183 protein-coding genes, 2 tRNA genes, 3 rRNA genes, 1 other RNA gene, 4 pseudogenes and 1 riboswitch (2 of these 194 cut by a window edge) are annotated in these 230,686 nt (G+C 71.5%); of the genes and pseudogenes, 69 read left to right on the forward strand and 124 right to left on the reverse strand.

The features are described 5' to 3' along the window. Window positions 1–677 carry the 5' portion of a 4-hydroxyphenylpyruvate dioxygenase gene (gene hppD / locus RNL97_RS11895; RefSeq protein WP_030591796.1) on the reverse strand. It extends 469 nt beyond the left edge of the window, so only the first 677 of its 1,146 coding nucleotides appear in the window; its start codon is at window positions 675–677; the stop codon falls past the left edge of the window. A 122-nt stretch (window positions 678–799) separates the two neighbouring features. On the opposite strand from hppD, the gene RNL97_RS11900 reads away from it, so the two are divergent. The 8 genes from RNL97_RS11900 to RNL97_RS11935 all read left to right on the forward strand — a co-directional run bounded on the left by RNL97_RS11900 (window position 800) and on the right by RNL97_RS11935 (window position 7,462). Then, window positions 800–1,273: an Lrp/AsnC family transcriptional regulator gene (locus RNL97_RS11900; protein WP_030591799.1), complete on the forward strand. Its 474-nt coding sequence runs from the start codon at window positions 800–802 to the stop codon at window positions 1,271–1,273. A gap of 43 nt (window positions 1,274–1,316) precedes the next feature. After that, a complete protein-coding gene (locus RNL97_RS11905; protein WP_030591802.1) occupies window positions 1,317–1,964 on the forward strand; it encodes an ABC transporter permease in 648 nt (215 codons plus the stop codon). Next, complete coding sequence (locus RNL97_RS11910; protein WP_030591805.1) at window positions 1,957–3,216, forward strand: betaine/proline/choline family ABC transporter ATP-binding protein; 1,260 nt, start codon at window positions 1,957–1,959, stop codon at window positions 3,214–3,216. Before RNL97_RS11905 ends, RNL97_RS11910 begins: the two co-directional genes overlap by 8 nt. Next, window positions 3,213–4,082 carry an ABC transporter permease gene (locus RNL97_RS11915; RefSeq protein ID WP_243314121.1) on the forward strand — a complete coding sequence of 290 codons (870 nt, stop codon included), beginning with the start codon at window positions 3,213–3,215 and terminating at the stop codon, window positions 4,080–4,082. Before RNL97_RS11910 ends, RNL97_RS11915 begins: the two co-directional genes overlap by 4 nt. Then, a complete protein-coding gene (locus RNL97_RS11920) occupies window positions 4,079–5,044 on the forward strand; it encodes a glycine betaine ABC transporter substrate-binding protein (RefSeq protein WP_030591810.1) in 966 nt (321 codons plus the stop codon). Before RNL97_RS11915 ends, RNL97_RS11920 begins: the two co-directional genes overlap by 4 nt. Before the next feature lie 76 nt (window positions 5,045–5,120). After that, window positions 5,121–5,756 (forward strand): ArsR/SmtB family transcription factor, encoded by a 636-nt coding sequence (locus RNL97_RS11925; RefSeq protein WP_030591813.1) that lies wholly within the window; start codon window positions 5,121–5,123, stop codon window positions 5,754–5,756. 46 nt (window positions 5,757–5,802) lie between these two features. Next, on the forward strand, window positions 5,803–5,997 hold the full coding sequence (locus RNL97_RS11930; protein ID WP_078652175.1) for a hypothetical protein: 195 nt from the start codon (window positions 5,803–5,805) through the stop codon (window positions 5,995–5,997). Window positions 5,998–6,022: 25 nt separating this feature from the next. After that, a complete protein-coding gene (locus tag RNL97_RS11935) occupies window positions 6,023–7,462 on the forward strand; it encodes an MFS transporter (RefSeq protein WP_243314122.1) in 1,440 nt (479 codons plus the stop codon). On the opposite strand, the gene RNL97_RS11940 is transcribed toward RNL97_RS11935, so the two are convergent. Both RNL97_RS11940 and RNL97_RS11945 read right to left on the reverse strand, forming a co-directional pair. Next, on the reverse strand, window positions 7,422–8,210 hold the full coding sequence (locus RNL97_RS11940; protein ID WP_243314123.1) for a S16 family serine protease: 789 nt from the start codon (window positions 8,208–8,210) through the stop codon (window positions 7,422–7,424). The two genes, RNL97_RS11935 and RNL97_RS11940, sit on opposite strands and share 41 nt — an antisense overlap. A 148-nt stretch (window positions 8,211–8,358) precedes the next feature. After that, window positions 8,359–9,003 carry an IclR family transcriptional regulator gene (locus RNL97_RS11945; protein WP_030591826.1) on the reverse strand — a complete coding sequence of 215 codons (645 nt, stop codon included), beginning with the start codon at window positions 9,001–9,003 and terminating at the stop codon, window positions 8,359–8,361. Between the two features lie 538 nt (window positions 9,004–9,541). On the opposite strand from RNL97_RS11945, the gene RNL97_RS11950 reads away from it, so the two are divergent. Genes RNL97_RS11950 through RNL97_RS11960 form a run of 3 tightly spaced genes read left to right on the forward strand, consistent with a single transcriptional unit; the run spans window position 9,542 to window position 12,994 of the window. Then, window positions 9,542–9,994 (forward strand): hypothetical protein, encoded by a 453-nt coding sequence (locus RNL97_RS11950; RefSeq protein WP_030591829.1) that lies wholly within the window; start codon window positions 9,542–9,544, stop codon window positions 9,992–9,994. Then, window positions 9,994–12,294: a DUF6571 family protein gene (locus RNL97_RS11955; RefSeq protein WP_243314124.1), complete on the forward strand. Its 2,301-nt coding sequence runs from the start codon at window positions 9,994–9,996 to the stop codon at window positions 12,292–12,294. Before RNL97_RS11950 ends, RNL97_RS11955 begins: the two co-directional genes overlap by 1 nt. Window positions 12,295–12,334: 40 nt before the next feature. Further along, window positions 12,335–12,994 carry a hypothetical protein gene (locus RNL97_RS11960; RefSeq protein ID WP_030591835.1) on the forward strand — a complete coding sequence of 220 codons (660 nt, stop codon included), beginning with the start codon at window positions 12,335–12,337 and terminating at the stop codon, window positions 12,992–12,994. A gap of 97 nt (window positions 12,995–13,091) precedes the next feature. Here RNL97_RS11960 and RNL97_RS11965 read toward each other — a convergent pair whose 3' ends face one another. Then, entirely contained in the window at window positions 13,092–14,876 is a 1,785-nt protein-coding gene (locus RNL97_RS11965; RefSeq protein WP_078652176.1) for a DEAD/DEAH box helicase, read from the reverse strand. A 200-nt stretch (window positions 14,877–15,076) separates the two neighbouring features. Then, complete coding sequence (locus RNL97_RS11970; protein ID WP_313750678.1) at window positions 15,077–16,582, reverse strand: MFS transporter; 1,506 nt, start codon at window positions 16,580–16,582, stop codon at window positions 15,077–15,079. A 219-nt stretch (window positions 16,583–16,801) separates the two neighbouring features. On the opposite strand from RNL97_RS11970, the gene RNL97_RS11975 reads away from it, so the two are divergent. Then, window positions 16,802–16,876 (forward strand) — tRNA-Cys (locus RNL97_RS11975). 122 nt (window positions 16,877–16,998) lie between these two features. Here RNL97_RS11975 and RNL97_RS11980 read toward each other — a convergent pair. From RNL97_RS11980 to RNL97_RS12040, 13 genes and pseudogenes are all read right to left on the reverse strand, one after another. Beyond that, entirely contained in the window at window positions 16,999–17,724 is a 726-nt protein-coding gene (locus tag RNL97_RS11980) for a hypothetical protein (RefSeq protein ID WP_243314126.1), read from the reverse strand. A gap of 316 nt (window positions 17,725–18,040) precedes the next feature. After that, on the reverse strand, window positions 18,041–18,718 hold the full coding sequence (locus tag RNL97_RS11985) for a hypothetical protein (protein WP_398866492.1): 678 nt from the start codon (window positions 18,716–18,718) through the stop codon (window positions 18,041–18,043). Between the two features lie 385 nt (window positions 18,719–19,103). Next, window positions 19,104–19,412: pseudogene (locus tag RNL97_RS33095) on the reverse strand (hypothetical protein); the annotation flags it as partial. Between the two features lie 19 nt (window positions 19,413–19,431). Next, window positions 19,432–19,668: a hypothetical protein gene (locus tag RNL97_RS11995; protein WP_313750680.1), complete on the reverse strand. Its 237-nt coding sequence runs from the start codon at window positions 19,666–19,668 to the stop codon at window positions 19,432–19,434. A 337-nt stretch (window positions 19,669–20,005) separates the two neighbouring features. Then, entirely contained in the window at window positions 20,006–22,360 is a 2,355-nt protein-coding gene (locus tag RNL97_RS12000) for a xanthine dehydrogenase family protein molybdopterin-binding subunit (RefSeq protein WP_313750681.1), read from the reverse strand. A gap of 76 nt (window positions 22,361–22,436) precedes the next feature. Next, entirely contained in the window at window positions 22,437–24,056 is a 1,620-nt protein-coding gene (locus RNL97_RS12005) for a (2Fe-2S)-binding protein (RefSeq protein WP_313750682.1), read from the reverse strand. Beyond that, the gene (locus RNL97_RS12010; RefSeq protein ID WP_030591853.1) at window positions 24,053–24,949 is read right to left on the reverse strand and encodes an FAD binding domain-containing protein; all 897 of its coding nucleotides are present in this window, start codon (window positions 24,947–24,949) and stop codon (window positions 24,053–24,055) included. Before RNL97_RS12010 ends, RNL97_RS12005 begins: the two co-directional genes overlap by 4 nt. Window positions 24,950–25,274: 325 nt before the next feature. After that, window positions 25,275–26,978 (reverse strand): beta-N-acetylhexosaminidase, encoded by a 1,704-nt coding sequence (locus RNL97_RS12015; RefSeq protein WP_243314129.1) that lies wholly within the window; start codon window positions 26,976–26,978, stop codon window positions 25,275–25,277. Between the two features lie 4 nt (window positions 26,979–26,982). Beyond that, window positions 26,983–27,879 carry a carbohydrate ABC transporter permease gene (locus tag RNL97_RS12020; protein ID WP_030591857.1) on the reverse strand — a complete coding sequence of 299 codons (897 nt, stop codon included), beginning with the start codon at window positions 27,877–27,879 and terminating at the stop codon, window positions 26,983–26,985. Next, window positions 27,876–28,862, reverse strand: coding sequence for a carbohydrate ABC transporter permease (locus RNL97_RS12025; protein WP_030591859.1), 987 nt, complete (start codon window positions 28,860–28,862; stop codon window positions 27,876–27,878). Before RNL97_RS12025 ends, RNL97_RS12020 begins: the two co-directional genes overlap by 4 nt. Before the next feature lie 2 nt (window positions 28,863–28,864). Continuing rightward, entirely contained in the window at window positions 28,865–30,169 is a 1,305-nt protein-coding gene (locus tag RNL97_RS12030) for an extracellular solute-binding protein (RefSeq protein WP_030591861.1), read from the reverse strand. Between the two features lie 240 nt (window positions 30,170–30,409). Continuing rightward, window positions 30,410–30,706, reverse strand: a complete 297-nt coding sequence (locus RNL97_RS12035; protein ID WP_006124925.1) for a DUF3039 domain-containing protein — start codon at window positions 30,704–30,706, stop codon at window positions 30,410–30,412. A 30-nt stretch (window positions 30,707–30,736) separates the two neighbouring features. Beyond that, window positions 30,737–31,297, reverse strand: coding sequence for a YqgE/AlgH family protein (locus tag RNL97_RS12040; RefSeq protein WP_243314130.1), 561 nt, complete (start codon window positions 31,295–31,297; stop codon window positions 30,737–30,739). A 287-nt stretch (window positions 31,298–31,584) separates the two neighbouring features. Here RNL97_RS12040 and murA point away from each other — a divergent pair, with 287 nt between their 5' ends. Next, window positions 31,585–32,925 (forward strand): UDP-N-acetylglucosamine 1-carboxyvinyltransferase, encoded by a 1,341-nt coding sequence (murA, locus tag RNL97_RS12045; protein ID WP_018488574.1) that lies wholly within the window; start codon window positions 31,585–31,587, stop codon window positions 32,923–32,925. Between the two features lie 127 nt (window positions 32,926–33,052). Here the strand turns inward: murA and RNL97_RS12050 are convergent. Then, window positions 33,053–33,904 (reverse strand): annotated as a pseudogene (locus RNL97_RS12050) (helix-turn-helix transcriptional regulator); the annotation flags it as partial. On the opposite strand from RNL97_RS12050, the gene RNL97_RS12055 reads away from it, so the two are divergent. Further along, window positions 33,903–34,358, forward strand: coding sequence for a DUF2000 domain-containing protein (locus tag RNL97_RS12055; protein WP_243314131.1), 456 nt, complete (start codon window positions 33,903–33,905; stop codon window positions 34,356–34,358). The pseudogene RNL97_RS12050 and the gene RNL97_RS12055 overlap by 2 nt on opposite strands. A 110-nt stretch (window positions 34,359–34,468) precedes the next feature. Here the strand turns inward: RNL97_RS12055 and RNL97_RS12060 are convergent, their stop codons facing one another. The 4 genes from RNL97_RS12060 to RNL97_RS12075 all read right to left on the reverse strand — a co-directional run bounded on the left by RNL97_RS12060 (window position 34,469) and on the right by RNL97_RS12075 (window position 40,185). Then, window positions 34,469–34,750: an HU family DNA-binding protein gene (locus tag RNL97_RS12060; RefSeq protein WP_003968811.1), complete on the reverse strand. Its 282-nt coding sequence runs from the start codon at window positions 34,748–34,750 to the stop codon at window positions 34,469–34,471. Between the two features lie 376 nt (window positions 34,751–35,126). Then, window positions 35,127–36,563: an NAD-dependent malic enzyme gene (locus RNL97_RS12065; RefSeq protein WP_030591867.1), complete on the reverse strand. Its 1,437-nt coding sequence runs from the start codon at window positions 36,561–36,563 to the stop codon at window positions 35,127–35,129. A gap of 413 nt (window positions 36,564–36,976) precedes the next feature. Next, window positions 36,977–39,358 (reverse strand): HelD family protein, encoded by a 2,382-nt coding sequence (locus RNL97_RS12070; protein WP_030591868.1) that lies wholly within the window; start codon window positions 39,356–39,358, stop codon window positions 36,977–36,979. 101 nt (window positions 39,359–39,459) lie between these two features. Further along, window positions 39,460–40,185: an anti-sigma factor gene (locus RNL97_RS12075; RefSeq protein ID WP_313751619.1), complete on the reverse strand. Its 726-nt coding sequence runs from the start codon at window positions 40,183–40,185 to the stop codon at window positions 39,460–39,462. Here RNL97_RS12075 and RNL97_RS12080 point away from each other — a divergent pair. Continuing rightward, window positions 40,147–40,308, forward strand: coding sequence for a hypothetical protein (locus RNL97_RS12080; RefSeq protein WP_313751690.1), 162 nt, complete (start codon window positions 40,147–40,149; stop codon window positions 40,306–40,308). The genes RNL97_RS12075 and RNL97_RS12080 overlap by 39 nt on opposite strands. Before the next feature lie 98 nt (window positions 40,309–40,406). Here RNL97_RS12080 and RNL97_RS12085 read toward each other — a convergent pair whose 3' ends face one another. Together RNL97_RS12085 and RNL97_RS12090 are read right to left on the reverse strand one after the other, a co-directional pair. Continuing rightward, window positions 40,407–40,994 carry a sigma-70 family RNA polymerase sigma factor gene (locus RNL97_RS12085; protein ID WP_063834880.1) on the reverse strand — a complete coding sequence of 196 codons (588 nt, stop codon included), beginning with the start codon at window positions 40,992–40,994 and terminating at the stop codon, window positions 40,407–40,409. Window positions 40,995–41,060: 66 nt separating this feature from the next. Next, on the reverse strand, window positions 41,061–41,723 hold the full coding sequence (locus RNL97_RS12090; RefSeq protein WP_063834881.1) for a CGNR zinc finger domain-containing protein: 663 nt from the start codon (window positions 41,721–41,723) through the stop codon (window positions 41,061–41,063). Window positions 41,724–41,828: 105 nt separating this feature from the next. Here RNL97_RS12090 and RNL97_RS12095 point away from each other — a divergent pair, with 105 nt between their 5' ends. Beyond that, complete coding sequence (locus RNL97_RS12095; RefSeq protein ID WP_234313510.1) at window positions 41,829–42,476, forward strand: GNAT family N-acetyltransferase; 648 nt, start codon at window positions 41,829–41,831, stop codon at window positions 42,474–42,476. Here the strand turns inward: RNL97_RS12095 and RNL97_RS12100 are convergent. The 5 genes and pseudogenes from RNL97_RS12100 to RNL97_RS12120 form a co-directional block, all read right to left on the reverse strand. After that, window positions 42,409–42,972, reverse strand: a complete 564-nt coding sequence (locus RNL97_RS12100; RefSeq protein ID WP_030591884.1) for a GNAT family N-acetyltransferase — start codon at window positions 42,970–42,972, stop codon at window positions 42,409–42,411. The two genes, RNL97_RS12095 and RNL97_RS12100, sit on opposite strands and share 68 nt — an antisense overlap. Window positions 42,973–43,047: 75 nt before the next feature. Beyond that, window positions 43,048–44,190, reverse strand: a complete 1,143-nt coding sequence (locus RNL97_RS12105; protein WP_243314136.1) for a uroporphyrinogen-III synthase — start codon at window positions 44,188–44,190, stop codon at window positions 43,048–43,050. A 154-nt stretch (window positions 44,191–44,344) separates the two neighbouring features. Beyond that, window positions 44,345–45,676: a nitrate/nitrite transporter gene (locus RNL97_RS12110; protein ID WP_030591890.1), complete on the reverse strand. Its 1,332-nt coding sequence runs from the start codon at window positions 45,674–45,676 to the stop codon at window positions 44,345–44,347. Continuing rightward, window positions 45,676–46,571, reverse strand: a pseudogene (locus tag RNL97_RS12115) (acyltransferase family protein); the annotation flags it as partial. The pseudogene RNL97_RS12115 and the gene RNL97_RS12110, both read right to left, overlap by 1 nt. Beyond that, complete coding sequence (locus RNL97_RS12120; RefSeq protein ID WP_030591893.1) at window positions 46,572–47,543, reverse strand: LysR family transcriptional regulator; 972 nt, start codon at window positions 47,541–47,543, stop codon at window positions 46,572–46,574. It abuts the pseudogene before it with no gap. A 103-nt stretch (window positions 47,544–47,646) separates the two neighbouring features. Here RNL97_RS12120 and RNL97_RS12125 point away from each other — a divergent pair, with 103 nt between their 5' ends. After that, window positions 47,647–48,975 carry an MFS transporter gene (locus RNL97_RS12125; protein WP_313750683.1) on the forward strand — a complete coding sequence of 443 codons (1,329 nt, stop codon included), beginning with the start codon at window positions 47,647–47,649 and terminating at the stop codon, window positions 48,973–48,975. A 51-nt stretch (window positions 48,976–49,026) separates the two neighbouring features. On the opposite strand, the gene ssrA is transcribed toward RNL97_RS12125, so the two are convergent. From ssrA to ftsE, 5 genes are all read right to left on the reverse strand, one after another. After that, window positions 49,027–49,413: a transfer-messenger RNA gene (gene ssrA, locus RNL97_RS12130) on the reverse strand. A 98-nt stretch (window positions 49,414–49,511) separates the two neighbouring features. Next, entirely contained in the window at window positions 49,512–50,000 is a 489-nt protein-coding gene (gene smpB / locus RNL97_RS12135; RefSeq protein ID WP_030591899.1) for an SsrA-binding protein SmpB, read from the reverse strand. An 18-nt stretch (window positions 50,001–50,018) separates the two neighbouring features. Beyond that, complete coding sequence (locus RNL97_RS12140) at window positions 50,019–51,206, reverse strand: S41 family peptidase (protein ID WP_050500201.1); 1,188 nt, start codon at window positions 51,204–51,206, stop codon at window positions 50,019–50,021. Between the two features lie 68 nt (window positions 51,207–51,274). Continuing rightward, a complete protein-coding gene (ftsX, locus tag RNL97_RS12145; RefSeq protein WP_006124948.1) occupies window positions 51,275–52,192 on the reverse strand; it encodes a permease-like cell division protein FtsX in 918 nt (305 codons plus the stop codon). A gap of 54 nt (window positions 52,193–52,246) precedes the next feature. Then, window positions 52,247–52,936 (reverse strand): cell division ATP-binding protein FtsE, encoded by a 690-nt coding sequence (ftsE, locus tag RNL97_RS12150; protein ID WP_003968787.1) that lies wholly within the window; start codon window positions 52,934–52,936, stop codon window positions 52,247–52,249. A 261-nt stretch (window positions 52,937–53,197) separates the two neighbouring features. Here ftsE and RNL97_RS12155 point away from each other — a divergent pair, with 261 nt between their 5' ends. Beyond that, complete coding sequence (locus tag RNL97_RS12155) at window positions 53,198–53,395, forward strand: hypothetical protein (RefSeq protein WP_030591905.1); 198 nt, start codon at window positions 53,198–53,200, stop codon at window positions 53,393–53,395. Between the two features lie 237 nt (window positions 53,396–53,632). Here the strand turns inward: RNL97_RS12155 and RNL97_RS12160 are convergent, their stop codons facing one another. The 4 genes from RNL97_RS12160 to RNL97_RS12175 form a co-directional block, all read right to left on the reverse strand. After that, on the reverse strand, window positions 53,633–54,553 hold the full coding sequence (locus RNL97_RS12160; RefSeq protein WP_313750684.1) for an LPXTG cell wall anchor domain-containing protein: 921 nt from the start codon (window positions 54,551–54,553) through the stop codon (window positions 53,633–53,635). A gap of 331 nt (window positions 54,554–54,884) precedes the next feature. Next, a complete protein-coding gene (gene prfB / locus RNL97_RS12165; RefSeq protein ID WP_030591911.1) occupies window positions 54,885–55,991 on the reverse strand; it encodes a peptide chain release factor 2 in 1,107 nt (368 codons plus the stop codon). An 81-nt stretch (window positions 55,992–56,072) separates the two neighbouring features. Continuing rightward, window positions 56,073–57,317, reverse strand: coding sequence for a serine/threonine-protein kinase (locus tag RNL97_RS12170; protein WP_313750685.1), 1,245 nt, complete (start codon window positions 57,315–57,317; stop codon window positions 56,073–56,075). Window positions 57,318–57,552: 235 nt separating this feature from the next. After that, window positions 57,553–59,214 (reverse strand): serine/threonine-protein kinase, encoded by a 1,662-nt coding sequence (locus RNL97_RS12175; RefSeq protein WP_030591917.1) that lies wholly within the window; start codon window positions 59,212–59,214, stop codon window positions 57,553–57,555. A gap of 469 nt (window positions 59,215–59,683) precedes the next feature. Here RNL97_RS12175 and RNL97_RS12180 point away from each other — a divergent pair, with 469 nt between their 5' ends. The 5 genes from RNL97_RS12180 to RNL97_RS12200 all read left to right on the forward strand — a co-directional run bounded on the left by RNL97_RS12180 (window position 59,684) and on the right by RNL97_RS12200 (window position 69,935). Next, window positions 59,684–63,604, forward strand: a complete 3,921-nt coding sequence (locus RNL97_RS12180; RefSeq protein WP_313750686.1) for an FHA domain-containing protein — start codon at window positions 59,684–59,686, stop codon at window positions 63,602–63,604. 205 nt (window positions 63,605–63,809) lie between these two features. Further along, window positions 63,810–65,174, forward strand: coding sequence for an ABC transporter substrate-binding protein (locus RNL97_RS12185; RefSeq protein ID WP_243314141.1), 1,365 nt, complete (start codon window positions 63,810–63,812; stop codon window positions 65,172–65,174). A 100-nt stretch (window positions 65,175–65,274) separates the two neighbouring features. Next, complete coding sequence (locus RNL97_RS12190) at window positions 65,275–66,561, forward strand: carbohydrate ABC transporter permease (RefSeq protein ID WP_030591926.1); 1,287 nt, start codon at window positions 65,275–65,277, stop codon at window positions 66,559–66,561. Then, the gene (locus tag RNL97_RS12195; RefSeq protein ID WP_313750687.1) at window positions 66,558–67,499 is read left to right on the forward strand and encodes a carbohydrate ABC transporter permease; all 942 of its coding nucleotides are present in this window, start codon (window positions 66,558–66,560) and stop codon (window positions 67,497–67,499) included. The genes RNL97_RS12190 and RNL97_RS12195 overlap by 4 nt, the downstream gene beginning before the upstream one ends. 204 nt (window positions 67,500–67,703) lie before the next feature. After that, entirely contained in the window at window positions 67,704–69,935 is a 2,232-nt protein-coding gene (locus RNL97_RS12200; RefSeq protein WP_313750688.1) for a bifunctional glycosyltransferase/CDP-glycerol:glycerophosphate glycerophosphotransferase, read from the forward strand. A 23-nt stretch (window positions 69,936–69,958) separates the two neighbouring features. On the opposite strand, the gene RNL97_RS12205 is transcribed toward RNL97_RS12200, so the two are convergent. From RNL97_RS12205 to RNL97_RS12230, 6 genes are all read right to left on the reverse strand, one after another. Continuing rightward, window positions 69,959–71,101: a glycosyltransferase gene (locus RNL97_RS12205; protein ID WP_313750689.1), complete on the reverse strand. Its 1,143-nt coding sequence runs from the start codon at window positions 71,099–71,101 to the stop codon at window positions 69,959–69,961. After that, window positions 71,098–73,962, reverse strand: coding sequence for a bifunctional glycosyltransferase/CDP-glycerol:glycerophosphate glycerophosphotransferase (locus RNL97_RS12210; RefSeq protein ID WP_313750690.1), 2,865 nt, complete (start codon window positions 73,960–73,962; stop codon window positions 71,098–71,100). Before RNL97_RS12210 ends, RNL97_RS12205 begins: the two co-directional genes overlap by 4 nt. Then, window positions 73,959–77,411, reverse strand: a complete 3,453-nt coding sequence (locus tag RNL97_RS12215; protein ID WP_313750691.1) for a bifunctional glycosyltransferase/CDP-glycerol:glycerophosphate glycerophosphotransferase — start codon at window positions 77,409–77,411, stop codon at window positions 73,959–73,961. Before RNL97_RS12215 ends, RNL97_RS12210 begins: the two co-directional genes overlap by 4 nt. Before the next feature lie 226 nt (window positions 77,412–77,637). Continuing rightward, window positions 77,638–78,507, reverse strand: coding sequence for a TylF/MycF/NovP-related O-methyltransferase (locus RNL97_RS12220; protein ID WP_030591944.1), 870 nt, complete (start codon window positions 78,505–78,507; stop codon window positions 77,638–77,640). Window positions 78,508–78,518: 11 nt separating this feature from the next. Further along, the gene (locus tag RNL97_RS12225) at window positions 78,519–79,307 is read right to left on the reverse strand and encodes a methyltransferase domain-containing protein (RefSeq protein WP_030591947.1); all 789 of its coding nucleotides are present in this window, start codon (window positions 79,305–79,307) and stop codon (window positions 78,519–78,521) included. A gap of 144 nt (window positions 79,308–79,451) precedes the next feature. Beyond that, the gene (locus RNL97_RS12230; RefSeq protein ID WP_313750692.1) at window positions 79,452–80,645 is read right to left on the reverse strand and encodes a CDP-glycerol glycerophosphotransferase family protein; all 1,194 of its coding nucleotides are present in this window, start codon (window positions 80,643–80,645) and stop codon (window positions 79,452–79,454) included. A gap of 101 nt (window positions 80,646–80,746) precedes the next feature. Between RNL97_RS12230 and RNL97_RS12235 the strand changes: the two genes are divergently transcribed. Both RNL97_RS12235 and RNL97_RS12240 read left to right on the forward strand, forming a co-directional pair. After that, entirely contained in the window at window positions 80,747–84,412 is a 3,666-nt protein-coding gene (locus RNL97_RS12235) for a bifunctional glycosyltransferase/CDP-glycerol:glycerophosphate glycerophosphotransferase (protein WP_243314148.1), read from the forward strand. A 91-nt stretch (window positions 84,413–84,503) separates the two neighbouring features. Beyond that, window positions 84,504–85,727, forward strand: a complete 1,224-nt coding sequence (locus tag RNL97_RS12240; RefSeq protein ID WP_030591957.1) for a hypothetical protein — start codon at window positions 84,504–84,506, stop codon at window positions 85,725–85,727. Window positions 85,728–85,733: 6 nt separating this feature from the next. On the opposite strand, the gene RNL97_RS12245 is transcribed toward RNL97_RS12240, so the two are convergent. Continuing rightward, window positions 85,734–86,354, reverse strand: a complete 621-nt coding sequence (locus RNL97_RS12245) for a TetR/AcrR family transcriptional regulator (RefSeq protein WP_030591960.1) — start codon at window positions 86,352–86,354, stop codon at window positions 85,734–85,736. Between the two features lie 143 nt (window positions 86,355–86,497). Here RNL97_RS12245 and RNL97_RS12250 point away from each other — a divergent pair, with 143 nt between their 5' ends. After that, complete coding sequence (locus RNL97_RS12250) at window positions 86,498–87,445, forward strand: ABC transporter permease (protein ID WP_279343873.1); 948 nt, start codon at window positions 86,498–86,500, stop codon at window positions 87,443–87,445. Continuing rightward, complete coding sequence (locus RNL97_RS12255) at window positions 87,438–88,241, forward strand: ABC transporter ATP-binding protein (protein ID WP_030591967.1); 804 nt, start codon at window positions 87,438–87,440, stop codon at window positions 88,239–88,241. Before RNL97_RS12250 ends, RNL97_RS12255 begins: the two co-directional genes overlap by 8 nt. Window positions 88,242–88,308: 67 nt before the next feature. On the opposite strand, the gene RNL97_RS12260 is transcribed toward RNL97_RS12255, so the two are convergent. Continuing rightward, window positions 88,309–93,315 (reverse strand): NAD-glutamate dehydrogenase, encoded by a 5,007-nt coding sequence (locus tag RNL97_RS12260; protein WP_030591970.1) that lies wholly within the window; start codon window positions 93,313–93,315, stop codon window positions 88,309–88,311. A gap of 446 nt (window positions 93,316–93,761) precedes the next feature. Here RNL97_RS12260 and RNL97_RS12265 point away from each other — a divergent pair, with 446 nt between their 5' ends. After that, window positions 93,762–94,319 (forward strand): DJ-1/PfpI family protein, encoded by a 558-nt coding sequence (locus RNL97_RS12265; protein WP_030591973.1) that lies wholly within the window; start codon window positions 93,762–93,764, stop codon window positions 94,317–94,319. A 169-nt stretch (window positions 94,320–94,488) separates the two neighbouring features. Here the strand turns inward: RNL97_RS12265 and RNL97_RS12270 are convergent, their stop codons facing one another. After that, window positions 94,489–95,175: an HAD family hydrolase gene (locus tag RNL97_RS12270; protein ID WP_030591974.1), complete on the reverse strand. Its 687-nt coding sequence runs from the start codon at window positions 95,173–95,175 to the stop codon at window positions 94,489–94,491. A gap of 63 nt (window positions 95,176–95,238) precedes the next feature. Continuing rightward, entirely contained in the window at window positions 95,239–95,745 is a 507-nt protein-coding gene (locus RNL97_RS12275; RefSeq protein ID WP_030591979.1) for a DUF6912 family protein, read from the reverse strand. A 275-nt stretch (window positions 95,746–96,020) separates the two neighbouring features. Between RNL97_RS12275 and RNL97_RS12280 the strand changes: the two genes are divergently transcribed. Next, window positions 96,021–96,509 carry an Rv3235 family protein gene (locus RNL97_RS12280; RefSeq protein WP_030591982.1) on the forward strand — a complete coding sequence of 163 codons (489 nt, stop codon included), beginning with the start codon at window positions 96,021–96,023 and terminating at the stop codon, window positions 96,507–96,509. A gap of 68 nt (window positions 96,510–96,577) precedes the next feature. On the opposite strand, the gene secA is transcribed toward RNL97_RS12280, so the two are convergent. Next, window positions 96,578–99,388 carry a preprotein translocase subunit SecA gene (gene secA, locus RNL97_RS12285; RefSeq protein WP_030591985.1) on the reverse strand — a complete coding sequence of 937 codons (2,811 nt, stop codon included), beginning with the start codon at window positions 99,386–99,388 and terminating at the stop codon, window positions 96,578–96,580. 239 nt (window positions 99,389–99,627) lie between these two features. Between secA and RNL97_RS12290 the strand changes: the two genes are divergently transcribed. Both RNL97_RS12290 and RNL97_RS12295 read left to right on the forward strand, forming a co-directional pair. Further along, complete coding sequence (locus RNL97_RS12290) at window positions 99,628–100,218, forward strand: GNAT family N-acetyltransferase (RefSeq protein ID WP_030591988.1); 591 nt, start codon at window positions 99,628–99,630, stop codon at window positions 100,216–100,218. Between the two features lie 63 nt (window positions 100,219–100,281). After that, a complete protein-coding gene (locus RNL97_RS12295) occupies window positions 100,282–101,469 on the forward strand; it encodes a winged helix-turn-helix domain-containing protein (protein WP_243314150.1) in 1,188 nt (395 codons plus the stop codon). A gap of 4 nt (window positions 101,470–101,473) precedes the next feature. Here RNL97_RS12295 and RNL97_RS12300 read toward each other — a convergent pair whose 3' ends face one another. The 7 genes from RNL97_RS12300 to mtnA form a co-directional block, all read right to left on the reverse strand. Beyond that, window positions 101,474–102,229: a response regulator gene (locus RNL97_RS12300; protein ID WP_030591995.1), complete on the reverse strand. Its 756-nt coding sequence runs from the start codon at window positions 102,227–102,229 to the stop codon at window positions 101,474–101,476. A 183-nt stretch (window positions 102,230–102,412) separates the two neighbouring features. Then, window positions 102,413–103,102 (reverse strand): ribosome hibernation-promoting factor, HPF/YfiA family, encoded by a 690-nt coding sequence (hpf, locus tag RNL97_RS12305; RefSeq protein ID WP_006124981.1) that lies wholly within the window; start codon window positions 103,100–103,102, stop codon window positions 102,413–102,415. 327 nt (window positions 103,103–103,429) lie between these two features. Next, entirely contained in the window at window positions 103,430–104,209 is a 780-nt protein-coding gene (locus RNL97_RS12310; RefSeq protein ID WP_030591998.1) for a ComF family protein, read from the reverse strand. Between the two features lie 116 nt (window positions 104,210–104,325). After that, window positions 104,326–106,161 carry an LpqB family beta-propeller domain-containing protein gene (locus RNL97_RS12315; protein WP_313751620.1) on the reverse strand — a complete coding sequence of 612 codons (1,836 nt, stop codon included), beginning with the start codon at window positions 106,159–106,161 and terminating at the stop codon, window positions 104,326–104,328. Window positions 106,162–106,189: 28 nt separating this feature from the next. After that, window positions 106,190–108,226, reverse strand: coding sequence for an MtrAB system histidine kinase MtrB (gene mtrB / locus RNL97_RS12320; protein WP_032766617.1), 2,037 nt, complete (start codon window positions 108,224–108,226; stop codon window positions 106,190–106,192). A 1-nt stretch (window position 108,227) separates the two neighbouring features. After that, complete coding sequence (gene mtrA / locus RNL97_RS12325) at window positions 108,228–108,917, reverse strand: two-component system response regulator MtrA (RefSeq protein WP_007448372.1); 690 nt, start codon at window positions 108,915–108,917, stop codon at window positions 108,228–108,230. Window positions 108,918–108,921: 4 nt separating this feature from the next. After that, window positions 108,922–110,064: an S-methyl-5-thioribose-1-phosphate isomerase gene (mtnA, locus tag RNL97_RS12330; RefSeq protein ID WP_030592007.1), complete on the reverse strand. Its 1,143-nt coding sequence runs from the start codon at window positions 110,062–110,064 to the stop codon at window positions 108,922–108,924. 140 nt (window positions 110,065–110,204) lie between these two features. Between mtnA and RNL97_RS12335 the strand changes: the two genes are divergently transcribed. The 5 genes from RNL97_RS12335 to RNL97_RS12355 are packed head-to-tail and all read left to right on the forward strand — an operon-like array spanning window position 110,205 to window position 115,703. Next, on the forward strand, window positions 110,205–111,413 hold the full coding sequence (locus RNL97_RS12335; RefSeq protein ID WP_313750694.1) for a hypothetical protein: 1,209 nt from the start codon (window positions 110,205–110,207) through the stop codon (window positions 111,411–111,413). A 4-nt stretch (window positions 111,414–111,417) separates the two neighbouring features. Beyond that, complete coding sequence (locus tag RNL97_RS12340) at window positions 111,418–112,107, forward strand: DUF4129 domain-containing protein (protein WP_243314154.1); 690 nt, start codon at window positions 111,418–111,420, stop codon at window positions 112,105–112,107. Beyond that, on the forward strand, window positions 112,104–113,354 hold the full coding sequence (locus tag RNL97_RS12345) for a DUF4350 domain-containing protein (protein ID WP_243314155.1): 1,251 nt from the start codon (window positions 112,104–112,106) through the stop codon (window positions 113,352–113,354). Before RNL97_RS12340 ends, RNL97_RS12345 begins: the two co-directional genes overlap by 4 nt. After that, on the forward strand, window positions 113,351–114,379 hold the full coding sequence (locus RNL97_RS12350; RefSeq protein ID WP_030592021.1) for an AAA family ATPase: 1,029 nt from the start codon (window positions 113,351–113,353) through the stop codon (window positions 114,377–114,379). Before RNL97_RS12345 ends, RNL97_RS12350 begins: the two co-directional genes overlap by 4 nt. Window positions 114,380–114,389: 10 nt before the next feature. Continuing rightward, entirely contained in the window at window positions 114,390–115,703 is a 1,314-nt protein-coding gene (locus tag RNL97_RS12355; RefSeq protein ID WP_313750695.1) for a DUF58 domain-containing protein, read from the forward strand. Window positions 115,704–115,817: 114 nt separating this feature from the next. Here RNL97_RS12355 and rrf read toward each other — a convergent pair. The 4 genes from rrf to RNL97_RS12375 all read right to left on the reverse strand — a co-directional run bounded on the left by rrf (window position 115,818) and on the right by RNL97_RS12375 (window position 122,680). Then, window positions 115,818–115,934 (reverse strand): 5S ribosomal RNA (gene rrf / locus RNL97_RS12360). 78 nt (window positions 115,935–116,012) lie between these two features. Beyond that, window positions 116,013–119,136 (reverse strand): 23S ribosomal RNA (locus tag RNL97_RS12365). 303 nt (window positions 119,137–119,439) lie between these two features. Beyond that, a 16S ribosomal RNA gene (locus RNL97_RS12370) occupies window positions 119,440–120,967 on the reverse strand. The 16S, 23S and 5S rRNA genes sit together here, the layout of an rRNA operon. A gap of 705 nt (window positions 120,968–121,672) precedes the next feature. Continuing rightward, window positions 121,673–122,680 (reverse strand): stage II sporulation protein M, encoded by a 1,008-nt coding sequence (locus tag RNL97_RS12375; protein WP_313750696.1) that lies wholly within the window; start codon window positions 122,678–122,680, stop codon window positions 121,673–121,675. Between the two features lie 119 nt (window positions 122,681–122,799). Between RNL97_RS12375 and RNL97_RS12380 the strand changes: the two genes are divergently transcribed. Next, window positions 122,800–123,738, forward strand: a complete 939-nt coding sequence (locus RNL97_RS12380) for an RDD family protein (RefSeq protein ID WP_243314159.1) — start codon at window positions 122,800–122,802, stop codon at window positions 123,736–123,738. Here the strand turns inward: RNL97_RS12380 and RNL97_RS12385 are convergent. The 8 genes from RNL97_RS12385 to RNL97_RS12420 all read right to left on the reverse strand — a co-directional run bounded on the left by RNL97_RS12385 (window position 123,735) and on the right by RNL97_RS12420 (window position 132,360). Continuing rightward, complete coding sequence (locus RNL97_RS12385) at window positions 123,735–124,397, reverse strand: hypothetical protein (RefSeq protein ID WP_313750697.1); 663 nt, start codon at window positions 124,395–124,397, stop codon at window positions 123,735–123,737. The genes RNL97_RS12380 and RNL97_RS12385 overlap by 4 nt on opposite strands. Before the next feature lie 183 nt (window positions 124,398–124,580). Further along, window positions 124,581–126,038: an adenosylhomocysteinase gene (gene ahcY / locus RNL97_RS12390; protein ID WP_030593735.1), complete on the reverse strand. Its 1,458-nt coding sequence runs from the start codon at window positions 126,036–126,038 to the stop codon at window positions 124,581–124,583. 279 nt (window positions 126,039–126,317) lie between these two features. Continuing rightward, window positions 126,318–127,304 (reverse strand): cation diffusion facilitator family transporter, encoded by a 987-nt coding sequence (locus tag RNL97_RS12395; RefSeq protein ID WP_030593732.1) that lies wholly within the window; start codon window positions 127,302–127,304, stop codon window positions 126,318–126,320. Between the two features lie 88 nt (window positions 127,305–127,392). Then, window positions 127,393–128,568 (reverse strand): mannose-6-phosphate isomerase, class I, encoded by a 1,176-nt coding sequence (gene manA, locus RNL97_RS12400; protein ID WP_030593729.1) that lies wholly within the window; start codon window positions 128,566–128,568, stop codon window positions 127,393–127,395. Window positions 128,569–128,833: 265 nt separating this feature from the next. Further along, on the reverse strand, window positions 128,834–129,967 hold the full coding sequence (locus RNL97_RS12405) for an SIS domain-containing protein (protein WP_313750698.1): 1,134 nt from the start codon (window positions 129,965–129,967) through the stop codon (window positions 128,834–128,836). Window positions 129,968–130,114: 147 nt separating this feature from the next. Then, window positions 130,115–130,297, reverse strand: a complete 183-nt coding sequence (locus RNL97_RS12410; protein ID WP_030589348.1) for a Trm112 family protein — start codon at window positions 130,295–130,297, stop codon at window positions 130,115–130,117. A 248-nt stretch (window positions 130,298–130,545) separates the two neighbouring features. After that, window positions 130,546–131,913, reverse strand: coding sequence for a phosphomannomutase/phosphoglucomutase (locus tag RNL97_RS12415; protein WP_243314163.1), 1,368 nt, complete (start codon window positions 131,911–131,913; stop codon window positions 130,546–130,548). Window positions 131,914–131,982: 69 nt separating this feature from the next. Then, entirely contained in the window at window positions 131,983–132,360 is a 378-nt protein-coding gene (locus RNL97_RS12420) for a DUF3499 domain-containing protein (RefSeq protein WP_030589341.1), read from the reverse strand. Window positions 132,361–132,747: 387 nt separating this feature from the next. On the opposite strand from RNL97_RS12420, the gene RNL97_RS12425 reads away from it, so the two are divergent. Beyond that, window positions 132,748–133,176: a metallopeptidase family protein gene (locus RNL97_RS12425; RefSeq protein ID WP_078652131.1), complete on the forward strand. Its 429-nt coding sequence runs from the start codon at window positions 132,748–132,750 to the stop codon at window positions 133,174–133,176. Window positions 133,177–133,237: 61 nt separating this feature from the next. Here the strand turns inward: RNL97_RS12425 and RNL97_RS12430 are convergent, their stop codons facing one another. From RNL97_RS12430 to RNL97_RS12440, 3 genes are all read right to left on the reverse strand, one after another. After that, window positions 133,238–134,776, reverse strand: coding sequence for a DUF5719 family protein (locus RNL97_RS12430; RefSeq protein WP_313750699.1), 1,539 nt, complete (start codon window positions 134,774–134,776; stop codon window positions 133,238–133,240). Further along, the gene (locus RNL97_RS12435) at window positions 134,773–138,570 is read right to left on the reverse strand and encodes a glycosyltransferase (protein WP_313750700.1); all 3,798 of its coding nucleotides are present in this window, start codon (window positions 138,568–138,570) and stop codon (window positions 134,773–134,775) included. The genes RNL97_RS12430 and RNL97_RS12435 overlap by 4 nt, the downstream gene beginning before the upstream one ends. A gap of 386 nt (window positions 138,571–138,956) precedes the next feature. After that, on the reverse strand, window positions 138,957–139,220 hold the full coding sequence (locus tag RNL97_RS12440) for a WhiB family transcriptional regulator (RefSeq protein ID WP_003968728.1): 264 nt from the start codon (window positions 139,218–139,220) through the stop codon (window positions 138,957–138,959). Between the two features lie 734 nt (window positions 139,221–139,954). Here RNL97_RS12440 and RNL97_RS12445 point away from each other — a divergent pair. The 3 genes from RNL97_RS12445 (at window position 139,955) to RNL97_RS12455 (ending at window position 142,828) form a co-directional block, all read left to right on the forward strand. After that, window positions 139,955–140,455 carry a cysteine dioxygenase gene (locus RNL97_RS12445; protein ID WP_243314166.1) on the forward strand — a complete coding sequence of 167 codons (501 nt, stop codon included), beginning with the start codon at window positions 139,955–139,957 and terminating at the stop codon, window positions 140,453–140,455. Between the two features lie 13 nt (window positions 140,456–140,468). Continuing rightward, on the forward strand, window positions 140,469–141,425 hold the full coding sequence (gene cofD, locus RNL97_RS12450) for a 2-phospho-L-lactate transferase (protein ID WP_030589328.1): 957 nt from the start codon (window positions 140,469–140,471) through the stop codon (window positions 141,423–141,425). Window positions 141,426–141,499: 74 nt separating this feature from the next. After that, a complete protein-coding gene (locus RNL97_RS12455; RefSeq protein ID WP_106978453.1) occupies window positions 141,500–142,828 on the forward strand; it encodes a coenzyme F420-0:L-glutamate ligase in 1,329 nt (442 codons plus the stop codon). A 168-nt stretch (window positions 142,829–142,996) separates the two neighbouring features. On the opposite strand, the gene RNL97_RS12460 is transcribed toward RNL97_RS12455, so the two are convergent. The 3 genes from RNL97_RS12460 to RNL97_RS12470 form a co-directional block, all read right to left on the reverse strand. After that, window positions 142,997–144,004 (reverse strand): DNA-3-methyladenine glycosylase family protein, encoded by a 1,008-nt coding sequence (locus RNL97_RS12460; RefSeq protein WP_030589322.1) that lies wholly within the window; start codon window positions 144,002–144,004, stop codon window positions 142,997–142,999. A gap of 84 nt (window positions 144,005–144,088) precedes the next feature. After that, entirely contained in the window at window positions 144,089–145,180 is a 1,092-nt protein-coding gene (manB, locus tag RNL97_RS12465) for a mannose-1-phosphate guanylyltransferase (protein ID WP_030589319.1), read from the reverse strand. A gap of 80 nt (window positions 145,181–145,260) precedes the next feature. Then, entirely contained in the window at window positions 145,261–146,745 is a 1,485-nt protein-coding gene (locus tag RNL97_RS12470) for a peptidoglycan recognition protein family protein (protein WP_313750701.1), read from the reverse strand. A gap of 137 nt (window positions 146,746–146,882) precedes the next feature. On the opposite strand from RNL97_RS12470, the gene RNL97_RS12475 reads away from it, so the two are divergent. The 4 genes from RNL97_RS12475 to RNL97_RS12490 all read left to right on the forward strand — a co-directional run bounded on the left by RNL97_RS12475 (window position 146,883) and on the right by RNL97_RS12490 (window position 152,926). Continuing rightward, complete coding sequence (locus RNL97_RS12475) at window positions 146,883–147,635, forward strand: TIGR03089 family protein (protein WP_030589313.1); 753 nt, start codon at window positions 146,883–146,885, stop codon at window positions 147,633–147,635. 177 nt (window positions 147,636–147,812) lie between these two features. Next, complete coding sequence (locus RNL97_RS12480) at window positions 147,813–149,201, forward strand: LCP family protein (protein WP_243314168.1); 1,389 nt, start codon at window positions 147,813–147,815, stop codon at window positions 149,199–149,201. Between the two features lie 224 nt (window positions 149,202–149,425). After that, window positions 149,426–151,189: an LCP family protein gene (locus tag RNL97_RS12485; RefSeq protein WP_374115121.1), complete on the forward strand. Its 1,764-nt coding sequence runs from the start codon at window positions 149,426–149,428 to the stop codon at window positions 151,187–151,189. A gap of 291 nt (window positions 151,190–151,480) precedes the next feature. Next, complete coding sequence (locus tag RNL97_RS12490) at window positions 151,481–152,926, forward strand: LCP family protein (protein ID WP_106978452.1); 1,446 nt, start codon at window positions 151,481–151,483, stop codon at window positions 152,924–152,926. 71 nt (window positions 152,927–152,997) lie between these two features. On the opposite strand, the gene RNL97_RS12495 is transcribed toward RNL97_RS12490, so the two are convergent. Next, window positions 152,998–154,026 carry a glycosyltransferase family 2 protein gene (locus RNL97_RS12495; RefSeq protein WP_030589302.1) on the reverse strand — a complete coding sequence of 343 codons (1,029 nt, stop codon included), beginning with the start codon at window positions 154,024–154,026 and terminating at the stop codon, window positions 152,998–153,000. A 220-nt stretch (window positions 154,027–154,246) separates the two neighbouring features. Between RNL97_RS12495 and RNL97_RS12500 the strand changes: the two genes are divergently transcribed. Then, window positions 154,247–155,749, forward strand: coding sequence for an LCP family protein (locus RNL97_RS12500; RefSeq protein WP_441350721.1), 1,503 nt, complete (start codon window positions 154,247–154,249; stop codon window positions 155,747–155,749). Window positions 155,750–155,826: 77 nt separating this feature from the next. On the opposite strand, the gene RNL97_RS12505 is transcribed toward RNL97_RS12500, so the two are convergent. Further along, on the reverse strand, window positions 155,827–156,396 hold the full coding sequence (locus RNL97_RS12505) for an acyl-CoA thioesterase (protein ID WP_243314170.1): 570 nt from the start codon (window positions 156,394–156,396) through the stop codon (window positions 155,827–155,829). A 117-nt stretch (window positions 156,397–156,513) separates the two neighbouring features. Between RNL97_RS12505 and RNL97_RS12510 the strand changes: the two genes are divergently transcribed. Then, entirely contained in the window at window positions 156,514–157,827 is a 1,314-nt protein-coding gene (locus RNL97_RS12510) for an LCP family protein (RefSeq protein ID WP_078652129.1), read from the forward strand. Between the two features lie 94 nt (window positions 157,828–157,921). Then, window positions 157,922–158,632 (forward strand): annotated as a pseudogene (locus RNL97_RS33100) (hypothetical protein); the annotation flags it as partial. 133 nt (window positions 158,633–158,765) lie between these two features. On the opposite strand, the gene RNL97_RS12520 reads toward RNL97_RS33100, so the two are convergent. Next, window positions 158,766–159,236 carry a hypothetical protein gene (locus RNL97_RS12520; protein WP_030589293.1) on the reverse strand — a complete coding sequence of 157 codons (471 nt, stop codon included), beginning with the start codon at window positions 159,234–159,236 and terminating at the stop codon, window positions 158,766–158,768. A gap of 158 nt (window positions 159,237–159,394) precedes the next feature. Here RNL97_RS12520 and RNL97_RS12525 point away from each other — a divergent pair, with 158 nt between their 5' ends. Beyond that, window positions 159,395–159,967, forward strand: a complete 573-nt coding sequence (locus RNL97_RS12525) for a dihydrofolate reductase family protein (RefSeq protein ID WP_243314171.1) — start codon at window positions 159,395–159,397, stop codon at window positions 159,965–159,967. 264 nt (window positions 159,968–160,231) lie between these two features. On the opposite strand, the gene RNL97_RS12530 is transcribed toward RNL97_RS12525, so the two are convergent. Beyond that, window positions 160,232–161,389 carry an acyl-CoA dehydrogenase gene (locus RNL97_RS12530; RefSeq protein WP_030589288.1) on the reverse strand — a complete coding sequence of 386 codons (1,158 nt, stop codon included), beginning with the start codon at window positions 161,387–161,389 and terminating at the stop codon, window positions 160,232–160,234. Between the two features lie 207 nt (window positions 161,390–161,596). Between RNL97_RS12530 and RNL97_RS12535 the strand changes: the two genes are divergently transcribed. After that, window positions 161,597–162,940 (forward strand): UDP-glucose dehydrogenase family protein, encoded by a 1,344-nt coding sequence (locus RNL97_RS12535; protein WP_030589285.1) that lies wholly within the window; start codon window positions 161,597–161,599, stop codon window positions 162,938–162,940. Window positions 162,941–162,984: 44 nt separating this feature from the next. Further along, a complete protein-coding gene (locus tag RNL97_RS12540) occupies window positions 162,985–164,169 on the forward strand; it encodes a GDSL-type esterase/lipase family protein (protein WP_030589282.1) in 1,185 nt (394 codons plus the stop codon). A gap of 101 nt (window positions 164,170–164,270) precedes the next feature. Here RNL97_RS12540 and RNL97_RS12545 read toward each other — a convergent pair whose 3' ends face one another. The 4 genes from RNL97_RS12545 to RNL97_RS12560 form a co-directional block, all read right to left on the reverse strand. Beyond that, the gene (locus RNL97_RS12545; protein ID WP_030589279.1) at window positions 164,271–164,597 is read right to left on the reverse strand and encodes a pentapeptide repeat-containing protein; all 327 of its coding nucleotides are present in this window, start codon (window positions 164,595–164,597) and stop codon (window positions 164,271–164,273) included. A gap of 113 nt (window positions 164,598–164,710) precedes the next feature. After that, window positions 164,711–165,907 carry a dipeptidase gene (locus RNL97_RS12550; RefSeq protein ID WP_243314172.1) on the reverse strand — a complete coding sequence of 399 codons (1,197 nt, stop codon included), beginning with the start codon at window positions 165,905–165,907 and terminating at the stop codon, window positions 164,711–164,713. Window positions 165,908–165,916: 9 nt separating this feature from the next. Then, on the reverse strand, window positions 165,917–166,453 hold the full coding sequence (gene purE, locus RNL97_RS12555; protein WP_030589271.1) for a 5-(carboxyamino)imidazole ribonucleotide mutase: 537 nt from the start codon (window positions 166,451–166,453) through the stop codon (window positions 165,917–165,919). After that, window positions 166,450–167,727, reverse strand: coding sequence for a 5-(carboxyamino)imidazole ribonucleotide synthase (locus RNL97_RS12560; protein WP_374115122.1), 1,278 nt, complete (start codon window positions 167,725–167,727; stop codon window positions 166,450–166,452). The genes purE and RNL97_RS12560 overlap by 4 nt, the downstream gene beginning before the upstream one ends. Before the next feature lie 24 nt (window positions 167,728–167,751). Here RNL97_RS12560 and RNL97_RS12565 point away from each other — a divergent pair, with 24 nt between their 5' ends. Next, complete coding sequence (locus tag RNL97_RS12565; RefSeq protein WP_030589265.1) at window positions 167,752–168,285, forward strand: GtrA family protein; 534 nt, start codon at window positions 167,752–167,754, stop codon at window positions 168,283–168,285. Between the two features lie 20 nt (window positions 168,286–168,305). Here RNL97_RS12565 and RNL97_RS12570 read toward each other — a convergent pair whose 3' ends face one another. Beyond that, entirely contained in the window at window positions 168,306–169,571 is a 1,266-nt protein-coding gene (locus RNL97_RS12570; protein WP_030589262.1) for an ATP-binding protein, read from the reverse strand. A gap of 58 nt (window positions 169,572–169,629) precedes the next feature. Further along, the gene (locus RNL97_RS12575; RefSeq protein ID WP_007450117.1) at window positions 169,630–170,307 is read right to left on the reverse strand and encodes a response regulator transcription factor; all 678 of its coding nucleotides are present in this window, start codon (window positions 170,305–170,307) and stop codon (window positions 169,630–169,632) included. A 489-nt stretch (window positions 170,308–170,796) separates the two neighbouring features. On the opposite strand from RNL97_RS12575, the gene RNL97_RS12580 reads away from it, so the two are divergent. Then, window positions 170,797–172,296: a peptide MFS transporter gene (locus RNL97_RS12580; RefSeq protein WP_030589259.1), complete on the forward strand. Its 1,500-nt coding sequence runs from the start codon at window positions 170,797–170,799 to the stop codon at window positions 172,294–172,296. 95 nt (window positions 172,297–172,391) lie between these two features. On the opposite strand, the gene RNL97_RS12585 is transcribed toward RNL97_RS12580, so the two are convergent. The 4 genes from RNL97_RS12585 to RNL97_RS12600 form a co-directional block, all read right to left on the reverse strand. Beyond that, window positions 172,392–172,757, reverse strand: coding sequence for a hypothetical protein (locus RNL97_RS12585; protein WP_030710299.1), 366 nt, complete (start codon window positions 172,755–172,757; stop codon window positions 172,392–172,394). Between the two features lie 181 nt (window positions 172,758–172,938). Beyond that, complete coding sequence (locus RNL97_RS12590) at window positions 172,939–173,118, reverse strand: hypothetical protein (protein WP_030589253.1); 180 nt, start codon at window positions 173,116–173,118, stop codon at window positions 172,939–172,941. Between the two features lie 114 nt (window positions 173,119–173,232). Further along, on the reverse strand, window positions 173,233–173,724 hold the full coding sequence (locus RNL97_RS12595) for an ATP-binding protein (RefSeq protein ID WP_030589250.1): 492 nt from the start codon (window positions 173,722–173,724) through the stop codon (window positions 173,233–173,235). A gap of 202 nt (window positions 173,725–173,926) precedes the next feature. After that, window positions 173,927–174,295 (reverse strand): STAS domain-containing protein, encoded by a 369-nt coding sequence (locus RNL97_RS12600; RefSeq protein ID WP_030589247.1) that lies wholly within the window; start codon window positions 174,293–174,295, stop codon window positions 173,927–173,929. Between the two features lie 284 nt (window positions 174,296–174,579). Here RNL97_RS12600 and RNL97_RS12605 point away from each other — a divergent pair, with 284 nt between their 5' ends. After that, entirely contained in the window at window positions 174,580–175,554 is a 975-nt protein-coding gene (locus RNL97_RS12605) for an RNA polymerase sigma factor SigF (protein WP_030589244.1), read from the forward strand. Between the two features lie 174 nt (window positions 175,555–175,728). On the opposite strand, the gene hutI is transcribed toward RNL97_RS12605, so the two are convergent. The 4 genes from hutI to hutU are packed head-to-tail and all read right to left on the reverse strand — an operon-like array spanning window position 175,729 to window position 181,266. Further along, on the reverse strand, window positions 175,729–176,901 hold the full coding sequence (gene hutI, locus RNL97_RS12610; RefSeq protein WP_030589241.1) for an imidazolonepropionase: 1,173 nt from the start codon (window positions 176,899–176,901) through the stop codon (window positions 175,729–175,731). A gap of 38 nt (window positions 176,902–176,939) precedes the next feature. Next, window positions 176,940–178,307, reverse strand: a complete 1,368-nt coding sequence (locus RNL97_RS12615; RefSeq protein WP_030589237.1) for a formimidoylglutamate deiminase — start codon at window positions 178,305–178,307, stop codon at window positions 176,940–176,942. Continuing rightward, window positions 178,298–179,608, reverse strand: a complete 1,311-nt coding sequence (locus tag RNL97_RS12620) for an allantoate amidohydrolase (RefSeq protein WP_313750704.1) — start codon at window positions 179,606–179,608, stop codon at window positions 178,298–178,300. The genes RNL97_RS12615 and RNL97_RS12620 overlap by 10 nt, the downstream gene beginning before the upstream one ends. Next, a complete protein-coding gene (gene hutU / locus RNL97_RS12625) occupies window positions 179,608–181,266 on the reverse strand; it encodes a urocanate hydratase (RefSeq protein ID WP_243314176.1) in 1,659 nt (552 codons plus the stop codon). The genes RNL97_RS12620 and hutU overlap by 1 nt, the downstream gene beginning before the upstream one ends. A 137-nt stretch (window positions 181,267–181,403) precedes the next feature. Between hutU and RNL97_RS12630 the strand changes: the two genes are divergently transcribed. From RNL97_RS12630 to RNL97_RS12650, 5 genes are all read left to right on the forward strand, one after another. After that, entirely contained in the window at window positions 181,404–182,789 is a 1,386-nt protein-coding gene (locus tag RNL97_RS12630; RefSeq protein WP_030589229.1) for an APC family permease, read from the forward strand. 158 nt (window positions 182,790–182,947) lie between these two features. Then, entirely contained in the window at window positions 182,948–183,355 is a 408-nt protein-coding gene (locus tag RNL97_RS12635; RefSeq protein WP_030589226.1) for a hypothetical protein, read from the forward strand. Continuing rightward, the gene (locus RNL97_RS12640) at window positions 183,352–184,158 is read left to right on the forward strand and encodes a helix-turn-helix domain-containing protein (protein WP_030589224.1); all 807 of its coding nucleotides are present in this window, start codon (window positions 183,352–183,354) and stop codon (window positions 184,156–184,158) included. Before RNL97_RS12635 ends, RNL97_RS12640 begins: the two co-directional genes overlap by 4 nt. A gap of 38 nt (window positions 184,159–184,196) precedes the next feature. Next, window positions 184,197–184,673: a roadblock/LC7 domain-containing protein gene (locus tag RNL97_RS12645; protein ID WP_030589222.1), complete on the forward strand. Its 477-nt coding sequence runs from the start codon at window positions 184,197–184,199 to the stop codon at window positions 184,671–184,673. A gap of 171 nt (window positions 184,674–184,844) precedes the next feature. Beyond that, the gene (locus RNL97_RS12650; RefSeq protein ID WP_030589220.1) at window positions 184,845–185,219 is read left to right on the forward strand and encodes a roadblock/LC7 domain-containing protein; all 375 of its coding nucleotides are present in this window, start codon (window positions 184,845–184,847) and stop codon (window positions 185,217–185,219) included. A gap of 26 nt (window positions 185,220–185,245) precedes the next feature. On the opposite strand, the gene RNL97_RS12655 is transcribed toward RNL97_RS12650, so the two are convergent. Then, a complete protein-coding gene (locus tag RNL97_RS12655) occupies window positions 185,246–186,091 on the reverse strand; it encodes a MurR/RpiR family transcriptional regulator (RefSeq protein ID WP_313750705.1) in 846 nt (281 codons plus the stop codon). 192 nt (window positions 186,092–186,283) lie between these two features. On the opposite strand from RNL97_RS12655, the gene RNL97_RS12660 reads away from it, so the two are divergent. Further along, window positions 186,284–186,700: a hypothetical protein gene (locus RNL97_RS12660; RefSeq protein ID WP_030589203.1), complete on the forward strand. Its 417-nt coding sequence runs from the start codon at window positions 186,284–186,286 to the stop codon at window positions 186,698–186,700. Between the two features lie 362 nt (window positions 186,701–187,062). On the opposite strand, the gene RNL97_RS12665 is transcribed toward RNL97_RS12660, so the two are convergent. Further along, window positions 187,063–188,469: a cystathionine beta-synthase gene (locus RNL97_RS12665; RefSeq protein ID WP_243314179.1), complete on the reverse strand. Its 1,407-nt coding sequence runs from the start codon at window positions 188,467–188,469 to the stop codon at window positions 187,063–187,065. A gap of 159 nt (window positions 188,470–188,628) precedes the next feature. Here RNL97_RS12665 and RNL97_RS12670 point away from each other — a divergent pair, with 159 nt between their 5' ends. From RNL97_RS12670 to RNL97_RS12680, 3 genes are all read left to right on the forward strand, one after another. Beyond that, the gene (locus RNL97_RS12670; protein WP_243316307.1) at window positions 188,629–189,630 is read left to right on the forward strand and encodes an SGNH/GDSL hydrolase family protein; all 1,002 of its coding nucleotides are present in this window, start codon (window positions 188,629–188,631) and stop codon (window positions 189,628–189,630) included. A 186-nt stretch (window positions 189,631–189,816) separates the two neighbouring features. Further along, window positions 189,817–191,037 (forward strand): acetyl-CoA C-acetyltransferase, encoded by a 1,221-nt coding sequence (locus RNL97_RS12675; protein ID WP_010059854.1) that lies wholly within the window; start codon window positions 189,817–189,819, stop codon window positions 191,035–191,037. Window positions 191,038–191,325: 288 nt separating this feature from the next. Continuing rightward, window positions 191,326–192,213 (forward strand): hypothetical protein, encoded by an 888-nt coding sequence (locus RNL97_RS12680; protein WP_030589195.1) that lies wholly within the window; start codon window positions 191,326–191,328, stop codon window positions 192,211–192,213. Between the two features lie 39 nt (window positions 192,214–192,252). On the opposite strand, the gene RNL97_RS12685 is transcribed toward RNL97_RS12680, so the two are convergent. From RNL97_RS12685 to RNL97_RS12695, 3 genes are all read right to left on the reverse strand, one after another. Continuing rightward, window positions 192,253–192,570, reverse strand: a complete 318-nt coding sequence (locus RNL97_RS12685; protein ID WP_030589192.1) for a hypothetical protein — start codon at window positions 192,568–192,570, stop codon at window positions 192,253–192,255. 152 nt (window positions 192,571–192,722) lie between these two features. Continuing rightward, window positions 192,723–193,604 carry a Bax inhibitor-1/YccA family protein gene (locus RNL97_RS12690; protein ID WP_030589189.1) on the reverse strand — a complete coding sequence of 294 codons (882 nt, stop codon included), beginning with the start codon at window positions 193,602–193,604 and terminating at the stop codon, window positions 192,723–192,725. 188 nt (window positions 193,605–193,792) lie between these two features. Then, window positions 193,793–193,878, reverse strand: a tRNA-Leu gene (locus RNL97_RS12695). A gap of 580 nt (window positions 193,879–194,458) precedes the next feature. Between RNL97_RS12695 and RNL97_RS12700 the strand changes: the two genes are divergently transcribed. Both RNL97_RS12700 and RNL97_RS12705 read left to right on the forward strand, forming a co-directional pair. Beyond that, entirely contained in the window at window positions 194,459–195,229 is a 771-nt protein-coding gene (locus RNL97_RS12700) for an ABC transporter ATP-binding protein (protein WP_243314180.1), read from the forward strand. A gap of 120 nt (window positions 195,230–195,349) precedes the next feature. Then, complete coding sequence (locus tag RNL97_RS12705) at window positions 195,350–197,881, forward strand: ABC transporter permease (protein WP_030589184.1); 2,532 nt, start codon at window positions 195,350–195,352, stop codon at window positions 197,879–197,881. A gap of 99 nt (window positions 197,882–197,980) precedes the next feature. On the opposite strand, the gene RNL97_RS12710 is transcribed toward RNL97_RS12705, so the two are convergent. From RNL97_RS12710 to RNL97_RS12780, 15 genes are all read right to left on the reverse strand, one after another. Then, complete coding sequence (locus tag RNL97_RS12710) at window positions 197,981–199,300, reverse strand: SAM-dependent methyltransferase (RefSeq protein WP_030589183.1); 1,320 nt, start codon at window positions 199,298–199,300, stop codon at window positions 197,981–197,983. Between the two features lie 329 nt (window positions 199,301–199,629). Next, window positions 199,630–201,015, reverse strand: coding sequence for an NAD(P)/FAD-dependent oxidoreductase (locus RNL97_RS12715; protein ID WP_030589182.1), 1,386 nt, complete (start codon window positions 201,013–201,015; stop codon window positions 199,630–199,632). 428 nt (window positions 201,016–201,443) lie between these two features. Next, a complete protein-coding gene (locus RNL97_RS12720) occupies window positions 201,444–202,388 on the reverse strand; it encodes a Ppx/GppA phosphatase family protein (RefSeq protein WP_030589181.1) in 945 nt (314 codons plus the stop codon). Then, window positions 202,385–202,936, reverse strand: coding sequence for a DUF501 domain-containing protein (locus RNL97_RS12725; protein ID WP_030589180.1), 552 nt, complete (start codon window positions 202,934–202,936; stop codon window positions 202,385–202,387). The genes RNL97_RS12720 and RNL97_RS12725 overlap by 4 nt, the downstream gene beginning before the upstream one ends. A gap of 48 nt (window positions 202,937–202,984) precedes the next feature. Further along, window positions 202,985–203,464: an FtsB family cell division protein gene (locus tag RNL97_RS12730; protein ID WP_010071007.1), complete on the reverse strand. Its 480-nt coding sequence runs from the start codon at window positions 203,462–203,464 to the stop codon at window positions 202,985–202,987. Between the two features lie 94 nt (window positions 203,465–203,558). Beyond that, window positions 203,559–204,839, reverse strand: coding sequence for a phosphopyruvate hydratase (gene eno, locus RNL97_RS12735; RefSeq protein ID WP_003968663.1), 1,281 nt, complete (start codon window positions 204,837–204,839; stop codon window positions 203,559–203,561). A 323-nt stretch (window positions 204,840–205,162) separates the two neighbouring features. Next, window positions 205,163–205,870: a LysM peptidoglycan-binding domain-containing protein gene (locus RNL97_RS12740; RefSeq protein ID WP_243314182.1), complete on the reverse strand. Its 708-nt coding sequence runs from the start codon at window positions 205,868–205,870 to the stop codon at window positions 205,163–205,165. Window positions 205,871–205,875: 5 nt separating this feature from the next. After that, a riboswitch (cyclic di-AMP (ydaO/yuaA leader) is annotated at window positions 205,876–206,054 on the reverse strand. Window positions 206,055–206,342: 288 nt separating this feature from the next. Continuing rightward, on the reverse strand, window positions 206,343–207,374 hold the full coding sequence (locus tag RNL97_RS12745) for a transglycosylase family protein (protein ID WP_030589178.1): 1,032 nt from the start codon (window positions 207,372–207,374) through the stop codon (window positions 206,343–206,345). A gap of 176 nt (window positions 207,375–207,550) precedes the next feature. Beyond that, window positions 207,551–208,855, reverse strand: coding sequence for a cytochrome P450 family protein (locus RNL97_RS12750; protein WP_243314183.1), 1,305 nt, complete (start codon window positions 208,853–208,855; stop codon window positions 207,551–207,553). After that, on the reverse strand, window positions 208,852–209,841 hold the full coding sequence (locus RNL97_RS12755) for a nucleoside triphosphate pyrophosphohydrolase (RefSeq protein ID WP_030589175.1): 990 nt from the start codon (window positions 209,839–209,841) through the stop codon (window positions 208,852–208,854). Before RNL97_RS12755 ends, RNL97_RS12750 begins: the two co-directional genes overlap by 4 nt. Window positions 209,842–209,894: 53 nt before the next feature. After that, window positions 209,895–210,548 (reverse strand): SurA N-terminal domain-containing protein, encoded by a 654-nt coding sequence (locus RNL97_RS12760; RefSeq protein WP_030589173.1) that lies wholly within the window; start codon window positions 210,546–210,548, stop codon window positions 209,895–209,897. A gap of 151 nt (window positions 210,549–210,699) precedes the next feature. Beyond that, the gene (locus tag RNL97_RS12765) at window positions 210,700–212,358 is read right to left on the reverse strand and encodes a serine/threonine-protein kinase (RefSeq protein ID WP_030589171.1); all 1,659 of its coding nucleotides are present in this window, start codon (window positions 212,356–212,358) and stop codon (window positions 210,700–210,702) included. Further along, window positions 212,355–212,951, reverse strand: a complete 597-nt coding sequence (locus RNL97_RS12770) for a hypothetical protein (RefSeq protein ID WP_313750706.1) — start codon at window positions 212,949–212,951, stop codon at window positions 212,355–212,357. The genes RNL97_RS12765 and RNL97_RS12770 overlap by 4 nt, the downstream gene beginning before the upstream one ends. Before the next feature lie 218 nt (window positions 212,952–213,169). Then, the gene (locus tag RNL97_RS12775) at window positions 213,170–213,817 is read right to left on the reverse strand and encodes a cysteine hydrolase family protein (protein ID WP_374115123.1); all 648 of its coding nucleotides are present in this window, start codon (window positions 213,815–213,817) and stop codon (window positions 213,170–213,172) included. Next, the gene (locus RNL97_RS12780; protein WP_243314185.1) at window positions 213,796–214,542 is read right to left on the reverse strand and encodes a GNAT family N-acetyltransferase; all 747 of its coding nucleotides are present in this window, start codon (window positions 214,540–214,542) and stop codon (window positions 213,796–213,798) included. Before RNL97_RS12780 ends, RNL97_RS12775 begins: the two co-directional genes overlap by 22 nt. A 355-nt stretch (window positions 214,543–214,897) precedes the next feature. Between RNL97_RS12780 and RNL97_RS12785 the strand changes: the two genes are divergently transcribed. Continuing rightward, on the forward strand, window positions 214,898–215,560 hold the full coding sequence (locus RNL97_RS12785; RefSeq protein WP_243314186.1) for a hypothetical protein: 663 nt from the start codon (window positions 214,898–214,900) through the stop codon (window positions 215,558–215,560). Window positions 215,561–215,596: 36 nt separating this feature from the next. Here the strand turns inward: RNL97_RS12785 and RNL97_RS12790 are convergent, their stop codons facing one another. Then, window positions 215,597–216,397 (reverse strand): HNH endonuclease family protein, encoded by an 801-nt coding sequence (locus RNL97_RS12790; RefSeq protein ID WP_243314187.1) that lies wholly within the window; start codon window positions 216,395–216,397, stop codon window positions 215,597–215,599. Window positions 216,398–216,471: 74 nt separating this feature from the next. On the opposite strand from RNL97_RS12790, the gene RNL97_RS12795 reads away from it, so the two are divergent. Then, window positions 216,472–216,633, forward strand: a complete 162-nt coding sequence (locus RNL97_RS12795; protein ID WP_243314188.1) for a hypothetical protein — start codon at window positions 216,472–216,474, stop codon at window positions 216,631–216,633. Window positions 216,634–216,693: 60 nt separating this feature from the next. On the opposite strand, the gene RNL97_RS12800 is transcribed toward RNL97_RS12795, so the two are convergent. Both RNL97_RS12800 and mfd read right to left on the reverse strand, forming a co-directional pair. Further along, entirely contained in the window at window positions 216,694–217,290 is a 597-nt protein-coding gene (locus RNL97_RS12800) for an SMI1/KNR4 family protein (protein WP_243314189.1), read from the reverse strand. Between the two features lie 106 nt (window positions 217,291–217,396). After that, window positions 217,397–220,930, reverse strand: coding sequence for a transcription-repair coupling factor (gene mfd, locus RNL97_RS12805; RefSeq protein WP_243314190.1), 3,534 nt, complete (start codon window positions 220,928–220,930; stop codon window positions 217,397–217,399). 425 nt (window positions 220,931–221,355) lie between these two features. Between mfd and RNL97_RS12810 the strand changes: the two genes are divergently transcribed. Continuing rightward, a complete protein-coding gene (locus RNL97_RS12810; RefSeq protein ID WP_078652124.1) occupies window positions 221,356–222,363 on the forward strand; it encodes a helix-turn-helix transcriptional regulator in 1,008 nt (335 codons plus the stop codon). Window positions 222,364–222,424: 61 nt separating this feature from the next. On the opposite strand, the gene RNL97_RS12815 is transcribed toward RNL97_RS12810, so the two are convergent. Beyond that, a complete protein-coding gene (locus RNL97_RS12815; RefSeq protein WP_030589146.1) occupies window positions 222,425–222,703 on the reverse strand; it encodes a hypothetical protein in 279 nt (92 codons plus the stop codon). Next, on the reverse strand, window positions 222,700–224,061 hold the full coding sequence (locus RNL97_RS12820; RefSeq protein WP_243314191.1) for an amidohydrolase: 1,362 nt from the start codon (window positions 224,059–224,061) through the stop codon (window positions 222,700–222,702). Before RNL97_RS12820 ends, RNL97_RS12815 begins: the two co-directional genes overlap by 4 nt. A 184-nt stretch (window positions 224,062–224,245) precedes the next feature. Here RNL97_RS12820 and RNL97_RS12825 point away from each other — a divergent pair, with 184 nt between their 5' ends. Further along, window positions 224,246–224,422, forward strand: coding sequence for a thiazolylpeptide-type bacteriocin (locus RNL97_RS12825; RefSeq protein ID WP_030589141.1), 177 nt, complete (start codon window positions 224,246–224,248; stop codon window positions 224,420–224,422). A gap of 77 nt (window positions 224,423–224,499) precedes the next feature. Here the strand turns inward: RNL97_RS12825 and RNL97_RS12830 are convergent, their stop codons facing one another. The 6 genes from RNL97_RS12830 to RNL97_RS12855 form a co-directional block, all read right to left on the reverse strand. Continuing rightward, window positions 224,500–226,473, reverse strand: coding sequence for a TOMM precursor leader peptide-binding protein (locus tag RNL97_RS12830; RefSeq protein WP_030589138.1), 1,974 nt, complete (start codon window positions 226,471–226,473; stop codon window positions 224,500–224,502). Then, window positions 226,470–227,225, reverse strand: coding sequence for an ABC transporter permease (locus tag RNL97_RS12835; protein WP_030589135.1), 756 nt, complete (start codon window positions 227,223–227,225; stop codon window positions 226,470–226,472). Before RNL97_RS12835 ends, RNL97_RS12830 begins: the two co-directional genes overlap by 4 nt. 62 nt (window positions 227,226–227,287) lie before the next feature. Next, window positions 227,288–228,232 carry an ABC transporter ATP-binding protein gene (locus RNL97_RS12840; RefSeq protein ID WP_243314192.1) on the reverse strand — a complete coding sequence of 315 codons (945 nt, stop codon included), beginning with the start codon at window positions 228,230–228,232 and terminating at the stop codon, window positions 227,288–227,290. Between the two features lie 43 nt (window positions 228,233–228,275). Beyond that, a complete protein-coding gene (locus tag RNL97_RS12845) occupies window positions 228,276–229,430 on the reverse strand; it encodes a metalloprotease (protein ID WP_243314193.1) in 1,155 nt (384 codons plus the stop codon). After that, window positions 229,427–230,479, reverse strand: a complete 1,053-nt coding sequence (locus RNL97_RS12850; RefSeq protein ID WP_030589129.1) for a lantibiotic dehydratase C-terminal domain-containing protein — start codon at window positions 230,477–230,479, stop codon at window positions 229,427–229,429. Before RNL97_RS12850 ends, RNL97_RS12845 begins: the two co-directional genes overlap by 4 nt. Beyond that, window positions 230,476–230,686 carry the 3' end of a lantibiotic dehydratase gene (locus RNL97_RS12855; RefSeq protein WP_313750707.1) on the reverse strand. It continues 2,531 nt past the right edge of the window, so only the last 211 of its 2,742 coding nucleotides appear in the window; its start codon lies beyond the right edge, outside the window; it ends in the stop codon at window positions 230,476–230,478. Before RNL97_RS12855 ends, RNL97_RS12850 begins: the two co-directional genes overlap by 4 nt.

Consider the following 230,686-nt stretch of genomic DNA (forward strand, 5'->3'; position numbering starts at 1 on the left):
GAGTACTCGGTGGCGATGTCGTCGCCCACGAACTCCTTCATGTTGGTGAAGCCCATGACCTCGTTGTAGAAGCCGACCCACTCGTTCATCCGGCCGAGCTCGACGTTGCCGACGCAGTGGTCGATGGCCTGGAAGGTCCGCTTGGCGGGCGGCTCGACGATCGGCTTGGCCGCCGCGAAGCCGGGGAGGTAGGGGCCGTCGTAGCCGGAGCGCTCCACCAGGGTGTGGCGGGTCTTGCCGTACGTGGCGATGGCGGCGAGAACGACCGTGCCGTGCTCGTCCTTGACCTCGTGCGGCTCGGTGATGCCGCGCGCGCCGTGCTCGACGGCGTACGCGTACGCCGCCCGGGCGTCCGGGACCTCGATGGCGAGGTCGACGACACCGTCGCCGTGCGCGGCGACGTGGTCGGCGAGGAAGGTGCCCCACTCGGTGGACGCCTTGATCACGGAGGTGAAGACGAAGCGGGCGGCGCCGTTGGTCAGGACGTAACTCGCGGTCTCACGGCTTCCGTTCTCCGGGCCGGAGTAGGCCACGAGCTTCATGCCGAAGGCGGTCGAGTAGTAGTGCGCGGCCTGCTTGGCGTTGCCCACGGCGAAGACGACCGCGTCCATTCCCTTGACCGGGAAGCGGTCGGCCTGCGCTGCGGTGTCAGGGCTGGTGTGCAGAGTCTCAGTCATGCTCGAAGGCTCTCCCCGTGTCGCAAGGTGCGCAATAGTTTGCGTAATCACTGGTCAACATGTTCAGCGAATCGCCATGATGGCTGGACTATCTGTACAGGCTGACCATCGGAGGCAGGCCCATGGCGATCGATCACCTGGACGGCCGGCTCATCGTGCTGCTCGCACGTGAGCCGCGTATAGGCGTCCTCGAAGCGTCCCGGCGGCTCGGAGTGGCACGCGGGACCGTGCAGGCGCGCCTGGACCGCCTTCAGTCGAATGGCGTCATCCGGGGGTTCGGCCCCGACGTGGATCCGGCGGCGCTCGGCTATCCGGTCACCGCGTTCGCCACGCTGGAGATCAAACAGGGCCAAGGGGCAGACGTACGAGCGCACTTGGGCGGCGTACCGGAGGTGCTGGAGCTGCACACCACGACGGGCCACGGCGACATGCTGTGCCGGCTCGTCGCCCGCTCCAACGCCGATCTCCAGCGGGTGATCGACCGGGTTGTCGGCTTTGATGGCATTGTCCGGGCCTCCACGACCATCGTCATGGAGAACCCGGTTCCGCTGCGCATCATCCCGCTGGTGGAGCAGGCGGCCGAGGACACCGGCTGAGCCGGAGGGCTCAGCGACACCGACGGAGCCGAGGGAGTGCCGTGTGAGCTTCTGGGAGTATCTGAGCACCCGCCACCAGCAGCTCCTCACGGACGCGTTCCAGCACGTCAGCGCGGTCTTCCAGTGCATGGTCATCGCCACCCTGCTGGGTGTGGTGATCGGGGTGGTGAGCTATCGCAGCGGCTGGGGCGGCTCGCTGGCGATCACCTCCACGGCGACGGTCCTGACCATTCCGTCCCTCGCCGCGATCGGTCTGCTGATCCCGCTGGTCGGCCTCGGTGTCGCCCCGACCGTGATCACCCTGACGCTGTACGGGCTGCTGCCGATCGTCCGCAACTCCATCGTCGGGCTGCGGGGCGTCGATCCCTCGCTGGTCGACGCGGCGACGGGCATCGGGATGTCGCGCACGGCGCGGCTGCTCCGGGTGGAGCTGCCGCTCGCCTGGCCGCCGATCCTGACCGGGATCCGGGTCTCCACGCAGATGCTGATGGGCATCGCCGCCATCGCCGCGTACGCCTCCGGGCCCGGTCTCGGCAACGAGATCTTCCGGGGCATCGCCTCGCTGGGCAGCGCCAACGCGATCAACCAGGTCCTCGCGGGCACGCTCGGCATCGTCATCCTCGCTCTGCTCTTCGACGCCGCGTACGTCCTGCTGGGACGGCTGACCATCCCGAGGGGGATCCGTGCCTGAGACCGAGACCGTAGCCCGGGAGGGGGCCGCGGCCACTTCCGGGGCCACCATCCAGCTGGAGAACCTCACCAAGAGCTATCCGGGGAACCCGAACCCGGCCGTCGAGAACGTCTCGATGGAGATCAGGGCGGGCGAGACCGTGATCTTCGTCGGCCCGTCCGGCTGCGGGAAGTCCACCACGCTGAAAATGATCAACCGGCTGATCGAGCCGACCTCCGGCCGGATCCGGATCGACGACGAGGATGTCACGGACATCGACCCGGTGAAGCTGCGCCGCAAGATCGGCTACGCCATCCAGTCCTCCGGGCTCTTCCCGCACATGACGGTCGCGGACAACATCGCCCTGGTCCCGAAGATGGTCGGCTGGTCCAAGTCCCGGGTGAAGGACCGGGTGGAGGAGATGCTCGATCTGGTGGGTCTGGACCCGCGCGAGTTCCACGGCCGCTATCCGCGTCAGCTCTCCGGCGGGCAGCAGCAGCGGGTGGGCGTGGCGCGGGCGCTGGCCGCCGACCCTCCCGTCCTGCTGATGGACGAGCCGTTCGGGGCGGTCGACCCGATCACCCGCGACCACCTCCAGGACGAGCTGATCCGGCTCCAGCACGAACTGCACAAGACGATCGTGTTCGTGACCCACGACTTCGACGAGGCGATCAAGCTGGGCGACCGGATCGCGGTGCTGCGGGAGCGGTCGCACATCGCGCAGTTCGACACCCCCGAGGCGATCCTCACCAACCCGACGGACGACTTCGTCTCCGGTTTCGTCGGAGCGGGCGCGGCGCTCAAGCGCCTCAACCTCACCCGCGTACGGGATGTGGGCATCGCTGACTTCCCGACGGTGACGGTCGAGGACCCGCTCCAGACGATCTTCAACAAGCTCCGCAACGGCCCGCACAACGAGCTGCTGATGCTGGACCGGAGGAACCGCCCGTACAAGTGGCTGCGGCGCGGCGATCTGATGCGGGCGCGCGGTTCGCTGGCGCGGGCCGGGCAGCTGGTGCACGACACGGTGACCCGGGACGCCACCCTGCACGACGCGCTGGAGGCGGTGCTCACCGACAGCGGGGGCCGGGTCGCGGTGACCGGGCGGCGCGGCGAGTTCATCGGGGTCGTCGACATGAAGACGCTGATGGACAACGTGCAGGAGCTGCTGGAGGCGGACCGGCTGACCGCGATGGAGCACCAGCACGAGCTGGAGGAGCAGCGTGTCCACCAGACGGAGCAGGAGCTGGAGGGGGGTGGCGGCGGAGTATGAGCCCCAGCCACCGGTCCGGCTCCGGCAAGGGCCCGGCCGCCCCGACCCGCCCGCCGGGCGAACACGACGTCAAGGGCCACGCGTTCCACGACGAGGAGAGCGACCCCTCCCCCGCCCCGGCCGCGCCGCAGCGCCGGATCACCTGGCGGAAGCTGGTGCTCCTGCCGGCGGTGCTGGTCGTCATCCTGGTCATCACGTACGTCTGGATCACCAACATCCGTCTGGACTCGATCGCGGAGAACTCCCTCTCCGGCGGAAACGTGCAACTGCGCTGGTGGCAGCACGTACGTCTGACCGCGATCTCGACGTTCTGGGTGCTGATCATCGCGATCCCGCTCGGCATCGCGCTGACCCGGCGGCGGCTGCGGAAGGCGGCCCCGGCGTTCACGGCGCTGGCCAACATCGGCCAGGCGACCCCGGCGATCGGTCTGCTGGCGCTGCTGGTGATCTGGCTGGGCATCGGGCCGCGCACCGCGATCATCGGCATCGTGATCTACGCGGTGCTGCCGGTGCTCTCCAACACGGTGGCAGGGCTGCGGGTGATCGAACCGAACATGATCGAGGCGGCGCGCGGCATGGGGATGTCGGGGCGCGGCGTCCTGCTGAAGGTGGAGCTGCCGCTCGCGGTCCCGCTGATCCTGGCGGGTGTCCGTACGGCCCTGGTCCTGAACGTGGGCACGGCGACGCTGGCCACGTTCGGCGGGGGCGGCGGGCTCGGCGACCTGATCACCTCGGGGATCCAGACCCAGCGGATGCCGGTCCTGATCATCGGCTCGGTGCTGACGGTGGTGCTGGCACTGCTGGTGGACTGGCTGGCCTCGCTGGCCGAACTGGCGCTGACGCCGCGCGGGCTGGAGGAGCGGTGAGGAGGAAACTGCTGCTTGCCCTGGTGCCCGTGCTGCTGCTGGGCGGCTGCGGGCTCAAGAGCGGTTCGCCGATGGTGGACGACGTCTCGCCGGGCTCGGTCGCACAGGGCGAGCCGCTGAAGGGCGCGACGCTGACGGTGACGTCGAAGAACTTCAGCGAGAACATCATCCTGGGCCAGATGACCGGCCTGGTGTTCAAGGCGGCCGGGGCGGAGGTCCTGGACCGGACGAACCTGCCGGGCTCGATCAGCGCGCGCGAGGCCATCATCAACGGCGACGCCGACGCCCAGTGGGACTACACCGGCACGGGCTGGATCACCTTCCTGGGCCACGCGGACCCGATCGTCGACCCGAAGAAGCAGTACGAGGCGGTACGGGACGAGGACAAGGGCAACGGCGTGATCTGGCTGCCGCCGGCCCCGCTCGACAACACGTACGCGCTGGCGATCAGCAAGAAGAACAACGCGAAGTACAGGCTCAAGACCCTCTCGGACGTGGCCGCCCTCGCCAAGAGGGACCCGGGCGCGGTGACGATCTGCGTGGAGAACGAGTTCGCCTCGCGCGACGACGGGCTGCCGGGCATGGAGAAGAAGTACGGGATGAAGATCCCTGCGGGCAACATCCAGAAGATGGACGCCGGGATCATCTACACCCAGGTGTCCGAGTCCGACTCCTGCCTGCTGGGCGAGGTGTACACCACCGACGGCCGGATCAGGGCGATGAACCTGGACCTCCTGGAGGACGACAAGCACTTCTTCCCCAACTACAACGCCTCCCCGGTCGTCCACGAGGCCACCTTCGAGAAATACCCGGTGATCGCGGAGCTGCTGGACCCGCTCGCCCGGAAGCTGACGACCGAGGTCGCGCAGACGCTGAACGCCAAGGTGGACGTGGACGGCGAGGATCCGCACGAGGTGGCGAAGGAGTGGCTGGTGGAGGAGGGGTTCATCGAGGAGGGGTGAGCGGCGGCCAAGAGTTGCAAAGAAAACGTTGCAAAAAAGCCTTGCAAAGTGTTCTCTGCAACTCTACGGTCGAGGCATGCCGGAGAACGAGACCGCTCCTCAGGACGAGAAGGCCCCCCTCCCCCACCACCTGGGCGGCGACGACCGGAAGCTGCACACGGTCGACGCCCGCACCCTGCGCGCCATCGCCCACCCGCTGCGGATCCGCCTGCTGAACGCGCTGCGCGAGTTCGGCCCGGCGACCGCCTCGAAGCTGGGTGAGCGGCTGGGCGAGTCGAGCGGCGCGACCAGCTACCACCTGCGCCGGCTGGCGGAGGCCGGGCTCGTCGAGGACGCCCCGGAACTGGGCAAGGGGCGTGAGCGCTGGTGGCGGGCGGTGCACGAGGGGGCGATCTTCGAGAGCGCGGACTTCCTCGCGCACAACGATCCGGAGGTGCGCGGCGCCATCGGCGTGCTCATGCACGAGGTGGCCACCACGCACGCCCAGGAGCTGAACACCTGGCTCGGCACGATGAGCGAGTGGCCGCAGGAGTGGCGGCAGAGCTCGGACATGAGCGACTTCAAGGTGCGCCTCACCCCCGAGCTGGCGCGGGAGCTCTCGGCGAAGCTCCACGCGGTGGTGGAGAGCTACCGCGATGCCGTCCCCGAGGACACCGAGGGCTCGGCCGTCGTCCGCACCCACCTGCACACCTTCCCACGCCCCTCCGAATGACGGCGCCGCACACCGCCCCTCCCCACCACCCGAAGGGAAGCCCGTTATGCACGCCGACGTCCACCACCTCCTGCACACGGCCGAATCGGCCGAACTCCGTCGCAGGGCAGCTGAGTTCCGCCTCCCCCGCACCGGCCTGCGCACCCGGGTCGGCTGGGCCCTGGTCGAGGTGGGCCTGCGGCTGACGGCCCAGGGCCGCGACACGGCCGCGCCGCGCACCGCCGCTCTCCATCCGGCGTGACCACCGGCTCGGGGGAGGAAGAACCATGGGGAACCGCACCCCGCTCGCCGCCACGCTCGTGGCCAACTCCATCTCCACCGCAGGCACTTCACTGACCCTGATCGGCGTCCCCTGGTTCGTCCTGGAGACGACCGGGAGCGCGGGCCGGGCCGGGGTGGTCGCGTTCTGCGCCACCCTGCCGATCGTCGTCGCCGCGCTGATCGGCGGACCGGTCATCGACCGGTTCGGCCGCCGCCGGACGGCCGTCGCGTCCGACGCCGTGTGCGCGGCGGCCATCGCCGCGATCCCGCTGCTGCACTTCGCCGGGGTCCTCGACTTCTGGATGCTGTGCGCGCTCATGGCGCTCAACGGGTTCTCCCACACCCCGGGCAACACCGCGCGCTACGTCCTCATCCCCGACCTGGCCGAGCACGCCGGGACCACGCTCCCCCGGGCCGCCAGCCTCTTCGACGCCGTCTCGCGCGGGGCCCGGATGGTCGGCGCGGCCCTCGCCGGGGTCCTCATCGCCTTCGTCGGCGCGGAGACGGTCCTGCTGCTGGACGCGGCGACCTTCGGGCTGTCCGCTCTGCTGGTCGCCGCAGGGGTACGGGGGGTGCGCGCGGCCGAACCGCGCACGGCAAAGGCCCCGGTCTCGCTGCGCGCCTACGGCTCCGAACTCCGCGAGGGTTACGCCCACCTGCTCGGCAACCGGCTACTGCTGGCGGTCGTGGTCATGGTGATGTTCATGAACGGCACCGACCAGGGCTGGAACGCGGTCCTGCTCCCGGTGCACGCCGAGGGCGAGCTGAGCGGCGCGCCCTCCATCGGACTGCTCACCGCGCTGTTCGGCGCGGGCGGCCTGACCGGGGCGCTGCTGTACGGGGCGGTGGGTCACCGGTTCTCGCGCCGGGCGGTGTTCACGGTGTGCGTGATCCTGTGCGGTGCGCCGAGGTTCCTGGTCGCCGCGGTGACCGGGACGACGCTGCCGCTCGCGGTGACGATGCTGCTCGGCGGGGTCGCGGGCGGCGTGCTGAACCCGATCCTGACGACGGTGATCTACGAGCGCGTTCCGGACCGGCTGCGCAGCCGGGTCTCGGGGGCGCTGACGGCGGGCTGCGAGTTCGCGATGCCGGTGGGCGGGCTCGCGGCCGGGCTGCTGGTGGAGGGCGCGGGGGCGACGGGGGCGCTGCTGGCGATGGGCGCGGTCTTCTTCCTGGCCACGCTGAGCCCGCTGGTGTTCCCGTCCTGGCGGACACTGGACGACGTGCCGGGGGCGGGGGCGGTACAGGGCCTCCCGGGCGCCGGGCCCGTACGGGTCGCGCCGGGGGCGGAGGCGGTACGGCAGGTGGCGGGCGCGGAGCCCGCAAGGCCGGTGGCGGGCGCGGAGCCCGCAAGGCCGGTGGCGGGCGCGGAAGCCGTTCGGGCGGATTTGGTGCGGCCGCAGGTCAGCAGCTCGGGACCTTCCCGCCCGACTCCAGGGCCTTGAGCGAGCCGACCGCGTCCTTCAGCGCGGAGACGGGCACGATCCGCAGCCCGTCGGGCGCCTCGGCCTCCGCCTGACGGCACTCGGCCTTCGGTACGAGGAAGACGCTCGCCCCGTCTCGGTCGGCGCCCTGGACCTTCATCGACACGCCGCCGACCGCGCCGACCTTGCCGTCCGCGGTGATCGTCCCCGTACCGGCGATGGTGCGGCCGCCGGTGAGATCGCCGCCGGAGCCGTTGCCGTCGAGCTTGTCGATGATGCCGAGGGAGAGGAAGAGCCCGGCACTGGGGCCGCCGATGTCGCCGAGGTCCACATCGATCCGCATCGAGCCGGGCTCGCGGTCCAGGTAGTTCAGGGCGGCGTCCACGGCGACGTTCTGCGACTCCCTCATGTCGTCGAGGTTGTGCTTCTCGATCTCCTTCTCGGAGCCACCGGTGGGGTAGACGGCGTCGCGCGGCATGACCGCCCGGTCGGTCCGGAACCAGCTGTCGAACACCTCGCGGATGCGGACGTCCGCCTTCGGCCCGGTGGCGAGGATCGTCGTCATCCGCAGCTGCCCGTCGGTGGGCCGGGTCTCGGCGCCGGTGATGGTGATCACCGGCCGCCCGTCGTCCTTGCCGAGCACGTCCGCGGTCACGCCGGGCCGCGCCAGGGTGAAGGGCAGCGGCGCGAGGGCCGCCGTACCGAACAGGGCGAGGACGGGGAGTGCGCAGAGGGCGAGGACGCGGGGGCGCGAGAGACGAGAGAGCACGCACCCAATCTAGCCGCCGCACCGGAACGGGAACGCGCCAGGCGTACGCCGCCCGGCACTCCCCTGACCCCGTGCGCCCCGTACGCGTACGGCCCGTACGGGCACACCCCGCGCCGGCCCGGGTACGGGGTACAGGCGTGGGTACCGCCTACCGCAGCGCGTCCGCCACTTCCCGGGCGGCGTCGAGCACGCGGGGCCCGACCCGTTCCGGTACGGCGTCGGCGAGCATCACGACACCGACGCTGCCCTCGACGCCCGAGACCCCGACCAGAGGCGCGGCCGCCCCGCTGGCTCCGGCTTCGAGTTCGCCGTGGGTCAGGGTGTAGCCGGGGTGACCGGACTCGGTGGCCTGCCGGGCGGACAGGATGGCCCGGCCCGCGGCACCCCGGTCCAGGGGGTGGCGGAAGCCGGCCCGGTAGGCGACGTGGTAGTCGGTCCAGGTGGGCTCGACCACGGCGACCGCGAGGGCGTCGCTGCCGTCGACGAGCGTGAGGTGGGCGGTGGCCCCTATGTCCTCGGCCAGGGAGCGCAGCGCGGGCAGCGCCGCTTCCCGGACGAGCGGGTGGACCTGTCTGCCGAGCCGCAGCACACCGAGGCCGACCCGGGCGCGGCCGCCCAGGTCGCGGCGTACCAGAGCATGCTGCTCCAGGGTGGCGAGCAGCCGGTAGACGACGGTCCGGTTGACACCGAGCTTGTTGGACAGCTCGGTCACGGTCAGGCCGTGGTCGGTGTCGGCGAGCAGTTTGAGGACGCGCAGTCCTCGGTCGAGCGTCTGGGAAGTCTCCGCTGTCACGACGCCCTCTCCTCTTCGGGGTGAGCGACGACGGCCCTGCTCCGACGGTTGCGACGCCGGTCCCAGCGGCGACGCACGGAGAGGCCGCCGGTCTGGCAAGGCACCGGCTGCGCTCCGCGGCGGCGTTGCCACGGGGCGTTCATATGGCGGGGACAGTAGCGAGCCAGTCCGCTCAGCGGAAGTCCTCGTCCAGAATCCGGTCCCCGGACGTGAGGCCCCGGAACGGCGCGCGCATAAGGGCCGGTCAGCGGGGTGACGTCCGGAAAGCGAACATCTACGCGCGTTCACGTGTCACGACTCCGCCGGGTCGGCGCGTCCACAGATGTGAACCATCGTTAACAACGTGTGAAGGATTTGATACGCGATTCTTTGCGCTTCCCCCTCGAACTCCGGGGGCCGGTGGATGCCGGGAGTGCTGACTGTTCGAAGTCTGTGAGGAACAACGGTTCGGGCGTCGTCCGGTCCGCCTGATTGGTAGCTTCCCTGGCACCCGGCCGTCCGCAGTGAACGGCCGGGCTCACGGGAGGCGTTCGGATCCATGGCATGGGATGAGTGGGAGCGACTGAAGGCCGAGGCGGCCGACCAGCAGTCGCCCCGGATGCGGTTGAATCAGGTACCGCCGGAACCGAGTGGTGGAGGCGGCAGCCAGCAGGGGGACCTGGCGGTCAACCAGACGGATCTGGCCGCGATCGGAGACGCCGCCTTCGAACTCCATCAGGATTTCGGCCGGGTCAGCGAGCACGCCCGAGCCGCTTCCCAGAAGGCAGCCGGAGGGTTGAAGACTCAGGGGTTCGCTCTCGGCGGCGCGTTGGACCATGTGGCCTCGCGCTGGATCGACCAGTCCAGGTCGTTGCTGGACGCCACCGCCCATATCTCCAACCACCTCGACTTCACCAAGGGTGCCCACGCGGGCGACGAGGTCCACATCTCGGGAACGGTCAGCAGCATCGCCACGCTCGACGCGGGCTTCAACGAGAGGAAGGGCGCCTGATGGATCTCGACGCTCTCCGCTTCGGCAACTTCTCCCAGCTCGGTGAGGCGATCACCGACTGGGAGCAGATGGTCAAGAAGCTGGCAACCCTCAAGAGCGACGCCAAGGACAACCTGGGGGGCAAGGCGGCAAAGGCACGGTGGGCCGGGGAAAACGCGACCGTGACCCGGTCCTTCGTGGACAAGACCGCGGCGGAGTTCGCCGACGCGCACACCCAGGCCCGTACGGTCGCCCGCATCCTCGGCGACACCCGGGACGAGCTGGTCGCCTTCCGCGACGGACTCATCGAGGTGATCTCGCAAGGTGCGAAGAAGAACCTGACGGTGAGAGACACCGGCGACGGGTCGTTCACCGTGACGATGAATATCCACCCCGACCGTGCCGCCAAAGGCACCACGCTCCCCGAGCACAGCCAGAGCGACGTGGACGGCCTGCGCGACCAGGTCCAGGCGATCCTGCAGAAGGCCACGCGCAGCGACACCACCGCGTCCGAGGCGCTGCGGCTCATCGTGGACCAGGCCAAGCACGGATTCTCCGGGGCCGACTACGCGGACCGGGATTCCGCGGCCAAGGCGATCGCCGAGGCCAAGGCACTCGCCGAGATCCTCAGGAAGGACCCGACCGACGTCACGACAACCGAGCTGAACACGATCAACACCACACTGGCCAAGTACGGCAAGGATCCGTTGTTCGCGGAGAGACTCGCCACCTCCACGGCACCTGAAGGGCTGCTGAAGTTCTACGCCGGGATCGCCGACCCGTACCAGGGCTACGGTGCCGACCCGAAGCGGCTGGAGCAGGCCAAACTCCTCCAGAAGAACCTGGGCGTCGCCCTGGGCACGGCCACGCTCTCCGACAGCGCCGCCATGCGGTCCTGGGAGCAGAAGATGGTCAAACTGGGGCCGGAAGAGCTGGGCACGGATCACGCCAACAACCCCCGTGGGTTCGCCGTCATGAGCAATCTCATGCGGTTCGGCGACTACGACGACCAGTTCCTCAACGACTACGGCGAGAAGCTCGTGGCGTATGACAAGGAACGCAACGTCGAGAACATGAGCCCGTGGATCAACAACTGGAACAACGGCGACCTGAACTTCTACAGCAAGAACGACCGGGGCCGCGACCCCATGACCGGATTTCTGGAAGCCCTCGGCCACAACCCCGGCGCCGCGACGGACTTCTTCGCCCAGCCGGACGGTGCGGGTGCGGGAGTCGACAAGGAAGCCGAGCTCAACGAGAACCTGAAGTACCTGACGAAAGACCGTATCTGGCTGTCCGACGCCTACATCATGGGCGGCGACGACAAGGTCATCGCCGGTCATGACTCCCTCGGCCACGCACTGGAGGCGGCCACCACCGGGTACGTCTACGACGCCGATCCGATGACCGCCAAGGATCCGATGATCCCCGGCAATCGCGATATGCGCACCGCGGAGACGGCCGGTGTCATGGAGCAGGTCGTGTTCCTGTACGGAAGCGAGGACGGGCCGAAGATGCTCCACGAACAGTCCCAACTCGCCGACAGTCTCGGCAAGATGGGGGCGGCGTACATCGATGACATCGACTACAGCATGTCAGGCGTCGGAGACCGGGCGAAGGACGACGCGCTCTTCCCGCCGAAGTATCAGGGGCGCGCGGACTTCGGTGAACAAGGGGCCATCAACTTCCTCAGTGTGATCGGTCAGAACGAGACGTCGCACGGAGTCGTCTCGGCGGCGCAGCACCTGTACACGTTGAGCATGCTCGACGCCCACCCGCCCACCAGCGAGGCGAACATGAACAACGCGCATGACGCCTTGACGACCGGCGGCGAGGTGCGGGGCATCCTCGACCACTCGCGCGTCCAGCAGGCGGAGGAGACGTACAAGGACGAGGCGGACGAGCAGAACAAGTCACTGGGACGCTCCGGTGACTGGGTCAAGCTGGGCGCCGGCGTCGTGGTGGGAGGCGGCATCGCCGCTATCCCCCTGCCCGGTTCGACCGCCGCGGCGCTGGTGGTCGCACCGCTGGCCGCGGACACCGTCGGCAACGCGGTCAACACCTTCATCGGGCACGAGATCGACAAGGGTCTTGAAGGGTCCGAGAAGGACCCGACGGAAAAGGCACAGCTCACCAGTCAGGAGTTCTACTCCCAGGGAATCCGGCAACAGGCCGACGCCTACGCGACATACATCGGGGCGGACCCCGACGTCAAGAATGACACAAATCTCCGGGATTGGCCGCAGCACATCGAAAGCAGCTACTTCGGCACAGGATCCCAACAGAACGACTACCGAGGGCGCCCCGCCTACAAGGACTGACGCCCGCCCACTCCGAATCTCCCTTAAGGCAGCGAATGCCATGCGCAACAGACCGCACTGGGTGCTCTGCGGGGGCCTGATACTCCTCACCGCCACCGCCTGCACCGACGACGGGAGCGGCAAGGAAGCCACGCTCTCGGCATCACAGGTGTGTGACAGCACACTGACCCCGCCGTCGGCGAAAGCCCTCGAGCACCTGGCATCGACCGAGCGTTTCACCGAACTCTCCGGCACCGACCAGCAGGGAGAAGCGAACGAGTTCTCTCTGGAACTGGCGGCGAAAAGGCTCCATGGAGAAGTGAAGGAACGCAACATCTGCATGGTCTACAAGGCAGGAAATGACAGCGGAATCCCGTTGCTCAAGATCGAGTTCGAGCCGACGGAGAATCATCCCGTCCCGGAGGGGGAAGTGCGGAAAGCAGACAAGGACCGGATCGTCTTCCCTCTGGGCTCCTATGCCGAAGTCAACGGCGACAGCGGTGCGAACCTGTATTTCGCCTGCTCGACCAGGGGGCCCGAGGGCACCTCGCCCTTTGTCTGGGCGAGAATGTACTCGTCCGGCGGCCAGCTGGCTCCAGGCTCCTCACCGGAGAACCGGCTGGCCGTCCTCAACGACGTCGCCCGCGGCCTGGCCGAGCAGCTGGGCTGCTCGGATGAGGCCGCGCTGCCGGACCGGGTCCCCTCCCCCAAGAACGGCTGACGGCCGGAGCGAACGGCAAGCGAGGAGGGGGGCGGGGGCGGGACGCGTACACATACGCGTCCCGCCCCCTCCCCCCTCCCTGACCTTGCCTTTCCGCTCACTTCATCCGCGTCGCCCACTCCTGGACCTTCGCGATGCGCGTCTGGATCTGGTGGGCCGTGGCCTCCGCGCTCGGCGGGCCGCCGCAGACGCGGCGCAGTTCGTTGTGGATCACGCCGTGCGGCTTGCCGCTCTGGTGGGTGTAGGCGGAGACCATCGTGTTGAGCTGCTTGCGCAGGCTCAGCAGCTGCTTGTGCGTGACCACGGGCCGGGCCTCGGCGGGCTTCTCCAGGAGGTCGGCCTCCTCGGCCGGCTTCTGGCGGCTGTGGGCGATCTGCCGGCTCTGCCGCTTCTGGAGGAGGAGCTGCACCTGGTCCGGCTCCAGGAGCCCGGGGATGCCCAGGTAGTCCTGCTCCTCCTCGGAGCCGGGGTGGGCCTGCATGCCGAACTCGGCGCCGTCGTACAGCACCCGGTCGAAGACGGCGTCGGACTCCAGCGCTTCGAAGGGCAGCTGGTCCTCGGTCTCCTCGTCCTCCAGCCTCTCGGCGTCGGCGAGGAGCTTGTCCTCCTCCGAGAAGGGGTTCTCCTCGTCGCTGCCCTTCTTCGGCTTGTCGAGCACGTGGTCGCGCTCGACCTCCATCTCGTTGGCGAAGTCGAGGAGCATCGGGATGGTCGGCAGGAAGACGGAGGCGGTCTCGCCGCGCCTGCGGGACCGCACGAAGCGGCCGACGGCCTGGGCGAAGAAGAGCGGCGTCGAGATGGTGGTCGCGTACACGCCGACCGCGAGCCGTGGCACGTCGACGCCTTCGGACACCATCCGGACCGCGACCATCCAGCGCGACTCGTCCCCGCTGAACTGGTCGATCTTCTTCGAGGCGGCCTTCTCGTCGGAGAGGACCACGGTCGCCGACTCCCCGGTGACCTTCTTCAGGATCTTGGCGTAGGCGCGGGCCGATTCCTGGTCGGTGGCGATGACGAGGCCGCCCGCGTCGGGGATGCCCTTGCGGACCTCGGTGAGCCGCTTGTCGGCGGCGGCGAGGACGTTCGGGATCCAGTCGCCGGTGGGCGCGAGCGCGGTGCGCCAGGCCTGGCCGATGGCGTCCTTGGTCATCGGCTCGCCGAGGCGGGCGGCGATCTCGTCCCCGGCCTTCGTACGCCAGCGCATGTTGCCGCTGTAGCTGAGGAAGATGACCGGGCGGACGACGCCGTCGGCGAGGGCGTTGCCGTAGCCGTAGGTGTAGTCGGCCGAGGACCGGCGGATGCCGTCGTTGCCCTCCTCGTACTGGACGAAGGGGATGGGGTTGGTGTCCGACCGGAACGGCGTACCGGTCAGGGCGAGCCGCCGGGTCGCCGGGTCGAACGCCTCCTGGCATGCCTCGCCCCAGGACTTGGAGTCACCGGCGTGGTGGATCTCGTCGAGGATGACGAGCGTCTTGCGCTGCTCGCAGCGGTTGCGGTGCAGCATCGGGCGGACACCGACACCGGCGTACGTCACGGCGACCCCGTGGTACTCCTTGCTCAGCGGACCGGCGCTGTAGTCGGGGTCGAGCTTGATCCCTATCCGGGCGGCAGCCTCCGCCCACTGCTTCTTGAGGTGCTCGGTCGGGGCGACGACGGTGACCTGCTGCACGACATGGTGGTGCAGCAGCCACGACGCGAGGGTCAGCGCGAACGTGGTCTTGCCGGCGCCGGGCGTCGCGACGGCGAGGAAGTCGCGCGGCTGCTCCTGGACGTACCTCTCCATGGCGCCTTGCTGCCAGGCTCGCAGCTTGTTGGCGGTGCCCCAGGGGGCACGGCCGGGGAAGGCGGGTGAGAGGTGGTGGGAGGCGGTGGTAGTAGTCACGGTCTCCGGTTCGGGGCTCTCGGGTACGTGGGGCGCTGCCCGTACCGCACCCGGCCCGAAGGAACCGGCCCGCGATACGACAACCGGGCCACCTTACCGGGGGCCGGGTCGTGAACCCGTACGAACGGGCCGTGGTTCGGGCCCGTTGAGACCCTCTTCACAGGTACGGCTACCGGGTCAACCCCTGTTCCGCGGTACCCCTACTCCTCCCGTACGAGGACCCTCGTCGCCACCCACACGCCCACCAGCGCCACCCCCGCCATCGGCAGGAACACGGCCGCGAAAGCGCCCGGGTGCGAGCCCGAGGCGCCGGTTTGCACCGCCCCGTGCGCGGCCGCGCCGACCGCCCCGCCGCCCAGCGCCGCGAAGGCCCCGCCGCCGGATGCCAGGAGCAGCACGTTGGAGAGACCGTCGGAGATCTGGAGGGCGGCGGAGTTGGAGCCCGCCTCCTCGGGGGCCGACAGCTTCAGGAGCAGAACACTGGTTGAGGCGATCACCATGCCCATCCCGAAGCAGCCGAAGGCCCAGGCGACGGCGACGATCCAGACGGGGACCCCGTCGATCAGCACGGAGGGCGCGACGGCGATCGAGGCGGCGACGAGCAGCATGCCGGTCACCATCAGCCGCTCGCGGTGCGCCTCCATGCGCGGCCGGGACTGGACGAACGAACCGAGCGCCCAGGTCGCCCCGCCCACGGCCAGCGACAGCCCGGCCATCGTCGGGGACAGTCCGCGCTGGGTGACCAGCATCAGCGGTACGAAGGACTCGGCGGCGATGAACGACCCGGCGGCGATCCCACGCAGCAGGACCACGGAGGGCAGCCCGCGCGCGGCCCGTACGGTCCCGGTGGGCAGCAGTCCGCGGACGGCGGGCACGAGCAGGGCGACACCGACGGCTGCGGGCAGGAGGGCGAGCCAGTTCAGCTCCTGCCCCGCGTACTGGAGCAGCCCCGCCCCGGCCGAGATCCCGAGGGCGAGCCGGATGCGACGGCGGTCGTACGGCTCGGTGGCGGCGGCCGGGTCGGCGGGCCCGGAGGCCGTGCGCCGGATCGCCGGGAGGGCCAGGGCGAGCGGGATCACGATGAGGACGGGGATGCCGACGAAGACCCAGCGCCACCCGAGCTGCTCGGTCACCGTCCCGGAGGCGAGCGGTCCGACGACGGAGGGGATCACCCAGCTCGCGGCGAAGGCGGCCAGGATCGCGGGCCGGATGTGCTCGGGGTAGGCCCGCCCGATGACGACGTACAGCGCGACGATCACCAGCCCGCCGCCGAGGCCCTGGACGGCCCGGCCGGCGATGAAGACCCACATGCCCGTGGCCGCCCCGGAGAGCAGCAGCCCGACGCCGAACGCGGTGATCCCGGTGGCGAGCGGCTGGAGCGGCCCGCGCCGGTCGGCCCACTGCCCGGAGAGGACCATGGCGAAGAGGCTGGTGGTGAAGTACGCGGAGAAGGCGAACGCGTAGAGGGGGATCCCGTTCAGCTCGCGGGCGGCGACCGGCATCGCGGTGCCGACCGCCGTGGCCTCGAACGCGATGAGGAACACCACGGACACGATCCCGATGCTCAGCGCCCGGTAGGTGCGCCCGAGGACCCCTTCGACGGCCTCGGCGGGAAGATCGGACAGCGGGTCCGGGGAGGGGGCGTCGGTCGCGGGCGGCGCGAGGCGTGCGGCATCGGTGCCGTCACGGGGTTCGAGGGCGGTCATGAGGCCAGCGTAAGGGGCATGGACCGGTTTGAACCCTGTCGATTTACGGTCCCGGGCTCGGCCCTTGGTCGTAGGTCCAGGGCCCGGATATCCGCCCTGCCCTCCGACCCGGATATGAACGGCGTATGGCAGTCGCGTTGCACCGCGGCCGGATTCCTTGAGGCGGGGGGCGGGGGCCCGTAACGTCGAGGACAGAACAGCGGACAGCACCACACCCCCGACCGTGTGCCCGAGAGGCTCAGGGGCTCGACTGCAACTCGAGTTACACCGGTTCGAATCCGGTCACGGTCTCCAGAACGCGGAAGTGGCCGCCCTCACGGCAGGGGGCGGCCACTTCGTTTTCCCCGAGCGCGATGGCCGGTGCCCGGACGGTCAGCCGGTCTTCAGGGCTTTCATCACCGCGCGCGTGTCGCTGATCAGATCGGTCCGGTGGGCGAGCATCTCAGGCCGGTCCACCCCGTCGGGCAGACCGTCCCTTTCTTGTCGATGTCCGGAGGAGACATCCAGGAGGACAGGGTGAGCGTCACGACGGCACCGCCTTCCATCACCCGCACGCTCATCGATCCGTCTTCCATGACCAGCAGATACGCCAGGTCCCCGAGGTCCGGTACGCGCTCCACCCGGTCCACTCCCGAACCGTCGATCTCCGTCAGCGTGCTGCTCGCCTCGAACTCGGGGCGCGGGTCGGTCTCCTTGTGCAGCTCGGCCGTGAGGGACGCGTGACAGCCGGTGACCCAGCCCGAGTCCTCCTCGCCGCCCGGCGTCCTGAGCACTGCCACCGGGAAGTTGACGGTGCAGCTGATGCGGTGGAGGGCGGGATGCTCGATCCCGTCCATTTCGGTGGCCGGCTCGGAAGCCGGCGTGCCCAGCGCTCCGGTGAGCTCCTCCAGCTCCATCGCCGCGCAGGAGTCGGACTCCACGCGGTAGCCTCGCGGATCCGGCTTTCCGTCGCCGCCGACCCCGTAACCGAAGACCGCCGCAGCCCACACCGCCGAGGCCGTCAGCGCCCCGACGAGACCCCAGAGCGCCCCGTGCCACCGCCGCCGGCCGGCCGCAGCCCCTTGCCGCGGATCGAACCCGCTCACCACGTCCGGGGACGGGCCCGGCCCGTCCTCCCCCACCGACTCCGGCTCGGAGATCACACCGGGCACCTCCCCTGGTCAACGGCCACGGTACCGGGCGGGTTTCCAGCTCACGTGGCGGCAGAGAGCGCGGAGGGAATGACGGGAGGCGTCACGCACCCCATCTCATCCGTGACCGATCGGGTGATTCCGCGCGTTCATCGCCTCCCGAACATCCGGAGAGAAGGCCGCTGATGACCAGCACCGCGGTGGCCGTCAACCGGCCCGTCCTCTGCGACATCATCATCAGGGGTCTGCCTCTGCTCGGCGGCTGACCGGTGGAAGCTCCCGCAGCTCCGGCCCGCACCGTCGAGAACGCCTCGCCCGGGCGGCCGGATCACGCGGGGTCCAGTGAGGGCCGCGTCTCCAGCCCTCCGTCATTCTCGCAGCCCAGTTCCTTCGCCATGGCCAGGGCGAAGGAATGAGCCACTGTCGCGTAGGCGTCCTTCAGCTTCTCCGGGTCTCCCTCGGGATCCTTGGGCGACCAGCGCTCCACGCCGATGTCAATGTGAGCCGGCAGGGAGCCGGACAACTTCCCACTCCGGCAGGCGAACTGGACGGCACCGGCGTCCGCGGCGGTCAGGGCACGCTCCCCCATCCGGAGCACCGTGAACTTCGACGCAGGTTCACCCTTCGGCGGGCCGCCGGTCAGCTCCCAGGTCACCTCCAGTCGATCACTCAGGGCTGCGTCGTTCGCGAACACCTGGCAGATGTCCCCGTCTCCGGTGATGGACGAAGTGAACTCCTGCATCAACGACTTCGCCGCATCCGCGACGGTGGACTCCTCGTCCGACTCCTCGAACCGGGAGGCCCCCGTAATTGTCTTCAACGATTCGGCCGCCGCGGCGGAGACAGCAGTGCCACCGCAGAGCCGAGTCCCCGCGACGAACTTGTCGTCGCCCTTCGGGGCTTCGTCCCCTCCACTGCAGCCGACAGCTCCGAAAGCCATCGAGCCGACCACGGTTGCGGCGACGAGTCCATCGCGTACAGCCCCGAGGCTGATCACCATCTGCATCCTTCTATCTTTTCGCCCGCCACCGTTCTCAGCCGGTCTCCGAGTCATTGCCCTGCTGGTCCTCGCGATCGTTACCGGTGGAATAGCCGACCCTCATGGATTCCTTGAGGTCCTGCCCGAATTCACTTCTGACACTCACTCCGTGCTCACGCATGAACTCCTCCATAGGCGACTCCGCCAGGCTCTCACCAGCGGAATACACCTTTTTCCTCTCTTCCTCGTTGAGGTCTTCGACCTTCTCTTTGTGCTCGTCCACCGAGTTGTCGGAAACGTCACCGATCACCTGTCCGATGACTTGCTCCATAGCACCACTGGCCGTGTCAGTGGCCACGGGAATGAGGACGGCGGCGGTGCCTACGGCCGCCGTGGCGGGCAGGAAGGCCACCTCGTGGTCCCGGATGTTGATGAGGTCGTCCTTGGCCTTCTTGAAGGCCGCGTACCCCTCTTCGAGCAGCGTCCTCACGCCCTTGGCCTCGGCGGCGGCGTCCGCGAACTCCTTGACGGTCTTGCCGACGAACGCCTTGGTGACCCCCGCGTTGAGGCCTTCCCAGCTCGCCTTGTCCGCCTTCGCCTTCATTCCGTCCGACGCGTGATCGGCGAGCTTGTCCAGCTTTGCCGTCATTTCCGACCAGTCGTCGGCCGCCGCCTTCAGCTTCCCCAGAGGGGCTTCGACGATGTCCTCGTAACTCAGCATGTGCGCGCTCCCCCGAGCCCTACTTCATGTATTCCGACAGCTTGGAGACCGACGTCAGATCTCCACCGATCTTCACGTCGCCCTTCGCATGCTGCGCCTTGGTGTAATCCAGGTGATTCGAAATGTGTGCGCAGGAATCCAGCAGCGTCGGCGCACCGGCACCACCGCCGCCCTCGACCGGAGCACTGTTGATCTGCATGGCACTTCGCCGAGCCGCAGCCGAACGCAGTTCGGCCCATTCCTTCTCGAATGTCACGAATTCCCTCAGGTCTCACCCGTGCGGATAGCCTTCGCGGCAACGGTACGGTCATGGGCAGAGCACGGAGGAGTGCGATCCGGGCTTCTTGTCGGCCACGAATTCCGGCGAAGAGACGCGCAGCGGTGATATGTCCGTAGCCGTCTTCCTGTTCCTCATTGCCGCGGCACTTCTCGTCGTCGCCTCGGCGGGCTCACCGGCCGTACCCGGCGGCCCCGGCTGAGGACGGCGGATCCGACCTCCGGGCCCCCGTCGACGACGGTCCCCGCTGAGCGCTGAACGCCCGAGCGGGACCGTCGCCGCGGTACGCCCTCAGCCTTGAGGAGCGGCGGGCGTCTCAGGCCTTCGGGGCGGTCGCCACCGCTGCCTGCGGCCTGATCGGCAGGCGGTTCACCGGACGGCCTGTTGCCGAGCGGACCGCTGAGGCCACCGCGGCCGGGGCCGTGACGACCGGGACGGCCGACGCGGGCTTCGCGCCGAAGGGGGCCACCACGTCGCGTTCCTCGACCAGTTTGACGATGCGGATGTCCGGGGCGTCCAGTGCCGTCGGGAGCGCGTAGCCCGTCAGGTCGGGGTGGCGGATGAGGCCCTTCGCGGTGCGGAGGTTCTCCGTGAGGGCCGCGCCGATGCCCTGGGTGATGCCTGCCTCGATGCGGATGGCCAGCTGGGCCGGGTTCAGGACGCGGCCCACGTCCTGGGCGACCGCCATCTCGACCACTCGGACCGAGCCGAGCTCGATGTCGACGTCGACCACCGCCCGTACCGCGCAGAAGGCGAGACCGACGAACGCGTCGCCCTGGCCCGCCTCGTCCAGCGGTTCCGTGGGGTGGGGGCGGCACTGGGCGGTGGCCCAGAGTTCCTTGCCGTCCATGGCCTCCGTGACGGTGGTGGAGAGCACCCCGTCGTACGAGGTGATCTTGCCGTCGGCGATCTGGAGCAGTTCGGTGGACATGCCGAACTTGTGGGCCAGCGGCTGGAGGAGCTGGGTGCGGACCATCTTCGCCGCGCGTTCCACCGCCCCGCCCGACACCCAGGTGTGGCGGCCGTGCGTGGCCGGGCCCGCGGGGGGCTGGTCGGTGTCGACCGCCGCTACGTGGACCTCTTCGACGCCCAGGGTCTCCTGGACGATCTGGCGGGCGAGCGTCGTGAAGCCCTGGCCCGTCTCCACCGCCGCGCAGATGACCGTGGCCACCCCGTCGTGGACCCGGACCGTGGCCGTGGAGACCTCGTCCGTGCCCTCGGCGCCGAGCATGTGGACCATGCCCAGGCCGTAGCCCACGCCCCGGCGCACCGCCCCCGGCTCCCCCGCGCCCTCGGGGCCGCCCGGCAGCAGCCAGTCGTCCTCCGGGGCGTCCTTGGGGAGGGCGGGGAGGGGGAAGTCGCGGACCGCGCGGAGCAGTTCGGCCACCGGGGCCGGGCAGGTCACCGTCTGGCCGGTGGGCAGGATGTCGCCGGTGGACAGCGTGTTGCGCAGGCGCAGCTCGGCCGGGTCGATGCCCAGCTTCGCGGCCAGCTTGTCCATCTGGCCCTCGTACGCCGCGCAGACCTGCATCGCGCCCTCGCCGCGTACGTGGCCCGAGGGCGGGTTGTTCGTGCGGACCGCCCAGCCCTCGATGAAGGCGTGCGGGACGACGTACGGGCCGCAGGCGAACGCCACGGCGGCGGCCAGGGATTCGGAGGAGGCGTCGGCGTACGCGCCCGCGTCCAGGAGGATCTGGGCCTCCACCTTGACCAGCCGGCCCTCCGCGTCCGCGTGGTGGCGGTAGCGCAGGAGGGTGGGGTGGCGGTGGGTGTGGCCGAGGAAGGACTCCTCGCGGCTCGCGGCCAGCTTCACCGGGCAGCCGGTGCGCAGCGCCAGCAGGCCCAGCGGGATCTGGAAGCCCGGGTCCTCGCGGTCGCCGGTCGCTCCCGGCACCCCGGTCACGACGACCTTGACCCGGTCCGGCTCCAGGCCGAAGCAGGCCGCGATCAGATCGCGGTCGGTGTGCGGGTCGGTGGAGGCGGTGTAGATCTCGACGCCGCCGTCGGGCCTCGGCACGGCGAGGCCCGCCTCGGCGCCGATCGGGGCCGGGTCCTGGCGGCCGATGCGGTACAGGCCCTCCACCACGACCTCGCCCGTCGCCTCCGCGTCGCCGTAGCGCAGCGGGATGTGCCGGATCAGGTTGCCGTCGGGGTGCAGGGGCTCCGCCGCGAACGCCTTCTCCGGGTCCGTGACCGGCTCCAGCACCTCGTACCGTACGGCGATGGCGGCGGCGGCCAGCCGAGCCGTGTCCGGATGGTCCGCGGCCACCGCGGCGATCGCCTCGCCGTGGTGGCGGACCAGGTCGGAGGCGAACACCGGGCGGTCCACCACGTGGCGGCCGTAGTTGCTCTCCCCCGGCACGTCCTCGTGCGTGACGACCGCCCGCACCCCGGGCATCTCCTCGGCGCCCGAGGTGTCGATGGACAGGATCCGCGCGTGCGGGTGCGGGGAGCGCAGCACGGCCGCCCACAGCAGTCCCTCGGCCCAGAGGTCGGCGGCGTACGGGAAGGTGCCCTCGGTCTTCGCCCGGGCGTCGGCGGCGGGGAGCGACGACCCGAGGCCCATCCGGGGCTGCTCCAGGTCCTGGTCCGGGCCGCCGCCGGATCCGCCGCTCAGCGCGTCGATCCTGGGCAGACTGGTGCTGGTCGCGTTGGCCGCGTCGCTGCTCACGCCGCCTCCTTGTCGATCACGTGGTGCTGCCGGTTTCGCGTGTGCCGCTCCGGCACGGCGGGGCCGCGGGCGTGCCTCACAGCGCCTCTCCCTCGTGCGGGTGGGGGCCCTGCTGCACGCCGCCGGCGCCCGGCTCGGCCTGGTGCGGGATGCGCGCCTCGTCCGTGGCCGCCTCGGCGTTCGCCTCGCGCGCCGCGACGACGTCCGCCACCGCGTCGAGGACGCCCCGGTAGCCGGAACAGCGGCAGAGGTTGCCGCAGAGCGCCTGGCGGGTCTCCAGCTCGCTGGGGGCGTGGTTGCCCTCCAGCAGGTCGTGGACGGTCATCGCCATGCCGGGGATGCAGAAGCCGCACTGGACGGCTCCGCAGGCGGACAGGGCGCGCTGGACGTCGGACGGTTCGCCGTCGACGGCCAGGCCCTCGACCGTCCGCACCTCGCTGCCCGCCGCCGTGGCCGCGGGGACCAGGCAGGAGGCGACCAGCCGGCCGTCGACCTGGACGTTGCACGCCCCGCACTCGCCCTGCGAGCAGCCGTCCTTGGCCCCGGCCAGACCGAGGCGCTCGCGGAGCACGTAGAGCAGGGACTCGCCGATCCAGGCGTCGCTGACCGGGCGGTCCACGCCGTTCACATGGAGCAGGTAGGACGCGGCGGGGTGCTCGCTCGGTACGTCGGGGAGGGCGGGGGCCTCGTCGGTGGCGGCGGGCGTGCCATCCGCGGGGGCCGTGGAGCCGGCGGTTTCGGTCGCGGTGAGGCCGGTGTCTGCGACAGCCTCCGCCTCCGCTCCCGCGTTCGGTTCCGCTTCCCCTTCCCCTTCCGGGAGCGGCTCCGCTCCGCCCCCCTCGGATGCGTTCTCTTCGGCTTCCGGCTCGGCTTCGGGCACCGCGGCCGGGGACACCGCCACCGGTTCCCGCTCCTCGGGCTCCTCCGCCACCGGTACCGGAGCGGCCTCCGGTACCGGTGCGGCCTCCGGTTCCGGTGCGGCCGGGGTCGCCCAGGGGGCGGGCGCGCCGCCGGGCAGCGTGGCCGGGCGGGCGCTGTCCGCGTACCACTGCGGGGTGTGCGCCGACGCCAGGAACTCGCCCGATTCGTCCGGGAGATCCCCGTCCGCGACCGGGATCGTCCACTGACCCGTGTGGCCCGTGTGTGCGGTGTGACCCGTGTGGGCCGAAGCGTCTGCCTCCCCGGCCGCCTGGGCCGCCTCCGGGGCCGTCGACTCCGGGGCCCGTGCCGGCTCGCCCAGAGCCTCGGTGAAGTTCCACTGGGCCGTGGCGTGCGAGGTGTCCTGGTAGGGGCCCTGGTAACCGCCCTGTCGGTTCGGGTCGGGCCAGTGGATCGCCCCGGTCTCCCGGGCGGCGGCCTCGTGCGCGGCGGCAGCCTCCTGGGCGCGCTGCTCCGCCTGCGCCTGCTGGGTCTGCGTCTGGATCACCCAACTGCCCGTCGCCGCCGGGTCCAGGCCGGCGGCCGGGGTCAGCGGAACGATCATCGGCGGTACGTACCCGTGGCCGGGGGCGGCCAGCGGGATGTTCGCCAGGTCCTCCGGCGACAGGTGGACGAACGCGGTGGCGTCGGCCGCGGTGGCGTCGGCGTCGAAGCCGTCGCCCTGCGGGGTCGGCTCCCAGCCGCCGTACCGCGGGTCCGGGCCCTCGGAATACCCCCCCTGCCCGTGCTGCTGGTGGGGGTTTTCCTCATTGCTCACGACAGTGCCCTCCCCAGCGCGCGTCGGGCGAGCGCGGCGACGGTGCGCCGCAGGTGCAGGACGGCCGGGGACAGCGGCGGGGCCTCTGACCCGTCGGCCGGTGGTGCGTGGTCCGGGATGCAGGCCGCGGCGACGTACTCGCCGAAGGCGGCCAGCGCGTCGGGGGCCAGGCCCCGCTCGCCGTCCCAGTCGATCAGCGAGGCGATCCACTGCTCAGCCTCCAGCGGGCGCAGCGGCATCGGGGCGATGGCGCCGACCGCGCAGCGCACGCCCCTGCGGGCCGGGTCCAGGACGATGGCGACCGAGGCGGTGGCGCGGCCGGGGCCGGTGCGGCCGGTGGCCTTCAGGAAGACCTGCGGGGCGTGCAGCAGCGGTACGCGGACGAAGCCGATCAGCTCTGCGGGCTCCAGCAGTTCGCGGCCCGCCAGCAGATGGGAGACGGGGATCTCGCGGCGGGCGCCCTCGGGGCCCGCGATGACGAGTTCGGCCTCCAGCGCGGCCAGCACCGGCAGGGCGTCGCCGGTGGGCGCGGAGGTGACGATGTTGCCGCCGAGCGTTCCGGCGTTGCGGATCTGGGGCGGGCCCGCGGCGCGGGCGGAGGCGGCGAGGGCGGGGATGAGGGCGGCGAAGTCCGGGCGTCCCATCCGGGCGTGGGTGAGTCCGGCGCCCAGGAGCGCGTGGCCGTCCTGGTAGTGCCAGCCGCGCAGCTCGCTGATCCGGCCGAGGCCGACCAGCCCCGAGGGGCGCAGCAGCCCCTTGTTGACGGCTGCCATCAGGTCCGTGCCCCCTGCAACCGGAACGGCTGCGGGCATGGCGCCGAGAGCCGCCACGGCCTCGTCCAACGAGGCCGGCAGCGTCACCGACTGCGTCGCCTGCGGTGCGTGCGTGGTCAACCCAGCTGCCCCTTCCCGGTCTCCCGGCTGTCTGGCCTGTTCCGCCGTACGGTACGTGTTCACAGCCCGGACGTGGCAACTCTGGCACATCTTCCGATCGGACCGGAGCGAGGGTCCGCGAAGGACGGTTCCGTCCCTGACCTGCGGGATGTTCCGGTTTCGCATGTCTTCGGCGGGGAAGGTGAATTGCCACTCTTCAGCGAGGCTTGTACGACTTACGCCCTTCGTTCCCTCGCTCCGTTCCGGGCCGGCGGCGGCACCGCACGCGCGTCGGCCGCAGCGGTCCCGGAGGACGGCTGCGGCCGACGGGGGCCGGGGCGCGGGGTCACACCACCGGAGGCTCCCCCTCCAGCGGGCGGCCGAGGATGCCGGGGCGCTGGTGGCGGGGGTAGGGGCCGCCCGGCGGGCGGTAGTCGACACCGAGGGCGTCGAGGCGGGCGTAGTGGGCCCGCATCCGGGCTTCGAAGGCGGCGAAGTCCCGGTCGGCCGGGGCGGGCAGGGTCGACCAGGCGACCTCGGCGAAGGCGGCGAGGCGCGGGAAGACCTGGTAGTCGACGCGGGCCCGGTTCTGCATGACCTCGGTCCACACGTTGGCCTGGGTGCCCAGGATGTGACGGGCCGCCTCCTCGCTCAGGCCCGGCGGGACGGGCTCGAAGCGGTAGACGTCCTCCAGGGTCCGTACGTATCCGATGGGCATCGGCTCGTGGGGGCCGCCGTCCTGACGGTGGTCCAGGTACACCTGCTGCTCGGGGCACATGACGACGTCGTGCCCGGCCTCGGCGGCCGCGATGCCGCCGCCGTAACCGCGCCAGGAGGAGACCGCGGCCCCTTCGGCGAGGCCGCCTTCGAGGATCTCGTCCCAGCCGATGAGGCGGCGGCCACGGGCGGTGAGCCAGGCGTCGAAGTGGCGGATGAACCAGGACTGGAGGCCGTCCTCGTCCTTCACGCCGAGTTCGGCGATCCGGGCCTGGGCGAGCGGGGACTCCTTCCACTGGTCCTTGGGGCACTCGTCGCCGCCCATGTGGACGAAGGGCGAGATCTCGGCGGGGAAGAGCTCCAGCACCTCCTCCAGGACGCCCTCGAAGAAGCGCAGGGTGGTGTCGGTGGGGGCGAGTACGTTCGGGTTGACGCCCCAGGTGTCCCAGACGGAGAGGGTGGTGGTGTCGATGACGTCGGTGTTGCCCAGCTCGGGGTAGGCGCTGATCGCGGCCTGCGAGTGGCCCGGGATGTCGATCTCGGGGACGACCCGGATGTGCCGCTCGGCGGCGTAGGCGACGATCTCGCGGATGTCGTCCTGGGTGTAGAAGCCGCCGTAGGGCGTCTCGTCCCACAGCTCGGAGGCCCGGTGGCCGTACTTGGTGCGCGAGCGCCAGGAGCCGACCTCGGTGAGGCGCGGGTAGCGCTTGATCTCGATGCGCCAGCCCTGGTCGTCGGTGAGGTGGAAGTGGAAGACGTTCAGCTTGTGGGCGGCCAGCAGGTCCAGGTAGCGCAGGACGTCGTCCTTGGGCAGGAAGTGCCGGGAGACGTCGAGCATCATTCCGCGCCAGCCGAAGCGGGGTTCGTCCTCGACGACGACCGGCGGGACCTCCCAGGTGCGGCCGGGGGCGAGGGGGGCGCGGCGGAAGGCGTCCGCGCCGAGGAGCTGACGGAGGGTCTGCGCGCCGCGGAAGACGCCTGCCGCGGTGCCGCCCGTGATGCGTACGGCGTTGGCCTCGACGGCCAGGCGGTATCCCTCGGGGGCGAGCGACTCGTCGAGCGCCAGCACGATGCCACGCCCGGTCGAGCCGGAGCCGTCGCCCGCGCCCGTGCCGGTGCCGTCGCCTTCGGGCAGGGGCAGTCCGGTGGGCGGGCCGAGGGTGGCGCGCAGCCAGCGGGCGACGCCCTCGGTGCCCGGTGCGGCGGTCAGCGGGGTCGTGTAGCCGAGCGGATACGGCCCGGCGGCGGCCGCGGTCAGGGTGCGCGGGGCCGGGACCAGGCCGAGGGCTGAGGTGTCCACGGCTCCCGCGGGGGCGGGATTCTGGGGGGTCATGACATCAGTCCTTAACCGCTCCGCCCAGTCCGGAGACGAGGCGTCGCTGTACGAGTACGAAGAAGACCAGTACGGGGATGGTCATCACCGTCGAGGCTGCCATGATCCCTCCCCAGTCGTTCTCGTCCGGCTTGAAGAAGACCAGCAGCGCCATCGGCAGCGTCGACTGGGAGGTGTCGCTGATGATGAACGACTTCGCGAACAGGAAGTCGTTCCACGTGGTGATGAAGGAGAAGACGCTGGTGGCGACCAGGCCCGGGAAGACCAGCGGGAAGAGGATCTGCCACAGGAACCGCGTACGGCTGGCCCCGTCGATGTAGGCGGCCTCCTCCAGGGCCTCGGGGACGGCCTTGACGAAGCCGCGCAGCATCCAGATGGCGAACGGCAGTGAGAAGGCGAGGTGGGGCAGGATCAGCGAGCCGAGCGTGTTCAGCTGGCCGAAGTCCCGCATCAGGAAGAACAGCGGGATGGCCAGCGCCTCCACCGGCACCATCTGTGCGACCAGGAACATGATCAGCAAGGTGGTGCGGAACCTGAAGCGGAAGCGGGTCACGGCGGTGGCGGCCAGGAACGCGACCAGCGCGGAGAGGATGACGACCGTGCCCGCCACCAGCAGGCTGTTGAGGAAGTAGCGGCCGAAGTCCTGCTGTTCGAAGACCCGGCGGAACGAGTCGAGCGAGGGCGCCAGCGTCCAGGGGCGGGCGTCGGTGGACTGGATCTCCCCGGCCGGTTTGAAGGCGGAGAGCACCATCCAGTACAGCGGGAAGGCGACCGCGACGGCGATGAGCAGGGCGGCGGCCTCGGCGGCCAGCCTGCCGGGACGCTTGACGCGGAGCAGCGCCCGTACGCCACCGCCTCCTCCGGGACGTGTCCGTACGGCGCTGCCGGTCGTCGCGCTCACAGTTCCTCCCCCTGGCGCCTCACCAGGCGCAGATAGACCAGCGTGACGGCCAGCAGGATCACCAGCATCACGACGCCGATCGCGGATCCGAGGCTGTACTGCGAGGACGCGAACGCCTTCTGGTACGCGTACACGTTGAGCACCAGGTTCTGGCCGGCGATGCCGCCGCCGTTGGTCATGACGTAGATCTGGGTGAAGACCTTGAAGTCCCAGATGATCGACTGGATGGTGACGACGATCAGGATGGGCTTGAGCATCGGCGCCATGATGGTGCGCCAGATCCGCCACTGGGACGCGCCGTCCAGCGAGGCGGCCTCCAGCACCTCGGTGGGGATGGCCCGGATGCCCGCGTACACGGTGACCATCACGAACGGGAAGGAGCACCACAGGACTTCGAGGAGCACGAGCGCGAAGGCGCTGTAGCGGCCGTACGTCCAGGAGAAGTCGCCGAGTCCGAGCACCTTGTTGACCGGTCCGAAGTCGGGGTCGAAGAGGAAGACCCAGACGGTGGAGCCGGTGATCGCGGGGGTCGCCCAGGCGCCGAGCGCCGCCATCATCAGCGCGAGCCGGGGCAGGGCGCGGATGCGGGTGAGCAGGACGGCGAGCGCGCAGCCGACGACCAGGGTGGAGACCACGCAGGCCGCGGCGAAGAGCACGGTGGCGAGGAGGACCTGCCAGAACTGGCTGTCGTTGAAGAGCGTCGCGTAGTTGCCGAACCCCTGGAAAGTGGTGGGTTCGCCGCCGCTGACCTGGGCCTGGGTGTATTCCAGGAACGAGATCAGGCCGAGCTGGTAGATCGGGTAGACCAGCAGTCCGGCGAGCAGGACGAGCGCCGGCAGGAGGTAGAGCCACGGGGTCCAGCCGGAGCGGTTCGCGGGCGAGGCGGACCGGGTGCGCCGGGGCGGGCGGGCGGCCGGGGTGGCGCCGCCCGCCCCGGCCGCGCCCGGGGGCGGGGCCTTGAGCGGAGAGGGGTGGGTGGTCATCGTCAGCCGGCTTCGGTGAAGGCCGCGTCCATCTTCTTCGCCGCGTCGTCCGAGGCCTTCGCCACGCCCTTACGGCCGGAGACGATCTCCTGGAACATCGTCGGCAGGACCAGCGAGGCGTCGATCTGGCCCCAGGCGGGCGAGGCGGGGACGAACTTGGCGCCCGCGCCGAGGGTCTGGACGAACGGGGCGACGAAGGGCTCCTTCTTCGCGGCGTTGTCCAGGACGTCGGTGTAGGTGGGCAGGAACCCCATCGCGTCGAACATCTGGGCCTGGGTCTTCTTGCCGGACAGCGACTTCATCAGGTCGACGGCGAGGGTGCGGTGCGAACTGCTCTTGAGGACGCCGAGGTTGTTGCCGCCCGCGAAGGCCGGGGCGATGGAACCCTCGGCGACGCCCGGCAGGGGGACGACGGCGTATTTGCCCTTGACCGCGCCCGCTTCGACGGCCGCGTGGCTGAAGTCGCCGCCGATGGCCATGGCGGCCTTGCCGGAGGCGAAGGCGGTCACGGTGGCGTTGCCGCCCATGGAGGCGCACTTGGCGGCCGGGCAGTTGTCGTCGCCGAAGAGGGAGGTGTACGCCTCGATGCCCTTGCGGGACTTCTCGCTGTTGATGCCGGAGGTGAACTTCCCGCCGGTCTCGCCGGCGAGTTCGCCGCCGTTGGCCCAGATGAAGGGCATCGCGCCGTAGGTGTACGCGCCGCCGACCGCGAGGCCGTAGAGGTCGGGCTTCGCCTTGCGGATCTTCTTGGCGGTGGAGATCAGTTCGGCCTGGGACTTGGGGGGATCGATGCCGAGGTCCTTGAAGACGTCGGTGCGGTAGTAGAGGGCCCGGACGCCGACGAAGAAGGGCGCGCCGTAGACCTTGCCGTCCACGGTGACGGACTGCTTGGCGATCGGGTCGGTGTCCTTGGCCTCGCCCCAGGCGCCGAACTCCTCGGTGACATCGGCGAGTCCGCCGTCCTTGACGTATCCGGCGGTGTCGCTGTTGCCGTACTCGATGAGGTCCGGGGCGCTCTCGGGGTCGTTGAACGCCGCCTTGATGCGCTGCGCCCGGGTGTCGACGGGTATGTACTCGACCTCGACCTTCGCACCCTTGTGGGCCTTCTCGAAGTCGGCGACGGCCGCGTCGACGACCTTCTCCTTGGGTTTGTTGCCGACCTCCTGGAAGAGCCAGACACGGAGCGTGCCGCTCTTGTCGTCACCCTTCGCACTGGTGTCGGAGGTCTGCGGCGCACAGGCGGTGGCGGTAAGGCCGGCCAGCACAAGCGCCGCAGCCGGGGTGGCAATTCGGGCAGAAAGCTTCATCCGGAACCCCTACCGGTCAAACGTTGCATCATGTGCAACGTGCGTTTCGTTCTGCACAACTGGCAGGAGAGTAGATCCGCGTTCCGGCGACGACAAGTGGTCTCGACCACTCTGTGACCAGCGGATGCAGCCCGTGCAACGCGACCGCGCGGTCACCTTCCGTGAGCGGGCAGGCGAAAGGCCCCCGGGGCGTGCGGTGTCGCACGCCCCGGGGGCCTTCGGCAGGGGTGGGGGCCGGACCTACTTCTTGTCCTTGCCGCCGCCCTTGCCCTTGTCCTTGTCGCCGCCGGCGCCCATGGACTCGTAGATCTCCTTGCACATGGGACAGACCGGGTACTTCTTGGGGTCGCGCCCCGGTACCCAGACCTTTCCGCACAGCGCGACCACGGGAGTGCCCTCCAGGGCGCTCGCCATGATCTTGTCCTTCTGGACGTAATGGGCGTAGCGCTCGTGGTCGCCGTCGCCCCTCGACACCTGCGGCGTCGGCTCGACGAGGGTCCCCGTACCTGCCCCGCGATCGGGCTCAAGAGTGCTCATAACCGCCAAGGGTACTGAAAGAGACGGGCATCAGTTGAGCGAAGGGTCGTCCGGATACGTGGCGATCATCGCGAGCTCGCTGCGCTGGCGGCGGAGCACCGCACGCCAGAGGTGTTCGGGGCGCGGGGACGAGACGTCACCGGGCTCGGACTCGACCACGTACCACGCACCCCCGGTCAGCTCGCCCTCCAGCTGACCGGGGCCCCACCCCGCGTACCCGGCGAAGATCCGCAGCGAGCCGATGGCGGGGCCGAGCAGCTCCGGCGGGGTCTCCAGATCGACCAGGCCGATCGCCCCGTGCACCCGCCGCCAGCCGAGCGGCCCCTCGTCGCCGGGGATCACCGCCACGCCGAGCGCGGAGTCGAGCGAGACCGGGCCGCCCTGGAAGACGACGCCCGGTTCACCGGTCAGGGCGGCCCAGGACGCGAGGATGTCGCCGACGCCGACCGGGGTCGGGCGGTTGAGGACCACGCCGAGGGAGCCCTCCTCGTCGTGGTCGAGGAGCAGCACCACCGCGCGGTCGAAATTCGGGTCCGTGAGCGCGGGTGCGGCCACGAGCAGTCGCCCTGTGAGCGAGGACACCTCGGTCATGGCACGAATGATCCCGCATCTTCGCCCTTCGCGGGGGACGCGTGCCCGTGATGCCGCCCTCAGGAGAGCGAGCGCAGCTCAGGGCGCACGGAGGCACGGGGAGCGCACCGCCGGGCGGGGACGCCGTGGGCCATCCGGACGGTAACCCTCCGCAAGATCGGATGTGCGGAGGGTGTTGTGGCGGATTCATGACGTTCGTACACCCCCCTTCGCCTTACGGAACGGGGGTAGGAGGCCATTACCCTTTTCGTTGGCCCCCTGCCCGACCACTCCGGAACGCGAGATACATGACCGGCACAGACGATGTCCTGCTTGTCCACGGCGGCACCCCGCTGGAGGGCGAGATCCGCGTCCGAGGCGCCAAGAACCTGGTGCCGAAGGCCATGGTCGCCGCGCTGCTCGGCAGCGGGCCCAGCCGCCTCCGCAACGTTCCCGACATCCGTGACGTACGGGTGGTCCGGGGACTCCTCCAGCTGCACGGCGTCACCGTCCGCCCCGGCGACGAGCCGGGCGAACTGATCCTCGACCCCTCGCACGTCGAGTCGGCGAACGTCGCCGACATCGATGCCCACGCGGGTTCTTCGCGCATCCCGATCCTGTTCTGCGGCCCCCTGCTGCACCGCCTCGGCCACGCCTTCATCCCGGGCCTGGGCGGCTGCGACATCGGCGGCCGGCCGATCGACTTCCACTTCGAGGTGCTGCGCCAGTTCGGCGCGACCATCGAGAAGCGGGCCGACGGCCAGTACCTGGAGGCCCCGCAGCGGCTGCGCGGCACCAAGATCCGGCTGCCGTACCCGTCGGTGGGCTCCACCGAGCAGGTGCTGCTCACCGCCGTCCTCGCCGAGGGCGTCACCGAGCTGTCCAACGCGGCCGTCGAGCCGGAGATCGAGGACCTCATCTGCGTACTGCAGAAGATGGGCGCGATCATCTCCATGGACACCGACCGGACCATCCGGATCACCGGTGTCGACAGGCTCGACGGGTACACCCACCGGGCGATCCCGGACCGCCTGGAGGCGGCCTCCTGGGCGTCGGCGGCGCTGGCGACCGAGGGCAACATCTATGTGCGCGGCGCCCAGCAGCGCTCGATGATGACCTTCCTGAACACCTACCGCAAGGTCGGCGGCGCCTTCGAGATCGACGACGAGGGCATCCGCTTCTGGCACCCGGGCGGCGCGCTCAACGCCATCGCGCTGGAGACGGACGTGCACCCCGGCTTCCAGACCGACTGGCAGCAGCCGCTGGTCGTGGCGCTGACGCAGGCCGCGGGCCTGTCGATCGTCCACGAGACGGTGTACGAGTCGCGGCTCGGCTTCACCTCCGCGCTCAACCAGATGGGCGCGCACATCCAGCTCTACCGCGAGTGCCTGGGCGGTTCGGACTGCCGCTTCGGCCAGCGCAACTTCCTGCACTCGGCGGTCGTCTCCGGACCGACCAAGCTGCAAGGCGCGGACCTGGTCATCCCGGACCTCCGGGGCGGCTTCTCGTACCTGATCGCGGCGCTGGCGGCGCAGGGCACCTCCCGGGTGCACGGCATCGACCTGATCAACCGCGGTTACGAGAACTTCATGGAGAAGCTGGAGAAGCTCGGCGCGAAGGTGGAGCTGCCGGGCGGTTCCCTGGTCTGACGCCGCCCAGTGCTGCCGCACACAGCACTGCGCACCCGGCGCCCCGGTCCCCTCGCCGAGGGGGCCGGGGCGCCGGGTTTTCCCTTCGCAGGCCACCGCCCGGCCCCTCACAGGCCCGGGGAAGCCCACGCGAACGCGCGAACCGGCCCGGCGTGGTGCCCGCGATCCGCTTGAAGTGCCGGGTGAGGTGGGACTGGTCGTGGAAGCCGACCGCGACGGCCGCCTCTCCCGGCGGCATGCCCTCCAGCAGCAGGCGGCGGGCGTGGTCCACCCGGCGGGCCGTCACGTACTGGTGCGGCGGCATCGCGTAGGCGGCGCTGAAGGCCCGTACGAGATGGGTCGGGTGCGCGTGGACCAGCCCGGCGGCCTCGGCGAGCGTGACGCCCTCCCGCAGCCGCTCGTCCAGCAGCTCGCGCAGGTCCCGCGCTACGCCCGGACCGGGCCGGGTGCGCTCCGGGGCTTCCACGGGCCGCAGATGGCCGCGCAGCCGCTCCCCGACGAACGCCAGGCGGCTCTCCGCCTCCAGCGCGTCACCCGGGTCGGCGAGGGCGGTGTGCAGCCGGGCGACGCGGGAGCGCAGCAGCGGGTCGGCCAGGTCCGGGGTGTCCACGGCGGGGCCGATGAGGCTCGCGTCGAGCTGGCTCATGTCCAGATAGAGCACCCGTTTGCGGAACCCCTCCGGGGTGGCGGGCGAACCGTTGTGCGGGACCTGCGGCGGCAGCAGGCTGACGGTGCCGTCCGGGGTGCCGTGCTGGTGGCGGTCCAAGTCGTAGCGGACGGCCCCGTCGTCGACGATCAGGAGCGTCCAGGCGTCGTGGACGTGCATGGGGTAGGCGTGCTCGGTGAAGCGGGCATGGAAGACCTCCACGACCCCGGCGACGGACGGTCGCCAGGCCGAGATCTCCTGCGGGCGGCTCACGCGGGTCACGCCAAGAACGTACAAGACGCTCCGGCGGGACGGCGGCCAGTCTCGAACCATGGGAAACACGCACGAGAACGCGAGCGGCGACGAGACCCCGCCCGTCCGTTTCGACACGAAGATCGCGGTGCTGCTCCGCGACGACCTGGAGACCTGGCAGCGGCTGAATGTGACCGCCTTCCTGGTGAGCGGCCTGGGGACGGCGGCGCCGGAGGTGATCGGCGAGCCCTACGAGGACGCCGACGCGACCGCGTACCTGCCGATGCTGCGGCAGCCGGTGCTGGTCTTCGAGGGGGCGAAGGAGACGCTGACCGGCGCGCACACGAAGGCGCTCTCCCGGTCCCTGAAGGTGGCCGTGTTCACCTCGGACCTGTTCGGCACGGGCAACGACCGGGACAACCGCGCGGCGGTGCGGGCCGTGGGGCGGGACTCGCTGGACCTGGTGGGTCTGGCCGTGTACGGCCCGCGGAACGCCGTGGACAAGGTCCTGAAGGGCTCACGGATGCATCCGTGAGCCCCTGGGGCCCCGGCGTACCGGCGGGGCTGTACGGGGCGCATGTGCCCCTGGCATGCGTAAGGGCGGCCCCTCCTGGTCGGGAGGGGCCGCCCTTGTCGCGCCGTGGGTTACTTGCCCTTGGCGGCTTCCTTGAGCTTCGAGCCCGCGGAGACCTTCACGCTGTAGCCGGCGGGGATGTTGATCGGGTCGCCGGTCTGCGGGTTGCGCGCGGTGCGAGCGGCACGGTGGGTGCGCTCGAAGGTCAGGAAACCGGGGATGGTGACCTTCTCGTCGCCCTTGGCGACGATCTCACCGACGGTCTCGGCGAGCGCGGCCAGCACGGCGTCGGCGTCCTTGCGAGTCACCTCGGCGCGGTCGGCCAGGGCGGCCACCAGCTCACTGCGGTTCATGTTGTTACTCCCGTGTTCTTCTTGCCTGTGAGGCGTGAGATCGAAGCCGATGCTGCCAGGGCCCTCTGACAGTCCCCGGACCCGGGTCTGATGTCAGACCCTCTCGCCCGATTACGCATCCTGCCCCCACCAGCGGCGGGAAAGCCAATCCGGAACCCTTCGGGGCCGATGAAAAGCGCCACGGTTTGCTCGTGGTGACGCTCCGTCGACTTGGCCGAGCGGTCCGCAGCGGATGCCGGGCCCCGCAGGGCCCACTGCCCGCCCACCCTAAAGGGGCGTTTGGGGCGCCGCGACCCGCGACGCGCCGTACGGCACGGGCGGGTGCGGCCCGGGGTAACTCGCGCCTACCCCCCGAAAGGACCTCGAAACGGCCGGGTCAGAGGGTCGCGGAGGGGGCGACCGCGGTGACGCCGGCGGCCTTCGCGGCGGCCCGGACGGCTCCGGCGACCGCGCCCGCGACCTTGTCGTTGAAGACCGAGGGGATGATGTAGTTCGCGTTGACCTCGTCCTCGGCGACCACATCGGCCAGGGCGCCGGCGGCGGCGAGCATCATCTCCGTGTTGACGGTTCGGGACTGAGCGTCCAGCAGACCGCGGAAGACACCCGGGAAGACCAGCACGTTGTTGATCTGGTTGGGGAAGTCCGAGCGCCCGGTGGCGACGACCGCGGCCGTCTGGCGGGCGATCGCGGGGTCGACCTCGGGGTCCGGATTCGCGAGCGCGAACACGATCGCGTCGTCCGCCATCGCGGCGACGTCGTCGCCGTTCAGCACGTTCGGCGCGGAGACGCCGATGAAGACGTCGGCGCCGACGACGGCCTCCTTGAGGGTGCCGGTGACGCCCTCGGGGTTGGTGTTGTCGGCGATCCAGCGCAGCGGCGAGTCGGGGTCGGCCGCGACCAGGTCCTCGCGTCCGGCGTGCACCACTCCGTGGATGTCGGCGACCACCGCGTGCTTGACGCCCGCGGCGATGAGCAGCTTCAGGATGGCCGTACCGGCCGCTCCCGCGCCGGACATGACGACCCGCACGTCGCCGATGTTCTTGCCCACCACGCGCAGGGCGTTGGTGAGGGCGGCGAGCACGACGATGGCGGTGCCGTGCTGGTCGTCGTGGAAGACGGGGATGTCGAGGGCCTCGCGCAGCCGGGCCTCGATCTCGAAGCAGCGCGGCGCGGAGATGTCCTCCAGGTTGATGCCCGCGAAGCCGGGGGCGATGGCCTTGACGATCTCGACGATGGCGTCGGTGTCCTGGGTGTCCAGGCAGATCGGCCAGGCGTCGATGCCGGCGAAGCGCTTGAAGAGGGCCGCCTTGCCCTCCATGACGGGCAGCGCGGCCTTCGGGCCGATGTTGCCGAGGCCGAGCACCGCGGAGCCGTCCGTCACAACTGCGACGGAGTTGCGCTTGATGGTCAGGCGGCGGGCGTCCTCGGGGTTCTCGGCGATGGCCATGCAGACCCGGGCGACGCCGGGGGTGTAGATCATCGAGAGGTCGTCACGGTTGCGGATGGGGTGCTTGGACGCCATCTCGATCTTGCCGCCGAGGTGCATGAGGAACGTACGGTCGGAGACCTTGCCCAGCACGACGCCCTCGATGTCGCGCAGACCTTCGACGATCTCGTCCGCGTGCGAGGTGGAGGTGGCGGCGATGGTGACGTCGATCCGCAGCTTCTCGTGGCCGGACGCGGTCACGTCGAGGCCGGTGACCGAGCCCCCGGAGGACTCGACGGCCGTGGTGAGCTGGGAGACCGCGGTGCCGCTCGCGGGCACCTCCAGCCGGACCGTCATCGAGTACGAGACGCTGGGCGCCGTTGCCATGGCCGAGTCCTTCGCTTTCCTTAGCTTCATTGCCGCACATCCGGAGCGTGGGTTCCGGATGCGCTCCCCGATCGTCGCACCTACCGACTGGTAGCCGGTAATGGCTGCCGCCTTTCGGAAAGTAGTTTCCACCATACGAGAAATCACCCGTTCGGCGGAACCCCCAACGGGCGGGATGCGGTCGGTGGGACCCCCGCAACGAGAACAGACCCGCGCCACCGGGAGGTGACGCGGGTCTGTCTTTTCCGTTGAGACGGCACCGACCCGCCATGCTCGCCTCGCGGCAAGTGGTCGCTCGAAGCGACGAAGGTTGGGCCCGGGGGCTTGGATCGAGCCGGTGCCAGTACCAAGGTAACAAAGACCTCGGAAAAGTGATTCCCGTGCGCCGGGTTGACTCGCGGAAACCCGCCGCGTCAGTCCCTGAGCAGGTCCGGCACCCCGTCCTCGTCCGGCATGTCCCGCTCCCCCGAGACCACCGTGAGCTGCTGCGTCGCCCGGGTCAGCGCCACGTACAGCACCCGCAGTCCGGCCGGGGACTCGTCGGCGATCTCCGCGGGCGAGAGAACCACCGTGGCGTCGTACTCCAGCCCCTTGGCCTCCAGGCTGCCCAGCGCCACCACCCGCTCCCCCAGCTCCGCGAGCCACTCGCGGGCCTGGGCTCGCCGGTTCATCGCGACGACCACGCCGACCGTGCCGTCCACCTGCGCCAGCAGCCGGGCGGCCTCCTCGCGGACCGTGGCGGCCAGGTCCCCGTCACGTACCTGCTCGAAGCGCGGCACCACCCCGGTCGAGCGGACCGCCGCCGGGGACTCCATGCCCGGCATGGCCAGCGCCAGCACTTTGGCGGCCAGCTCCGCGATCTCCGCCGGGTTGCGGTAGTTGACGGTGAGGGTGAAGCGGCGGCGCGGCCGGGAGCCGAGCGCCTCGTCCCGGGCGGCGGCCGCCTCGTCCGGGTCGGACCAGGAGGACTGGGCCGGGTCGCCGACGATCGTCCAGGTGGCGTGCCGGCCGCGGCGGCCGACCATGCGCCACTGCATCGGGGTGAGGTCCTGCGCCTCGTCGACGATGACGTGCGCGTACTCCGTGCGCTCCGCCGCGAGCCGCTCGGCCCGCTCCCACTGGGTCTCCTCGCGCTGCGGCATCAGCTCATCGAGCCCGGTGAGCTGGTCCAGCGGATCGGCCTCGCGCTTGCGCTTGGGCCGGTTCGGGGTGCCCAGCAGCGCCTGGAGCTCGTCCAGGAGCGCCACGTCGTGGACGGAGAGCGGACCGTTGCCCTCCGCGTCCAGGCGCTTCAGGGAGCGGGCCAGGCGGCGCACCTCGCCCTGGTTGAGGATGCGCCGTGACCAGCGGGCAAGGCGCCGTTCGTCCGCCATCGCGGCCAGCACCCGGCGGGGCGTCAGCTCGGGCCACCAGGCGTCGAGGAACTCCAGGAACGGGGTCTCGGTGGAGACGTCCTCGTCGAACGAGGACCGCAGCTCCGCGATCAGTTCCGGGTCGGTGTAGCGGCCGCGCCCGGAAGACTTGTTCCACAGGGCGTCCAGCAGCAGCTTGCGGGCGCGCGGGCGCAGCAGGTTGACCGGGGCGGTGCCGCCCAGGGCGTTGTGCCGGATACGCCGCAGCTCCTCGGCCTCCAGCTCGATCCGGGCCCCGAAGGCGACGACGCGCAGCCGGTCCGGGGGCGTCGCGGCGCCCTGCCGCCCGGGCTCCTCGCCGAAGGCGAGCTGGCCCGCCTCCTCGCGGGGCGCGGCCGGCCGGCCCTGTTCCAGGGCGCCCCGGGCCGCCTTGCGCAGCACGGGGAGCATCCGGGAGGAGCCCTTGACCCGCGCCACGGCCGGTTCGTCGTATGCGGTGGCCCCTTCGAGGCCCGCCGCGTCGTCGGAGAGCGAGCCGATCGCGCGGATGGCGACCTGGCCCTCCTCACCGAGCGAGGGCAGCACCCCTTCGGTGTACGCGACCAGGAGCGGGGTGGGCGAGACGATCAGGATGCCGCCCGCGTACCGCCGCCGGTCCTGGTAGAGCAGATACGCCGCCCGGTGCAGGGCGACCGCGGTCTTGCCGGTGCCGGGGCCGCCGGTGACCTCGGTGACGGAGGCGGCGGGGGCCCGGATGACCAGGTCCTGTTCGGCCTGGATGGAGGAGACGATGTCCCGCATGGTGTGGCTGCGGGCCTGGCCGAGCGCCGCCATCAGCGCGCCGTCCCCGATCACCGGCAGCCTCTCGCCGCCCAGGTACGCCGTCAGCTCCGGGCGCATCAGGTCGTCCTCGACCCCGAGGACCTTGCGTCCCTTGGAGCGGATGACCCGGCGGCGTACGACACGGCCCGGGTCCTTCGGGGTGGAGCGGTAGAACGGGGCGGCGGCCGGGGCCCGCCAGTCGATCACCAGCGGCGCGTAGTCGGAGTCCAGGACACCGATCCGGCCGATGTGGAGCGTCTCCGCGATATCGGCGGTGGTGTCGTCGCGTACGGAGTCGTCGGCCGGCTCCACGGAGGTGTAGGCGCCGTCCGGGCCGCGCTCCCCGTCCTTGCCGAGCAGCAGGTCGATCCGCCCGAAGAGGAAGTCCTCGAACTCGCTGTTCAGCCGGTTGAGGTGGATCCCCGCCCGGAACACCTGGGCGTCCCGCTCCGCGAGCGCGCCGGGGGTACCGACCTGCCCGCGCTTGACGGCGTCGTTCATGAGGAATTCCGCCTCGTGGATCTTCTCTTCGAGGCGGTGATAAACACGGTCGAGATGCTCTTGCTCGACACCGATTTCCCGGTCCCGCAGCGATTCGACAGCGGCATCCTGCGCGGCCACCGAGGCCCCCTTCTTAACGGCACTGGGCAGCCGTCAACCCTATAGCGAAGGGGGCCCGGGCGCACCTGCCGACCAGCGGGCGGTCGCGCGTCGCGCCCTGCTCAGGCCCCGATCTCCACCAGCCGCTCCCCGTCGAAGGTCCGCACCTCGAAGCGGGCGATGTCCTCGCGGTCCATCGCCGCGCCGCCGTGCACGTACAGCGGGGCCTTGGCCGTCGGGTTCGTCGCGTCCTCGATGCCGTACCCCCACTGCGGGACGGACCAGGAGGTGACCACCTCCTCCTCGCCGGTTTTGGAGACGGCGACCAGCGTGCACTTCTGCGGTCCCTTGACGTTCTTCAGCTCCAGGACCGTGTGGGTGCCCCAGGCCTTCTCCTCCATGCCGACGGTCGCGCCGACCCGGGTGGTGGGGTCGGTCGCCGAGACCTTCTCCGTCATGTGCTCGAAGAAGGCGTCCTCGGCCGGGCTTGTGGGGTGCGGCTCGCCCACGGCCACCGACCCGCCGCCGCGGTCGTCGCCCGCCGTGACCGCGAACGCGGCGACCGGGCCGCCGACGATCAGGGCGGCGGCCGCGGCGACCCAGTACCGGCTGCGCCGGGTGCGGCGGTGCCGTTTGCGCGCGACCTCGTCCATCAGTCCGCCGAGCAGCCGGGGCGCGGGCTTCTCGGGCACGTGCGGTACGGGGCGGGCTCCGGGCACGGCGGACGGGGCCTCGGAGAGCATCGCCAGCATCGGCTCCATCCCCGCGAACTCGTCGAGATGCGCGGCGCACCGGGCGCAGCCGGCGAGATGGGTTTCGAAGTCGCTCGCCTGCGCGTCGTCGAGGATGCCGAGGACGTACGCGGCGGCCGCGTCGTGCTCGGAACCTTCGGAGCCAGCGGCCCCCGGGCCGGGTCCGGCGCCGAAGCGGCCGGGCGGACCGGGGACCCCTGCGAGGTGAGCGGGCCCTGAGGGGTGTGCAGGACCCGCCGTATACGGGGGACTTGAGGGACCGGACGGCGTGCGGTGACCGGGAGGCCGGGGCCCGAACGGCTGCCACTGCTGGTCGCTCATGCCGTGATCCCCCTCTCTTCGAGTGCGAGCTTCATCGAACGCAGTGCGTAGAACACGCGGGACCGCACGGTCCCGCTGGGGACTCCGAGCGCTTCGGCGGCCTCGTTGACCGTACGCCCCTTGAAGTAGGTCTCGACCAATGCTTCCCGGTGCGCGGGGGTCAAATCTTCGAGCGCGTCCGAGAGCGTCATCAGCCACAGCGCCTTGTCGATCTCGTCCTCCGCGGGAATGACCTCCAGCGGCGACGGATCGACCTCGCGCGGCCGGGCCTGCCGGCTGCGGTGGTTGTCGATGACGATGCGCCGGGCGACCGTCACCAGCCAGGGTCGGACGGAGCCGGTGGCCCGGTTGAGCCGGCCGGCGTTCTTCCAGGCACGGATGAGCGTCTCCTGCACCACGTCCTCGGCCCGCTGGCGGTCGCCCGCGACGAGTCGGAGGACGTACGCGAGCAGCGGCCCGGCGTGTTCGCGGTACAGCGCCCGCATCAGCTCCTCGTCCGGTATCCCGGAAGGGGACGGGGGCGGCTCACTGCGATGTCGAGCCCTGTGCGGACGGTCATCGGCCACGGCCGCATCCTTGCGCACCCGAACCTCCCGGTCGAGACCTCTGAAACGAGCTCCTGGACCATCGATACGGGGGCGGGCGCCGGTTCATTCAACGCCGGGCGGATTTTCTTTCCCCGGGCCGGACGAGCCGGGGTCTCCCGGGTCGTACGCGCCGGTCGTTCCCGAGGTCCGGCGCCGGTGGCGGGCGACCCGTTCGCGGTTGCCGCATACCTCGCCGGAGCACCAGCGCCGCCGCCCGCCGCGCGAGGTGTCGAGGTAGAGGCGGTGGCAGGCCTCCCCCTGGCAGCGGCGCAGGGCCGCCCGCGCGACCGGGTCGGTGAGCAGGTCCACCGCGTCCCGGGCGACGACGGCGAGGAGACCCGCGCAGTCGGGCGCGGCGCTCAGGGCCCGCACCAGGTCTCCGTCCGCACCGCGCACCGCGCGGGGGCCCGGAGGCGCGCCGGAGGCGAGGGAGTTGATCCGCTCCAGGGCACCGTCGGCCGACGGGCCGCCGAGCTGAGCATCCATCAAGCGACCGACGTCGGAGCGCAGTTCGCGGAAGCGGACCACCCAGGTGGCGTCCAGCGCGTTCAGCGCGGTGCCCGGCGGGACGAGCCGGGCGTCGGCCAGCCACTGGGCCAGGTGGCCCGGGCCGGCCAGCTGTTCGCAGGTGCCGGGCACCCCGCCCGCGCGTTCCGTGGCCACCAGATCGAGGCAGATCCGGCCCGCGTCGAACCGCCGCATCCGCGCCCCCCTGCCCCCTGCCATGATCCCGCTCACCGCCTTGGGTCACCCGGTGGAACGACCACCCCCAGAGTGCTCCTGTCGGGGCCCGGCCGGAACCCCCGCCGCCACCCCCGTACCGTGACGGCCATGGAGCACGAGGGGGAGATACGCATGGGCCCGCACGACGAGAGCACCGTGACCGGTCCCGGGGGGCTGCGGCTGCGCCGGTGGTGCGAGGAGGATCTGCCCGCGGTGCTGCGGGCGTACGAGGATCCGGCGATGCGGCGGTGGCTGGCCACCCAGGTCTCCGGGCCGGACGGGGCCGCCGACTGGCTGGAGGCGCAGCGTGCCGGGTGGGCGGCGGGCACCCGCTTCGCCTTCGCCGTGACGGAGAGCGGACGGGAGGACGAACTGCTCGGCAATGTCGTGATGAAGCAGCTGGATCTCGTGGACGGCCGAGCGGAGATGGGCTATTGGACGACGGCTCCGGCGCGCGGCCGGGGGGTGGCGTCGAGGGCGCTGGCGGCCCTGACCGACTGGGCGTTCACGACCTTCGCCGATCAGGGACTGGGCCGACTGGAGTTGCTGCACCAGAGGGACAACGTGGCCTCGTGCCGGGTGGCGGAGAAGTGCGGATACCCGTTGGCGCGGGTGGTCCCGGCGCTGCCGCCGGACTACCCGCTGGACGGCCATGTGCATGTGCGGGAAGCTCCGGCGGCCGCGACGGTCAGCCCGCCGGCGGATCGTCGTGGAGAAGCCGCTGGAACAGGTGGTGGTCGCGCCAGCGGGCGTTGATGTGCAGATAGCCGGGCGCGGTGCCGATCCGCTCGAACCCGGCCTTGGCGAGGACCCGTTGGGACGGGGCGTTGTCGGTGACGGTGGCGGCCTCGACGCGGTGCAGGCCCAGCCGGTCGCGGGCCGCCTCGCACACGGCGCGGACGGCTGCGGTGGCCAGTCCGCGTCCGGCGTGGCCCTCGTCGACCCAGTAGCCGAGGCGGCCGTTGCGGAACGGGCCCCGCTCGACGCCGGAGAGCGTGAAGGCGCCGATCACCTGGTCGTCGGCGTCCGCGAGCACCCAGGGCACGGCCCGCCCGGCGTCCCGGTCGGCCAGCAGGGCGGCGAGCCGGGCGGTCTGGCCCTCGACGGTGTAGAAGATGTCGGGGCGTACGGGTTCCCAGCGGCGCAGGTACGCGCGGTTGCGGGTGAGGGCCGTGGCGAAGGCGGGCGCGTCGGTGAGTTCGGCGGGCCGGAAGGCCACGTCCGGGGCGAGGAGATGGGTGCGGTCGGTCATCCGGTCACGCTAGCCGGGACGGCCGGGCTCCGGCTCGCGGGCCCGGCGGCGGCCCAGCTGCCTCGGAGGGGCCCCTCAGCGCCCGTACTTCGTGTCCGCCGACGGGTCCAGCGCCAGCCGGTAGCCACGCTTGACGACCGTCTGGATCAGCCGGGGCACGCCCAGCGCCGAGCGGAGCCGGGCCATCGCCGTCTCCACCGCGTGCTCGTCGGAGCCGCTGCCGGGCAGGGCCCGCAGCAGGTCGGCGCGGGCCACCACCCAGCCGGGGCGGCGGGCCAGCGCGTGCAGGAGGGCCATGCCCGCGGGCGGCACCGCGCGCAGTTCGTCGTCGACGAGGACGGCGTGGCCCCGGATCTCGACGCGGTGGCCGGCGATGGGCAGGATGCGGGCGGCCGCGGGGAGGTGGGCGCACATCAGCTGGACGAGGGGGCCGAGCCGGAAGCGTTCCGGCTGGAGGGTGTCGATGCCCCGGGCCTGGAGCGGGAGGGCGGTGACCGGTCCGACGCAGGCGACCAGCACGTCGTCGCGCAGGGCGCCGAGGACCTCCGGGAGCAGTCCGCGGGTCTCGGCCCGGCCCAGGAACGAAGCGGCGGCGGGGGCGCTGGTGAAGGTGATCGCGTCCAGGCCCCGGGCGGCCGTGACGTCGAGCATCCGGTCGAGCGGGGCGATGTCCTGCGGCGGCATCCAGCGGTAGACGGGGACGACAACGACCTCGGCACCCGCGGCCGTCAGGGACTCGACGAAGCCGGGCAGCGGTTCGCCGTGCAGCTGGAGGGCGACCCGGCGTCCGGCGACGCCTTCGGCGAGGAGCCGGTCGAGGACCTCGGCCATCGATTCGGACCCGGGCGACCAGGTCTCGGTGAGCCCGGCGGCCCGGATGGCGCCCTTCACCTTGGGGCCCCGGGCGAGGAGTTCGACCCCGCGCAGGGTCTCCAGGAGCGCGTCGCCGATGCCCCAGCCGTCGGCCGCCTCGATCCAGCCGCGGAAGCCGATCGCGGTGGTGGCGACCGCCACGTCGGGGGCGTCGCCGATCAGCTCCTCGGTGGCGGCGAGGAGTTCGCTGTCGTCGGCGAGCTGCACGATCCGCAGGGCGGGGGCGTGCAGGACGGCGGCCCCGCGGCGTTTGAGGAGCGTGCCCAGTTCCTCGGCCCGGCGGGCGGCGGTCACCCCCACGGTGAAGCCCGCGAGGGGGCCGTGTGTCGTGTCGTCGTCCTGCATGGCGTGTTCCCGGCTCCTGTGTTCCCGCTGGTGCGCGATGGTTCCCGCTGGTGGCCCGATGTGCGGAGGCCCGAGACTGCCAACGGTGCGTGACAGGCTCGGTTCCCCCGTATTTCCCCGCCGTTACGTCGCAGGACGCCGGACCGTGCCGTTTCTACACCTCCGCGTAACCGAGCTGGGCCCGGGCGGGCACCGGTGCCGGGCGGCGAAGGTATACCGCCCAGGTGAGCGTGGCGCACACCCCGTAGAAGGCGAGGAAGGACCAGAAGGCCGCGGTTCCGGTGCCGGAGGTCTGGAAGGACTGGCGGAAGGCGAGGTTGATCGCCAGGCCGCCGAGGGCGCCGACGGCCCCGATGAGGCCCATGGCCGCGCCGGAGAGCCGCCGCCCGTGGGCGGCTGCCGCCTCGCCGTCCAGGCCCCGGGCCAGCGCCTTGGTGTGGAAGATGCCGGGGATCATCTTGTACGTCGATCCGTTGCCGAGGCCCGTCAGGACGAACAGGGCGGTGAAGCCGGTGAGGAAGACGGGCAGCGATGTGGCCCCCGAGGCGTGGATGACGACGCCGGTGGCGGCGGCCATCGCGACGAAGGTGGCCAGGGTGATGCGCGCGCCGCCGTACCGGTCGGCGAGGCGGCCCCCGACGGGCCGGATCAGGGAGCCCAGCAGCGGCCCGATGAAGGTGAGCGAGGCGGCCTGGAGCGGGGTCCGGCCGAACTGGGTCTGGAGCACCAGGCCGAAGGCGAAGCTGTAGCCGATGAACGAGCCGAAGGTGCCGATGTAGAGGACCGCCATGATCCAGGTGTGCGGGTCGCGGACGGCCTCCAGCGCGGCTCCGGTGTCGTTCTTCACGGGCCGCAGGTTGTCCATGTGGAGGGCGGCGCAGACGGCGGCCAGGACGATCAGCGGGATGTACACGCCGAGGACGATCCGGGGGTGCGAGGCGCCCAGGGTGCCGATGACGAGCAGGCCGACGAGCTGGACGACGGGGACGCCGATGTTGCCGCCGCCCGCGTTGAGGCCGAGCGCCCAGCCCTTCTTGCGCAGCGGGAAGAAGGCGTTGATGTTGGTCATCGACGAGGCGAAGTTGCCGCCGCCGATCCCGGTGAGCGCCGCGACCGCGACGAACGTGCCGTACGAGGTCCCGGGCTCCATCACCCAGTACGCGGCCAGGGTCGGGACGAGCAGGCTCACCGCGCTGAAGATCGTCCAGTTGCGGCCGCCGAAGCGGGCGACGGCGAAGGTGTAGGGCACCCGCACCAGGGCGCCGACGAGGGTGGCGGTCGAGATGAGGAAGAACTTCCCGGCCGGGTCGATGCCGTACTCCGGTCCCATGAACAGGACCATCACCGACCACAGGGTCCAGATGGAGAATCCGATGTGCTCGGAGAGCACGGAGAACCAGAGGTTGCGGCGGGCGACCCGTTCGCCCTCCCGCTGCCAGAACGTCTCGTCCTCCGGCTCCCAGGTCTCGATCCAACGGCCTGCCATCACGCGCCTCCACAGGGGGTCGGGGTGTTGTCCCCGACGCTAGGGAGCCCGCGTTTCGGCGTGGTGCCGCGAGGTGACCGGTGCGCAACCTTGCTCTCACCGGGCCGTTCCCGGCCCGGTGAGATGCGGTGCCCGCTACCGCCGTCCGGCCAGAGCCGGGGCCCGCGTCGGGCGGCGACGTCCTCCACCCAGCCCACGGCGACGATCACGAGCGCGAGCAGCGGCCAGACGAACAGGGTCATCAGCAGGGGTAGATCGTCACGGCACGGTTGTTCGCGAGCGTGACCAGGCGGTCGAAGCGGGCCAGCCGGCCGGGCAGCTCCTGCCAGGACGGGGCGTACTGGAGCAGGATCACGCAGAAGCCGAGCGACCAGGTCGCCTGGGCCAGCGGGATGTCGTTGAGGTCCCAGCCGTCCGCGGTGAGGTGCCCGGAGGCCCACCAGAGCCCGAAGCCCATGACGATCGACGCCAGCGAGATGGTGAGGTAGCGCGGCACGTCCTTGAACAGGCCGTCGTGGTGGGCGAAGCCGAGGACCCAGCAGGAGCCGAACACCGCGAAATCGCTCAGCGCGTTGCCGGTCTCGCCCGGGATCGTCACCAGGCCGGTGCCGATCACGGCGGGCAGGCCGAGCGGGGCGAGCAGCGTCGTCCGGGGCAGCTTCCGGAACGCCCGGAGCAGCAGGGGCGAGGCGAGGACGAACCAGAGGTAGGCACGGATGCACCAGAGCGGCCCGGCCGCCTGGACCGCCCAGGTGTCCTCCAGCAGACCGGCCTTGTCACCGCTGGACCGGGGGAAGGGGGGTGCGCCGACCGGGAAGACGTACCAGGCCGGCTTGACGAACCACCACAGGCACTCCTCCTTCACCGGCTGCCAGCTCAGCGCGAACATCATTGGTCAGGAACGGTTGCGCATCAGTGACAGATCGGACGCGGGCAGCCAGGAGCCCGGCGGCCGGACCAGCCACCTCTCGGCAAGGGCCAACTGGTCAGTAGCGTTGCGCAGCGCGTCCACGCCGGGATGGCGCAGCCCCTTCCGCCAGACCAGCGACAACGGCGAAAGCGGAATCGGGTCGACGAGCGGGCGCAGCACGGTCCCGGGCAGCGGCGGGAAGTCGACGACGGCCAGCACGGGGTGGCCGCCCTTCTCCATGACCCGCTGGAACTCGGCCACGCCCACGGCGAGCGGAACGGGCGGGGCCATCACGATGCCCCACTCGGCGAACAGCGATGCGGCGAGGTCGGTCCACTCCCGCGTCCGCTCGTTGCCCGCCCCCGCGTAGACGGTCTGGCCGGACAGCTCGGCCAGGGCGACCGTCTCCCGCTCGGCGAAGGGGTGGGCCAGGGGCAGCATCAGGGCCATCGGCTCGTACCGCACCGGGTGCACGGAAAGCCCCGCCCGCACGGCGGGGGCGAGTCCGGCGGCCCGGCCGAAGGAGGCGTCGAGCCGGCCGGCCAGGATCTCGGCGGCCGCCCAGGTGAGCCCGGACTCGAAGCGGGCCATCAGCTCGCACTCGGGCACCAGCTCCCGGGCGCGCCCCAGCACCCGGGCGGCGGTGGCCCCGTCGCTGTTCAGGTCCACCAGCAGCGGTCGGGCGGGGGCGCCGCTGAAGGCCCCGGCGAGCTCGGCGTGCGCGTCGAGCACCCGGCGGGCGTACGGCAGCAGGCGTTCGCCGTCCGGTGTGAGCGCGACCTGCCGGGTGGTCCGGACGAACAGCTCGGTGCCCAGCTCGCGTTCCAGCCGCCGGACGTCCCGGCTCAGCGCCTGCTGCGCGACGAAGAGCCGGGCGGCGGCCCGGGTGAAGTGCAGTTCGTCGGCGACGGCGAGGAAGGCACGCAGGATCCGGGGGTCGGTGTCGGCGGGAGGCACACCGCGAATCTACCGCGCGGGACCTCATTCACAACACGTGCGCGTGAATCAGTGCGGAGCAGGTGTTGGACCCGGGCGGCGTGGCCCGGCGAGCCTGGTCCGTATGCCGATAACCCCTGCCGCCCGCCCGGAGACCGCCTCCCGGCCCGTCCGGGCCTCCGCTCCCCCGGCCATGCCCCTTCTCGCCGTCTCCGGCGGGCAGTTGGTCGCCGCCCCGCGCTCCGCGCCGTCGAGCGGCGAGCGCCGGCGGGCGCGGCCGTCGTCGAATCCGTACCTCCGGCTGCTGGCGACGCCCGGGGCGCGCGCCTTCACGGCGGGCAATCTGATCGCCCGGCTGCCGATGGGCATGCTCAGCGTCAGCGCGGTCATCATGATCGCCGGGTCCCGGGGCTCGTACGCCCTCGCCGGGGCCGTCACCGCGACCGGCCTGGCCGCGACGGCGGTCGTCGCGCCGTTCACCGCCCGGCTGGTGGACCGCTTCGGGCAGGCGCGGGTCGCCGTGCCCGCCACCGCGCTCGCCGTGCTGGGGTCGCTGGCCCTGGTGCTGTGCGTCCACCACGACACCCCGGCCTGGACACTGTTCGCCGCGTACGCCGCGACCGCGACGACCCCGAACACCGGCGGGATGTCGCGGGCCCGCTGGGCGCATCTGCACCGGGGCGATCCGGCGGCACTGCACACCGCGAACTCCTTCGAGCAGGCCGCCGACGAGCTGTGCTTCATGCTGGGCCCGGTGCTGGCCGCGGCGCTCTGCGGGGCGCTGTTCCCGGAGGCGGGCACCTTGGTGGGCGCGGCGCTGCTGATGACCGGCGTCCTGATCTTCGCCGCCCAGCGCGCCACGGAACCGCCCGTCACCCCGCGTACGAAGACGGTGGCCTCGCCGCTGCGTACACCCGAGATGCCCGCGCTGCTGGCGGTGTTCCTCGCGACGGGGGCGGTGTTCGGGGCGCTGGAGGTGGTCTCCATCGCCCATGCCGGGGGCGCGATCCTGGCGCTTCAGGCAGCGGGCTCGTGCGCGGCGGGCCTGCTCTACGGTTCGCTGCGCCCGGCCCGGAACGTCCGCCTCCGGCTGCTGCTGTGCCTGGCCGCGATGACGGCCCTGATGTCCCTGCCGCTGCTGGCCGCCGCGGCGACGGCCGCCCTGCCGGTCCTGGCGCTCTGCCTGCTGCTGGCGGGGGCGGCGACCGCGCCGACCATGGTCACGGGCATGACGCTGGTCCAGCGGGCCACGCGCCCGGAGCAGCTGAACGAGGGCATGACGCTCGCGGTGACCGCGCTGCTGGGCGGGGTCGCGGCCGGGGCGGCGGCGGGCGGCTGGCTGGTCGAGCACGCGGGCGCGGTCCCCGGTTATACGGCCCCGATGTCGGCGGCGGCCCTCGCGCTGGCCGTCGCGGCAGCCGGCGTCGGGTACGGCCGATGGCGGCGGACGTGAAAAAGCCGCTGCCCCGCGAGCGAACTCGCGGGGCAGCGGCCTACATGGGAATTGTGGAGATGGCGGGAATCGAACCCGCGTCCAACGGTGCGGAACCAGGGCTTCTCCGAGTGCAGTTCGCTGCGCTTTTCTCGGCCCCGGAGGTCACGCGAACAAGCCTCCGACAGGCCCAGCCACTGTTTGATTTCCTTCTCGGCCCCGTGGCCGGGCCGAGAAGTTTAGATCCCTAGTTGATGCCAGGATCCGGGTCGGGATCACCCCCGGGCTGACACTCCGCAGAGTCTTCGCTAGCTGCTAATTAGGCAGCGAGGGCGAAGGCGGAGGAATCGCGCTTGGAATTGGCGATTATTGTTTGCGACATATGGTTTACGAGATCATTGCCGCTTCCTCGACTCGCTTCCCCTGCTTCGACATCCGCTGTCGAAACCGATCATCCCCATGTGGTGTTTTCAAAACGCGCACCTTCGCTGAGGTGCACGGCCCATCGTACGTGACCAACACCGGACGATGCCAGCGCATTCCCCGTACGGGGGTCCTCAGGCGCTGCGCTGCCGCCGGCGGGCCGCCGCGATGGCGCGGTTCGTCTCCCGCGTGTCCTGCTTCTCGCGGAGCGTCTGCCGCTTGTCGTACTCCTTCTTGCCCTTCGCGAGCGCGATCTCGACCTTGACCCGGCCGTCCTTGAAGTACAGCGCGAGGGGCACGATCGTGTGGCCCGTCTCCTGGGACTTCGACTCCAGCTTGTCGATCTCGGCCCGGTGCAGCAGCAGCTTCCGCTTCCGCTTGGCCGTGTGGTTGGTCCAGGTGCCCTGGACGTACTCGGGGACGTGGATGTTGTGGAGCCACGCCTCGTGGTCGTCGATCTGCACGAAGCCGTCGACCAGGGAGGCCCGTCCCATGCGCAGGGACTTGACCTCCGTACCCATGAGGACGAGGCCGCACTCGTAGGTGTCGAGGATCGTGTAGTCGTGCCGCGCCTTCTTGTTCTGCGCGATCATCTTGCGCCCGGTGTCTTTTTCCTTCGCCATAGTGCGGTCATTTTCGCACTACGACCCACCCCCGAGGCCACTCAATACCGTCTCGGCCCGCTGCTGGGCCCGCTCCCCCACCACGAGGTCGGGGGTGATGCCCTTGCCGTCGACGTTGCGGCCGCCCGGGGTGCGGTAGTGGCCGACGGTCAGCTCGGCCACCGAGCCGCCCGGGAGCCTGCTGGGCATCTGCACGGAGCCCTTGCCGAAGGTGGGCGAGCCGACGGTGACCGCGCGGCCCCGGTCCTGGAGCGCACCGGTCAGCAGCTCGGCGGCGCTCATCGTGCCGCCGTCGACCAGGACGACGACCGGCCGGTCCGTGTCACCGCCCGGATCTGCGTACAGCGCGCGCTGATCCCCGCGTACGTCGTACGTGGCGACCAGACCGCCGTCCAGGAAGGCGGAGGCGGCGACGACCGCCTCGGCGACGAGTCCGCCGGAGTTGGCGCGCAGGTCGAGGAGTATCCCCGCCCCCTGGGGGGCGCCCCGGACCGCGTCCCGGACGTCGGCCCCCGCGCCCTTGGTGAAGGCGGCGACCTTGACCAGGACCGCCGACGAGGGCGCGTCGCCCAGCCGCCGCACGGTGACCGCCTCGGTGGTCAGCCGGGCCCGCTCCAGGGTCTCGGTCCAGCTCCGGCCCTCCCGGACGAGCCCCAGCTCCACCCGGCTGCCCTCGGCCGCTCCCGTACCGTCGCCGCGCAGTAACGCGACGACCTCCGCGACGGGGCGCTTGCCGATCGCGCGGCCGTCCAGGGTGCGCAGCAGATCGCCGGCGCGGATGCCGGCCCGGTCGGCGGGGCCGCCGGGCTGGACGCGGGAGACGGTGACATCGCCGCGGCCGGTGCGCCGGGCGGAGAGCCCGACCCCGGTGTACGTGCCGTCCAGCGCCTGCTCGAACTCCTCGTACTCCCGCTGGTCGTAGACCGCGCCCCAGCGGTCCCCGCTGCGGCTGACGACCTCCTCGGCGGCGTCCTTCACGGACTTCCCGTCGGCCTCGGCCTCGGCGGCGGCGTCCTCGATCTCGTGGCGGTCGACCGGGGCGACGGTGGAGGAGACGGCGCGGGTCTGCGGACCGGGCCCGGGTTCGGGGTCGTGCGGCAGCGAACCGGTCGCGGCGGCGGTGGCGAGAGCACACCCGAAGACCAATGTCAGAGCCGCCCCGCGGCGGAGACCGCGGGGCCCGAAGCGTTGAGCGGAGCCCGACATGGCGACGAGTCTAGGACAAACCCCCTGGGGCGCACGGGCGATCGCCCGTGCGCCCCAGGGGGCACATGTCACACCTTCAGGTACTTGCGCAGCGCGAAGAGAGCGGCGACGGCGGGCATCAGCAGCCCGATCGCGAGCACCAGCGGAAGCTTGGTCAGGACCGCGTCCCAGCCGATGAAGTTGATCAGGTTCAGCTTCTCCTGGAGGGCGAGGCCCCCGTCGATCAGGAAGTACCGGCCGCCGAGCAGCATGGCGCAGGCCAGCACACCGCCGATCAGACCGGCGACGGCCGCCTCCATGATGAAGGGGGCCTGGATGTAGAAGCCGGAGGCCCCGACGAGGCGCATGATGCCCGTTTCACGTCTCCGGCTGAACGCGGAGACGCGCACGGTGTTGACGATGAGGATCAGCGCGATGACGAGCATCAGGATCATCACGTAGATCGCGACGACGTTCATGCCGTTCATCAGCTCGAAGAGGTTGTCCAGGATGGACCGTTGGTCCTGGACGGACTGCACCCCGTCCCGCCCGGCGAACGCCGTCGCGACGACCTTGTACTTCTGCGGGTCGTCCAGCTTCACGCGGAACGACTCCTGCATCTGGTCGGGCGTGATGTTGCCCGCCATCGGGGAGTCGCCGAACTGCTCCTGGTAGTGCTTGTACGCCTCGTCGACCGTCTCGAAGTGGACCGTCTGGACGGCGTCCATCTTCTCCAGATCGGCCTTGATCTCCGCCTTCTGCTCCTTGGTGACAGCCCCCTTGGCGCACTTGGGCATGTCCTTGGCGTCGTTCTTGTTGCAGAGGAAGATCGAGACGTTGACCTTGTCGTACCAGTAGTCCTTCATCGTGCTGACCTGCTCGCGCATCAGCAGCGCACCGCCGAACAGGGCGAGCGAGAGGGCGACGGAGACCACGACCGCGAAGGTCATCGTGAGGTTGCGGCGGAGACCGACGCCGATCTCCGACAGGACGAACTGGGCGCGCATGGCGTCCTTTCAGTACTCGATGCTCGAAATGCACGAAGGGCCGCAGCCCCTCGGTCAGTGCTGGTAGCCGTAGACGCCGCGCGCCTGGTCGCGTACGAGACGGCCCTGCTCGAGCTCGATGACGCGCTTGCGCATCTGGTCGACGATGTTCTGGTCGTGGGTCGCCATGATCACGGTGGTGCCGGTCCGGTTGATCCGGTCCAGCAGCTTCATGATGCCCACCGAGGTCTGCGGGTCGAGGTTGCCGGTCGGCTCGTCCGCGATCAGCAGCATGGGGCGGTTGACGAAGGCGCGGGCGATGGCAACGCGCTGCTGCTCACCGCCGGAGAGCTCCCCGGGCATCCGCTCCTCCTTGCCGCCGAGGCCGACGAGGTCGAGGACCTGCGGCACGGCCTTGCGGATCTCGCCGCGGGGCTTGCCGATGACCTCCTGCGCGAAGGCCACGTTCTCCGCGACCGTCTTGTTGGGCAGCAGGCGGAAGTCCTGGAAGACCGTCCCCAGCTGGCGGCGCATCTGCGGCACCTTCCAGTTGGACAGCCGCGCGAGGTCCTTGCCGAGCACATGGACCATGCCCGTGCTGGCCCGCTCCTCGCGCAGGATCAGTCGCATGAAGGTCGACTTGCCGGAGCCGGAGGACCCCACCAGGAAGACGAACTCACCCTTCTCGATGTCCAGCGAGACATCGCGCAGAGCCGGTCGGGTCTGCTTCGGATAGGTCTTGGAGACGTTGTCGAATCGGATCACGGATGCACCACGGTCGGCCGGGAGTAGGTGAGCGTGACCATACGCGAACCGGGCTCACGCGTGCAGGCGGCGTCCGGCAATGGGTGTTTTATGGCGAATCACCCCCCCGGTACGAATCGGGTCGCGCCGGACCTTGTCCGGCGGGCCGCGCCGAAATCGCCGCGAGCTGGCACAGTGGTGGGGGGAACGGTTGCGTTTCCGTGAGCGTTGTGCGGAGAGAAAGCAGGCAAGCGGCTCCGCCGCGCGGGAGGAGGAATGCGCATGACCTATGACCGACTGGTGTGCGCGAACTGCGCGGCGCCCGTGAGCGAGGGCCGTTGCCGCGTCTGCCGTGCCGTGCGGCAGCAGATGCTGGAGGAGCAGGGCCAGGGCCCGCTGGCCGGGATGAGCCCGGCGATGCTGATCGCCCTGATGGTGGTGCTGCTGGCGGCGCTCGCGCTGCTGGCGCAGGCGGCCTGATCAGGCCCGAGCGGCCCGCGGGGCCGCCTCCCACTGCCCCGTCGGGGCCCACGGACGCATGCGTACGGCCGCCTGAGCGGTCCGGGTGCGCAGAAGGGCCCGGGAGGTGTCGTACGCCCTCCCGGGCCCTTCGTCATGCCGTGCTGCGCCGCGTACGGGCCTGATCCGCGCCCGCTACGCGTCGGCAGGGTCCGTCACGGTCCGCGGCGGACGTCGCCGCGGACCCGGATGCCGGAGCTAGGCGACCGTGCGACCGCCGCCGACCAGGCGCGGCAGGATGCGGAAGCCGATGCCGCCCGCGATCATCGTCGCGGCGCCGATGACCAGGAAGGTCGTCTCGGCCGCACCGGTCTCGGCGAGCTCTTCCTTGCCCTTGCTCTGCTCGACCGGCTTGTTGCCGACGCTGTCGGTGTCGGTGTTGTCGGTGCACTCGGCACCGTCGAGGTCGACGGTGCAGCCGGCGTCGCCGCCACCGGTGGTGGAACCACCGGTGGTGCTTGTGCCGCCCTGGTCGCCGCCACCGGTGTCGCCGGAACCGCCGGTGTTGCCGGAGCCACCGGTGTTGCCCGAGGCGCCGTTGTTACCGGAGCCACCGTTGTTACCGGAGCCACCGTTGTTACCGGAGCCACCGTTGTTACCGGAGCCACCGTTGTTGCCGGAGCCGCCGTTGTTGCCGGAGCCGCCGTTGTTACCGGAGCCACCGTTGTTGCCGGAGCCGCCGTTGTTGCCGGAGCCGCCATCTACGCCGCCGTCAACACCGCCATCCACGCCGCCGTCAACACCGCCATCTACGCCGCCGTCAACACCACCGTCGACACCGCCATCCACGCCGCCGTCAACACCGCCATCCACGCCGCCGTCAACACCACCGTCGACACCGCCATCCACGCCGCCGTCAACACCACCGTCAACGCCGCCATCGACACCGCCATCCACGCCGCCGTCGACACCGCCATCTACGCCGCCGTCAGCGCCCGCGTCGACACCGCCCGGGTCACCGTCGTCCAGCAGGTCCGCCTGGACCTGAACGTCCGCGACGCCGGTGTCGACGCCGATCTCCAGCGCCTGTGCCGCACCGGCCGCAGTCAGCGAGGCACCCGCGGCGATAACCGCACCAGCGGCTATCCGCGCGACGCGAACACGCGTCTTCTTCGTCATCTGTTGCTACCCCCAGTAGCCGATCTCGTCAGTGGAGCAGCCATATGCGGGCAGCGGGCCCTGGGGGTATCGCTCTCGGCAAGGCCACGTCGTGTCGTGGTCACCCCGCCCCGCCCCCCGGTACACACCCGTCCCAGACATACACATGCTGCTCCAGCACCCTGGCCAGAGTTAAGGATTACGTCAAGGCCGTTCCGTGCACTAGGCACCGATTTGGGGGGTGTTGACGGCTATTCGGAAGCGCGACTGTGACGCATCGGGCACAGATCCTCCCCAACGAAGCGGGCCCGGACAGATCCCTGTCCGGGCCCCAACCTCAGTACCGCTGAAGCTACTTCTCCCGCTGCTTGCGCCAGCGGATGCCCGCCTCGACGAAGCCGTCGATCTCGCCGTTGAAGACCGCTTCGGGGTTGCCCATCTCGAACTCCGTACGCAGGTCCTTGACCATCTGGTACGGGTGGAGGACGTACGAACGCATCTGGTTGCCCCAGGAGTTGCCGCCGTCGCCCTTGAGCGCGTTCATCTTGGCCTGCTCCTCCTGGCGGCGGCGCTCAAGGAGCTTGGCCTGGAGGACGTTCATCGCGGACGCCTTGTTCTGGATCTGCGAGCGCTCGTTCTGGCAGGAGACGACGATGCCGGTGGGCAGGTGGGTCAGACGGACCGCGGAGTCCGTGGTGTTGACGCCCTGTCCGCCGGGGCCCGAGGAGCGGTACACGTCCACGCGCAGCTCCGACTCGTCGATCTCGACGTGGTCCGTCTGCTCGACGACCGGGAGCACCTCGACACCAGCGAAGGACGTCTGGCGGCGGCCCTGGTTGTCGAAGGGCGAGATGCGGACCAGGCGGTGGGTGCCCTGCTCGACGGAGAGCGTGCCGTAGGCGTACGGGACCTGGACGGCGAAGGTGGTCGACTTGATGCCGGCCTCTTCGGCGTACGCGGTCTCGTAGACCTCGGTCTTGTAGTTGTGCTGCTCGGCCCAGCGGAGATACATGCGCTGGAGCTTCTCCGCGAAGTCGGCCGCGTCGACACCGCCGGCCTCGGCGCGGATGGTCACCAGGGCCTCGCGGGCGTCGTACTCGCCGGAGAGGAGCGTGCGGACCTCCATCTCGTCCAGCGCCTTCTTCACCGACTCCAGCTCGGCCTCGGCCTCCGCCCGGGCGTCGGCGTCGCCCTCGTCCTCGGCGAGCTCGAAGAGGATTTCGAGGTCGTCGATGCGGCCGCGCAGGGCCTCGGCCTTGCGGACCTCGGCCTGGAGGTGCGAAAGCTTGCTGGTGATCTTCTGGGCCGCGTCCGGATCGTCCCACAGGGACGGCGCCGCTGCCTGCTCCTCGAGCGCGGCGATGTCCGCCCTCAGCGCATCCAGGTCCAGGACGGCCTCGATCGACCTCATGGTCGAGGAGAGGGACTTCAGCTCTTCGGAAATATCGACGACTGCCACGGGTCCAGCGTAACGGCTGGGCGGATGAAGCTTGCCCTCACCCGGGAACCGGCCCGGGAAAGGGGTGCGCTCACCGTGCGCTCACGGGGTCGCCGGGGCCGAGTTCTCGCTGTCCTGGGGCGCCCTGTCCCCGTCGCCGCCGCCGGTGGCCAGCCAGCCGCCGACCGCGACGGCCGCGCAGAGCAGCACGGCGGCGGCACCCAGCGTGATGCGGCGCTTGTGGACGGACGCCGCCTTGTTGCGGGCGGAGCCGGGGCGGGGCTTTCCCGGGGCGCGGGGGGCGCGGGCGGTCCCGAGGGGGCCGCCCGCCAGCTCGTCCGGGGCCGGGACGCGCATGCTCGTGTGGGTGTCCCGGTTGGAGTCGGGGGCGGAGCCGGGCACCAGCGGGACCGCGCCGCGGCGGCGGGGCTCGTCGGCGGCCGGGGTGTACTGCTGCTCGTCGTAGGCCGGGGCCTGCTCACTCTCCTCCGGGCCCGGCTCGTCCACCTCCAGCGGCGGTATCCCGGCCAGCAGGGGCAGCAGGTCGCGCAGCCGTACGGCCAGCTCCGAGGCGCGCAGCCGGGAGGCGGGGGCCTTGGCCAGGCACTGGACCAGGAGCTGCCAGAGCTCCTCGGGGATGCCGGGGAGCGGGACGACGGTCTCGGTGACGTGGCGGCGCAGGACCGCGCCGGGGTGGCCGCCGCCGAAGGGCGTGAACCCGGCGAGCAGCTCGTACAGCACGGTCGCCAGGGCGTAGATGTCGACGGCGGCGCGCGGCGGGAGGCCCTCGACGATCTCGGGGGCGAGGTAGTCCGGCGTACCGATGATCTTCGTGGCCTTGGTGCGGCGCGGGGTGTCGATCAGCTTGGCGACGCCGAAGTCGGTGAGCAGGGCGGGGTGGGCGCCGCCGGGGCCGAGCGGGCCCTCCATGTCGAGCAGGATGTTCTCCGGCTTGACGTCCCGGTGGACGATCTGGGCCTTGTGCGCGGCGGCCAGCCCGTCGGCGACGTCCGCGATGATCGCGACGGCGGCCTCGGGGGCCAGGCGGCGCTCGCGGTCCAGGCGGGTGCGCAGGTCGGTGCCGCGCACCAGGGTCATGACCAGCGCCAGATCGTTGCCGTCCACGACGAGGTCCCGGACGGCGACCACGTGCGGGTGGTCGAGTCCGAGCAGGGCGGTGCGCTCCTGTACGAAGCGGCCCACGAGCTCCTGGTCGGACGCGAGGTCCTCACGGAGCAGCTTGATGGCGACCGGGCCCTCGGGCCCTTCACCGAGCCATACCGTCCCGGCGCTGCCGCGCCCCAGGATCTGGTGGGCCGTGTACCGGCTGCCGATATTCCGTGCCAAGACTGCTCCCTCAGCGGCTGGCGGTGGACCCCCGGTCGACAAAGTTACGCGGCGTTCGGGGTGTCACGCGCCCAGGATGGCACCGACCTCCGCTTCTCCGGGCGGAATGAGCCCGGAGAAGTCGACAAAGAGACAGGGTTGGAGGTCGGGCCGTTGTGTGCCGGGCCCTGCCCGGGCCTCCGGCGTACGCGTTCGGCGTGCGGGTGAGGCCCTGCCCGGTCCTTCGACGTGCGGGTCAGGCCCCGCCCGAGCCGCCGGCGCTGTCGCCGACCTTGGAGATCCAGTCGGTGACCGTGCCGATCGCATCGCCGATCGCTTCCCAGTAGCCCTTGCCCTGGGCGACCCAGTCCTGGAGCGGGGTCAGCTCCCAGATCAGCCAGCCGGCGACGATCAGGAGCACCAGGGTGAACAGGCAGCCCTTGAGGCAGCCGAGCCCGGGGATGCGCATCGGGTTGGCGCTGCGCTGCCGCGGCTCGCGCGGTGGCCGGGCGGCCGGCTGCTGGGGCTGCTGCGGCTGCGGAGGCGCGTACTGCTGCCGCTGGGGCTGCTGCGGCTGCTGGTAGCGCTGCGGCTGCTGCTGACGCTGCGGCGGGTACTGCTGGTGCTGCGGGGGCGACTGGCGGCGCTGGGGCTGCTGCGGTTGCCGGTGCTGCGGCGGCTGCTGGCGCTGGGGGCGGCGGCGCAGCGGGTCCTGGCTCGGGTCCAGGTACTGCACCTGCGTCTGCTCGTTGCGGTCGCGGGCCGCCTGGAGCTGCGACTGCCAGGGGTGCGGGCCGTCCGGCTGCGGCGGCCCGTCGGGGCGCTGCGGCACGGGCGGCATGACGGCGGTCGGGTCGGCGTGGCCCTGGTTGCCGCCCTGGCCCTGCCCCCCGGAGCCGGTCTGCGGGAGCACGCTGGTGGCCGCGGCGGGGTCGTAGGAGCCCGCGCTGCTCGGCAGCACCTGCGTGGGGTCGGCCGCGCCCGGGGTGTCCGGGACGGCGGTGGGCGCCGGGTCGGGGGCGAGCAGGGCGCCCACACCTTCGGCGGCGGCGATCTGGGCGGAGTTCGCGTGGACGCCGATGCCCGAGGCGACCGTCCGCAGACCACGCGCCAGGTTCTCGGCGCTGGGCCGCTGGTCCGGGTCCTTGCGCAGGCAGCGCTCGATGACGGTCCACAGCGGGTCGGGGACGGTGGAGGGCCGGCGGGGCTCCTCGCTGAGGTGCCGGTGGAGGACTTCGAGGGCGGTGCCCCCGGCGAACGGCGGGCGGCCGGTGACCAGCTCGTACAGCAGGATGCCCGCGCCGTAGATGTCCACGGCGGAGGTCTGCGGGCGGCCCTCGGCGGACTCCGGCGCCACATAGGCGGGCGTGCCGACGAACTCGTGGGTCCGGGTCAGCCCCGGGGAGTCGGCCAGGCGCGCGATGCCGAAGTCGGTGAGCATCGGGGTCATGCCGCCGTCGCGCTCGTCGAGCAGCACGTTGGCGGGCTTGAGGTCGCGGTGGACGACGCCGTCGGCGTGGCTGGCGGCGAGCGCGTCCGCGATCTGCGCGGTGAGCAGGGCGGCGGCGACCGGGGTGAGCGGGCCGTTCTCGCGGAGGTAGCGGTGCAGGTCGGGGCCGTCGATCAGATCCATCACCAGGGCGAGGAGATCGCCCTCGACGACGAGGTCCCGGGTGCGCACGATGTTCGGGTGCGTGAGACGCAGCAGGACCGAACGCTCCCGGAGGAACCGCATCACCACGTCGGCGTCGTTGGCCAGCTCCTCCTTGAGGACCTTGATGGCCACGGTCTCGCCGGGCTGACCCGCGACGGCTGCCTCGGCGCCCGCGGTCTCCCGCTGGCGGGCTCGCCAGACGGTGCCCGTGGCGCCGCGCCCGAGCGGCTCCTCGAGCAGGTACTTGCTGCCTACCGGCCGCACGTCATGCGCTCCCTGCTGATCGTGGCTTGCGGTCCCCCCGGCCCGCCGAATGTTCCGGCCCACTGTAATGCCGCCGAACGGGGCCCCGGGGGCTCACGTTTCGAGGGAAGACGCGGAGACCCGGCGGAAGGTTGCCGCACAGCTGATCACAGGTCGGTCGGGCGTTCGGATCCGGTGCGGATTTCCGCCCGGCGGGCGGCAGACGACTGCCGGGAAAACGCTCCCAGCGGCGGGAACCGGACGCAAGCAGGCACTTTTGCGCCCACAGCCGACCATTCAAGATCATTTAAAGGTGACCGCCGGGCGTGTTGTCGGTGGCAGGTGCGAGGATGCCTCCAGCACGGATCCACGGGCTCGGAGTCCCGCGGTCCGTGACGACCTGTACGGACGACGTGTCCGTGCCGGGCGGGGGAGTCACAGGGCGTTTCCCCTGCCGGGCACCCCCGCGCAGAAGGGACCGCTGACGGCGATGCAGATCCGGCTGACCGTCCTCGCGCCGCGCAGCGGCCAGACCCCGGCGCGCTCCTGCGACGTGCTCGTGACCGCCCCCGCCGGGACGGCGCTGGCCGCAGTGGCCTCCCAGCTGGCCACCGCCGTCTCGGGGCCCGAGAGCTCCCAGGGCGGCGGGGCGGTCGTGCTCTTCGCCGGGCGGGAGCGGCTGGACGGGCACCGCATCGCGCTGGGTGAGCCGCCCCTGGTGGACGGCGCGGTCCTCTCGCTCCAGGTCCCCGGCGACGACGAGGCGACGGACGACGTCGTTCCGGCCCAGCTCCATGTGGTCGCGGGCCCCGACGCGGGCGGCGTCCATCTGCTGCACGGCGGGCAGATCCGGATCGGCCGCTCCGCCGACGCGGACGTCCCGCTCGACGACCCGGACGTCTCCCGGCTGCACTGCGCGGTGACGGTCTCCGACGACGGCCGGGTCTCGGTCGCCGACCTCGGTTCGACGAACGGCACCTCGCTGGACGGCGTCGAGGTCCGCGAGCGGCCGGTCCGCCTCGCCCCCGGCGCGCTGCTGCGGCTGGGCGAATCCACTCTCCGCCTCACCTCGGGCGCCCGTCCGGCGACGCTGCCGACGGCCCCGGACGGCGAGGGGCACCTGCGGGTGACCCGCGCCGAGACGGGGGCCGCCTTCGCGGCCACCGGTGCGCCGTCCGCCGCGGGCGCCCCCGACCACGGCGGCCAGGACGCCGGCCACGCGTACGGCGCGCGCGCGGCCTCGTTCGCCTCCTCCGAGGTGTACGGGGACCCGGAGCCGGCCCCCGACGACGCCTCCTGGCCGGAGCGTGACGAGGCCGGGCCGGACGCGTATGCGGGCGGCGGCGCCCGCCGCGAAGAGCCCGCCGAGGCCCCGGCGCCCCGGCGCGGCATAGGGGCCTGGGCGAGGCGGCTCAAAGGCGGCGCGAAGGGCGAGTCGGCTGCGGGCCCGGAGGCCGGGTCCGCAGCCGCGGCCGGTGAGCGGGCCGACGCGTACGCCCCTGCCCGTACGCCGGCCGGTCCGGCCGCCCGGGGGGCGCACGAATCGTCGCCGTACGGAACCGAGGCATACGACTCCGGGGCGCAGGGGGCCGGCGCCCAGGGATCCTTCGCGTACGGATCCGAGGGCTACGGATACGAGGCGTACGGAACCGGTACGTACGGCTCCGGGGGGCGCGGCTCCGGGGCAGGCGGTTCCGGCGGGCACGGCTCCGCTTCGGGTTCCCCCGGCGGGCGCGGGTCCGCCGCAGGCCCCTCCGGTGTGCCGGGCGGGTCCGCCGATCCGCTCGGTGGGCCGTCGGGGGCCGGGCACCTCGCCTCACCGGCCTCCCCCGGCTCCCCCTTCTCCGCGCTGCCCTCCGCCCCCGAGGGCACCTGGCCCGACCCCGCGGCCGTGCTGCTGACCGCGCTCGGCCCGGGGCCCCGGCTCTGGGAGCGCCACCCGGCCCACCCGGAGGCCCTGGTGGTGCGGCTCGGCACGACCGACCGGGCCGAGGTGCCCGCCGTGCCGGTGACCGTGGGGCTGCGGGAGGCCGGTTCGCTCGGGCTCGCCGGTCCGCGCGCCCGGCTCGCGGGTCTGGCCCGCGCGACGGTGGCGCAGCTCGCCGCGCTGCATTCACCGTTCGACCTGGAGATCGTCCTGATCTCCACGGACCGTTCCCGCACGCTGGAGGAGCGGCGGCGCGAGTGGTCCTGGCTGGGGTGGCTGCCCCATCTGCGCCCGACGCACGGGCAGGACTGCCGACTGCTCCTCGCGTACGACCGTGAGCAGGCGGAGGCCCGTGCGGCCGAGCTGGTGCGCCGTCTCGACGAGGGCCCCCTCGGTCCCGGCTGGCCGCATCTGGACCGGGCCGCGGTGGCCGGGGCCGCCCGCGCCCACACCGGCCCGCACACGGTGGTCGTCCTGGACGGCGACCCGGGTACGGCGTTCCTGCGCGAGACCACGGCACGGCTGGCCGGGGCGGGCGCGGCCGCAGGGATCCATCTGATCTGCCTGGCCGAGACCCCGGCCGCCTCCCCCACCTCGCCGGTGGCCGCGACGTACGAGGCCGCCTGCCGCAGCTCCATCGCCTTCCGGGAGTGCGGGGCCGTCGCGATGCTGAGCGGCGACGTCGCCACGGCGTTGCGCCTGCTGCGTACGGCGGGCGGACAGGCCGCCGGGCACGGGACGGTGGCCGCGGTGGATGCGGTGTCGGCGGCCTGGGCCGAGCGGTTCGGGCGGGCGCTCGCGCCGCTGCGCGAGGAGGGCTCGGCCGCGCTGGCGGGCCGCCCGACGACCGCGGCGCTGCCGCCGTCCGCCCGGCTGCTGGACGAGCTGGGGCTGGCTCGCGCCACACCGGCGTCGCTGATGGCCCGCTGGGCGTCCACGGCGGAGGCCCAGCCGGGCGCTTCGGCGCCCCGGGCGACCGCCTCGCCCCAGCCACGCGGCGACCTGGACAGCCCCGACTCCGGGCGCACCCTCAGCGCGGGCCCGCGCATCGGCCCCCAGCGCACGGCTGCCTCCCCCCGCCACGACTCCGGCCGCACGCCGTACCCGGCCGCAGGAGCCCCCGACCCGGACCGCACGCCGTACCCCCCGCTGGACTCCCGAGACTCCGGCCGCACGACCCACCCGAGCAGCCGCTCCGGCCCGGACCGCACCCCGTACTCCCCCCTGGACACCCGCGACTCGGGCCGCACCCCGTACCCGCCCCTGGACACCCGCGACTCCGAGCGCACGCCCTACCTGGGCGCCCAGCGTTCCGGGCCGGGGCGGCGCGCCGGGACCGAGTCCGGCTCCGAGGCCCGGGAGCGGGGCGACGCCGCCGCCCCGGCGGCCGGCTCCGGCGGGGCCGCCCCCGCCACCGTCCACACCGGCCGGCCCGTCCTCGTGCTCGGGGCGGGGCCCCGCGGCCCCCTCAGCGTCGATCTCGCCGACGAGGGCCCGCATCTGCTGATCGAGGGGCCCCCGGGCAGCGGCCGCACCGAGCTTCTCCGGGCCGTCGCCGCCTCGCTCGCCTCCGCGGCCCGGCCCGACCGGCTCGGCATCCTCCTCGTCGACGGCTCCGGGGGCGAACAGGGTGAGCGCGGCGAGGGCCTGGTCCCCTGTACGGAGCTGCCGCATGTCTTCGCCCACCTCGTGGCGTCCGACCCGGTCCGGATGCGGGAGTTCGCGCAGGCCCTGGGCGGCGAGCTGAAGCGGCGCGCCGAACTGCTCGGCGATCTGGACTTCGCGGCCTGGCACGAGCGGCACGGGCAGCAGGCCCAGCAGGGGGCCGCTCCCCGCATCGTGGGCCAGCGGCCGCCGAGCGGTGCCGAGCGCCGGGGCGATCTGGACTCCCCGGCCAGCGGCACCCTGCGGCTGCGCCCGGCCGCCGCCCGGTCCGCGGCCCCGGGCCCGTCCCCGCTGCCCCGCCTCGTCGTCCTCGCCGACGACTTCGACGCGCTGGTCGCCCCGGCGCTCGGCTCCCCCGGCCGGCCGGCCGCCGGTTCGGTGGTGCGGGCGCTGGAGGCCGTCGCCCGGGACGGCGGACGGCTCGGGGTGCATCTGGTCGCCACCTCCGCGCGCCCCGACCGCACCGAGGACACCGAGCTGGCCCGGGGCGCCCGGCTGCGCATCGTGCTGGACGCCCCCGTGCTGCCGCCGTCCCCGGACGAACCGGCTCCGGGCCGGGGCAGGCTCGGGCATCCGGACGGCCGGGTGACGCCGTTCCAGGGCGGCAGGGTCACCGGCCGCATTCCGCGCACGGCGACGCTCCGTCCGACGGTCGTCCCGCTGGAGTGGGAGCGGATGGGCGATCCGCCGACCCGGCGCCCGGTCCGGGAGCTGGGCAACGGGCCGACCGACCTCGCGCTGCTCGCCAGCGCCCTGGAGCGCGCGGCCCGCTCGGTGAACGCCGAACGGCTCCCCGCCCTGGTGCCGTTCACCGCCTGAGGCCGTCTCCGGAGGCACGCCCCTCTCCCTGCCCGGGGAGGCTTCCGACATGCCCTGACCTGACGTCACGAGGCGATCACGATCGGCCCGTTGGGGCCTCCGGCGGTATTGCGGGGCCCGTGCGCCGGGCGTAGGACTGTGCGCACGGACGACGTGGTCCGGGCATGCGATGTGGCCGGGCGCACAGGGAAGAAACGGGGCAGGAATGCGCACAACCTTCTCGATACGCAGGGCCGCGGTCGTGTTCGCGGCGGTCGGCGCTCTGGCGCTCACCGGCTGCGGGGGCGACGGCGACGGCAAGAAGGAGTCGGGCGACGACTCCGGCAAGGGCACGGACAGCGCGTCCACGGTCGACCTGCCGAAGCTGGACGGGGAGAAGGTCTCCGTCGCCGCGGTCTGGACCGGGCCCGAGCAGGCCAACTTCACCAAGGTGCTGGACGAGTTCGAGAAGCGTACGGGCGCGGACGTCACGTTCGTCCCGGCGCAGGACCCGATCATCAACTTCCTGGGCACCAAGATCGCGGGCAAGCAGCCGCCGGACGTGGCGATGATCCCGCAGGTCGGTGCGATCCAGCAGGCGGCCGCGAAGAAGTGGGCCAAGCCGGTCGGCCCCGAGGCGCGGGCCCAGCTCGGCCAGAACTACGCCAAGGTCTGGCAGGACCTCGGCGCGGTCGACGGCACCCAGTACGGGGTGTATTTCAAGGCCGCCAACAAGTCTCTGATCTGGTACAACGCCGCCGCGTTCGACAACGCGGGGGCGAGCGAGCCGAAGACCTGGAAGGACTTCCTGACCACCGCCGAGACGGTGGGCGCCTCCGGCGTCACCCCGGTCTCGGTGGGCGGCGCGGACGGGTGGACGCTGACCGACTGGTTCGAGAACGTCTACCTCTCGCAGGCGGGCCCCGAGAAGTACGACCAGCTGGCGCGGCACGAGATCCCGTGGACCGACCCGTCCGTGAAGGACGCGCTGACCACGCTGGCCGAGCTGTTCGGGAAGCCGGAGCTGATCGCGGGCGGTGCGGACGGCGCGCTCCAGACGGAGTTCCCGGCCTCGGTGACGCAGACCTTCACCGGAGGCGACCAGCCCAAGGGCGCGATGGTTTTCGAGGGTGACTTCGTCGCCATCAACATCGCGCAGACCGAGGCGGAGATCGGTACGGACGCCAAGGTGTTCCCGTTCCCGGCGGTCGGCGCGGACTCGCCCGTGGTGACCGGCGGCGACGCGGCGGTGGCGCTGAAGGACAGCAAGGGCGCACAGGCGCTGCTGACCTGGCTGGCGTCGGCGGACGCGGCGAAGATCTGGGCCGAGGCGGGCGGGTTCATCTCCCCGAACAAGGGCCTCGACCTGAAGGCGTACCCGAACGAGGTGCAGCGCACGATGGCGCAGGCGCTGATCGACGCGGGTGACGACGTCCGGTTCGACATGTCCGACCAGGCCCCGCAGTCGTTCGGCGGGACGCCCGGGGCGGGCGAGTGGAAGATTCTCCAGGACTTCCTGAAGAATCCGAAGGACATCGCGGGGACCCAGAAGAAACTGGAGTCCGAAGCGGTCAAGGCGTACAAGAGCTGACGCCGTGACGACAGCGACCGCGGGGGGCGCCGGTGCGGCGCCCCCCGCCGACGACACGAGTCCCCGCCCGTCCCCCGGCCCGAAGAAGCCCGGCCGCAGCGTGACCGGCACCCGCAGGGTCGTGGCGGCGGTGTTCCTGCTGCCCGCGCTGGTGCTGCTCGGTGCGCTGGTGCTCTATCCGATCGGGTATTCGGTCTACCGGTCGTTCTTCGACCAGGCCGGAACAGGCTTCGCGGGGTTCGACAACTACGAGGCGCTGTTCACCGACGACACGATCCTCACGGCGGTGAAGAACAACGCGATCTGGGTGGTCTTCGCCCCGACGGTCGCCACCGCGCTGGGGCTGATCTTCGCGGTGCTGACCGAACGGATCCGCTGGGGCACCGCGTTCAAGCTGATCGTCTTCATGCCGATGGCGATCTCGATGCTGGCGGCGGGCATCATCTTCCGGCTGGTGTACGACCAGGCTCCCGAGCGCGGGGTCGCCAACGCGGTGGCGGTGAGCGTGCACGACACGTTCAACGAGTCCGCCGGTTTCCCGAAGGCACGCCCGCTGCCGGTGCACCCGCTGGAGAAGGCGGCCGGCGGGACGTTCGTCTCCAAGGAGCCGATCCGGGCGGGCGAGCCGCTGCGGGTGCCGCTCGTCGGTGTGGCCCCGGCGAAGATGCCGGGGGACGCGCGGCCGGCCACGGTCACGCCTACGCCCCCCGGGGACAGGATCTCCGGCACGGCGTGGCTGGACTTCACCCGGGGCGGCGGCGGGAAGCCGAACGTCGTGGACCCGGAGGAGCTGGGACTCAAGGGCCTGAAGGTCGAGGCGGTGAAGGACGGCGAGGTCATCGCCACCGCCACAGCGGGAGCGGACGGGGTGTTCACCCTTCCCGCCTCGGCGGACGGGGCCCAGCTGCGGCTGCCCGCGGACAACTTCCGCGAGCCCTACAACGGTGTCGACTGGCTCGGCCCGTCCCTCGTGACGCCCGGAATCATCGGCAGTTACGTGTGGATGTGGGCCGGGTTCGCCATGGTGCTGATCGCCGCCGGGCTGGCCGGTCTGCCGCGCGAGCTGCTGGAGGCGGCCCGGGTGGACGGGGCCAACGAGTGGCAGGTGTTCCGCCGGATCACGGTTCCGATGCTGGCGCCGGTGCTCGCGGTGGTCCTGGTGACGCTGATGATCAACGTGCTGAAGGTCTTCGACCTGGTGTTCATCATCGCGCCGGGCTCCTCCCAGGACGACGCGAACGTCCTGGCGCTCCAGCTGTACCGGTCCTCGTTCGGCACGGACGCGGACCTGGGGATCGGCAGCGCGATCGCGGTGCTTCTGCTGCTGCTGGTGATCCCGGTGATGCTGGTCAACATCCGCCGGATCCGGAAGGAGGGACGGCGATGAGCAGCGCACCGGACGTGAACACCGCCCGCATCGGCCGCCGGAAAGCGGTCACCCGGCAGCCGGGCGTCCCCGAAGCCCCCAAGGCCGCGCAGTCCCTCGGGGCCAGGATCGCCGCCCGGGCGGGCGGCGGGGTGATGCGGGTCTTCCTGGTCCTGGTCGCCCTGTTCTGGCTGATGCCCACGATCGGTCTGCTGCTGTCCTCGCTGCGCGATCCGCAGGACATCGCGGCGACCGGCTGGTGGAAGATCTTCACCGCCCCGTCCGAGCTGACCTTCGAGAACTACCAGCGGCTGCTGGACAATTCGACGATCACCGGCTCGCTGGGCAGCACGATCATGATCACCGTGCCCTCCACGGTGCTGGTGGTGGTGATCGGGTCGTTCGCCGGATACGCCTTCGCCTGGATGGAGTTCCCCGGCCGGGACTGGTTGTTCCTGCTGGTCGTCGGGTTGCTCGTGGTGCCGGTGCAGGTCGCGCTGATCCCGGTCTCCGAACTGTTCGGCGCCATCGGGATCTTCGAGACGACGCTCGGCGTGGTGCTGTTCCACACGGCGTTCGGCCTGCCGTTCGCGATCTTCCTGCTGCGGAACTTCTTCGCGGAGATCCCCCGCGAACTGCTGGAGGCCGCCCGGCTCGACGGGGCGGGCGAGATCCGGCTCTTCACCCGGGTCGTGATGCCGCTGGGCGGTCCGGCGATCGCTTCGCTCGGGATCTTCCAGTTCCTGTGGGTGTGGAACGACATGCTGGTCGCGCTGATCTTCGCGGACTCCGAGTCGCCTCCGATCACCGTGGCGCTCCAGCAGCAGGTACGCCAGTTCGGCAACAACATCGATGTGCTCGCGCCCGGCGCGTTCGTGTCGATGGTGATCCCGCTGGCGGTGTTCTTCGCCTTCCAGCGGCAGTTCGTCTCCGGCGTGATGGCGGGCGCGGTCAAGTAGCCCGCACCGCACGGCTGTACGCCCTTGAGGGCGCACCGCCGAAAACGCACGGCCGTACGTCAACACGGAGCGGCCCGGTTCCCCGGAACCGGGCCGCTTCGGCGTCCGGGTCCCCCGATTGCCACGTCCGGCGTAACCCTGTCATTCCATCCGACGTTTGCGCTCTGCCTGGATTTCCGCGAACGATCGACCCATGGATGTGTAGTGCCCCGGTTCTCCGTCATCGTGCCCGCATTCCGGGTCCAGGCGTATCTGCACGCGTGTCTGGATTCCGTGCTGGCCCAGTCCTTCAAGGACTACGAGATCATCGTGGTCGACGACTGCTCGCCCGACGCCTGCGGGCCGATCGCCGACGAGTACGCCCGCCGGGACCACCGTGTCACCGCACTGCACCTGCCCCGCAACACCGGCCTCGGCCCGGCCCGCAACGCCGGGATGGGCCGGGCGGCCGGCGACTACCTGATCTTCCTCGACGGCGACGACACCCTGCTGCCGGACGCCCTCCAGGCCATCGCCGACCGGATCGACACGACCGGCCAGCCCGACGTCCTGATGTACGACTACGCCCGTACGTACTGGACGGGCCGCAGCGTCCGCAACGTCCTGGGCGCCCATCTCGACGAGAGCGGCCCCGAGCGCTTCCGGCTCACCGACCGCCCCGAGCTGCTGCAACTCCTCATGGTCGTCTGGAACAAGGCGTACCGCCGCGCGTTCGTCGAGGCCGAGGGGTTCACCTTCCCGCCCGGCTACTACGAGGACACCCCCTGGACCTACCCGGTCCTGATGTCGGCCGATTCGATCGCGGTGCTCGACGCGGTCTGCGTCTCCTACCGGCAGCGGCGGCGCGGCAACATCCTCTCCACCACCAGCGAGAAGCACTTCGACGTCTTCGACCAGTACGACCGGGTCTTCGCGTTCATCGACTCCCGCCCCGAACTCGCCCTGTGGCGGCCGGTGATATTCCGCCGCATGCTGGACCACTTCTCGGCGCTGTTCGCCTCCCGGGACCGGCTGCCGCCGCACAGCCGCGCCGCCTTCTTCCGCCGGGCGAGCGCCTCCTGCCGCCGCTACCGCACCCCCGGCGCCCCGGTCCCCCGCCGCGCGCTGCTGCGGCACGGTCTGCTGCGGCTCGGCGCGCGGCGCACCTACCGGGCCCTGTCGGCGGCCCAGCGCCTCGGCGGCCGGCTTCGGAAAGGAGCGACGGCCCTGCGCCGGACGGTGCGGGGTGCGGCGCTGCGCGCGCACTACCGCATCCAGTTGCGGCTGCCGGTGCGCACCCGGGACGCGGTGTTCACCACGCAGGGCGGCGGCGGGTACGCAGGCAGTCCGGCGGCGATCGAGGCGAAGGTCCGCGAGCTGGTCCCGGGGCTGCGGACGGCCTGGATCTGCCGCCCCGTCGACGCCCACACCGTGCCGACCGGCACCCGGCACCTCGCGCCCGGCACCTTCGCCCACCGGACAGCCCTGGCCCGCTCGGCGTATCTGGTGAACGACGGCTCCTTCGACCGGGGGCTGGTCAAGCGGCGGGGCCAGATCCTGCTCCAGACGCACGAGGGCACACCGCTGCGGACCGTGGGCACCGATCTGCTGGACCGGCCCGCCGCCGCCCGGGGCACCGACTTCGACGAGCTGCTGCGCTCGGTCGACACCTGGGACTTCTCCCTCTCGGCCAACCCTCACTCCACCCTCGTACGGGAACGGGCCTATCCGTCCGCGTACACGACACTGGAGTACGGCTCGCCGCGCAACGACGTCTACCACCGCACCGGCCCGGCCGATGTGGCGCGCCTGCGCGAGACGCTGGGCATCCCGGAGGGTGCCGTCGCCCTGCTGTACGCCCCCGTCCCCCGCGACTACCGGCGTGTCCAGCGGCCCTCCCTCGACCTGGAGCGGCTGGTCCGGGTCCTGGGCCCGCAGTTCGTGGTCCTCGCCCGGGCGCCGCGCCCCGGAGGCCCCGGGGTCGGGGGCCGGGGGGCGCATCCGCGGATCATCGACGTGAGCGCCCACCGGTCCGTGGAGACGCTGGCGCTCGCCTCGGACGCCCTGCTCACCGACTACGCCTCGCTGATGTTCGACTACGTCAACCTGGACCGCCCGGTGGTGCTGCACCTCGACGACATCGAGGCGTACGAGGCGGCCCGGGGCACGTACTTCGACATCACGGCGTTCCCGCCCGGCGTCGTCGCCCGGAGCCAGGACGAGCTGTTCGACATCTTCGCCACGGACCACTGGCGCGGTTCCCGCTCGGCCCAGCTGCGGGCCGCTTTCCGGGCCCGGTTCTGTCCGTACGACGACGGGTACGCCGCCGAGCGCGTGGTGCGGCGGGTCTTCCTCGGGGAGACGGACGGGCTGCCCCTGCCGGTGCCGTTCTCGGCCCGCCGGACGCCCGCGGCCCTGCCCGCCCAGGACGGGGCGGGGGCGACCGTCGGGGGCTGACCCCGACGACCGCCCGGGCGGGCTCAGCGCTCCAGGAACGCGAACAGCTCCTCCCAGCGGCGCAGGGTCTCCGGTTCGGAGAACCGCTGCACGCCGGAGCGGGCCCGCGCGCCCATCGCGTCGCGCAGCCGGGGATTGCCGGTGAGGCGCAGCAGCCGGTCGGCGAGGGCGGCGACGTCCCCGGCCGGGGCGAGGAGCCCGTCCTCGCCGTCCCGGACGATCTCGCGCACCCCGGGCGCGCAGTCGAAGGCGGCACACGGCACTCCGCCGGCCATCGCCTCCAGCAGCGCGAGCGGGAAGCCCTCGCCGCGGGAGGACTGGACGAAGACGGAGGCGTCCGCGAGGGCCCGCTCCACGTCGTCGGTGCGGCCCATCCACTCCACCGAGCCGTCGAGACCGAGGCCGGTGCACTGTGCCTTCAGGGCGGCCTCGTCCTCGCCCGCTCCGTACACGCGGAGCGTCCACTCGGGGCGGGCGGGGGCGACCAGGGCCCAGGTGGCCAGAAGCAGGTCGATGCCCTTCTGGTCGCTGAGCCGGCCGATGCTGGCGACGGTCTTCGCCGTGCGCGGGGAGGGCACGAGCGGGAGGCGGGAGAGGGCGTTGGGCAGGAAGCCGACGTTGTTCATGCCGTCCCCGGCCCACCGGTCGGCGTCCTCCTCGGTGAGGACGAGCCAGTGGTCGAGGTCCTTGTAGTGGTTCTTGATCCAGCGGTAGCGGTGGCTCGCGCGGGAGTAGTCGTAGGACTCGTGGCTCATCCCGATGACCCGCAGCCCGGTGGTGTCGGCCTCCCCGACCCACTCCATCGCCCAGACCTGGGTGACGATGACGACCGCGCCCGGCCGGGCCGTGGCGAAGAGTTCCGAGAGCCGCCCGACGGCCTGCTTCTTGGCGGCGACCCGGGCGGCCTCCTTGCGCCGGGTGGGGATCCGGAAGCGGTCGCGGACGCCGTGGGGTGTCCAGGGGGTCGGGGGGTGGGCGGGGTAGAGGGCGGTGACGGGGTGTTCGGGCTGCCGGGGCAGCGTCATCTTGAGGTCGGAGGCGTGGATGCCGACGGCGTGGACCCGGTGGCCCTGGTCCGCGAAGAGCCGGGCGGTCTCGTGCATCCAGCGGGTGACGCCGCCGAGTTCGTCGGTGCTGTTGGAGACGATGAAGATGTCGCGGCTCATCGGCCGGCCCCCCGGTCGTGGTCGGTGGTGTGACGGACGCCCCGCGAGGCGGTGGGCCCGAAGACGGCGGCGACAACGGCCCGGGCCGCGTCGCCCTGGTCGTATGCGCCGAACCGCTCGGCGAACGCCCGGCGTCGGTCCGCGTACCGGGTGTCGGACTTCTTCAGTTCCGCGAGGGCGGCGAACAGCTCCTCCTGGGTCGCGGTCACCGGCCCCGGGGCCTGCTCCCGCAGGTCGAAGTAGCTGCCGCGCTCGGCCGCGTACGCCTCCAGGTCGGGGGCGAACAGCACGACGGGCCGGTCGAGGAGGGCGAAGTCGAACATGATGGAGGAGTAGTCGGTCACCAACACATCGGTGATGGTGAGGAGTTCGCTGACATCGTGCTGGCGTGAGACGTCGACGACGGTGCCGGGCGGGCAGACCGGCAGCCGGGCCGACTCCAGGTAGTGGGCCCGCACGAGCAGGGTGTGGGTGTCGCCGAACCGCTCCGCGAACTCCCTCACGTCCAGCAGGAGCCGGCTCCTGCGCTGCTTTCCGGGGCCGCCCCGGAACGTCGGGGCGTACAGCACGGTCTTCTTGTGGTCGTCGAGCCCGAGAGCCCCGGCGAGCGGCGGGCGCGGCAGCCTTCCCTCGGCCTCGGCCCGGGTGCGCTCCGCGATCAGGGCGTCGTTGCGCGGGTAGCCGGTGCGCAGCAGCCTCTCCTCGGGCAGCCGGTAGGCGCGGGCGAGGGTGGTCACGTCGTGCTCGGAGCGGACGAGGAAATGGTCGAAGCGGTCGACGGCCTGCTGGAGCCGTTCGCGCTGCGGGGCGTTCTGGAGCCGGACCCGGGTCTCGTCGAACCCCATCCGTTTGTACGCGGAGCCGTGCCAGGTCTGGAGGTACGTGGTGTGGGCGGGCTTGCGCAGATGCTGCGGGAAGCCCTGGTTGTCGACCCAGTACTCGGCGCGGGCCAGCGCCCACAGATAGCGCCAGGACCAGCGGCGTACGAGGCGGGCGTCGTCCGGGAACCCGGCCGGGGAGGGGTCGTAGGACCAGGTGGCGTGGAGCTTCAGGCCCTGGCGGCGGATCTCCTCGTACAGGGCGCGCGGGCTGTCGCCGAAGCAGGTGCCCATGTGGCTCTCGAAGACGACGGAGCCCCGGCGCACGGGGAGACGGGTGAGCCAGGTGTTGTAGGCGGGGGCCTTGAACCCGCGGGAGCGGTAGCGGTCGAGGCGCTTGCGCAGGGCGCGGACGAGGAGCTTGGCCTTGCGGGCGGGCCGGAAGCGGGTGGCGTAGCGGACCAGGCGGTGGGCGGTGCGGGCCGAGCGGCGGCGGGCGGCCAGCCGGAGCGCCAAGTGGTCCTTGACCGTGATGTAGGGCTCCCAGGTGTCCCCGGCGAGCCGCCCGAGCCGGGGCCGCGCGGCGAACCGGACCGCACCGGCGACCTGGTCCCGCGGGGCGAACAGGTCGCTGACGGACCGGGCCCCGTCGGCCTCGACGATCAGCCGCGCGTCCCACGCCGTGTCGCGGACGCCGACGGGGCGCAGGCGGCGCGAGACGTCGGCCCGCGCGCGCCACGTGATCCCGTTCCCGTCGTGCCGGACCACCTCGGCCGGGAACGCGACGGCGCGCGCCCCGCCCCGGGCCCGGAACTCCAGGGTGGCGGTGAGGGGGGCGCCGGGGCCGGGGCCGGTGTGCCCGGGCAGCACGAGACGGCCTTCCAGGAGGAGGTGGCCGTGGTCGGCGGCGGCGCAGCGGGTGAGCCGGTTCATCAGCCGCATCTCGCCGAACCGGCGGTACTGGTGGCCGAGTTCGGTGATGTCGGCGACGGCCTCCTCAGCTTCCCCGCCCCAGCCGACCCGCCCGTCCGCGCCCGTCGTCAGCGGCGCGCACACGGTGGCGGGCCGGCTCAGCGCGTAGGCCGCGGCCAGGATCCCTTCGGTATCGCCCCGGCCCAGCAGGGTCACGGCGACCCGTTCCAGCGGCGGCAGGTCCGGCGGGACGGGTCCGGTCAGCGTGCGGGCGGCAGCGGCGGCGACCCGGTCGCGGCGGACGGCGGGCAGCCCGGGGAAGGACCGGACCAGGGGCACCAGATGATCCCGGTGGAATGCCTTCTCCCGCTCCTCGCGCAGCTCGGGCAGCCCCTGCGCGAGGAGGGTGTTGGCGACCCGGCGGTGGGCCTCGACCAGCTCGACGAGGTCACGGGCCCGGTCGGGGACGGCCCGGCCGGTCACGACGAGCCGGCGGACCAGGGCGATCCGGCCGACCGATGCGGCGGCGAGCGGGCCGAACAGGATCTCGCTGTGCGCCAGATCCTCCTCGTACCGCAGCCCGTGCCGCCGGGCGGCCTCGCGGCGCAGGCAGAACCCGGTCACCAGGGCGTCCCGGACGACGAGTTGGGGCGTCTCGGTGAAACGGGAGAGGGTGCGGGAACGGGCGAACAGCTCCCCCTGCCAGGACGGCTCCCGCTCCTTGCCGCCCTCGTCGGTGACCCGGCTCCAGCGGCCGGCGACGAGGTCGGCGCGGCTGGTCTCGCCCGCGTGCCAGAAGTTGCGGCAGGCGTGCTTCTGGAGCCGCTCGCCGCTGCCGAGGACCAGGACGTACCGGCCGGTCGCCGCGTCGAGACCCGCGTTGCGCAGGGCCCCGGTGGTGCGGGCGGCCGGGTCGGCGTGGACGAGGCGGACCCGCTCGGGCGCGCGGGCGGCGAGGGCGCGGGCGGCGGCGCGGACGGCCGGGTCGGCGGCGGAGGCAAGGACGACGAGGGCCTCGGAGCCGCGCAGCGACTGTCCGAGGACGGACTCCACACAGGCGCGCAGGGCGTCGGCCCCGCCCGGGCCCTCGCCGTCCCCGCCGCCGGTGATCACACAGCTGAAGTCGCTCATGCCTGCTCCCCCTTGAGCATCCGGTCCACGACCCTGGCCGCGGCGGTCCCGTCGTCGAGGTCGCAGAACGCCTCCCGGAACTGTTCGTACGCCTCCCGGTGCCCGGCGGTGGCGGCTTCCGGGTCGCGGAGCGCGGCCACGACCCCGGCGGAGTCGGGGATCAGCGGTCCGGGGGCGCGGTGCTCGAAGTCGAAGCAGAAGCCGCGCAGGGTGTCGCGGTAGTGGGCCAGGTCGTAGGTGTGGAAGAGCATGGGGCGGCCGGTCTGCGCGAAGTCGAACATGACCGAGGAGTAGTCGGTGACCAGCACATCGCCGATCAGCAGCAGTTCGCCGACGTCCGGGTGGCGGGAGACGTCCCGGACGAAGTCGGTGTCGGGGACGGTTCCGCCGACGAGGTAGTGCCGCCGGACCAGGAGGACATGGTCCCCGCCGAGGACCTCGCGGGCGTGTTCCAGGTCGAGGTGGAGGTCGGGGGCGTACCTTCCTCCCTTCCGCGGCTGGTCCTCGCGCCAGGTCGGGGCGTAGAGGATCACGCGCCGCCCTTCGGGGATCGCGAGCCGTTCCCGTACGGCGGCGGCGACCTTGGCCCGGTCGGAGGCGTACAGCAGGTCGTTGCGCGGGTAGCCGCACTCCAGGACCTCGCCCCCGTAGCCGAAGGCGCGGCGCAGGACGGGGGTGGAGAAGCTGTTCGGGGAGACGAGCACGCTCCACTGGGCGGACCGGCGTTCCATCGACGCCATGTACGCGGCGTCGGCGTGCGGAGTGCCCGCGAGGTCACGGCCGATGCGCTTGAGGGGGGTGCCGTGCCAGGTCTGGACGACGCACTGGCCGTCGGCACGCTCGAACCACTCGGGGAGGTGGGTGTTGGTGACGATCCAGCGGCTGCGGGCCATCGCCTGGTACCACTCGGCGCTGTGCAGCGCGACGGGCCGGACCCCGTCGGGCACGGCCGCCTGCTGGTCGCGGACGACCCACAGGTGCTCGATGTCCGTTTCCCTGGCGGCGAGTTCGCGGTGGACGGCACGGGGGGAGTCGGAGAACTGGCGGCCGTCGTAACTGGAGTAGAGGACGGTGGGGCGCGTCGCAGCCGGGGCGACGGCGCGGACCGCGGCATACCGCTCGCGCCGGACGCGCTGCCCGTACGGCCCCCGGTCGACGGCCGGGAGGGCGCTGCCGGACTCCAGGACGAGCCGGTCGTGGTGGCGCCGCTGGAGGGTGAAGTCCCGCCCTCCCTCGTGCCGTTGCCGGGGCAGGGTGCTGTGCAGGGGGGTGCCGAGCCGGAGCGGCCGGTACGCCTGCGGGTCCCGCTCCCCCGGCGTGCGCAGGAAGAGGTACCAGCGCCCCTCGGCGAGCGGCAGCGCTCCGCCGGGCCCTTCGACGGCGGCGGGCGCGATCACGGCCCGGAAGCCGCCGCCCTCTCCCCGCTCCACCTCGACGACGGCCTCCTCCTGGTGGCCGCTGTGGCGCAGGACGAGTTCGTGGGCGGCGTCCGTGGGCTCGGGGAAGCCCCCTTCGAGGACCAGCTCGCCCGTCCCCTCCCAGACGGCGGAGGTGACGACGGGCTGGACGGCCCGTTCGGTGAGGACGAGGTCGCCCGAGGGGTTGGGGGCCGCATATACCTCGCGGCCCCCGGGCAGTGCGTAACGCCCGTCCTGGCCGTCGGATCGGGCGGCGACAGTCAACGGACCTCCCTCACCGACGAGTTGGACGCCCCAGATGTCGTCCTCCCCCCGGAACGCGCTGAGCGGGATGTCCGCCGCCCGGGATCCGAGCGAGCCGCGCAGGGCGAACTCCCGGGTCTCCTTGGTGCGCCACTCGGTGAGCCGGAGGGCGACCGGCCCGGAGTCGCCGAGGACCTTCACCTCCAGGCGGACGGCGTCCTCGACCGCCGACTGCCGGGTCAGGACGGCGGTGACGCGTTCGGTGCGCAGCTCCAGCTTGTTGCCGGCCAGGACGGGGACGATACGGGTCCGTTCGTCGGTGTACGTCACGGCGGGCGGGGCCGGGGTGCCGACGAGCCGCATCGGGCCCCGGCGGGGCCGCCCCGCGCCGACGACGACGGCCTCCGCTTTCCAGGTCGTACGGTTGCCGCCCGCTTTCCCGGCGAGCCTGCGCGGGTCGACGGTGGCGGTGAACCCGGCACGGTCGTACCGGTGCAGGGAGCGGCCGGACCGGGCGGTGGCCTCGTCGCCGCCGACGGGGCGCAGCCGCAACGGGATGAGCCGCTTCCCGGACCGGAGCCAGCCGAGGCGCGGGGCTCCGCCGGGGGCGTTGCGCACATAGGCGTACCCGGTCAGATGCAGCAGCCCGTCCCGCCAGACGGCCTCGGTGAGGTGGGCGTGGACGGGCAGGTCGGCGGCGGTCAGCGCGGTCGCGGCGGGGGGCAGCGGGTCGCGGACGGCGGGGTGGTGAGCGCGGGGGCGGAGCAGTCCGCGGACGTGGAAGGTGTCCCGGTCCTTCTTCTCGTCGGCGAGGAGGGCGAGGAGTTCGGGGAGCCGGCGTTCGCGGATGAGCTGCCACTTGACCCGCAGATGCAGGGGCAGGGACGCGAAGACGTCGGGTTCGACGGTGGAGGCGAAGGCGCCGGCGTGCTCCAGGAAGGCTTCGTGGAACTCCGCGTCGCCGTCCGGCAGAGCCTCGATGAACAGCCACAGGTCGCCGGAGAGCGCATGGGCGTCGTAGCGGCGCTTGGCCTCGGCGGCGTCCGGTGTGGCACCCCGCTCGGCGAGGAAGCCGCTGACGGTGGTGACGGCGGTGACCCGGTCGCGGATGCCCCGGGGGACGGCCCGCCGGGTGGTGATCGAGCCGTCGCGGTCGCGCCAGTGGTAGACGGGTTCCTCGACGACGTCGACCGAGCGGGCCAGGAAGTGGGCGGGGAGGACGACGGCGATGTCCTCGTACAGCACGCCGGTCGGGAAGGCGAAGGCGTGCTCGTCCCAGAAGGTGCGGCGGAAGACCTTGTTGCAGGCGATGCGGTCGCCGAGCAGGATCCAGTCGCGGGTGACATGGGTGGCGGGGCGGGCCTTCTCCATCGGCTTGCGGAACATCGGGGACTGTTCGAGATCCCCGTCGGCCCGCAGCCGCAGGACGTTGCCGGTGGCGAAGTCGGAGCCGGAACGGTCGAGTTCGGCCAGCATTCGGGCGTACGCGCCGGGCGGGACGACGTCGTCGCTGTCGACGAACGTCAGGAACTCCGCGTCGGGATGGGCTTCACGGACTCCGGCGTTGCGGGCCGCGCCGAGCCCGGCGTTCTCCTGTCGGAACAGCCGGAAGCGCGGATCCCGTTCGGTGAACTCCTGGGCCAGCGACGGGCCGTTGTCCGTGGAGCCGTCGTCGACGAGGACGACCTCCAGGTCCGGCATGGTCTGCTCGGCGAGCGAGGACAGGCAGGCACCGAGGTACTCCTCGACGTTGTAGAGGGGGACGACGACGGTGAGTCGGGGTGCCATCGCAACGCACGATCCTTCCGGGGACTTGGGCTTCGGGGGCGCGGGGAGGGCCCGCCGGGGGCCATGGGGTACAACCCGCGCCGTGGTCACCGGTCACCCGAGGGGGTCCGTTCGGGTGACGGGAGGGGCGGAGTCGGGCGCCCGGGGGCGCACCGGTGACGCGTTCGAGCCCCGTACCGGGGAGGGCACGGGGCTCGGGGCTCGGCAAGGCCGCGAAGGACGCGGGTCAGGGCTTGACGGCGATCCGGCCCTCGTCCATGCGGAGCAGGAGGAGCCGCTCACCGGTCTTCTCCAGGAACTCGTCCACCGCCTGCCGCGATCCCTGCCAGTAGCCGTAGTCGTCGATCAGGAGGACCCCGCCCGGGACCAACCGGTCGTAGAGGTGCTCCAGTTCATGCTTCGTGGAGGCGTACCAGTCGGTGTCCAGGCGCAGGATCGAGATCTGCTCGGGGGCCTGCCCGGGGACGGTGTCCTCGACCCGGCCCCGCACGTAGTGCACGCGCTCCTTCGGGTACGGGACGTGCTCGAAGCCCGCCTTGACGTCCTCCAGGGACGCGACCGCCCAGATCGGCCGGTCCTTGCCCTGGGCGTCCAGGAGTTCCTGGGCCGGCCGGCCGTCGCGCCGCAGGTCCTCGGCGGTGGGCGGGGTCATCCCCTCGTACGTGTCGAAGAGGTACAGGTCGCGCTCCATCTCCCCGACGGACAGCAGGGTCCGGGCGCACGCCTGCATCGAACCGCCGCGCCAGACACCGCACTCGACGATGTCGCCGGGGATGTTGTGCCGGGCGATGTAACGGGTGGCGAGGATGAAGGCGTTGAGCCGCTCCGGCGAGGTCATCGAGTACGGCTTGACCGCGCGGATGATGTCCTTCGCCTCGTCGTCGTAGTCCGCCGGGAACGCGAGGGCGGGCTTCTTCGCCGTGGGCTTCGGGGCGGGTACGGGGGCGGCCGGTGCCGGTGCGGGACCGGCGGGGGATGTGCGGGCGGCGGGCACCGTGACCCGCCTGAGCTGGTATCCGGTGAGCTGCTGAAGGACGCCGTTGACGGCGTTGCGCCAAGCCATGCCCCGGGACAGTACGCGCGGTTTGCGGCTCATGTCACCTTTCGTCAACCTGCCATTGATTCCGGTGAGGCTCCGGGGGCGGAGGCCGGGGCCGACGCGGGGGACGGTTCGGACGCGGGCTCGGGTACGGGGGCGGCGGGCCTGCCGCACCGGTCGCGGCCGTCCACCGGCCGGGGCAGCGGGACGTCGTCCACGCCGCCGACCCGGTTGGCCCACCACACCGCGGATTCCCGGACGACGAACATCGTCAACCGGGGGTAGCGCCGCGGCTTGCGGAAGACGCCGACGGAGTCGCCCCAGTAGGCGGCCGTCTTGTCGATGGCCCGGTAGTCGTGCCAAATCCCCCTCTGCGGGGGGAAGTCGGTGTATGCCTCGACCAGGTCGAGCCGGGAGTGGGCGGCGAGGGCGCGGAATCCGTCGGGGTAGTAGCGCCAGCAGTCCTGCGCGTCGTGGACATGGCCGCGCGAGGGGGCGGTGATGAACGCGTGTCCGCCGGGCTTCAGGACTCGGGCGATCTCCAGCATCGACGCCCAGAAGAACGGGATGTGCTCGAACGCCTGCCCGGAGAGGACGACATCGGCGCTGTTGGAGCGGGCGGGGATGCGGTAGGGCTTCTTCATCACCGCGTCGACGTTGGGGCCGTCCTGGACGTCGACCCCGAAGTAGTCGATGGAGTGCCCGGCGAGGAGCGCCCGGTGGGTACGGGTCTGCTTGCCGGAGATCCGCGACCCGAGGTCGACGACCCGGTAAGCCCCGTTGCCGGAGGCAGGCCCTTCGACGGGCAGATACTCGTTGATGCAGAGTTCCATCTGCTCGTAGGCGGACCGGTGCATGGACGTCTCCCAACATCGCGGGGTGAGCGAACTGTTGGGCACAACGACCGCGCGGGGCGGAGGAACCGGCGCCGGGCGCACGAATGGGCCATCCGGGTGGCGGGCCCGGCCTCGCCCCACTCGGCCGGGGACCGCGTCTCCTACTCAGGCCGGGGCGAAGAACCGCCGTACGACGCGCTCCGCCGCGTGCCCGTCGTCGTACGGGCAGAACCGCTCCCGGAACGCGGTGCGAAGCGCGGCCGATTCCGGGGAGCGCCACCGCCCCGTCCGGAACACGTCCACCAGCTCGTCCGAGGTGGTGGTGACGGGACCGGGGGTGTCGCCGGGGAGACCGGAGAGCAGGTCGAAGTAGGTCCCGCGCGCGGCCCGGTAGGCGGCCCAGTCGGGGGCGTGGACGATGATCGGGCGGTCCAGGCAGGCGTAGTCGAAGATCAGGGAGGAGTAGTCGGCGATCAAGGCGTCCGCGGCCAGGCACAGTTCCTCGACCCGGGGGTGCCCGGTGACGTCGATGACCCGCCCCTCCCCCGCCGCGTCACAGGTCCCGGCGGACCGCCCGTAGAAGTAGTGCGCGCGCACCAACACGACGTGATCGGGGCCCAGTCGGCGTGACAGCCGCTCCGGGTCGAGGTCGGGGGCGAAGCCGTCGCGGTAGTCGCGATGGGTCGGGGCGTGCAGCAGGACGGTCTGCCCCTCGCCGATGCCGAGGCCGGCGCGGATCTTCGCGATGTCGTCGGCGGTGGCGGTGAAGTAGACGTCGTTGCGCGGGTATCCGAGGTCGAGATGTTCGTAGGACGTGCCCTGCGGGGCCGGGTAGACGCGGTCCCAGACCTCGGTGGTGTGCGGGTTGGCGGAGAGGCTGAAGTCCCACTGGCCGACATGGTCGAGGATCTTGCCGAAGTCGGTCTTCCGGGCGAGGGCGGGGTAGGCGCGCTGGTCGAGCCCCATGGTCTTGAGCGGGGTGCCGTGGTGGGTCTGGAGATAGCGCTGACCGGGCCGTTTGGTGAAACCCCCGGGAAAGCTGGAGTTGTTGACCAGGTAGGTGGCGGTGGCCATGGCCCGCCAGTAGGGGCGCGAGCCCTCGATGACGTACGGCACACCGGCCGGCATCCGGTCGCGGTGCCGGGACGAGACGACCCACACGCCCCGGATGTGCGGGACCAGTTCGCGGGCCTTGGCGTGGATCGCGGCCGGGTTGCAGGCGACGCCCCGGTTCCAGTACGCCCCGTAGACCGCGAGGTTCGGGTCGAGCGGGCGGCGCAGGTCGGTGCGGTAGACGGCCCGCATGGCCTGCCGACGGACGAACCGCTTGACGGAAGCTGCGGAGGGTCGGGTGGGCATGGCAGCCGAGCGTAGTCGCGGGGCCGGGGAACGGGCGGCCCGCGTTCACCCGTTCGGGGCAGCGCCGGTGACCCCGGGAGCCGCCCTCTGTTGACCAGGACATGAAGCCCCCCCTCCTCAGCGTCGTCGTCCCCGTCCACAACGTCGAGGTCTATCTGGAGGACTGCCTGCGGTCGGTGGCGGAGCAGACCCTCGACGCGATCGAGGTGGTGGTGGTCGACGACGGTTCGACGGACGGCAGCAGCCGGATCGCGGCGGAGTTCGCCGCCCGGGACGAGCGATTCCGCCTGGTCCGGCAGCCGAACGCGGGCCTGAGTGCGGCCCGCAACACCGGCGTCCGGCACACCACGCCCACCGTCCCCTACCTGGCGTTCGCCGACAGCGACGACATCGTCGTGCACGACGCGTACGAGAGGATGACGGCCGCGCTGGAGTCGAGCGGTTCCGACCTGGTGACCGGCAACGTGTGGCGGCTGACCGGGCAGGGGCGGCAGCAGGCCTGGCAGTACCGCTGGCTGACGGGCCCCCGGTCGCGTACGCACATCACCCGGGATCCGCGGCTGCTGGCCGACCGGGTGGCGTGGAACAAGGTGTTCCGGCGGTCTTTCTGGGACGCGCACGGCTTCGCCTTCCCCGAGGGCAGGCTGTACGAGGACACCCCGGTGATGATTCCCGCGCACTATCTCGCCGGCTCGGTCGACGTCCTCGCCGAGCACGTCTACTACTGGCGGGTGCGGGAGGGCTCGATCACCCGGCGGCGTACGGACGTCACGGGCGTCCGGGACCGGATCGCCGCGTGCGAGCAGGTCAGCGCGTTCCTGGGCGACCGGGACGCGGCGCAGCGGCGGGCGTACGACGCGTCCTGCCTCCGGGACGACTTCGGCTACTTCCTGGACGGCCTGCCGATGGGCGGTGAGGCGTACCGGACGGCGTTCCTGGAGGGCGCGGGGGCCTTCGTCGACCGGGCGGGGACCGGGGTGCTGGAGGGGTTGCCGGTGGAGCTGCGCATCAAGTGGCAGCTGGTACGGGAACGACGCCTGGCGGACCTGCTGGCGGTCCTCGCCTTCGAACGGGCCAACGGGGCGGGTACGTTCGCCGTGGAAGGGCTGCCGGGGCGACGTCGGGCGGTGTACCCCGGCGTGCGCGGCGCGAGCGCCCGGCTCGCGCGCACGGACATCCCGGCGGTCGCACGGCTCCTGGAGGCGCGGTGGGGCGCGGACGGGAAACTGCGGCTGCGCGGGTACGCGTATCTGCGCAACCTCCCCGCGGGGTCGGCGCACCGGCGGCTGACGGCGGGCATGGTCCGGGCGGAGCGGGGCCGTCGGGTGCGGCCGGTGCCGGTGCGGTCCGTTCCCGCACCCGAGGCGACGGTGGACTCCGGTCAGGAGCTGCACGGCTACGACCACGCGGGCTTCGAGATGGTCCTCGACCCGGAGAGGCTGCCCGCGACGGCGGAGGGCGACGGCTGGCTGGTGGGCCTGGTCCTCGCCGCCCCCGGAACGGTCCGCCGGGTCGCGGTGCGCGCGCAGGACGCGGGCGCGGACCAGCCGCTGGTGCACGACCTGGGCGACGGGCGGCGCGCGGTGCTCGACTTCCGGGGCGGCCGGCTCCGGCTGACGGTGTCGCGACTGCGGGCCCGGGCCGAGGAACACCGAACGGTCGCCGTCGGGACGGCGGGGGCCTACCTGGACATCGCGGGCCGCCTCTTGCACGGGACGGCGGGGCCCACGGCACTGGTGCTGACCCGTGAGGGCGACGAGGGCGGCGAGGAACGCTTCTGCCCGGTGGCGTATGGGGAGGGGCCCGGGCCCGACGGTGGCGCACCCCGGCCGGAGGGGGGTACATCCCGGCCTGACGGGGTCACGTTCACCGTGCGCGTGCCGCTCGCCGAACTCGCCGCCGTGCCGCCCGCCGTGCACCGGGCCCCCCGTGAGGTCGAGGCGGTGGGCGGGACGCGGTGGCAGGTCCGGCTGCTGCTCGGCGACGGCACCCGCGTCCCGCTGCCCGCCGCCCCGGACCTGCCGCCACCCGCGTACCCGGACCCTGCGGGCGATCTCGTGCTGGACCTGGCGGTGCCGCCGTACGTGGACCGGGTGGACCCCACTCCGGAGGGGGGCCTGCGGATCTCGGGGACGTACGCCCTGGCGGATCCGGGGGCGGGGGCGGGGACGGCGGACGCGTCCGGCGGACATCTCGTCCTGCGCCACGAGACGCTGCACGAGGTGGTCCCGATCGCGGAGGCCGGGACGATCGACGCGGCGGAGGGGGGCGGCTCGCGGGGCGGTCCCGGTGCTCCGCGCACCCCGGGCACCCACCCCGCCCTCCGCTTCTCCGCGCTGATCGCCCCGCCGCTCCCGGAGGGCCGCTGGGAGGTCCGCCTGGGCGACCGTCCCGTCCGCGTCCTCGGTTCCGCCGCCGCTCAGCTGCCCTGCGGCGGGGGCGAGAACGCGCTGCGCCTGGAGCGGCGGCACGGCGACCGGCTGTCCGTCGTCGTTCCGCCCGACCTCCCGGCCGCCGGGCGGAGCGCGTACGGCAGACGGCTCCTGCGCGCCGCGCACCACCCCGACCAGCGCACGCCCGGCGCGCCCCGTATGCTCCCGCTCCCCTCCGACCGGCGCACGCCCGGCACGTCCCGCACCCCGCGCACGCCCTCGCCCTCGCTCCGCGACACCGTCCTCTACGCGGGCGGCGACTCCCCGCGCGCCGTCCACGCCGAGCTCCTGCGCCGGGGCACGGACGCCGAGCACCTGTGGGTCACCGGTACCGCCCCCGGCCGCACCACCCACGTCCCGTCCGGCGCGCGGGCCGTCCCCCTGCACAGCGCCGCCTGGTACGAGGCGCTGGCCCGCTCCCGCCGGATCGTCACGGACGAACAGCTGCCCGCCTGGTTCGAGCGGCGGCCGGGGCAGACGGTCGTCCAGACCTGGCACGGCACCCCGCTCGGCCGGTTCGGCTCCGGTCTGGCGGACTCCCTCTACGCCGACCACCAGCACCTCGCCACCCTGCCGCAGCGGTCGGCCCAGTGGTCGGTACTGATCTCCCCGAGCCGCTTCGCCACCCCCTTGCTGCGCCGGTCGCTGTCGTACGAGGGCGAGGTGCTGGAGGCCGGGTCGCCCGCCAACGACGTGCTGTTCCCGCCGGTACGGGAGAAGGCCGCCGAGGAAGTACGGCGCGGGCTCGGGATCCCGCAGGAGCACCGCGTCGTGCTGTACGCCCCGACCTACCGCGACCACCTGGCCCACCCCCCGTCCGCCTCCCCCGAGCGCGCGGCCCCCGGCCCGTACCGCTGGGACCCGGCGCTCGACCCGCACGCCCTGGCCCGGGCGCTCGGTCCCGGTCACACGGTGCTGGTGCGCCGCCACCCCCGGGTCACCGGCAGCGTCCCGGCCGGGCCCGGCGTGCTCGACGTCTCGCACCACCCCGGGGCGGCGGGGCTGCTCCTGATCGCCGACGTCCTGGTGACGGACTACGCGGGGCTGGTGTTCGACTTCGCACTGACGGGCCGGCCGATGCTCTTCCACACGTACGACCTGGAGCACTACCGCGACACCGTGCGCGGCTTCTGCCTGGACTTCGAGACCCGGGCGCCGGGGCCGCTGCTGGTCACGACGGACGAGGTGGCCCAGGCCCTGCGCGACACGGGCACGACGGCGGCCCGGCACGCGGACGCGTACGAGAGCTTCCGCCGCGACTACTGCGACCTGGACGACGGCGGCGCGGCGGCCCGGGTGGCGGACCGGCTGCTGGCGGACGCGGAGCAGGCCTGAGCCCTTCCGGGCCCGTCGCACGGAACACCCCGGAATCCCTCGGACGAGTGGCGGCGGGGAGAACGGGCCCACCGCACGGAACCCATGAGGTGTGCCCCTCTTCTCCGCTGCATCCGCCGCGTCCTCCGCCGCCGACCTCCCGCCCGCCGCGACCGCAGGCGAGGGGGCCGAGAAGGCTGCCCGGCCGCCCCTGTGGCTGCCGTCCCCGTACCTCGTGCTGGGCGGCCTGCTGTGGGCGGTGCTGTCGGCGGCGGCCTGGCAGGCTCCGCTGTGCTGCGAGGCCGGGCTCCAGGCGGCGGTCGTCGAACGGCTGCGGGTGAACCTGCTGCACCCGGCGTTCCCGATGACCGACCTGCCCGCCGTGGCGAGCGCGCACTACTCCCCGTACGCGCTGCTCCAGGGGCTGGCCGCCCGCGCCACCGGGCTCTCCGGCCCGTCCGTCGTGGCGCTGGCCGCGTCGGTGAACCTGCTGCTCCTGCTCAGCGGGATCGGCCGGCTGACCCGGCTGCTGACCCCGAACCGCTGGGTACCGGTGCTCCTCCTCGTACCGCTGGGCCTGATCCACTGGGCGGACCCGGCCCGCTGGAGCGCGCCGACCACGTTCGCGGTCGCGGTCACCCTGCATCTGTGGGCCTGGACCGGCCGCGTGGCCGCTTGGATCGCCGAACCCGGCGATCCGGCGCCCCGCCGGACGCCCCGGTGGTTCGAGGCGGCCGGCATCGGGGGGCTGCTCGGGCTCGTCCTGCTGGTCCACCCGCAGACGGCGATCGGCGCGGCGATCGGATGCCTCGCGCTGATCGCGTTCCGGACGCGGACCCGGATCCGGCCGGCCGTGTGGCGGTGGGCGTTCGCCGTGGTGTGCGCGGTGGCCTTGGCGGCGCTGTGGCCGTACTACAACGGGCTCACCGCCCCGCGTGTCCCCACCGACAGCCTGACGACAGCGCCTCCGGCGGCCGAGGGCGTGAAGGCGGCCGGGGAGCCGTACGCCTGGGCGACCGCGTACGTGCCCCCGGGCGAGGTGGTCCTGACGGACAGCCGTCCGGCGATGTACGCGCTGGCCGGGCACGGGGCGTACGTGCTGGCCGACGCCCTGCCGGACGCGGGGCTCGCGACCACGGAGCGGCGGGAGCGGAGCCGGGCGGTGGCCGCCTACCTCGACACCTCGACCCCGCAGGGCCGCCGGGACGGGATCACCGCCCGGTACGGGGTGCGGTGGCTGCTGCTGACCCGCCACCAGCGGCTGCCGGAGAACGCGACGGTGCTGGCGTTCAGCCCGCGCACGGGCGAGGTGCTGGCACGGGTGGCGGCGGGCTGAGGATTCTCAGGTGTGCTGGAGGGCGGCCACCGCCGAGGCGGCCAGGTCGTCCAGGTAACCCTTGGGAAGCTCGCCCCGGACGACGACGAGCCGCCAGTACAGCGGTCCGACGATCAGATCGAGCGCCCGGTCCGGATCGCTCCCCTCCGGCAGCTCCCCCCGGGCCACCGCCTCCCGCACGACCACGGCGGCGACGCCCTGCTGCTGGTCGAGGAGGGCGGCCTTGATCGCCTCGGAGATCTCCGGATTGCGGGCCGCCTCGACCAGCAGGTCCGGGATGACCTGCGAGGCGACCGGGTGGCGCAGGGCGTACGCGGCCAGCTCCAGGACGGCGCGCACGTCCCCGTACAGCGAACCGGTGGCCGGGGCGGGCATCCCCTGGGCGGCGACGGCCGCGACCAGGTCGAGGACGAGCGCCAGCTTGGACTTCCAGCGGCGGTAGACCGCGGTCTTGCCGACCCCCGCGCGCCGGGCGATGCCCTCGATGGACATCCGGGCGAACCCCACCGCGGCGAGCTCCTCGAAGACGGCGGCGCGGATGGCGTCGGTCACGTCCTCCCGCAGGACGGCGGCGCCCGCGGGGGCGCGGCGGCGGGTTCCCCGTTCGGTGGTCATGGCCCGCAGCATAGTCGGCCGCGACGAAACGGTTGCGTTGCGACGTGTAAGCGTCCTACTCTCGGCGTTACGACGATACGGTCCCGTCCCAACGAGGGCGTCCCTACGGGACCGTACCGTCCCCTCCCCCCATCGGCGTCGAAAGCGGTCGATCGTTGAGTCAGACAGCAGCCCCGCCCCCGGTGACGGCTCCCTTCGAGGGCGCCCCGGCCACCGCCGTCCCCACCTACGCCCCCGGTGAGCTGGCGGCCCTGGCCGCCCGGCACGGCCTGAAGGTCAGTGGCGCCCGGCCGTCCCTGCCCGCCTACATCCGGCAGCTCTGGGGGCGCCGGCACTTCATCACGGCGTTCGCGACGGCCAAGCTGACGGCCCAGTACAGCCAGGCGAAGCTCGGCCAGATCTGGCAGATCATGACGCCGCTGCTGAACGCGACGGTCTACTACTTCATCTTCGGCGTCCTGATGAACACCAAGCACGGGGTGGAGGACTTCGTCCCGTTCCTGGTCACCGGGGTCTTCATCTGGACGTTCACCAGCAGCTCGATCACCGCGGGCACCCGGGCGATCAGCGGCAACCTCGGCCTGGTGCGGGCCCTGCACTTCCCGCGCGCCTCGCTGCCGGTGGCGCTGGCGCTCCAGCAGCTCCAGCAACTGCTGTTCTCGCTGGGCGCGCTGACCCTGATCCTGCTGGCGTTCGGCCAGTACCCGCGTCCGACCTGGCTGCTGGCCGTCCCGGCGCTGGCGCTCCAGGCGCTGTTCAACACCGGCCTGTCGATGGCCATGGCCCGCCTGACGGCGAAGACCCCCGACATCGCCCAGCTGACCCCGTTCGTGCTGCGGACCTGGATGTACGCGTCCGGCGTGATGTGGAGCCTGGACCACCTGCTGGCCGGCGACCGGGTGCCGCGGGCGGTGCTGCTGGTGCTGGAGTACAACCCGGCGGCGCTCTTCATCAACCTCATGCGGCACGCGCTCATCGACAGCTACACGTGGGAGCAGCTGCCGCATCTGGCCTGGGCGGCAGCGGCCGGCTGGGCGCTGCTGTGCGGGGTGGCGGGATTCGTGTACTTCTGGAAGGCCGAGGAGACGTACGGACGTGGCTGACGACAGGAACACCCCCGGGGACCACCGCGTCCCGACGGTCGTCGTCGACGACGTCCACATCACGTACACGGTCAACGGCGCGCGTACGGGCAGGGGAAGCGCGACCTCGGCGCTCAGCCGGCTCACCTCGCGCCGCCGCACCCCCGGCGCACGCCAGGTGCACGCCGTGAAGGGGGTCAGCTTCGCGGCGTACAAGGGCGAGGCGATCGGCCTGATCGGCTCCAACGGCTCGGGCAAGTCGACCCTGCTCAAGGCGGTCGCGGGCCTGCTCCCGCCGACCCGGGGCAAGGTCCACACCCAGGGCCAGCCGTCGCTGCTCGGCGTGAACGCGGCGCTGATGGGCGACCTGACCGGCGAGCGCAACGTGGTGCTGGGCGGGCTGGCGATGGGCATGACGCGCGAGCAGATCCGCGCACGCTACGACGAGATCGTCGCCTTCTCCGGCATCAACGAGAAGGGCGACTTCATCACGCTGCCGATGCGGACGTACTCCTCGGGCATGGGGGCACGGCTGCGCTTCTCCATCGCGGCCGCCAAGAGCCACGACGTCCTCCTGATCGACGAAGCGCTGTCCACGGGCGACGCGAAGTTCCAGCGCCGCAGCAAGGACCGCATCAAGGAACTGCGCGCGGAGGCGGGCACGGTCTTCCTGGTCAGCCACAGCAACAAGTCGATCACCGAGACCTGCGACCGCGCGCTGTGGCTGGAGGCGGGCACCCTGAGAATGGACGGCCCGGCCAAGGAGGTGGTGAAGGCCTACGAGACCTTCACCCGATCAAGCGCGTCCGGCGGTTGAGGACACACCCCCCACGCCGAGGGGCCGACACCCACCAGGTGCCGGCCCCTCGGACGTACAACGACCCCTACGCGTGCGTACGCAACAACGTCCGCATCGTCCGCATGGCCACCGACAGGTTCGCCAGGTCAAACGCGTCCGACCCCTGGATCTCCTCCAGCGTCGAGCGCGACCGGGCCAGGATCGCCGCGTTCTTCTCCTCCCACGCCCGGAACCGCTCCTCCGGCGTGGAGGACCCGTTCCCCACGCTCAGGACGTCCGACGTGAGCGCGGCGTGCGCCGCGTACAGGTCCTCGCGGATCGAGGCGCGGGCCATGGACTGCCAGCGGTCGGCCCGCGGCAGCTCGATGATCCGGTCCATCAGCTGCGTGATCCGCAGCCGGTCCGCGAGGTCGTAGTAGACCTCGGCGACCTCCAGCGGCTCCTTGCCCGTGCGGTCGGCGATGGCCACGATGTCCAGCGCCGGGAAGGCGGAGGAGAACCCGGCCACCCGGACCGCCAGCTCGTCCGGCACGCCCGCGGCCGTCAGCTCGTCCAGGATCGAGTGGTACCAGTCCAGGTCGGCGCCCCGGACCAGCTTGGGCAGTTCGTTCCAGACCTGCTCGACCCCGTCCCGGAACAGGTCGATGGTCTCCGCGATGGCGACGGGCTGCGGCCGGTTGCCCAGCAGCCAGCGCGAACCCCGCTCGACCAGCCGCCGCGAGTGCAGCCGGATCCGGGTCTGGACGTCGGCGGTGACCTTGTTGTCGAGCGCCTCGACCGCGTCCCACACCTGCGACAGCCCGAAGATCTCGCGGGCGGTGAACTGGGCCCGGACGATCTCCTCGATCGACGCCCCGGTCTCCTCCCGCAGCCGGTGCAGGAAGGTCGAACCGGCGGTGTTCACCGTGTCGTTGACCAGGACCGTCGTGATGATCTCGCGCCGCAGCGCGTGTCCGTCGACCGCCTCGGGGAACCGCTCGCGCAGCGCGCTCGGGAAGTAGGCGTGCACCAGCTTCTGCAGGTGCGGGTCGTCCGGCAGGACGGTGGAGATCAGCTCGTCCGCCGTCGTGATCTTCGTGTAGGCGAGCAGGACGGCCAGCTCGGGCTGGCTGAGCCCCTTCTCGTTGCTGAGCAGCTCCCGGATGTGCCGGTCGGCGGGCAGGAACTCCAGGGCCCGGTCCAGCGCGCCGTCGCGCTCCAGCCGGCGCATGAAGCGCTGCTGGGCGTGGAGCAGCGAGGGCGCCTGCGCGGAGGCGTTGGAGAGGGCGACGTTCTGCGCGTAGTTGTTGCGCAGGACGAGCGCGCCGACCTCGTCGGTCATGTCGGCGAGCAGCTTGTTGCGCTGCTTGACGGTCATGTCGCCGTCCCGGACCAGCCCGTTGAGCAGGATCTTGATGTTCACCTCGTGGTCGGAGGTGTCCACACCGGCGCTGTTGTCGATCGCGTCGGTGTTGATCCGGCCGCCGTTGCGGGCGAACTCGATCCGGCCGAGCTGGGTGGCGCCGAGGTTGCCGCCCTCGCCGACGACCTTGGCCCGCAGGTCCTCGCCGTTGACGCGGATGGCGTCGTTGGCCTTGTCGCCGACGTCGGCGTTCGATTCGGAGACGGCCTTGATGTACGTGCCGATGCCGCCGTTCCACACCAGGTCGACGGGGGCCTTGAGGATCGTCTGCATCAGGTCGGCGGGCGTCATCTTGGTCACCGACGCGTCGATGCCGAGCGCCTCGCGGATGTGCGCGTTGAGCGGGATCGACTTGGCGCTGCGCGGGTGGATGCCGCCGCCCGCCGAGAGCAGGTCGGTGTTGTAGTCGGCCCAGGAGCTGCGCGGCAGGTCGAACAGGCGGCGCCGCTCGGCGTACGAGGGGGCGGCCTCCGGGTTCGGGTCGATGAAGATGTGCCGGTGGTCGAAGGCGGCGACCAGGCGGATGTGCTCGGAGAGCAGCATGCCGTTGCCGAAGACGTCACCCGACATGTCGCCGACGCCGACGACGGTGAAGTCCTCGGTCTGGGTGTCGTGGCCCAGCTCCCGGAAGTGCCGCTTGACGGACTCCCAGGCGCCCCGGGCGGTGATGCCCATGCCCTTGTGGTCGTAGCCGGCCGAACCGCCGGAGGCGAACGCGTCGCCGAGCCAGAAGTTGTACGCGACGGCGACCTCGTTGGCGATGTCGGAGAAGCTCGCGGTGCCCTTGTCGGCGGCGACGACGAGGTAGGTGTCGTCCTCGTCGTGGCGGACGACGTCGGTGGGCGGCACGACCTCGCCGGCCACCATGTTGTCGGTGATGTCGAGCAGCGCGGAGATGAACGTGCGGTAGGCGGCGATGCCCTCGGCCATCCAGGCGTCGCGGTCCACGGACGGATCCGGGAGCTGCTTGGCGACGAAGCCGCCCTTGGCGCCGACGGGCACGATGACGGTGTTCTTCACCATCTGCGCCTTGACCAGGCCGAGGATCTCCGTACGGAAGTCCTCTCGCCGGTCCGACCAGCGCAGCCCACCGCGGGCGACCTTTCCGAAGCGCAGGTGGACGCCCTCCACGCGCGGCGAGTAGACCCAGATCTCGAACGCCGGCCGGGGCGCGGGCAGGTCCGGGATGGCCTGCGGGTCGAACTTCATCGAGACGTAGGAGTGCGGCGTGCCGTCCTCCGTGTGCTGGAAGAAGTTGGTCCGCAGGGTGGCCTTGATGACGGTGAGGAAGGACCGCAGGATCCGGTCCTCGTCGAGCGAGGCGACCTGGTCCAGGGCCCCGTCCAGCTCCTCCAGGAGCCCGTCGGTCAGCTCGGTGCCGGCGCTCTGGCGGCCGGGCGACATGCGGGCCTCGAAGAGCGAGACGAGCAGCCGGGTGGTGTGGACGTTGTTGCGGAGCGTGGACTCCATGTAGTCCTGGCTGAAGGGAGAACCGGCCTGCCGCAGGTACTTCGCGTAGGCGCGGAGCACCATGGCCTGGCGCCAGTTCAGCCCGGCGCCGAGGACCAGCGCGTTGAAGCCGTCGTTCTCCGCCTCGCCCTTCCAGACGGCGGCGAAGGCCTCCTGGAAGCGGGCGCGGGCGTCGTCGGCGAGGTAGCCGCCGTTGCCGTTGGCCAGGGGCATCCGCAGCCCGAAGTCGTAGATCCACGCGTGGGTGCGGTCCGCGCAGCGCAGCTCGTACGGCCGCTCGTCGACGACCTCGACACCCAGTTGCTGGAGGGCCGGGAGGACGGCGGAGAGGGAGACCTGCTCGCCGGTCCGGTAGATCTTGAAGCGGCGCTCGCCGGGGCCCGCGCCGACGGGCTCGTACAGGCTGAGGGCGAAGTCCTTCTCACCCTCCCGGAGGGTTTCGAGGTGGACCAGGTCGGAGACGGCGGCGCGCGGCGAGTGGTCGGCCTTGTAGCCCTCGGGGAACGAGTGGCCGTACTGGCGCTGGAGTTCGGCGCCTCGTTCCTCGCCCAGCTCGGCGGTGAGCGCCTCCTGGAAACCGTCGGCCCAGGAGCGGGCGGCCTCGACGAGGCGCGCCTCGATGCGGTCGGCGTCGGCGTCGGTGAGATGCGGCAGTTCGGTGCCGGCGGGGACCCGGATGACGAAGTGCAGCCGGGAGAGGATCGACTCGGTGTTCCAGGCGGTGAAGTCGACGCTGGTGCCGCCGAGCTCCTCCTTGAGGATGTCGATCAGCCGCAGGCGCACGCCGGTGGTGTAGCGGTCGCGCGGGAGGTAGACGATCGCGGAGTAGTAGCGCCCGTACTCGTCCTGACGCAGGTAGAGCCGCAGCCGGCGGCGCTCCTGGAGGTAGAGGACGGAGGTCACGACGGAGCGGAGCTGGTCGACGGGCGTCTGGAACAGCTCGTCGCGCGGGTAGGTCTCCAGGATCTGGAGCAGGTCGCGCCCGTCGTGGCTGTTGTACGAGAAGCCGGCGCCCTCGACGACCTCGGCGACCTTGCGGCGGATGACGGGCACCCGGCGCACGGACTCGGTGTAGGCGGCGGACGAGAAGAGGCCGAGGAAGCGCCGCTCGCCGACGACGTTGCCCTTGGCGTCGAACTTCTTCACGCCGACGTAGTCGAGGTAGCTGGGGCGGTGCACGGTGGCCCGGCTGTTGGCCTTCGTCAGGACGAGGAGCTTGTGCTCGCGGGCCTTGGCGCGGACGTCGGCGGGCAGCCGGTCGAAGGACGGGCTGACGGGGTGGGCCTCGTCCTCGCTGTGCTGCGGGTCGGAGCGCAGGATGCCGAGCCCGGTGCCGGGGACGGCGGCGAGCGCGTCGCTGTCCTTCAGCTCGTACTCGCGGTAGCCGAGGAAGGTGAAGTGGTCGGCGGCCAGCCAGCGCAGCAGCTCGCGGGCCTCCTCGACCTCCTCGTCGGCGAGGTCGTCGAGCGGCTCGTCCGGCAGGTCGTCGGCGATCCGGAGGGCGGCGTCGCGCATCTTCCCCCAGTCCTCGACGGTCTCCCGTACGTCGGACAGGACGCGCAGCAGGTCGGTGGTGATCTGCTGGAGGTCGGCGCGGTCGGTCTCGCGGTCGATCTCGACGTGGATCCAGGACTCGACGAGCGCGTCGTGCGGCAGCTCGGCCTTGGCGTCCTTGGACTTCTTCCGGTCCTGGGTGGCCTTCGGGATGCCCGGACCGCCGGAGAGGACCTCGATGAGCTTGCCGGTGACATCGCGGCGGACGGTGACCTGCGGGTGGATCACCAGGTGGATGCCGCGGTCCTGCCGGGACAGCTCGTTGGTGACGGAGTCCACGAGGAAGGGCATGTCGTCGGTGACGACCTCGACGACGGAGTGGCTGCAGGCCCAGCCGTTCTCCTCGACGGTCGGGGTGTGCACCCGGACGTTCGCGGTGCCCTGGGGTCGGTTCTCGGCCAGCCGGTAGTGCGAGGCGGCTGCGCCGAAGATGTCGACCGGGTCACGGCCGCTGAGGTCTTCCGGAGCCGTATGCAGGTAGTAGCGCTGGAGGTAGGCGAGCACCGTGTCCTGACCGGCGGAGGCGCCCGCGTCGGCCCCGGCGCCGGAGACCCGCGCCCGGGGGGCACCTCCCGGGCCACCGACACCACCGCCCGGACCGTTGTCAGCTACCTTGGCGGCCCCTGCGAGCAGCTCGGCCTTGGCTTCGTCCAGCTTGGTCTGCATGTCCTCTGGCTCCTGTCGCGCGCCGTTGCGTGACGTAGGTGAGAAAAGCGACGTACCGCCACGACGCGGGGTTTCCGGTCTGGGTCGACGCTATGCCGCTTCGAGAGTTCCCCGGGACCACATGGGCCATTCTTGACGGCCGGTCCGGAGTCGGGAGATCGCGGATCGCCCGGGTGCTGTGGCACTCCGGGCGGCGGCCGGGGGCTTCGCTGCCCCCGAGGCGTATCGCGCTGATCACGGCACCAGGCTATCTCTCCCGCACCCCACTGCGTCATGAGCTGCTTGTGTACAAAAGAACCCCCCGAACTTTGACACTCTGGACAGTGCGCCGCGCCGCCTTGGCGAACTCCCGGAAGCGGGGCAACCTGTCCCTAGAGTCCCGAAACAGGCCACCGGCAGACCGCGAGCCGACCCGCCGTGGGCCGATCGCCCCCGAGGAGTCCGCCATGCCGCAGAAGATCCTCATCGTCACCGGCGACGCCGCCGAGTCGCTCGAAGTCCTCTACCCGTACCAGCGGCTGCTGGAGGAGGGGTACGAGGTCGACATCGCGGCCCCCGAGCGCAAGACGCTCCGCTTCGTGGTCCATGACTTCGAGCCCGGTTTCGACACGTACACGGAGAAGCCCGGCTACACCTGGCCCGCCGACCTGTCCTTCTCCGAGGTCGACCCCGGGGCCTACGTCGCCCTGGTCATCCCCGGCGGCCGGGCCCCCGAATACCTCCGCAACAACGCCGAACTGCGGAAGATCGTCGGCGCCTTCTTCTCCGCGGACCGCCCGGTGGCCCAGATCTGCCACGGCCCCCTGATCACCGCCGCCACCGGCAACCTCAGCGGCCGCACCGTCACGGCGTACCCGGCCCTGGAACCGGACATGCAGGGCGCGGGTGCGACGTTCCAGGACACGGAGGCGGTGGTGGACGGCCCACTGGTCTCGTCGAGAGCCTGGCCGGACCACGCGGCATGGATGCGAGAGTTCCTGAGGGTCCTGAAATCAACCCCGTAGGACGCCCCTCCAAGCCGGCCCGGTCACCCTCTCAAGCCCGTCCGGGGCTTCAGGACGTCTTTCGGCTCAGCCACACCCCGGCCCGCAGGCACATTCCCAGCCCGTCCGGCGCTTGAGGACCGGGGCCCGGGGCAGCGCCCCGAAACCCGCCCCACCGCGCCGGAACCCGCTACGCGGCGAACGTCTCCGCCAACGCCACCGCCTCCCCCAGACTGTCCACCACCGGCACCCCCGCCCCCTCCAGACTGCTCCGACTGTGCGACCCCCCGGTGTACAGCACCGCCCGCGCCCCCACATGCGCCGCCGCCACCGCATCGTCCAGCGCGTCCCCGATGACCACCACGTTCTCCGGCGAGAACCCGTCCACACCGCCCGTCCCCGAAAGCGCGGCGAAGTGCCGCTCCATGTGGAGCGCCTTGCTCCCGCCGGACGGCCCGGTACGCCCCTCGACGCGGACGAACCGCGGCTCGATCCCGTACCCCCGCACCACCGGCACCAGCTGCTCGTGCCCGTACATGCTCAGGAGCGACTGGCTGCGCCCGGCCCGCTGCCACTCGTGCAGCAGCTCCTCCGCCCCGGCGGTGAGCCCACAGGCCGCCCGCTGCTCCGTGTAGTACCGGTGGAAGACGCCGTCCATCCGCTCCCACTCGGCCTCCGTGGGCAGCCGGCCGAGGAACCGCTCGTAGAACCGGGGTATGGGGATGGTGTACATCTCCCGGTACTGCTCCAGCGTGATGGGCGCCAGCTCGACCTCGGCGAACGCGGCGTTCGTCGCCTGGATGACGGCATGCGTGTCGTCGAGCAGCGTGCCGTTCCAGTCCCAGACCAGATGTGTGCGTGTCGTCCCGGAAGTCATACGGAGAAAAATACCCGCCGGGTCCGACAACCCCGCCGGCTCGGCGCGAGCCCCGCTCCCGCCTCAGCGGATGAGCTGCGGAATCTCCTGCACGCCGAACCAGAGCAGCTCGTGGTCCTCGGCGCCGTCCACCGTGAACTGCGCGTCGTCGTCGCCGAGGTCAGCCGCCCCCAGGGCCGCCGCCGCGGCGGCCACGTCCTTCTCCGCGTCGTCGGCGTCCACGTGCACCGCCGCCGCCTTGGCGAGCGGCAGCGCGGCGGCGATCTTCACCTCACCGAGCGACGCCGCGCTCAGCCCGTGGTCCGGGTCGGCGGCGGCGGACCCGTCCGGTACGTCGACGGCGACGACGACCCGGCGGCGCACCTCGTCGGGGTTCCCGGCGATCATCCGGAGCGAGGCGGCGGCGGCCCGGTTGAGTGCCGCGTACTCCAGCTCCTCGATGTCGTCGGAGACGTACCACTCCCGCAGCCCGGGGGTCACCGCGTAGGCGGTCAGCGGCCCGGGGCCGACCTCGCCCGCCCCGTGCGCCGCTGCGAGACCGGAGAGGGTCAGGGGGACGTACACGCGCATGGCAGGCCGCTTTCGTAGGGGGAAACGTCCTCAGGATACGTGGGAGCGTCCCCTTTCGGGTTTCGGCAACCGGGGGCCTCCGTCCACGGCCGACGCCCCGTCACCCCCGCCGTCGCCCTTGCCTCGCAAGGGCCGAGCCACGGATAGGTGAAACCGCCCGCACCGGATCGGCGCCCGGAGGCCCCTTGCGTCGCTGACGACCGCACCCGTAGAAGATCCCCAACAAAAGTTACCGCCCGGTAGAAGCCGGGCCCGGTCAACGGGGGCGATGGATCATGAGCACGGACAGGACGAGGCCCGCCGGCCGACGCGACCAGAACGGTCCCCGTTCGGCGCCGAGCGGCCCCCGGTCTACACCGGGCGGTCCCCGGTCGGTGCCGCCACAGCGGTCCCGCAGGCTCCACCCCCACCGGCCGCAGCGGCCGCACCAGTGGTTCGCCGAGCGTCTGCTCGCGGTCCTCAGCGGCCAGCGCCCGGTGCACTGGATGCTCGGCCACACCATCGGCGAGGCCTACGACCAGCTCGCCGAACTGGCCCCCAGCACCCCGCTGAGGGCCACCCACGGCAGCCGCCCGGTCCTCCGCCACTGCCGCGGCGCCCAGCCCGCCACCGGGGTGGTCGAGGCGTTCGCCAGCATCGCCGCGGGCGACCGGGTGCGGGCGATGGCCTTCCGGCTGGAACAGGGCGCCGACCAGCGCTGGCGCTGCGCCGCCGTGGAGCTGGGGGGCGAACGCCTCACGGCCGGCGCACCGGGCACCCGGTGACGCGGCAGACGCGGCAGGGGCCGGACACCACGCGGTGTCCGGCCCCTGCCGGGGTGCTTCTTCTGCTGCTACTTCTTGCGGCGGCGACCGCCGCCACCGCTCTTCTGGGCCTTGCGGCGCTCCGCACGCGTCATGCCGTCCGAGGCACCGGACGGCACACTGTCGTCGTTGGTGAAGTCGCCCTCGACGACACCGCCCTCGCCGTCCACCGTGGGAGCGGAGAAGTGGAGCCGGTCCGGCCGCTGCGGGGCCTCCAGGCCCTTGGCACGGATCTGCGGGGCGGCGGCGCCCTCCTTCTCCAGGGAGGGACGCTCGGCACCGTCCTGCACCGGAACCTCCTCGACCTGCTGCTCGACCTGGACCTCCAGGTTGAACAGGTAGCCGACGGACTCCTCCTTGATGCCCTCCATCATGGCGTTGAACATGTCGAAGCCCTCGCGCTGGTACTCGACCAGCGGGTCCTTCTGCGCCATCGCGCGCAGGCCGATGCCCTCCTGGAGGTAGTCCATCTCGTAGAGGTGCTCGCGCCACTTGCGGTCGAGCACCGAGAGGACGACGCGGCGCTCCAGCTCACGCATGATGTCGGAGCCGAGGGTGTTCTCGCGCTCCTCGTACTGCTCGTGGATGTCGTTCTTGACCGACTCGGCGATGAACTCGGCGGTGACGCCCGCCAGGTCCCCGGCCGCCTCCTCCAGCTCCTCGACGGTGACCTTCACCGGGTAGAGCTGCTTGAAGGCGCCCCACAGCCGGTCCAGGTCCCACTCCTCGGCGAAGCCCTCGGCGGTCTCCTGCCGGATGTAGTCGTCGATCGTGTCGTCCATGAAGTGCCGGATCTGCTCCTGGAGGTCCTCTCCCTCCAGAACGCGGCGGCGCTCGCCGTAGATGACCTCGCGCTGCCGGTTGAGCACCTCGTCGTACTTCAGGACGTTCTTACGCGTCTCGAAGTTCTGCTGCTCGACCTGCGACTGGGCGGAGGCGATGGCGCGGGTGACCATCTTGTTCTCGATCGGGACGTCGTCCGGGACGTTCGCCATCGACATGACGCGCTCGACCATCTGGGCCTTGAACAGGCGCATCAGGTCGTCGCCCAGCGACAGGTAGAAGCGGGACTCGCCCGGGTCGCCCTGACGGCCGGAACGACCGCGCAGCTGGTTGTCGATACGGCGCGACTCGTGGCGCTCGGTGCCCAGCACGTAGAGCCCGCCGAGCTCCTTGACCTCTTCGAACTCCGCCTTCACGGCCTGCTCGGCCGCCTCCAGCGCGGCGGGCAGCGCGGCCGCCCACTCCTCGACGTTCTCCACCGGGTCGAGGCCGCGCTGGCGCAGCTCCGCCTCGGCGAGGTCGTCCGGGTTGCCGCCGAGCTTGATGTCGGTGCCTCGTCCGGCCATGTTCGTCGCGACGGTGACGGCGCCCTTGCGGCCCGCCTGGGCGACGATCGTCGCCTCCCGGTCGTGCTGCTTGGCGTTGAGGACCTCGTGCTGGACGCCGCGCTTGGAGAGCTGCTGCGAGAGGTACTCGGACTTCTCGACCGAGGTGGTGCCGACGAGGATCGGCTGGCCCTTCTCGTGCTTCTCGGCGATGTCGTCGACGACCGCGGCGAACTTCGCGACCTCGGTGCGGTAGATCAGGTCCGACTGGTCGGCGCGGACCATCGGCCGGTTCGTCGGGATCGGCACCACGCCGAGCTTGTAGATCTGGTGGAACTCGGCGGCCTCGGTCATCGCCGTACCGGTCATGCCGGAGAGCTTGTCGTAGAGGCGGAAGAAGTTCTGCAGGGTGATCGTGGCGAGGGTCTGGTTCTCGTCCTTGATGTCCACCCCTTCCTTCGCCTCGATCGCCTGGTGCATGCCCTCGTTGTAGCGGCGGCCGGCGAGGATACGGCCGGTGTGCTCGTCGACGATCATGACTTCGCCGTCGATGACGACGTAGTCCTTGTCCTTCTTGAACAGTTCCTTCGCCTTGATGGCGTTGTTCAGATAACCGACGAGCGGGGTGTTCACCGACTCGTAGAGGTTGTCGATGCCGAGCCAGTCCTCGACCTTGGCGACGCCGGACTCATGGATGGCCACGGTCCGCTTCTTCTCGTCGACCTCGTAGTCGCCGGTCTCCTCGATGCCCTTGAGCTGGTTGCCCGCCTCGCCCTTGGTGAGGCGGGTGACCAGCTTGGCGAAGTCGCCGTACCACTTGGTGGCCTGGTCGGCCGGGCCGGAGATGATCAGCGGCGTACGCGCCTCGTCGACCAGGATGGAGTCGACCTCGTCGACCACGGCGAAGTTGTGGCCGCGCTGGACGAGCTCGTCCTTGGACCACGCCATGTTGTCGCGGAGGTAGTCGAAGCCGAACTCGTTGTTCGTGCCGTACGTGATGTCGCAGGCGTACTGCTCGCGGCGCTGGGCCGGGGTCATGTTGGCGACGATGCAACCGACGGACAGACCCAGGAACTTGTGGACCCGGCCCATCAGCTCGGAGTCACGCTGGGCGAGGTAGTCGTTGACCGTGATCAGGTGCACGCCCTTGCCCGAGAGCGCGTTCAGATACGTGGGCAGGGTGCCGACGAGGGTCTTGCCCTCACCGGTCTTCATCTCGGCCACATAGCCGAGGTGCAGGGCGGCTCCACCCATGATCTGTACGTCGTAGTGGCGCTGCCCGAGGACACGCTTGGCGGCTTCGCGGACCGTGGCGAACGCTTCGGGAAGCAGGTCGTCCAGGCTCTCGCCGTCCGCGTACCGTTCCTTGTACTCGTCGGTGAGCGCCCGCAGCTCGGCGTCGGAGAGGTTGACGAAGTCCTCTTCGATGGAGCTGACCTGGTCCGCGATGCGGTGCAGTTTGCGCAGGATCTTGCCTTCGCCTGCACGCATGAGCTTGTTGAAGACGGACACTGAGGCTGGTCTCCTTGCCGGTCGGGCCTGGCACTGGGTCGTGTAATGGACTCTGGCGCGGGCACGGCAGGTGGGCCCCACCGCAACGGCCATCGTAAGCGAGGACACCACCGCGTCGGGAGGGCTGCCGTCGCGTGGACCTCACCGCACCCTTATAGGACAACGGTCCAGAGGCACGGAAGGTGCCGGGAAGCCCGAAAATGCTCGCGTCACGGCGACCGGCTCACGAGAATCGGCCCATGGAGCCGATCACCCTCACCACGGAACGCCTGGTCCTGCGGCCTTTCGGCCCGCAGGACACCCAGCGGGTGCACGCCGCCTGCCAGGACCCGGACATCCAGCGCTGGACGGTGATCCCCTCCCCGTACCGCCTCACCGACGCGGAACTGTTCACCACGAAGCTCGCCCCGGCGGGCTGGCAGGACGACTCCGCCTACGGCTTCGCCCTGACCCTGCGGGGGACCGGGACGCTCGTCGGAGCGCTCGGTATCGACCGTCGCAGCCGTCCGGGGACGTACGAGGTGGGCTACTGGTCCGCAAAGGAGCACCGCGGCCACGGCTACGTCACCGAGGCGGTGCTCGGCTCCGCCCGCTGGGCCTTCGCCTCGCTCGGAGCGGACCGGCTGGAGTGGCGGGCCGAGATCGGCAATCTCGCCTCGCGGGCCGTCGCCCTGCGGGCGGGGTTCCGGCTTGAGGGCGAACAACGGTCCGGGCTGCTCAACAAAGGCGTGCGGCGCGACGCCTGGACGGCGGCCCTGCTCCCGTCCGACCTCGGGCTCGCGGGTACCCACCCGTACGTCCCCGGGCGGCCCGCGCCCCGGCCCGCCTGACCCCCGCGATCCAGGGGGGATTCCGGGGCCGGACTGTCAGTGTCGGCGTCTAGGGTTCGACGTATGACGCCTGTGCCTCCTCCCGCAGTCGAACTCTCCGCCGACCAGGCCCGCCGCATAGCCCTGCGCGCCCAGGGCTTCCTGGGGGCCCCGGACCGCCGGGCAGGGGTGCCGGGGGTGCTGCGCCATCTCGGCGCGGTCCAGCTGGACACGATCTCGGTGCTGGCCCGCTCGCACGAGCTGATCCCCTACGCCCGGCTCGGCCCGGTGGGCCGCCGGACGGTGGAGGAGGCGTATTGGTCGGGCGGTCGCACCTTCGAGTACTGGTCGCACGCCGCGTGCATCCTGCCCGTCGAGGAGTGGCCGCACTTCGCGTTCCGCCGCCGCGCCTACCGCTCCCGCCCGCACTGGCACCACGATCTGCCCGACGGTGTGTACGACACCGTGATCAAGCAGCTGCGCGACGAGGGCCCGCTGACGGCCACCGAGCTGGGCGGCGCGAAGAATGGCGGCGAGTGGTGGGACTGGTCGGCGTCCAAGGTCGCCGTCGAGCGGGCGCTGATGTACGGCGAGGTGGTGTGCACCGAGCGGCGCGGCTGGAAGCGGATCTACGACCTGGCCGAGCGGGCCATTCCGGACGCCCTGCTGCACGACGAGCTGAGCGACGCCGAGTGCCGGCGGCGGCTGGTCGCGCTGGCGGGCAGGTCCCTGGGCGTCGGCACCCGCAGCGACATCGCGGACTACCACCGGCTGAGGGGCGAGGAGTTCGACGCCGTGGTGGCGGACTCGGGGCTGGTCCCGGTCGTGGTGGAGGGCTGGACGAAGCCCGCCTGGGCGGACCCGGAGGCCCTGGCCAAGGAGCCGCGCGGCCGCCACCGTACGACGCTGCTGTCGCCGTTCGACTCCCTGATCTGGGAGCGGGCGCGCACGGAGCGGATCTTCGACTTCACCCATCGGCTGGAGGCCTACGTGCCCAAGCAGAAGCGGATCCACGGCTATTTCGCGATGCCGCTGCTGGCGGGCGGAAAGCTCCAGGGCCGGGTCGACCCGGCCCGCGAGGGCAGCACGCTGGTCGCCAAGCAGGCGTCCTTGGCCGGTCCGAAGGCGGTGGCCCCGATGGCCGAGGCGCTGGTGGAGGCGGCGGCCTGGGTGGGCTGCACGGACATCCGGGTCGACCGGGTGGACGCGCCGGAGCTGCGCGAGCCGCTCCGGACGGAGATCGGCCACGCGTTCCGGCGCGCCGGTCGCTGACCGGCTACCGGATCTCCAGGATCTTCTCGCGCATGGCATAGACCACGGCTTCCATCCGGGAGTGCAGCTGCAGTTTCTCCAGGATATTGCGGACGTGGTTCTTGACCGTGTTCTCGGAAATGAACAACTCCTTGGCGATATCCCGGTTGTTCATGCCGGTCGCCACGAGTTTCAGCACCTCCAGCTCACGTTCGGTGAGCCGGGGCGCCGGCACGAGCCGCCGCTCGTCGGTGCGCTGGATCATCGATTTGAACTCGGTGAGCAGCTTGGAGGCCATGGAGGGGCTGATCTGGGACTGGCCGTCGGCGACCGCGCGAATGGCCGTGGCGACCTCGTCGGTGGAGATCTCCTTGAGGAGATAGCCGGTCGCGCCCGCCTTGATCGCCTCGTAGAGGTCGGCCTCCTCGTCGCTGATCGTCAGCATGATGATCTTCGCGCTGGGGGCCACCTCCTTGATGGCGGTGCAGGCCTCGATGCCGCCGCGTTTGGGCATCCGGACATCCATCAGAACGATGTCGGGCAGCAGGTCCGCGGCCTTGTCGACCGCCTCGGATCCGTCCCCGGCCTCGCCGATGACGTGGATGTCCTCCTCCTGCGCGAGGACGATCTCCAGACCCCTGCGGAAGAGCGCGTGGTCATCGACCACGAGGACCCTGATGGGCTCCTTGCGAGAAGCGTCGTCCGCGTCCGCACCGGTGTACCCACCGGTGTCGTCGTCGGAGTCGTTCGCATCACGCACGGGCCCGAAGGTGTCCGCCATCGTTCCTCCCCCTGAAGGCCACGGTCTGAAGTGTCGGTCGTTCGCCAACGGCACCTCACGGAACACCGATTGGCTCGGTCCGCCATGATTCCATGCCCCGGCCCCGGGACGGTGGTCCTGTGCCCGAGCGCGGGTGCCCCCGGTGGCGTGAAAACGCCCCGGGGGCACCCGCGTGATGTTGCCTCAGCCGCCGAGCGCACCGCCCGCGCCGCCTGCCTCGTCCGCGGCGAGCGGGTCGGTCCTCAGGTGGATGACGCCGTAGTCGTAGGCGTGTCGCCGGTAGACGACGCTGGGCTCCTTCGTCTCGGAGTCGACGAACAAATAGAAGTCGTGGCCGACCAGTTCCATCTCGTAGAGCGCCTGGTCGAGCGACATGGGTGCGGCGGTGTGGGTCTTCTCGCGCATCACGAGAGGCCCTTCGCCCTGCACTTCGAGCGAGCCGATCTTCGTGGTGGGGACGGGCGCCGGCGACTGGTCGCCGACCAGCTCACCGTCCTCGTCGAACGAAGCTACGCCGGGGACGACGTCCCCGACCTCGGCAGCCGACAGACGGCCGTTGCCACGGCGGCTGTAGCGCTTGTCGTGCTGCTTGCGCAGCCGGGCCTCCAGCTTTCCGGTGGCCAGGTCGAGCGCTGCGTAAGGGTCGCCCGCCGCCGCTTCCGCCCGGATGACCGGCCCCCGGGAGCGGAGCGTGATCTCCACCCGGTCGGAACGGTCGGCCTGACGGGGATTCGGCTCCTTGGACACCTCGACGTCGAGGCTGATCACCTTGCCGTCGAACTTCTGGATCTTGTCCAGCTTCAGCTTCTCGGCCACGTGCTTGCGGAACCGCTCGGGCACCTCGGTCTTGCGGCCCTTGACGACGATGTCCACGCAGAACTCCGTTCCCGGATCGCCCCGCTCCGTGGCGGGGCATCTCCCTTTTGCACCAGGCCCCGGCGTTCCCCAGGGCCTCGGACTCGGTGGCTTTCGCCTCCTCCTCCCCTGCCGGAGGGATCGCAACCCCACCGACTTTGCGTGCTTCTCCTACCGGTGAGTTACCTGCCCGAAACCTGATGGCGCATTCATCGAGGTGCGGCATTCACCGTTCCTCACAACCGAACATAGCCTGCACACCAGGGTCTCGGCACCCGCTACTGGCACGTACCTCCATTCAGGGGGTCTTGACCTCTCATTACCTGCAACGATGCAGGTAATCGGTCAGTTCCGGTTTATTTCGAAGGCGGAGGGAGAAGCTGCGACGACAGCCGCCCGGAGCCCTCCGTGCACGGAGGGCTCGCGATCGCCGCCGCGCCCTTCGTCGACGGCCCGTGCCGCTTCCGCCAGCGTCGATCCCGTCGTCAACAGATCGTCGACCAGGATCACCCGGTCGTGACGGAGGAGTCCGCGCCGGAGGAGGCGCTCTCCCACTGCCGTGAGCTCCAGCGCGCCGGCCAGGTTCGCCCGCCGCTGCCGCGCCCCGAGCCCTGACTGGTCGGCGACCGCGCGCCGCTGCCGGAGCACCGGAAGCACCCGGGCCGGCAGAGCCGCGCGCCGCAGCTCCCGCGCGGCCGTGACGGCGATCCTGCGCACCGGATCATGGCCACGCGCAGCGGTCGCGGAACGCGCGGAGGGCACAGGGACCAGCAGCAGGGGCGCCGCAGCCCGCAGGGACCCTGCCCCGCCGAGCGTCGCCGCCCTGCCCAGCTGCCCCGTCCCGGCCCGTACACAACCCGCCAGGGCCCGTCCGAGCGCCCCCGCCAACCCGAGTGCACCGCGCTCCTTGTGGGCCAGCAGAACCGCGCGTACGGCGTTCTCGTACGGCGCGGCCGCGTATACCGCCGGAAGTCCCGGCGGCCCGGGCGAGGGGCGGACCCGGCGGGCGGGCCCGCCGAACAGCGCGGCCCCGCAGGCCGCGCACAGCTCGGTGCGCGGTCTGCCGCAGCCGGCGCAGGCCACCGGCAGAAGCAGACCGGACAGCTCCTGCCACACGTTCCGCACGACCTCACTGTGCCGCGCCCACCGGTACCGGACCACCCCTGTGGAAAACCCCGGAAACCGGCCGGGGAGCCGATGCTCCGACCCGGGATCCCGCGTGGAGACCCACCGGCTCCCGATCAGCCGGGGTAGACCAACGCCTTGCCCTTCTTGAGGACCGTCTGCCAGTTGTCCCCCGGCGAGAGCTTCACGATGCCGTCGCCGACGGTCTCCGCCATCAGCGGAAGCTGTTCGTCGTCCGCCGCGGCGACCGACTGGACCTGGTTCACCCCGGGAAGCGCCGCGGAGGCCGACGTGGACCCGTCAGCCTGCACATAACGCACCTGCTGAACGCCGCCCTCCTCCTTGCCGACCACCACCAGACGGCTGCGTCCCGACCAGGAGATGGCCGAAACGTCCGCGAGCTGCGGTGCGGCCTGACGCAGATCCTCGACCGAGATCTCGGGCGCCACGGAGGACCCCCGCCGCTCGACCCGGCCGATGTTCAGCGTGGTACGGCCGTCCTTCGTCAGCAGCAGCGCGATCCGCACCCCGTCCGCGGACATCCGGAGCTCCTCGATCCGGGCACCGTCGAGGCCGGGCACCCGAACCTCCTGCGGCTCGCCCGTGCCCCCGGCCAGCCGCAGCAGCCTGGGTCCTGCCGGATCACGGTCGGCGACCCACAGGTCGCCGCGGCCGTCCCAGCTCGGCGACGACAGCCGGTCGGCGGCCTTCTTCGCCCTGCTGGTGACGAGGGGCTCGTCCAGGTCGCCCTCCGTCTCCAGGGAGGACACGTAGAGGTACTGCCCGGAGGAGGAGACCGCGGCGGCCCGCTCCTCGTCCCGGGCCACTCCGACGGATCCCATCGGGACAACGCCCGCTCCCAGCGGTCCGGTCACGGGCTCCGTCGTCCCGGTGTCGCCGCTGGCGCCGAGGACCCGCTCCACCTGTCCCTTGTCGTTGATGAAGTACTGGCTGTCGTCCCCTTCGGAGCCACGGTCGGCGGAGAACTCCGGCGCGTCGTCGGCGTCCAGCGCGCAGAGCCTGCCCTCGCCGCCCTCCAGCTCCACCCGCTCGACCCGCGCCGAGGTCAGGTCCCGGAGCGTGAACAGCACCTGGGCGGCCATCATCCGGCAGGCGCTCCGGCCCGCCGTGTCGGCCTTCTGGTTGAGCGGCACCTTCAGGACGTTCTGATCGTCCGGTGCCAGCGCGGTGACGCCCTTGCGCAGGGCGGTCCCCGTCGGGAACCGGGAATCGACCACGGGACGCAGCCAGTTCGTCGGCCCGGCCAACAGCGTCCTGACGGTCTGCGCCACGGTGTCCATGCGCGTGACGGGATCCGTGCGGTTGCGTACGTAGACGGGGTCGGCGACGAGCGTCGACCGGCCGTTCGTGCCCCCGGTGGCGTAGTAGTACTTGTTCACGGAGCGGTAGAGCCGCTTGAAGTCGGACTGTCCGAGGACCAGGCCGTCCGGCACGACGTCGATGCGCCACTCCTTCTTCCCCTCCGCCACCTGTTCCAGCACCAGGTGCAGGGTCTGGGCGTAGGAGGTGGGCGCGAGCGGCTGGTAGGAGCTCTGGGCGTCGACCGTCGCGACCTTCTCGCCGGTCAGCGTGTAGGTCGTCTCCCGGTCCCGGGTGGCGCGGTTGTCCTCGTCGTGGAGGAGGGGGCCGCCGCGGTTGGGGGCCTGGGCCAGCACCGTGGTGGTACCGCCCGGCTGCCAGGTGCGCCGGGCGTCCGCGCTCAGGTACTTCCGGGTGGTCGCGAAGGCGGGATCGTCACTGGTCATCGACTCCAGGAAGCCGTCGACGATCTCGCTGGGCGGGGCGCCTTCCCGGGGCGCCACCGCGTACACCTGCACCTGGGAGTCCCCGGGCTGCGAGGCGTCGACCGCCTTGACGTCCCCGGTCACCGGCATCGAGCCGCAGCCGGCCAGCACGGCGACGCCGCAACCGAGCAGTGCGGATATCCGCACCGCCCGCCCATGGCCGCCCGGACGGCGGTCAGTACCCACGAGTGGTGTCCTCCTGGTCGGAATGCTGTACGCCGTTGCCCACGCCACCGGGACGCTCCGGGGTCTGGCGCGCCACGACGCGTGCCCCGTTGCCGGGCAGCGCGGCGGGGTGCACCGACGAGGGCGCGCCGTTACGGACGGCGGGGCCGCGACCGGGCACGGGCAGCGGCGAACGGCCGCCCCCTCCGGGCTGGGGCGGCACGGACGTCAGGCGGTGGTCGCCCGGCGTCCCCGGCCCGGCCTCGTCGCGCTCCCGGTTCTCCCGGTTGCGCCGCGAGTCCTCGGGCTCCAGCGGTATCGGCGAACCGCGCAGGGGCTCGTCCGCCGTACGCGGCAGGGTCAGCCGGAACTGGGAGCCGCCGCCGGGCTCGCCCCAGGCCTGGAGCCAGCCGCCGTGCAGCCGGGCGTCCTCGACCGCGATGGAGAGGCCGAGGCCGGTCCCACCGGTCGTCCGGGCGCGCGCCGGGTCGGCACGCCAGAACCGGTTGAAGACGCGGGTCGCCTCGCCGGGCTTGAGCCCGACCCCGTAGTCCCGGACGGCCACGGCGACCGCGCCCTGTGCCACCCCCATCCGCACCACGACGTCCCGGCCCTCGCCGTGCTCGACGGCGTTGACCACGAGGTTGCGCAGGACGCGTTCGACGCGGCGGGCATCGGCCTCGGCGATGACCGGCTGATCGTCGCCGACGACGATGATCCGGCTGCCCTTGCGCTCGGCGAGCGGCTCGGCGCCGCCGATCACCCGGTGCACCACGGTCCGCAGGTCTATCGGCTCGGCCTCCAGGGCCGCGGCGCCCGCGTCGAAGCGGCTGATCTCCAGCAGATCGGCGAGCAGCGACTCGAACCGGTCGAGCTGGTCGCCCAGCAGTTCGGCGGAGCGTGCGGTGACGGGGTCGAAGTCGGCGCGGGCCTCGTGGATGACATCGGCGGCCATCCGCACGGTGGTGAGGGGGGTCCGCAGCTCGTGCGAGACGTCGGAGACGAAGCGCCGCTGCATCCGGGAGAGCTCCTCCAGCTGCTGGATCTTCAGCTGGAGGTTCTGGGCCATCTTGTTGAAGGCCTCGCCGAGCCGGGCGATGTCGTCCTCACCGGTGACCTTCATCCGTTCCTGGAGCTTGCCGGCGGAGAGCCGCTCGGCGATACCGGCCGCCATCCGCACCGGGGTGACGACCTGCCGCACCACGAACCAGGCGATGGCCCCGAGCAGCACGACGACGAACAGTCCGGCGGTCGCCAGGGTCGTCTTGACCAGGGACAGGGACTTCTCCTCCTGCGTGAGCGGGAAGAGGTAGTACAGCTCGTAGGGCTGCTGATCGATGTCGTAGAGCCGCTTGCCGACGACGAGCCCCGGTTGCGACTCGTTGCCGTACGAATACTGGATCAGGGAGTACGTCTGGTAGGCGCCCTGCCCCTTGCTCACGTTCTGCCGCAGACGCTCGGGCACGCTGGACGCCTCGACGCTGCCGGAACCGCGGGCGGCACGGCTGCTCGCCCCCTCGGTGACCGAGTCCACGCTGAGCGCCACCACGTTGAAGGCGTTCTTGCCGCCGCTGGCGAGCTGGTCGACGAGCTCGGTGCGCCACGAGGTGCTGCCGGTCATGCCGTCGGCGCCCTCGCTCCCCTGCCCGCCGGGGGCGAGGGGGGCGTTCGCCTTCTCCTGGGCCGCGGCGAAACCGCCGGCGGCCTGGGTCTGGGCGGCCTTGCCCTTGGCGTCGAGCAGGCCGTTGCGCACCTGGCCGATGACGACGAAGCCGAGCAGCAGCACGACCCCGAGCGACATCAGGAGGGTGCCCGCGACGACGCGGAGCTGCAGGTTGCGCCGCCACAACCGGACGGCGGGCAGCAACGGACGGCGTACCCACCGCATCAGCAACCGCGGTACGGGCCCGCCGGGCGTCCGGTCCTCGAACAACCGGCCGCCCTGCAGGAAACGGCTCATACGTGACGCCTTCCGACCCGAGTCGGCAGCCCGCTCCGTACGGACTCCCGGCTCGCCGGGCCGCGGAGCAGCACTGCCTCGGGCCATCTCAGCTCGGTCCGGCCTTGTAGCCGACGCCTCGGACCGTCACCACGATCTCCGGCCGTTCCGGGTCCTTCTCGACCTTGGAACGCAGACGCTGGACATGAACATTCACCAGGCGGGTGTCGGCCGCGTGGCGGTAACCCCACACCTGCTCCAGCAGGACCTCACGGGTGAAGACCTGCCACGGCTTGCGGGCGAGCGCGACCAGCAGGTCGAACTCCAGCGGAGTCAGGGCGATCGACTGCCCCTCCCGCTTCACGGAGTGGCCGGCCACGTCGATGACCAGGTCACCGATGGTCAGCTGCTCCGGCGCGGGCTCTTCGGACCGCCGCAGACGTGCCCTGATCCGGGCCACCAACTCCTTAGGTTTGAACGGCTTGACGATGTAGTCGTCGGCCCCGGATTCCAGGCCGACCACGACATCGACGGTGTCGCTCTTGGCAGTGAGCATGACGATCGGCACACCGGACTCGGCCCTGATCAGCCTGCACACCTCGATGCCGTCCCTACCGGGCAGCATGAGATCGAGCAGCACCAGGTCCGGCTTGGCCTCACGAAATGCGGCCAGTGCCTTGTCGCCGTCCGCTACGAACGACGGCTCGAAACCTTCTCCACGCAGCACAATCCCGAGCATCTCGGCCAGTGCGGTGTCGTCGTCGACGACAAGGACGCGTCCCTTCATAATCGACATCATCCCATTAGCTAATCGTTACCTGCGATGACCTGGCACACAGCTCGGCCAGACCGACCCCCGTGACCGGGGAAATCGCGCCCTCCTCGGTGACGATCGCCGTGATCAGTTCCGGCGGTGTGACGTCGAAGGCCGGGTTGTACGCCGGGGCTCCGAGGGGTGCGACGACGATTCCGCCTCCGCCGCCGTCCGATACACCCTGCGGCGATGTGAGCTCCGTCACTTCCTTCCCGGAGCGCTGCTCGACGATGATCGATGCGCCGTCCGGGGTCTCCAGATCCACGGTCGTCGTCGGCGCCACCACGATGAAGGGCACGTGGTGGTACTTCGCGAGCACGGCCAGCGGGTAGCTCCCCACCTTGTTGGCCACCGAGCCGTCCGCGGCGATGCGGTCGGCGCCTATGAGCACCGCGTCGACCTCCCCCGCCGCGAACAGGGAACCCGCCGCGTTGTCCGTGAGCAGGCTGTACGCCAGCCCGTTCCTCGCCGCCTCGTACGCGGTCAGCCGCGCCCCCTGGAGCAGCGGCCGGGTCTCGTCCACCCACAGCCGCCGCAGCCGCCCCTGTCGGTGCACCCGCAGCGCCACCGCGAGCGCCGTCCCCTCACCCCCCGAGACCAGCGCCCCGGTATTGCAGTGGGTCAGCAGCTGATACGCCCGGCCCGGCAACAGCTCCTCCAGCAGCGCCTCGCCGCACTCGGCCATACGCCTGCTGGCCTGGGCATCCTCCCGGTGCAGTGCCCGCGCCTCGGCCAGTGCGGCCGCGGCGGCCGCCTGGTCGCCCTCGCCCTTCCCGGAGGCCGCCCAGTAGGCCGCCGCCACCCGCCGCACGCCGTAGCCGAGGTTCACCGCGGTGGGCCGCGCCCCCTCCAGCAGTCCCGCCGCCTCCGCGACGTCGAAGCCCCTCGCCGCCGCGAGCGCCACCCCGTACCCCCCGGCGATCCCGAGCAACGGAGCCCCGCGCACCGCCAGCGTCTGGATCGCCCGCACCAGCGCGGGCACATCGGTGCACACCAGCTCGACCTCCTCGGCGGGCAGCCGCGTCTGGTCGAGAAGCACCAGCACGGGGCCTTCCGGAGGCTCGTCCCAGCGGAGTACGGAAAGCGCGGGAGGCTCGAAGCCCACCGATGATTGCGCGTCCTGATCAGCCATCTGTCCAGTCTGCCCGGAGAGCCACCCGGATATGAAGGTGCGAACGGGAAGGAGCGGCCGGTCCGCCCCGAACCGGCGCGTGGCACGATGGCTGCCAACCTGCCGCGCCGATGAGCGGTCAGGACGGTGAAGGAGCGAGAATGAACGACTCTCCGGGCTGGGCGTCGCCCGGATCTGCCCCCTCCGACGGCAAGGAGAAGGCGATCCCCCGCCCCTCCGACCCGCAGGACGGAAGCGGCCCGACGGGACAGTGGTCCCCCGAGCAGCCGCCCCCCGGGCAGTGGTCCCCACCGAGCAACCCCGGCGGCGCCGGAACCCGGCCGCCCGCACCCGGCTGGGGCGGCGGCCCGCAGCGACAGGGCTGGGCAGGACCGCCCCCGGCCGCGAAGCCCGGTGTCATCCCGCTGCGCCCGCTGAGCCTCGGCGAGATCCTCGACGGCTCGGTGTCCGCCCTGCGCGCCCACTGGCGTACCGCACTCGGCTTCAGCCTCACGGTCTCGGTGGCCACCCAGATCGCCGTCATCCTCATGCAGCGCTACCTGCTGCCGGAACCGACCTCCATCGACCCGAACGCCACCGGCGCCGAGGCCCTGCGCCAGACCGCCGACTCGGCCCGGTCGACGCTGTTCTCCCTGGCTCCGGTCTCCCTCCTCTCGATGATCGCCACGCTCTTCACGGCGTCGGTCGTCACCGTGATCATCAGCCGCTCCGTGCTGGGCCGCCGCACCACGCTCGCCGACTCCTGGGCCGAAGCCCGCCCCCGCGTCCTCCCCCTGCTCGGGCTGACCGTGCTGGTCGCCGTGATCATGGCCTCCGTCATGGCCGTGGGCATCGGCCCCGGCCTGTTGCTCGGCTCGGAGGCCGGCGCGGCCCTCGCCTTCCTCGGCTTCGCCGCCGCCTGCGTCGTGATGCTCTGGCTGAACGTCAGCTTCGCGCTCGCCGCCCCCGCACTGATGCTGGAACGGCAGAGCATCGTCGCCGCGCTGCGCAGGTCGGCGAAGCTGGTCCGGGGCGCCTGGTGGCGCACCTTCGGGATCCTCGCCCTGACCTACCTGCTGACCTTCCTGCTGACGTTCCTCGTCTCCATTCCGTTCGGCATCATCGCGGTGATCGCCGACGGAACCGAGGTCAGCGACCTCTTCGGCGGTACCGCCCCCTCCGTCGGCTGGCCCTTCCTGATCGTCACCGGCATCGGCGAAGTGATCGTCTCGACGTTGATCTACCCCTTCGTCGCTGGTGTGATGGCCCTCCTCTACGTGGACCAGCGCATCCGCCGCGAAGCCCTGGACCTCGACCTCGCACGGGCCGCCGGCCTGCCCGGCTACGGCGACAACACACCCAGGAGCTGATGCGGTGTCGGGGGCGGGGGGCATCACCACTGCACGGCAGGACATCGCAGCGGGCGACATACCCGTCGACACGCCACGTCTCCCCGCACGGGAGGCGGCCGAGAGCGAACTGTCCAAGCCGATGTACCACGAGAACGACCCGAACTTCCTCCAGCGCGCCCTGAACCAGTTCTGGGACTGGGTCGCCGGAGTGTTCGACGCCGCCGCGGGGGCCGCCCCCGGCGGCCCGGCCGGACTCGCCGTCCTGGTCGTCATCCTCATCGGTCTCGCCGCCGCCCTCTGGTGGCGGCTCGGCACCCCGCAGCGCTCCTCCCGGAGCACGGACGCGCTCTTCGACAGCACAGGCCCCCGCAGCGCGGCCCAGCACCGCGCCGCCGCCGAAGCACACGCCGCGGCCCTGCGCTGGACCGAAGCCGTCCAGGAACGCATGCGCGCCGTCGTCCGGTCGCTGGAGGAGCGCGCCCTGCTCGACCCCCGCCCCGGCCGCACCGCGGACGAAGCCGCGGCCGAAGCGGGCCGCACCCTCCCCGAGCACACCGCCAGGCTGCGCGCCGCCGCCCGGAGCTTCGACGACGTGACATACGGGGGCCGCACCGCGGACCAGTCGGCATACCTGTCCCTGCGCACCCTCGACCTCGAACTCGACGAGGCGAAGCCGCTGCTGCCCGGATCCTCCCGAGGAGCCACCGGATGACCGCGACGACCACCGCTTCGCCCACCTCGACCGCGCCCTCCCCAGGCCAGGTCTGGACCCGCGCCCGAGGCATCCTGGCCGTCGTCCTCATCCTCGTCGTCGCCGGTATCACGTTCGCCGCCGTACGCTCCGGCACGAACCACGGCCAGCTCGACCCCCGTTCCGCGGACCCCAAGGGCAGCCGTGCCGTTGCCGAACTCCTCAAGGCACACGGTGTATCCGTCACCGTCGCCACCACTCTCGACGAGGCCACCGCGGCGACCGGGCCCGACACCACCCTCCTGGTCACCGGCCCCAACCTTCTGACCCGATCCCAGCAGCTCCAACTGGTCGAAGCGACCTCCGCCTCCGCGGGACGCACCCTGCTGGTCGCCCCGGGGCCTGGGGCCACGCCCCGGCTCGCCCCCGGCATCCGCGCCGAGTCGCACCAGGCCGTCAGTGCTCTCGCCCCGGCGTGCGAGCTCCCCGCCGCCCGGCGGGCCGGCACAGCGGACATGGGCGGCACCCGCTACACGACGCAGGACCCCACCGCCGTCGCCTGCTACCCGAGCGCAGGCCTCCCAAGCCTGGTCGTCCTCCCGACCGGTGCGGGCGGCGACACCGTCGTCCTCGGCTCCCCCGGCATCCTCACCAACGAACGTCTCGACAAGCAGGGCAACGCCTCGCTCGCCCTGCAACTCCTCGGTTCCCGTCCCCATCTCGTCTGGTACCTCCCCTCTCTCACCGATCCGTCCGCAACAACCGATGACGGCGCCCCCGGCGACGGGGACAAGGAACAGTCGGAGGGCGGAGCGAGGAACGACTCGGCCGACGAGAGCAGCTTCCTCGACCTCGTCCCCTCCGGCTGGCTGTGGGGAACGCTTCAACTCGCCCTCGCCGCCGTCCTTGCCGCCGTCTGGCGCGCCCGCCGACTCGGCCCCCTGGTGACAGAACGGCTGCCGGTGGCCATCCGCGCATCCGAATCCGCCGAGGGCCGCTCCCTCCTCTACCGCAAGGCCAACGCCCGCGACCGGGCCGCCGAGGCCCTCCGAGCCGCCAGCCGCACACGACTCGCTCCGCTCGCCGGTGTGCCCGCCCGTGACGCGCACACCCACGATGTCCTGCTCCCCGCCGTGTCCGCACGCGTCACCGCCCCGGACCGCGACCTGAGCACCCTGCTCTTCGGTACGGCTCCCTCCACCGACGCCGCCCTGGTCCTCCTCGCAGATCAACTCGACGCCCTCGAAAGAGAGGTACGCACTTCATGAGCGCCCCGACCCCCGAGCCGGCCGAGCCCACGGCGCCCGCCGCAGCCCCCGTGCTGCCCACGGAACCGGAGCCGTCCGACAGCGCCCGCGCCTCCTTGGAGGCTCTGCGCTCCGAGATCGCCAAGGCCGTGGTCGGGCAGGACCCCGCTGTCACGGGACTCGTCGTCGCGCTGCTCTGCCGTGGTCACGTACTCCTCGAAGGTGTGCCCGGCGTGGCCAAGACCCTCCTGGTCCGCGCACTCGCCGCCTCCCTCGAACTCGACACCAAACGCGTCCAGTTCACCGCCGACCTGATGCCCAGCGATGTCACGGGTTCACTGGTCTACGACGCACGCACCGCCGAGTTCTCCTTCCAACCCGGCCCGGTCTTCACCAACCTGCTGATCGCCGATGAGATCAACCGCACCCCTCCCAAGACCCAGTCGTCCCTTCTCGAGGCGATGGAGGAACGGCAGGTCACCGTCGATGGAACGCCGCGTCCACTGCCCGAGCCGTTCCTCGTCGCCGCGACGCAGAACCCCGTCGAGTACGAAGGCACCTACCCCCTCCCTGAAGCCCAACTGGACCGCTTCCTGCTCAAACTGACGGTTCCGCTGCCCTCGCGACAGGACGAGATCGACGTCCTCACCCGTCACGCCGAGGGCTTCAACCCCCGCGACCTGAAGGCCGCCGGGATAGAGCCCGTCGCCGGACCCGCCGACCTGGAAGCTGCACGCGAAGCCGTCGCGAAGACGACCGTCTCCCCCGAGATCGCCGGCTATGTCGTGGATATCTGCCGTGCCACGCGCGATTCCCCCTCGCTCGCCCTCGGAGTCTCCCCCCGAGGTACCACCGCACTGCTGTCGACCGCACGCGCCTGGGCCTGGCTGACCGGCCGGGACTATGTCATCCCGGACGATGTGAAGGCCCTGGCGCTCCCCACGCTCCGTCATCGCATCCAACTGCGGCCCGAGGCGGAAATGGAGGGAGTCACTCCCGACTCCGTCATCGCCTCAGTGCTCGCCCACGTCCCCGTACCCCGATGAGGCGGTAACCATGGCCCTCACCGGACGTACCGCGCTGCTGACCGCCCTGGGGTCACTCCCCGTAGGCATCCTTGCCCCTAGCTGGACCGGGATGCTGGCGGTCAACGCACCGCTCTCCCTGGCAATTCTGTGCGACTACGCCCTGGCCGCGCCAGTGCGCACGCTTCGATTCACCCGATCCGGGGATACAACTGTTCGACTCGGTGACGCGGCCGAGGTGCAACTGACGGTGACCAATACCTCGCGTCGGCGTCTGCGCGCCCAGCTGCGGGACGCCTGGCCCCCCAGCAGCTGGGCATCGGGCACCGAACGCCGCGCTTCCCGTCACACGCTGACGGTCCCCGGCGGCGAACAGCGGCGCATGGTCACCGTTCTGCGCCCCACGCGTCGTGGCGACCGGCAGGCGGAACGCATCACGGTCCGCTCGTACGGCCCGCTGGGCCTGGCCGCACGCCAGGGGCAGCACCGAGCCCCTTGGACCGTGCGGGTCCTGCCGCCGTTCACCAGCCGCAAGCACCTGCCCTCCCGGCTCGCCCGGCTCCGGGAACTGGACGGTCGCACCAGCGTTCTGACACGGGGTGAAGGCACGGAGTTCGACAGTCTGCGGGCCTACGTACCGGGGGACGACACCCGCTCCATCGACTGGCGGGCCACCGCACGCCAGTCAGCCGTAGCGGTCCGGACATGGCGCCCGGAGCGCGACCGGCACATCCTGATCGTCCTCGACACCGGACGTACGTCGGCGGGGCGAGTCGGTGATGTTCCCCGCCTGGATGCCTCCATGGACGCCACGCTCCTCCTCACCGCGCTCGCCCTGCGGGCGGGCGACCGTGTCAGCCTGCTCGCCTACGACCGCCAGGTCCGAGCCCGCGTCCAAGGCCGAACGGCCTCGGGCAATGTCCTGGCCAGCGTCATCAACACGCTGGCGACGCTGGAACCCGAGCTCATCGAGACGGACGCCCGCGGCCTGAGCAATGCCGCTCTCACGGACGCCCCGCGCGGTTCGCTGATCGTTCTCCTCACGACGCTGGAGGCCGCCCCCATCGAGGAGGGGCTTCTCCCGGTGCTCCCCCAGCTCACCCAGCGCCACACCGTTGTCGTGGCTGCGGTCTCCGACCCTCGGATCGAGGAAATGTCCCACGCACGGGGAACAGTGGACTCGGCGTACGACGCGGCAGCCGCCGGCCAGGCCCAGGCTGACCGCCGCCGCACGGCGGACAGGCTTCGGCGCCATGGCGTCGTCGTCGTGGACGCCACCCCGGACAATCTCGCTCCCGCGCTGGCCGATACGTACTTGGCGCTGAAGGCCTCAGGTCGTCTCTGAGTGGCCTGGAGAAACCTGCTGGCCGGCCCAGAGAGAGGTGGGTGGGCTGCGGGCCCGGGCCCGGAACGCAGAAAAGCCCCGCACCAAAAGGTGCGGGGCTTCCCCGGAAAGATTGTTCGGCGGCGTCCTACTCTCCCACAGGGTCCCCCCTGCAGTACCATCGGCGCTGAAAGGCTTAGCTTCCGGGTTCGGAATGTAACCGGGCGTTTCCCTAACGCAATGACCACCGAAACACTATGAAAATTTGAACACCGGGCAACAACACGGCTGTTCGTTATTTCAGAACTAACACAGTGGACGCGAGCAACTGAGGACAAGCCCTCGGCCTATTAGTACCAGTCAGCTCCACCCGTTACCGGGCTTCCACATCTGGCCTATCAACCCAGTCGTCTACTGGGAGCCTTAACCCCTCAAGAGGGTGGGAATACTCATCTCGAAGCAGGCTTCCCGCTTAGATGCTTTCAGCGGTTATCCTTTCCGAACGTAGCCAACCAGCCATGCCCTTGGCAGGACAACTGGCACACCAGAGGTTCGTCCGTCCCGGTCCTCTCGTACTAGGGACAGCCCTTCTCAATATTCCTACGCGCACAGCGGATAGGGACCGAACTGTCTCACGACGTTCTAAACCCAGCTCGCGTACCGCTTTAATGGGCGAACAGCCCAACCCTTGGGACCGACTCCAGCCCCAGGATGCGACGAGCCGACATCGAGGTGCCAAACCATCCCGTCGATATGGACTCTTGGGGAAGATCAGCCTGTTATCCCCGGGGTACCTTTTATCCGTTGAGCGACAGCGCTTCCACAAGCCACTGCCGGATCACTAGTCCCGACTTTCGTCCCTGCTCGACCCGTCGGTCTCACAGTCAAGCTCCCTTGTGCACTTACACTCAACACCTGATTACCAACCAGGCTGAGGGAACCTTTGGGCGCCTCCGTTACTCTTTAGGAGGCAACCGCCCCAGTTAAACTACCCATCAGACACTGTCCCTGATCCGGATCACGGACCCAGGTTAGACATCCAGCACGACCAGAGTGGTATTTCAACGGCGACTCCACAACCACTGGCGTGGCCGCTTCACAGTCTCCCACCTATCCTACACAAGCCGAACCGAACACCAATATCAAACTATAGTAAAGGTCCCGGGGTCTTTCCGTCCTGCTGCGCGAAACGAGCATCTTTACTCGTAGTGCAATTTCACCGGGCCTATGGTTGAGACAGTCGAGAAGTCGTTACGCCATTCGTGCAGGTCGGAACTTACCCGACAAGGAATTTCGCTACCTTAGGATGGTTATAGTTACCACCGCCGTTTACTGGCGCTTAAGTTCTCAGCTTCGCCACCCCGAAGAGCAGCTAACCGGTCCCCTTAACGTTCCAGCACCGGGCAGGCGTCAGTCCGTATACATCGCCTTACGGCTTCGCACGGACCTGTGTTTTTAGTAAACAGTCGCTTCTCGCTGGTCTCTGCGGCCACCCCCAGCTCACCGAGTAAATCGGATCACCAAGAATGGCCCCCCTTCTCCCGAAGTTACGGGGGCATTTTGCCGAGTTCCTTAACCATAGTTCACCCGAACGCCTCGGTATTCTCTACCTGACCACCTGAGTCGGTTTAGGGTACGGGCCGCCATGAAACTCGCTAGAGGCTTTTCTCGACAGCATAGGATCATCCACTTCACCACAATCGGCTCGGCATCAGGTCTCAGACTCATGCACGACGGATTTACCTACCGTGCGTCCTACACCCTTACCCCGGGACAACCACCGCCCGGGCTGGACTACCTTCCTGCGTCACCCCATCGCTTACCTACTACAAGTCTGGTTCATCGGCTCCACCACTACCCTCAACTCCGAAGAGATCGGGCCGGCTTCACGGACTTAGCATCGCCTGATTCAGTACTGGGCGTTTCAAAGCGGGTACCGGAATATCAACCGGTTGTCCATCGACTACGCCTGTCGGCCTCGCCTTAGGTCCCGACTTACCCTGGGCAGATCAGCTTGACCCAGGAACCCTTAGTCAATCGGCGCACACGTTTCTCACGTGTGTATCGCTACTCATGCCTGCATTCTCACTCGTGAACCGTCCACAACTCGCTTCCGCGGCTGCTTCACCCGGCACACGACGCTCCCCTACCCATCCACACAGGCGTTGGCCCTATATGTGTGAATGACACGACTTCGGCGGTACGCTTGAGCCCCGCTACATTGTCGGCGCGGAATCACTTGACCAGTGAGCTATTACGCACTCTTTCAAGGGTGGCTGCTTCTAAGCCAACCTCCTGGTTGTCTCTGCGACTCCACATCCTTTCCCACTTAGCGTACGCTTAGGGGCCTTAGTCGATGCTCTGGGCTGTTTCCCTCTCGACCATGGAGCTTATCCCCCACAGTCTCACTGCCGCGCTCTCACTTACCGGCATTCGGAGTTTGGCTAAGGTCAGTAACCCGGTAGGGCCCATCGCCTATCCAGTGCTCTACCTCCGGCAAGAAACACACGACGCTGCACCTAAATGCATTTCGGGGAGAACCAGCTATCACGGAGTTTGATTGGCCTTTCACCCCTAACCACAGGTCATCCCCCAGGTTTTCAACCCTGGTGGGTTCGGTCCTCCACGAAGTCTTACCTCCGCTTCAACCTGCCCATGGCTAGATCACTCCGCTTCGGGTCTAGAGCGTGCAACTCAAACGCCCTATTCGGACTCGCTTTCGCTACGGCTTCCCCACACGGGTTAACCTCGCTACACACCGCTAACTCGCAGGCTCATTCTTCAAAAGGCACGCAGTCACGACTGCATGTGCAAGCACACACAGCGACGCTCCCACGGCTTGTAGGCACACGGTTTCAGGTACTATTTCACTCCGCTCCCGCGGTACTTTTCACCATTCCCTCACGGTACTATCCGCTATCGGTCACCAGGGAATATTTAGGCTTAGCGGGTGGTCCCGCCAGATTCACACGGGATTTCTCGGGCCCCGTGCTACTTGGGTGTCTCTCAAACAAGCCGCTGATGTTTCAGCTACGGGGGTCTTACCCTCTACGCCGGACCTTTCGCATGTCCTTCGCCTACATCAACGGTTTCTGACTCGTCTCACAGCCGGCAGACCGTAAAAGAGAGATCCCACAACCCCGCATGCGCAACCCCTGCCGGGTATCACACGCATACGGTTTGGCCTCATCCAGTTTCGCTCGCCACTACTCCCGGAATCACGGTTGTTTTCTCTTCCTGAGGGTACTGAGATGTTTCACTTCCCCTCGTTCCCTCCACACTGCCTATGTGTTCAGCAGCGGGTGACAGCCCATGACGACTGCCGGGTTTCCCCATTCGGAAACCCCCGGATCAAAGCTTGGTTGACAGCTCCCCGGGGACTATCGTGGCCTCCCACGTCCTTCATCGGTTCCTGGTGCCAAGGCATCCACCGTGCGCCCTTAAAAACTTGGCCACAGATGCTCGCGTCCACTGTGCAGTTCTCAAACAACGACCAGCCACCCACCACCCCACCCGCAACGGATGAGTTCACTGGGGCCGGATCAGAAGGAACAACCATAACGGCCGCACCCTCAGACACCCAACAACGTGCCCGACACAATCAACCCGTTCCCGTTTTCCACGCCGAAGCAGTACTCACGAAACCGTGCTCATCGTGCCGAATAGTCAACGTTCCACCCATGAGCAACCAGCACCGGACATTCGCCGATGTACTGGCCTCTGACCAAACCGAAGCCTGGTAAGAAATGCTCCTTAGAAAGGAGGTGATCCAGCCGCACCTTCCGGTACGGCTACCTTGTTACGACTTCGTCCCAATCGCCAGTCCCACCTTCGACAGCTCCCTCCCACAAGGGGTTGGGCCACCGGCTTCGGGTGTTACCGACTTTCGTGACGTGACGGGCGGTGTGTACAAGGCCCGGGAACGTATTCACCGCAGCAATGCTGATCTGCGATTACTAGCAACTCCGACTTCATGGGGTCGAGTTGCAGACCCCAATCCGAACTGAGACCGGCTTTTTGAGATTCGCTCCGCCTCACGGCATCGCAGCTCATTGTACCGGCCATTGTAGCACGTGTGCAGCCCAAGACATAAGGGGCATGATGACTTGACGTCGTCCCCACCTTCCTCCGAGTTGACCCCGGCAGTCTCCTGTGAGTCCCCATCACCCCGAAGGGCATGCTGGCAACACAGAACAAGGGTTGCGCTCGTTGCGGGACTTAACCCAACATCTCACGACACGAGCTGACGACAGCCATGCACCACCTGTATACCGACCACAAGGGGGGCACCATCTCTGATGCTTTCCGGTATATGTCAAGCCTTGGTAAGGTTCTTCGCGTTGCGTCGAATTAAGCCACATGCTCCGCTGCTTGTGCGGGCCCCCGTCAATTCCTTTGAGTTTTAGCCTTGCGGCCGTACTCCCCAGGCGGGGAACTTAATGCGTTAGCTGCGGCACCGACGACGTGGAATGTCGCCAACACCTAGTTCCCAACGTTTACGGCGTGGACTACCAGGGTATCTAATCCTGTTCGCTCCCCACGCTTTCGCTCCTCAGCGTCAGTAATGGCCCAGAGATCCGCCTTCGCCACCGGTGTTCCTCCTGATATCTGCGCATTTCACCGCTACACCAGGAATTCCGATCTCCCCTACCACACTCTAGCTAGCCCGTATCGAATGCAGACCCGGGGTTAAGCCCCGGGCTTTCACATCCGACGTGACAAGCCGCCTACGAGCTCTTTACGCCCAATAATTCCGGACAACGCTTGCGCCCTACGTATTACCGCGGCTGCTGGCACGTAGTTAGCCGGCGCTTCTTCTGCAGGTACCGTCACTTTCGCTTCTTCCCTGCTGAAAGAGGTTTACAACCCGAAGGCCGTCATCCCTCACGCGGCGTCGCTGCATCAGGCTTTCGCCCATTGTGCAATATTCCCCACTGCTGCCTCCCGTAGGAGTCTGGGCCGTGTCTCAGTCCCAGTGTGGCCGGTCGCCCTCTCAGGCCGGCTACCCGTCGTCGCCTTGGTAGGCCATTACCCCACCAACAAGCTGATAGGCCGCGGGCTCATCCTTCACCGCCGGAGCTTTCAACCCCGTCCCATGCGGGACAGAGTGTTATCCGGTATTAGACCCCGTTTCCAGGGCTTGTCCCAGAGTGAAGGGCAGATTGCCCACGTGTTACTCACCCGTTCGCCACTAATCCACCACCGAAGCGGCTTCATCGTTCGACTTGCATGTGTTAAGCACGCCGCCAGCGTTCGTCCTGAGCCAGGATCAAACTCTCCGTGAATGTTTACCCGTAATCGGGTGCACACACACGAGAGCGGAACAACCGGTCGGAATAAGACCCGTTGTTCACAGCGTCCTCGCTGTGTTATCGCCTACCACCACCACATGGTGGCCGTAGGACTTTCAAAGGAACCACCAACCTGCCGAAGCAGGCCGGGGTATCAACATATCTGGCGTTGACTTTTGGCACGCTGTTGAGTTCTCAAGGAACGGACGCTTCCTTCGGTCCCGTATCACCGGGGCCCTCCGGGCGCTTCCCTTCGTTCTTGCGTTTCCGACTCTATCAGACTCTTTCGTGTCCGATTCCCGGTCGAAGCGGGCCGTACAGTTTCGCTTTCCAGGTTCTCCACTTTCGCGTTTTCCCTTTCCGGCGATTCCAACTTTACCAGACTCCATTTCGTTCCGTTTCCGGTCCGAATGTGAATTCCGGCGGCCTGCGGAGTGGCCTTGCCTTTCGGCGGATCCGACTTTATCAGGATCTCGCGGGCCGAAAGAACAACCCGAGCGATTCAATAAAGGAGAATCATGTGGCCCGGCGGAGTTAACAAGAACCCCTGCACGAGCGGAGTAGACAATATGCGCTCATCCCGAACTTGTCCAGCCCGAGGCAACCGTTTAAATCTACCTCCCCACGTCTCCCGTGTCAACGGGTTTTGTGGGCGAAGAGGACACTAGCAGCTCAGCAGGGGTGAAAGCACATCGGTGGTCAGGCTGCGGTGGGAAGCTCGGCGCTGCGTTCGACCGCTGCGAGGTCGCCCATGTCGCCGGCGCGGGCCGCGCGGCCGCCGAGGATGTAGACGTACGCGAGAAAGGCCAGCTCAGCGCCGATGCCGATGGTGATCCGGGCCCAGGTCGGGAGGCCGGACGGCGTCACGAACCCCTCGATGAGCCCGGAGACGAACAGGACCAGGGCCAGGCCGATGGCCATTCCCAGTGCGGCGCGGCCCTGCTGGGCCAGAGCGGTCCGGCGTGACAGGGGGCCCGGGTCGATCACCGCCCAGCCGAGGCGTAGCCCCGTGCCCGCTGCGACGAACACCGCGGTCAGTTCGAGCAGACCGTGGGGCAGCACGAGGCCGAGGAAGACGTCGAGCCGGCCCGCGGAGGACATCAGGCCTATGCCGACGCCGAGGTTCAGCATGTTGAGGAAGAGGATCCAGATCACCGGTATGCAGAGGAACGCCCCCAGGACCAGGCACAGGGCCGCGGCCTGCGCGTTGTTCGTCCATACCTGTGCCGCGAACGACGCCGCCGGATGGCTGGAGTAGTAGGTCTCGTACTCCCCGCCCGGCCGGGTCATCGCGCGGAGGTCTTCCGGTGCCGCGATCGCGGCCTGCACTTCGGGGTGCGTACCGATCCACCATCCCAGCAGTGCCGCCACCGCGGTCGAGAGCACCGCGGTGGGCACCCACCAGTGGCGCGAGCGGTAGACCGCTGCCGGAAACCCCGCGGTGAGGAACCGGGCCGCGTCCCGCCAGGAGGCCTTGCGGGTCCCCGTCACGGTCGACCGGGCGCGGGCCACGAGCTGGGTGAGGCGTCCGGTGAGGAGCGGGTCCGAGCTGCTCGACTGGATCAGCGAGAGGTGCGTCGCCGTCCGCTGGTAGAGGACGACCAGTTCGTCCGCTTCCGCACCCGTGAGGCGGCGTCCTCGGCGCAGGAGGTGTTCCAGGCGGTCCCACTCCGTGCGGTGGGCGGTGACGAAGACGTCGAGGTCCATGGGCGTCTGTTGCTCCAGGCGAAGGGGCGTACGGGTCCGTACTGCTGCGGCGCGCTGGCGGTCAGCTTGGCAGACTGGGCCCGGCTGGGGCAGGGAAGGTCGGCGAAGGGTGGGGCCCGATGAGTGAGCTGGTGACCGGTGACGCGGTCGTGCTGGGCTTGAGGCCTGCTCGGCTGCCGAGCAGGGCCTTGGCCTCCGCCATCGATCTGGCGGTGACGTTCGCCGTCTTCATCCTGGTGTCGGTGCTGCTGGGTATCGCTTCCGCCGCCCTGGACGAGGCCGCCGTCGCCGCGATCGGCGTCGCCTCGTTCCTGCTGGTCCTGATCGGTGGGCCCGTCGCGGTGGAGACCTTGAGCCATGGCCGCTCACTGGGGAAGCTGGCCTGCGGGCTGCGGGTGGTGCGGGACGACGGCGGGCCGATCCGGTTCCGGCACGCGCTGGTACGTGGGGCCATGGGGCTCGTCGAGATCCTCCTGACCTTCGGTGCCGTGGCCTCCATCGCGTCCCTGGTTTCGGCACGGGGGCGCCGGATCGGTGACGTGTTCGCCGGAACGCTGGTGATCCGGGAGCGCGTCGCCGCGACGGGCCGGTCCGTCGCCGTGCCGCCTCCCCCGCCCTGGCTGGTCGGCCGGTTCGCGGAGCTGGATCTGTCGGGCGTACCGGACGAGCTCTGGTCGGCGGTACGGCAGTACCTGACGCGGATGCAGCAGCTGGATCCCGGTGTAGGGCGGTCGATCGCGGAACGGCTGGCCGGTGAGCTGGTCGCGCGGACGGGGGCCGCCGCGCCGCAGGGCGTTCCCGCCGCCGCGTTTCTGGCCGCGGTGGTGCATGAGCGGCAGTCCCGGGATGCGCGGCGCGTGTTCGCCGGGCCTCGGACCGGGGCGTACGTCCAGGCCCCCGTTCCCCCCGTGACCGCTGGGGCCGGTGGACTCGGCGGGATTGGTGGGGGTGCAGGTGCCGTTGCTGGGGCAGGTTCCCGGGCTGGGGACGGTCGCGCCGGTCACGACGAGCAGCGGCGCGGGGGCGCTTCCTCGGCGGGGTTCGCCCCGCCCGGCTAGTCGGCGTCCGGCCTGTCCGTGTCCGGCTCGTCGAGGTGCGACCCGTAGGCGCGTGGGGACGGGGGTGTCTCCAGGTGTTCGAGCTCGATGCCGGGCGCTGCGAGGACCACGTCACCGGCGATGTGGACGGTGTGCTGCTCCCCGGTGTCCAGGGCGCTGACCTGGTATTCGTCCACGATCAGGGGGCCGTTGTCAGTGGCGTGCGCTTCACTGTTCAGCAGGGCCCAGGACTGGTCGACGGTCCTGGGCGCGAGGACCGGGTCCGTGAAGGTGACCACGCGGACGCGGGTCGTGGGGGAAGCGGGGGTGAGGCGCAGGAGACGGCTCATGGCGATGAGGAATGCGGGGGACGTGCCGGCGAAGGCGTGGGCACGGACGTTGCCTTCGGTGGCGTGGCTGCCGGTGGGATCGGTCCGGACCCAGGTGACCCCTTCCAGGGCCGCTCCTCGTACCTGCCAGCTCGCGGCATGGAGTTCCAGACGGATGGGCCGGCCCAGCTCGTCCAGGGCGATGTCGACGGAGCCGAGGTGGTCTCCGGAGGGGGATGTGGTCTGGGAGACGTAGCGCCAGCCGGAGGGGCCCGGGGCGCAGTGGAAGTGTTCTTCGCCGAGGGGGGTGTGATCGTGAAGGTCGTGGAGCGAATACCTGCCGCGGGGCATGGGGTCCTTCGGGTTCCTCGGGCTGTGCGGGGGCGGTAACGGGAGCAGGCCCCCGGCACGGGGGTGCGGGGGCCTGCACTCGGATCTGCTACGGACGGCAACGCACCTGCTGCGGTGTCGCTGCCGGATGCTGTGACGCCGCTCGGCGTTCGGAAGGCCAGCCTTCCGAACGCCGGGAGTGGGTCAGTAGCGGTAGTGGTCGGGCTTGTACGGGCCCTCTACCTCGACACCGATGTACGCCGCCTGCTCGGGGCGCAGCGTCGTGAGCTTGACGCCCAGGGCGTCGAGGTGGAGGCGGGCGACCTTCTCGTCCAGATGCTTGGGCAGCACGTACACGTCGGTCGGGTACTCCTCGGGCTTCGTGAACAGCTCGATCTGCGCGAGGGTCTGGTCCGCGAAGCTGTTGGACATCACGAAGGACGGGTGTCCGGTCGCGTTGCCCAGGTTCAGCAGGCGGCCCTCGGACAGGACGATGAGGACCTTGCCGTCGGGGAACGTCCAGGTGTGGACCTGGGGCTTGACCTCGTCCTTGACGATGCCGTCGATCCGGGCGAGACCGGCCATGTCGATCTCGTTGTCGAAGTGGCCGATGTTCCCGACGATGGCCTGGTGCTTCATCCGGGCCATGTCCTTGGCCATGATGATGTCCTTGTTGCCCGTCGTGGTGATGAAGATGTCGGCCTGCTCCACGACATCGTCCAGCGTGGCGACCTGGTAGCCGTCCATCGCCGCCTGCAGCGCGCAGATCGGGTCGATCTCGGTGATGATCACCCGGGCGCCCTGGCCGCGGAGGGACTCCGCGCAGCCCTTGCCCACGTCTCCGTAGCCGAAGACGACGGCGGTCTTGCCGCCGATGAGGACGTCGGTGGCGCGGTTGATGCCGTCGATCAGGGAGTGGCGGCAGCCGTACTTGTTGTCGAACTTGGACTTGGTCACCGCGTCGTTCACGTTGATCGCGGGGAACAGGAGGGAGCCGTCACGGTGCATCTCGTAGAGGCGGTGGACGCCCGTCGTCGTCTCCTCGGTGACACCGCGGATCTCGGAGGCGAGCTGGGTCCACTTCTGCGGGGCCTCGCCGAGGGTGCGGTTCAGCAGGGTGAGGATGTGGGCGTACTCCTCGCTGTCCGCGGTCGACGGGTCCGGGGCGGCGCCGGCCTTCTCGAACTCGACGCCCTTGTGGACGAGGAGGGTGGCGTCGCCACCGTCGTCCAGGATCATGTTCGGGCCGCCGGTGGGGGTGTTCGGCCAGGTCAGCGCCTGCTCCGTGCACCACCAGTACTCCTCCAGGGTCTCGCCCTTCCAGGCGAAGACCGGGACGCCCGCGGGGGCCTCGGGGGTGCCGTTCGGGCCGACCGCGATGGCGGCGGCGGCGTGGTCCTGGGTGGAGAAGATGTTGCAGGAGGCCCAGCGGACCTCGGCGCCCAGGGCGACGAGGGTCTCGATGAGCACGGCGGTCTGCACGGTCATGTGCAGCGAGCCGGTGATCCGGGCGCCGGCCAGCGGCTGGGCGGCGGCGAACTCCTTGCGGATCGACATCAGGCCGGGCATCTCGTGCTCGGCGAGCGTGATCTCCTTGCGCCCGAACGGGGCGAGGGAGAGGTCGGCGACCTTGAAGTCCTGGCGGTCGGTGGCCGTCGTCATAACGGGCTGCTCCTCGTGATGGGTCGAGGGTGGGCTGTCTCTGGGCTGACTCTGCGGCGCGGCGGGCACAGGAATGCCCGAGCGGATTCGCAGTGCAGTCCGTCGGAGGCCCTCTGTCCCTCGCCCGGCTCGCTGGTGCCAGCCGGTCGACCGCCATCAGCAGCGACGTCTGTGTTCCGTATCCGAATCTACACCGAACGGCCCAGTGGGCCCCAGCCCGTTCGGGAGAGGGGCGTGTGTGCGGGGTCACCGGGCCGATCGGGGCTGGTGTGCGGTGGGTCAGTGGCCGGAATCGCTCGGGGTCTCGGTCGGGCCGTCGAGCGTCTTGCCCGGGTTGGTTCCGGTCGCGGCGGCCTCCGCGTTGTAGATGTCCGGCTCCAGGTAGATGACCCGGGCGATCGGGACCGCGTCGCGGATGCGGTGCTCGGCGGCGTTGATGGCCTCGGCGACCTCGGCGGCGGTCTCGTCGTGCCGGACCGCGATCTTGGCGGCGACCAGCAGCTCCTCGGGGCCGAGGTGCAGGGTGCGCATGTGGATGATGCGGGTGACGGTGTCGCCGTCCACCACGGCCGCCTTGATCTTCTCGACGTCCTCGATACCGGCGGACTCGCCGAGCAGGAGGGACTTCGTCTCGACGGCCAGGACGATCGCGATGAGGATCAGCAGGATGCCGATGCAGAGGGTGCCGATGCCGTCCCAGACGCCGTTGCCGGTGGCGAGGGCGAGGCCGACGCCGCCGAGCGCCAGGATCAGGCCGACGAGGGCGCCGAGGTCCTCCAGCAGGACGACCGGCAGCTCGGGGGCCTTGGAACGGCGGACGAACTCGGTCCAGGAGCGGTTGCCGCGGGTGAGGTTGGACTCCTTGATCGCCGTACGGAAGGAGAAGATCTCGGCGATGATCGCGAAGACCAGGACCCCGACCGGCCAGTACCAGGCCTCGATCTCGTGCGGGTGCTTGATCTTCTCGTAGCCCTCGTACACGGCGAACATGCCACCGACCGAGAAGAGGACGATGGAGACGAGGAACGCGTAGATGTAGCGCTCGCGCCCGTAGCCGAAGGGGTGTTCAGGGGTCGCTTCGCGCTTGGCCCTCTTGCCGCCGAGCAGCAGCAGGCCCTGGTTGCCCGAGTCGGCGAGCGAGTGGACGCTCTCCGCGAGCATCGACGAGGACCCACTGAAGAGGAACGCTACGAATTTGGCCACGGCGATCGAGAGGTTGGCGGCGAGTGCCGCCACGATCGCCTTGGTTCCGCCTGACGCGCTCATGAGTGCGTGGTGTCCCTTCGTCGGTGCGCGGCACGTGCCGTCGCGGTGAGGCGGCACATTGTTGCAGCCATCCGGACGTGCGCGTGGGTCAGGCCGCCACGGTGGCCCGGAAGAGTGTGCCCGGTCCCGTTGCATCGACACGCTCACCGGCCGGGACGTAGGCCGACTCCCCCGGTCCGAGCGCGATTTCGCCGACCGTGACCGTGCCCGCCGTGCAGAGCAGGATCTGGGGGGTGGGGGCGGTCAGGTCGGTGGGGGCCGCGCCGGACGCGAGGGTGTAGCGGGACAGGGCGAACTCGTCGACCGGGGTCTCGTAGAGTTCCTCGCCCGACGGGGCCGCTTCCGGGCGCAGTACACCGGGCTCGGTGGCCTCGAAGCGGACGATCCGCAGGAGTTCGGGGACGTCGATGTGCTTGGGGGTCAGGCCGCAGCGCAGCACGTTGTCCGAGTTGGCCATGATCTCGACGCCGAGGCCGTCGAGATAGGCGTGCGGGACGCCCGCCCCGAGGAACAGGGCTTCGCCGGGCTGGAGTTGTACGTAGTTCAGCAGCATCGCGGCGAGGACCCCGGGGTCGCCCGGGAAGTGGTGGGCGATGCGGGCGTACGGGGCGTGGGCGCCGCCGAGGCGTTCGGCGGCGGCCGCCGCCTCCGTCACGGTCTCGGTCATCTCCGCCGGGTCCCCGCTGAGGATCGCCGTGAGCACCTCGCGGAGGGCCGCCTCCTCGGGGTGAGCGCGGAGGAGGTCCACGTACGGCTTGAGGGAGTCGACTCCCAGCGCCTCCATCGCGTCCGCCGCCTCGGCGGGCGGGCGGAAACCGCACAGCCCGGCGAACGGGGTGAGGGCGCAGATCAGTTCGGGCTTGTGGTTCGCGTCCTTGTACGTGCGGTGGGGGGCGTCGATCGGGACGCCCCGGGCCTCTTCGTCGGCGTAACCCTCGCGGGCCTGGTCCAGGTCGGGGTGGACCTGGACGGAGAGGGGGGCGCCGGCGGCGAGGAGCTTCAGGAGGAAGGGGAGGCGGGGGCCGAACCGGGCGACGGTCGGCGCGCCGAGCTCGCCTTCCGGGTCGGCGTCGATGGCCTCGGTGAGGGCCAGTTCGATCTCGCCGGACGCGGTGGTGCGGGTGATTCGTGAGGGCGCTCCGGGATGGGCTCCCATCCACATCTCGGCCTGCGGTTCGCCGGTGGGCGCGATGCCGAGCAGGGCGGGGATGGCCGTGGTGGACCCCCAGGCGTAGGGGCGCACGGTGTTGGACAGCCGGTCCATGGAGTCGTCCTCGGGGTGGGGCGGAGCGGTCGGGCGGGTCAGTGTCGCACCAGGGGTATCAGTGTTGCGTGAGGCCCTGGCGTCGGTGGGGTGGCCGGGGAGTGAGGGACGGGTGGGGCCTGGGAGGCCCGGGGGACCTGGGAGGGCTCGGAGGTCTGGGGGTGCGTCGGTGGAGCTCGCCTTGTCAGGTGGGGCTTGGATACCTGGGGCCGAGGGGCCTGGGGTGCGTCTCGCCAGGTGGGGCTTGCCTCTCCTGTGCTCCGTGTCAGGGCTGGGGCGCTGACGCCAGCGAGAGGTAGACGGCCGCGAAGTCGGTGATCGCGAGCAGCTCGGCGACTGCTTCCAGTTCGCCGCCCTCCTCCGGCTCCAGCTCGCTGACCGGTGTGTCGTGGCCGAGCGCCAGTTCCCTGGCCGCCGGGTAGGCGCTGAGGCCTCCTGGGCGGTCCCGGAGCAGGACGACCCGGGCCCGCAGCGTCTCGCCCTCCTCCACCCGGTCGCGGAAGAAGTCGTCGGGGTCCGCGCCGGCCGCGAAGTCCCCGGCCAGGAGCGTGCCGTGCGAGGGCAGCGCCTCGGGGAGCTGTGCGGTGAGAGCGGGTCGGCCCGCCAGTTCGGACAGTACGGCGGCGAAGCGGCGGCCGACCGGGCCCGCGGCCTCGCCCTCCGTCCACAGGAGCGGCAGGCTGTCGGCGAGTTCGGCGGCGAGCGTCTTGGCCGGGTTGCTGTACGTGGCGATGGCCGGACCGCAGCGTTCCGCGGTGCGGTCCAGGCGGTCCGCCACCTTCTGCAGGTCCTCGGGGGTCGCGGTCACCAGGCCGACCCGGTCCAGGAGCGCCAGCAGAGGTGTGAGCAGCGCCCACAGCGTGCCGGGGCCGGCGGCCGAGGCCTCCGCGTCGTACTCGCCGTGCGGGGCGGCCGCCATCGGGACGACCAGGCCGTGCACCCCGTCGACCGCCTCGCGCAGCGGTGAGCGGGTGGGGGCGACGGCGACGACGGTGCAGCCGCGGCGGTAGGCCTGCTCGGCGAGCAGGGCGAGGCCCGGTTCGGAGCCGTCGGCGGTCGCGATGAGGAGCAGGTCCACGGATCCGGCCCAGCCGGGCAGGGCCCAGCGCAGGGCGCCGGGGGCGGGGGCGACGCCCGTGGGGCGAATGCGGGTGACGGGGGCGGCCGCGCCCGCCAGCGCGCCGATCAGGTCGGCGACCCCGGAGGCGGCGGTGCCGGGGCCCGCGACGAGGACGGCGCGGGGGCGGCCCTCGGGGGCCAGGCCGCCGATGCCCGCCTCGGCGGCGTGCCGGACGGCGGTACGGACCCGCGCGCCGGCCTCGGCTGCGCCACGCAGCAGATCGCGGCGGTCGGCTCGGGCCAGGGCTTCCGGGGCGTCGAGCAAGGACTCGTCGAGCATGGCGGTGGGCCTCCGATGACCGGGTGGGGTGCGGGCTGCGGGTACGGGGCGGGGCAACCTCGGCTGGCGTGTCCCGGTGTGGCGCCGAGGCGGTCCGCCCCGCCTGCGGTCTGCTGCCGTCCCGTCCCGTACGGGTGTCGCTCGCGGTCAGGCGGGGCGGCGGGCCTCGTCGACGAGAAGGACCGGGATGCCGTCCCGGACCGGGTAGGCCAGGCCGCAGTCGTCGCCCGTGCAGACCAGTTCGGGGGTGTCGGCCGCCGAACGGTCGTCGAGCGGGGAGTGGCAGGCCGGGCAGGCCAGGATTTCCAGGAGGCCGGCTTCGAGCGCCATGGGGTGAGTCCCTTCGAGCATGCGAGTTGCGATCCGCGTGGATCAGGCGTCGTCAGCCTACCGCCGGGGTGGTGGGGGCGCGGCCCGGCCCGGGGGAGGAAACGGGGGATGGGGCGGGGCGGGCGGCGGGCTTCTCCCCGCCCCGCCCCTTCCCGTAACCGGGGCTCCGCCCCGGACCCCGCTCCTCAAACGCCGGAGGGGCTGAAGGAGGCCGGGTCCGGGCCGGAAAGGCCCCCGGAGGGGCTGGGTCAGCCCCGGATCAAGGCCAGGACCTCGTCGCGTACCGCTGTCATCGTCTTTTCGTCCCCCGCCTCCACGTTCAGGCGCAGCAGCGGTTCCGTGTTCGAGGCTCGGAGGTTGAACCACCAGTCGGGGGCCGTCACCGTGAGGCCGTCCAGGTCGTCGAAGGTGATGTCCTCGCGGGTGCCGTACACCTTCTTGACCTCGGTCAGGCTGGCGGTCTGGTCGGCGACGGTGGAGTTGATCTCGCCGGAGCCGGTGTAGCGGTCGTACTCCGCGACCAGCTCGGAGAGGGGCTTCTGCTGGCCGCCGAGTGCGGCGAGTACGTGGAGGGCGGCGAGCATGCCCGTATCGGCGTTCCAGAAGTCGCGGAAGTAGTAGTGCGCCGAGTGCTCGCCGCCGAAGATCGCGCCGTGCTCGGCCATCTCCGCCTTGATGAACGAGTGGCCGACCCGGGTGCGGACGGGGGTGCCGCCGTTCTCGCGCACCACCTCGGGGACGGACGAGGAGGTGATCAGGTTGTGGATCACGATGCCCTGGCCGCCGTTGCGGGCCAGTTCGCGGGCGGCCACCAGGGCCGTGATCGCGGACGGCGACACGCCCGCGCCCCGCTCGTCGACCACGAAGCAGCGGTCCGCGTCGCCGTCGAAGGCGAGGCCCAGGTCGGCCCCCTCGGCGAGCACGCGGGCCTGGAGGTCGACGATGTTCTTGGGGTCGAGGGGGTTGGCCTCGTGGTGGGGGAAGGTGCCGTCCAGCTCGAAGTACATCGGTACGAGGTCGAGCGGGAGGCCCTCGAAGACCGTGGGGACCGTGTGGCCGCCCATGCCGTTGCCCGCGTCCACCACGACCTTCAAGGGACGGATCGCGGTCAGGTCGACCAGGCCGAGGAGGTGGGACGCGTAGTCGGTGAGGGTGTCGCGTTCCGTGATCGTGCCGGGGGCCGGGGCGGCGGCCGGCCTCGGGGCGCCTTCCGACCACTGCTCGACCAGCGTGCGGATCTCGGCCAGGCCGGTGTCCTGGCCGACCGGGGCCGCGCCCGCCCGGCACATCTTGATGCCGTTGTACTGCGCCGGGTTGTGCGAGGCCGTGAACATCGCCCCGGGGAGGTCCAGCGCCCCCGACGCGTAGTAGAGCTGGTCCGTCGAGCAGAGGCCGATGAGCGTGACGTCCGCGCCCCGCGCCGCCGCTCCGCGCGCGAACGCCCCGGCCAGGGCGGGTGAGGTCGGGCGCATGTCGTGGCCGATCACGATCGCGTCGGCGGCCGTGACCTGGACGAACGCGGATCCGAAGAGTTCGGCCAGCGACTCGTCCCACTGGTCGGGCACCACTCCGCGCACGTCGTACGCCTTCACGAGCTGCGACAGATCAGCAACCACGGCCGGTCCTCCTGGGGTCTTTACGGAGCGCCCAAACTACCCGGCCGGGCAGTGCCTTGAGAGACAGCCTCAGGAGTCCGGGGAGCGCAGCACCCTCAGGTGGCCCCGGCGGGCCACCTCCACCGGGTCGGCCGAGCGCCGGCCCCGTCCTCCGTCGTCCGGGCCCCGGTCGTGCGGGCGTGCCGCCTCGCGGACCGCGTTGGCCAGTGCTTCGAGGTCGTCGCCGCTCGGGTGCGCCGGTGCGGAGCCGTCGGAGAGCCGCACCACTTCCCAGCCCCGAGGCGCGGTGAGCCGCTCACTGTGTTCGGCGCACAGGTCGTAGCAGTGGGGCTCGGCGTAGGTGGCGAGCGGGCCGAGGACCGCAGTCGAATCGGCATAGACGTACGTCAGTGTCGCGACGGCAGGGCGGCCGCACGCGGTGCGCGAACAGCGACGTACAGGGCTCACGATGTTGGACGGTACCGCACTCTTGAGCGGGCCGCGACGACTCCCCCTCGGGTCACCCCACCGTGTCGCCCTGTGACCTGCCGCACAGCGATGATTCCGGCGGCTACCCTGACCTGCGCCGCGGCAGGGGCCTCGTGATCGTCGGCCGGTCGCGCCGGTCGCGGTCGGGGTGGATCGCGGCGTCCGGAACAGGGTCAATGATCGGATGACGGGCCTGAAATGGGCTCAACCTTGGCCGAAATGTTCAACTGTGGACATCCGGAGGCGGGGTGCCCGCCTCCCCTCCCGGGGCCGCCGCCCGTCCGTCCCCGATGGGGCCGCAACGCCGGCCCGGCCGCGTCGTCCCGCCGATCGCCTCGGTCCCCGGAGCGTTACGCTGCGTCGGTGATGGACAGTTCCGTACCCCCCCACCCGTTCGAGCCGCGGCCCCGGCGCCGTGACCGTCATGGCCGCGGTATGCGCGGGCCGGTCGCACCACCGCAGGTGCCGCTGTCGGCCAGCCGGGGAGAGACCTTCCGTGATCTGGTCCAGGACTCGGTGGAGCGGCTGGAGCGGCGCTGGCCCCAGCTGGCCGAGGTCGACTTCGTCGTCCTCGATGTGCCCGGCACTCCGGAGGAGGTCGTTCCGCTCGGCAGCGCGGTCTCCGCGGCGAAGGGGCGGCCCGCGCAGATCGTCGTCTACCGGCGGCCCGTAGAGATCCGCACCAAGAGCCGCGACGAGCGCGCCCTGCTCGTGCACGAGGTCGTCGTCGAGCAGGTCGCCGAGCTGCTGGGGCTGGCCCCCGAGTCGGTCGACCCCCGGTACGGGCAGGACTGATCCGGGGTCCCGGTCCTCCGGTACGGGCAGGACCGGGCGCTCGCGCCAGAGCCGGGCGCCCTCAGTCGTCCAGGACCGAGAGGTCCTGGCGCGCTGACGGGACCTCGACCATGCCCCCGTCGTCGGGGAGCGTCTGCACCGTGAACATCTGGACGTCGTTCGAGGTGAGCGCCAGGGAGCGCGACGCGTGGACCGGGCCGCCCGACGTCGTCTCGACGGTCAGGGCGTAGGAGCCCTTGAGGCCTTCCGGGGCCTTCGGGGTGACGGCGAGGGTCGTACCGGCCTTGACCGTGTACGTCTCGACGGCCGGTTCGCCGCCGCCGCTGCCCGCCGACGCGGTGACCTTCACCTTGGCCGTGGCCCCCGGCGCGGTCAGGGACAGCGTCGAACCCTTGGCCCGGTTGTCCGGGACGGTCGCCCGGGCGCCGACGGGACCGGTGGCGGGGATGTAGGCGATCTCCTGCTGGCCGCCCTTGCCCCGGACCACGCGCAGCGCGGCCACGATCGGGGTCGCCCGGTCCTTCCGGACGGGACTCAGGCGCAGGGAGCCCGGCTCGCCGCGGGTGAGGTCCTTGAGGTCGACGGCGGCCGTCATCGAGGACTTGATGTGCAGGGTGGCGTTGCCGGCCGGGGAGAACGTCGCGTTCTCCCCCATGAGCTGGACCTTCACGTCCGCGTCGGCCTCGCCGGGCGCGAACGCCACCAGCTGTACGGAGGTGGCGTCGGCCGGGATGCCCGGCAGCACGAGCGTGCCGGAGGGGTCCTCGGACGCGGTGATCCAGTCGCTGCCCGCGCTGGCGTCGGCGCTCATGACGACCGCGCCGATCCGCCCCGAGCGGGTGGTGACATGGGCGGTCAGCTGGTCGACGGCCTCGGAGGTGAGGGTGGACAGCAGGACGGCGACGCTGGAGCGGGCGGGCACGGTGATGCCGTCGCCGACCTCGGACTTGAGCGCGCCCTCGGGGCCGTACAGCTCGATGTCGGCCACGGCGCCGGTGTCGTCGGGGTTGGTGAGGTGGAGGTAGTCCTGGCGGGACTTGGCGGTGCTCGCGCCCGGGAACCAGAAGTCCGTGTCGGGGGCGGTGCAGGTGACCCCGAGGAGCCCGCGGGAGCCGCCCGCGCTGACCTCGGTGGTCTGCTGCGCGGTCCAGCCGGGGGCCAGCTTGCCGGTGGCCGTGCCGACGAGGGCCGGGGCGCCGGAGCCGTTCGCCTCCGCGACGACCGGCGTTCCGGGCTCCTTCACGGCGAGGACCGGCTTCTCGGCCTTCTCCTTCGCCTTCTTCGCCGCTTCCTCGGCCTTCTTGACCTTCTTCGGGTCGGTCTCGTCCTCGTCGTCCACGACCGGCAGCGCCGGCTTCAGCTCGGCGGCGCCCTTGGTTTCGCCGCCCTCGCCCGCCGGCGTGAACGCGGTGTACCGCGTCTCGGCGAGGTCGGAGTTGCTGGGCGCCGGGCAGACCAGGCCGGCCCGCTCGACCGGCAGCAGGGCGGCGGACTTCGCGGCGGGCTCGGCCGGGGCGCCGGGCGCGGTGACCGTGGCGAATCCGGTGACGGCGGCCAGGACGGCGGCGCCCGCGATCAGGGACAGGTGGGTGGACTTCACTCGGACTCGCCTCGCGATGCGTTACCGGTCTGCCACGGGGCCTGACCCGGGGCCGGGGGGTCGGTCTGTTCGCCGTTCTCGGTGTACGGGTGCTGCTGGTGCGGCTGCCCGCCGATGTACCGGCCGTACTCGTCGTACGCACCCTGGTCGTCGTACACGGCACTCCGGCCGTTGTACGTGCCCTGGTCGTCGTACTGCTGGGCGTACGGGTCCTGGACTCCGTAGCCGCTCTGGTAGTCGGCACTCTGCCGGCCCTGCTGATGCTGTTGCTGCTGGGCGTACGGGTCCGGCTGCTGGTACGTCGCGTAGTAGTCGGCGGTCGGCTGCTGCTGCCCGTCCCACTGCGCGTACTCGTCGTACTGCTGCGGAACCGCCGCATAGCCGCCGGTGGCCTCCTGCGGGTCGTGCGTCGGCGCGTTCTCGGCGTACGGGTCGGCGGACTGCTGCGCCGGGATGTACTCCCCCGGGTCCACGGCCCGCGACGGGTCGTCGTTCCCGGCCTCCTCGGCCGCAGCCGCCTCCGCCTGGGCCGCGGCGCGCAGCCTGCGGGCGCGGCGGCCCTCGCCGTCGACCGGCTCGGCGGCGACGGCGAGCGCCTCGTCGGGCAGGTCGTCGTCGATCTCCCGGCGGCGGCCCGGCAGGGCCATGACCACCAGGACCACCAGCAGCCCGACCTGGGCCCAGATCCACGCGGTGTGGGTGATCGGGGCGTCGTGGGTGAGGTCCAGACGGCCGCCGTTCGCGGGCAGTTCGAAGCCCTGGGCCCAGCCGTCGACGGTCTTGCGGGTCAGCGGCTTGCCGTCCAGCGTGGCCGTCCAGCCCGGGTCGGCGGCGTCCGCGATCCGCAGTACGCGGCCCGCCTCGCCGGACGGGATCTCGGAGTGGGCCTCGACGGCGGCCGAGCCGACCGCGATGTGGTCGCCCTCGCCGGAGGCCGGAGCGATCATGACGCGGGCGACCTGGCGGTCCACCCGCCACAGGGCGCTGCCGTCGAGCTGGCTGAGGCGGCTGAGCCCCGGGGTCGCGTCGAGGACCCGGCTCATCTCGCGCGGCGCTCCGTCCCGGACGAGGACGTAGCGGATCGCGAAGCCGCTGAGCTGGCCGCCCTGGTCGGCGCCGGAGCCCGCGACGAGGTTGGCGACGACCTTGTCGAGGTGGCTGTTGCTGCCGCCCGCCTCGGTCAGTTCGCCGTCGCCGAGCCGGGCCCCCGAGCCGCGGACCAGGCTGTACGAGACGGTGTCGGGCGAGGTGCCGCCCAGGATGAGGGTGCGGGGCTGGTCGCGGGTGGTGCTCTCCTCCGCGACGAAGGCGGGGACCTGCACGGGGTCGCGGCGCTCCAGGGGGCCGTCGGCGCCGCCGATCATCCAGCCGGCCGCGGCCAGGACCGGGGCCAGTCCGGCGGCCAGCGCGATCAGGGCCGCCACGGGCTGGCGCCAGCCGAAGCTCTGCTCGGCGACCCGGATGCGGGCCCCGTCCGCGCCGACCAGGGCGGCGGCGATCAGGGCGGTGCCGTAGACGAGGGTGGCGGGTCCGGCCCAGGTGGATCCGTTGGCGACGGCGGCGAAGAGGAAGCCGACGAGCGCGACGGCCCAGGCCGTGCGGACGGCGAACTGCCGCTCCTCGCGCAGCAGGGCGGCGAGCGCGGCCAGCACGATGCCGAGCAGCAGGATGCCGCCCGCCGCGCCCGGGCCGCCGGGGCTGATGCCGAGCAGGTCGAGGCCCGATGCCCCGCCCGTACCGGTGTCCAGGCCGGCCTCGGTCAGAAGCGCGGACGGGTTCGTCAGGAGGCTCAGCGACCAGGGGGCGAGGACCAGGACCGGGGTGGCGACGGCGGCGACGAAGCGGAGCGCGTACGCCGTGATGTCGCCGCGCCGCAGCACGAGCACGCCGAGGCCGAGGACCACGGCGAGCGGCCAGACGATCGGGGTGAACGCCATGGTGACGGTCAGCAGCAGCGTGTACGCCCAGGTGGCGCGCCAGCTGCCGCGCTCACCGGCCGCCCTGTCGGCGCGCAGCCCGTGGGCGGCGACGCCCGCGCGGGCGATCAGCGGGAGGAGGACCAGGAGGGCGGCGGTGCCCAGGCGGCCGGTGGCCAGGGCGCCGGTCGCGGCGGGCAGGAAGGCGTACGCGACGCTCGCCCAGGCGCGCAGCAGGCGGGAGGGGAGCAGCGGACGGGAGGCGAAGTAGGCGGTGGCCCCGGCCAGCGGGATCGAGCAGACCAGCAGCACGCTGACGGCGAGTCCGGTCGAGCCGAGGAAGAGGGCCGACAGGGCGGCGAGCAGGGCGAGGTAGGGCGGCGCCGTCTGGGTGCCCCCGGTGCCCACCGTGTGCCAGGCGTCCGCGTACCGCCCCCAGAGCGAGCCGAGCTCGGCGGGGACGGGCAGCAGCGCACCGCCCGCGAGTGCGCCGCCGCTGAGCAGGTTGCGGCAGGCGATGAGCGAGACGACGAGGAGCAGGGCGAAGAGGACGGGGCCGGGCTTGCGGCCGATGCGCTTGAGGCGGGCGAACTGGTCGACTTCGAGGAAGTCGGCGTCGTCGCCGCCGGGGCCGGATTCGACGGCTCCGTGGCGCGAGCCGCCCGAGTCGGAGTCCGTACGGCCGCCGAAGTTGCCCGCGACCTGGTCGACGGTGGCCCGGACGGTGGCGCCGGGCGGTGGGAACAGGGCGCGCAGTTCCGCGGCGTCGACGAGGCCCTTTCCGCGGCTGCGGCGGGCGGCGAGGATGCGGCCGGGGCGCAGCAGGGTGCCGAGCAGTCCGGTGACCTCGTCGAGGGCCTGGCCCGGCACCTTGCCGACGAGGTAGGCGAGGGTACGCAGGAGGGTGCCGACGACGAGCCGGAGAAGGACCCAGGGCAGGGCCTTGCCGCGGGCGTTGACGAGCATCGTGTAGACCGCGCCCGCCTTGTCGACGCGGTGCGGGCTGGCGACGGAGCGGCCGGCGCAGTCGATGGGGCGGCGTTCGCGGGCGGATGCCTCGGCGTGCCGCAGGACGGCGTTCGGGGCGACGAGGACCCGGTGGCCGGCGAGATGGGCGCGCCAGCAGAGGTCGACGTCGTCGCGCATCAGGGGGAGCCTGCGGTCGAAGCCGCCGAGCTCCTCGTAGACGTCGCGGCGGATGAGCATGCCGGCGGAGGAGACGGACAGGACGGTACGGACCTGGTCGTGCTGGCCCTGGTCCTGCTCGCGGCGGTCCAGGCCGGTCCAGCGGCGTCCGCTGTTGGCGATGGAGACGCCGACTTCGAGGAGCTGCTTGCGGTCGTACCAGCCGCGCAGCTTGGGGCCGACGATCGTGGCGTGCTTGTCGTTGTCGACGACGCGCAGCATCTCGGCGAGCGCGTCGGGCTCGGGTGCGCAGTCGTCGTGCAGCAGCCAGAGCCACTGGACCGGTTCGCCGTGGGGCAGCTCGGGGAGGTCGTAGTTCTCGTCGACCCAGGTCCGGGTCTGCGGGTCCCAGCCGCTGGGGCGCTTGAGGTACGGCAGATCGTCCGGGGTGAGGACACCGGCCGTGCGGGCCGCCTCGTCGACGGCCGTGCCGAAGCTCGTACGGCGTGCCAGGTGCAGGACGCGTTCGTCGCCGAGCGCCTCGGTGACCAGCCGGGCCGAGTCGTCGGCGCTGCCGGTGTCGGCGGCGACGACGTTCTGTACGGGGCGTTCCTGCCCGAGCAGCCCGGCCAGCACGTCGGGCAGCCAGCGGGCGCCGTCGTGGGAGACGAGCACGGCGGTGACGACGTGCCGGGGGAACTCTGGGGCGGCGGCGGCCGCGATCGGCGCCGCCGAGTGGCTGTGCACGGACATCGAGGTACGGGCCCTCCGGCCGGGTCCGGGGGCGTCCCCGGGGGCTGCATCGGTGTACACGCGCGCCCCGGCGGGGCGTTGGCGCGTCTCGGACGGGGCCCCACACTAACGGTACGGACAGGTGGCGGGGGTCCGAGCCGGTGAAGGGGGCGGGGCCGGAGCTGCCGACGGCCCGTCCACCGGCCCCGGGGGGAGGGGGCGGTGGACGGGCCGTCGGAGATGGTCAAAGCTCTGCGCGGCTGTCCGGGGCTCGGGGTCTGCGAGGCGCCGGGGGACGGCGTCCCAGGTGAGCCGGTGCCGGTGGCTGAGGTGAGCCGATGCCGAATGGCGGGTGCCGGTGAGAAGGGCGGCCCGGCCGGTGTCGGGCGCCGGCGGGCGGCCTCGGGTCAGATGGCGGCCTTCTTGAGGCGTCGCCGCTCCCGCTCCGAGAGCCCGCCCCAGATGCCGAAGCGTTCGTCGTTGGAGAGGGCGTACTCAAGGCATTCCGAGCGCACCTCGCAGGCGAGGCAGACCTTCTTGGCCTCGCGGGTGGATCCGCCCTTCTCGGGGAAGAAGGACTCGGGATCGGTCTGGGCGCACAGTGCGCGCTCCTGCCAGCCGAGTTCCTCGTCCGCGTCCTCGACCAGCAGTTGCTGGAACAGCTCGGTCATGTGCGCCCCTCGTCTGTCTCTTGCGTCCCGTGATGCAGCCTTTTGCGGCTGAACGACACGAGTGAAATTACAAATCTGTGCTCTGGGGCAGTCAAGCGAGGATCTGCTATTGGCCCAGGGATTCACTCTGCGGAACCAAGCGTATGCGGTAAGTGTTCAAATCAGCAAAAATCTGACATATGCCACGGGCTCCACAGCCCCGCACCCTCTCCGGTGAAGACGAACGAGGTCGGCCCCGTGTTGCGATTCGATCACCGAAGCGACCAAGATCACAGTCAGGTCACGGATCGCCGGCCACGTTTGAGAGCACGGATGATGCGCCACATGTCCCCGCCCTTGGGTGCATAAACCTTTCTCCGAACCCGGCGACCGGAAGGGGTGAAACATTGCCCCCATATCGGGCATTGGGTTGACAGCGGACGGCCGAGCCGGTCTCCTTGACTCCATGCCAGCGACCACAGCCCTGCACGTCACCCACGTCCGTGGGTTCCGTAGCGCTGTCCAGGCCCGCTGTTGCTGTTCCAGCTGTCACAGCTGTTGATGCCCCCGCGCTCCAGCTCTGGTCCGGCCTCTTCCGGATTCCGGCTGATCGGTGCGCTCGACTCCTGAGCCCTCACGCTCCCGGCCTTCGGTCGAGCCGCGCCTCCGGTACTTCCCCGCAGCTCCCGCCGAGCTGCCGACGCTCACCGCGACTCCCCCGCACGCGCCCCCCATGCCGAGGAACCACCGCAGCAATGAACAGCGACAGCGACCTTCAGATCGCCGGCGACATCCTCGAGGTCCAGCACCTCCTGCAGCCCGCCCGCGAGCACCCCTCCACCGTCTCCGAGTTCGTCGGCCTCGCGCGCTCCATCGCGGCCGACCGCGCGCGGTGGGCCGGAATCGTCCGGTACGACTCCGCCTCCCGCTGGTACCACCGCCTGCACCAGGGCCCCGGCTACGAGGTGTGGCTGCTCAGCTGGGTGCCCGGACAGGGCAGCGGACGGCACGGCCACGGCCTCTCCGCCGGCGTCCTGACGGTCCTGGAAGGCGAGTTGACCGAGCACACCGAGCGCGGGACGCAGTCCCTCGGCGCGGGTGCGCAGCGGTCCTTCGCCCCGGGGTACGTCCACGAAGTGGTCAACGACTCGCTCGAACCGGCCGTGAGTCTGCACATCTACTACCCGGGCCTGACCGAGATGCCGATGCACCCGAGCCAGAGCGCCCCGACGGCCGTGGACGCCGTACCCGCCTGACAGACTGCTGTGCATGCGCATTGTTGTTCTGGCCGGTGGCATCGGCGGTGCCCGCTTCCTTCGCGGCCTCAAGCAGGCCGCGCCCGACGCGGACATCACGGTGATCGGCAACACGGGTGATGACATCCATCTGTTCGGGCTGAAGGTCTGTCCCGACCTCGACACCGTGATGTACACCCTCGGCGGTGGCATCAACGAGGAGCAGGGCTGGGGGCGTACCGACGAGACCTTCCAGGTCAAGGAGGAGCTCGCGGCATACGGCGTGGGCCCCGAATGGTTCGGTCTCGGCGACCGCGACTTCGCGACCCACATCGTCCGTACGCAGATGCTCGGCGCGGGCTACCCCCTGAGCGCGGTCACCGAGGCGCTCTGCGCCCGCTGGCAGCCGGGCGTGCGGCTGCTCCCCATGTCCGACGACCGGGTCGAGACGCATGTCGCCGTCGAGATGGACGGCGAGAGCAAGGCGATCCACTTCCAGGAGTACTGGGTGAAGCTGCGCGCGTCCGTCGAGGCGCGGGCGATCGTGCCGGTCGGGGCGGAGCAGGCCAAGCCGGCTCCGGGGGTGCTGGAGGCCATCGGCGCCGCCGATGTCATCGTCTTCCCGCCGTCGAACCCGGTGGTGTCCGTCGGCACGATCCTCGCCGTGCCCGGGATCCGCGAGGCCATCGCCGAGGCGGGCGTGCCGGTCGTCGGCCTCTCCCCCATCGTCGGGGACGCGCCCGTGCGCGGGATGGCGGACAAGGTGCTCGCCGCGGTGGGCGTCGAGTCGACGGCCTCGGCCGTGGCCCAGCACTACGGGTCGGGGCTGCTGGACGGGTGGCTGGTGGACACGGTGGACGCGGGTGCGGTCGACGCGGTGGAGGCGGCGGGGATCCGTTGCCGGGCGGTGCCGCTGATGATGACGGACGTGGACGCGACCGCGGAGATGGCCCGCCAGGCGCTGGCTCTGGCCGAGGAGGTCCGGGCGTGAGTGCGGTCCCCGGGGCCGGCGGCTCGGTCGAGGCCGGCGGGGGCGTGGGCAGCTCGCCCGGAGCCGGTGAGGGGGTGCGTGCTGTCCCCGAGGGCGGGGCCGGGGCCGCGCCTTCCTTCCGTGTGTGGGCCGTGGGCGGAATGCCCGAGGTGCGGGACGGGGACGATCTCGCCAAGCTGATCGCCGCCGCCGAACCGGGGCTCGTCGACGGTGACGTCCTGCTCGTCACCTCGAAGATCGTCTCCAAGGCCGAGGGCCGGATCGTCGAGGCCGCGGACCGTGAGGCCGCCATCGACGCCGAGACCGTGCGGGTCGTCGCCCGGCGCGGGACGCTGCGGATCGTGGAGAACCGGCAGGGGCTGGTCATGGCCGCCGCGGGGGTCGACGCGTCCAATACTCCCGCCGGGACCGTGCTCCTGCTGCCCGAGGACCCCGACGCCTCCGCCCGGACCATCCGGGACGGGCTGCGCGACATCCTCGGCGTGCAGGTCGGCGTCGTCGTCACGGACACCTTCGGGCGGCCCTGGCGCAACGGGCTGACCGACGTCGCGATCGGTGCGGCCGGGGTGCGGGTGCTGGACGATCTGCGGGGCGGGACGGACGCGTACGGCAATCCGCTCAGCGCCACCGTCGTGGCCACGGCGGACGAGCTGGCCTCGGCCGGGGATCTGGTCAAGGGCAAGGCGGAAGGGCTGCCGGTGGCGGTGGTCCGGGGGTTGTCGCATGTGGTCGCCTCCGACGACGAGCCCGGTGCTCGGACGTTGGTGCGCAGTGCTGCCGACGACATGTTCCGGCTGGGTACGTCCGAGGCCGTGCGCGAAGCGGTGACGCTGCGGCGTACGGTGCGCGAGTTCAGCGACGAGCCGGTGGATCCGGGGGCGGTGCGGCGTGCCGTGGCGGCTGCCGTCACCGCGCCCGCGCCTCATCACACGACGCCGTGGCGGTTCGTGCTGCTGGAGTCCGCCGAGTCGCGCACGCGGTTGCTCGACGCGATGCGGGAGGCGTGGATCGAGGATCTGCGGCGCGACGGGAAGAGCGAGGAGTCGATCGCCAAGCGGGTGCGGCGCGGGGATGTGCTGCGCAACGCGCCGTATCTGGTGGTGCCGTGCCTGGTGATGGACGGCTCCCATACGTACGGGGACGAGCGGCGGGACACCGCGGAGCGCGAGATGTTCGTGGTCGCGGCGGGGGCCGGGGTGCAGAACTTCCTGGTGGCGTTGGCGGGTGAGCGGTTGGGGTCGGCGTGGGTGTCCTCGACGATGTTCTGCCGGCCGGTGGTGCGGGAGGTGCTCTCGCTGCCGTCGTCCTGGGATCCGTTGGGGGCGGTGGCTGTGGGCCATGGCGTGGGAGCGCCTCGGGAGCGGGCTGTTCGGGAGGCGGAGGGGTTTATCGCCGTGCGGTGAGGTGGGGGCGGGGCGTGGGCCGCTGCGCGGGGCTTGTCCCCTACCCGCCCCTCCCCGAAACCGGGGCTCGCCCCGGGCCCCGCTCCTCAATCGCCGGAGGGCTGGAAGTTGCCGGAGGCGCTGGGCAATGGCGGGGTGGGGCGGGAAGCGGCCGGAGGCGCTGGAAAGCTACAGGTTCACGATGTTGCCCGGCTGCATCCTCGGGGCCCTGCGGTCCGGGATGCGGCCCGAGAGCAGGATCAGGCGCGTCGCTCGGTGGCGTTGGCCCTCGTAGGGGGTCAGCAACGTCAGCATCTCCTCGTCGTCCGCGTTGCGGTTGTCCGCCAGGGCGTGGCCCACGATGCCGGGGAGGTGCAGGTCGCCCACCGTGACCGCGTCTGCCGCGCCGTTCGAGCGCTGGAGGGTCTCCGCCGCCGTCCAGGGGCCGATTCCGGGGATCAGCTGGAGGCGGGCTCGGGCCTCGGGCAGGGGCATCGTCGCCGCTTCCTCCAGGCGGCGGGCCACCCGTACGGCTCGCAGGATGGTCGACGAGCGCTTGGCGTCCACGTTCGCCTTGTGCCATTCCCAGGACGGGATCATCGCCCAGCCGCGCGGGTCCGGCATGACGTGCAGGCCCAGGTCGGCGGTGGGGCCGGGGGCGGGGGCGCCGAAGCGGCGGACCAGGTGGCGCCAGGCGCGGTACGCCTCGTCCGTGGTGACCTTCTGCTCCAGGATCGAGGGGATCAGCGACTCCAGCACCAGGCCCGTGCGCAGCAGGCGCAGGCCCGGGCGGCGGTGCCGGGTCAGGGCCAGCAGGCGGTGGCGCGGGACGAACGCGTCCGGGTCGTCCTCCGCGCCCAGGAGCGTCGGCAGACCCTCCAGCAGCCAGTCCGCGCCGGGGCCCCACGCCGCCGCCGCGATCCGGTCGCCGTGGCGCGCGATGCGCAGGGTGCCGGGGCCCGCGGGTGTCCGGGTCGCCCGCCAGAACGTGCCGTCCCCCACCATCCGGAACGTCGGGTCCGCCGGGCCCCGGCGCAGCGGGCCCAGCACCAGGCGGAGGTCCAGGGGGGCCGGTGGCGTCCACTCCCGGGTGAGGGGAGGTCCTTCGGGCGAGGAGGGCGTGGGCGGTCGGCGGACAACAGCGGCCTGGTGCGGCAGCGCTGCCCGTGTCGTGCGGGGGGCGAATCGTCCTGCCACGAAGCCTCGGTGTCCCTGGGTGCTCGTCGGTGCGGGAGGGCTGCTGCTCCTCCCCCGGCTCTGTCGAGGGTACGGGCAGGAGGGCTACTGGTCCGAGGAGAAGCGGACCGAGGCGTCCGGCAGCGTCGATCCGCACCAGATCCTGATCCCGTCGAGCAGCTCGTTGTCCGCGCCCACCTGGGCCCCGTCGCCGATCACCGCGCCCGCCAGGACCGTACGGCTGCCGATCCGCGCGCCCGCCCCGACCAGGGAGTCCGTGATGACCGCGCCCGGTTCGACGATCGCGTTCTCCAGGACCGTCGAGCCCTCTATCCTCGCGCCCGCGCCGATCACCGCGCCGGCGCCGACGACCGTACCGCCGGTGAGCTTGGCGTCCGGGGCCACGGAGGCGGTCGGTAGGACCAGGCGGTCGCCGCAGCGGCCGGGGACCGCCGGGGACGGGGCGCGGCCGAGGACGAGGTCGGCGGAGCCGCGGACGAAGGCGCCGGGGGTGCCGAGGTCCAGCCAGTACGTGGAGTCGACCATGCCCTGGAGGTGGGCGCCGGAGGCGAGCAGTCCGGGGAAGGTCTCGCGTTCGACGGAGACCGGGCGGCCGGCGGGGATCGTGTCGATGACCGAGCGCCGGAAGATGTACGCCCCGGCGTTGATCTGGTCGGTGACGATCTCCTCCGGCGTCTGCGGCTTCTCCAGGAAGGCGGTGACCCGGCCCGTCGCGTCGGTCGGCACGAGGCCGAAGGCGCGCGGGTCCTCCACCCGGGTCAGGTGGAGGGAGACATCCGCACCGGAGACGGTGTGCGAGGTGACCAGGGCCCGGATGTCGAGCCCGGTCAGGATGTCGCCGTTGAAGATCAGGACCGGTTCGTCCGGCCCCGAGGACAGCTTCGGCGCGACGTTGCGGATGGCTCCGCCGGTGCCGAGCGGCTCCTGCTCGGTGACGTACTCGATGTGCAGACCGAGCGAGGAGCCGTCACCGAAGTACGGCTCGAAGACCTCGGCCAGGTAGGACGTGGCGAGCACGATGTGCTCCACCCCGGCCGCCCTGGCCCGCGCCAGCTGGTGGGTGAGGAAGGGGACTCCCGCAGCCGGGACCATCGGCTTCGGGGTGTGCACCGTGAGCGGGCGCAGCCGGGTGCCTTTGCCACCGACCAGGAGAATCGCTTCTTTTGCCTCTGTCACAGCACCGTCTCTGCTTCCTGCTGGGGCTTGGCCTAGTTTGTGACTGGTCAGTTAAGCAGACCGGTCGAGCCCCGCTCCGGTCAGCGGCCCTGCAGTTTGGCGGAGCTGGTCCGGGCCGTGCCGAGCTTCTTGTAGAGACGCGCTCCGGGGCATTCGGTTGCGAAGCCGTCCCGATGGCCCGAGATGACGTTCATCTTGACCCTGGCGCCCGCCTTGTACTTGTTGCTTCCGCCGGAGACGAGCGTCACCTTGCCCTTGGGGTTGCGCCCGAACAGTCCGAGCTTCCAGGCGGTGAGCTTGGAGACGGCGGTCACGGCGGCGGCGGGCGGGTTGGTGGAGGAGTAGGAGCCGAGGACCGCGATGCCCATGGTGTTGGTGTTGAAGCCCAGGGTGTGCGCTCCGAGGACCGCCTTCGTGACTCCGCCGGCCCGGCCCTCGTAGATGTTTCCGCACTTGTCGACGGCGAAGTTGTAGCCGAAGTCGCGCCAGCCGCTGCTCTTGACGTGGTAGCGGTAGATGCTGCGGAGCACCGAGGGCGCCTGCCTGCAGGTGTAGTTGTTCCCGGTCGCGCTGTGGTGCACGAAGGCCGCCTTGACGGTCCTGGTGTACGCGAACTGGCGCTCGCGGAGCCGTTCGTCCGCGCCCCAGCCCTTACGGGTGATGATCCTCGGCCGGGGTCCGATGTACGGCTTCGCCCCGGCCGCGGCGTTCGCCGCCTCCTCCGTCTCCGCCTTGGTCAGCGCGGGGATGACGGACGCGCCGAGCGGTGCCAGCTCCGCGTTGACGGCCGAGGCCGCCTCGGACTCGGCGGTGAGCACCTCCGGCACGACCGCCGGTGTCGTCGTGGGCGGGGCCGGATGGACGGCGAACGTCGCCGCGGTGGCGGTCCGGCCGACAGGGGCGGCCCGCGCGGGCTCGGGGGCCGCCGCCGCGGCGCGCTCGGATGCCGGGTCCGGGCCGGGGTCGACGAGTTCGAGGCGCAGCCCTTCGGGGAGCGGCGCGGCTTCGGACCGGCCCTGCGGATCGCCCGGCTCCGGCCTCACGCGGACCTCCACGCCGTCCGATGCGCCGACCCAGAGAGGGGCGGTCGCGCCGCGCACGGCGCCGGAGGACCGTTCGTCGCTGCCGAGGTCGGCGGCGTGTTCGGCGTTGTGGGTCTCGACGTCCTGCCAGTCCGACCAGCTCGTCCCGCCGGCAGCCCGGGTACGGACCTGGACCGTGCCGTGGAGTTCGGCCTCCGCGTCGTCCCAGACCACCCCCACGAGGGAGAACGGCCGGGCGGTCCGGCGCTCCAACCCCTGGCCGGCCGCCGCGCCCGCGATCCGGTCGGACGGTGCGGCGAGGGGCTCCAGGGGCAGGGACTGCGTCGAGCCCGCGGACGCGGCGGCGGGGAGTTCGGCGGCCCGTACCGACGGCGGGCCGGCTCCCGGTGATTCGGGGGACACGGAAGGCGGCCGGGCCGAGGCGGAGTGCGAGGGCGGGGCGGACAGGGCGGGGGCGGCGAGCGGCAGAGTGAGGGCCGCCGCGCAGGTGACGCCGACTGAGGTGACCAATAGTGCACGCATACGGACGATCCTGAACATAGAGCGACGACTCCGGCTACCCGGACATCGGTTCCTTCATGACACTCCGTCTGCCGAACCGGTGTACGTGACACCCGTTCAGCCCGCCCGGCACCGCGCCCCCGCGTACGCTTGCGCGGATGAACTCCAGCGACCGCACCCCCGCCGACCTGCTGCGATCCGCGCTCTCCGCGGACCCGGCCCGCCCCCTGGTCACCTTCTACGACGACGCCACCGGAGAACGCGTCGAACTGTCGGTGGCCACCTTCGCCAATTGGGTGGCCAAGACCGCCAATCTGCTCCAGGGCGACCTGGCCGCGGAGCCGGGCGACCGGCTCGCCCTGCTGCTGCCCGCGCACTGGCAGTCCGCGGTCTGGCTGCTCGCCTGTTCCTCCGTCGGGGTCGTCGCCGACGTCCAGGGCGACCCGGCCGCCGCCGACCTCGTCGTGACCGGCCCGGACACCCTGGAGCGGGCGCGGGCCTGCCGGGGTGAGCGTGTCGCCCTGGCTCTGCGTCCGCTGGGTGGCCGGTTCCCGCAGGCGCCCGAGGGGTTCGCGGACTACGCGGTGGAGGTGCCGAGCCAGGGCGACCGCTTCGCGCCCTTCGCCCCGGTGGACGCCGACGCCCCCGCGCTGGCCGTGGGCGGGGCCGAGCTGACGGGCGCGCAGCTCGTCGCCCGGGCCCGCGAGGACGCCGCCGCCCTCGGCCTGGTACCGGGATCCCGGCTGCTCACCGGGCGTACGTACGACACCTGGGAAGGGCTGAGCACCGGGCTCTTCGCGCCCCTGGCGGCGGGCGGGTCCGTGGTGCTGTGCCGCCACGTCGGGCAGCTCGACGCGGACGGACTGGCCAAGCGGGTCGAGAGCGAGCGGGTCACCAACACCGCGGTATGACAAGCGCGCTGAGGTCCACTCGTCCGGCCCACAGCGGGCCGAGTCCTCGGCGAACGACACCGGAGCGGGTAGATGATCGAGCGGTACAGACCACTCTCCTTGTCGTGCACAACCAAGCGCGAGTTTCAGCCGTCTACTCCTGCGACCGGCGGCCCCTCGCGCCGCCGAACGTGAAGGATGGACGCAGACGTGACCGACAGTGCTGGCCCGCCGTCCGACCCGGACCGCCCGGCCGAGGACAAGCCGCAGGACAGGTCGCGGGAAGAGTCCGGGCAGCCCGAGGGCGAGGCCCCTGAGGGCGCGACTTCCGAGGACGCGACTTCCGGGGGCCCCGCTTCCCAGGGCGCGGCTTCCGAGAGCCCCGCCCCCGCGGCGGACGCCGACGGTGTGCGGACCTGGGCCGATCAGCCCAAGGACGGCATCGTCGCCGCCCGCAGGAGCCACTGGCTGCGCTGGACCGCGCTCGCCGCCTCGTTCCTCGTGCTGGTCGCCGCGGGGGTCGGCTGGTGGATGTACAAGAAGCTCGACGGGAACATCACCACCGACACGAGCGCCGCCGCCGAACTCAAGGCGTACGAGAAGGAGCGGCCGACCCCGGTCGTCATGGACGCTCAGAACATCCTGCTCATCGGGTCCGACAGCCGGGCCGGGGACAACCGGAAGTACGGGCGGGACGACGGTGGCAGCCAGCGCTCCGACACCACGATCCTGCTGCACCTCGCGGCAGACCGGAAGAGCGCGACGGCCGTGTCGATCCCCCGCGACCTGATGGTGGAGATCCCCAGCTGCAGCACCGGGGACGACAGGAAGACGCGGGAGCAGTTCACCCAGTTCAACACGGCGTTCGAGCTCGGCGGCACCGCCTGCACGATCCGGACCGTGGAGCGGATGACCGGCATCCGCGTCGATCACCACATGGTCGTCGACTTCAACGGCTTCAAGGACATGGTCGACGCGGTGGACGGGGTCGAGATCTGCCTGAAGGAGCCGATCGACGACAAGGACGCGCACCTGGAGCTCCCGGCGGGCCGGCAGAAGCTGGACGGCGAACAGGCCCTCGGATACGTACGGGCGCGCAAATCCCTCGGCAACGGCAGCGACACCGAACGCATGGAGCGCCAGCAGCAGTTCCTCGGCGCTCTCGTCAACAAGATGCAGAGCAACGGCGTCCTGCTGAACCCGACGCGGCTCTACCCGGTGCTGGACGCGGCCACCAAGTCGCTGACCACCGACCCGGGGCTGGACTCGCTGCGCGATCTGTACGACCTGGTGCGCGGGATGCGGAACGTACCCACCGAGCAGGTGCAGTTCCTGACCGTGCCCCGGCAGCCGTACCGTAACAACCCCAACCGGGACGAACTCGTCGAACCGGACGCGGGGGACCTGTTCAAGCAACTCCGCGAGGACAAGCCCGTCGCCGTGGTCCCGGCCGATGAAGTCGAAGAGGCGGAACGGGAGCGGGAAAGCGGACAGGACGGAAAGCCGGACGACGCCGGGTCCGAAAGCCCCACGCCGACACCCACCTATTCGGGTTCGAGCGCGGCGGACGACCTGTGCAAGCAGTAAAGCAATTGCCAAGACACAGAACATAATCGGCGCGGAATGGGAAGTATGCCCGGTTGTAAGGGGGGTGGAATGTGTCACGCACGTCGCTCGACCTGGAATCGGCCGGATAGTGTGACGCGATCCGGTGCTTCCGGCCGTCAGGTCGTGCACTGCTGGAGCGAAGGAACGAGCGCCCTGCCGGGGGAGGGCGCCTCGCGTGGCACCGACGGAGGACGCAGGCAACCGTGGACGCGCACAGTCGTGGACGGGCGGACGATATCGACCCCGCCGACCAGTGGGTACTCAACCCGCACACCGGTAATTACGAATTGCGACTGGATCACTCCGCTGGGGAGTCGAGTAGCTCCGCGCGTACGGCGACTGCCGAGGAAACCGGCCGCCGGGGGGAGTCCCGGACCGGTTCGTCCCGCGAGGGTTCCGGACGCCGCGGGGCCGCCGCGGACGGGGCGCGCCGCGAGGTGCCGGGCCAGCGCAGCCGCCGCAGCTCCCAGGGGGCCCGTGGGACCGCCGAGCCCCCCACGCCCGGCCGGCGGAAGCGCAAGCCGCAGAAGTCGCGCAAGAAGAAGGCGCTGCTGTGGACGGGCGGCGTGATGGCCTTCGTCGTGGTGGGCACCTCGGTCGGCGCGTACGTCCTGTACCAGAAGTTCAACGGGAACATCGACTCCATCGACGTGGGTGACGCCGGCAGCAAGAACGTCGTCACCGACGGCCCGATGAACATCCTGGTCATCGGCACCGACAAGCGCACCGGCAAGGGCAACGAGGGGTACGGCGACAAGGGCAGCACGGGCCACGCCGACACCAACATCCTGTTCCACGTCTCGGAGGACCGGACCAACGCGACGGCGATGAGCATCCCGCGCGACCTGGTGACCGACATCCCCGAGTGCGAGGCGAAGAAGTCGGACGGCACCTCCGCCGTCATCCCCGGTACCCCGAACGAGCGCTTCAACACCAGCCTCGGCCAGAACGGCCGTGACCCCGGCTGCACCATGAAGACGGTCGAGAACATCACCGGCCTCAAGCCGGACCACTTCATGATGGTCGACTTCAACGCGGTCAAGGAGCTGACCACCGCGGTCGGCGGCGTCGAGGTCTGCATGTCGAAGCCGGTCGACGACCCGAAGTCGCATCTGGTGCTGCCGCAGGGCAAGTCCAAGGTGCAGGGCGAGAAGGCGCTGGCCCTGCTGCGGACGCGCGACAGCTTCGGCAACCGGAGCGACCTCGACCGGATCAAGGTGCAGCAGCAGTTCCTCGGCTCGATGATCCGCGAGATGAAGTCGAGCGACACCCTGACCAACCCCAAGAAGCTGTACAAGCTGGCCGACGCCGCCACCAACGCTCTGACCGTCGACTCGGCCATCGCCGACGCGAAGAAGCTGATGACGCTCGCCCAGGAGATCTCCAAGGTCGACACCAAGAACATCACCTTCCTCACGATGCCGGTGATAGACAACCCGGCCGAGCCGAAGCCCGTCACCGTGGTCGTGGACCCGGTCAAGGGCGAGCAGCTCTTCGCGATGATGCGCTCCGACACCTCGCTGACCGAGGTGAAGCAGAAGGAGAAGGACGCCAAGGGCAAGCAGGCGGCCCTGCTCAAGGGTCCGAAGGCCGATCCCGCCGACGTACGGGTCGACGTCCTCAACGGTGGCGGGATCCCCGGAGCGGCCGGTTCGACCGTCACCTGGCTCCAGAACGAGCAGGGGGTGCTGAAGTCCACCAACAAGGCCAACGCACCTGAGAAGATCAAGAAGACGACGCTGGAGTACGCGCCCAACCAGGCCGATCAGGCCCGGGCGCTCGCCGAGATGATGGGGCTTCCCGCGACGGCCATGAAGCAGGGCACCGCCGACGCCGAGGGGCTTGAGGCGATGGTGCTCACGCTGGGGGCGGACTTCAAGGGCGCGGGCCAGCTCATCACCGGACCGGCGAAGGCTCCGGAAGGCGTCGAGCAAGCGAGCGCCGACAAGGCGGTATGCGCCAAGTGACATCGGGTCACCGCGCCACAGCGGAAATCTGAACAGCAGGGGGGTCCGGTGGGACGGAGCAGCATGCCCGGGGAGGAGACGCGATCACGCGTCCGCCGCGGCGATCGGCCAGGCGGGGACGGAGGCCGGGGTGAGCGCCGGGACGCGGAGGGCGGTGACGCGCCCGGGAGCGGTGAGCCCGGCCGTCGGGCCGATGGACACCGGCACGGTGCTTCGGCCGACGCCCGGGCGCGCAGCAGCCGCCGCGCGCCCAAGAGCGGCAAGCGGCGCGTCCTGCGCTGGAGCGCCTCCGTGCTCGCCGTGCTCATACTCGGCACCGGTGGCGCCGGTTATCTCTACTACGAGCACCTCAACGGCAACATCAAGAAGGAGGATCTGACCCTCGGCGACAAGCAGATGGCCGATCACAAGGCCAACGCCGCCGGGCAGACCCCGCTCAACATCCTGCTCATCGGTTCCGACGCCCGCGACTCCAAGGCCAACCAGAAGCTGGGCGGCGCGAAGGAGACCTTCGGCGCGACCCCGCTCGCCGATGTGCAGATGCTGCTCCACCTCTCCGCGGACCGCAGCAACCTCTCCGTCATCAGCATGCCGCGCGACACCATGCTGAAGATGCCCAAGTGCACGGCCCCGGACGGCGAGGTGTTCCCGGCCAGCACCCGCGACGTGCAGACCAACCAGAGCCTGGGACGCGGCGGTCCGGGGTGCACGGTGGCCACCTGGTACGAGCTGACCGGCATCCGGATCGACCACTTCATGATGATCGACTTCGCGGGTGTGGTGTCCATGGCCGACGCCATCGGCGGCGTCCCGGTCTGTGTCGACGCCAACATCCGCTCGCGGAACGCCGACGGCAAGGGCTCCGGGCTGGAGCTGGAGAAGGGCACCACGTACATCAAGGGCGAGCAGGCCCTCCAGTGGCTGCGCACCCGGTACGGCTTCGAGGACAACACCGACCTGGGGCGGGCCAAGGCCCAGCACCAGTACATGAACTCGATGGTGCGTCAGCTGCGCAAGGGCACCAAGCTCAGCGACCCCGCGAAGCTGATGAACCTCGCCGAGGCGGCCACCGAGGCGCTGACGGTCGACAAGGGGCTGGACACGGTCAAGAAGCTCTACGACCTGGCCGAGGAGTTCAAGAAGGTCCCGACGAAGCGCATCACGATGTCGACCATGCCGAACGTGTACGGCACCGGGGTCAACAGCGGCCGGGTGTACCCGAAGGCGGGCGACGCCGAGCAGCTGTTCCGGATGGTGCGGGACGACGTGCCGCTGGACGGCAAGGCCTCCAAGCGGAAGAAGCCGGCGGAGCCCAAGGATCCGTCCGCGCCGGTCGGCGAGATCGCCGTCTCCGTACGGAACGGGACCGCGACCGACGGCCTCGGACCGGCGTCGGGACGGGCCGGCGAGGTGGGGGACCAGCTGAAGAACGCGGGCTTCGGGCGGACCAGCATCGACTCGAACAACGTGACCGGGGTGGCGCGCACGGCGATCCTGTATCCGAGTGCGGATCTGGAGGGTGACGCGCAGGCGGTCGCCAAGGCGCTCGGGGTTCCGCTGTCGCAGGTGAAGCGGTCCACCGATGTGTCGGGGATCTCGCTCGCGGTGGGCGCGGACTGGCGTGAGGACGGGGCCTATCCGGTGTCCAAGGGCACGGAGAAGACCCCGGAGTCGGCGGGCGCCCTCAACGGCGAGGAAGAGGCCTGCATGAAGGTCAACCCGAACTACACCTGGTGACCCCGTAGCGGAACGCGCACGCGACGAGGGGCCCCACCGCCGAGCGGTGGGGCCCCTCGTGCGTCATCGGTTCAGACGGTCTCGCTGCTGCCGGTCATCGCCGGGCGGCGGCTCGCGATGACCCGCTTGGCCAGGGACCGGGGGCTGGTGAGGAAGCCGAAGCCCCAGCACATGTGCATCGTCGCCAGCGCCACCGGGATCTGGGCGCGGGCCTTCAGCGAGAGGCCCTTGCCCGCGGGCAGCGATCCGACGACGATCGCGGCGAGGTAACCGCCGGGGACGACCAGCGCCCACGGGGTGACGGTCGCGCCGAGGACCAGGCCCGCCGCGATGGCGACGACGGCGGTCGGCGGGGCCAGGTAGCGCAGGTTGATCGAGCCGGCGTGGTACCGGGCGACGACGTGGCGCCAACGGCCGTAGTCCTTGTACTGCTTGGCCAGCGCCTTCACCGTGGGGCGCGGGCGGTACTGGACCTTCAGCTCGGGCGAGAACCAGATCAGCCCGCCGGCCTCGCGGATGCGGAAGTTCAGCTCCCAGTCCTGGGCGCGGATGAACTCGACGTTGTAGCCGTCCGCCCGCTCCAGGGCCTCGCGGCGGAAGACGCCCAGGTAGACGGTCTCGGCCGGGCCCGCCTGGCCGCCGGTGTGGAAGGCCGCGTTGCCGACGCCGATCTTCGAGGTCATCGCGGCGGCGACGGCGTCCTCCCAGGCGTTCTCGCCCTCGGCGTGCATGATGCCGCCGACGTTCTGCGCGCCGGTCTCCTCCAGGAGGCGGACGGCGGTCGCGATGTAGTTCGGCGAGAGCATGCCGTGGCCGTCGACCCGGACGACGACGGGGTGGCGGGAGGCCTTGATCGCCGCGTTGAGGGCGGCGGGTGTGCGGCCGGTGGGGTTGGGCACCGTGTGGACCCGGGGGTCCTCGGCGACCAGCTCGGCGGCGATCTCGTCCGTCCGGTCGGCGGACGGGCCGAGCGCGATCACGACCTCCATCTCGCCGGGGTACTCCTGCTCCAGGATGTGCCGGACCGAGTTCCTGAGATGGCGTTCCTCGTTGAGCACCGGCATGATCACGGAGACGGCGGGGTACTGCGCGGCAGACATGTGGTCCTCGGGGGGTCCTCGGGGGCGCCGGGGGGTTCCGCGCCGCGGGCGGCGGGCGCCCCGGGAGGCGGCGGTATTCGGCCGCCACGTTACCGCGAATGGGGGACACCGGTGCGCGCCGCCGGGTCGCGGGCCGGGACGGAGATCGTATGGGCCTACCGTGCGATGGTCCCCTTGCACCGCAGAGGTGTCTCCCTTGCACCCCGGAGGTGTCTCCCCCGTGCCCGCACCGCAACGACCGCAGCGCCCCAGCACCACTCCCCCGCGACGCCGTCCGCCGCAGGGCACCCGGCCGGTCCGGCTCCGCAAGCAGGACGAGCGGCCGCGCTGGGGCATGCGGGTGGCCACCGGTCTCTCGGTGCTGGTGCTGGGGGCGGGTGGGATCGGTCACGCCGTGGTGAGCAGCCTGGAGGGCGGGATCGGCCGGGTCGATCCGTTCCAGAACATGAAGAACCGCCCCGAGGGGGGCCACGGCACGAATCTGCTGCTCGTCGGCACGGACGGCCGCGACACGATCACCAAGGCCGAGAAGAAGAAGTACAAGCTCGGCGGCGCGCCCTGCCACTGCACCGACACGATCATGCTGGTCCATCTGTCGGCCGACCGGCAGCGGGCGAGCGTGGTCAGCCTTCCCCGGGACAGTTACGCCGAGATGCCCGCCCACACCGACCGCACCACGGGCAAACACCACGCGAGCCACCCCGTGAAGCTGAACGCCGCGTACGCGGAGGGCGGGCCCGCGCTGACCGTGCGGACCGTCGAGAACATGACCGGGATCAAGGTCGACCACTATCTGGAGGTCGACTTCACCAGCTTCATGAAGACGGTCGACGCGGTGGGCGGGGTGAAGATCTGCACGGCGCGGCCGATGAAGGACTCGTACACCGGGCTGAACCTCCCCGCCGGCACGCATGAGCTGGACGGCGGCCAGGCGCTCCAGTACGTCCGCTCGCGCCATGTGGACCTGGCATCCGACCTGGGCCGGATGGAGCGCCAGCAGAAGTTCATGGCGGCGCTGATCAAGCAGGCGACGAGCAGCGGGGTGCTGCTGAACCCGGTGAAGTTCCAGCAGGTGGCCGGGTCGGTGCTCGGTTCGGTCCGGGCCGACAAGGGCTTCGGTACGGAGCAGATGCTGGCGCTCGGCAAGGCGATGAAGGACTTCGGGCCGGCCTCGTCGGAGTTCGCTTCCGTGCCCGTCGGCAACCCCAGCTTCCCGGTCAAGGGCATCGGCTCGACGGTGCAGTGGGACGCGAAGGAGGCGAAGAAGCTGTTCCGGGCCCTGCGCGAGGACAAGCCGCTGGCCCCGGCGAAGCCGAAGCCGAAGCCCGCGGCGGGACCTCAGCAGCAGTCCGCGAAGCTGGTCGACGTGGCGCCCGGGAAGATCCGCGTCCAGGTCTACAACGGGACCCCGAAGGACGGCCTCGGCCGGACCGTGGACGCGGCGCTGCGCGCGACGGGGTTCACCACCACCGAGGCCCCGCTCAACGGGGAGGTGCGGGAGCTGGAGCGGACGCTCGTGGAGTACGACCCGCGCTGGGACCGGTCGGCGAAGTCCTTGGCCACGGCGCTGCCCGGCAGCGAACTGAAGGCGGTGACGGGCCAGGGCCCGCAGATGAAGGTGACGGTGGGCTCGGACTTCACGAAGGTGCAGCGGGTGAAGTCGGAGACCCGTCAGACGGGCCGGTTCGGCACGGTGACGGGCGACGAGGTGGTGTGCCCGTAGGGACCGGGGGCGTGCTTGCGGGGCCGTGACCGTACGGGGCGGTGGGTCCGTAAGGCCGTGACCGTACGGGAGGCGGCTCAGTCGTCGATGCCCTCGGCGGCGCGCTTCTCGCGCAGTTCCTTGATCGCACGGCGGCGGGCGAGCCGGTGGGTGCGCCGGATCTGCGCCTCCTGGTAGCGCCGGTTGTCGCGCTCCGTCTCGGGGATCACCGGCGGTACGCGGCGCGGCTTGCCGTCCCCGTCGACGGCGGCGAAGACCAGGTAGGCGCTGCCGACCTGCTGGGCGGGGGTGGACTCGTTCCAGCGTTCGGCCATGACCCGGACGCCGACCTCCATGGAGGACCGGCCCGTCCAGTTGACCTGGGCCTTCACATGGACGAGGTCCCCGACGCGGACCGGCTCCAGGAAGACCATCTCGTCCATCGACGCGGTCACGGCGGGCCCACCGGAGTGCCGTCCGGCCACCGCGCCCGCGGCGTCGTCGACCAGTTTCATGATCACGCCACCGTGCACCGTGCCGAGGAGGTTGGTGTCGCTGCCGGTCATGATGTGGCTGAGGGTGGTCCGGGACGCCGCGGTCGGCTTGCCCGGAATCTCACTCTCTGAGTGGTTGGCCGGATCTGTTACGCCAGTGGCCTGATCTGTCATACCGCCCACCTTATGCGGGGTCCGCGATCCCGCAGAATGCATCAGGTTCGCAACAGCCCTGGTGCGATTTCCCTTACACCCTGTAATAGCCGTGGGCCGGGACGGCACACTGTTCGGATGAACGATTGGCCCGATCGACGGACCGGCGACCGCAGCGAACACTACGGGCGGGGCAGTGCCGGCCCCCAGCCCGAGGGCGCGCGGGCGATGCCGCACATCCAGCGCCGCCCGGCCCAGCCCCGTACCCCGCAGCGGCCTCAGGTGCCGCCGCAGAGCCAGGGGTACGACGACCGCTACCAGGACGGCGGCTACGGCAGCAGCCCCGAGCCCGGATACGACAGCGGCTACAACACGGGCCAGGTCTACGGATCGGGGGGCGGCGGCTCCGACGGCCGGGGCGGCGGTGGCCGGCGCGGCGGCGGTGACGGGGGTTACGTCCAGGGCCGCCCGGCCCCGGACTGGCGCCGCCGGATCAAGCTCGGCGCGCTGACCCTGGTGGTCGTGGTGCTCGCGGTCTCGATCTCGACGTATTTCTGGGCCGACTCGAAGCTGAAGCGCGAGGTGGACCTCTCCAAGGTCATCGAGCGGCCGGAGTCCGGGGAGGGCACGAACTACCTGATCGTCGGGTCCGACAGCCGCGAGGGTATGTCGGCCGAGGAGAAGAAGCGGCTGCGCACCGGTTCCGCCGAGGGCAAGCGCACCGACTCGATGATGATCCTGCACGACGGCTCCAACGGCCCGACGCTGATCTCGCTGCCGCGCGACTCCAACGTGGAGATCCCGTCCTTCAAGGGGTCCGAGTCCGGGAAGACGTTCCAGGGCACCGGCCGGCAGGTGAAGCTGAACGCCGCCTACGCCGAGGACGGCCCCGAACTCCTCGTCCGTACGGTCGAGTTCAACACCGGCCTGCACATCGACCACTACGTCGAGATCGGCTTCGGCGGCTTCGCGAAGATCGTGGACGCGATCGGCGGGGTCGAGATGGACATCCCGAAGGCGTTCAAGGACAAGAAGTCGGGGGCCGACTTCCAGGCGGGCAAGCAGACGCTGAACGGCGAGCAGTCCCTCGCCTTCGTCCGCACGCGGTACGCGTTCGCGGGCAGTGACCTGGACCGTACGAAGAACCAGCAGAAGTTCCTCGCGGCGCTGGCGAGCCAGACGGCGACCCCGTCCACGATCCTCAACCCGTTCAAGCTGTACCCGACGATGGGTGCGGGCCTGGACACGCTGATCGTGGACAAGGACATGTCGCTCTGGGCGCTGGGCAACATGTTCTTCGCGATGAAGGGCGTCACGGGCGGCGACGGTACGTCGCTGAACATGCCGATCTCGGGCAGCGTCGGCGGCAACCTCGTCTGGGACAAGGCCAAGGTGAAGCAGCTGGTGCAGCAGCTCAACAACGACGAGAAGGTCACGGTCAAGGGCAACTGAGGCCGTGGATCCAGCCGTTGAGGGCGCCGGGCTTTTGCCGCCCGGCGCCCTTTCGTCGTCCGTGGACGCCCTGACGCGCTACGTGCCGTAGGTGATGCGAAAGGGCCGGGTGGGCACCCGCACGGTGTTCTGCAACCAGCCGGGGGCGGTGCCCGTGGCGCCCGTGGTGGGCCCTGCGCCCGCGCCCGCCCTCGTACGGGAACACATCCGCGTACCGGCTCCGGCACCGGTGCCGGAACCCACGGCCGTGCCGGTGCGCACCGCCGTACCGGAGCCCACCGCCGTGCCGGTGGCCTTCCCCGTGCAGGAGCCCATCCGCGCACCCGAGCCCACCTCCGTACCGGAAGCACCGCACAGCCCGGTCCGCTTACCGTCGCGGGCCGCACCCAAGCAGCCACGTCGGCCGCTCCCCCACCGCCACGCGCTCACCCCGGAGCTGCGGCAGGCCTCCTCCGCGTTCCTCGCCGATCTGCGGCGTCACGCGGAAGAGCTGGTGCTCTCGGAGCAGGACGTCGAGGAGCTGGTCCCCGGGGTGGCCGCCTGGCTCGAACGCGACGCGACCACCGACGCGATCCGGCACGCCCTCACGGCCGACCTCCCGAAGCCGCTGAAGCACCCGGCGAGGCTCCTCAAGCACCGCCTCACGGCCCTCCTGCCGCCCCCGCTTCCCCGCATCCGTGACCTCGCGCCACCACTCCGTGCGCCGGTCACTCCGTTCCAGACCTGCGACGGCTGCGAACGGGCCTTCCGCTCCCCCCACCCGGGCCACTGCCGCGACTGCCGGGCCCAGCACCGGGAGGCGGCCTGGCAGGCAGGGCGCGGTCAGTCGGCGCAGCCGTACCGCTCGGCGAGCCGGGTGGCCGCTTCGCGCATCACGGTCGCGCTGTTGCGCGTCGCGGTGTTCACAGCCGTCGCGCCGGTCACCGCGTTCATCGCCGTCACGGCGCGATCCCCTTCGGTTCGAGTTCGGCGAAGTCCTCGTGGAGGGCGTCGAGATGGCGGCCGGTCGGTGCGCCCGCCGCGTTCAGCTCCGCCAGCCGCCAGCCGGGCAGTTGCGCCTCGACCTCGGCGGGGAGCGAGCCGTCCGCCGGGTCCGCCAGGGCGTACAGCACCCCGAACGCGGTCTCCCTGGCGACCTCGCGGGCCAGCGCGCCGAGGTCCTCGGGGGTGAGCCCGGCCGCGAGGGCGCGTTCGACGGCGTCGGCCGCCGCCCCGTCGGCGCGGTAGGCGTCCACCCACTGCCGGGCGGCCGTGCCCCAGGCGTCGACGTCCTGCCACACCGTCCGCAGGAGCCGGTAGCGGGCGAGCTGCGGCAGCCCTTCCTCGGCCTCGGACTCGGCCCAGTCCCGGGCGTCGGCGTCCGCCCCCAGGGCGCTGAAGAGGGCGGTCAGCCTGTCGAGTTCGGTCATGGGGAGGGAGGCTACCGGCCCGTGGGCGGGGTGCCGTCCGGCGGTTCGAAGGCGCGCGAGCGATGAGTTCCCGCCCGGCACGCGGTCAGTGCATCCGTAAGAGTGAGAAGCACGCCGGGCGCCGAACGAGGCCCGCCCCGACACACCCAGGAGACCTGATGCGCACCCTGATCAGCACCGCCTTCGTTTCGCTCGACGGTGTCATGGAGGCCCCGGGCGGCGAGCCCGGCTACCGGAACTCGGGGTGGACGTTCAAGGACATCGAGTTCCTGCCGGAGGCGTACGAGCTCAAGGCCCGGGAGCAGGACGAGGCCGCGGCCCTGATGATGGGCCGGGCCAGTTACGAGGCGTTCAGTCCGGTGTGGCCGGGCATGGAGGAGTTCACCGGGTACAAGGCGATGCCGAAGTACGTCGTCTCCACCAAGCTGACCGCCGGCGACCTGGTGTCCGACTGGGGCGAGACCACGATCCTGCGGTCGCTGGACGAGGTCGCCGCGCTGAAGGAGACCGAGGGCGGCCCGATCATCGTGCACGGCAGCACCGAGCTGAACCGGAACCTCGCCGACGCCGACCTGATCGACCGGTACCACCTGCTGGTCTTCCCGGTCCTGCTCGGCGCGGGCAAGCGCCTGTTCAGCACGGCGGACAAGGACCAGCAGAAGCTGAAGCTGGTCGAGCACGAGGTGTACGCGAACGGCATCCAGAAGAACGTCTTCGAGGTCGTCCGCTGACGAGCCGGTCCGGTCGGCCGGCGCGCGCCTCACCGGCCGACGCGCACCCCTCGTGGGACGACCCGCGCCACCTGGCCGGGCACGACGCCCGCGGTGTCGACCACCCGAGCCTCCCGGCGGAGCCACGGCAGGGCCCGCTCGTAGTCGGTCGGACGGTCCGGGCGCCACTGCCCGCCTACAAGGGGACCAGCGTGGAGGCCGACGACGCGACGGCCCCCGGCGGAGCCGCCGGGGGCCGTACAAGGGGCGCTGCGCGGAAGGCCGTTACGGCAGGTTGCGCGCCATCACGATGCGCTGGACCTGGTTCGTGCCCTCGTAGATCTGCGTGATCTTGGCGTCGCGCATCATGCGCTCCACCGGGTAGTCCCGCGTGTAGCCGTAGCCGCCGAGCAGCTGGACGGCGTCCGTGGTGACCTCCATCGCGACGTCCGAGGCGAAGCACTTGGCCGCCGCGCCCTGGAAGGTCAGGTCCGCGTCGCCGCGCTCCGACTTGGCGGCGGCCGCGTACGTGAGCTGGCGGGCCGCCTCGATCTTCATCGCCATGTCCGCGAGCATGAACTGGATGCCCTGGAAGTCCGCGATCGGCTTGCCGAACTGCTTGCGCTCCTGGACGTACCCCTTGGCGTAGTCCAGCGCGCCCTGGGCGATGCCGAGGGCCTGGGCCGCGATGGTGATGCGGGTGTGGTCCAGGGTCTTCATCGCGGTGGCGAAGCCCGTGCCCTCCTCGCCGATCATGCGGTCCGCGGGGATACGGACGTTGTCGAGGTAGACCTCGCGGGTCGGGGAGCCCTTGATGCCGAGCTTCTTCTCCGGGGCGCCGAAGGAGACACCCTCGTCGGACTTCTCGACGACGAACGCCGAGATGCCCTTGGAGCGCTTGGCCGGGTCGGTGACCGCCATGACCGTGTAGTACTCGGAGACGCCCGCGTTGGTGATCCAGCGCTTCACGCCGTTGAGCACCCAGAAGTCGCCGTCGCGCACGGCCTTCGTCTTCATGCCCGCCGCGTCGGAGCCGGCGTCCGGCTCGGAGAGGGCGTACGAGAACATCGCGTCGCCCTGGGCGAGCGGGCCCAGGTACTTGGCCTTCAGCTCCTCGGAGCCGGAGAGGATCACCGGGAGCGAGCCGAGCTTGTTCACGGCCGGGATCAGGGAGGAGGAGGCGCAGACGCGGGCCACCTCCTCGATCACGATGACCGTGGCGAGCGCGTCGGCACCGGCCCCGCCGTACTCCTCCGGGACGTGGACGGCGTGCAGGTCCGACGAGACCAGGGCGTCCAGCGCCTCCTGCGGGAAGCGGCTCTCCTCGTCGACCGCGGCGGCGAAGGGGGCGATCTTCGACTCGGCGAGCGCGCGGATCGTCTCGCGGAGCATGTCGTGCTCCTCGGCCGGACGGTACAGGTCGAAATCGGTCGAACCCGCCAAGACGCTCACTCCCCAGATGCTAACTACCGTTAAGTAACTCAATTTTAGTGCGCGGACCGCCCGGCGGCATACGTGTCGCGTACGTGAGCTTGCCGACAAGGGTGGGACACGGCGGAGATACCGGGCGGATGGAGCGGTGAATTCCTGCCTCGGGGTCCCCGACTATGCTCGGTCCGCACGTCCGTCCGCACCTCCCAGGAGCACTCCATGGCCCTCAGGATCACTGTGATCGGCACCGGCTATCTCGGCGCCACCCATGCCGCGGCCATGGCCGAGCTGGGCTTCGAGGTCCTGGGGCTCGACATCGTGCCGGAGAAGATCGAGCTGCTCTCGACCGGCCGCGTACCGATGTACGAGCCGGGGCTGGAGGAGATGCTCCAGCGGCACGTCGCCGGGATCGAGGGGTCCAGTGGGCGGCTGCGCTTCACCACCTCCTGGGAGGAGGTCGCGGAGTTCGGCGACGTCCACTTCGTCTGTGTGAACACTCCGCAGAAGCACGGCGAGTACGCCTGCGACATGAGCCATGTGGACAGCGCCTTCGACGCGCTCGCCCCGCATCTGACCCGGCCCGCCCTGGTCGTCGGCAAGTCGACCGTTCCCGTGGGCTCCGCCGCCCGTCTCGCGGACCGGCTCGCCGAGCTGGCTCCGGTGGGCCCCGGGGCCGAGCTGGCCTGGAACCCGGAGTTCCTCCGCGAGGGCTTCGCCGTGCAGGACACCCTCCACCCCGACCGGATCGTCGTCGGCGTCACGAGCGAGAACGCCGAGAAGGTGCTCCGCGAGGTGTACGCCGTGCCGGTCGCCGAGGGCTCGCCGTTCGTCGTGACCGACTTCCCGACCGCCGAACTGGTGAAGACCTCCGCCAACTCCTTCCTCGCCACCAAGATCTCCTTCATCAACGCCATGGCCGAGGTCTGCGAGGCCGCCGACGGTGACGTCGTGAAGCTCGCCGAGGCCATCGGGCACGACGACCGGATCGGGAAGAAGTTCCTGCGGGCCGGGATCGGCTTCGGCGGCGGCTGCCTGCCCAAGGACATCCGCGCTTTCATGGCCCGCGCCGGCGAGCTGGGCGCCGACCAGGCGCTCACCTTCCTCCGCGAGGTCGACTCCATCAACATGCGCCGCCGCGGCCACATGGTGGAGCTGGCCCGCGAGGCGGCGGGCGGCGGCTCGTTCCTCGGCACACGGGTGGCGGTCCTGGGCGCCACGTTCAAGCCCGACTCCGACGACGTACGCGACTCCCCCGCGCTCAACGTCGCCGGGCAGATCCACCTCCAGGGCGGCCAGGTGACCGTGTTCGACCCGAAGGGGATGGACAACGCCCGGCGGCTGTTCCCGACCCTCGGTTACGCGGACTCGGCGTTGGAGGCCGTGCGCGGCGCGGACGTGGTGCTGCACCTCACGGAGTGGCGCGAGTTCCGCGAGCTGGACCCGGCCGAGCTGGGCGAGGTGGCCGCCCGCCGGATCATCCTGGACGGGCGCAACGCCCTGGACAGCGCGGTGTGGCGCGAGGCCGGGTGGACGTACCGGGCGATGGGCCGCCCGAAGGCCTAGGGCGCCTTTGGCTTCGCCCCGCCTGCAGCGGACAGGCTGAGCCCATGGACGACTCGCACGACTGGATCACCACCCCGCTCACCGACGGCCTTCTGCGCGGCGCGCTCGAACTGGAGCGCACCGAGCGCGGTGGTCTCCTCCCCCACCGGCTGCCCGCTCCGGCCCGCGCCCGGTCCGGCGGCGACGAGCAGGTGGCGCAGGCGGAGTCGCAGCCCTCGGGTGTGCGCGTGATCTTCCGTACCCGGGCCACCGCCGTGGAGCTGGACGTCCTGCGCACGGTGATCGGCCACCGGGGCCTCCCGCCCCTCCCGAACGGCGCGTACGACCTGTACATCGACGGCGAGCCGGCCGGCCGGGCCTCGGCGAGCGGCGGCAACGTGCTGATGGTCGACCTGTCCGACGGGGCGCGGGAGCTGTTCCCCGGCAGCCCCGGGGCCGTATCCTTCACCGGGCTGCCCGCGCGGGAGAAGACCGTCGAGATCTGGCTCCCGTACACCGAGACCACCGAGCTGCTCGGGCTGCGCACCGACGCTCCGGTCGAGGCCCAGGAGCCGGGCGGCCGGCCGGTCTGGCTGCACCACGGCAGTTCCATCAGCCAGGGGTCCTCGGCCGACAGCTCCGCCACCGCCTGGCCCGCCCTGGCGGCCGCGGCGGGAGGCGTGGAGCTGGTCAACCTCTCGCTGGCGGGCAGCGCGCTCCTCGATCCGTTCACCGCGTGCGCGCTGCGGGACACCCCCGCCGACCTGATCAGCGTCAAGATCGGCATCAATCTCGTCAACCGCGACGCGATGGAGCTGAGCGACTTCGGACCGGCCGTGCACAGGTTCCTCGACACCATCCGCGACGGGCATCCCACCGCGCCGCTGCTCGTCGTCTCGCCCATCCTCTGCCCCGGGCAGGAGGACACCCCGGGGCCCGCCGCCCCGGACGTCTCCGAGGGGCGGGTGGGGTTCACGGCGCTGGGAGACCCGGCCGACGCGGCTCGCGGCAAGCTGACGCTGCGCGTCGTACGGCGGGAGCTGGCCCGGATCGTGGCGGAGCGGGCGGCGTCGGACCCCCACCTCTTCCACCTGGACGGCCTCACCCTGTACGGCGAGGCCGACCACGCCGAGCTGCCGCTGCCCGACCGGCTGCACCCGGACGCCGCCGCCCACCGTCGCATGGGCGAGCGCTTCGGGGCGTTCGCCTTCGGTCCGGGGGGACCGTTCGCGGGGGCGGAGCGCATCTGAAGCCGCTCAGGCGTCGATCACCCGGGACCCACGCACTCGGGCTGCCGCTGACGGCAGGCCCGGGGGTGCCTGGCCGGTATCGGCCGGGCGCGTGCGGCGATTCAGTTGCCGATGCCGGAGCTGCCCACGCCGGTGTTGCCGATGCCGGAGCTGCCGAGGCCCGAGTTGCCGTGGCCGTGGCTGCCGATGCCCGTGTTGCCGATTCCGGCGTTGCCCCAGCCCCAGTTGCCGAGGCCGGCGTTGCCGATGCCACCGTTGAAGCCGCCCGCGTTGCCCAGGCCCATGTTCTCGATGCCCGCGTTGCCGACGCCCTTGTTCCCGATGCCCGCGTTGCCCACACCGTCGGCGGCGGCCACACCCGCGCCGCCGATGGACAGTACGGCCGCGGCACCGAGCGCGGTCGTGATGCGGAGAAGATTCGTGCGCATCGTTGCGTACCTCCTGTTGGGGGGAATTCCTGCCCGCTATCCCTAACACGAGGTTGCGTCGGATATGGGGATGATTGCCCGAATCTTCCGTGTCGTCAGAGAGCTTGCACGGGTCAGCGCGTCCGCTGCCCGTCCAGCTCGGCGATCGTGGCGTGCGACGGGCCGCGCCCGCTCTGCTCGTCGCGGGCCACGGCCTCCGCGTCGCGCAGCACCCGTACGGCGTTCTGCCAGGTCAGCTTGGCGAGGTCGCCCTCGGACCAGTTACGTCGCAGCAGCTCGGCGATGAGGTTCGGGTAGCCGGAGACGTCCTCCAGGCCGCGCGGGGTGAACGCCGTGCCGTCGTAGTCGCCGCCGATGCCGATGTGGTCGACGCCCGCCACCGCGCGCATGTGGTCGAGGTGGTCCGCGATGGTGGCGACGGTGGCCTCGGGGCGCGGGTGGGCCGCCTCGAAGTCCTCGTGGATCCGCATCGCGACCGGGGTGGTGTCGAGGTGGTGCAGGCCGTGCTCGCGCATGTTGCGGTCGGCGGCCAGGGTCCAGGCGACGGCCTCGGGCAGCACGAACTTCGGGACGAAGGTCGCCATCGCGACGCCCCCGTTGGCCGGGAGGGCCGCCAGCACATCGTCGGGGATGTTGCGCGGGTGGTCGCAGACGGCGCGGGCCGAGGAGTGCGAGAAGATCACCGGCGCGGTGCTGGTGGCGAGCGCGTCGCGCATGACGCCGTCGGCGACGTGGCTGAGGTCGACCAGCATGCCGATGCGGTTCATCTCGCGGACGACCTCGTGGCCGAAGGCGGAGAGGCCGCCGAGGCGCGGCAGGTCCGTCGCGCTGTCGGCCCAGTCGATGTTGTCGTTGTGGGTGAGCGTCAGGTAACGGACGCCCAGGTCGTACAGGGCGCGCAGGGTGCCCAGCGAGTTGTTGATGGAGTGGCCGCCCTCGGCGCCCATCAGGGAGGCGATCCGGCCCTCGGCGCGGGCCTTCTCCAGGTCGTCGGCGGTGAGCGCCCGCCGCAGATGCGTCGGGTAGCGGGCGATCAGCTCGCCGACGACGTCGATCTGCTCCAGGGTGGCGCTCACGGCCGCGTCGCCGGTGAGGTCGGTGCGGACGTACACCGACCAGAACTGGCCGCCGACCCCGCCGGCCCGCAGCCGGCGCAGGTCGGTGTGGAGCAGGCCGCGCTGGTCGGCGGCGATGTCCCGGGCGTCGAGGTCGTAGCCGACCTGTTCGCGCAGGGCCCAGGGGAGGTCGTTGTGGCCGTCGACGACGGGGTGGACGGCCAGCAGCTCGCGGGCGCGGGCGAGGTGGTCCATGAGGCCCCCTTACTTTCCGAAGCCGAAGAAGTCCGAACCCTGGACCTTGGAGCGCAGTCGCTTGCCCTTCTCCGTGGCCTGGTCGTTCAGCTCCTGCTGGAACTCCCGCATCCGCTCCTGGAGCGCGGGGTCCTGCGTGGCGAGGATCCGGGCGGCGAGCAGACCCGCGTTGCGCGCTCCGCCGACGGAGACGGTGGCGACGGGGACACCCGCGGGCATCTGGACGATGGAGAGCAGGCTGTCCATGCCGTCCAGGTACTTCAGCGGCACCGGAACGCCGATGACCGGCAGCGGGGTGACCGAGGCCAGCATCCCGGGCAGGTGGGCGGCTCCGCCCGCGCCCGCGATGACCGCCTTCACGCCACGGCCCGCGGCCTCCTCGCCGTACGCGATCATCTCGCGCGGCATCCGGTGGGCGGAGACGACGTCGACCTCGTAGGGGATCTCGAACTCGTCGAGCGCCTTGGCCGCCGCCTCCATGACGGGCCAGTCGGAGTCCGAGCCCATCACGATGCCGACCAGAGGGGCGGTGCCGGGGGAAGTCATTCGGTGATCGTTCCTCGCAGGTAGTCGGCCGCGTGCCGGGCGCGCTCCCGCACGTCCGCCAGATCGTCGCCGTAGGTGTTGACGTGTCCGACCTTGCGGCCGGGCTTCACGTCCTTGCCGTACATGTGGATCTTGAGCTGCGGGTCGCGGGCCATGCAGTGCAGGTACGCCTGGTACATGTCCGGGAAGTCACCGCCCAGGACGTTGCACATGACCGTCCAGGGCGCGCGGGGGCGGGGGTCGCCGAGCGGGAGGTCGAGGACCGCCCGGACGTGGTTGGCGAACTGCGAGGTGATCGCGCCGTCCTGGGTCCAGTGGCCGGAGTTGTGCGGGCGCATCGCCAGCTCGTTGACCAGAATGCGGCCGTCGCGGGTCTCGAACAGCTCCACCGCGAGGTGGCCGACGACGCCCAGCTCGGCGGCGATGCGCAGCGCGAGCTGCTGGGCCTCGCCCGCCAGCTCCTCGGAGAGGCCCGGGGCGGGGGCGATCACCGTGTCGCAGACGCCGTCGACCTGGATGGACTCGACGACCGGGTAGGCGACGGCCTGGCCGTGCGGCGAGCGGACGATGTTGGCCGCCAGCTCCCGTACGAAGTCGACCTTCTCCTCCGCGAGGACCGGGACCCCGGCGCGGAACGCGTCGGCGGCGTCCGCCTCGGAGCGGACCACCCACACCCCCTTGCCGTCGTACCCGCCGCGCACGGTCTTGAGGATGACGGGGAAGCCCCCGGCCTCCTCGGCGAACGCGGCGGCGTCCGCCGGGTCGCTCACGATGCGGTTACGGGGGCAGGGGGCGCCGATCTCCGCGAGCCTGGCGCGCATCACCCCCTTGTCCTGGGCGTGCACCAGGGCGTCGGGGCCGGGGCGCACGGGGATGCCGTCCGCCTCCAGGGCGCGCAGATGCTCGGTCGGCACATGCTCGTGATCGAAGGTGATCACGTCGCAGCCCTGCGCGAAGGCGCGCAGGGTGTCCAGGTCGCGATAGTCGCCGATGACGACCTCGCTCACCACCTGGGCCGCCGAGTCCTGGGGGGTGTCACTGAGCAGCTTGAATTTCAGGCCGAGGGGGATACCCGCCTCGTGGGTCATGCGGGCGAGCTGACCGCCGCCGACCATGCCGACTACCGGGAACGTCACGCCTCCAGGGTATCCGCCACGCCGGTGGTTCCCGGACGGCCGTACGGATGGCCGTACGGCCGCCGCCACCGCGGACTCACGGGCGTCACACGGGTGGGCTGGATAGCATGGCCGGGTTGACGGAACCGTCGACGCCATCGAACGGACGGACTTGCGATCACCATGAGCGAACGGGGCGCACTGCGGGCCCGGCTTGATCTGCTGGCCCGGGAGGTCGCCAAGTTCGGCGCGGTCGGTGCGGTGGGCCTGCTGGTCAACATCGCCGTCTTCAACCTGCTCCGGCACACCACCGACCTCCAGGTCGTCCGGGCGAGCGTGCTGGCCACCTTCGTCGCCATCCTCTGCAACTACGTGGGCTTCCGCTACTGGACCTACCGGGACCGCGACAAGACCGGCCGGACCCGCGAGCTGACGCTCTTCCTGCTGTTCAGCGCGGCGGGCGCGGTGATCGAGAACGGTGTTCTGTACCTGGCGACCTACGGTTTCGACTGGAACGGCCCGGTCCAGAGCAACGTCTCCAAGATCCTGGGCATCGGGCTCGCGACCCTCTTCCGCTTCTGGTCCTACCGGACGTGGGTCTTCAAGGCCCTCCCCGCCGAGCCCCCTCCCGCCGAGGAGGCCGCACGCCCTGCGGAGCGGTTTCTGGAACAGCGGCGGCCGACGGAGACCGTAGAGCCCGACCCCGTACGGAACTGACCCGCCGCGTTGGTCGTTGTTCAGCGCACCGGGCGCTCAGGAGTCCTGCGGTCGACCGGGACGCGGCTGAGGAAGAGCGCGAAGACCGCCGGGTGCTGCTGGAGCAGCTCCAGCCGCCCGCCGTCCGCCTCCGCGAGGTCGCGGGCGACGGCCAGTCCGATGCCGGTGGAGTTGCGGCCGCTGATGGCCCGCTCGAAGATCCGCGCCCCCAGTTCGGCGGGGACGCCGGGGCCCTCGTCGGTGACCTCGACGACCACCTGGTTGCCGGCGACCCGGGTGCGCAGGGCGACGGTGCCGCCGCCGTGCATGAGGGAGTTCTCGATCAGCGCCGCCAGGACCTGGGCGACCGCGCCCGGGGTGCCCACGGCCCGCAGCCCGTGCTTGCCGGAGCAGACGAGGGCCCGGCCCGTGGAGCGGTAGGCGGGGCGCCACTCCTCGATCTGCTGTTTGATGACCTCGTCGAGGTCGAAGACGACGGCGGAGCCGGTGCGCGGGTCGCGGGAGTTCGTCAGGAGCCGTTCGACGACGTCGGTGAGGCGCTCGACCTGGGTGAGGGCGATGTTCGCCTCCTCCTTGACCGTCTCGGGGTCGTCGGTGACCGAGATCTCCTCGATCCGCATGGAGAGCGCGGTCAGCGGAGTCCGCAGCTGGTGCGAGGCGTCCGCGGCCAGCCGTCGCTCGGCGGTCAGCATCCGGGCGATCCGCTCGGCCGAGGAGTCCAGGACGTCGGCGACCCGGTCCAGCTCGGGCACCCCGTACCGCTTGTGGCGCGGGCGGGGGTCCCCGGAGCCGAGGCGTTCGGCGGTCTCGGCCAGGTCGGTGAGCGGGGAGGCCAGCCGGTTGGCCTGGCGTACGGCGAGCAGCACGGCCGAGATGATCGCCAGCAGCGCCACCGCGCCGATGATCAGGAGGGTGCGCCCGACCTCGCGGGTGACGGACGAGCGGGACTCCTCGACGGTGACCCTCTCGCCCCCCTCTCCGGTCTCGGTGGCGCGCAGGACACTGCCGGTGGGACGTTCGCCGACGGAGATGGGGGCACGGCCGGGGATCTCGATCAGCGCGTACCGCTGGGGATCGATCTGCTCGCCCAGCACCCCCGGGTTGATCCGTTCGTCGCCCAGCAGCCGGCTCTCGACGACGCTGATCAGCCGGAGCGCCTCGGACTCGACGCTCTCCTGGGCGCTGGCGCTGATGGTGCGGGTCTCCACGATCACCAGCGAGACGCCGAAGACGGCGATGACGACGAGCACCACGGCGAGCGTGGAGTTGATCAGCCGGCGGCGCATGCCCGCCGCCTCATGGGGCCGTCGGGACGGTTCTCAGGACGCATGGGAGCTTCGTACGTCAGCTCTTCTCGAACCGGAAGCCGACGCCCCGGACGGTGGCGATGTAGCGCGGATTGGCGGCGTCGTCGCCGAGCTTCTTGCGCAGCCAGGAGATGTGCATGTCGAGGGTCTTGGTGGAGGACCACCAGGTGGTGTCCCAGACCTCGCGCATCAGCTGGTCGCGGGTGACGACCCGGCCGGCGTCCCGGACGAGGACCCGCAGCAGGTCGAACTCCTTGGCGGTGAGCTGGAGTTCCTCCTCGCCCATCCAGGCGCGGTGCGACTCGACGTCGATCCTGACGCCGTGGGTGGCGGGCTGCGGCACGGGCTCGGAGGCGCCGCGGCGCAGCAGGGCGCGGACCCGGGCGAGCAGTTCGGCGAGCCGGAACGGCTTGGTGACGTAGTCGTCGGCGCCCGCGTCCAGGCCGACGACCGTGTCGACCTCGTCCGCGCGGGCCGTCAGCACCAGGATCGGGATGGTGTGGCCGCCGGCCCGGAGCCTGCGGGCGACTTCGAGACCGTCCATCCCGGGCAGCCCCAGGTCGAGGACGACCAGGTCGATACCGCCCTGGAGTCCGGCGTCGAGCGCGGTCGGACCGTCCTGGCGGACCTCGACCTCGTAACCCTCCCGACGCAGTGCGCGGGCCAGTGGCTCCGAGATGGATGCGTCGTCCTCGGCGAGCAGTACACGGGTCATGGACTGATGGTAGTCCGGCCCGGGGCCCCGAAGTGAGGCCCACGACCTCACCTGCGGGTCAGCGCCACAAATAGATGTGGACCTTTGAATATGGGAGCCTGGTTCCACCAGGGCCTGTGATCCATCTCTCAAGTCCTTCCATATCCCGCCGTGTCGTGTCGTATGGTGTCCCGACGCCTGTTGCACTACTCAAGGACCTTTGGGCAGCCATGAGCGCCAAAGGTCCCTTTTGTGTGCGGGGCCGGTTCCCGCCGGCCCGCTCTGAGTGAATGACCTGTGAGCCGGGCCCGGAGTGCGAGGACGCGCCCCGGGTGTGGATCCCGACGCGGTTCTTCCCCGCTCCGCCGCCGAGCCCCCAGCCAGGAGCCCGGCCGCACGGAGCACGTCCCCTCAGGCGTGGGGACGGGGCACGCCGCGCCGGTGCCGGCTGCCCCCCACCGGGCGCGTACCGCTCACGAGGCGGCGCGTCCCGACCAGCAAGGATCGACCATGGCGTCCAGCCTGACGAAGGACTCGCCGAGTTCCGGCGAGAAGACCTTCTTCGGCCACCCCCGCGGTATGGCCACCCTGTTCATGACGGAGATGTGGGAGCGCTTCTCCTTCTACGGGATGCGCGCCATCCTCACCCTGTACTTGGTGGCCGCCGTGCTCGACGGCCCCCTGGAGGGCCGGGAGGCGCTCGCCGCCTCCATCTACGGTGTCTACAATGCCGTCGTCTACATGGCCGCGATGCCCGGCGGCTGGGTCGCCGACCGTCTCTGGGGAGCCCGCAAGGCCGTCCTGGTCGGTGGGATCATCATCGCCCTGGGCCACTTCGCGCTCGCGCTGCCGAGTGACATCACGTTCTTCTTCGGCCTGGCGCTGATCGCCGTCGGTACGGGCCTGCTGAAGCCGAACATCTCGGCGATGGTGGGCGGTCTCTACGAGGGCCGGACGAGCGCACGCCGCGACGCCGGCTTCACCCTCTTCTACATGGCGATCAACATCGGTGGCTTCGCCGCCCCGCTGCTGGTCGGCTACCTCGGCGAGCACGTCAACTGGCACCTCGGCTTCGGTGTCGCCGGTGTCGGTATGACCCTCGCCGTCATCCAGTACGTCCTCGGCTCCAAGCACCTCGGCGACATCGGCAAGCTGCCCGCGAAGCCCATCTCCCCCGAGGAGCGGCGGCGTACGCTGCGCAAGGTGGCCCTGTGGTCCGGCATCGCAGTTGCCGCGCTGCTGATCGACCTGGCGCTGGGCACGTACGACATCGAGCACATCGTCAACGTCCTGGCCGTGCTGGGCGTCGTCGTGCCGATCGTCTACTTCATCACCATCTTCCGTGACCCGGCGCTGACGGCGGAGGACCGCCCGAAGATCAAGGCGTACGTGTGGTTCTTCATCACCGCCGTGCTCTTCTGGATGATCTATGACCAGTCCGGTTCGCTGCTGACGATCTTCGCGGACAACAAGACGGACCGATTCATCGGCGGCTGGGAGTTTCCGGCCTCGTGGCTGCAGTCGGTCAACCCGGCGCTGGTCATCATCCTGGCCCCGCTCTTCGCCACGCTCTGGGTCAAGCTGGCCACGCGCAACCGTGAGCCCAGCACCCCGATGAAGTTCGCCCTGGCGATGCTCCTCATCGGCGGCTCCTTCGGCATCATGGGCCTGGCGGGCGCCGCCGCGGCCAACAGCGACACGGGCAAGGTCACCGTGTTCTGGCTGCTCGCGGTCTACCTGGCGCAGACCATGGGTGAGATGTGCCTCTCCCCGGTCGGTCTGTCCCTCTCCACAAAGCTGGCGCCGAAGATGTTCGTCGGCCAGATCATGGGTCTGTGGTTCCTGGCCACGTCGACCGGCAACGCCCTGAACGGCTGGACCACGAAGCTCAACGCTCCGCTGGGCGACGCCGCGTACTACACGCTGCAGGCGGTCGTGGCGGTGGCCGCGGGTGTCGCCTTCATGGTGGCGGGCCGCAAGATCCGCGCCCTGATGGGCGGCGTGAAGTAACTCCCCGCAGGGGAACGAACGGCAGCGGGTCCGCACGAGAAGCTCTCGTGCGGACCCGCTGCCATTTGCCGTCGGCCGATGTTTCCGGGTCTCGACTACTTCTTGGTCTCGACCTTGACGCTGCGCAGGAAGCTGCTGAACCCGCACTTCACCGAGGACTTCTCGCCCGGCTTCTTCCAGTCGCCGAACACCGTCCACGGGATGGTGTGCTCGGCGCCCCGGCCGCGCACGACGTCGCAAACGAGCACGGCGCGGTGCTTCTTGACCGCCTTCCCCTTGGACGACTTCTTGCAGGACGACGTCGAGACCGGACGACCCAGCGAGAGGCTGGGCGTGGCCTTGCAGGTGTACTTCGCACCGGCCGCCGCGGCGGGTGCCGCGGTGGCGAGCGACAGTCCGGACGTCATCAGCAGGCCGGCGAGCACGCCCGTCGCAGCCTTCTTCCCCCAGGTCACCTTCATGATGTTCCTTTTCTCCAGCGGTGCTGCGCGGGCAGGTGGTCAAGCCTGCCGGTGAGCGCCGCACGCAGATCCTTCCCTTCGCTCCTGCGAAGAGACCCCTGAGGAACCTAGCCTTTTCGATCTTGTTCTAGCAAGGCGGGGCGGGTGATCCGAACTAGTTCTGCGCCTGGGCCGAGGGTGGTCAGCGTATGCCGCGCAGCTTCCGCCACGGGGTGAACGTGAACACCGCCCCGCCCAGCAGGACCGCCGTACCGGCGACCAGGCCGAGCGCTCTCAGCGCGCCGCCGTCCTCGGCGCCGGTGGCGGCCAGGCCGCCGCGCGAGTCCGCGCCGCCGCCGGACGCACCTTGCTGACGGCACATCAGGTCGGGCGCTCAAGGTACGCCCGGGGCCTGATGGAGGGAACACAAAGAGCGCGCCGATCGGGCGCGCTCTTTTCGGTGCGGTGATGCGATGCGGGTGAGAGGGGCGGGGAGCTAGGCGGGAGCGGCGAGCTCCGCCCAGACGGTCTTGCCCGTGGCGTCCGGCGTGCGCAGCACGCCCCAGTCGAGGCAGAGGCGCTGCACGATGAACATGCCGTGACCCCCGGGCCGGCCCGCGCGGTGCGGTGTTCGGGGTGCGGGCTGCCCGGCGCCCCGGTCGACGACCTCCACCCGCAGCCCCTTGGGGGTGCGGCCGATCCGGAGCTCCTCGGGGCCCTCCGCGTGCAGGCAGGCGTTGGTCACCAGTTCGGAGACGACCAGCAGGACGTCCTCGGCGGCGGCTCTGCGGTCCGCGGTGGACGCCGGGAGCCAGCCCCAGTCGTGCAGCGCCTGCCGGGCGAAGTCCCGGGCCGTCGGAACGATGCCGCTGGCCTGCGCGAGCGAGAGCGTGCGCCACTGCCGCTCGGCCGGGGCGGGCGAGGCTGCGCCCGCTTCGTCCGGCTCGCGACCGAGGTCGCCCGGCGGATGCTGCCGGGTGGTGCTCATCAGCGCTTCACCTCACCGATTTACCATGTCGCCATGTCGCCGTTGAACGGATAGTGATCAATTACCGAGTCTGCCGGAGCCCTTGCGGGGCGCCGCCGGGGTCTCTCCTGCCCTGCCATGTCGCAACAACACCCACTTGAGGCACACGATCGCACGACACTGCCGACATCAGGGATGTCCGCGGCCGCACAGCCGTGCCGGGTCAGGTGGCCAGGGCCTCTTCGAGCGTGGCGTGGACGGTGAAGACCGCCTCCGCGCCGGTGATCTCGAACACCCTCGCCACGACGGGCAGCATTCCGGCCAGGTGGACGCCGCCTCCGGCCGCCTCCGCCTTGAGGCGGGCGCCGAGCAGCACGTTCAGCCCGGTGGAATCACAGAAATCCAGGCGGGAGCAGTCGACCACCAGGCGTGACCGCCCCTGCTCGACCGCACTCTCCAGAGGCTCGCGCAGCAGATCCGCGGTGTGGTGATCGAGCTCACCCACCGGGGTCACTACCTCGCTGCGCCCCTCGGTCCGGGCCTCGACCTGAAGCCGACCCCGGTTCGCACTGCCGACCGTCCCGCGGTCCATGCCTGTCCTCTTCGCCGTTCGTCACTGTGCGCGTCACTGCCTGTGCGGCTGTATGCATAGCTGCCGCCGACGTGCGTAAAACAGTACGCGTTCCGCACGCAACACGGTAGTCGGAGACCTCAACAAACCGGACATATAGCGGCAATTGGCGCTTGTCACTGCTGGTCAAGACCGGGTATGGGTAGAGGGACACCAGAAATGCGACCGGCTTTGGAGGCGCCGCTTCACCGCAGGAACACGTATGGGCATCGGCAGCCATATGCCGAGAACGATGGAGGAGAACCATGTCACCCCGGCTCGACGTAGCGCGTACCCAGAACGCGTCGTCGGCATGTCCTCAGGGACCGACCAATTCCGACTCCCCCGCCGCGAGCGCCGTCCCCGGCCCGCGCGCCGGCACCACCGGTAGCACCACCAGCACCACCTCAGACTTCTTCGGCGCTCCCGGCGCGGGCCTCGAAGGGCTTCCCGAGATCCCGCCCTACGCCGAAGTGGGCGCTCTGGACGCCAGGGCCCTGTCGAAGACGCTCTTCGAGCGGCTGGAGTCCCTCGAAGAGGGCACCCACGAGTACAGCTACGTCCGCAACACCCTCGTCGAGCTGAACCTCGCGCTCGTCAAGTTCGCCGCCTCCCGGTTCCGCTCCCGCAGCGAGCCGATGGAGGACATCGTCCAGGTCGGCACCATCGGCCTGATCAAGGCGATCGACCGGTTCGAGCTGAGCCGCGGTGTGGAGTTCCCGACCTTCGCGATGCCGACGATCGTCGGCGAGATCAAGCGCTTCTTCCGTGACACCAGCTGGTCCGTGCGCGTACCGCGCCGGCTCCAGGAGCTGCGGCTCGACCTGGCGAAGGCGGGCGACGAGCTCGCCCAGCAGCTGGACCGCGCGCCCACGGTGGCGGAGCTGTCCGAGCGTCTGGGCATCACCCCGGACGAGGTCGTCGAGGGCATGTCCGCGAGCAACGCGTACACCGCGAGCTCGCTGGACGCCAAGCCCGAGGAGGACGACGGCGAGGGCGCCCTCGCGGACCGCATCGGCTACGAGGACCACGGGCTCGAAGGCATCGAGTACGTCGAGTCGCTGAAGCCGATGATCGCCGCGCTGCCCGCCCGGGACCGGATGATCCTCTCGCTCCGCTTCGTCAGCAACATGACGCAGTCGGAGATCGGCGAGGAGCTGAACATCTCGCAGATGCACGTCTCCCGGCTGCTCTCCCGCACGCTGACCAAGCTCCGCAAGGGTCTGACCCTGGAGGAGTGACCCGCCCCGCCCGGCCCGCCGCCCCGCCACGGGGCTCCCGGGGGCCGTGGAGCACGGCGGAAGGACCCGCCCCGGATCACCGGGAGCGGGTCCTTCCGCGTGGCTGGCGGGGCGCTCCGCGGGCAGCGGGGCACGGGCCCCGTACGACGCTCCGCCCGGGCGGCTCTCCGGTGGCTACACCACCCGCTGCCCGCTCCGCCACACCGCGCTGACCAGCGGGACGCCCGGGCGGTAGGCGAGGTGGACGTGGCTCGGGGCGTCGAGGAGGACCAGGTCGGCGCGGGCGCCGGGGGTGATCCGGCCGATGTCGGTACGGCGCAGGGCCGCGGCCCCGCCCGCGGTGGCCGACCAGATCGCCTCGTCCGGGGTCATCCCCATGTCGCGTACGGCCAGCGCGATGCAGAACGGCATGGACGAGGTGAACGACGAGCCGGGGTTGCAGTCCGTGGAGAGCGCGACGGTGGCGCCGGCGTCGAGGAGGCGTCGGGCGTCGGGCCAGGTGGCGCGGGTGGAGAACTCCGCGCCCGGGAGCAGCGTGGCCACCGTGCCGCCCTGGCCGAGCGCGTCGACGTCCGCGTCGGTGAGGTGGGTGCAGTGGTCGGCCGACGCGGCGTCGAGCTCGACGGCGAGCTGGACACCGGGGCCGTGACTGAGCTGGTTGGCGTGGATGCGCGGGTGCAGCCCCTTGGCGCGGCCCGCCGTGAGGATGGCGCGGGCCTGGTCGCCGTCGAAGGCTCCCTGCTCGCAGAACACGTCGATCCAGCGGGCGTGCGGGGCGCAGGCCTCCAGCATCGGGCCCGTGACCAGGTCGACGTACCCGGCGGGGTCGTCGGCGTAGTCGGGGGACACGATGTGGGCGCCGAGGTAGGTGACCTCGTCGGTGTGACGGCCCGCGATGCGCAGGGCGCGGGCCTCGTCCTCGACGGTGAGGCCGTAGCCGGACTTGGTCTCGAAGGTGGTGGTGCCCTGGCGCAGGGCCTCGGCGAGGTAGCGGGCGACGTTGGCGGACAGCTCCTCGTCGGTGGCGGCCCGGGTGGCGGCGACGGTGGTGCGGATGCCGCCCGCGCGGTAGGGCCGGCCGGACATGCGGGCGTTGAACTCCTGGGTGCGGTCGCCCGCGAAGACCAGGTGGGAGTGGGAGTCGACGAAGCCCGGGACCACGGCGCGGCCCGCCGCGTCGAGGACGTTGTCAGTGGCGGGTGCTTCGCTGGATTCACCGGTCCAGACGATGCGGTCGCCCTCGATGACGACGGCCGCGTCCTGGATCAGGCCCAGGGGGGTCCCGTTGCCGAGGGAGGGGTCGTTGGTGACCAGGCTGGCGATGTGGGTGACGGCGGTGGTCGTCATCTGGAGAGTGTTCTCCTTGCGTTCCGGAGGGTCCGGGGTCAGGGGTGCAGGGCGGCCACGGCCTCGGCGAGCGCCCGGGGCACGTCCTCGATCCGGGTGTGACGGCCGTCCCGGACGATGTGCCGCCCCGCCACGACCGTGTGCCGCACATCAGCGGCGGAGGCGGCGAATACGGCGGTCTCCGCTGCCAGTCGGGGCACCGGTCCTGCCGTCCTGACGGAGTCCAGGGCGACGGTGGCCAGATCGGCGGGGGCGCCCGGCTCCAGCACGCCCGCGTCGGGGCGCCCCAGTGCGGCGTGCCCGTCGGCGGAGGCGGCTCTCAGCAGTGCGGCGGCCGTCCAGTGGCCCCGGATGTGGGTGCGCAGCCGCTCGTTCAGCTCCATCGCCCGTGCCTCTTCGAAGAGGTCGATCACGGCATGGCTGTCGCTGCCCAGCGAGAGCGGCGAGCCCGCCTTCTGGAGGGCGGTGGCGGGGCCGATGCCGTCGGCCAGGTCGCGTTCGGTGGTGGGGCACATGCAGGTGCCCGTCGCCGAGGAGCCCAGCAGCTGGATGTCGGCCTCGGTGAGGTGCGTGTTGTGGATGCCGGTGGTGCGCGGGCCGAGGACCCCGTGGTCGGCCAGCAGCCGGGTGGGGGTGCGTCCGTGGGCGGCCCGGCAGGCGTCGTTCTCCGCCGTCTGCTCGGAGAGGTGGACGTGGAGCGGGGCCTCCCGCCCCTCGGCCCACTGCGCCACGGTGGCCAGCTGGTCCGCCGGGACCGCCCGGACGGAGTGGATCGCCGCGCCGATCAGCGTGTGGTCGTCGCCCTTGAGGAGGGAGGCGCGCTCGGCCCAGGCCTCGGCCGTGGTGTCGGAGAAGCGCAGCTGGTGCCGGTTGGGCCGCTCGCCGAATCCGGCGGCGAGATAGGCGGTGTCCAGCAGGGTGATCCGGATCCCGGCCTCGGCGGCGGCCGCGATGAGCGCCTCGCCCATGGCGTTCGGGTTGGCGTAGGGGGTGCCGCCGGGGGCGTGGTGCAGATAGTGGAATTCGCCGACGGAGGTGATGCCGGCCAGGGCCATTTCGGCGTACGTGGCGCGGGCCAGGTCGAAGTAGGTGTCCGGGGTGAGCTTGGCCGCCGTGCGGTACATCAGCTCGCGCCAGGTCCAGAAGGTGCCCGAGCCGACCTGGACGGTGGCGCGCAGGGCCCGGTGGAAGGCGTGGGAGTGGGTGTTGGCGAGGCCGGGGAGGGTCAGGCCGCGCAGCGCGGTCGCGCCGGGCGGCGGTGTCTGGACCCCGGTCCTGATCCCGGCGATGCGGCCGTCTGCGACGTCCAGGGCGACGCCCGGCTCGACGTGTGTGCCGAGCCAGGCGTGGTCCATCCAGTAGGTCGCGGTGACGGGCGCGCCCGCCGTCCGTTGTGTCAGCTGCACGCGAGACCTTCCAGTACGTCGGCGAGTGCCTCGACCCCGGCCGTGCAGTCGTTCTCGGCGGCGTGCTCGGCGGGTGAGTGCGAGATGCCGGTGGGGTTCCGTACGAAGAGCATGGCGGTGGGCACCGAGGCGGACAAAATACCCGCATCGTGGCCCGCGCCGGTGCCGAGGACGGGCACCGGCCGCTCCGTGTCGCCGGCGCCTTCGAGGATCTTGGCCAGCTCGTCGCGCAGGGCGTGCCCGAACTCGACCACGGGCGTGAACGATTCGCGCACGACGTCGAGGTCGATCCCGGCCCGCTCGGCGTACTCCCGGGCGGCCCGCTCGACGCCGGTGACGACGGCGTCCAGGGTGGCCTGGTCGGCGGCGCGGGAGTCGAGCCAGCCACGGACGAGGGAGGGGATGGCGTTGACTCCGTTGGGCTCGACCGCGATCTTGCCGAACGTGGCGAGCGCGCCCGTCAGTTCGGCCTCGCGGCGGGCGGCGAGCACGGTCTCGGCGTACGTGAGCATCGGGTCGCGGCGGTCGACGAGCCGGGTGGTGCCCGCGTGGTTGGCCTCGCCCCGGAAGTCGAACCGCCAGCGGCCGTGCGGCCAGATGGCGGAGGCGATGCCGACGGGGTCGCCGGTCAGGTCGAGGGCACGGCCCTGCTCGACGTGGAGCTCGACGAAGGAGCCGATCCGGGCGAGCCGTTCCGGGTCGGGGCCGATGGTCCCGGGGTCGTAGCCGGCCGCCTCCATGGCGGCGGGCAAGGCGGTCCCGTCCGCGTCCCGGAGGCGGTGGGCGTCGGCGACGGTGAGCTGTCCGGCGGCGAGCCGGGACCCGACGCAGGCCAGTCCGAAGCGGGCGCCCTCCTCGTCGCCGAAGTTGGTGACGGCCAGCGGCCGGGTGAACTCCACTCCCCTGCGGTGGAGTTCGTCGAACGCGGCGAAGGAGGACACCACGCCGAGCGGGCCGTCGAAGGCCCCGCCGTCCGGGACGGAGTCCAGATGGGAGCCGGTGACGACGGCGTCCCCGGCCAGGGGGTCGCCGAGCCAGGCCCACTGGTTGCCGTTGCGGTCGGTCTCGTACGCGAGCCCGCGCGCCTCGGCCTGCGCACGGAACCAGGCCCGGCAGTCGAGGTCGGCCGCCGACCAGGCGTAGCGCCGGTAGCCGCCGCTGTCGGGGTGGCGCCCGACGGGAGCCAGCTCCCGCCACATCGAGAGGAAGGAGTCACCGGCACGCCACGGCTGCCGTCCCGGACCGGGAGCGGTGGGCCCGGCCGCACCGGCCGGGCCCTGCCCCGAGGTGCCCGTGGGCATCAGTTGTCCTCCGTCATGGGTACGCGTACGCCCTTGTCCGCGGCGACGGACTCCGCGATGTCGTAGCCGGCGTCGACGTGACGGATGACGCCCATGCCGGGGTCGTTCGTCAGGACGCGGCGGATCTTCTCGCCCGCCAGCTTCGTGCCGTCCGCGACGGAGACCTGCCCCGCGTGGATGGAGCGGCCCATGCCGACGCCGCCGCCGTGGTGGAGGGAGACCCAGGAGGCGCCGGAGGCGACGTTGACCATGGCGTTGAGCAGCGGCCAGTCGGCGATGGCGTCGGAACCGTCGAGCATGGCCTCGGTCTCGCGGTACGGGGAGGCGACCGAGCCGCAGTCGAGGTGGTCGCGGCCGATGGCCAGCGGAGCGGCCAGTTCGCCGCTCGCGACCATGTCGTTGAAGCGCTCGCCGGCCTTGTCGCGCTCGCCGTAGCCGAGCCAGCAGATACGGGCGGGCAGACCCTGGAAGTGGACGCGCTCGCCGGCCATCTTGATCCAGCGGTGCAGCGACTCGTTCTCCGGGAAGAGGTCCAGGATCGCCTTGTCCGTCTTGTGGATGTCGGATGCCTCGCCGGAGAGGGCCGCCCACCGGAAGGGGCCCTTGCCCTCGCAGAAGAGGGGGCGGATGTAGGCGGGGACGAAGCCGGGGAAGTCGAAGGCGCGGTCGTAGCCGGCGAGCCGGGCCTCGCCGCGGATGGAGTTGCCGTAGTCGAAGACCTCGGCGCCGGCGTCCATGAAGCCGACCATGGCCTCGACGTGGCGGGCCATCGACTCGCGGGCGCGCTGCGTGAAGTCGGCGGGCTTCTCGGCGGCGAGGCCGGCCATGTCGTCGAAGTCGACGCCGAGCGGCAGATAGGCCAGCGGGTCGTGGGCGCTGGTCTGGTCGGTGACGATGTCGACCGGCGCGCCCTCGGCGAGCATCCGGGGCAGCAGCTCGGCCGCGTTGCCGAGGAGGCCGATGGAGAGCGGGCGGCGGGCGTCGCGGGCCTCGACGGCGAGCTGGAGGGCGTGCTCCAGGCTGTCGGCCTTCACATCCAGGTAGCGGTGCTCGATGCGGCGTTCGATGGCGCGCGGGTCGCAGTCGATGCAGATCGCGACGCCGTCGTTCATGGTGACGGCGAGGGGCTGGGCGCCGCCCATGCCGCCGAGACCGGCGGTCAGGGTGATCGTCCCGGCCAGCGTCCCGCCGAACTTCTTCGCGGCGACGGCGGCGAAGGTCTCGTAGGTGCCCTGGAGGATGCCCTGGGTGCCGATGTAGATCCAGGACCCGGCGGTCATCTGGCCGTACATGGTCAGGCCCAGCTGCTCCAGGCGGCGGAACTCCTCCCAGGTGGCCCAGTCACCGACCAGGTTGGAGTTGGCGATGAGCACGCGCGGGGCCCACTCGTGGGTCTGCATGACGCCGACCGGCCGCCCGGACTGGACGAGCATCGTCTCGTCCTGCTTGAGCGTCCGCAGCGTGCGGACCATCGCGTCGAACGAGCGCCAGTCGCGGGCCGCCTTGCCGGTGCCGCCGTAGACGACGAGCTTGTCGGGGTGCTCGGCGACCTCGGGGTCGAGGTTGTTCTGCAGCATGCGCAGGGCGGCTTCCTGCTGCCATCCCAGGGCGGTCAGTGCGCTGCCGCGCGGTGCCCGTACGGGGCGGGGTCCTGACATGGCGGTGCCTCCTCGCGACGGTGGAAATCTATTCACATCCTGCTTCTCTGAATAGTCGTAGTCAACAGGTGCGGTTGGCGTCGCGACCGGGAAGGCGTGTTCCCTGTCCCGTCCCAGCGGCCGCCCCGGAGACACCGATGAGCACTCCCGCCCCGCCCGCAGGCGCCCAGCCGCACGCGAAGGACGGCGGATCGCCGCCGCTCAAGCGCGCGCTGGGCCCCAAGCTGCTGATCCTCTTCGTCATCGGCGACATCCTCGGCACCGGCATCTACGCCACCACCGGAGACGTGGCGGGCAAGATCGGCGGCGCGCTCTGGCTGCCGTTCGCGATCGGCTTCGCCGTAGCCCTGCTGACGGCGGCCTCGTACGTGGAGCTGGTCGGCAAGTACCCGAAGGCCGCCGGGGCCGCGCTCTACACCCAGAAGGCGTTCAAGGTCCCCTTCCTGACCTTCGTCGTGGCGTTCATGGTCATGTGCTCGGGCCTCTCCTCGGCGAGCGCGGCGGCGCGGGCGTTCAGCGGCGACTATCTGGGCGAGTTCACCGAAGCGGTGCCGCCGACGCTGATCGCGGTCCTGTTCATCCTCGCCCTGGCCGCGATCAACCTGCGCGGCGTCGCCGAGTCCGTCAAGGCGAACGTCGTCCTGACCCTGGTCGAGGTCAGCGGGCTCGCGGTGATCCTCGCGATCGGCGCGTACGCCGTGTTCAGCGGCGAGGGCGAACCCTCCCGGCTGACCCAGATCGAGACCGGCGGCACCGGATACGCCCTGGTCACCGGCGTCCTCGGCGCCACCGCGCTCGGCTTCTTCGCCTTCGTGGGCTTCGAGGACTCGGTCAACATGGCCGAGGAGACCAAGAACCCGGCCCGCAACTTCCCCCGCGCCATCTTCATCGGCGTGGGCGTCACCGGCACCATCTACGTCCTGGTCGCCCTGATCTCCTCGCTCCTGGTCGACTCCCGGACCCTGTCGGGATCGAGCGGCCCGCTGCTGGAGGTGGTGAAGGCCGGAGGCGTCGATTTCCCGCCGAAACTCTTCGCGCTGATCGCCCTGTTCGCCGTCACCAACTCGGCGCTGATCAACATCATGATGGCCTCCCGGCTCTGCTACGGCATGGCCAACGAGCGCATCCTGCCGCCCACGATGGGCAAGGTGCTGTCCGGCCGGCGCACCCCCTGGGTCGGGATCGTCTTCGTCTCCGCCCTGGCGATCGGCCTGGTCTCCACCGGCGAGATCGAGGGCCTCGGCGACACCACCTCGTTCCTGCTGCTCTGCGTCTTCGCCGTGGTCAACATCGCCGTACTGGTGCTGCGCGGGGACCCGGTGGACCACCACCACTTCCGAACGCCGACGGCGCTGCCGGTGCTCGGCGCGCTCACCTCGCTGATCCTGGCGAGCCCGCTCGCCGACCGGGGCTCCGACGTGTACGTACGAGCCGGAGTCCTGCTGCTCATCGGGATCGGGCTCTGGGGGCTCAACAAGGTGGTCATGACCGCCCGCGACAGGTCCGGCGCCGACCACTCCTGACCAGGCGTCACCGCACCGGTCGGCCACCACATTTCAGCCGCTCCTTTACACCCCGGAGGGCATGTACCAAAGGAAAATGCCAGAACCTCCACCAGTCGTAAGCACGTTGCGTAGCCTCTGCGTTACAGCCGTACGCCACGTCGGGAGGGGAAATCCGCGTGCCCGGAATCGACGAGTGCCTGCTCGAAGTCATGAGGCTGCCCGGCGCCCGGGGCGCCTCGGTGGTCGACTGGACGAGCGGTCTCGCCCTCGGCACCATCGGGGACTCCCCCAACGGCGACCACGAGGCGACCGCCGCCGAGACGGCGGAGGTCGCCCGGATGACCGCCGAACAGCCCGCCTTCGCGCGCCTCGGCGCGGAAGGCGAACGGCCCACGGAGGCACCGAGCACCCCCGTGGAGGACGTCATCGTCACCACCCACGACGGATACCACATGCTCCGATTCGTGGAGACGGCATTCGACAGCAGTGTCTTCCTGCATCTGTGGCTGGACCGCTCGGCGGGCAATCTCGCGCTCGCCCGGAGACGGCTCGGCGAACTGGCCGAGCAACTGGTGCTGGCATGAGCGCGATAGCCGCCGACCCCGACGCACCGGAGACGGACCGGCTCCCGGTCCTCTCCCCGATGCTCCAGCGTCTGGCCGCCGAGCGCGCCACCGGCGCCCTGATGCGCGACCGAGGCACGCTCTACCTCGCCGACGGCCAGGTGGTGCATGCCGAGAGCCCCGCCACCCCCGGCATCGACGTCCTGCTCACCACCGGCGGGACCCTGCGACACGAGGGCTGGTGGGACGCCGTGGCGCAGGCCGGGGCAGGCAACCGGGTCGGCCGCTATCTCGTGGACAGCGGCCATGTTCCGGGCGGCGCACTGGAGTTGTGCCATCTGGGCGCGCTGTACGACGCCGCGTTCTTCGCGCTCGCCCCGACCGGGACGCCCGCCCGCTTCCGTTACGGAGTGGCGCACTGGATCGGTCCGGTGCGGCCCGTCCCGGTCGCCGCCGTGGAGCGCGAGACGCTGCGCAGACGGGAGTTCCTGGACCGCATCTGGCCCGACCCCGCCTGCGACAGCGCCCCGCTCCTGCGCACGGCGCACCGGGCCGACGCCCAGGTCCCGGCCCGGCAGCGCCGGCTCCTGGAGCTGGTCGACGGGGTCCGTACGGCCTCGGACATCGCGCAGGCGCTGGGCCGTTCGGCGTTCCACGTCCTGGTCGACCTGCGGCGTCTCGCGGCGGCCGGCCTGGTGGAGGCGGTCCGCGCCCAGCCTCTGCCGGCCGCCGCGGCCCCCGGTCGGATCACGCTCCCCGAGGTGACGGCCGACCCCGATATCGCCCTGCTGCGCCGACTCCGAGACGCATTGGAGGCCCTGTGATACGCGCGCTCAGACAGCGTGCCGGGAGGAGACAGCTGATGGTGCCCGAGGCCGAAGTGCGAGATGTCCTCGACGAGCTCCAGCGGTTACGCGCCCGGGTCCCGCTGCTCTCCGGAGCGCTGGCCGCCTCCACCGACGGGCTCGTCCTGGCCCACGACACCCCGGGCGTCGAGGCGGAGGGCGTCGCCGCCCTCACCGCCGCCGCCCTCGGCGTCTCCATCCGGATGACCGACGCCACCGGCCGGGGCGCCTTCCGGGAACTGCTGGTCCGCGGCGGCAACGGCTACATCGCCACCTACGCCGCGGGCTCCTCCGCCGTCCTGACCCTGCTGGCCGAGGACCGCATCAACGTCGGCCGGCTCCATCTGGAGGGCCGCCGCGCGGGTGCCCGGATCGGCGAACTCGTCGACACCGCGCTGGAGCGCGTCGAGCGCCCCGCCGCCGCGGCCACCCGTGCCGCCCCGCCACGCCCCGCCACCGCACCCAACCGCGCCCTGCCGCAACGCCCCACGTAACGCGCCCTCGCGCAGCGGTCGCTCACATCCCCCCACCCGTACCGCCACACCCACCGGGACTCGGCCATCACGCAGAAGCCCGCGCACCAGCCCGCACGGAAACCGGCCCAGCGGCCGGCACAGAAACGGACCCGGTCACCGCGACCGGCCAGGGAAAGGAAACGAGCCTCCATGGCGAACACCGAAGCGTCACTGAAGGAAGCGATGAGCTCGATCGAGGGCACCACCGGTGTCGCCCTCGTCGACTACACGAGCGGCATGGCCCTGGGCACGCTCGGCGGCGGGAAGGACTTCAACCTGGAGGTCGCCGCCGCGGGCAACACCGACGTCATCCGCGCCAAGCTCCGCACCATGGAGCACCTGGGGATCAAGGAGGAGATCGAGGACATCCTCATCACCCTGGGCACCCAGTACCACCTGATCCGGCTGCTCAAGACCCGTGGCGGCAACGGCCTGTTCCTCTACCTGGTGCTGGACTCGAGCCGGGCGAACCTGGCCATGGCCCGCCACCAGCTGAAGCGGATCGAGGCGGAGCTGGAGGTCTGACGCGTTGGGGCGGCGCGGGGCCGGCCTCACTCCACGAACAGGCCGCGCGCCGCCGCCCGTACGTCGAACTCCTCCAACCGCGCCTGGGCGTCGGGGAGTCCGTCGCACATCGCCTCCAGCAGCACCCGGCCGAGCAGCATCGGCGCACAGACGGTGTCGAAGGAGAGCCCGGAGCCGATCGCCGCCGGGAGCAGCAGATCGCTGTGCTTGGCGACGGGCGCGAACGCGGAGTCGGCGACCGTCACGACGGTCAGCCCCTGGTCCCGGGCGTACGCGAGCGCGTCCACGCTCTCCTTGGGGTGGCGCGGCAGCGCGAAGCACATCAGGGCGGTGGCCCCGGCCCGGCGGGCGGAGTCGATCCGGTCGGCCAGCATGCTGCCGCCCTCGTCGAGCACCCGGACGTCGGGGTGCACCTTGGCGGCGAAGTAGCCGAAGCCGCGCGCCTGCGAGGAGGCGGCGCGCAGCCCGAGCACCGGCAGCGGCCGGGAGCCGGCGAGCAGCAGCCCGGCCCGCTCGACGGGCGCGGGATCGGCGAGCACGTCGGAGAGGTGCTGGAGGTTCTCGATCTCGGCGCGGACGGCCTGCTGGTACTCGTTGTACCGCTCCCCGGTCTCCTCCCGCTCCAGGTCGGCGGGCGCGACCTCGCGCAGATGCCTGCGCAGCGCCGGATAGCCGTCGAAGCCGAGGGCGACGGCGAAGCGGGTGACGGAGGGCTGGCTGACCCCGGCCAGCTCGGCCAGCTCGACGCTGGAGAGGAACGGCGCGTCGGCGGCCCGGCGGACCATGCAGTGCGCGATGCGCCGCTGGGTGGGCGTGAGCCGTTGGCCCTCGAAAAGCCGCTGCAACCGCGCGGCGGGGCTGCTCCCGCTCATGGTGTCCCCTTGTTGGATCCGTCGCGCCCGACCGGCGCCGATCATTCTATTCAGCCAGGAAGGTTGCTGTATGTCCATATGCAGGAGCTGGTCGGGAGGAGACCGCGGGAGACCCTGGTGGGGGGGTAGCCCCACGGAATTCGGGGGCTAGCCCTACTGTCACGGGGACCTGGACTCCGTACCGTCATCCGCATGGAAGCCCGTGACCACGAGCTCAAGAAGGAGCTCGCCGCCACCCTCCAGGCCCGCGGCGAGCTGGGTGCGGAGTACGAGTCCGTGCTCATCGAATCGTTCCTGGAGAAGGTCGAGCAGCGCCTCGACACCACGCTCGACCGCCGGGTCCGCCGCCAGCTCGCCGAGCAGCAGATGACCAGCGCCCGGGGCGCGCGTCCGGCACAGCCGGAGACCTTCGGGGAGCGGCACGCCCTGGGGATCGTCTCGCTGATCCTCGCCGTCCCGCTGTCCGCGATCGGCGTCGTGAACGCCGGGATCGAGGGGCTGGTGGTGGCCTGGCTCGGCATCGTCGGCGTCAACGCGTTCCAGGCGGCGCGGGGCGGGGGGCTGTTCCGCCGCCGGGACGAACGGACGTCGTCCGACTGGAGGGACTGAGCCTGACGGAGAGGCTGAGAGGGGCCGAGCCCGAAGGTCATGTCGCGGGGACCGCCGCACCCCCGGTTGCCCGGGGGGCGGGACGACGGCGGCCCCCGCGAGGGACGCGGTCCGGGTCAGGGCCGGTAGCCCGCGTCCGGGCGACGGTGGAGGTCCGGGAGCCGCTCCGTAGTCCGGTGTCGCCGTTCTGGGTGCCGGCGGGTTTCCCTGCCGACACCCACCAATGTGCCGGAGCCGTGTTAAGCGGGTGCTGCGCGGACGTGACGCGCTCGTACCGTTTTCGCGAAGACCCGCGCCCTGCGCGAGGACCCCGCGCCGGACCCCCGCAAGGCCCGCGCCCGGCTTCCCGTGGCCCCGCTCCGTCAGGCCTTCGCCGTCCCCGCGTCCTTGGCGAGGAACGCCAGCAGGTCCTGCCGGCTCACGACGCCCTTGGGCTTGCCCTCGACGAGCACGATCGCTGCGTCGGCCCCCTCCGCGCCGCTGAGCACGGCCATCAGGTCCTCGACCGGTTCGCCGGAGCCGACCTGCGGAAGCGGGGCCGACATGTGCTTCTCCAGCGGGTCGGCCAGCGAGGCACGCTGGGTGAACAGCGCGTCCAGCAGCTGCCGTTCCACGACGGAGCCGATGACCTCGGCGGCCATCACGTCCGGATGGCCGGCGCCCGGCTTCACGATCGGCATCTGGGAGACGCCGTACTCGCGCAGCACCTCGATGGCCTCGCCGACCGTCTCCTCCGGGTGCATGTGGACGAGGGAGGGCATCGGGCCCTCCTTGAAGTCCAGGACCGCGCCGACGTTGGCGGAGGTGCCGGTGTCCTCCAGGAAGCCGTAGTCGGCCATCCACTCGTCGTTGAAGATCTTGCTCAGGTAGCCGCGCCCGCTGTCGGGGAGCAGCACCACGACGACATCGTCGGGGCCGAGCCGCTTGGCGACCTCCAGAGCGCCGACGACCGCCATACCGCAGGAGCCGCCGACGAGCAGCCCCTCCTCCTTGGCGAGGCGGCGGGTCATCTGGAAGGAGTCCTTGTCGGACACCGCGACGATCTCGTCCGTCACGTCGCGGTCGTAGGCGCTCGGCCAGAAGTCCTCGCCGACACCCTCGACCAGATACGGCCGCCCGGAGCCGCCGGAGTACACCGAGCCCTCCGGGTCGGCGCCGACGACCTGGACCGCGCCGTCGCTGATCTCCTTGAGGTAGCGGCCGGTACCGCTGATGGTGCCGCCGGTGCCCACGCCCGCGACGAAGTGGGTGATCTTCCCCTCCGTCTGCTCCCACAGCTCGGGACCGGTGGTCTCGTAGTGCGAGCGCGGGTTGTTCGGGTTGGAGTACTGGTCGGGCTTCCAGGCGCCCGGCGTCTCGGTGACCAGCCGGTCGGAGACGTTGTAGTACGAGTCCGGGTGCTCGGGGTCAACGGCGGTGGGGCAGACGACGACCTCGGCGCCGTACGCCCGCAGCACGTTGATCTTGTCCGTGGACACCTTGTCCGGGCAGACGAAGATGCACTTGTAGCCCTTCTGCTGCGCGACGATGGCGAGGCCGACGCCGGTGTTGCCGCTGGTCGGCTCGACGATCGTGCCGCCGGGCTTCAGCTCCCCGCTCTGCTCGGCCGCCTCGATCATGCGCAGCGCGATGCGGTCCTTCACGGACCCGCCGGGGTTGAAGTACTCGACCTTGGCCAGGACGGTCGCCTGGATACCTGCCGTGACGTTGCGCAGCCTCACCAGCGGGGTGTTGCCGACAAGACTGATCATCGAATCGTGGAATTGCACCGTGTACTCCGGGATCTCCGAGATGGTCCGGCCCAGAGTATGCGTACGGGACGCACTGTGCGTACGGGAAGGAGTACACGGAGCCCCGAGCGGGGCAAGTAGGTACGTGTACGGCTGTACGGCGAGAAGGAGGTGGACCGGACTGTGTCGAGAGCAAGGGTGGCACGGCGGATCGCGGCGGGCGCGGCTTACGGCGGTGGCAGCATCGGGTTGATCGGTGCGGCCGCCGTGGGCGTGTTCCTGGCGGAGGTCCAGCTCGCGAAGAGGCAGGTCGGCAGCGGGACGGCGCCGGTTCCGCCGAGCGCGGACGGGCGGTACGGAGTGGCGTTCGCCGGGCCGAACGACGCGATGCGGCTCGGGATGCTCGGGGATTCGACGGCCGCGGGCCAGGGGGTGCGGCGGGCCGGGCAGACCCCGGGCGCCCTGCTGGCCTCGGGTCTCGCGGCGGTGGCCGAGCGGCCGGTGGACCTGCGGAACGTGGCCCTGCCCGGGGCCCGGTCGGACGACCTGGATCGGCAGGTGTCGCTGCTGCTCACGGATCCGGCGCGGGTCCCGGACGTCTGCGTGATCATGATCGGGGCGAACGACGTCACCCACCGGATGCCCGCGACCCAGTCGGTGCGCTGTCTGACGACGGCGGTGCGCAGGCTGCGGACGGCGGGGGCGGAGGTGGTCGTCGGGACCTGCCCGGACCTGGGGACGATCGAGCCGGTCTACCAGCCGCTGCGCTGGCTGGCCCGGCGGGTGAGCCGGCAGCTGGCGGCGGCGCAGACGATCGGTGTGGTCGAGCAGGGCGGGCGCACGGTGTCGCTGGGCGACCTGCTGGGCCCCGAGTTCGCGGCGAACCCGCGTGAGCTGTTCGGCCCGGACAACTACCACCCCTCCGCCGAGGGGTACGCCACGGCGGCCATGGCGGTGCTGCCCACGCTCTGCGCGGTGCTGGGCCTGTGGCCGGAGACCGACCGGCTGGACGGCGCACGGCGCGAGGACATCCTCCCGGTGGCGAAGGCCGCCTCCAAGGCCGCCCGCGAGGCCGGTACGGAGGTCACGGGGGCGCGCGCGCCCTGGGCCCTCCTCAAGCACCGCAGGCGGCGGCGTCTGCCCGCCTCCACGGAACCCACCCCGCAGGCCCACCCGGACGCCGCCCACAGGCACGCGTAGCGGGTGGCGCCCGACGGCAGGCCGTGCTGAGCAAGCGCTTAGAAAAGAGTCCCGCATCACACGGCCTGCCGGGTGACCCCGGCGATACGTCCGGGTAACTTCCAGAGGAGTTCCGCCTTTCCACCCCGACGTGCAGCCGTACAGCCTCCCAGCCCGTACAGCCTTCCAGCCCCTTGGAGCCGCGTGATGCCCGAAGCCGTGATCGTCTCTGCCGCCCGTTCGCCGATCGGCCGCGCCTTCAAGGGGTCCCTGAAGGACCTGCGCGCGGACGACCTGACCGCCACGATCATCCAGACCGCGCTGGCCAAGGTTCCCGAGCTGGACCCGAAGGACATCGACGACCTGATGCTGGGCTGCGGTCTGCCCGGCGGCGAGCAGGGCAACAACCTGGGCCGCATCATCGCCGTACAGATGGGGATGGACCATCTCCCCGGCTGTACGGTCACCCGCTACTGCTCCTCCTCGCTGCAGACCAGCCGGATGGCGCTGCACGCGATCAAGGCGGGCGAGGGCGACGTCTTCATCTCGGCCGGTGTCGAGATGGTGTCCCGCTTCACCAAGGGCAACTCCGACAGCCTGCCGGACACGCACAATCCGCTGTTCGCCGAGGCCGAGGCCCGCACCGCCGCCCGCGCCGAGGAGTCCGGCGCGAGCTGGCACGACCCGCGCGAGGACGGCCTCGTCCCGGACGCGTACATCTCGATGGGGCAGACGGCGGAGAACCTGGCCCGGGCCAAGGGCGTCACCCGTCAGGACATGGACGAGTTCGGCGTACGGTCGCAGAACCTCGCCGAGGAAGCCCTGAAGAACGGCTTCTGGGAGCGGGAGATCACCCCGGTCACCACCCCCGACGGCACGGTCGTCTCCAAGGACGACGGCCCGCGCGCGGGCGTCACGCTGGAGGGCGTGCAGGGCCTGAAGCCGGTCTTCCGCCCCGACGGCCTCGTCACCGCGGGCAACTGCTGCCCGCTCAACGACGGCGCGGCCGCCCTGGTGATCATGTCCGACACCAAGGCGCGCGAGCTGGGCCTGACCCCGCTGGCCCGGATCGTCTCCACCGGCGTCTCCGGCCTCTCCCCCGAGATCATGGGCTACGGCCCGGTCGAGGCCAGCAAGCAGGCGCTGAAGCGGGCCGGCCTGACCATCGACGACATCGACCTCGCCGAGATCAACGAGGCGTTCGCCGCCCAGGTCATCCCCTCCTACCGGGACCTCGGTCTGCCGCTGGACAAGGTCAACGTCAACGGCGGCGCGATCGCGGTCGGCCACCCCTTCGGCATGACGGGCGCCCGCATCACCGGCACGCTGATCAACAGCCTCCAGTTCCACGACAAGCAGTTCGGCCTGGAGACCATGTGCGTGGGCGGCGGCCAGGGCATGGCGATGGTGATCGAGCGGCTGAGCTGAGCCGCAGCGGAGGCGAAGCCCAGCGCGGCCACCAGCACGAGCGGCTGGGCCGACCCCACCGAGCCCCGACCGTGACCGAATCTCCCCCAGGATGTGATCTGCGTCCCGGGGGAGAGTCGTTTCCGCAGGTCAAGCCGGTTTGAGGCTGAACATCGGACCGAAAGACCTGTCCATTTCGTGACGTAATGCACTGACAGCACGTACCGGTACAGGCCAAGCTGATGTAGGAAGTCGGGGGTATCGATTGAGACCGGGAGTATGTCAGTGAGCGCCATGTCATTTGCCCTGTTGCTGACCACCGCCGCTGCCACGGCCGTCGGCGCCGCCGCACTGCACGCCGCTCACGGGCTGCGCAAGCAGGTCGTGGCGCTGCGTACGGAGCTGGCCGCGAGCCACGTTCCCGGCGCCTCGGTGCCACCGCAGAGCCGCAGTACGGCCACGCCCGCCGAGGAGATACGCGCGGCCGTCGCCGACGCGCTCGCCGAGGAGCGGGAGCGCGAGCTGGCAGAGGCGCGCGCCTTCTGGGCGGCCCAGGAGGCCCGTGACGCCGCCGACGCCCCGTCCCTGCTGGGCGGCCTGCCCGGCCTGGGCGACGACGCCCCGTACTACCTGCCCCGGCAGGCCGACTTCGCCGGCCTGGAGTCGATGGACCTGGAGGCGGCCGAGGCGATGGAGGAGCTCGTCGAGCTGAGCGAGCGGACCCTCGCGGAGCACGAGGTCGGTGAGCTGACCGATCTGCCGGCGGAGCTGTCGACGGACCTGGCGACCGGACTTCCGGAGACCTCCGAGTTCCCCGAGGACTCCCCCGAGCTGGCCGCCGCCCGCCGCCGCCACCCCTCGCACCCGGACTTCGTCCCCGTACAGACGCCGGTGGTCACCGACCACGAGCGCACCGTGAACCGACTGGAGGAGCTGGCCGACACCGCCACCGAGCTGACCGATGTGCGGCCCGGTCCGCTGGGCACGCTCGATGTGTACGTCTTCGCCGACGGCACCACGCTCTGCATGACGCCGGGCCACCGCGAGACCGCCGAGCGGCTCGCGGACGCGCTGCGGGCGGGCCGGCAGCCGGTGCTGCTGGGCGGCTCGGGCGTCTCGGGCGCCTATGCGCTGACCTTCTCCTGCGGCGAGGACAACGTGTACATCCTCGCCGACCGCGTCATCGCCTCGTTCTGACCGCCGGGCGCGGGCCGCTCGTACGCGCACCCGCGCCGCTCACGCGAAGGCCCGCGCCGCCGCTTCCCCCACATACCGCACGGCCTCGTCCAGCTCCTGGGGCGGGGCCGTTTCCAGTGCCACGGCCAGATCCCGCCCGGCGACCGCGACCTGGTCGCCCACGGCGAACATCCCGGCGTCCGGCAGCTCCCGCGGCTCGGCGTCCGGGTTCTCCAGCCGCTGGGCGCGTACGGCGAGCTCCCGGGCGGCGGCCAGCGCCTCGGCCGCCGCACCGCGCTGGAGGCGGCTCTGCGGGGCCGAACGCAGCCGGTCGGCGAAACGGTCCACGGCCAGGATCAGGGGCGTCGTATCAAGCACCCGGCCGACCCTACGCGCCCCTCCCCCGCCCCCGCCAACGGCCCGATCCGCGCACCCGCCACGCGGCGTCCCGCACACGCGGAACGGCCCGCAGGCGCGGTGCCTGCGGGCCGTTCCGGTGCTACGGGGTACTGCGGGTCCCACGAGTCCGCTCAGTCGTCGCCACTGAGGATCGCGACCAGGCGCAGCATCTCGATGTAGATCCACACCAGGGTCACGGTGAGGCCGAAGGCGGCCAGCCACTCCTCCTCGCGGGGAGCGCCGTACGCGATGCCGTCCTCGACCTGCTTGAAGTTCAGGGCGAGGATGGCCGCGCCGATGACGATGGCCACGATGCCGAAGACGACACCGAGGGCGCCGCTGCGGAAGCCGAGGCCGTCACCGCCGCCGAAGACGGCGAACAGAAGGTTGACCATCATCAGCAGCATGAAGCCGATGGCGGCCGCCATCACGAAGCCGTAGAAGCGGCGCGTGACCCGGATCAGGCCGGTGCGGTAGGCGATCAGCACACCGGCGAAGACCGCCATGGTGCCGAGCACCGCCTGCATCGCGGCGCCGGGGGCCACGTACATGCTGACGATGTTGCTGACGATGCCGAGGAAGACACCCTCGAACGCCGCGTAGGTCAGGATCAGCGCGGGCGAGGGCCGGCGCTTGAACGAGTTGACCAGCGACAGCACGAAGCCGATGAGCGCGGCGCCGATGGCCACGCCGTAGGCGCTGCCCAGGTTCGCCTGGTCGACCGGCATGATCCACCACGCGGCCGCCGCGGCCACGATCACGGTGCCGAGCGTCATCGCCGTGCGCGTCACCACGCCGTCGATGGTCATCGCGTCGGTGCGGGCGGGCGCCTGCGGGGCGCCGTGCATGTCCGTCTGCGCGTAGGGGTTGGTGGCGTACGGGTTGGCGGCGGTGCCCTGTGCGTACGGGTTGCCCGTCGCGGGGGCCCCGGCCTGCGGCGCCGCGTTGAAGCCCGCGTGGCCGTTGTCGCGGCTGAACCCCCGTCGCGAGAAGACCGGGTTGCTGCTCCTCATCTCACTCCTCCATGGCCACACTGCGTGGCCTTGCCACAAGAGTAATGGGTAGGCAAAGGAATCACCCTAGTGCCCGGGGAGGATCTTTCCGGCATCCGTGACGGAGCGCCCGCCGGGGGCCGGGCCGGGTTCCGGGGCCGACAGGCGGTCACGGTACGGCCCGTGCCGGTCACGCAGCGTGCGGCGCGTGGTGCCCGGAGCCGGACTCGAACCGGCACGCCCCCGAGGGGCAGCGAGGTTTAAGCTCGCCGTGTCTACGTTCCACCATCCGGGCGTGCCGCGCGGCTCCGCGTCTGGCTACCGACCCTATCCGGGACCGTCCCTCGATCAGCGGAACAGTGGCGCGATGTTGTCTTATTTTATTGACCGCTTGAGGGTCCGTCAGCATATCGGGCCGGGCTGACCACACGCCCGCGGCCGATCCCGGGCGGTGTGCGCGCCGCCTCGGAATGACGGAAAGTCGCCGCACTCGTACGGCCCAACGCGCCAGGTCCGCGCCATGCCCCGCCAGGGCGTCCGCCACCCTCGCCCGCCGTCTCGCTCAGGACCCGCGGCCGGCGCCGCTCCGGGCCGGCCCCGCCCGCCGCCGCGGCCGCCCTCCGCCCGCACCCGGCTCCGCTCACGCTGGGTGACCGTGAGGCGGGGGCACTACTCCGCTCAGGGTCGACGTCATACCCGAGGAGGACGGATCCACGCCCGTGATGCGACTCAAGGGGGCCACGGGAACGGGCATCGGGGGTGACGACCGGACGCGATCGGGCCGTAAGGATGGAGTAAGTCCCCGAGGCATGGCGTCAGGGCCCCGTCTCACCACGGCCCAGGCCCATCCGCAGAACCGAACCAGGAGCGTCCCAGTGACCACCACCCCCACCGTCCACCGCGCCACCGCGGTGGCTGCCCGCGCCACGGAGCTGTCGAAGGTCTACGGCGAGGGCGAGACACAGGTCGTCGCCCTGGACCGGGTGACCGTGGACTTTCCGCAGGGCGAGTTCACCGCGATCATGGGCCCGTCGGGCTCCGGCAAGTCGACGCTGATGCACTGCGTCGCCGGGCTCGACAGCTTCAGCAGCGGCTCGGTGCGGATCGGTGAGACCGAGCTGTCCACGCTCAAGGACAAGCAGCTCACCCAGTTGCGCCGGGACAAGATCGGCTTCATCTTCCAGGCGTTCAACCTGCTTCCGACGCTGACCGCGCTGGAGAACATCACCCTGCCGATGGACATCGCCGGCCGTAAGCCGGACGCCGCGTGGCTCCAGAAGGTGATCGACATGGTCGGTCTCTCGGAGCGGCTGAAGCACCGCCCGACCGAGCTCTCCGGCGGTCAGCAGCAGCGCGTCGCCGTGGCCCGCGCCCTGGCCGCCAAGCCCGAGATCATCTTCGGTGACGAGCCGACCGGAAACCTGGACTCCCGCTCCGGCGCCGAGGTGCTGGGCTTCCTGCGCAACTCGGTGCGCGAGCTGGGTCAGACCGTGGTGATGGTGACGCACGACCCGGTGGCCGCCTCCTACGCGGACCGGGTCATCTTCCTCGCGGACGGCGCGGTCGTCGACCAGATGATGCACCCGACCGCCGACGGCGTCCTCGACCGGATGAAGGCGTTCGACGCGAAGGGCCGCACCAGCTGACGCCCGCGGCCGGTCACCGCGACCGGCCGCCGCACGGCTGACGCGTACGGCCGCCGTACCCGGCCCCCGTACCCGCGCACCCCCGCCCTCCCCTTCCGGAACCCATCCCAGGACACAGACATGTTCCGTACCGCCCTGCGCAATGTGCTCGCGCACAAGGCCAGGCTGCTGATGACCGTGCTCGCCGTCATGCTCGGCGTAGCGTTCGTCTCCGGCACGCTGGTCTTCACCGACACCCTCGGCAACGCCTTCCGCAACCAGTCCGCCAAGAGCTACGACAACGTCGCCGTCTCCATCGAGACGTACACCGGCGACGACGAGAAGAACCCCGGCATCGACGACGCCACCCTGGAGAAGATCCGGAGCGTGGACGGCGTGGCCTCCGCCACCGGGCGCGTCAACGGCTTCGCCGGGGTCGCCGACCCGGACGGCAAGCTGATCGGCAACGGCTGGTCCAACACCGGTGCGAACTTCGCGCCCGGCAAGGACGGCAAGGACACCCAGTACACCTTCGTCGAGGGCTCGGGCCCGGCGAAGAACGGCTCGGTCGCGCTCGACAAGGACACCGCGAGCAAGGGCAAGTACAAGGTCGGCGACCCGGTGCGGGTCGCGACCAACGGACCGGTGAAGGAGTACACCCTCTCGGGGATCTTCACCACCGAGGACGGCGCGGTCAACGCGGGTGGCAGCCTCGTGCTGTTCGACACCCCGACCGCCCAGAAGCTCTACCTGAAGCCCGGTGTCTACCAGAACGCCACGGTCAGCGCGGCGGGCGGTGTCTCCGACCAGAAGCTGCTGGACGCGATCGAGCCGCTGCTGCCGAAGGACGCCACCGCGCAGACCGGCAAGGCGCTGGCCGACCAGCAGGCCAAGGACATCGAGAGCGGGATGGCCGGCCTCAACGGCATGCTGCTGGCCTTCGCGGGCATCGCGCTGTTCGTCGGTGTCTTCCTCATCGCCAACACCTTCACGATGCTGATCGCGCAACGGACCCGCGAGCTGGCCCTGATGCGCGCCATCGGCGCCACCCGCCGCCAGGTGAAGCGCTCGGTGCTGCTGGAGGCAGGCGTCGTCGGCACCCTCGCCTCCGTCATCGGCTTCCTCCTCGGCCTCGGCCTCGCCACGGGTCTGCGCTCCGCGATGGGCCTGCTGGGCGGCAAGATCCCGGCCGGTCCGCTGATCGTCTCGCCCACCGCCGTCGCCTCCGCCTTCGCGGTCGGCATCCTGATCACCGTGCTGGCCGCCTGGCTGCCCGCCCGCCGGGCCGCGAAGATCGCCCCCGTCGCCGCGATGAGCAGCGTCCACGCCACCGCCTCCGTCAAGTCCCTCGTCGTACGGAACTCGATCGGCGGCGTGATCACCCTGCTCGGCTCCGCCGCCATCGTCGGCGGAGCCGCGACCGGCGGCACCTCCGGCCGGCAGCTGGTCGCCGCGGGCGCGTTCTTCTCCCTGATCGGCGTCATCATCCTCATCCCGCTGCTCTCCCGCCCGGTGATCGCGCTGGTCCGGCCGCTGCTGAAGAAGGTGTTCGGCGTCTCCGGGAAGCTGGCCTCGCAGAACGCGGTCCGCAACCCGCGGCGCACCGGAGCCACCGCCTCCGCGCTGGCCATCGGGCTGACTCTGGTCACCGGCATCTCGGTGCTCGGCGTCACGCTCGGCCAGGCCATCGACAAGATGACCACGGACAACATCAAGGCCGACTACCTGGTCTCGATGGCGAGCGGCGACTCGCTCGACGAGTCCGCGCTCACGGCCCTGTCCAAGGCCGACGGCGTCTCCGCGCTCTCCCCGCAGCAGGCGGCGTGGTTCGAGGTCGACGGCGACTACTTCTCGGCATCCGGCGTCACCCCGGGCGATGTGGAGAAGGTCTTCTCCCTGACGACCGAGTCCGGTTCGCTGGCCTCGCTCAAGGACGGCCAGGTCGCGGTCGGCTCCAAGACCGCGAAGAAGCACGGCTGGAAGACCGGCGACACCCTTCCCGTGAAGTTCGACGACGAGAAGAAGGGCGAGCTGAAGGTCGGCGCGACCTACAAGGAGAACGAGTTCCTCTCCCCCTTCGTGATCCCGAAGGAGCTGGCCGACCAGCACAGCGCCTCCACGCGTCCGGAGATCCGCGAGATCTGGATCAAGGCGGACGGCGGCGCGAGCAAGGCCAACGAGCAGTCCATCGTGGACGCGCTCGGTGACAACCCGGCGATGAGCGTCATGGACCGTCAGGACATCCGTGACATGTTCGGCGGCTTCATCAACACCGCACTGAACATCATGTACGGGCTGCTCGCCATGGCCCTGCTGATCGCGGTCCTCGGCGTCGTCAACACCCTCGCGATGTCGGTGTTCGAGCGGCAGCAGGAGATCGGCATGCTCCGCGCGATCGGTCTCGACCGGGGTCGCGTCAAGCGGATGATCCGTCTGGAGGCCGTCGTCATCTCGGTCTTCGGCGCGGTGATCGGGGTCGGCCTCGGTGTCTTCCTCGGCTGGGCGATCGGCCGGACCCTGTCCGCCGACATCCCCGGCTACGCCCTGGTCATCCCGTGGGGCCGGCTCGGCATCTTCCTGCTCCTGGCCGGCCTGGTGGGCGTCCTCGCCTCGCTGTGGCCCGCCCGCAGCGCCGCGAAGCTCAACATGCTGACGGCGATCAAGACGGAGTAGCCACGGGTCCCGGGGCCGGGACACAGGGGACGACGAGGGGCCGGTGCACCGCTGGGGAGCGGGGCACCGGCCCCTCGCCCGTGCCCGTACGCGTACGGGTCAGACGTCCGCGTCCGTGTCCTCGGCGGTCTCCGTCCACGCACGGGCGCGCAGCGGCAGCCGGGAGCCGCCGCCGTCCAGCGGGCGCACCGCGAGGATCTGGTTGACGCCGATCTTGTTGTGCTCGAAGGAGAGCGCCGAGGCCGCCATGTACAGCCGCCAGACCCGGGCCCGGCCCGGGGAGGTGGCGCGTACCGCCTGCTCCCAGTGCCGCTCCAGATTGGCCACCCACTGGCGCAGGGTCAGCGCGTAGTGCTCGCGCAGCGCCTCGACGTCCCGGGCCTCGAAGCCGGCCTCCTCCAGGGTGGCCAGGGTGCGGCCGACCGGGGCGAGTTCGCCGTCGGGGAAGACGTACGCGTCGATGAACGCGTCGATGTGGTAGGCGTCCTCGTCCTTCTCGGGGCGGCGGGCGATCTGGTGGTTCAGGAGGCGGCCGCCGGGCTTGAGGAGGGCGTAGAGGTCCTCGGCGTACTCCCGGTAGCGGACCGAGCCGACGTGCTCGGCCATGCCGATGGAGGAGATCGCGTCGTACGGGCCGTCGCGGACGTCCCGGTAGTCCTGGACGCGGATCTCGATCCGGTCGGTCAGGCCCTCCTCGGCGATGCGCTTGCGGGCGTGGGCGGCCTGTTCCCGGGAGAGGGTGATGCCGGTGACCCGGGCCCCGTGGTGGCGGGCGGCGTGGATGGCCATCGAACCCCAGCCGCAGCCGACGTCCAGGAGCCGGTCGCCCTCCTTCAGGCGGAGCTTGCGGCAGACCAGGTCGAGCTTGTCGCGCTGGGCGTCCTCCAGAGTGCCGCCGTCCTGCCAGTAGGCGCAGGAGTAGACCATGGAGGGGCCGAGCACCAGGGCGTAGAAGTCGTTGCCGACGTCGTAGTGGTGGCTGACGGCCTCCTTGTCCCGGCGTCTGGTGTGCAGCGGGCCGGTGCGGCGGCGCACCTCCTCGGCGGGCGGGGCGGGCGGCGGCCAGGGCCCGCCGAGGCCGAGGAGGCCGCGGGCGAAGGCGCGGACCTTGGGGTCGCGGACCGGGTGGACGGCGTCCTTGGCGTCGGCGCCGCGGTCCCAGAGCAGCCCGGCGATCCGGTCGAGCACCTCGTAAAGGTCGCCCTCGACATCGATCTCCCCGGCCACCCAGGCGCGGGCCAGGCCCAGCTCGCCGGGCTTCCACAGGAGGCGGCGCAGCGCGCGCCGGTGGCGGATCACGAGGGCCGGGGCGTCGGGCGGCCCCGACTCGCTGCCGTCCCAGGCCCGGATACGGACCGGCAGGGGTTCCGAGAGCAACTCCTCGGCGAGAGCGGTCAGCCGCGACGCGGCGTCTGCCATGGCGCACACCTCCGTGGTGTTTCCCCGACAAGCACAACAAGCACAAGCAACAGACATGCTCGTAGCCCCGCCACGACACCCCGGGCGCCGTCGCGAGGTACACCTGCGTCAACTCTTCCCGCAGACTCCGTCATCCCGCTACCGGGCAACGAAAGGGCAAAGCGCGTGTACGTCCCACCCACATCGGCGGGGCGGGGCCACCGCCGCCCACCGCGCCCCGGTCCGGGCCCGCGCCCGGGTACACCAAAGGGGCCGTCCGCACCACGGATGGCGGACGGCCCCTTCGGGCGTCGTACGGAGCGCTCCTCGCGGAGCGGGTCACCGGAGGGTCAGGAGGCCTTGGCCTTCTCGCCCTCGGACTTGGCGGCGGTCGGAGCCGGGGCCGGCTTGGCGGCCTCGTAGAACTCCTCGCGCGGCGTCTCCATGGCGCCGAGCGAGACGACCTCGCGCTTGAGGAACATCGCCAGCGTCCAGTCGGCGAAGATCCGGATCTTGCGGTTCCAGGTCGGCATGGCCATGCCGTGGTAGCCGCGGTGCATGTACCAGGCGAGACGGCCCTTGAGCTTGATCTTCACCTTGCCCATGACGATCATCGCGACGCCCTTGTGCAGGCCGAGACCGGCGACCGCACCCTTGTTGGCGTGGCTGTACTCCTTCTGCGGGAAGCCCCGCATGCCGGAGATCACGTTGTCGCCGAGGACCTTCGCCTGACGCAGCGCGTGCTGGGCGTTGGGCGGGCACCAGGCGTTCGGGTTGCCGGCGCGGCGGCCGACCATGTCCGGCACCTGGGCGTTGTCGCCCGCGGCCCAGATGTAGTCGGTGCCCTGCACCTGGAGCTTCTCCGAGGTGTCCACGTGGCCGCGGGGGCCGAGCGGCAGACCGAAGCGGGCAAGCGCCGGGTTCGGCTTCACACCGGCGGTCCACACGATGGTGCTGGAGTCGACCTCCAGGCCGTTCTTCAGGACCACGTGGCCGTCGACGCAGGAGTCCATCGAGGTGGAGAGGTAGATCTCCACACCGCGGCTCTCCAGGTGCTCCTTGCCGTAGGCGCCCAGCTTCGGACCGACCTCGGGAAGGATCTTGTCGGCGGCGTCGACGAGGATGAAGCGCATGTCCTCGCGCTTCACGTTGGTGTAGTACTTCGCCGCGTCGCGGGCCATGTCCTCGACCTCGCCGATGGTCTCCGCGCCGGCGAAGCCGCCGCCCACGAAGACGAACGTCAGCGCCTTGCGGCGGACGTCCTCGTCGGTCGTGGAGTCGGCCTTGTCCAGCTGCTCCAGGACGTGGTTGCGCAGGCCGATGGACTCCTCGATGCCCTTCATGCCGATGCCCTGCTCGGCGAGGCCGGGGATCGGGAAGGTGCGGGAGACCGCGCCCATCGCGATGACCAGGTAGTCGAAGGGCAGCTCGTAGGCCTCGCCGACGAGCGGCGCGACCGTGGCGACCTTGCGGTCCTGGTCGATGGTCGTGACACGACCGGTGAGAACCTCAGCCTTGGGCAGCACGCGTCGCAGCGGGACGACGACATGCCGAGGCGAGATGCTGCCGGCAGCAGCTTCGGGGAGGAAGGGCTGGTACGTCATGTACGACCGCGGGTCGACGACCGTGACGGTCGCCTCTCCGTATCGCATCTTCTTCAGAATGCGACGAGCTGCGTACAGGCCTACGTACCCACCGCCTACAACGAGGATCCTGGGACGCTCCGTGGTGCTCATGCCATCGAGTATCCACCCCGCCCCAGGGGGGTGCTCGTGAGCCCCTTCACAAGGATTGACCGACCCTCTGCTACACTTCGCCGCCCACGTGACCCAGGTCATGGGCACGAAAGGGAACCACGACACCGCGGGAAACGTTGTTCACCGCTTGTGAGCTGGCCCTTGACCCTTCGGGCGGGGTGAACCACCCCCCGCTTTCACCGGGGCGCAACACCCCGGGAACGCCCCCGCGACGCTCTTCCGGGGCCCCGGAAGTGCCCCGCAGGGGGGTACGGGGCGCGAACTGCGCCCGACAGAGCCCAATTCCTTGTGAAGAAGTTCACGAACTTTCTCGCCGCGTGTCCCGGAAGGGGTCCCCCGAGCGGCCCACCGGAGCCGGTGGGCGGCTCAAAGGTGCAGGTGACGAAGCGATTGAGCGGCGCGGGCGGTCAGCCCGCCGCGCTCCAGGCGATCCCGTCGAGGATGTCGTGTTCACTCACGACGACCTCGCGGGCCCCGGTCCGCTCCATCACCGCGAGCAGGACGAGCGCCCCGGCGCCGATCACGTCGACCCGGCCCGGGTGCATCACGGGGATCGCGGCGCGCTCCTCGTGCGTCGAGCGCAGCAGGTGCTCGGTGATCGCCCGGACCTGGCCCCGGGAGACCCGGGAGTGGTGGATGGCCCCGGAGTCGTACTCCGCCAGCTCCAGCGCGATCCCGGCGACCGTGGTGACGGTGCCCGCGAGACCGACGAGCGTGCCCGCGCCGGTGAGCGGGACCGTCCGCTCGGCGACGTCGAGCGCGGCGTCGATGTCCGCGCGGATCGCGGCGGCCCGCTCGTGGCTCGGCGGGTCCACGACGGCCCCGTCCACGACGAGGTGACGTTCCGTCATCCGCACGCAACCGATGTCGACGGACCGGGCCGCCTCCACCTCGTCCGAGCCGAGGACGAACTCGGTGGAGCCGCCGCCGATGTCCACGACCAGATACGGCTTCGTCACATGATCGCTGCCGACCAGCTCCTTGGTGGCGCCGTCGAAGGAGAGCTGGGCCTCCTGGTCGCCGGTGATCACCTCGGGCTCGACGCCCAGGATGTCCCGCACCCCGGCCACGAAGTCGGCGCTGTTCTCGGCGTCGCGGGAGGCCGAGGTGGCGACGAAGCGGATCCGCTCCGCGCCCAGTTCCTCGATCGCGGCGGCGTACTCGCGGCAGGCCGCGAACGTCCGCTCCAGCGCCTCGGGGGCGAGCCGGCCGGTCCTGTCGACGCCCTGGCCGAGGCGGACGATCGTCATCCGCCGGTCCAGCTCGGTGAAGGAGCCGGTGGCGGGGTCCACATCGGCGACGAGCAGCCGGATGGAGTTGGTGCCGCAGTCGACGGCGGCGACGCGGGTCATGCGTCCTGCCCCTCGGAACCCGCGGAGCTCTCGGCGCACGGCGCGACGCAGGGGCCCTTGGCCCACCACTCGGGCAGCATCGCGATGGCCTCGTCGCCCAGCGGGTTCACCCCGGGGCCCGCGGCCAGCGAGTGGCCGACCAGGACGTGCAGGCACTTCACCCGGTCCGGCATGCCGCCCGCGCTGGGGAAGCCCTCAAGCACCTCGATGGCGTCGCGGCGGATGATGTAGTCCTCGTGCGCCTCCCGGTAGGCCTTCGCCAGCTCCGGGTCGGTCTCCAGACGGGCCGTCATCTCCTTCATGACCCCGTTGGCCTCCAGCGTGCCGATCGCCGAGGCCGCCCGGGGGCAGGTCAGGTAGTACGTCGTCGGGAACGGCGTGCCGTCCTCCAGACGGGGCTGGGTCTCCACCACGTCCGGGTTGCCGCACGGGCAGCGGTGCGCGATGGCGCGCAGACCGCGCGGCGGGCGGCCGAGCTGCTGCTCGAACGCGGCGATGTCCGCGTCGGTGGGCTTGGTGGACTCGGTCTGCGGAGGGGGCGTTTCCATGCCTGCCTTGGTTCTGCTCGAAGCTCGTGAAGGGGGGTCGCGGGTCGGTCAGCCGCGGTCGTCTCGGTCGGCGCTGTCCACGCCGTCCCAGAGGTTGGAGTGCCAGGGACGGTCGCTCGCCCCGGGCTCCGACCGACGGTCCTTGGCCGCGTCGGGGTCGGCCACGGTGTAGCCGGTCTCCCCGGGAAGGACGTAATGGAGGTGCTGGCGGGCCAGGCGCATGATGTAGGCGTCGTCCTGGAGCCGCGCCTTCTCGTCCCGCAGCTCCTCGGTGCGCCGCTGCGCCTCCTGCGAGAGCCGCTCCTGCTCGGCGATCTCGTCGCGCTGGGAGACGTACTGCCGCATCGGGTAGGCGAGCGCCACCACCAGGGAGCAGACGACCAGCGCCAGGAACGCCGCCCGGCCGGTGAGCCGGGAGCGGCGGGCCTGGCGGCGGTTCTGCGATCGGTACACCCGGGCCGCGGTCTGCTCGCCGAGCAGCCGCAGCCTGGTCGCGGTGGAGAACCGGTCGCGGTCCTTCCCGGCCATGTCTCCCCGCCTCCCCGTTACGCACGTCCGTCCCCGCACACGGTACGGGACCGGGTGCGGGGACGGGCGGAGGCCACCGACTTGACGCTGCGGGTCAGCCCTTGAAACGCGGGAAGGCGGAGCGGCCCGCGTACACCGCGGCGTCGTCGAGGATCTCCTCGATGCGCAGCAGCTGGTTGTACTTGGCGACGCGGTCCGAGCGGGCCGGGGCGCCGGTCTTGATCTGGCCGCAGTTCACGGCGACGGCGAGGTCGGCGATGGTGACGTCCTCGGTCTCGCCGGAGCGGTGCGACATCATGCACTTGAAGCCGTTGCGCTGGGCCAGCTCGACGGCGTCCAGGGTCTCGGTCAGCGAACCGATCTGGTTGACCTTGACGAGCAGGGCGTTGGCGGAGCCCTCCTCGATGCCGCGGGCCAGGCGCTCGGGGTTGGTGACGAAGAGGTCGTCGCCGACGATCTGCACCTTGGCGCCGATGCGGTCGGTGATGACCTTCCAGCCGGCCCAGTCGTCCTCGTACAGCGGGTCCTCGATGGAGACCAGCGGGTACGCGGAGACGAGCTCCTCGTAGTACTCGGTCATCTCGGCGGCCGAGCGGGACTTGCCCTCGAACTCGTAGACGCCGTCCTTGTAGAACTCGGACGCGGCGACGTCGAGCGCGAGCGCGATGTCGCGGCCCGGGACGTAACCGGCCTCCTTGATGGCCTCGACGATGAGGTCCAGGGCGGCGCGGTTGGACTCCAGGTTCGGGGCGAAGCCGCCCTCGTCGCCGAGTCCGGTGGACAGGCCCTTGGTCTTGAGGACCTTCTTCAGCGTGTGGTAGATCTCCGCGCCCCAGCGCAGGGCCTCGGAGAAGGACTCCGCGCCGATCGGGGCGATCATGAACTCCTGGATGTCCACATTGGAGTCGGCGTGCGAGCCGCCGTTCAGGATGTTCATCATCGGAACGGGCAGCAGGTGCGCGTTCGGGCCGCCGAGGTAGCGGAAGAGCGGCAGGTCGGACGCCTCGGAAGCGGCGTGCGCGACGGCCAGCGAGACGCCGAGGATGGCGTTCGCGCCGAGCGAGGCCTTGTTCTCGGTGGCGTCCAGGTCGAACATCGCCTGGTCGATGAGGCGCTGCTCGGTGGCGTCGTACCCGACGAGCTCCGGGCCGATCTGCTCGATGACGGCGAGGACGGCCTTCTCGACGCCCTTGCCCTGGTAGCGGTTGGGGTCACCGTCGCGAAGCTCGATGGCCTCGAACGCACCGGTGGAGGCGCCGGACGGAACGGCAGCACGGCCCGTGCTGCCGTCGTCGAGGCCAACCTCGACCTCGACCGTGGGGTTGCCCCGGGAGTCGAGGATTTCCCTGGCTACGACGACGTCGATGGACGGCACGAGGCATCTCCTTCTGGGATCTGACACTGGTTGTGCAGGGTCACTGTGGCCTTGCGACCCGAGCCTATCCGCCCCGGCCGCGTCAGTCGGCCGACCGCCCGCCTCCTGGGACGAAAAAGGACCCAAGGGCCTGCATATCGGGGCAGAACTCTAGAAATCTACTGAGTGGTAACAACAAGAGGTGAACGCATACGGGTCCCCGGACACCCGCCGCCCACGAAGAACCCGGCCCGGCGCGCTGGGGGGAAGAGCGCGCCGGGCCGGGAAGCCGTGCGAGGGAGAGTGCCGCCGGACGCTCTCCCTCCGGGGAGGAGAGACGGCGATTACTTCAGGTGGAGCTGCTGACCCGGGAAGATCAGGTTCGCGTCCTCGACGATGTCGTCGTTGAGCTTGAAGAGCTTGCTCCAGCCGCCCTTGACGTCTTCCTTCTGAGCGATCTTGCTCAGGGTGTCGCCGACCTCGACCTTGTACTCGCCGTCGCCCTTCTTGACCTTGTCGCCGGTCGGGGTGGTGACGGTCTTCTTGCTCTCGGCCTTGGGGGCCTCGCGCTGCTCGCTGCGCGTGGTGGGCTGCTCCGCCCGGCGCTCGGGCTGCGCCTGCTCGGGCTTGCTCTCGGACTGGCCGGAGCCGCCGGGGTTCACGCCCGGGTCCACACCGTCGTTGGTGAGGCCGCCGGCGCCGGCGCAGGCCCAGGCACCCGGGCCCTGCATGTCGAGAAGCTTCTCGGCGGTGGCGATCTGCTGGTCCTTGGAGGCCAGGTCGGCGCGCGCGGCGTACTGCGTACCACCGGCGGCGGCCCAGCTCGACTGCGAGAACTGCAGCCCGCCGTAGTAGCCGTTGCCGGTGTTGATGGACCAGTTACCGCCGGACTCGCACTGGGCGACGGCGTCCCAGGTCTCGACGGAGGCGGCGGAAGCGTTGGTCGCGCCCATCAGCGGGACGGCGACGGCGGCACCGGCGACACCCGCGAGGGTGGCGATACGGACGGCCTTGGACGGGCGGCGGTGCTTGCCCTTGCTGTTCAGCAGCATGGAACGAATCTCCTCACCGACGCCTACGAGGTGAGCTGTCGGGTTCGGGCTGATGAGTTGCCCGGCCGTGCGTCCTTGCGCACGGCTTCACCCCTAGCCGGTCCCGTACGTCCCCTCGGAGGGGGCCGTGCGGACCCGGCGGCCTACCTGGGTCCCCCGCTCCTGCCTACGGCGCTTACGCGTCTGTTCCCTTCGACCGACGGCAGGATTCGGCGTGACGGTCGACGGGGCCCGCGGTGCGAGCGGCTTCGACCGTAAACACAGGCAACCCCGACATTCAAAGATGGACATAGGGGGCAATCAACCCGAACTCGCGGTGGTCGGTGGGTCGTTTCCGCAGGTCGGGGGTGATGTGTACGGATGAGCCGGAAGAGATGCGTGAGTTGAAGCAAAGAGACCCATGTCTCACTTACGCAAAGTGGACATAGGCCTCTTAACTGCCTCTACTTTCGGGGCTTTTTCCCGAATTGGATCAGTTGGCGGCAGGCTCCTCGACGGGCCCCTCGGCACCTTTCGGCGCGGCCTGACCGGCCGCCTGATCCAGGCCCAGATCCAGGTTCTGGCCGGGCAGGATCAGGTCCGGGTCGGAGCCCAGGAGGTCCTTGTTGGTCTCGTACAGACCGGACCAGCCGCCGGGCAGCTCCTGGGCATCCGCGATCGCCCAGAGGTTGTCGCCGGGCTGCACCGTGTACGCGCCGGCGGTCGCCGCGCCGCCGCCCCGGGCGTCGCCGTCGCCCCGTGAGGCGTGCCGGCCGGATCCGCGCGGGCCGTCCCCCTGACCCGCTCCGGCCTCCTCGGGCGCGGGGGTGCCGCGGTGTTTGCCGCCCTGGCTCTTCGAGGCGTCGGGGGCGGTGGAGGGGCCGGTGGCGTCGGGGGTGCCGGAGGACGGCGGGGTGGAGGGCGTCACCGAGGAGTCGGGAGCCCCGCCGCCCCTCTCCGCGTCACCGCTGCCGCCCTTGTCCGTCGGGTCGCCCTTCTCACCCTTGCTCTCATCACCCTTGCCGGACTCATCGACTTCACCGGACTCGCCGGATTCACCCGCTTCGTCCGGTACGTCCGCCTCGTCGGTCGGGGTGGACGTCGGGTCGGGGGCCGGCGAGGTGCCCGGGTCGACGCCCGGCAGACTGCCGTCCACCGCGAGGCCCGAGATCACCGCGCAGCTCGGCCACGCCTTGGGGCCCTGGTCGTCCAGGACCTTTTCGGCGACGGAGATCTGCTGCGACCGGCTGGCGAGGTCGGCGCGGGGCGCGAACTCCGTGCCGCCGTACGCCGACCAGGTCTCCTGCGAGAACTGGAGGCCGCCGTAGTAGCCGTTGCCGAGGTCGGCGCTCCACATTCCGCCGCTCTCGCACTCCGCGACCCGGTCCCAGGTGCCGGCGTCGGCGGCGGTCGCGCCGCTCGCACCGAGCAGCGGGATGGCGATGGCCGATCCCGTCACCCCTGCGGCGACGACGAGGGCGGGTGCCTGGCGAGGGCGGCGGTGTCTGCCGTTCGCGGAGCCCATGGGTATGCCTTCCGTGCGACTGACGAGCGAGTGACCTGAGCGCCGCGCAGCAGGATTCCCTGCCTGCGTCGGCACACAAGTGACGCGTGAGCAACGTGCGACCGACGCGTCGAACCGTGAACCTAGCGGGACTCGAACGTGTGTCACAAGTCGATGCAGCGCAGATCACGTGAAAGTCACAGAGTTGACAGCGTGTCACTTTTTTCGGAACGGATTCCCGGTTCGAAGGCCACCGGAAGGGTGCGCAGTCCGCGCATGATGAGCCCGCCGCGCCAGCGCAGATCGGCAGGTTCTTCCGCAAGTCGCAGGTCGGGAAGGCGTCTCAGGAGCGTGGCCAGCGCGGTCTGCCCTTCGAGGCGGGCCAACGGCGCCCCCAGGCAGTAGTGGATGCCGTGGCCGTAGCCGAGGTGCTGATTGTCACGCCGTGCAAGGTCGAGCGTGTCCGGATCCGTGAACCGTTCGGGGTCCCGGTCGGCCGCCGCGAGCACCACCAGCACGGGGTCCCCGGCGGCGATCTCCTCGCCGCCCAGGGTCAGCGGCTCGGTGGCGTACCGCCAGGTCGCCATCTCGACCGGCCCGTCGAACCGGAGCAGTTCCTCGATCCCCGTCGTCAGCAGGGCGCTCCGCCCCGGGTCCGGGGACGCCGCGAGGGAGGCCTCCAGCCGGGCGCGCTGCTCGGGGTGGCGCAGCAGGGCGTAGGTCCCGTTGCCGATCAGATTGACCGTGGTCTCGAACCCGGCGAACAAGAGGATGAACGCCATCGCGGCCGCCTCGTTCTCCGTGAGGTGCTCGCCGTGGTCGCTGGCCCGGATGAGCCCCGAGATCAGGTCGTCCCCGGGATTCTCCCTTTTGCGGTGGATGAGTTCGGCGAGATAGCCGCGCATCTTCTTCACCGACCGGGCGACCCCGCCGCGCGGCCCGCCCCCGTGCCGGATCATCATGCCAGCCCAGTCCCGGAAGTCGTCCTGGTCCTCGCGGGGGACGCCGAGCAGGTCGCAGATGGCGTAGATGGGGAGCGGGAAGGCGAAGTCATGGATCAGGTCGGCCTTGCCCTCCTCGATGAACCCGTCGATGAGCCGGTCCGTCAGCTCCTGCACGCGGGGCGCGAACTCCGCGACCCGGCGCGGGGTGAACGCCTTGGACACGAGCCGGCGCAGCCGGGTGTGGTCCGGTGGATCGATATTGAGCAGATGCGTCATCAGCTCCGCCTTGCGCTCCCCCGGGATCCCCGTCTTCCCCTTGGCGTGCGGCGACTCGGCGTGGTTGGCCGGGTTCTTGGAGAGCCGCGCGTCGGCGAGCGCCTGCTTGGCATCTCCGTACCGCGTCACGAGCCAGGCCTCGACCCCGCTGGGCAGCGCGGTGCGGTGGACGGGGCGGTGCTCGCGGAGCCAGGCGTAGGCGGGGTAGGGGTCGGAGGCGAACTCCCAGGTGAAGAGTGCGGGGGCGGTGGTGCCGCGGGGGCAGCCGGGGGTGTCGTTCACTCGCCCTCCACCGCCAGGATCGCGTCGCGGTACGCCCGGGCCGCCGCGCGCAGGGCGGCTTCCGGGTCGGTGCCGTTCGCCTCGGCGGCCACGGCCAGGGCGAGGAGTTCGTAGCCGATGGAGTCGCCGGTGGGCAGGGGGACGTCGAGGCCGGCTGTGCGGGCGCGGCTGCCGAGTTTCGCGGCGAGGGCCAGGCCGGGCTGGCCGAGGGGGACGCCTTCGGTGACCGAGGTGCGCTGCTTCTCGATCGCCTTGGTGCGCAGCCAGTGCGCGTGGACGTCCTCGGGGGTCTCTGCGGTCTCGTCGCCGAAGACGTGCGGGTGGCGGTGGATCAGCTTCTCGACGAGGCCGCCCGCCACGTCGTCGACGGCGAAGGGTTCCTCGGGGTCCTCCTCGGCGATGCGGGCGTGGAAGACGACCTGGAGCAGGACGTCGCCCAGCTCCTCGCGGAGTTCGTCCCGGTCGCCGTCCTCGATCGCCTCGACCAGTTCGTATGCCTCCTCGATGGCGTACTTGGCGAGGCCCCGGTGCGTCTTCTGCGAGGTCCAGGGGCAGGCGCGGCGGATCCGGTCCATGACCTGGACCAGGTCGAGGAGGCGGGCGCCGGGCAGGTCGTAGGAGCCGGGGAGCAGTTCCAGGTCCGGCATGGCCACCCGGCCCGAGCCACCGAGGCGGGCCAGGCCGTCGGTGAGGGGGCCGTTGCCCTCGCCGCCGGTCAGGACGACCACCGTCCGGCCGCCCGCGCAGTCCGCGACCAGTTCGTCCGCGGAGGGCGTGGCGTGTTCGACGCGTACGCCCGCCTCGCGGAGGTAGGGCAGCTGCGGCTGGTCCGGGTCCGCGGTGAGGACGCGGTCGGCGGCGTGCAGGGTCTGCCAGGCCGGCCAGGACAGCAGGCCGGGCGCGACCCGGTGGCTGGCGGTGAGCAGGACGATGCGGCCGGGGTCGGCGGGGGGCTCGACGGAGGTGTCGGGGGCTTCGGCGTTCACCCTGCGAACCTACCTCCGCAAGCGAACCCGCTTCCGGCCGCGGCCGGGCCGGGTCAGGTCTCCGTCGGCTGCTCGGGGGTGAACTCGGTGCGCTGGGTGATCCAGGGCGCGCTGTAGTCGCCGAGCTGCATCTTCTGGTCGTCCCAGGTGCCGAAGCGCGGGTTGACGTCGATGTCGAGGGCCTTGGACGCCTTCGTGAGCGCCTCGCCGACGACCTGTTGGCCGGCGGGCGTGCCCAGGTCCGCGCCGAGCGCCCGGGCCAGCTTCGGGAGCTGGACCTCCTGGCGCATGTCGGCGTCGATCTGGTCCGGGGCCACCCAGCGCTGCTGGAGCATCATCGCCTCGAACTGGTCCTCGCCGCCCTGCTGGGCGAGGCTGGCCTGCCGCATCTCCTGGATCTCCTTGCGGGAGACCGTGACTCCCGCGTCCTCGGCGGCGCGGTCGAGGATCCGGCCGAAGATCAGCCCGTGCAGCTTGGCGCGGTTGAGCTGGCCCGACTTGTTCACCAGCTGGGCCGCCTGCGGGGAGCTCTCCTGGGCGGTGCGGACCTCGGCGGCCCGCTCCTGGACCGCCGACACCTCGATCCGCTCGCCGCCCACGACGGCCGCGGCACCGGGGTGGGCCTGGTTGCCGCAGGCCGACAGGAGCGGCGCGGCGACGAGCGTTGCGGCGAGGACGGAGAGCGCGGTGCGACGGCGGCGGTGCAAAGGAGCCTCCCGGGGAGAGTTTGTGCATCGGTGCACAAAGCCTTGCGGTGATCGATGTTAGGCAGTGGATGTGGCCTGTGCCACTGATTCGACCAACGATTCGGGAGGAGTTGGGGATGTGGTGCCTGACCGGGTCGGTCCGGGGGCGCTGTCAGCCGCCGCGGACGTCCCGCTGGTGGCTGAGCAGGCGGCGCAGGTCCAGGGGCAGCGGGTGGTGCGGCCCGTAGGTGCGCTCGGCGTCGTACAGCAGCGCCTGGAGCTGGGCCCGGCCCGCGGTGTGGTCGCCGACCGCCAGGAGCAGTTGTCCGATGCGGTGCCGGATGTCGAGGGCGCGGCCGGGGTCGGAGGTGATCGGCCCGTAGGCGTTCTCGTAGTACGGGAGGACCGCGCGGTACTCGACGAGGGCGGCCCCGGCCTCGCCGAGCTGTTCCAGGCACTGGGCCGCGTCGTAACGGAACTGGAGGGCCTGGCTGTCGGCCGGGCCCGCCTCGGCGGTGCGGTCCTCGGCGAGGCGGCGCAGCTCGGGCAGGGCGCGGCGGTACTGCCCGTCGTCCATGAGCGTCGCGGCGTACTGCTTGCGCAGGATGCGGACGACCGGTGAGTGCTCACCGTGCTCGGCCGCGGCGGCCGGGAGCGTGGCGCCGAGGACGTCCACGGCCTGGGTGATCCGGCCCTCGCCGAGGAGCTTCTTCACCTCGTCCACGGCCCGCGCGACGTCCAGCCGGCCGGGCGGCGGGGTGGTGGGGCGGGCCGGGGCGGCCTGGGCCGGGGACGGGAAGGCTGCCGGGGGCTGGGTGGGGGACGGCGGGCCGCCGAGGGTGGGCCGCGTCGCGGCCAGGACGGGCGGCGGCGCGGCGAAGGTGGCGGGCGCGGGAACGGGGGCCGGGGTGGCGGCCCGGTCCGGCCAGGGGGCGTGCGGCCGCAGGAACGGGCGGGTCGGGTCGAGCGGCCCGGCGGGGGCCCCGTGCTTCGGCAGCAGCGGGGCCAGTTCCTCGTACACCTCCTGGGCGGAGGCGGGCCTCTCCTGCGGGTCCTTGGCGAGCAGCCGCAGGACGAGGGCCTCCAGCGCGACGGGCACCTCGGCGCGCTTCTGCCGGACCGGGACCGGGGCCTCGTAGAGATGGCGGTGCAGGACGCCCAGCGCGGTGGACCCGGCGAACGGCACGTCGCCGCTGAGGAGTTCGTGCAGGAGCACCCCGAGGGCGTACAGGTCGGTGTACGGACCGACCGCGCCGCCCATCGCCTGCTCGGGGGCCATGTAGGCCGGGGACCCGATGGGCGAACCGGTGTGCGTGAGGCGGGTGGTGTCGGTGTCGAGGACGGAGGCGACGCCGAGGTCGAGGACGGTGACGGTGCCGTCGGGGCGGACCATCACGTTCCGGGGCTTGAGGTCGCGGTGGACGATCGGCACCGCGTGCACCGCGCAGAGGACCGCGCAGAGCTGGGCGGCGACCGCGACGGCCCACGGCCAGGGGTACGGGTCCTGTTCGGCCAGGTGGTCGGCGAGGTCGGCGCCCTCGACGTGCTGCATGACGAGGTAGAGGTCGTCGCCCTCGCTGCCGGCGTCGTGGACGGTGACCAGGCCCGGGTGGTCGACCTGGGCGGTGACCCGGCACTCGCGGACGAACCGGCGGCGCAGTTCGTCGGCCGCGTCGCTGCCGGTGGGCCCGGCGACCCGGTCGGGGCGCAGCAGTTTCACGGCGACGCGGCGGTCGAGGCGCCGGTCGTACGCCGTCCACACCTGCCCCATACCGCCCTGGCCGAGGATGGCCGCCAGCTCGTAGCGGTCGGCGATGGTCCGCCCGCTCACCGGCCCTCGCCGTCCCTGTTCTCCTTGCGGAGGTAGTCGCTCAGCTCGTCCAGCTCGGCGCGGACCTGGTCGAGGCGCCGGGGCGCGGGCGTGGGGGTGGCCGGGGTGGTGGGAGCGGTGTACGGGTTGGGCTGCTGGTGCTGTGGGGCCTGGTGCAGCTGGAGCGGGACGAGGTGCTGCTGCTGGTACGGGAGCGGGGGCGCCGGGTGGTCGGGCGTGCCGTACGGGGCCGGGGCGCCGAGGGTGCTGTAGTGCCGTATCTCCGCGTACAGGTAGTAGGTGATCACGCCGGCCAGCAGGCCGGCGATCCAGACCATCATGAGCAGCGCCGCCGCGTCCGACATCGCGTCGGGGTCGTCCGGGGTGGCCATGATGAAGGCGAACAGCCCGATGTTGAGGGCGATCACGACCACCAGCAGGACCCAGTCGCGCGGCTTGCGGGTGACGATCGCGAGCCGCAGCATCGGCGCCCAGCCCAACAGACCGCAGCTCAGCACGGTCAGCGCCACGAGGATCACGCGCACCGTCGTGAGCGTCGCCGGGGACGGCCGCGATGTCGTCGGCTGCTGCGGCATGGGGCCGTAGCCGTGCATGTGCTGCTCCAGGGAGGCGTATGTCGGACGTGTGGGGTGAGCGTATACACCTCCGCCGACCGGCTGACCCCGGTTGCCGCCAAGGTTGTCCGCACCGTTGTGTGCGGCGGCCCGGGGGCGGCGAGGAGCCGATGAGGAGGGACCTGTCCGACTCCGACGCGCCGGTCGTGGCGGAGAAGCCCGCCGCGAAGGACGTCGTCGCCCTGGAGCGGTAGGGCTCAGCCCGGGGAGGGGGTGCCCGGGCCGTACGAGGGGGTTCCGCCGCCGAAGTCGACCTCGGCCGCGGGCAGGACGCGCACCCGGCGTCCGGGGAAGCGGAGGTTCCGGTAGATCTCGTTGTGGTGCGCGACGGACGCCTCCGGTGCGGCGTACCGGCCGGAGGAGGCGGGCCGGACGGACGTGGTGTGCCCGTCCGCGACGAGCACCACGTCGTACCCCCGGCTCAGCGCCTGCCGGGCCGTGGATTCGACGCAGATCTCGGTGGCGAACCCGGTGACGACGACCTCGGTCACCCCTCGGGCGCGCAGGACGACGTCCAGCTCCGTGCCGAGGAAGCTGTCCGGGGCGGCCTTGGGTACGACGGTGTCCCCGGCCCCGGGGGCCAGTTCGGGCACGATCCGCCACCCGTCGGTCCCCGGCTCCAGCTCCTCGTCCTGCTGCTGCGCGAACACCACCGGGGCCCCGGTCGCCCTGGCCCGCGCCCGGAGACCGGCGACGGCCGCGACGGTGGCGGACGCGCGGTGCGCGAGCGCGACGAGGGTGATCTGCATGTCGATGACGAGGAGCGCGGCGGTGGGGGGCGCCCCGGTCGGGGAAGCCGCGGTCACACCACCGCCTCTCACCGTCACAGCCGGTGCCGTACCCATACGTTGGGCTCGACGTACACCGCGTACCCGTGGGCGAGCGCACAGTGCACCGGGACGAGCGCCCCCGGCACCTCCACCGGACCGTCCGTGTCGAACGGCAGCCCGGTCCATTCCCGCCACTGCGCGAGCGAACCGCTCACCGTCATCGACACGGTGGCGACCGAGTCCACCGTCCCGCCCGCCCGGACGTGGACCCGCAGCCAGGGGTCCTCGGGCAGCCCGTCATCGGCCCGGGTCAGCCGGGCGTACTCCTCCATCGGCAGACCGGACTTCAGGTGCTTCCCGCTCGGCCGCACCGGGGCGACGACCTCCCGGAAGCCATGCCTCCGCGCGTTGTCCCGCATCGCGGCGAGCATCCGGCCCGATATCCCCTTGCCCTGATGACCGGTGGCCACCGTGATCTCGATCGCGCCGACCGTGTCGGGCGTGCGGCCGCGCCGCAGGTCGGCGAAGGCCCACAGCAGCATCCGGTCCCAGCCGCCGACGGGCAGTTCGCCCCGCCCGGGGGCGTCCAGCACGAAGGGCACGCTGTAGGCGCGGGCGACCACCGCACCCTCGGGGTCGGTGGCGACCAGCACGTACTGAGGGAACTCGACGGCGATCCGCGCGAAGTTGGCCCAGCCGACGATGTCCTCCAGCACGAACTCCGGCCAGGTGTCCGGCATTCCGTCCAGGGCGCCGGCGAGCTCGGGGCGCTCGGCGAGGGTGGTGATGTTCAGCTCCATACCCGCGACCCTAAGCAGCCGGTACCGCTCCGACCAGCGAATATCGGCGCGGTTCGCCGCGCTTAGGAGGCGGCGGGCGGAACAGGGGCTCAGCACCTTCCTGACCGCCTGGGCCGACGCCGTATGCCGCTGCCTGGACCGGTACGCGTACCTCGACGACGACGGGTCCGGCACGAGGTCGCGGACCCGGCCCGCTTGCTGGTCAAGGAGCTGGACGGGGGTGGCTGGGGACCGACGTGGTCCGGCCGGAACCGTGAGGTGTGCATGCCGCGTCCCCACCCGTGACTTTCCACCCCGTGCGCCACCCGTCGTCACCCGTGCGTCACCCGTGCGTCACCCGTCGAGGAGCAGAACCATGACCCAGCCCGGCAGTACACCGAACCGCCCCCGGAGAGGCGCCGGATGCCTGCAGAGCCTGCTGGTGCTCGCGGTGATCCTCGGTCTGGGCTACGGAGCGTCCAAGATCTTCGGTGACGAGTCGTCGCAGTCGAAGAAGTCCTCTTCGTCCTCCGCGTCCGCCTCGGACGGCAAGGGCGGATCGTGGGAGATCGGTGACTGCGGAGGCCCGGACCCGGAGAACAAGCCGGACGGCTACCGCGCCTTCGACTGCGACGAGCAGGGCGCGACCTTCAAGGCCCTGAAGATCGAGGACGCGAGCTTCCTGCCCAACGCGATCCAGTGCCCCGCCGGAACGGACCTGATCATCCAGGTCTCCCGGGTCTTCGGCTCCGGCGACGACAAGAAGGGCGGCGGCATCCCGACCAACACCGTCTGCGGCCGCAACCTGACGGGCGACCACCCCGGCGACGCGGGCGCCGGCGGCGGCCAGCTCGTCGAGGGCGACTGCGTCTCGGCGACGGCCAAGGAGATCGCCTGCGCCTCGGCCGGGGCGGCCGACTTCAAGGTCCTCGGCCTCGTCAAGGAGAAGACGGAGTGCCCGGCGGCGACCACGGAGCCGATGCAGCTGATGATGGCGATGGGCCGCCCGTACGACGTCATCTGCGGCGGCAAGGCCTGAACCCCCGGCCCCTCCCCGTGCGGCGGTGGCGACCGCTCAGCCGCCGCACTGGGCGAGCATGGCCCGCTTGTCGGCCGTCGTGACCGGCAGTCCGTACTTCAGCGAGACCTGGGCGAACCGCACCGCGTACGAGCAGCGGATCGGCTTGTACGGCGGAAGCCAGGAGGCGGGGCCGGAGTCGCGCTTGGCGTTGTTGGCCGGGCCGTCCACCGGAAGGAGGTTGAGCGGGTCGTTGGCGATCTGTTCGCGCTTCGACTCGTTCCAGCGGGCGGCGCCCATCTGCCAGTTGTAGGACAGCGGCATCACATGGTCGATCTGCACCTCGGTCGCCTGCTGCTTGCGCCAGTCGATGGTCTCGCCGGTGTAGGGGTCGTGGAGCGTCATCGCCATGACGATGCAGTCGGAACCCGCCTTGTGCTCGATGTCCTTGCCGTCACGGGCGAGCAGGTCGTTGCGGGTGTCACAGCCGTTGCGGGCGAGCGGGATGCCGTCGACGCCGTCCTTCCAGGCGTAGCCGAACTTGTCCCGCTCGTAGCCGGTTTTCGGGCCGCGCCCCTTGGTGGCCACCTTCTCGATGAGCTGCCGGGCGGCGGCCCGGTCCGCGTCACTGGTGAGGGGCGCCAGGCCCGGCTTCGTACCGTCCGGGTTGTCCAGCGGGCCGGCGCCGAAGCCCTCGGCGGACTGCGCGCCGCCGTTGGTACCGCCGCTCGTGCTGCCACCGTCGGCGGAGAGGTCGTCGGGGTCACAGCCCGCCAGGGCGAGCACGACGAGGGTGCCGACGGCGGGCAGGGCCGCCGCTCGGTGCGTACGGCGGCGGTGCGTACGGGGAGCTATCACGTGAAGCCGTCCTGACGGGGAGAAAACCGAACGCGGAGAATCCTACGAGCGTCTTCCCCGCCGACGCGGCTTCCATGACTGCGCTTCAGCACACAGCCCGCCTCGACGCGGCTCACACCTTCCCGGTGCCGAGGGTGTTCTCGGACGCCAGCAGCCCCGAACCGATGACCTCCAGCCACGGCTCCCGGTCGCTCGCCGCGTTGTTCTTCGCGCCGGAGGACGGTCGCGCCCACTGACGGGCCCCCTCGGGCCCGGCCTCATATGCGTTTCCTGAGCGATGGACGAGGTCCCGCGGCCTAGTCGTCCGCGAACCAGGAACGGCCTTGGGCCCAGTGGGCCACCCACCCCGCGAAACCGGGCGTGCCCGGCATCAGGGGAGTGCCCGGCCGGGTGCCGAACGGTATCGCGCCGTACTCGTCGATCAGCCAGACATGACCGCGTTGCGGGCCCGTGGTGATCAGGTGCCAGTACATGCCGCAGCCGTCCGTGCCCAGCAGCAGGGAGCCGTGGTCGTACACGTCGTCCACCCGGGCCTCGAACTCCTGGTCCGGCAACAGCTCCTCGTCCCCGTCGTCCTCCACCTCCCACAGCCATGCCTCCGTGAGCGGAAAAGGACGGGCGAGCAGGCGCTCGGAACGGCCCTCGCCCCAGTCCGAGGGCGTCTGCGCGAGGGGCAGCAGACCGTAGTGGGGCGGTCCCGCGCGCAGTCCGTCGCAGATCTCCGCCACGAACGTGCGGTACGGCTCCGGGAGCTCGATGCCGTGCTCCGCCTCGAAGGACCGCACCGCCTCCCAACCGGCCGGCGGCACCGCGCCGGGATGGGCCGCGACGGTCTCGCGGAGGGTGGCGGCCTCCGACGGGGCGCAGGTTTCCGTGTTCATGCCGGTCATCATGCAGGAGCCGGGAGAGACGCCATGCGGCGCCTGCGCACCGGGACGCCTCGGCCCCGCCGGGTGAGCAACCCCGGCGGGGCCCGGTCGTTCGCGGAACTCCGGGGAGCTACGACCCCAGGATCGTCGTCAGGAACTCGCCCGTCCACGCCAGCAGTTCGCGGCCGATGACCGGCTTGCCGCCGATCCTGCCCGTCGTCGGGCGCGGGACCAGGATCTGGTGGGCGGCCGGCTTGATGACCGTCTTGGGGTGCAGGCGCTTCAGGCGCAGTTCCTGGGACTCGCGCAGCTCCACCGGGGCGAAGCGGATGTTGGGGCCCTGGAGGACGATCTCACCGACTCCGCAGGCGCGGGCCAGCATGCGCAGGCCCGCCACCAGCAGGAGGTTCTCGACCGGTTCGGGCAACGGGCCGTAGCGGTCGGTGAGTTCTTCGCGGACCGCTCGGATGTCGTCCTCCGAGTTGGCCTGGGCGATCGCGCGGTACGCCTGGAGGCGCAGGCGCTCGCCGGGGGCGTAGTCGTGCGGGACGTGCGCGTCGACCGGGAGCTCGATCTTGACCTCCAGCGGGGGCTCCTCCTCGACGCCGCCCTCCATCTGGGCCCGGTAGTCGGCGACGGCCTCGCCGACCATGCGGACGTACAGGTCGAAGCCGACGCCCGCGATGTGGCCGGACTGCTCGCCGCCGAGGAGGTTGCCCGCACCGCGGATCTCCAGGTCCTTCATCGCCACGTACATGCCCGCGCCCATCTCCGTGTGCTGGGCGATCGTCGCCAGGCGCTCGTGGGCCGTCTCGGTCAAGGGCTTCTCGGGGGGGTACAGGAAGTAGGCGTAGCCCCGGTCGCGGCCTCGGCCCACCCGGCCGCGCAGCTGGTGGAGCTGGGAGAGGCCGAAGTTGTCGCCGCGCTCCACGATCAGGGTGTTGGCGTTGGAGATGTCGATGCCGGACTCGACGATCGTCGTGGAGACCAGGACGTCGAACTTCTTCTCCCAGAAGTCCACCACCACCTGTTCCAGGGCCTGTTCGGACATCTGGCCGTGTGCCGTGGCGATGCGCGCCTCGGGGACGATCTCGCGGAGACGGGCGGCCGCCCGGTCGATCGACTCGACCCGGTTGTGGATGTAGAAGACCTGGCCCTCGCGCAGCAGTTCACGCCGGATCGCCGCGCCGATCTGCTTCTCCTCGTACGGGCCGACGAAGGTGAGGACCGGGTGGCGCTCCTCCGGCGGAGTGGTGATCGTGGACATCTCGCGGATGCCGGTGACCGCCATTTCCAGCGTACGGGGGATGGGGGTCGCGGACATCGTGAGCACGTCGACGTTGGCGCGGAGCTTCTTCAGCTGCTCCTTGTGCTCGACACCGAACCGCTGCTCCTCGTCCACGATGACCAGGCCGAGGTCCTTGAACTTCGTCTCGGCGGAGAACAGGCGGTGCGTGCCGATGACCAGGTCGACCGAGCCGTCCTTGAGGCCTTCGAGGGTTGCCTTCGACTCTGAATCCGACTGGAAGCGGCTCAACGCCCTTACGTTGACGGGGAATTGGGCGTACCGCTCGGTGAACGTGCCGTAGTGCTGCTGTACGAGGAGCGTCGTGGGGACCAGGACCGCCACCTGCTTGCCGTCCTGCACCGCCTTGAACGCCGCCCGGACCGCGATCTCCGTCTTGCCGTAGCCGACGTCGCCGCAGATCAGCCGGTCCATCGGGACCGTCTTCTCCATGTCCTCCTTGACCTCGGCGATCGTGGACAGCTGGTCGGGCGTCTCCGCGTACGGGAAGGCGTCCTCCAGCTCCCGCTGCCAGGGGGTGTCCGCCCCGAAGGCGTGGCCGGGGGCCGCCATGCGCGCGCTGTACAGCCTGATCAGGTCGGCGGCGATCTCCTTGACCGCCTTCTTCGCCCGCTGCTTCGTCTTCGTCCAGTCAGCGCCGCCGAGCCGGTGCAGCGTCGGGGCCTCGCCGCCGACGTACTTGGTGACCTGCTCCAGCTGGTCGGTCGGGATGTACAGGCGGTCGCCGGGCTGGCCCCGCTTGGCGGGGGCGTACTCGACGAGCAGATACTCGCGGGTCGCGCCCTGGACCGTGCGCTGCACCATCTCCACGTACCGGCCGACGCCGTGTTGCTCGTGGACGATGTAGTCGCCGACCTCCAGCGTCAGCGGGTCGATCGTCTTCCGGCGGCGGGCCGGCATCCGGCCCAGGTCCTTGGTGGCCGTGCGCTGGCCGGTCAGGTCGGTCTCGGTGAGCACCGCCAGCTTCAGCGCCGGGTCGACGAAGCCCTGCTCGACCGCCCCGCAGGAGACGTGGACGAGGGAGGGAGCGATCTCGGTGAGGTCCGCGTCGAGGCGGGCCGCGATGCCCTCGCCGCTCAGCACCTCGACCGTACGGGAGGCGAGCCCCTGGCCCTCCGTGACGTACACCGTGCGCCAGCCGTCGGCCAGCCAGCCCTTGGTGTCGGCGAGCGCCCGGGCGGTGTCGCCCCGGTACGCCTCGGGGGCGTGCATGGAGAGCTGGAGGGTGTCGTCGTCGTGGTCGGCGGCGTCGGCCGCGAACGGGGAGACCGTCCACCACATCATGCCCAGCTCGCGGGCCCGGTCCCGGACGTCCGCGATGCCCCACAGCGAGGCCGCGCCCACGTCGATCGGGGCCTCGCCGCCGCCCGCGCTCGCCGCCCACGACGCCTGGAGGAACTCCTGGCTGGTGGCGACCAGATCGGCCGCCCGCGTCCGCACCCGCTCCGGATCGCAGACGATCGCCATCGCGTCCTTCGGCAGGACGTCGAGCAGCAGCTCCATGTCGTCGACGAGGACCGGGGCCAGGGACTCCATGCCCTCGACCGCGATGCCCTCCGCGATCTTGCCGAGCAGCTCGCCCAGCTCCGGATGGGCCTCGGCGAGCACGGCGGCCCGCTCGCGGACCTGGTCGGTCAGCAGCAGCTCGCGGCAGGGCGGGGCCCACAGCCCGTGCGCGGCGACCTCCAGCGACCGCTGGTCGGCGATCTTGAAGTAGCGGATCTCCTCGACCTCGTCACCCCAGAACTCCACCCGGAGGGGGTGCTCCTCGGTCGGCGGGAAGACGTCCAGGATCCCGCCGCGTACGGCGAACTCGCCGCGCTTCTCGACCAGCTCCACCCGGGAGTACGCGGCGGCCGCCAGCGCGTCCACCACCTCCCCCAGGTCCGCGCTCTGCCCGCCCGCCAAACTCACCGGCTCCAGATCGCCCAGCCCCTTGACCTGCGGCTGGAGCACGGAGCGGATCGGGGCGACGACGACGGATACCGGGCCGGTCTCCGGGTCGTCCTCGCGGGGGTGCGCCAGGCGGCGCAGCACGGCGAGGCGGCGGCCCACGGTGTCCGAGCGGGGCGAGAGCCGCTCGTGCGGCAGGGTCTCCCACGACGGGTACTCCGCGACCGTGTCCGGCGGCAGCAGCGTGCGCAGGGCCGCGGCCAGGTCCTCGGCCTCGCGGCCCGTGGCGGTGACGGCCAGCACGGTCCGGCCGGTCTGCCGGGCCAGCGCGGCCACGGCGAACGGGCGCGCGCCGGGCGGGCCCACCAGGTCGACATGGGCCCGGTGCCCGTCTCCGGCGGCCTTCACCGCCTCGGCGAGGGCCGGGTCCGTAACGACGACATCCAGCAGACCGTGCAGGCTCATGAAGTTTCCGTCCGGGATCAGATCAGCGGTGGCTCAGTGGTTGCCGGCAGCCGGCTGCTGCCCGGACAACGCGAAGGGCCCGACACGTGGAACGCGCCGGGGGTTCCAGGTTACGACCCGGGGGTGACAGCCGCGCCCGCAACGGGCCGACGGGCGGGCGGGCGGCCGCACCGCCCGTCGCGCCGGGACCGCCGCTCGTCGACGGTCGCGCACCGTTCATCTCCGTATCGCACACAGTTGTGCCGGGGATCCTCACAGAAGTGAGCCCAGCGTCTAGTCTTTGCCCGACCCTTGCACACCAAGGTGTTTCGAGAGCGTCACACAGGCAGTACCGAGCACGGGCGGAGCGAGCAGCGGCCCGGGGCGGCGGCGCGGGGCGATCCCCCCGGCGCGCGGCCCCACGGCATCAGGCATCGGGGGCGTACGTGGGCGAGAACGAGATGTCTGTCTTCGGGGTCCCGGAGGCCGAGGAAGAGATCTACCGGCACTTCCTGCGCAACCCCGGGACCCGCGCCGACGACCTCCATCTCTTACTCCACTCCCGGCCCGGTGAGACCCGGGGCCGGATCGCCCGGCTCCAGGAGCTGGGGCTGCTGCACACCGAGGACGCGGAGCGGCGGATCTTCCCGGCGGACCCCGAGGTGGCGCTAGCCCGGCTGGTGGACGTACGGCTGGCCGCGCTCCATCAGGAGATGCAGCGCGTCACCCGGTCGCGGCACGTCATTGATGGTCTACGCGCGGAGCAGGGGGCTCATTCGCCCCATCCGCAGGGCATCGAGCAGTTGGAGGGGCTGGCCCAGATCCGCAACCGGATCGACGACCTCGCGTTCTTCGCCCGGGACGAGATCCTGTCCGTGGAGCCCTACTCCCGGCTGTCGGCGGAGAACATCGCCCGGTCCCGCCCGCTGGACCTGCGCTGCCTGCGGCGCGGGGTGCGGATCCGCAACGTCGTCTCCAGCACGGCGCTCCAGGACCCGCCGACCGCCGCCTATCTGCGCGAGCTGGCCGAGCACGGGGCGGCGATCAGGGTGACGCCGGACACCACGGAGCGGCTCCTCGTCTACGACCGCCGCGCTGCGCTCGTCCCGCTGGACCCGCGCGACACCGCGCGGGGCGCGCTCCTGGCCCATCGCAGCGGCCTGGTCTCCAACATCATCTCCCTGTTCGAACGGATCTGGGACCAGGCCGACGACCTGTCCCGGGCCGTCGGCGGCACGGAGAGCGGGGAGGGCACGGCCGCCCGCCGCCCCTCCGGCATCGAGCGCCGCGTGCTCGTGTCGATGTGCACCGTGGGCAAGGACGAGGCGGGCGCGCGGGAGCTGGGGGTGTCGGTGCGGACCTACCGGCGGCATGTCGCCGACCTGATGCAGACGCTCGGCGCGGCGAGCCGGGCGCAGGCCGCGCTGCTGGCCCGCGAACGCGGCTGGATCTGACCTCCGGCGCGGCTCCTGGCCCCCGTGGCCCCGTGGCCCGGTCGGGTTCTGCCGGCACGCCCTACGCCCGCGGCTCCTCCGCCCAGCCGCGCAGGGCCGCGTCCGCCAGGACGCGGGACACCGCCCGCCGCACCGCCGACGCGTCCGCCGCCCCGGCCAGCTCGAACCTCAGCACCACCCGGTCCTGCCCCACCTCGGGGTGGCAGGCCCAGTGCCCCGGGAGCAGTCCCAGCAGCCGTACGACGGTGGTCCACCCGGTGGGGGCCTTGCGGTCACGGCGTACGACGACGACGTCGGCCACGGCGGCGCGGGGGGTCCGGGCGGTCCGGCGAGCCGTCATGACGCCGTCCCCCGGTCCTCGGCGGGCCCCGGGTCCAGCACCTGCCGGGCCGCCGCCGCCAGGGCCGTGATGCCCACGGGCAGGGCCGCCCTGACGTCGGGGGCGAAGCCGGGCGCGTGGTTGGGCGGTACGGGGCCGCCTCCGGCGCGGGCCGCCCGCCAGGGGCCGGCTCCGGTGGTTCCGAGCATCCAGTACGCGGCCGGGACACCGCCCGCCGCGAAGCGCGGGAAGTCCTCGGTGGCCGCCGACCCGGCGAGGTCCAGCACTCGGCCGGGTCCGAGGAGCGCCTCGTGGGCCCGGCGTACCAGGGCCGTGAGCCCCGGGTCGGGGCGCAGGGCGGGCGAGCGGGCGGTGACGGTGAACCCGGGTACGCGGGGGGCCGCGAAGGCGGCGGCCTCGGCCCGGACGGCCCGTTCGGCGGCGGCCACCAGCCGGTCCAGCGCCGCTTCCGTGAACGCCCGTATGGTGAGCGAGAGTTCGGCGTGGTCGGGGGTGATGTTGCCACGCTCGCCCGCTCGCACCGAGCCCACGGTGAGCACGGCCTGCTCGGCGGGTACGGTCTCCTCGGCCACCACGGTGCGCAGGCGCAGCACGGTGGCGGCGGCCATCAGGACCGGGTCGAGGTTGAGGTGCGGGGTGGCCGCGTGGCCTCCCCGGCCGTGCAGGACCGCCTCGACGGCGATGCTCCCCGCCATCAGAGGCGGCCCGCCGGCCGGGGCATGGGCGAGGGTCCCGGCGGGGAGCGGGGCGGCGTGCTGCGCCAGGACCGCGTCGGGGACGCCGAACCGCTCGTACAGCCTGCCGTCCTCCAGCAGGGACCGGGCCCCGCTCAGCGTCTCCTCCTCGGGCTGGCCGACGACGAGGACCGTGCCCCGCCAGGCGTCCCGGGAGGCGGCGAGGAGGGCCACCGCACCGGTGACCGCCGCGATGTGCAGGTCGTGGCCGCAGGCGTGCATGACCCCGGGCACGGTGCTGGCGTACGGGAGTCCGGTGGCCTCGGTGACGGGCAGCGCGTCCAGCTCGGTGCGCAGCAGCACGGCGGGGCCGGGGCCGTTGCGCAGCACCCCGACGAGTCCCTGGCCGCCGCCCACGGAACGGGTGACCGTACAGCCGTGTTCCGCGAGCCGGGCGGCGAGGCGGCCGGCGGTGCGGTGCTCGTGGCCGGAGAGTTCGGGGTGGGCGTGCAGGTCGAGGTAGAGCTCGACGGCGGAGCGGAGCAGGGGGCGCGGCAGGGGCCCGGCCGCCGGGACCGCGCGCCCGGCGCCCGCCGTCGTCGCGCCTCCCGCGTGCCCGTCCCCGCGCCCGTCGTCGTCCGCGTTCTCCGTCGCTCTCGCCGCTGTGACCACCGCGCACCTCATCTCTGCTCAACGAGCCTGCTCCGTAGGGCTGTCACGTGCCGCGCCGCCGCCCTGCCACCGGATGTCAGCGATGTGACAGCGAAACCGCGGCCGATCTGACAGCGGCCGCCCCTGCAATGGGTCCAGCACCCGGGCACCGGGCCGGATCGGCCGGCCGGACCCCCACGAGACCAGGGAGACCGCCATGACCCCCAAGACCGAACTCGCCACCCTCGCCGACGAGATCATGGAGCTGGAGTCGGAGACCTTCGAGATCTCGGACTACTCCGACGCCTCCGAGGTCGTCCTCGCCGGTTCCACGTCGTGTTCCTCGACGTCGACCTGCTCCAGCACCACCAGCACCACCTCCTGCAGCGCCTGAGACCGCTGCTCGCCCCGTTCGTGCGCCTGCCCCCTCCGTCGGTCGGAGGGGGCTTTCGTCCGTGGTGCGCGGGGCGGTCACGGGAACGGGTGCGGGACGGCCTTGATCTCCGACTCCGGCAGGTCGTCGGCCCGCCGGCCCGCCGCCCGCGGCGCCGTCCGCAGCCGGGGCATGTGCAGAGCCCGCTGCCTGCTCCAGCCGAAGTCCAGCGGCAGCAGTCCGGGAACGACGGTGGAGACGGTGTGCAGGCCCATCCGGTGCTGCTCCGGCGTCGTCTGGTCGACGGCGATGACGTCGTATCCCGCCGCCGTCAACCCGTCCCGCAGCAGCCGCAGATCGTCCAGCAGATCGCCGGTGCGGGGGCGCAGCGGCTCCCAGTCGGCGAACACCTCCGCCGACGGGAGCACGGCGGCCGGCTCCAGGTACTCGGCGGCGTGTGGGGCCATCGACGGCAGACCGTAGAGCTGGGCGTGGTCCTTGAGGTGCCGGACCTTGGTGAAGTCCCGCTCCATCTCCTCCAGTTCGGCCCGGCGCTCGGCCACCTGGTAGGGCAGGTGCGGGATGTAGGTGAGCACTTCGGACAGGGCCGCCTCCACCGTGTCCGCCGGGTCGAAGCCGGCCGCCGCGCTGAAGGACAGCGTGCCGGGGCCGCCGTCCCGGCGTACCGCGAGGGCGGTGACGACGGGGACCGCCAGATCCATCCGGGTGTCGAAGGCGTGCACGTCGTATCCGTGCAGGGCCGCCCGGTCGAGCATCGAGCGGACGGCGGGGGCGGTCGCGCCGGTGAGGTCGATCTCGGTCAGGCGCGCCCGTCCGTACCAGGCGAGGAGGAAGGCGTCCCGCTCGACGAGTTCGAGGAGGCCGAAGAGGATCGCCTCCTCCAAACTGCCGCCGGTGGCACAGCCGTTGGAGCATTCGAAGACGAAGTTGTCCGCGTCGACGCCCGCGCTGTAGTGGGCGAGCCGGGCCGGGACGAGGATCGGGGCGTCGTCGCGCAGGGAGTGGCCCCAGACCCACGGGATCGGCCGGTCCGGGTCGAAGGGGCTGACCAGGGGGTCGGTGGCGTACGTCTTCGGGGTGTAGAAGCCGCAGTCGGCCGGGTTCAGGGCCTGGCCGGTGAGGTTGCGGTAGCTGTCGAGGACCGGGGTCGTGCCGCGACGGCGGTGGGTGCCCGCGTACCGCTCCAGGCCCTCCAGGTGGGCGAGGGTGCGGCTGGTGGCGTACCGGTTGGCCTGGCCGCTCCAGGTGACGTCGTTGAGACCGGCGTAGCCGCGGACGAAGTGGGTTCCGGCGACCGGGGCGGTCGTGGTGGACGTGGGGTTGATCCAGATGTCGGAGCCGAGCGCCCCGCAGACGGGGTTGGCGAGGGCGGCGGTCGGCAGCGGGTAGGAGTCCAGGGTGCGCAGCCGGTAGGTGCCGGGGTCCGGTTTCCGGGTGGGGGCCAGGGTCATACGGGCGGCTTCCGCCGTGTCCGGGACCTCGTGGACGCAGGCGGGGCAGAGGGGTTCGGGCAGCAGCGGGAAGGTGGCCGTGGCGAGGGTGACCAGGTCGACCCGGGTGACCTGGGGAAGCGCCCGGTCGGCGGGGGTCGCGGCGGAGCCCTCGGGACCGGGCTCTCCCGGGGCGCCGCGAAGGCCCGCGAAGACCGCGCCGTACGTCGCCCACACGGCGTCCACCGCGTAGTCCGTGAGCACCGGCCAGTCCACGGCCCCCTGCGGCTCGTGCCCCAGTTCCAGGGCCTCCCGCTCCGACCGGCTGCGCAGCCGCTGCCAGCGCATCGCCAGGCACTGGCCGCAGACGGCGGCGTCGGGTCCGCCGCCCCAGGGGCCGATGAGGACGGCCCGCGAGGTCAGCTGGACGGTGGCGGCGGGCCGGGTGCCGGCGTACGGGTCCGGGTGGCCGAAGCCGAGGACGTCGGCGGCCCCGAGCGGCACCACGTACGGCGCGGGCGGGCCGCCCTCGCCGGACACGTCCGCGTGGCGTGCCGACAGCGCGGACTGGAGCCGGACGCGCGCCGCGTCCAGCGGGGTCGGGGCGGTGGCCGTCGTCATGACTTGTCGCTCCAGCGGAAGGTCTTCAGCGCCACCGCGCCGAGGACGAGGGCGAATCCGGCGAGGACGGCGCACGCGACGCCGATGCCGGCCAGGGAGCCGCCACCGGTCAGCGCGCCGGAGACCCCGTCGTTGAGGTAGCGCAGGGGCAGGATCCTGGAGAGGGTCTGCATCCAGCCGGGCATGGCGTCCAGCGGGAAGAACGAGCCGGACAGGAACGCCATGGGAATCATCAGGCAGTTGGCGACGGCGGCGACCGCTTCGGGGGTCTTCGTATAGCTGCCGACGATGACGCCGAGCGCGAGGAACGCGGTGATGCCGAGCACCAGCACGGGCAGGGCGAGCGGCCAGCGGCCGTCCAGCCGCAGCCCGAAGGAGGGCAGCAGGGCCACGGCGACGAAAAGGGCCGCCTGGACGGCCCCGATGCCCAGGGCCAGGACGTAACGGGAGGCGAGGACGGCGGAGACCGGCGTGGGCGTCATCCGGATCAGCCGGAGGATGTCGTCGCGCCGCCACTGCATGAGGACGAACCCGACGCCGAAGACGGCGGCGTTGGCGACGCCCCAGGACAGCACACCGGGCGCGATGTAGTTGATGTAGGGCTTGCCGCTCTCCTCGACCGTCTGGCCGTGGAAGATCAGCCCGAAGACGACCAGGAAGATCAGCGGGAAGGCGAAGGTGAAGAAGAGGGTGGTGCGGTCGCGGGCGTAGGCCCGGTACCCGGCCTGGCTCAGCGCGGTGTAGGCGCTCATGGGGTGTCTCCGTATCGCTGGATCGCTGCGCGTGTGTGGGGCGGGGGGCGGATCGGCCGGGGTCACGGCTGGGGGGCGCCGGTGCCGGTGAGCTCCAGGTACACGTCCTCCAGGCTCGCCGTCCTGGTCTGTACGCCCTGCAGCCCCGTGATCGCGTCGACGGCGGCCAGGACCCGGCCCGCGGCGAGGGTCTCCAGCACGAGCGAGCCGCCCTCCTCGGTCACCCGGTCCACGTCCGCGATGGCGCCGGCCTGTTCGGGCGTGAGGCGGCCGGCCGGGACCAGCAGCCGGGTGGTCGGGGTGGCGGCGGCGATCAGCCGGCCCGGGCTGTCCAGCGCGGCGACCCTGCCCGCGACCATGATGGCGACCCGGTCGCAGAGCGCCTCGGCCTCGTCCAGGTGGTGGGTGGTGTAGACGATGGTGCGGCCCTGGCCCTTGAGTTCGCGCAGGACCTGCCAGAGCGAGCGGCGGGCCTGGGGGTCGAGGGCGGCGGTCGGCTCGTCCAGGAAGATCAGTTCGGGGTCGTGGACCAGGGCGGAGGCGATGGCGAGCCGCTGCCGCTGGCCGCCGGAGAGGTCGTCGACCCGGGTGTCTCCCTGCTCGGTGAGGCCGACGGAGGCGAGCGTGCGCTCGGCGGACGACGCGTCGCACCGGTAGAGCGCGGCCACGGTGGCCAGGTGTTCGCGGGCGGTCAGCCGGACGAAGAACGCGGAGGCCTGGGTCTGCACGCCGAGCCGGGGCAGCAGCGCCGTGTTGCGCGGCCAGGGGCTCTCCCCCAGGACCGCCACCGTGCCGGAGTCGGCCCGCCGCTGGCCCTCCATGATCTCGACGAGGGTCGTCTTGCCCGCCCCGTTGGGCCCGAGCAGCCCGAAGAACTCCCCGCGTTCGACGGACAGCGAGACCCCGTCGACGGCCCGGGTGGCCCCGTACGTCTTGCGGACGTCGGTCAGGGCGACGGCGGGCCCGGCGGACGGAGGTTGCGGGGGGCGGGGGGCGGTGGACGTCATGGGACTCTCCTCGATGGGGAACAGCGGGCCCGGGGCGGGCACTTCAGGCGGTCAGCAGGTGGTGGACGCCCGCGACGGCCGCCGCGACGGCGGCGGCCAGGACGAGGACCGTGGCCGCCGCGTAGAGGGGGTAGGCGATACGGGCCCGGCGCGGGTAGGCGGCCGCCTCCGGGGAGCGGCGCAGGGCGAGCCGCAGGTAGCCGCCCGCGGCGGCGGCGAGGCCGGTGGCCCCGGCGAGCTGGCAGGCGATCTTGTAGCCGTCCAGCGGCGGCAGCGGCACGAGCATCGTGAACGCCTGGACGCTGCCGAGGAGCAGGAGGGCGGCGAACGCCTCGCGTGTCGCGTCGTCGAGCGGGGCGAACAGCCACAGCGCGCAGAACGGGAGCAGGAAGACCAGGTTCATCACCGCGCCGGCGGCGGCCGTGGCGATGCGGTGCCGTCGGGTGCCGAGGTAGAGGTAGTCGTCGACCGTGCAGTACATGATGACGGCGGGCAGCCGCCACCGCAGCCCGATCTCGGCGACCCGCCCGCCGTAGTGCCGGGCCACCACGCCGTGCGCCAGCTCATGGAGGGCGGTGCTCACCCAGAGCAGGATCGCCGTGCCGGTCAGCAGGACAGGGTTGGCCATCAGCCCCCGCACCGCCAGCAGCAGTTCACCGGACCGGGCGACGACCACCGCCTCCATGGCGAGGACCAGCGCGAGCAGCGGCACCAGGGCCGCGGGCGCGAGCAGGAAGCCGAAGGCCCGGTGGAGGCGGGCGGTGGCGGCGTCGGCGTCGGCCACCAGGGGGAGGGAGCCGCGCAGGAGGGTGCGCCTCTCCGGCGCGGAGGCGGGCCGGGCAGGGGCCCGGGAACCGGGGGCCCGGGGGGCGGTGTCCTGGGGGGCGGGCTTCGGCCGGGGGGCGCCGGCCAGCAGCCCCTTCGCGCCCAGCAGGGCCAGGAGCCGCTGCCAGTGGGCGTCCCCCAGGCGCCGCCCGTACTCCCCCGCGTACGCCTCGCCGATCTCCGCGAGGCTGTGCTCCCCGTCCATGCGGGCGATGAGGAAGTGCTCCTTGGCCCCGACCTTGAAGGAGTTCCCGGTCTCGGCGTCCTTGATCAGGTGGACGGTCGCGGCCCCGTCCAGCAGCGGATCGCTGAGCAGCACGCGGGGCCGCAGCGCGGGGCGGTGGGCGGCGAACGCCCCGGGGAGCGCGCTCACGCGGTCTCCTTGAGGACCCGGCCCAGGACGTGGCTGAGGTAGGCCTCGTCGCGGATGGTGACGTGCAGGCGGTTGTTCGTCATGTGCATGTACGGGGAGAGCAGCAGGGGCAGCGCCACCGCGGGGTCGGTGACCCGTTCGTCCCGCTCACCGTCCCAGGACCGGAACACCAGGTCGCCGTCGACGGCCAGCTTCCTGGCCCGGTCCCGCAGCTCGGCGCAGTGCTCGGCCCAGCCCGCCAGGGATCCGGGCAGCGAGCGGGCGCTCCCGGGCGCGGCCGTGGCGGCCCGGACCCGCGCGAACCTGTCCCGCAGCCCGTCCGCCGTCCGGGCGTAGTTGGTGTCGTACTCCTCGGTGCCGATGAAGCCGGTGCCGGGGAACGCCCGGTGCCAGAACGTGTAGTAGTCGTCCAGGTATCCGGCCAGCTCAGACCGGGCCGGCAGGAAGGTCGAGGACATGACCATCATCAACTGGGCAGCCGTGCCCAGCAGTACGGTGCGCAGATGGAGGTTCTTGGTGGCGAGGGCGTCGATCACCAGGTCGCTGGAGTGCCGGAAGTGCCACTCGGCCAGCTCGATCCCGGCGGGCCCGCCGTACTTCCCGAACTCCGGCTCGTACGGCTCCCGGTGGCGGGAGTTGTTGGGGCGCAGGTTCATCCGGCCCTGCTCGTCCGTGTAGTGGCCGCGCTCGCTGCCGGGGAACTCGATCTCGAAGAGGGTGTTGTAGAAGTCGTTGAGGAACCCGGAGTCGACCTCGTACAGCGCGGGCCGCTCGGCAAGGAACGCGTCCACGGCCCGCTCGGTGCGGCGGGCGACTTCCGGCTCGGCCGCGGCCGAGGACGGCCTCAGACGCAGCCGCACGTGGGGACCCTCCAGCCAGTAGTTGATGAAGAAGTACCCGGCGAGCAGGCCGTCCGCCTCCAGCTCCGCCACCAGCGGGCGGACGCAGCTCAGGAGGAAGGGGCGGGGGTTGGCGGCGTAGAACACGTGGGTGGCCTGCCAGGAGCCTGCGGTGGTCGCGGCCTGCGCCACGGGGGGCGGGGGTGTCATGAGGTGGTCCTCCTGGGGACGGGTACGGCCGTCTCCACGGCCAGTTCGGCGACATGGCGGCCGGGACCCGAGACGGTGGGCAGCGCGTCCTCGTCCGGCAGCATCTCCCGGAACACCACGCGCGCGTCGGGGGACTTGACCAGCGCCTCGAAGGCGGAGAGGGACAGCGGACTGTCGAAGTCGAGGTACTGCGGTTTGGCCCCGGTC

Origin of the sequence: Streptomyces parvus, assembly GCF_032121415.1 — a bacterium.
GTDB lineage: Bacteria > Actinomycetota > Actinomycetes > Streptomycetales > Streptomycetaceae > Streptomyces > Streptomyces globisporus_A.

What these genes read in the sequence shown, in the direction of transcription:
- RNL97_RS12270 (WP_030591974.1), bottom strand. Translation starts at nt 95,175, where the DNA reads ATGACTTCCGGGACGACACGCACACATCTGGTCTGGGACTGGAACGGC.
- RNL97_RS12030 (WP_030591861.1), bottom strand. Translation starts at nt 30,169, where the DNA reads ATGAAGCTTTCTGCCCGAATTGCCACCCCGGCTGCGGCGCTTGTGCTG.
- RNL97_RS12205 (WP_313750689.1), bottom strand. Translation starts at nt 71,101, where the DNA reads ATGAGCCGCGACATCTTCATCGTCTCCAACAGCACCGACGAACTCGGC.
- RNL97_RS12820 (WP_243314191.1), bottom strand. Translation starts at nt 224,061, where the DNA reads ATGAGGTGCGCGGTGGTCACAGCGGCGAGAGCGACGGAGAACGCGGAC.
- RNL97_RS12540 (WP_030589282.1), top strand. Translation starts at nt 162,985, where the DNA reads ATGGACGACTCGCACGACTGGATCACCACCCCGCTCACCGACGGCCTT.
- mfd (WP_243314190.1), bottom strand. Translation starts at nt 220,930, where the DNA reads ATGAGCCTGCACGGTCTGCTGGATGTCGTCGTTACGGACCCGGCCCTC.
- RNL97_RS12575 (WP_007450117.1), bottom strand. Translation starts at nt 170,307, where the DNA reads ATGACCCGTGTACTGCTCGCCGAGGACGACGCATCCATCTCGGAGCCA.
- RNL97_RS12705 (WP_030589184.1), top strand. Translation starts at nt 195,350, where the DNA reads ATGTTCCGTACCGCCCTGCGCAATGTGCTCGCGCACAAGGCCAGGCTG.
- RNL97_RS12545 (WP_030589279.1), bottom strand. Translation starts at nt 164,597, where the DNA reads ATGCGCACGAATCTTCTCCGCATCACGACCGCGCTCGGTGCCGCGGCC.
- RNL97_RS12125 (WP_313750683.1), top strand. Translation starts at nt 47,647, where the DNA reads ATGCCGATAACCCCTGCCGCCCGCCCGGAGACCGCCTCCCGGCCCGTC.
- RNL97_RS12600 (WP_030589247.1), bottom strand. Translation starts at nt 174,295, where the DNA reads ATGGACCGCGGGACGGTCGGCAGTGCGAACCGGGGTCGGCTTCAGGTC.
- RNL97_RS12660 (WP_030589203.1), top strand. Translation starts at nt 186,284, where the DNA reads ATGGAAGCCCGTGACCACGAGCTCAAGAAGGAGCTCGCCGCCACCCTC.
- manA (WP_030593729.1), bottom strand. Translation starts at nt 128,568, where the DNA reads ATGGACCGGCTGTCCAACACCGTGCGCCCCTACGCCTGGGGGTCCACC.
- RNL97_RS12850 (WP_030589129.1), bottom strand. Translation starts at nt 230,479, where the DNA reads ATGACACCCCCGCCCCCCGTGGCGCAGGCCGCGACCACCGCAGGCTCC.
- RNL97_RS12245 (WP_030591960.1), bottom strand. Translation starts at nt 86,354, where the DNA reads ATGCTGCGGGCCATGACCACCGAACGGGGAACCCGCCGCCGCGCCCCC.
- RNL97_RS12605 (WP_030589244.1), top strand. Translation starts at nt 174,580, where the DNA reads ATGTCACCCCGGCTCGACGTAGCGCGTACCCAGAACGCGTCGTCGGCA.
- RNL97_RS11970 (WP_313750678.1), bottom strand. Translation starts at nt 16,582, where the DNA reads ATGACCGCCCTCGAACCCCGTGACGGCACCGATGCCGCACGCCTCGCG.
- hutI (WP_030589241.1), bottom strand. Translation starts at nt 176,901, where the DNA reads ATGACGACCACCGCCGTCACCCACATCGCCAGCCTGGTCACCAACGAC.
- RNL97_RS11955 (WP_243314124.1), top strand. Translation starts at nt 9,994, where the DNA reads ATGGATCTCGACGCTCTCCGCTTCGGCAACTTCTCCCAGCTCGGTGAG.
- mtrA (WP_007448372.1), bottom strand. Translation starts at nt 108,917, where the DNA reads ATGATGTCGATTATGAAGGGACGCGTCCTTGTCGTCGACGACGACACC.
- RNL97_RS12300 (WP_030591995.1), bottom strand. Translation starts at nt 102,229, where the DNA reads ATGGCGGACACCTTCGGGCCCGTGCGTGATGCGAACGACTCCGACGAC.
- RNL97_RS11915 (WP_243314121.1), top strand. Translation starts at nt 3,213, where the DNA reads ATGAGCCCCAGCCACCGGTCCGGCTCCGGCAAGGGCCCGGCCGCCCCG.
- RNL97_RS12035 (WP_006124925.1), bottom strand. Translation starts at nt 30,706, where the DNA reads ATGAGCACTCTTGAGCCCGATCGCGGGGCAGGTACGGGGACCCTCGTC.
- RNL97_RS12495 (WP_030589302.1), bottom strand. Translation starts at nt 154,026, where the DNA reads ATGTCTGCCGCGCAGTACCCCGCCGTCTCCGTGATCATGCCGGTGCTC.
- RNL97_RS12405 (WP_313750698.1), bottom strand. Translation starts at nt 129,967, where the DNA reads ATGCTCGACGAGTCCTTGCTCGACGCCCCGGAAGCCCTGGCCCGAGCC.
- RNL97_RS12470 (WP_313750701.1), bottom strand. Translation starts at nt 146,745, where the DNA reads ATGCGTGCACTATTGGTCACCTCAGTCGGCGTCACCTGCGCGGCGGCC.
- RNL97_RS12825 (WP_030589141.1), top strand. Translation starts at nt 224,246, where the DNA reads ATGACCCCCAAGACCGAACTCGCCACCCTCGCCGACGAGATCATGGAG.
- RNL97_RS12690 (WP_030589189.1), bottom strand. Translation starts at nt 193,604, where the DNA reads ATGAGGAGCAGCAACCCGGTCTTCTCGCGACGGGGGTTCAGCCGCGAC.
- smpB (WP_030591899.1), bottom strand. Translation starts at nt 50,000, where the DNA reads ATGGCGAAGGAAAAAGACACCGGGCGCAAGATGATCGCGCAGAACAAG.
- RNL97_RS12590 (WP_030589253.1), bottom strand. Translation starts at nt 173,118, where the DNA reads ATGTGCCGTCAGCAAGGTGCGTCCGGCGGCGGCGCGGACTCGCGCGGC.
- RNL97_RS12215 (WP_313750691.1), bottom strand. Translation starts at nt 77,411, where the DNA reads ATGGCACCCCGACTCACCGTCGTCGTCCCCCTCTACAACGTCGAGGAG.
- hutU (WP_243314176.1), bottom strand. Translation starts at nt 181,266, where the DNA reads ATGTCAGGACCCCGCCCCGTACGGGCACCGCGCGGCAGCGCACTGACC.
- RNL97_RS11960 (WP_030591835.1), top strand. Translation starts at nt 12,335, where the DNA reads ATGCGCAACAGACCGCACTGGGTGCTCTGCGGGGGCCTGATACTCCTC.
- RNL97_RS12425 (WP_078652131.1), top strand. Translation starts at nt 132,748, where the DNA reads ATGGACAGTTCCGTACCCCCCCACCCGTTCGAGCCGCGGCCCCGGCGC.
- RNL97_RS12785 (WP_243314186.1), top strand. Translation starts at nt 214,898, where the DNA reads ATGACCCAGCCCGGCAGTACACCGAACCGCCCCCGGAGAGGCGCCGGA.
- mtrB (WP_032766617.1), bottom strand. Translation starts at nt 108,226, where the DNA reads ATGGCCCGAGGCAGTGCTGCTCCGCGGCCCGGCGAGCCGGGAGTCCGT.
- RNL97_RS11950 (WP_030591829.1), top strand. Translation starts at nt 9,542, where the DNA reads ATGGCATGGGATGAGTGGGAGCGACTGAAGGCCGAGGCGGCCGACCAG.
- RNL97_RS12095 (WP_234313510.1), top strand. Translation starts at nt 41,829, where the DNA reads ATGGAGCACGAGGGGGAGATACGCATGGGCCCGCACGACGAGAGCACC.
- RNL97_RS12335 (WP_313750694.1), top strand. Translation starts at nt 110,205, where the DNA reads ATGAACGACTCTCCGGGCTGGGCGTCGCCCGGATCTGCCCCCTCCGAC.
- cofD (WP_030589328.1), top strand. Translation starts at nt 140,469, where the DNA reads ATGCGCATTGTTGTTCTGGCCGGTGGCATCGGCGGTGCCCGCTTCCTT.
- RNL97_RS12675 (WP_010059854.1), top strand. Translation starts at nt 189,817, where the DNA reads ATGCCCGAAGCCGTGATCGTCTCTGCCGCCCGTTCGCCGATCGGCCGC.
- RNL97_RS12100 (WP_030591884.1), bottom strand. Translation starts at nt 42,972, where the DNA reads ATGACCGACCGCACCCATCTCCTCGCCCCGGACGTGGCCTTCCGGCCC.
- RNL97_RS11985 (WP_398866492.1), bottom strand. Translation starts at nt 18,718, where the DNA reads ATGCAGATGGTGATCAGCCTCGGGGCTGTACGCGATGGACTCGTCGCC.
- RNL97_RS12350 (WP_030592021.1), top strand. Translation starts at nt 113,351, where the DNA reads ATGAGCGCCCCGACCCCCGAGCCGGCCGAGCCCACGGCGCCCGCCGCA.
- RNL97_RS12290 (WP_030591988.1), top strand. Translation starts at nt 99,628, where the DNA reads ATGGAGCCGATCACCCTCACCACGGAACGCCTGGTCCTGCGGCCTTTC.
- RNL97_RS12835 (WP_030589135.1), bottom strand. Translation starts at nt 227,225, where the DNA reads ATGAGCGCCTACACCGCGCTGAGCCAGGCCGGGTACCGGGCCTACGCC.
- RNL97_RS12025 (WP_030591859.1), bottom strand. Translation starts at nt 28,862, where the DNA reads ATGACCACCCACCCCTCTCCGCTCAAGGCCCCGCCCCCGGGCGCGGCC.
- RNL97_RS12475 (WP_030589313.1), top strand. Translation starts at nt 146,883, where the DNA reads ATGAACTCCAGCGACCGCACCCCCGCCGACCTGCTGCGATCCGCGCTC.
- RNL97_RS11900 (WP_030591799.1), top strand. Translation starts at nt 800, where the DNA reads ATGGCGATCGATCACCTGGACGGCCGGCTCATCGTGCTGCTCGCACGT.
- RNL97_RS12655 (WP_313750705.1), bottom strand. Translation starts at nt 186,091, where the DNA reads ATGAGCGGGAGCAGCCCCGCCGCGCGGTTGCAGCGGCTTTTCGAGGGC.
- RNL97_RS12520 (WP_030589293.1), bottom strand. Translation starts at nt 159,236, where the DNA reads ATGACCGAACTCGACAGGCTGACCGCCCTCTTCAGCGCCCTGGGGGCG.
- RNL97_RS12720 (WP_030589181.1), bottom strand. Translation starts at nt 202,388, where the DNA reads ATGACCCGCGTCGCCGCCGTCGACTGCGGCACCAACTCCATCCGGCTG.
- RNL97_RS12725 (WP_030589180.1), bottom strand. Translation starts at nt 202,936, where the DNA reads ATGGAAACGCCCCCTCCGCAGACCGAGTCCACCAAGCCCACCGACGCG.
- murA (WP_018488574.1), top strand. Translation starts at nt 31,585, where the DNA reads ATGACCGGCACAGACGATGTCCTGCTTGTCCACGGCGGCACCCCGCTG.
- RNL97_RS12840 (WP_243314192.1), bottom strand. Translation starts at nt 228,232, where the DNA reads ATGACGTCCACCGCCCCCCGCCCCCCGCAACCTCCGTCCGCCGGGCCC.
- RNL97_RS12565 (WP_030589265.1), top strand. Translation starts at nt 167,752, where the DNA reads ATGAGCGAACGGGGCGCACTGCGGGCCCGGCTTGATCTGCTGGCCCGG.
- RNL97_RS12210 (WP_313750690.1), bottom strand. Translation starts at nt 73,962, where the DNA reads ATGAGCGACTTCAGCTGTGTGATCACCGGCGGCGGGGACGGCGAGGGC.
- RNL97_RS11925 (WP_030591813.1), top strand. Translation starts at nt 5,121, where the DNA reads ATGCCGGAGAACGAGACCGCTCCTCAGGACGAGAAGGCCCCCCTCCCC.
- RNL97_RS12585 (WP_030710299.1), bottom strand. Translation starts at nt 172,757, where the DNA reads ATGAAGGTGACCTGGGGGAAGAAGGCTGCGACGGGCGTGCTCGCCGGC.
- RNL97_RS12185 (WP_243314141.1), top strand. Translation starts at nt 63,810, where the DNA reads ATGCGCACAACCTTCTCGATACGCAGGGCCGCGGTCGTGTTCGCGGCG.
- RNL97_RS12155 (WP_030591905.1), top strand. Translation starts at nt 53,198, where the DNA reads ATGACCTATGACCGACTGGTGTGCGCGAACTGCGCGGCGCCCGTGAGC.
- RNL97_RS12260 (WP_030591970.1), bottom strand. Translation starts at nt 93,315, where the DNA reads ATGCAGACCAAGCTGGACGAAGCCAAGGCCGAGCTGCTCGCAGGGGCC.
- RNL97_RS12180 (WP_313750686.1), top strand. Translation starts at nt 59,684, where the DNA reads ATGCAGATCCGGCTGACCGTCCTCGCGCCGCGCAGCGGCCAGACCCCG.
- RNL97_RS12745 (WP_030589178.1), bottom strand. Translation starts at nt 207,374, where the DNA reads ATGGGCTCCGCGAACGGCAGACACCGCCGCCCTCGCCAGGCACCCGCC.
- RNL97_RS12355 (WP_313750695.1), top strand. Translation starts at nt 114,390, where the DNA reads ATGGCCCTCACCGGACGTACCGCGCTGCTGACCGCCCTGGGGTCACTC.
- RNL97_RS12770 (WP_313750706.1), bottom strand. Translation starts at nt 212,951, where the DNA reads ATGCACGGCTACGGCCCCATGCCGCAGCAGCCGACGACATCGCGGCCG.
- RNL97_RS12570 (WP_030589262.1), bottom strand. Translation starts at nt 169,571, where the DNA reads ATGCGCCGCCGGCTGATCAACTCCACGCTCGCCGTGGTGCTCGTCGTC.
- RNL97_RS12385 (WP_313750697.1), bottom strand. Translation starts at nt 124,397, where the DNA reads ATGCCCCGCGGCAGGTATTCGCTCCACGACCTTCACGATCACACCCCC.
- RNL97_RS12795 (WP_243314188.1), top strand. Translation starts at nt 216,472, where the DNA reads ATGACTGCGCTTCAGCACACAGCCCGCCTCGACGCGGCTCACACCTTC.
- RNL97_RS12160 (WP_313750684.1), bottom strand. Translation starts at nt 54,553, where the DNA reads ATGACGAAGAAGACGCGTGTTCGCGTCGCGCGGATAGCCGCTGGTGCG.
- RNL97_RS12560 (WP_374115122.1), bottom strand. Translation starts at nt 167,727, where the DNA reads ATGGCGTCGACGGTTCCGTCAACCCGGCCATGCTATCCAGCCCACCCG.
- RNL97_RS12280 (WP_030591982.1), top strand. Translation starts at nt 96,021, where the DNA reads ATGAGCACGGACAGGACGAGGCCCGCCGGCCGACGCGACCAGAACGGT.
- RNL97_RS12710 (WP_030589183.1), bottom strand. Translation starts at nt 199,300, where the DNA reads ATGGCAGACGCCGCGTCGCGGCTGACCGCTCTCGCCGAGGAGTTGCTC.
- RNL97_RS12140 (WP_050500201.1), bottom strand. Translation starts at nt 51,206, where the DNA reads ATGTCGGGCTCCGCTCAACGCTTCGGGCCCCGCGGTCTCCGCCGCGGG.
- RNL97_RS12780 (WP_243314185.1), bottom strand. Translation starts at nt 214,542, where the DNA reads ATGGAGCTGAACATCACCACCCTCGCCGAGCGCCCCGAGCTCGCCGGC.
- RNL97_RS12595 (WP_030589250.1), bottom strand. Translation starts at nt 173,724, where the DNA reads ATGAGCACCACCCGGCAGCATCCGCCGGGCGACCTCGGTCGCGAGCCG.
- RNL97_RS12640 (WP_030589224.1), top strand. Translation starts at nt 183,352, where the DNA reads ATGAGCGCGATAGCCGCCGACCCCGACGCACCGGAGACGGACCGGCTC.
- RNL97_RS12435 (WP_313750700.1), bottom strand. Translation starts at nt 138,570, where the DNA reads ATGTCCGTGCACAGCCACTCGGCGGCGCCGATCGCGGCCGCCGCCGCC.
- RNL97_RS12110 (WP_030591890.1), bottom strand. Translation starts at nt 45,676, where the DNA reads ATGGCAGGCCGTTGGATCGAGACCTGGGAGCCGGAGGACGAGACGTTC.
- RNL97_RS12395 (WP_030593732.1), bottom strand. Translation starts at nt 127,304, where the DNA reads ATGAGCGCGTCAGGCGGAACCAAGGCGATCGTGGCGGCACTCGCCGCC.
- RNL97_RS12650 (WP_030589220.1), top strand. Translation starts at nt 184,845, where the DNA reads ATGGCGAACACCGAAGCGTCACTGAAGGAAGCGATGAGCTCGATCGAG.
- RNL97_RS12065 (WP_030591867.1), bottom strand. Translation starts at nt 36,563, where the DNA reads ATGGCAACGGCGCCCAGCGTCTCGTACTCGATGACGGTCCGGCTGGAG.
- RNL97_RS11935 (WP_243314122.1), top strand. Translation starts at nt 6,023, where the DNA reads ATGGGGAACCGCACCCCGCTCGCCGCCACGCTCGTGGCCAACTCCATC.
- RNL97_RS12380 (WP_243314159.1), top strand. Translation starts at nt 122,800, where the DNA reads ATGAGTGAGCTGGTGACCGGTGACGCGGTCGTGCTGGGCTTGAGGCCT.
- RNL97_RS12230 (WP_313750692.1), bottom strand. Translation starts at nt 80,645, where the DNA reads ATGCCCACCCGACCCTCCGCAGCTTCCGTCAAGCGGTTCGTCCGTCGG.
- RNL97_RS12505 (WP_243314170.1), bottom strand. Translation starts at nt 156,396, where the DNA reads ATGACAGATCAGGCCACTGGCGTAACAGATCCGGCCAACCACTCAGAG.
- RNL97_RS12525 (WP_243314171.1), top strand. Translation starts at nt 159,395, where the DNA reads ATGCGCACCCTGATCAGCACCGCCTTCGTTTCGCTCGACGGTGTCATG.
- RNL97_RS12265 (WP_030591973.1), top strand. Translation starts at nt 93,762, where the DNA reads ATGCCGCAGAAGATCCTCATCGTCACCGGCGACGCCGCCGAGTCGCTC.
- RNL97_RS12345 (WP_243314155.1), top strand. Translation starts at nt 112,104, where the DNA reads ATGACCGCGACGACCACCGCTTCGCCCACCTCGACCGCGCCCTCCCCA.
- RNL97_RS12295 (WP_243314150.1), top strand. Translation starts at nt 100,282, where the DNA reads ATGACGCCTGTGCCTCCTCCCGCAGTCGAACTCTCCGCCGACCAGGCC.
- RNL97_RS12090 (WP_063834881.1), bottom strand. Translation starts at nt 41,723, where the DNA reads ATGGCAGGGGGCAGGGGGGCGCGGATGCGGCGGTTCGACGCGGGCCGG.
- RNL97_RS12040 (WP_243314130.1), bottom strand. Translation starts at nt 31,297, where the DNA reads ATGACCGAGGTGTCCTCGCTCACAGGGCGACTGCTCGTGGCCGCACCC.
- RNL97_RS12225 (WP_030591947.1), bottom strand. Translation starts at nt 79,307, where the DNA reads ATGCACCGGTCCGCCTACGAGCAGATGGAACTCTGCATCAACGAGTAT.
- RNL97_RS12800 (WP_243314189.1), bottom strand. Translation starts at nt 217,290, where the DNA reads ATGATGACCGGCATGAACACGGAAACCTGCGCCCCGTCGGAGGCCGCC.
- purE (WP_030589271.1), bottom strand. Translation starts at nt 166,453, where the DNA reads ATGACTTCCCCCGGCACCGCCCCTCTGGTCGGCATCGTGATGGGCTCG.
- RNL97_RS12730 (WP_010071007.1), bottom strand. Translation starts at nt 203,464, where the DNA reads ATGGCCGGGAAGGACCGCGACCGGTTCTCCACCGCGACCAGGCTGCGG.
- RNL97_RS12510 (WP_078652129.1), top strand. Translation starts at nt 156,514, where the DNA reads ATGAACGATTGGCCCGATCGACGGACCGGCGACCGCAGCGAACACTAC.
- RNL97_RS12220 (WP_030591944.1), bottom strand. Translation starts at nt 78,507, where the DNA reads ATGAGCCGCAAACCGCGCGTACTGTCCCGGGGCATGGCTTGGCGCAAC.
- RNL97_RS12275 (WP_030591979.1), bottom strand. Translation starts at nt 95,745, where the DNA reads ATGCGCGTGTACGTCCCCCTGACCCTCTCCGGTCTCGCAGCGGCGCAC.
- RNL97_RS12815 (WP_030589146.1), bottom strand. Translation starts at nt 222,703, where the DNA reads ATGACGGCTCGCCGGACCGCCCGGACCCCCCGCGCCGCCGTGGCCGAC.
- RNL97_RS11930 (WP_078652175.1), top strand. Translation starts at nt 5,803, where the DNA reads ATGCACGCCGACGTCCACCACCTCCTGCACACGGCCGAATCGGCCGAA.
- RNL97_RS12015 (WP_243314129.1), bottom strand. Translation starts at nt 26,978, where the DNA reads ATGACCCCCCAGAATCCCGCCCCCGCGGGAGCCGTGGACACCTCAGCC.
- RNL97_RS12550 (WP_243314172.1), bottom strand. Translation starts at nt 165,907, where the DNA reads ATGGACCACCTCGCCCGCGCCCGCGAGCTGCTGGCCGTCCACCCCGTC.
- RNL97_RS12440 (WP_003968728.1), bottom strand. Translation starts at nt 139,220, where the DNA reads ATGACCGAGCTGTTCCAGCAACTGCTGGTCGAGGACGCGGACGAGGAA.
- RNL97_RS12195 (WP_313750687.1), top strand. Translation starts at nt 66,558, where the DNA reads ATGAGCAGCGCACCGGACGTGAACACCGCCCGCATCGGCCGCCGGAAA.
- RNL97_RS12080 (WP_313751690.1), top strand. Translation starts at nt 40,147, where the DNA reads ATGGGTTTCGAAGTCGCTCGCCTGCGCGTCGTCGAGGATGCCGAGGAC.
- RNL97_RS12410 (WP_030589348.1), bottom strand. Translation starts at nt 130,297, where the DNA reads ATGGCGCTCGAAGCCGGCCTCCTGGAAATCCTGGCCTGCCCGGCCTGC.
- RNL97_RS12535 (WP_030589285.1), top strand. Translation starts at nt 161,597, where the DNA reads ATGGCCCTCAGGATCACTGTGATCGGCACCGGCTATCTCGGCGCCACC.
- RNL97_RS12480 (WP_243314168.1), top strand. Translation starts at nt 147,813, where the DNA reads ATGGACGCAGACGTGACCGACAGTGCTGGCCCGCCGTCCGACCCGGAC.
- RNL97_RS12645 (WP_030589222.1), top strand. Translation starts at nt 184,197, where the DNA reads ATGGTGCCCGAGGCCGAAGTGCGAGATGTCCTCGACGAGCTCCAGCGG.
- RNL97_RS12775 (WP_374115123.1), bottom strand. Translation starts at nt 213,817, where the DNA reads ATGGGTACGGCACCGGCTGTGACGGTGAGAGGCGGTGGTGTGACCGCG.
- RNL97_RS12830 (WP_030589138.1), bottom strand. Translation starts at nt 226,473, where the DNA reads ATGACGACGGCCACCGCCCCGACCCCGCTGGACGCGGCGCGCGTCCGG.
- RNL97_RS12060 (WP_003968811.1), bottom strand. Translation starts at nt 34,750, where the DNA reads ATGAACCGCAGTGAGCTGGTGGCCGCCCTGGCCGACCGCGCCGAGGTG.
- RNL97_RS12105 (WP_243314136.1), bottom strand. Translation starts at nt 44,190, where the DNA reads ATGCAGGACGACGACACGACACACGGCCCCCTCGCGGGCTTCACCGTG.
- RNL97_RS12740 (WP_243314182.1), bottom strand. Translation starts at nt 205,870, where the DNA reads ATGCTGCTGAACAGCAAGGGCAAGCACCGCCGCCCGTCCAAGGCCGTC.
- RNL97_RS12715 (WP_030589182.1), bottom strand. Translation starts at nt 201,015, where the DNA reads ATGAGCACCACGGAGCGTCCCAGGATCCTCGTTGTAGGCGGTGGGTAC.
- RNL97_RS12445 (WP_243314166.1), top strand. Translation starts at nt 139,955, where the DNA reads ATGAACAGCGACAGCGACCTTCAGATCGCCGGCGACATCCTCGAGGTC.
- RNL97_RS12235 (WP_243314148.1), top strand. Translation starts at nt 80,747, where the DNA reads ATGAAGCCCCCCCTCCTCAGCGTCGTCGTCCCCGTCCACAACGTCGAG.
- mtnA (WP_030592007.1), bottom strand. Translation starts at nt 110,064, where the DNA reads ATGGCTGATCAGGACGCGCAATCATCGGTGGGCTTCGAGCCTCCCGCG.
- ahcY (WP_030593735.1), bottom strand. Translation starts at nt 126,038, where the DNA reads ATGACGACGGCCACCGACCGCCAGGACTTCAAGGTCGCCGACCTCTCC.
- RNL97_RS12630 (WP_030589229.1), top strand. Translation starts at nt 181,404, where the DNA reads ATGAGCACTCCCGCCCCGCCCGCAGGCGCCCAGCCGCACGCGAAGGAC.
- RNL97_RS12375 (WP_313750696.1), bottom strand. Translation starts at nt 122,680, where the DNA reads ATGGACCTCGACGTCTTCGTCACCGCCCACCGCACGGAGTGGGACCGC.
- RNL97_RS12620 (WP_313750704.1), bottom strand. Translation starts at nt 179,608, where the DNA reads ATGCCCACGGGCACCTCGGGGCAGGGCCCGGCCGGTGCGGCCGGGCCC.
- RNL97_RS12580 (WP_030589259.1), top strand. Translation starts at nt 170,797, where the DNA reads ATGGCGTCCAGCCTGACGAAGGACTCGCCGAGTTCCGGCGAGAAGACC.
- RNL97_RS12055 (WP_243314131.1), top strand. Translation starts at nt 33,903, where the DNA reads ATGGGAAACACGCACGAGAACGCGAGCGGCGACGAGACCCCGCCCGTC.
- ftsX (WP_006124948.1), bottom strand. Translation starts at nt 52,192, where the DNA reads ATGCGCGCCCAGTTCGTCCTGTCGGAGATCGGCGTCGGTCTCCGCCGC.